The 229,173-nt window shown below is 59.8% G+C and carries 208 protein-coding genes and 3 tRNA genes (2 of these 211 running past the window's edge); 117 read left to right on the top strand and 94 right to left on the bottom strand.

The features are described from left to right. From AABE20_RS03515 to AABE20_RS03490, 6 genes are all read right to left on the bottom strand, one after another. On the bottom strand, positions 1-886 hold the 5' portion of the coding sequence (locus AABE20_RS03515; RefSeq protein WP_338331827.1) for an NAD(P)/FAD-dependent oxidoreductase. The gene continues 398 nt to the left of window position 1, outside the view; 886 of the gene's 1,284 nt are visible here — the first part of the coding sequence; it begins with the start codon at positions 884-886; the stop codon falls past the left edge of the window. Between the two features lie 105 nt (positions 887-991). Continuing rightward, the gene (locus AABE20_RS03510) at positions 992-2,053 is read right to left on the bottom strand and encodes a WD40 repeat domain-containing protein (protein ID WP_338331826.1); all 1,062 of its coding nucleotides are present in this window, start codon (positions 2,051-2,053) and stop codon (positions 992-994) included. Then, complete coding sequence (locus tag AABE20_RS03505) at positions 2,050-3,057, bottom strand: CobW family GTP-binding protein (RefSeq protein ID WP_338331825.1); 1,008 nt, start codon at positions 3,055-3,057, stop codon at positions 2,050-2,052. Before AABE20_RS03505 ends, AABE20_RS03510 begins: the two co-directional genes overlap by 4 nt. Before the next feature lie 118 nt (positions 3,058-3,175). Next, positions 3,176-4,552 carry a chloride channel protein gene (locus AABE20_RS03500; RefSeq protein ID WP_338331824.1) on the bottom strand — a complete coding sequence of 459 codons (1,377 nt, stop codon included), beginning with the start codon at positions 4,550-4,552 and terminating at the stop codon, positions 3,176-3,178. 96 nt (positions 4,553-4,648) lie between these two features. Continuing rightward, positions 4,649-5,605 carry a cation diffusion facilitator family transporter gene (locus AABE20_RS03495; RefSeq protein WP_338331823.1) on the bottom strand — a complete coding sequence of 319 codons (957 nt, stop codon included), beginning with the start codon at positions 5,603-5,605 and terminating at the stop codon, positions 4,649-4,651. Between the two features lie 18 nt (positions 5,606-5,623). Beyond that, positions 5,624-6,691 (bottom strand): cation diffusion facilitator family transporter, encoded by a 1,068-nt coding sequence (locus AABE20_RS03490; protein ID WP_338331822.1) that lies wholly within the window; start codon positions 6,689-6,691, stop codon positions 5,624-5,626. 216 nt (positions 6,692-6,907) lie between these two features. Between AABE20_RS03490 and AABE20_RS03485 the strand changes: the two genes are divergently transcribed. After that, a complete protein-coding gene (locus tag AABE20_RS03485; RefSeq protein WP_338331821.1) occupies positions 6,908-8,560 on the top strand; it encodes an NAD(P)/FAD-dependent oxidoreductase in 1,653 nt (550 codons plus the stop codon). 120 nt (positions 8,561-8,680) lie between these two features. Here AABE20_RS03485 and AABE20_RS03480 read toward each other — a convergent pair whose 3' ends face one another. Then, complete coding sequence (locus AABE20_RS03480; protein ID WP_338331820.1) at positions 8,681-9,469, bottom strand: alpha/beta fold hydrolase; 789 nt, start codon at positions 9,467-9,469, stop codon at positions 8,681-8,683. Positions 9,470-9,639: 170 nt separating this feature from the next. Between AABE20_RS03480 and AABE20_RS03475 the strand changes: the two genes are divergently transcribed. After that, the gene (locus tag AABE20_RS03475; RefSeq protein ID WP_338331819.1) at positions 9,640-10,449 is read left to right on the top strand and encodes a universal stress protein; all 810 of its coding nucleotides are present in this window, start codon (positions 9,640-9,642) and stop codon (positions 10,447-10,449) included. Positions 10,450-10,495: 46 nt separating this feature from the next. Here AABE20_RS03475 and AABE20_RS03470 read toward each other — a convergent pair whose 3' ends face one another. The 3 genes from AABE20_RS03470 to AABE20_RS03460 all read right to left on the bottom strand — a co-directional run bounded on the left by AABE20_RS03470 (position 10,496) and on the right by AABE20_RS03460 (position 15,211). Beyond that, the gene (locus AABE20_RS03470) at positions 10,496-12,448 is read right to left on the bottom strand and encodes an OPT family oligopeptide transporter (RefSeq protein WP_338331818.1); all 1,953 of its coding nucleotides are present in this window, start codon (positions 12,446-12,448) and stop codon (positions 10,496-10,498) included. Positions 12,449-12,615: 167 nt separating this feature from the next. Then, positions 12,616-14,472 (bottom strand): alginate export family protein, encoded by a 1,857-nt coding sequence (locus AABE20_RS03465; RefSeq protein ID WP_338331817.1) that lies wholly within the window; start codon positions 14,470-14,472, stop codon positions 12,616-12,618. Between the two features lie 220 nt (positions 14,473-14,692). Next, positions 14,693-15,211, bottom strand: coding sequence for a hypothetical protein (locus tag AABE20_RS03460; protein ID WP_338331816.1), 519 nt, complete (start codon positions 15,209-15,211; stop codon positions 14,693-14,695). A gap of 243 nt (positions 15,212-15,454) precedes the next feature. Between AABE20_RS03460 and AABE20_RS03455 the strand changes: the two genes are divergently transcribed. Continuing rightward, positions 15,455-15,682 (top strand): DUF3126 family protein, encoded by a 228-nt coding sequence (locus tag AABE20_RS03455; RefSeq protein ID WP_025826241.1) that lies wholly within the window; start codon positions 15,455-15,457, stop codon positions 15,680-15,682. Between the two features lie 77 nt (positions 15,683-15,759). Here AABE20_RS03455 and AABE20_RS03450 read toward each other — a convergent pair whose 3' ends face one another. Further along, positions 15,760-16,380 (bottom strand): DUF2939 domain-containing protein, encoded by a 621-nt coding sequence (locus AABE20_RS03450; RefSeq protein WP_338331815.1) that lies wholly within the window; start codon positions 16,378-16,380, stop codon positions 15,760-15,762. Positions 16,381-16,572: 192 nt separating this feature from the next. Between AABE20_RS03450 and AABE20_RS03445 the strand changes: the two genes are divergently transcribed. From AABE20_RS03445 to AABE20_RS03425, 5 genes are all read left to right on the top strand, one after another. Beyond that, positions 16,573-17,346, top strand: coding sequence for a HesA/MoeB/ThiF family protein (locus AABE20_RS03445; RefSeq protein WP_338331814.1), 774 nt, complete (start codon positions 16,573-16,575; stop codon positions 17,344-17,346). Continuing rightward, positions 17,339-17,734 (top strand): DsrE family protein, encoded by a 396-nt coding sequence (locus tag AABE20_RS03440; RefSeq protein WP_338331813.1) that lies wholly within the window; start codon positions 17,339-17,341, stop codon positions 17,732-17,734. The genes AABE20_RS03445 and AABE20_RS03440 overlap by 8 nt, the downstream gene beginning before the upstream one ends. 134 nt (positions 17,735-17,868) lie before the next feature. Further along, the gene (locus tag AABE20_RS03435; protein WP_338331812.1) at positions 17,869-18,867 is read left to right on the top strand and encodes an SH3 domain-containing protein; all 999 of its coding nucleotides are present in this window, start codon (positions 17,869-17,871) and stop codon (positions 18,865-18,867) included. A 34-nt stretch (positions 18,868-18,901) separates the two neighbouring features. Then, positions 18,902-20,362 (top strand): pyruvate kinase, encoded by a 1,461-nt coding sequence (pyk, locus tag AABE20_RS03430; RefSeq protein ID WP_338331811.1) that lies wholly within the window; start codon positions 18,902-18,904, stop codon positions 20,360-20,362. 127 nt (positions 20,363-20,489) lie between these two features. Further along, positions 20,490-21,716 carry an SMP-30/gluconolactonase/LRE family protein gene (locus tag AABE20_RS03425; RefSeq protein ID WP_338331810.1) on the top strand — a complete coding sequence of 409 codons (1,227 nt, stop codon included), beginning with the start codon at positions 20,490-20,492 and terminating at the stop codon, positions 21,714-21,716. Between the two features lie 93 nt (positions 21,717-21,809). Here AABE20_RS03425 and AABE20_RS03420 read toward each other — a convergent pair whose 3' ends face one another. After that, the gene (locus AABE20_RS03420) at positions 21,810-23,054 is read right to left on the bottom strand and encodes an MFS transporter (protein ID WP_338331809.1); all 1,245 of its coding nucleotides are present in this window, start codon (positions 23,052-23,054) and stop codon (positions 21,810-21,812) included. Positions 23,055-23,335: 281 nt separating this feature from the next. Here AABE20_RS03420 and typA point away from each other — a divergent pair, with 281 nt between their 5' ends. Beyond that, positions 23,336-25,156: a translational GTPase TypA gene (gene typA, locus AABE20_RS03415; RefSeq protein WP_338331808.1), complete on the top strand. Its 1,821-nt coding sequence runs from the start codon at positions 23,336-23,338 to the stop codon at positions 25,154-25,156. A gap of 367 nt (positions 25,157-25,523) precedes the next feature. Then, positions 25,524-25,811 (top strand): hypothetical protein, encoded by a 288-nt coding sequence (locus AABE20_RS03410; protein WP_338331807.1) that lies wholly within the window; start codon positions 25,524-25,526, stop codon positions 25,809-25,811. A 126-nt stretch (positions 25,812-25,937) separates the two neighbouring features. Here the strand turns inward: AABE20_RS03410 and AABE20_RS03405 are convergent, their stop codons facing one another. From AABE20_RS03405 to AABE20_RS03380, 6 genes are all read right to left on the bottom strand, one after another. Then, positions 25,938-27,194 carry a D-amino acid dehydrogenase gene (locus AABE20_RS03405; protein WP_338331806.1) on the bottom strand — a complete coding sequence of 419 codons (1,257 nt, stop codon included), beginning with the start codon at positions 27,192-27,194 and terminating at the stop codon, positions 25,938-25,940. A 141-nt stretch (positions 27,195-27,335) separates the two neighbouring features. After that, positions 27,336-28,355, bottom strand: a complete 1,020-nt coding sequence (locus AABE20_RS03400; protein ID WP_338331805.1) for an NAD(P)/FAD-dependent oxidoreductase — start codon at positions 28,353-28,355, stop codon at positions 27,336-27,338. A gap of 174 nt (positions 28,356-28,529) precedes the next feature. Beyond that, a complete protein-coding gene (locus AABE20_RS03395; RefSeq protein WP_338331804.1) occupies positions 28,530-29,750 on the bottom strand; it encodes an NADP-dependent isocitrate dehydrogenase in 1,221 nt (406 codons plus the stop codon). Between the two features lie 262 nt (positions 29,751-30,012). After that, complete coding sequence (locus tag AABE20_RS03390) at positions 30,013-30,456, bottom strand: hypothetical protein (protein ID WP_338331803.1); 444 nt, start codon at positions 30,454-30,456, stop codon at positions 30,013-30,015. Between the two features lie 196 nt (positions 30,457-30,652). Then, positions 30,653-30,728, bottom strand: a tRNA-His gene (locus AABE20_RS03385). A gap of 78 nt (positions 30,729-30,806) precedes the next feature. Continuing rightward, positions 30,807-31,967: an aminotransferase gene (locus tag AABE20_RS03380; RefSeq protein ID WP_338331802.1), complete on the bottom strand. Its 1,161-nt coding sequence runs from the start codon at positions 31,965-31,967 to the stop codon at positions 30,807-30,809. 241 nt (positions 31,968-32,208) lie between these two features. Between AABE20_RS03380 and AABE20_RS03375 the strand changes: the two genes are divergently transcribed. From AABE20_RS03375 to AABE20_RS03330, 10 genes are all read left to right on the top strand, one after another. After that, a complete protein-coding gene (locus AABE20_RS03375) occupies positions 32,209-32,547 on the top strand; it encodes a P-II family nitrogen regulator (RefSeq protein ID WP_025826259.1) in 339 nt (112 codons plus the stop codon). 102 nt (positions 32,548-32,649) lie between these two features. Continuing rightward, on the top strand, positions 32,650-34,095 hold the full coding sequence (gene glnA, locus AABE20_RS03370; protein ID WP_338331801.1) for a type I glutamate--ammonia ligase: 1,446 nt from the start codon (positions 32,650-32,652) through the stop codon (positions 34,093-34,095). A gap of 210 nt (positions 34,096-34,305) precedes the next feature. Further along, positions 34,306-36,741, top strand: coding sequence for a glucose/quinate/shikimate family membrane-bound PQQ-dependent dehydrogenase (locus AABE20_RS03365; RefSeq protein ID WP_338331800.1), 2,436 nt, complete (start codon positions 34,306-34,308; stop codon positions 36,739-36,741). 65 nt (positions 36,742-36,806) lie between these two features. After that, on the top strand, positions 36,807-37,055 hold the full coding sequence (locus AABE20_RS03360; protein WP_338331879.1) for a hypothetical protein: 249 nt from the start codon (positions 36,807-36,809) through the stop codon (positions 37,053-37,055). A 14-nt stretch (positions 37,056-37,069) separates the two neighbouring features. Next, positions 37,070-37,705, top strand: coding sequence for a helix-turn-helix transcriptional regulator (locus AABE20_RS03355; RefSeq protein ID WP_338331799.1), 636 nt, complete (start codon positions 37,070-37,072; stop codon positions 37,703-37,705). 148 nt (positions 37,706-37,853) lie between these two features. Beyond that, on the top strand, positions 37,854-39,893 hold the full coding sequence (locus AABE20_RS03350; protein ID WP_338331878.1) for a putative bifunctional diguanylate cyclase/phosphodiesterase: 2,040 nt from the start codon (positions 37,854-37,856) through the stop codon (positions 39,891-39,893). 135 nt (positions 39,894-40,028) lie between these two features. Further along, positions 40,029-41,834: a translation elongation factor 4 gene (gene lepA / locus AABE20_RS03345; RefSeq protein ID WP_338331798.1), complete on the top strand. Its 1,806-nt coding sequence runs from the start codon at positions 40,029-40,031 to the stop codon at positions 41,832-41,834. A gap of 123 nt (positions 41,835-41,957) precedes the next feature. After that, on the top strand, positions 41,958-43,133 hold the full coding sequence (gene metX, locus AABE20_RS03340; RefSeq protein WP_338331797.1) for a homoserine O-acetyltransferase MetX: 1,176 nt from the start codon (positions 41,958-41,960) through the stop codon (positions 43,131-43,133). Continuing rightward, complete coding sequence (metW, locus tag AABE20_RS03335) at positions 43,133-43,732, top strand: methionine biosynthesis protein MetW (RefSeq protein WP_165991471.1); 600 nt, start codon at positions 43,133-43,135, stop codon at positions 43,730-43,732. The genes metX and metW overlap by 1 nt, the downstream gene beginning before the upstream one ends. A gap of 494 nt (positions 43,733-44,226) precedes the next feature. Continuing rightward, positions 44,227-45,531, top strand: a complete 1,305-nt coding sequence (locus AABE20_RS03330) for a DEAD/DEAH box helicase (protein ID WP_338331796.1) — start codon at positions 44,227-44,229, stop codon at positions 45,529-45,531. Positions 45,532-45,581: 50 nt separating this feature from the next. Here the strand turns inward: AABE20_RS03330 and AABE20_RS03325 are convergent, their stop codons facing one another. From AABE20_RS03325 to AABE20_RS03315, 3 genes are all read right to left on the bottom strand, one after another. After that, positions 45,582-46,448, bottom strand: a complete 867-nt coding sequence (locus AABE20_RS03325; RefSeq protein ID WP_338331795.1) for an endonuclease/exonuclease/phosphatase family protein — start codon at positions 46,446-46,448, stop codon at positions 45,582-45,584. Positions 46,449-46,488: 40 nt separating this feature from the next. Beyond that, entirely contained in the window at positions 46,489-47,187 is a 699-nt protein-coding gene (locus AABE20_RS03320; protein ID WP_338331794.1) for a carbonic anhydrase, read from the bottom strand. Between the two features lie 135 nt (positions 47,188-47,322). Continuing rightward, a complete protein-coding gene (locus tag AABE20_RS03315; RefSeq protein WP_338331793.1) occupies positions 47,323-47,940 on the bottom strand; it encodes a LabA-like NYN domain-containing protein in 618 nt (205 codons plus the stop codon). A gap of 182 nt (positions 47,941-48,122) precedes the next feature. Between AABE20_RS03315 and folK the strand changes: the two genes are divergently transcribed. From folK to gloA, 20 genes are all read left to right on the top strand, one after another. Continuing rightward, on the top strand, positions 48,123-48,638 hold the full coding sequence (gene folK / locus AABE20_RS03310; protein WP_338331792.1) for a 2-amino-4-hydroxy-6-hydroxymethyldihydropteridine diphosphokinase: 516 nt from the start codon (positions 48,123-48,125) through the stop codon (positions 48,636-48,638). Between the two features lie 92 nt (positions 48,639-48,730). Then, positions 48,731-49,102 (top strand): DNA-directed RNA polymerase subunit omega, encoded by a 372-nt coding sequence (gene rpoZ / locus AABE20_RS03305; RefSeq protein WP_025826282.1) that lies wholly within the window; start codon positions 48,731-48,733, stop codon positions 49,100-49,102. A gap of 7 nt (positions 49,103-49,109) precedes the next feature. Beyond that, a complete protein-coding gene (locus tag AABE20_RS03300; RefSeq protein ID WP_408740632.1) occupies positions 49,110-51,449 on the top strand; it encodes a RelA/SpoT family protein in 2,340 nt (779 codons plus the stop codon). After that, positions 51,446-51,853 (top strand): holo-ACP synthase, encoded by a 408-nt coding sequence (gene acpS, locus AABE20_RS03295; protein ID WP_338331791.1) that lies wholly within the window; start codon positions 51,446-51,448, stop codon positions 51,851-51,853. The genes AABE20_RS03300 and acpS overlap by 4 nt, the downstream gene beginning before the upstream one ends. 76 nt (positions 51,854-51,929) lie before the next feature. Next, entirely contained in the window at positions 51,930-52,733 is an 804-nt protein-coding gene (gene lepB / locus AABE20_RS03290; RefSeq protein WP_338331790.1) for a signal peptidase I, read from the top strand. After that, positions 52,733-53,473 carry a ribonuclease III gene (gene rnc / locus AABE20_RS03285; RefSeq protein ID WP_338331789.1) on the top strand — a complete coding sequence of 247 codons (741 nt, stop codon included), beginning with the start codon at positions 52,733-52,735 and terminating at the stop codon, positions 53,471-53,473. Before lepB ends, rnc begins: the two co-directional genes overlap by 1 nt. Before the next feature lie 10 nt (positions 53,474-53,483). After that, entirely contained in the window at positions 53,484-54,383 is a 900-nt protein-coding gene (gene era, locus AABE20_RS03280) for a GTPase Era (RefSeq protein WP_338331788.1), read from the top strand. A 118-nt stretch (positions 54,384-54,501) separates the two neighbouring features. Next, positions 54,502-55,239 carry a UMP kinase gene (gene pyrH, locus AABE20_RS03275; protein WP_165991461.1) on the top strand — a complete coding sequence of 246 codons (738 nt, stop codon included), beginning with the start codon at positions 54,502-54,504 and terminating at the stop codon, positions 55,237-55,239. A gap of 57 nt (positions 55,240-55,296) precedes the next feature. Further along, positions 55,297-55,902, top strand: coding sequence for a ribosome recycling factor (gene frr, locus AABE20_RS03270; RefSeq protein ID WP_338331787.1), 606 nt, complete (start codon positions 55,297-55,299; stop codon positions 55,900-55,902). A gap of 62 nt (positions 55,903-55,964) precedes the next feature. Next, on the top strand, positions 55,965-56,705 hold the full coding sequence (uppS, locus tag AABE20_RS03265) for a polyprenyl diphosphate synthase (protein WP_165991459.1): 741 nt from the start codon (positions 55,965-55,967) through the stop codon (positions 56,703-56,705). Beyond that, complete coding sequence (locus tag AABE20_RS03260) at positions 56,702-57,532, top strand: phosphatidate cytidylyltransferase (protein WP_338331786.1); 831 nt, start codon at positions 56,702-56,704, stop codon at positions 57,530-57,532. Before uppS ends, AABE20_RS03260 begins: the two co-directional genes overlap by 4 nt. Before the next feature lie 68 nt (positions 57,533-57,600). After that, positions 57,601-58,758 (top strand): 1-deoxy-D-xylulose-5-phosphate reductoisomerase, encoded by a 1,158-nt coding sequence (dxr, locus tag AABE20_RS03255; protein WP_338331785.1) that lies wholly within the window; start codon positions 57,601-57,603, stop codon positions 58,756-58,758. A gap of 31 nt (positions 58,759-58,789) precedes the next feature. After that, a complete protein-coding gene (gene rseP, locus AABE20_RS03250; protein ID WP_338331784.1) occupies positions 58,790-59,902 on the top strand; it encodes an RIP metalloprotease RseP in 1,113 nt (370 codons plus the stop codon). A gap of 125 nt (positions 59,903-60,027) precedes the next feature. Next, positions 60,028-62,478, top strand: a complete 2,451-nt coding sequence (gene bamA, locus AABE20_RS03245; protein ID WP_489752672.1) for an outer membrane protein assembly factor BamA — start codon at positions 60,028-60,030, stop codon at positions 62,476-62,478. 4 nt (positions 62,479-62,482) lie between these two features. Beyond that, on the top strand, positions 62,483-63,355 hold the full coding sequence (locus AABE20_RS03240) for an OmpH/Skp family outer membrane protein (RefSeq protein ID WP_338331783.1): 873 nt from the start codon (positions 62,483-62,485) through the stop codon (positions 63,353-63,355). A 2-nt stretch (positions 63,356-63,357) separates the two neighbouring features. Further along, entirely contained in the window at positions 63,358-64,443 is a 1,086-nt protein-coding gene (gene lpxD / locus AABE20_RS03235) for a UDP-3-O-(3-hydroxymyristoyl)glucosamine N-acyltransferase (protein WP_338331782.1), read from the top strand. 83 nt (positions 64,444-64,526) lie between these two features. Next, positions 64,527-64,964, top strand: coding sequence for a 3-hydroxyacyl-ACP dehydratase FabZ (gene fabZ, locus AABE20_RS03230; RefSeq protein ID WP_408740655.1), 438 nt, complete (start codon positions 64,527-64,529; stop codon positions 64,962-64,964). A 129-nt stretch (positions 64,965-65,093) separates the two neighbouring features. Next, a complete protein-coding gene (gene lpxA, locus AABE20_RS03225) occupies positions 65,094-65,951 on the top strand; it encodes an acyl-ACP--UDP-N-acetylglucosamine O-acyltransferase (protein ID WP_338331874.1) in 858 nt (285 codons plus the stop codon). 5 nt (positions 65,952-65,956) lie between these two features. Further along, on the top strand, positions 65,957-66,793 hold the full coding sequence (locus AABE20_RS03220) for an LpxI family protein (protein ID WP_338331781.1): 837 nt from the start codon (positions 65,957-65,959) through the stop codon (positions 66,791-66,793). A 43-nt stretch (positions 66,794-66,836) separates the two neighbouring features. Beyond that, complete coding sequence (gene gloA / locus AABE20_RS03215; RefSeq protein ID WP_338331780.1) at positions 66,837-67,226, top strand: lactoylglutathione lyase; 390 nt, start codon at positions 66,837-66,839, stop codon at positions 67,224-67,226. Between the two features lie 6 nt (positions 67,227-67,232). Here the strand turns inward: gloA and AABE20_RS03210 are convergent, their stop codons facing one another. After that, the gene (locus tag AABE20_RS03210) at positions 67,233-67,679 is read right to left on the bottom strand and encodes a hypothetical protein (protein ID WP_338331779.1); all 447 of its coding nucleotides are present in this window, start codon (positions 67,677-67,679) and stop codon (positions 67,233-67,235) included. Positions 67,680-67,780: 101 nt separating this feature from the next. On the opposite strand from AABE20_RS03210, the gene rpmH reads away from it, so the two are divergent. The 8 genes from rpmH to AABE20_RS03170 all read left to right on the top strand — a co-directional run bounded on the left by rpmH (position 67,781) and on the right by AABE20_RS03170 (position 74,645). Further along, a complete protein-coding gene (rpmH, locus tag AABE20_RS03205) occupies positions 67,781-67,915 on the top strand; it encodes a 50S ribosomal protein L34 (protein ID WP_081774758.1) in 135 nt (44 codons plus the stop codon). A gap of 24 nt (positions 67,916-67,939) precedes the next feature. Then, a complete protein-coding gene (gene rnpA, locus AABE20_RS03200; protein ID WP_338331873.1) occupies positions 67,940-68,317 on the top strand; it encodes a ribonuclease P protein component in 378 nt (125 codons plus the stop codon). A 129-nt stretch (positions 68,318-68,446) separates the two neighbouring features. Beyond that, positions 68,447-70,201, top strand: coding sequence for a membrane protein insertase YidC (gene yidC, locus AABE20_RS03195; protein WP_338331778.1), 1,755 nt, complete (start codon positions 68,447-68,449; stop codon positions 70,199-70,201). Beyond that, positions 70,201-70,869 carry a ribosome biogenesis GTP-binding protein YihA/YsxC gene (gene yihA, locus AABE20_RS03190; protein ID WP_338331872.1) on the top strand — a complete coding sequence of 223 codons (669 nt, stop codon included), beginning with the start codon at positions 70,201-70,203 and terminating at the stop codon, positions 70,867-70,869. Before yidC ends, yihA begins: the two co-directional genes overlap by 1 nt. A 40-nt stretch (positions 70,870-70,909) precedes the next feature. Then, entirely contained in the window at positions 70,910-71,827 is a 918-nt protein-coding gene (argB, locus tag AABE20_RS03185) for an acetylglutamate kinase (RefSeq protein ID WP_338331777.1), read from the top strand. Between the two features lie 141 nt (positions 71,828-71,968). After that, positions 71,969-72,817 (top strand): 2,3,4,5-tetrahydropyridine-2,6-dicarboxylate N-succinyltransferase, encoded by an 849-nt coding sequence (dapD, locus tag AABE20_RS03180; RefSeq protein ID WP_338331776.1) that lies wholly within the window; start codon positions 71,969-71,971, stop codon positions 72,815-72,817. A 32-nt stretch (positions 72,818-72,849) separates the two neighbouring features. Beyond that, on the top strand, positions 72,850-74,025 hold the full coding sequence (gene dapE, locus AABE20_RS03175; protein ID WP_338331775.1) for a succinyl-diaminopimelate desuccinylase: 1,176 nt from the start codon (positions 72,850-72,852) through the stop codon (positions 74,023-74,025). Continuing rightward, positions 74,022-74,645, top strand: coding sequence for a hypothetical protein (locus AABE20_RS03170; RefSeq protein ID WP_338331774.1), 624 nt, complete (start codon positions 74,022-74,024; stop codon positions 74,643-74,645). The genes dapE and AABE20_RS03170 overlap by 4 nt, the downstream gene beginning before the upstream one ends. Before the next feature lie 72 nt (positions 74,646-74,717). Here AABE20_RS03170 and truA read toward each other — a convergent pair whose 3' ends face one another. From truA to def, 3 genes are read right to left on the bottom strand one after another with little or no spacing between them, the layout of a single operon-like run. Next, positions 74,718-75,521 (bottom strand): tRNA pseudouridine(38-40) synthase TruA, encoded by an 804-nt coding sequence (truA, locus tag AABE20_RS03165; RefSeq protein ID WP_338331773.1) that lies wholly within the window; start codon positions 75,519-75,521, stop codon positions 74,718-74,720. Next, positions 75,518-76,546, bottom strand: coding sequence for a methionyl-tRNA formyltransferase (gene fmt, locus AABE20_RS03160; protein ID WP_338331772.1), 1,029 nt, complete (start codon positions 76,544-76,546; stop codon positions 75,518-75,520). Before fmt ends, truA begins: the two co-directional genes overlap by 4 nt. Positions 76,547-76,564: 18 nt before the next feature. Continuing rightward, positions 76,565-77,125 carry a peptide deformylase gene (gene def / locus AABE20_RS03155; RefSeq protein ID WP_338331771.1) on the bottom strand — a complete coding sequence of 187 codons (561 nt, stop codon included), beginning with the start codon at positions 77,123-77,125 and terminating at the stop codon, positions 76,565-76,567. Positions 77,126-77,374: 249 nt separating this feature from the next. Here def and AABE20_RS03150 point away from each other — a divergent pair, with 249 nt between their 5' ends. Together AABE20_RS03150 and AABE20_RS03145 are read left to right on the top strand one after the other, a co-directional pair. Next, complete coding sequence (locus AABE20_RS03150) at positions 77,375-77,875, top strand: Hsp20 family protein (RefSeq protein ID WP_338331770.1); 501 nt, start codon at positions 77,375-77,377, stop codon at positions 77,873-77,875. A 19-nt stretch (positions 77,876-77,894) separates the two neighbouring features. Next, the gene (locus AABE20_RS03145; RefSeq protein WP_086645376.1) at positions 77,895-78,161 is read left to right on the top strand and encodes a hypothetical protein; all 267 of its coding nucleotides are present in this window, start codon (positions 77,895-77,897) and stop codon (positions 78,159-78,161) included. 87 nt (positions 78,162-78,248) lie between these two features. On the opposite strand, the gene hpf is transcribed toward AABE20_RS03145, so the two are convergent. Next, the gene (gene hpf / locus AABE20_RS03140; protein WP_338331769.1) at positions 78,249-78,851 is read right to left on the bottom strand and encodes a ribosome hibernation-promoting factor, HPF/YfiA family; all 603 of its coding nucleotides are present in this window, start codon (positions 78,849-78,851) and stop codon (positions 78,249-78,251) included. Positions 78,852-79,176: 325 nt separating this feature from the next. Here hpf and AABE20_RS03135 point away from each other — a divergent pair, with 325 nt between their 5' ends. Beyond that, complete coding sequence (locus tag AABE20_RS03135; protein ID WP_338331768.1) at positions 79,177-79,470, top strand: hypothetical protein; 294 nt, start codon at positions 79,177-79,179, stop codon at positions 79,468-79,470. Between the two features lie 21 nt (positions 79,471-79,491). Beyond that, the gene (locus AABE20_RS03130; RefSeq protein ID WP_338331767.1) at positions 79,492-80,346 is read left to right on the top strand and encodes an MOSC domain-containing protein; all 855 of its coding nucleotides are present in this window, start codon (positions 79,492-79,494) and stop codon (positions 80,344-80,346) included. Positions 80,347-80,445: 99 nt separating this feature from the next. Here the strand turns inward: AABE20_RS03130 and lptB are convergent, their stop codons facing one another. The 5 genes from lptB to AABE20_RS03105 are packed head-to-tail and all read right to left on the bottom strand — an operon-like array spanning position 80,446 to position 84,811. Continuing rightward, entirely contained in the window at positions 80,446-81,261 is an 816-nt protein-coding gene (gene lptB, locus AABE20_RS03125) for an LPS export ABC transporter ATP-binding protein (RefSeq protein ID WP_338331766.1), read from the bottom strand. Between the two features lie 2 nt (positions 81,262-81,263). Then, positions 81,264-82,364: an LptA/OstA family protein gene (locus AABE20_RS03120; protein WP_338331765.1), complete on the bottom strand. Its 1,101-nt coding sequence runs from the start codon at positions 82,362-82,364 to the stop codon at positions 81,264-81,266. Positions 82,365-82,367: 3 nt separating this feature from the next. Beyond that, positions 82,368-83,105, bottom strand: coding sequence for an LPS export ABC transporter periplasmic protein LptC (gene lptC, locus AABE20_RS03115; protein WP_338331764.1), 738 nt, complete (start codon positions 83,103-83,105; stop codon positions 82,368-82,370). Then, the gene (locus tag AABE20_RS03110; RefSeq protein ID WP_338331763.1) at positions 83,102-84,106 is read right to left on the bottom strand and encodes a KpsF/GutQ family sugar-phosphate isomerase; all 1,005 of its coding nucleotides are present in this window, start codon (positions 84,104-84,106) and stop codon (positions 83,102-83,104) included. The genes lptC and AABE20_RS03110 overlap by 4 nt, the downstream gene beginning before the upstream one ends. A 45-nt stretch (positions 84,107-84,151) precedes the next feature. After that, entirely contained in the window at positions 84,152-84,811 is a 660-nt protein-coding gene (locus tag AABE20_RS03105; protein WP_338331762.1) for a ribonuclease D, read from the bottom strand. Positions 84,812-85,017: 206 nt separating this feature from the next. Here AABE20_RS03105 and rlmB point away from each other — a divergent pair, with 206 nt between their 5' ends. Further along, positions 85,018-85,842 carry a 23S rRNA (guanosine(2251)-2'-O)-methyltransferase RlmB gene (gene rlmB / locus AABE20_RS03100; RefSeq protein WP_338331761.1) on the top strand — a complete coding sequence of 275 codons (825 nt, stop codon included), beginning with the start codon at positions 85,018-85,020 and terminating at the stop codon, positions 85,840-85,842. Here the strand turns inward: rlmB and AABE20_RS03095 are convergent. Beyond that, positions 85,806-87,155: a purine-cytosine permease family protein gene (locus tag AABE20_RS03095; RefSeq protein WP_338331760.1), complete on the bottom strand. Its 1,350-nt coding sequence runs from the start codon at positions 87,153-87,155 to the stop codon at positions 85,806-85,808. The two genes, rlmB and AABE20_RS03095, sit on opposite strands and share 37 nt — an antisense overlap. Positions 87,156-87,199: 44 nt before the next feature. Then, positions 87,200-88,018: an SDR family NAD(P)-dependent oxidoreductase gene (locus AABE20_RS03090; protein ID WP_338331759.1), complete on the bottom strand. Its 819-nt coding sequence runs from the start codon at positions 88,016-88,018 to the stop codon at positions 87,200-87,202. Positions 88,019-88,127: 109 nt separating this feature from the next. Here AABE20_RS03090 and gmk point away from each other — a divergent pair, with 109 nt between their 5' ends. Together gmk and AABE20_RS03080 are read left to right on the top strand one after the other, a co-directional pair. After that, positions 88,128-88,778, top strand: coding sequence for a guanylate kinase (gene gmk / locus AABE20_RS03085; RefSeq protein WP_338331758.1), 651 nt, complete (start codon positions 88,128-88,130; stop codon positions 88,776-88,778). Positions 88,779-88,839: 61 nt separating this feature from the next. After that, entirely contained in the window at positions 88,840-90,336 is a 1,497-nt protein-coding gene (locus AABE20_RS03080) for a replicative DNA helicase (RefSeq protein ID WP_338331871.1), read from the top strand. Between the two features lie 143 nt (positions 90,337-90,479). Here the strand turns inward: AABE20_RS03080 and AABE20_RS03075 are convergent, their stop codons facing one another. The 4 genes from AABE20_RS03075 to AABE20_RS03060 all read right to left on the bottom strand — a co-directional run bounded on the left by AABE20_RS03075 (position 90,480) and on the right by AABE20_RS03060 (position 95,140). Next, positions 90,480-92,930 carry a DUF3772 domain-containing protein gene (locus AABE20_RS03075; protein WP_338331757.1) on the bottom strand — a complete coding sequence of 817 codons (2,451 nt, stop codon included), beginning with the start codon at positions 92,928-92,930 and terminating at the stop codon, positions 90,480-90,482. A 392-nt stretch (positions 92,931-93,322) separates the two neighbouring features. Continuing rightward, on the bottom strand, positions 93,323-93,466 hold the full coding sequence (locus tag AABE20_RS03070; RefSeq protein WP_338331756.1) for a hypothetical protein: 144 nt from the start codon (positions 93,464-93,466) through the stop codon (positions 93,323-93,325). 88 nt (positions 93,467-93,554) lie between these two features. Beyond that, a complete protein-coding gene (locus AABE20_RS03065; protein ID WP_338331870.1) occupies positions 93,555-94,343 on the bottom strand; it encodes an ABC transporter ATP-binding protein in 789 nt (262 codons plus the stop codon). An 11-nt stretch (positions 94,344-94,354) separates the two neighbouring features. Then, on the bottom strand, positions 94,355-95,140 hold the full coding sequence (locus AABE20_RS03060; protein WP_338331869.1) for an MlaE family ABC transporter permease: 786 nt from the start codon (positions 95,138-95,140) through the stop codon (positions 94,355-94,357). Between the two features lie 223 nt (positions 95,141-95,363). On the opposite strand from AABE20_RS03060, the gene radA reads away from it, so the two are divergent. The 4 genes from radA to AABE20_RS03040 all read left to right on the top strand — a co-directional run bounded on the left by radA (position 95,364) and on the right by AABE20_RS03040 (position 100,428). After that, entirely contained in the window at positions 95,364-96,755 is a 1,392-nt protein-coding gene (gene radA / locus AABE20_RS03055) for a DNA repair protein RadA (RefSeq protein WP_338331755.1), read from the top strand. A gap of 67 nt (positions 96,756-96,822) precedes the next feature. Continuing rightward, positions 96,823-96,896, top strand: a tRNA-Gly gene (locus tag AABE20_RS03050). A gap of 517 nt (positions 96,897-97,413) precedes the next feature. Beyond that, complete coding sequence (locus tag AABE20_RS03045) at positions 97,414-98,988, top strand: hypothetical protein (RefSeq protein WP_338331754.1); 1,575 nt, start codon at positions 97,414-97,416, stop codon at positions 98,986-98,988. Between the two features lie 69 nt (positions 98,989-99,057). Further along, positions 99,058-100,428 carry an amino acid permease gene (locus tag AABE20_RS03040; RefSeq protein ID WP_338331753.1) on the top strand — a complete coding sequence of 457 codons (1,371 nt, stop codon included), beginning with the start codon at positions 99,058-99,060 and terminating at the stop codon, positions 100,426-100,428. A gap of 106 nt (positions 100,429-100,534) precedes the next feature. On the opposite strand, the gene AABE20_RS03035 is transcribed toward AABE20_RS03040, so the two are convergent. The 3 genes from AABE20_RS03035 to AABE20_RS03025 all read right to left on the bottom strand — a co-directional run bounded on the left by AABE20_RS03035 (position 100,535) and on the right by AABE20_RS03025 (position 105,960). Further along, complete coding sequence (locus AABE20_RS03035) at positions 100,535-101,218, bottom strand: YoaK family protein (protein WP_165991230.1); 684 nt, start codon at positions 101,216-101,218, stop codon at positions 100,535-100,537. Between the two features lie 207 nt (positions 101,219-101,425). Then, positions 101,426-105,151, bottom strand: coding sequence for a bifunctional proline dehydrogenase/L-glutamate gamma-semialdehyde dehydrogenase PutA (gene putA / locus AABE20_RS03030; RefSeq protein ID WP_408740622.1), 3,726 nt, complete (start codon positions 105,149-105,151; stop codon positions 101,426-101,428). Between the two features lie 104 nt (positions 105,152-105,255). Continuing rightward, the gene (locus tag AABE20_RS03025; RefSeq protein ID WP_338331752.1) at positions 105,256-105,960 is read right to left on the bottom strand and encodes a GntR family transcriptional regulator; all 705 of its coding nucleotides are present in this window, start codon (positions 105,958-105,960) and stop codon (positions 105,256-105,258) included. A gap of 553 nt (positions 105,961-106,513) precedes the next feature. Between AABE20_RS03025 and AABE20_RS03020 the strand changes: the two genes are divergently transcribed. Beyond that, entirely contained in the window at positions 106,514-106,954 is a 441-nt protein-coding gene (locus AABE20_RS03020; RefSeq protein ID WP_165991231.1) for a DUF2501 domain-containing protein, read from the top strand. A 206-nt stretch (positions 106,955-107,160) separates the two neighbouring features. Further along, positions 107,161-109,104, top strand: a complete 1,944-nt coding sequence (gene acs / locus AABE20_RS03015) for an acetate--CoA ligase (RefSeq protein ID WP_408740620.1) — start codon at positions 107,161-107,163, stop codon at positions 109,102-109,104. Between the two features lie 32 nt (positions 109,105-109,136). Here acs and AABE20_RS03010 read toward each other — a convergent pair whose 3' ends face one another. Continuing rightward, positions 109,137-109,400 carry a DUF1653 domain-containing protein gene (locus AABE20_RS03010; protein WP_338331750.1) on the bottom strand — a complete coding sequence of 88 codons (264 nt, stop codon included), beginning with the start codon at positions 109,398-109,400 and terminating at the stop codon, positions 109,137-109,139. Positions 109,401-109,457: 57 nt separating this feature from the next. On the opposite strand from AABE20_RS03010, the gene AABE20_RS03005 reads away from it, so the two are divergent. Beyond that, positions 109,458-110,039 (top strand): hypothetical protein, encoded by a 582-nt coding sequence (locus tag AABE20_RS03005; RefSeq protein WP_338331749.1) that lies wholly within the window; start codon positions 109,458-109,460, stop codon positions 110,037-110,039. Positions 110,040-110,044: 5 nt separating this feature from the next. Then, complete coding sequence (locus AABE20_RS03000; protein ID WP_338331748.1) at positions 110,045-110,338, top strand: hypothetical protein; 294 nt, start codon at positions 110,045-110,047, stop codon at positions 110,336-110,338. Between the two features lie 45 nt (positions 110,339-110,383). Here the strand turns inward: AABE20_RS03000 and AABE20_RS02995 are convergent, their stop codons facing one another. Together AABE20_RS02995 and AABE20_RS02990 are read right to left on the bottom strand one after the other, a co-directional pair. Further along, positions 110,384-111,346 (bottom strand): SAM-dependent methyltransferase, encoded by a 963-nt coding sequence (locus AABE20_RS02995; protein WP_338331747.1) that lies wholly within the window; start codon positions 111,344-111,346, stop codon positions 110,384-110,386. Next, the gene (locus tag AABE20_RS02990; protein ID WP_338331746.1) at positions 111,343-111,729 is read right to left on the bottom strand and encodes a DUF423 domain-containing protein; all 387 of its coding nucleotides are present in this window, start codon (positions 111,727-111,729) and stop codon (positions 111,343-111,345) included. The genes AABE20_RS02995 and AABE20_RS02990 overlap by 4 nt, the downstream gene beginning before the upstream one ends. Positions 111,730-111,868: 139 nt before the next feature. Here AABE20_RS02990 and AABE20_RS02985 point away from each other — a divergent pair, with 139 nt between their 5' ends. The 3 genes from AABE20_RS02985 (at position 111,869) to AABE20_RS02975 (ending at position 113,865) form a co-directional block, all read left to right on the top strand. Beyond that, positions 111,869-112,447: a cob(I)yrinic acid a,c-diamide adenosyltransferase gene (locus AABE20_RS02985; protein WP_338331745.1), complete on the top strand. Its 579-nt coding sequence runs from the start codon at positions 111,869-111,871 to the stop codon at positions 112,445-112,447. A 253-nt stretch (positions 112,448-112,700) separates the two neighbouring features. After that, positions 112,701-113,366 (top strand): hypothetical protein, encoded by a 666-nt coding sequence (locus AABE20_RS02980; RefSeq protein WP_338331744.1) that lies wholly within the window; start codon positions 112,701-112,703, stop codon positions 113,364-113,366. Between the two features lie 31 nt (positions 113,367-113,397). Further along, a complete protein-coding gene (locus tag AABE20_RS02975; RefSeq protein WP_338331743.1) occupies positions 113,398-113,865 on the top strand; it encodes a hypothetical protein in 468 nt (155 codons plus the stop codon). Positions 113,866-113,961: 96 nt separating this feature from the next. Here AABE20_RS02975 and AABE20_RS02970 read toward each other — a convergent pair whose 3' ends face one another. The 4 genes from AABE20_RS02970 to cysQ all read right to left on the bottom strand — a co-directional run bounded on the left by AABE20_RS02970 (position 113,962) and on the right by cysQ (position 117,891). After that, the gene (locus AABE20_RS02970; protein WP_338331742.1) at positions 113,962-115,395 is read right to left on the bottom strand and encodes an FAD-binding oxidoreductase; all 1,434 of its coding nucleotides are present in this window, start codon (positions 115,393-115,395) and stop codon (positions 113,962-113,964) included. 62 nt (positions 115,396-115,457) lie between these two features. Continuing rightward, positions 115,458-116,015 (bottom strand): hypothetical protein, encoded by a 558-nt coding sequence (locus tag AABE20_RS02965; RefSeq protein WP_338331741.1) that lies wholly within the window; start codon positions 116,013-116,015, stop codon positions 115,458-115,460. Next, positions 116,012-117,013: an L-threonylcarbamoyladenylate synthase gene (locus tag AABE20_RS02960; RefSeq protein ID WP_338331740.1), complete on the bottom strand. Its 1,002-nt coding sequence runs from the start codon at positions 117,011-117,013 to the stop codon at positions 116,012-116,014. Before AABE20_RS02960 ends, AABE20_RS02965 begins: the two co-directional genes overlap by 4 nt. A 107-nt stretch (positions 117,014-117,120) precedes the next feature. After that, positions 117,121-117,891, bottom strand: a complete 771-nt coding sequence (gene cysQ, locus AABE20_RS02955) for a 3'(2'),5'-bisphosphate nucleotidase CysQ (protein ID WP_338331739.1) — start codon at positions 117,889-117,891, stop codon at positions 117,121-117,123. Positions 117,892-118,050: 159 nt separating this feature from the next. Between cysQ and AABE20_RS02950 the strand changes: the two genes are divergently transcribed. Continuing rightward, the gene (locus AABE20_RS02950; protein WP_338331738.1) at positions 118,051-119,523 is read left to right on the top strand and encodes a leucyl aminopeptidase; all 1,473 of its coding nucleotides are present in this window, start codon (positions 118,051-118,053) and stop codon (positions 119,521-119,523) included. Positions 119,524-119,585: 62 nt separating this feature from the next. Here the strand turns inward: AABE20_RS02950 and AABE20_RS02945 are convergent, their stop codons facing one another. Next, complete coding sequence (locus tag AABE20_RS02945) at positions 119,586-120,032, bottom strand: DNA polymerase III subunit chi (RefSeq protein WP_338331737.1); 447 nt, start codon at positions 120,030-120,032, stop codon at positions 119,586-119,588. A gap of 99 nt (positions 120,033-120,131) precedes the next feature. On the opposite strand from AABE20_RS02945, the gene AABE20_RS02940 reads away from it, so the two are divergent. Beyond that, complete coding sequence (locus AABE20_RS02940) at positions 120,132-120,986, top strand: aldo/keto reductase (protein ID WP_338331736.1); 855 nt, start codon at positions 120,132-120,134, stop codon at positions 120,984-120,986. 37 nt (positions 120,987-121,023) lie between these two features. Here the strand turns inward: AABE20_RS02940 and AABE20_RS02935 are convergent, their stop codons facing one another. After that, the gene (locus AABE20_RS02935) at positions 121,024-122,142 is read right to left on the bottom strand and encodes a S1C family serine protease (protein ID WP_338331735.1); all 1,119 of its coding nucleotides are present in this window, start codon (positions 122,140-122,142) and stop codon (positions 121,024-121,026) included. 412 nt (positions 122,143-122,554) lie between these two features. On the opposite strand from AABE20_RS02935, the gene AABE20_RS02930 reads away from it, so the two are divergent. The 3 genes from AABE20_RS02930 (at position 122,555) to cowN (ending at position 125,252) form a co-directional block, all read left to right on the top strand. Further along, complete coding sequence (locus tag AABE20_RS02930; RefSeq protein WP_338331734.1) at positions 122,555-124,057, top strand: aldehyde dehydrogenase family protein; 1,503 nt, start codon at positions 122,555-122,557, stop codon at positions 124,055-124,057. Between the two features lie 157 nt (positions 124,058-124,214). After that, positions 124,215-124,889, top strand: a complete 675-nt coding sequence (locus tag AABE20_RS02925) for a Crp/Fnr family transcriptional regulator (RefSeq protein ID WP_338331733.1) — start codon at positions 124,215-124,217, stop codon at positions 124,887-124,889. Between the two features lie 87 nt (positions 124,890-124,976). Then, on the top strand, positions 124,977-125,252 hold the full coding sequence (gene cowN, locus AABE20_RS02920; RefSeq protein ID WP_338331732.1) for a N(2)-fixation sustaining protein CowN: 276 nt from the start codon (positions 124,977-124,979) through the stop codon (positions 125,250-125,252). Between the two features lie 31 nt (positions 125,253-125,283). Here cowN and hrpB read toward each other — a convergent pair whose 3' ends face one another. The 6 genes from hrpB to AABE20_RS02890 all read right to left on the bottom strand — a co-directional run bounded on the left by hrpB (position 125,284) and on the right by AABE20_RS02890 (position 132,643). Next, positions 125,284-127,860 (bottom strand): ATP-dependent helicase HrpB, encoded by a 2,577-nt coding sequence (gene hrpB / locus AABE20_RS02915; protein WP_338331867.1) that lies wholly within the window; start codon positions 127,858-127,860, stop codon positions 125,284-125,286. A 96-nt stretch (positions 127,861-127,956) separates the two neighbouring features. Further along, complete coding sequence (locus AABE20_RS02910; protein WP_338331731.1) at positions 127,957-128,892, bottom strand: hypothetical protein; 936 nt, start codon at positions 128,890-128,892, stop codon at positions 127,957-127,959. A 129-nt stretch (positions 128,893-129,021) separates the two neighbouring features. Next, positions 129,022-129,990 (bottom strand): Hsp33 family molecular chaperone HslO, encoded by a 969-nt coding sequence (gene hslO / locus AABE20_RS02905; protein WP_338331730.1) that lies wholly within the window; start codon positions 129,988-129,990, stop codon positions 129,022-129,024. Positions 129,991-130,111: 121 nt separating this feature from the next. Next, complete coding sequence (locus tag AABE20_RS02900; protein WP_338331729.1) at positions 130,112-130,429, bottom strand: hypothetical protein; 318 nt, start codon at positions 130,427-130,429, stop codon at positions 130,112-130,114. 4 nt (positions 130,430-130,433) lie between these two features. After that, complete coding sequence (argF, locus tag AABE20_RS02895; RefSeq protein ID WP_338331728.1) at positions 130,434-131,432, bottom strand: ornithine carbamoyltransferase; 999 nt, start codon at positions 131,430-131,432, stop codon at positions 130,434-130,436. Continuing rightward, complete coding sequence (locus tag AABE20_RS02890; RefSeq protein WP_338331727.1) at positions 131,429-132,643, bottom strand: aspartate aminotransferase family protein; 1,215 nt, start codon at positions 132,641-132,643, stop codon at positions 131,429-131,431. The genes argF and AABE20_RS02890 overlap by 4 nt, the downstream gene beginning before the upstream one ends. Before the next feature lie 231 nt (positions 132,644-132,874). Here AABE20_RS02890 and AABE20_RS02885 point away from each other — a divergent pair, with 231 nt between their 5' ends. The 12 genes from AABE20_RS02885 to AABE20_RS02830 all read left to right on the top strand — a co-directional run bounded on the left by AABE20_RS02885 (position 132,875) and on the right by AABE20_RS02830 (position 144,981). After that, positions 132,875-133,537 (top strand): regulatory protein RecX, encoded by a 663-nt coding sequence (locus AABE20_RS02885; protein ID WP_408740614.1) that lies wholly within the window; start codon positions 132,875-132,877, stop codon positions 133,535-133,537. After that, positions 133,534-133,998 (top strand): CHAP domain-containing protein, encoded by a 465-nt coding sequence (locus AABE20_RS02880; protein ID WP_338331726.1) that lies wholly within the window; start codon positions 133,534-133,536, stop codon positions 133,996-133,998. Before AABE20_RS02885 ends, AABE20_RS02880 begins: the two co-directional genes overlap by 4 nt. A gap of 126 nt (positions 133,999-134,124) precedes the next feature. Beyond that, positions 134,125-134,376 (top strand): twin-arginine translocase TatA/TatE family subunit, encoded by a 252-nt coding sequence (locus AABE20_RS02875; protein ID WP_338331725.1) that lies wholly within the window; start codon positions 134,125-134,127, stop codon positions 134,374-134,376. 27 nt (positions 134,377-134,403) lie between these two features. Beyond that, the gene (locus AABE20_RS02870; RefSeq protein WP_338331724.1) at positions 134,404-135,027 is read left to right on the top strand and encodes a methylthioribulose 1-phosphate dehydratase; all 624 of its coding nucleotides are present in this window, start codon (positions 134,404-134,406) and stop codon (positions 135,025-135,027) included. After that, positions 135,024-135,569: a 1,2-dihydroxy-3-keto-5-methylthiopentene dioxygenase gene (locus tag AABE20_RS02865; protein ID WP_338331723.1), complete on the top strand. Its 546-nt coding sequence runs from the start codon at positions 135,024-135,026 to the stop codon at positions 135,567-135,569. Before AABE20_RS02870 ends, AABE20_RS02865 begins: the two co-directional genes overlap by 4 nt. A 19-nt stretch (positions 135,570-135,588) precedes the next feature. Further along, positions 135,589-136,299: an acireductone synthase gene (gene mtnC, locus AABE20_RS02860; RefSeq protein ID WP_338331865.1), complete on the top strand. Its 711-nt coding sequence runs from the start codon at positions 135,589-135,591 to the stop codon at positions 136,297-136,299. Between the two features lie 7 nt (positions 136,300-136,306). After that, positions 136,307-137,257, top strand: coding sequence for a bifunctional riboflavin kinase/FAD synthetase (locus AABE20_RS02855; protein WP_338331722.1), 951 nt, complete (start codon positions 136,307-136,309; stop codon positions 137,255-137,257). 150 nt (positions 137,258-137,407) lie between these two features. Further along, entirely contained in the window at positions 137,408-140,326 is a 2,919-nt protein-coding gene (gene ileS / locus AABE20_RS02850) for an isoleucine--tRNA ligase (RefSeq protein WP_338331721.1), read from the top strand. An 11-nt stretch (positions 140,327-140,337) separates the two neighbouring features. Next, the gene (lspA, locus tag AABE20_RS02845; RefSeq protein WP_338331864.1) at positions 140,338-140,820 is read left to right on the top strand and encodes a signal peptidase II; all 483 of its coding nucleotides are present in this window, start codon (positions 140,338-140,340) and stop codon (positions 140,818-140,820) included. Positions 140,821-140,875: 55 nt separating this feature from the next. After that, positions 140,876-141,397 carry a DUF3035 domain-containing protein gene (locus AABE20_RS02840; RefSeq protein WP_338331863.1) on the top strand — a complete coding sequence of 174 codons (522 nt, stop codon included), beginning with the start codon at positions 140,876-140,878 and terminating at the stop codon, positions 141,395-141,397. 15 nt (positions 141,398-141,412) lie between these two features. Next, the gene (gene mutL, locus AABE20_RS02835) at positions 141,413-143,344 is read left to right on the top strand and encodes a DNA mismatch repair endonuclease MutL (protein WP_338331720.1); all 1,932 of its coding nucleotides are present in this window, start codon (positions 141,413-141,415) and stop codon (positions 143,342-143,344) included. A gap of 116 nt (positions 143,345-143,460) precedes the next feature. Beyond that, the gene (locus AABE20_RS02830; protein WP_338331719.1) at positions 143,461-144,981 is read left to right on the top strand and encodes a complex I subunit 4 family protein; all 1,521 of its coding nucleotides are present in this window, start codon (positions 143,461-143,463) and stop codon (positions 144,979-144,981) included. A gap of 17 nt (positions 144,982-144,998) precedes the next feature. Here AABE20_RS02830 and AABE20_RS02825 read toward each other — a convergent pair whose 3' ends face one another. From AABE20_RS02825 to AABE20_RS02815, 3 genes are all read right to left on the bottom strand, one after another. After that, positions 144,999-145,898: an EamA family transporter gene (locus AABE20_RS02825; RefSeq protein WP_338331718.1), complete on the bottom strand. Its 900-nt coding sequence runs from the start codon at positions 145,896-145,898 to the stop codon at positions 144,999-145,001. Between the two features lie 63 nt (positions 145,899-145,961). Beyond that, a complete protein-coding gene (parE, locus tag AABE20_RS02820; protein ID WP_338331717.1) occupies positions 145,962-147,986 on the bottom strand; it encodes a DNA topoisomerase IV subunit B in 2,025 nt (674 codons plus the stop codon). Between the two features lie 94 nt (positions 147,987-148,080). After that, complete coding sequence (locus tag AABE20_RS02815) at positions 148,081-148,599, bottom strand: hypothetical protein (protein WP_338331716.1); 519 nt, start codon at positions 148,597-148,599, stop codon at positions 148,081-148,083. Between the two features lie 392 nt (positions 148,600-148,991). Here AABE20_RS02815 and AABE20_RS02810 point away from each other — a divergent pair, with 392 nt between their 5' ends. Next, on the top strand, positions 148,992-149,531 hold the full coding sequence (locus AABE20_RS02810) for an Ig-like domain-containing protein (protein WP_338331715.1): 540 nt from the start codon (positions 148,992-148,994) through the stop codon (positions 149,529-149,531). A gap of 86 nt (positions 149,532-149,617) precedes the next feature. Here the strand turns inward: AABE20_RS02810 and AABE20_RS02805 are convergent, their stop codons facing one another. Continuing rightward, positions 149,618-150,067, bottom strand: a complete 450-nt coding sequence (locus AABE20_RS02805; protein WP_338331714.1) for an RrF2 family transcriptional regulator — start codon at positions 150,065-150,067, stop codon at positions 149,618-149,620. 153 nt (positions 150,068-150,220) lie between these two features. On the opposite strand from AABE20_RS02805, the gene cysK reads away from it, so the two are divergent. Then, positions 150,221-151,207: a cysteine synthase A gene (gene cysK / locus AABE20_RS02800; RefSeq protein WP_165991267.1), complete on the top strand. Its 987-nt coding sequence runs from the start codon at positions 150,221-150,223 to the stop codon at positions 151,205-151,207. A gap of 95 nt (positions 151,208-151,302) precedes the next feature. On the opposite strand, the gene AABE20_RS02795 is transcribed toward cysK, so the two are convergent. The 10 genes from AABE20_RS02795 to gltX all read right to left on the bottom strand — a co-directional run bounded on the left by AABE20_RS02795 (position 151,303) and on the right by gltX (position 165,107). Further along, positions 151,303-152,529: an OmpA family protein gene (locus AABE20_RS02795; RefSeq protein WP_338331713.1), complete on the bottom strand. Its 1,227-nt coding sequence runs from the start codon at positions 152,527-152,529 to the stop codon at positions 151,303-151,305. 130 nt (positions 152,530-152,659) lie between these two features. After that, complete coding sequence (locus AABE20_RS02790) at positions 152,660-153,001, bottom strand: DUF1491 family protein (protein WP_338331862.1); 342 nt, start codon at positions 152,999-153,001, stop codon at positions 152,660-152,662. A gap of 8 nt (positions 153,002-153,009) precedes the next feature. Beyond that, complete coding sequence (locus tag AABE20_RS02785) at positions 153,010-154,764, bottom strand: S41 family peptidase (RefSeq protein ID WP_338331712.1); 1,755 nt, start codon at positions 154,762-154,764, stop codon at positions 153,010-153,012. Continuing rightward, the gene (locus AABE20_RS02780) at positions 154,757-156,808 is read right to left on the bottom strand and encodes an RNB domain-containing ribonuclease (protein WP_338331711.1); all 2,052 of its coding nucleotides are present in this window, start codon (positions 156,806-156,808) and stop codon (positions 154,757-154,759) included. The genes AABE20_RS02785 and AABE20_RS02780 overlap by 8 nt, the downstream gene beginning before the upstream one ends. A 3-nt stretch (positions 156,809-156,811) precedes the next feature. Then, on the bottom strand, positions 156,812-159,559 hold the full coding sequence (topA, locus tag AABE20_RS02775) for a type I DNA topoisomerase (protein WP_338331710.1): 2,748 nt from the start codon (positions 159,557-159,559) through the stop codon (positions 156,812-156,814). A 29-nt stretch (positions 159,560-159,588) separates the two neighbouring features. Next, complete coding sequence (gene dprA / locus AABE20_RS02770; protein WP_338331709.1) at positions 159,589-160,803, bottom strand: DNA-processing protein DprA; 1,215 nt, start codon at positions 160,801-160,803, stop codon at positions 159,589-159,591. Positions 160,804-160,836: 33 nt separating this feature from the next. Beyond that, entirely contained in the window at positions 160,837-161,481 is a 645-nt protein-coding gene (plsY, locus tag AABE20_RS02765) for a glycerol-3-phosphate 1-O-acyltransferase PlsY (protein ID WP_338331708.1), read from the bottom strand. After that, on the bottom strand, positions 161,478-162,770 hold the full coding sequence (locus tag AABE20_RS02760; RefSeq protein ID WP_338331707.1) for a dihydroorotase: 1,293 nt from the start codon (positions 162,768-162,770) through the stop codon (positions 161,478-161,480). Before AABE20_RS02760 ends, plsY begins: the two co-directional genes overlap by 4 nt. Beyond that, the gene (locus tag AABE20_RS02755) at positions 162,767-163,708 is read right to left on the bottom strand and encodes an aspartate carbamoyltransferase catalytic subunit (RefSeq protein WP_025827260.1); all 942 of its coding nucleotides are present in this window, start codon (positions 163,706-163,708) and stop codon (positions 162,767-162,769) included. Before AABE20_RS02755 ends, AABE20_RS02760 begins: the two co-directional genes overlap by 4 nt. Continuing rightward, complete coding sequence (gltX, locus tag AABE20_RS02750; protein ID WP_338331706.1) at positions 163,701-165,107, bottom strand: glutamate--tRNA ligase; 1,407 nt, start codon at positions 165,105-165,107, stop codon at positions 163,701-163,703. Before gltX ends, AABE20_RS02755 begins: the two co-directional genes overlap by 8 nt. Before the next feature lie 38 nt (positions 165,108-165,145). Between gltX and AABE20_RS02745 the strand changes: the two genes are divergently transcribed. Beyond that, entirely contained in the window at positions 165,146-167,341 is a 2,196-nt protein-coding gene (locus AABE20_RS02745; protein WP_338331705.1) for a ComEC/Rec2 family competence protein, read from the top strand. Positions 167,342-167,459: 118 nt separating this feature from the next. On the opposite strand, the gene AABE20_RS02740 is transcribed toward AABE20_RS02745, so the two are convergent. Continuing rightward, positions 167,460-167,798 (bottom strand): carboxymuconolactone decarboxylase family protein, encoded by a 339-nt coding sequence (locus AABE20_RS02740; protein WP_165991279.1) that lies wholly within the window; start codon positions 167,796-167,798, stop codon positions 167,460-167,462. A 129-nt stretch (positions 167,799-167,927) separates the two neighbouring features. Here AABE20_RS02740 and zapE point away from each other — a divergent pair, with 129 nt between their 5' ends. From zapE to AABE20_RS02715, 5 genes are all read left to right on the top strand, one after another. Further along, positions 167,928-169,151, top strand: a complete 1,224-nt coding sequence (zapE, locus tag AABE20_RS02735) for a cell division protein ZapE (RefSeq protein ID WP_338331704.1) — start codon at positions 167,928-167,930, stop codon at positions 169,149-169,151. A 204-nt stretch (positions 169,152-169,355) separates the two neighbouring features. Further along, complete coding sequence (locus AABE20_RS02730; protein WP_338331703.1) at positions 169,356-172,223, top strand: 2-oxoglutarate dehydrogenase E1 component; 2,868 nt, start codon at positions 169,356-169,358, stop codon at positions 172,221-172,223. Positions 172,224-172,332: 109 nt separating this feature from the next. After that, positions 172,333-173,550, top strand: a complete 1,218-nt coding sequence (gene odhB / locus AABE20_RS02725; RefSeq protein WP_338331861.1) for a 2-oxoglutarate dehydrogenase complex dihydrolipoyllysine-residue succinyltransferase — start codon at positions 172,333-172,335, stop codon at positions 173,548-173,550. Between the two features lie 89 nt (positions 173,551-173,639). Continuing rightward, positions 173,640-175,361: a dihydrolipoyl dehydrogenase gene (gene lpdA / locus AABE20_RS02720; RefSeq protein WP_338331860.1), complete on the top strand. Its 1,722-nt coding sequence runs from the start codon at positions 173,640-173,642 to the stop codon at positions 175,359-175,361. A gap of 100 nt (positions 175,362-175,461) precedes the next feature. Next, positions 175,462-176,463, top strand: a complete 1,002-nt coding sequence (locus tag AABE20_RS02715; RefSeq protein WP_408740651.1) for a L,D-transpeptidase — start codon at positions 175,462-175,464, stop codon at positions 176,461-176,463. Between the two features lie 130 nt (positions 176,464-176,593). Here AABE20_RS02715 and AABE20_RS02710 read toward each other — a convergent pair whose 3' ends face one another. The 3 genes from AABE20_RS02710 to ahcY all read right to left on the bottom strand — a co-directional run bounded on the left by AABE20_RS02710 (position 176,594) and on the right by ahcY (position 178,606). Then, positions 176,594-176,989, bottom strand: coding sequence for a DUF3597 domain-containing protein (locus AABE20_RS02710; RefSeq protein WP_338331701.1), 396 nt, complete (start codon positions 176,987-176,989; stop codon positions 176,594-176,596). A gap of 133 nt (positions 176,990-177,122) precedes the next feature. Then, the gene (locus tag AABE20_RS02705) at positions 177,123-177,284 is read right to left on the bottom strand and encodes a hypothetical protein (RefSeq protein ID WP_338331700.1); all 162 of its coding nucleotides are present in this window, start codon (positions 177,282-177,284) and stop codon (positions 177,123-177,125) included. Positions 177,285-177,316: 32 nt separating this feature from the next. Beyond that, a complete protein-coding gene (gene ahcY / locus AABE20_RS02700) occupies positions 177,317-178,606 on the bottom strand; it encodes an adenosylhomocysteinase (RefSeq protein WP_338331699.1) in 1,290 nt (429 codons plus the stop codon). A 180-nt stretch (positions 178,607-178,786) separates the two neighbouring features. On the opposite strand from ahcY, the gene AABE20_RS02695 reads away from it, so the two are divergent. After that, positions 178,787-179,491 carry a lysophospholipid acyltransferase family protein gene (locus AABE20_RS02695; RefSeq protein ID WP_338331698.1) on the top strand — a complete coding sequence of 235 codons (705 nt, stop codon included), beginning with the start codon at positions 178,787-178,789 and terminating at the stop codon, positions 179,489-179,491. A 353-nt stretch (positions 179,492-179,844) separates the two neighbouring features. Next, entirely contained in the window at positions 179,845-180,906 is a 1,062-nt protein-coding gene (locus AABE20_RS02690; protein ID WP_338331697.1) for a DUF2125 domain-containing protein, read from the top strand. A gap of 33 nt (positions 180,907-180,939) precedes the next feature. Here AABE20_RS02690 and gloB read toward each other — a convergent pair whose 3' ends face one another. Further along, the gene (gene gloB / locus AABE20_RS02685; protein WP_338331696.1) at positions 180,940-181,665 is read right to left on the bottom strand and encodes a hydroxyacylglutathione hydrolase; all 726 of its coding nucleotides are present in this window, start codon (positions 181,663-181,665) and stop codon (positions 180,940-180,942) included. 66 nt (positions 181,666-181,731) lie between these two features. On the opposite strand from gloB, the gene AABE20_RS02680 reads away from it, so the two are divergent. The 7 genes from AABE20_RS02680 to AABE20_RS02650 all read left to right on the top strand — a co-directional run bounded on the left by AABE20_RS02680 (position 181,732) and on the right by AABE20_RS02650 (position 189,039). Further along, positions 181,732-182,481 (top strand): class I SAM-dependent methyltransferase, encoded by a 750-nt coding sequence (locus AABE20_RS02680; RefSeq protein ID WP_338331695.1) that lies wholly within the window; start codon positions 181,732-181,734, stop codon positions 182,479-182,481. 130 nt (positions 182,482-182,611) lie between these two features. Beyond that, entirely contained in the window at positions 182,612-184,282 is a 1,671-nt protein-coding gene (locus AABE20_RS02675) for a hypothetical protein (RefSeq protein WP_338331694.1), read from the top strand. Then, positions 184,279-185,295, top strand: a complete 1,017-nt coding sequence (locus AABE20_RS02670; RefSeq protein ID WP_338331693.1) for a hypothetical protein — start codon at positions 184,279-184,281, stop codon at positions 185,293-185,295. Before AABE20_RS02675 ends, AABE20_RS02670 begins: the two co-directional genes overlap by 4 nt. Then, positions 185,292-185,879 (top strand): hypothetical protein, encoded by a 588-nt coding sequence (locus AABE20_RS02665; protein ID WP_338331692.1) that lies wholly within the window; start codon positions 185,292-185,294, stop codon positions 185,877-185,879. Before AABE20_RS02670 ends, AABE20_RS02665 begins: the two co-directional genes overlap by 4 nt. Then, positions 185,876-187,009, top strand: coding sequence for a hypothetical protein (locus tag AABE20_RS02660; RefSeq protein WP_338331691.1), 1,134 nt, complete (start codon positions 185,876-185,878; stop codon positions 187,007-187,009). The genes AABE20_RS02665 and AABE20_RS02660 overlap by 4 nt, the downstream gene beginning before the upstream one ends. Beyond that, a complete protein-coding gene (locus AABE20_RS02655; RefSeq protein ID WP_338331690.1) occupies positions 187,009-188,505 on the top strand; it encodes an NADH-quinone oxidoreductase subunit D-related protein in 1,497 nt (498 codons plus the stop codon). Before AABE20_RS02660 ends, AABE20_RS02655 begins: the two co-directional genes overlap by 1 nt. A gap of 36 nt (positions 188,506-188,541) precedes the next feature. Then, positions 188,542-189,039: an NADH-quinone oxidoreductase subunit B family protein gene (locus tag AABE20_RS02650; protein WP_338331689.1), complete on the top strand. Its 498-nt coding sequence runs from the start codon at positions 188,542-188,544 to the stop codon at positions 189,037-189,039. Here AABE20_RS02650 and AABE20_RS02645 read toward each other — a convergent pair. The 6 genes from AABE20_RS02645 to aroB form a co-directional block, all read right to left on the bottom strand. Next, on the bottom strand, positions 189,028-189,918 hold the full coding sequence (locus AABE20_RS02645; RefSeq protein WP_338331688.1) for a CDP-alcohol phosphatidyltransferase family protein: 891 nt from the start codon (positions 189,916-189,918) through the stop codon (positions 189,028-189,030). The two genes, AABE20_RS02650 and AABE20_RS02645, sit on opposite strands and share 12 nt — an antisense overlap. Before the next feature lie 7 nt (positions 189,919-189,925). Then, positions 189,926-190,615: a phosphatidylserine decarboxylase gene (locus AABE20_RS02640; RefSeq protein WP_338331687.1), complete on the bottom strand. Its 690-nt coding sequence runs from the start codon at positions 190,613-190,615 to the stop codon at positions 189,926-189,928. 93 nt (positions 190,616-190,708) lie between these two features. Further along, on the bottom strand, positions 190,709-193,354 hold the full coding sequence (gene alaS / locus AABE20_RS02635; RefSeq protein WP_338331686.1) for an alanine--tRNA ligase: 2,646 nt from the start codon (positions 193,352-193,354) through the stop codon (positions 190,709-190,711). Positions 193,355-193,507: 153 nt separating this feature from the next. Then, entirely contained in the window at positions 193,508-194,005 is a 498-nt protein-coding gene (locus tag AABE20_RS02630) for a GtrA family protein (protein WP_338331685.1), read from the bottom strand. Positions 194,006-194,770: 765 nt separating this feature from the next. Then, positions 194,771-195,868: an OmpA family protein gene (locus AABE20_RS02625; protein WP_338331684.1), complete on the bottom strand. Its 1,098-nt coding sequence runs from the start codon at positions 195,866-195,868 to the stop codon at positions 194,771-194,773. 347 nt (positions 195,869-196,215) lie between these two features. Next, the gene (gene aroB, locus AABE20_RS02620) at positions 196,216-197,946 is read right to left on the bottom strand and encodes a 3-dehydroquinate synthase (RefSeq protein WP_338331683.1); all 1,731 of its coding nucleotides are present in this window, start codon (positions 197,944-197,946) and stop codon (positions 196,216-196,218) included. 65 nt (positions 197,947-198,011) lie between these two features. Here aroB and AABE20_RS02615 point away from each other — a divergent pair, with 65 nt between their 5' ends. The 3 genes from AABE20_RS02615 (at position 198,012) to AABE20_RS02605 (ending at position 200,239) form a co-directional block, all read left to right on the top strand. Then, the gene (locus AABE20_RS02615; RefSeq protein ID WP_338331682.1) at positions 198,012-198,272 is read left to right on the top strand and encodes a hypothetical protein; all 261 of its coding nucleotides are present in this window, start codon (positions 198,012-198,014) and stop codon (positions 198,270-198,272) included. A 35-nt stretch (positions 198,273-198,307) separates the two neighbouring features. Then, entirely contained in the window at positions 198,308-199,201 is an 894-nt protein-coding gene (locus tag AABE20_RS02610; protein WP_408740650.1) for a tyrosine recombinase, read from the top strand. Between the two features lie 81 nt (positions 199,202-199,282). After that, positions 199,283-200,239, top strand: coding sequence for an acetyl-CoA carboxylase carboxyltransferase subunit alpha (locus AABE20_RS02605; protein ID WP_338331680.1), 957 nt, complete (start codon positions 199,283-199,285; stop codon positions 200,237-200,239). A gap of 42 nt (positions 200,240-200,281) precedes the next feature. Here the strand turns inward: AABE20_RS02605 and AABE20_RS02600 are convergent, their stop codons facing one another. Next, positions 200,282-201,037, bottom strand: coding sequence for a competence/damage-inducible protein A (locus AABE20_RS02600; protein WP_338331679.1), 756 nt, complete (start codon positions 201,035-201,037; stop codon positions 200,282-200,284). Positions 201,038-201,193: 156 nt separating this feature from the next. Here AABE20_RS02600 and AABE20_RS02595 point away from each other — a divergent pair, with 156 nt between their 5' ends. Genes AABE20_RS02595 through AABE20_RS02585 form a run of 3 tightly spaced genes read left to right on the top strand, consistent with a single transcriptional unit; the run spans position 201,194 to position 205,698 of the window. Next, positions 201,194-202,813 carry a lysine--tRNA ligase gene (locus AABE20_RS02595; protein ID WP_338331678.1) on the top strand — a complete coding sequence of 540 codons (1,620 nt, stop codon included), beginning with the start codon at positions 201,194-201,196 and terminating at the stop codon, positions 202,811-202,813. A gap of 17 nt (positions 202,814-202,830) precedes the next feature. Further along, on the top strand, positions 202,831-204,897 hold the full coding sequence (locus AABE20_RS02590) for a lysylphosphatidylglycerol synthase domain-containing protein (protein ID WP_338331677.1): 2,067 nt from the start codon (positions 202,831-202,833) through the stop codon (positions 204,895-204,897). 51 nt (positions 204,898-204,948) lie between these two features. After that, positions 204,949-205,698 (top strand): MarC family protein, encoded by a 750-nt coding sequence (locus AABE20_RS02585; RefSeq protein WP_338331676.1) that lies wholly within the window; start codon positions 204,949-204,951, stop codon positions 205,696-205,698. A gap of 27 nt (positions 205,699-205,725) precedes the next feature. On the opposite strand, the gene AABE20_RS02580 is transcribed toward AABE20_RS02585, so the two are convergent. Together AABE20_RS02580 and tsaD are read right to left on the bottom strand one after the other, a co-directional pair. Continuing rightward, positions 205,726-206,547: a 23S rRNA (adenine(2030)-N(6))-methyltransferase RlmJ gene (locus AABE20_RS02580; RefSeq protein ID WP_338331675.1), complete on the bottom strand. Its 822-nt coding sequence runs from the start codon at positions 206,545-206,547 to the stop codon at positions 205,726-205,728. Then, positions 206,544-207,650: a tRNA (adenosine(37)-N6)-threonylcarbamoyltransferase complex transferase subunit TsaD gene (gene tsaD, locus AABE20_RS02575; RefSeq protein ID WP_338331674.1), complete on the bottom strand. Its 1,107-nt coding sequence runs from the start codon at positions 207,648-207,650 to the stop codon at positions 206,544-206,546. Before tsaD ends, AABE20_RS02580 begins: the two co-directional genes overlap by 4 nt. 146 nt (positions 207,651-207,796) lie before the next feature. Between tsaD and hemC the strand changes: the two genes are divergently transcribed. After that, the gene (gene hemC, locus AABE20_RS02570; protein ID WP_338331673.1) at positions 207,797-208,873 is read left to right on the top strand and encodes a hydroxymethylbilane synthase; all 1,077 of its coding nucleotides are present in this window, start codon (positions 207,797-207,799) and stop codon (positions 208,871-208,873) included. Between the two features lie 18 nt (positions 208,874-208,891). After that, entirely contained in the window at positions 208,892-209,623 is a 732-nt protein-coding gene (locus AABE20_RS02565; RefSeq protein WP_338331672.1) for a uroporphyrinogen-III synthase, read from the top strand. Between the two features lie 61 nt (positions 209,624-209,684). On the opposite strand, the gene secB is transcribed toward AABE20_RS02565, so the two are convergent. Together secB and AABE20_RS02555 are read right to left on the bottom strand one after the other, a co-directional pair. Then, positions 209,685-210,182 (bottom strand): protein-export chaperone SecB, encoded by a 498-nt coding sequence (gene secB / locus AABE20_RS02560; RefSeq protein WP_338331671.1) that lies wholly within the window; start codon positions 210,180-210,182, stop codon positions 209,685-209,687. A gap of 137 nt (positions 210,183-210,319) precedes the next feature. Then, positions 210,320-210,838, bottom strand: a complete 519-nt coding sequence (locus tag AABE20_RS02555; protein WP_338331670.1) for a histidine phosphatase family protein — start codon at positions 210,836-210,838, stop codon at positions 210,320-210,322. A gap of 183 nt (positions 210,839-211,021) precedes the next feature. Between AABE20_RS02555 and AABE20_RS02550 the strand changes: the two genes are divergently transcribed. The 4 genes from AABE20_RS02550 (at position 211,022) to AABE20_RS02535 (ending at position 214,889) form a co-directional block, all read left to right on the top strand. Beyond that, entirely contained in the window at positions 211,022-211,702 is a 681-nt protein-coding gene (locus tag AABE20_RS02550; RefSeq protein ID WP_338331669.1) for a Tim44/TimA family putative adaptor protein, read from the top strand. Next, the gene (locus AABE20_RS02545; RefSeq protein WP_338331668.1) at positions 211,699-212,553 is read left to right on the top strand and encodes a DNA-methyltransferase; all 855 of its coding nucleotides are present in this window, start codon (positions 211,699-211,701) and stop codon (positions 212,551-212,553) included. Before AABE20_RS02550 ends, AABE20_RS02545 begins: the two co-directional genes overlap by 4 nt. A 122-nt stretch (positions 212,554-212,675) precedes the next feature. Beyond that, positions 212,676-214,094, top strand: coding sequence for a cytochrome-c peroxidase (locus AABE20_RS02540; RefSeq protein ID WP_338331667.1), 1,419 nt, complete (start codon positions 212,676-212,678; stop codon positions 214,092-214,094). Positions 214,095-214,241: 147 nt separating this feature from the next. Continuing rightward, positions 214,242-214,889 (top strand): Smr/MutS family protein, encoded by a 648-nt coding sequence (locus AABE20_RS02535; protein WP_338331666.1) that lies wholly within the window; start codon positions 214,242-214,244, stop codon positions 214,887-214,889. Here the strand turns inward: AABE20_RS02535 and AABE20_RS02530 are convergent. Both AABE20_RS02530 and hemF read right to left on the bottom strand, forming a co-directional pair. Then, on the bottom strand, positions 214,866-216,008 hold the full coding sequence (locus tag AABE20_RS02530; RefSeq protein ID WP_338331665.1) for a hypothetical protein: 1,143 nt from the start codon (positions 216,006-216,008) through the stop codon (positions 214,866-214,868). The two genes, AABE20_RS02535 and AABE20_RS02530, sit on opposite strands and share 24 nt — an antisense overlap. A gap of 101 nt (positions 216,009-216,109) precedes the next feature. After that, the gene (hemF, locus tag AABE20_RS02525; protein ID WP_338331664.1) at positions 216,110-217,024 is read right to left on the bottom strand and encodes an oxygen-dependent coproporphyrinogen oxidase; all 915 of its coding nucleotides are present in this window, start codon (positions 217,022-217,024) and stop codon (positions 216,110-216,112) included. Positions 217,025-217,193: 169 nt separating this feature from the next. Between hemF and AABE20_RS02520 the strand changes: the two genes are divergently transcribed. The 3 genes from AABE20_RS02520 to AABE20_RS02510 are packed head-to-tail and all read left to right on the top strand — an operon-like array spanning position 217,194 to position 220,004. Further along, complete coding sequence (locus tag AABE20_RS02520) at positions 217,194-218,372, top strand: cytochrome b (RefSeq protein ID WP_338331663.1); 1,179 nt, start codon at positions 217,194-217,196, stop codon at positions 218,370-218,372. Next, positions 218,369-219,130 (top strand): cytochrome c1, encoded by a 762-nt coding sequence (locus AABE20_RS02515; protein WP_338331662.1) that lies wholly within the window; start codon positions 218,369-218,371, stop codon positions 219,128-219,130. Before AABE20_RS02520 ends, AABE20_RS02515 begins: the two co-directional genes overlap by 4 nt. Further along, positions 219,117-220,004 carry an S-methyl-5'-thioadenosine phosphorylase gene (locus tag AABE20_RS02510; RefSeq protein ID WP_165990695.1) on the top strand — a complete coding sequence of 296 codons (888 nt, stop codon included), beginning with the start codon at positions 219,117-219,119 and terminating at the stop codon, positions 220,002-220,004. Before AABE20_RS02515 ends, AABE20_RS02510 begins: the two co-directional genes overlap by 14 nt. 229 nt (positions 220,005-220,233) lie before the next feature. Here the strand turns inward: AABE20_RS02510 and AABE20_RS02505 are convergent. Then, positions 220,234-220,319 (bottom strand) — tRNA-Tyr (locus tag AABE20_RS02505). A gap of 213 nt (positions 220,320-220,532) precedes the next feature. Here AABE20_RS02505 and panB point away from each other — a divergent pair. Next, positions 220,533-221,351, top strand: coding sequence for a 3-methyl-2-oxobutanoate hydroxymethyltransferase (gene panB, locus AABE20_RS02500; protein ID WP_338331661.1), 819 nt, complete (start codon positions 220,533-220,535; stop codon positions 221,349-221,351). A 132-nt stretch (positions 221,352-221,483) separates the two neighbouring features. Here panB and AABE20_RS02495 read toward each other — a convergent pair whose 3' ends face one another. After that, the gene (locus tag AABE20_RS02495; protein WP_338331660.1) at positions 221,484-222,575 is read right to left on the bottom strand and encodes an NADH:flavin oxidoreductase/NADH oxidase; all 1,092 of its coding nucleotides are present in this window, start codon (positions 222,573-222,575) and stop codon (positions 221,484-221,486) included. A 99-nt stretch (positions 222,576-222,674) separates the two neighbouring features. On the opposite strand from AABE20_RS02495, the gene AABE20_RS02490 reads away from it, so the two are divergent. Further along, the gene (locus AABE20_RS02490; protein ID WP_338331659.1) at positions 222,675-222,995 is read left to right on the top strand and encodes an ArsR/SmtB family transcription factor; all 321 of its coding nucleotides are present in this window, start codon (positions 222,675-222,677) and stop codon (positions 222,993-222,995) included. Here the strand turns inward: AABE20_RS02490 and AABE20_RS02485 are convergent. The 5 genes from AABE20_RS02485 to argH form a co-directional block, all read right to left on the bottom strand. Further along, positions 222,992-223,975, bottom strand: a complete 984-nt coding sequence (locus tag AABE20_RS02485; RefSeq protein WP_338331658.1) for a zinc-dependent alcohol dehydrogenase family protein — start codon at positions 223,973-223,975, stop codon at positions 222,992-222,994. The two genes, AABE20_RS02490 and AABE20_RS02485, sit on opposite strands and share 4 nt — an antisense overlap. A 195-nt stretch (positions 223,976-224,170) precedes the next feature. Next, positions 224,171-226,966, bottom strand: a complete 2,796-nt coding sequence (locus AABE20_RS02480; protein WP_338331657.1) for a DUF4175 domain-containing protein — start codon at positions 226,964-226,966, stop codon at positions 224,171-224,173. 3 nt (positions 226,967-226,969) lie between these two features. Further along, entirely contained in the window at positions 226,970-228,313 is a 1,344-nt protein-coding gene (gene lysA / locus AABE20_RS02475; RefSeq protein WP_338331656.1) for a diaminopimelate decarboxylase, read from the bottom strand. Between the two features lie 117 nt (positions 228,314-228,430). Beyond that, complete coding sequence (locus AABE20_RS02470; RefSeq protein ID WP_338331655.1) at positions 228,431-228,571, bottom strand: hypothetical protein; 141 nt, start codon at positions 228,569-228,571, stop codon at positions 228,431-228,433. 5 nt (positions 228,572-228,576) lie between these two features. After that, positions 228,577-229,173, bottom strand: the 3' portion of a protein-coding gene (gene argH / locus AABE20_RS02465; RefSeq protein ID WP_338331654.1) for an argininosuccinate lyase. 852 nt of this gene lie beyond the right edge of the window; 597 of the gene's 1,449 nt are visible here — the last part of the coding sequence; its start codon lies beyond the right edge, outside the window; it ends in the stop codon at positions 228,577-228,579.

The following is a 229,173-nucleotide window of genomic DNA, read 5'->3' as shown; positions in this document are numbered from 1 at the left end:
TGGGGCGCACGGTCAACTGGCCCCCACGCTCGTATTCCAGCCCGTCCATATCCCGCGTGACATCCGGCGCCTTAACGCCTGCGGCCCAAACCCGGAACTGCGCATTAACGCGGCTGCCATCCTTTAGGATAAACCCGTTCTCGTCCGCGCCACTCACCATGGTGTTGGTGCGGACCACAATGTTCAGGTCTTCAAGCTGTTTCTGGGCCGCGTCCGAGACATTCTGCGGGAAGGCGGGCAGAATGCGCGGTCCGGCTTCCAGCAGGGTTACGCGCATTTCCGGGGTGACTGGGGTAAAGTTGTACAATGCGCCAATATCGAGCGCTTTGTGCAGTTCAGCCGCAAGCTGCACGCCGGTGGCTCCCCCGCCAACAATGGCAATATCCACCGGGGTGCCGCGACCATAAGCCTGAATAATGGCATGGCGGAAACGTTCGTTAAAATTGTTGGCCTCCACCACGTTGTCGAGGAACATGCAGTGTTCCACAACGCCGGGGGTGCCAAAATCATTGGCGCGGCTGCCAATGGCAAACACCACGGCATCATAGTCCAGATGCCGTTCTTCCAGCAGAAGCTGGTTGTTTTCTTCCATCAGCGGGGCAAGCGTTATGCGCCTGTTGGCCCGGTCCAGATGCGCGATCTCGCCGTAGCAGAAGCGAAAGCCATGACCCGCAGCATGGGAGACGAACGTAATCCGGTCGTTTTCGTTCCGGGCGGTTCCTGCGGCAAAGCAGTGGAGCATGGGTTTCCAGACATGGCTGAACCCTTTGTCCACGAGCGTGATTTCCAGTTTGCCGGAGCGGCCGAGTGTGTTGCCCAGGCGGGTTGCCAGGGCCAGACCGGCAACGCCTCCACCAATAATCACGAGCCGGAACCTGTTCGTCATATCATTCCTGTCCTTTGTCTCTCCCTTTTGGCCTGAGGGAGAGGCTGTTTTGCGGTATGTATTCCCCCCCCCAATGGTCCAGCAAGGACCATGGGGGGGAGGTGTTCAGGTGGCGCTGGACAGATCCAGCAACCCGATCACCCCGTCTTGCGTGCCAAAGCCCAGCGTGCAGCCATCGGGGCTGTAAGCCAGCGCGGTTACCGCCCCGGCCTGCCCTAATGATACAGGAAGAACGCGCTGGGTCGTTGGCTCCATCATCACAACAGTGCCATTGGCAAAGCCTGCGGCCACAACTTCCTGCGAGGGATGGAAGGCAACGCGGGTGCACAGCGCACCGCCCGCGCCGGGCAGTTCCGCCGGGGGTTTGCCCATGGGACCACCACCAAAGAACGGCCACATGACCACCACATCCGCACCACTGGTGGCCAGCCATTTGCCATTGCTGGAAAAAGACATGGAGCGCACCTTGGTCGGGTAGCCACTCATGCGGATGTTGTGCCCATCCGCCAGCCGCCACCCGTGCAGGTCATTTTCCTGCATGGCGGTAATGACGGCCTCCCCACCCGGATGCATGGCAACGCCCAAATGGCTGCCTTTCCATTCCAGCAGACGCGCGCTGCCATCCTTGGACTGGGTGAACCAGAGCGACACACCATTATAATGCGATGCGGCAAGGCGCTTGCCCTTGGGGTCAAATGCAATGCCGCCCACTGTGGTGGGGTGCTCAAACGTGCGCACAACCGTGCGGCCCGTGGCGTCACGCAGTTCCACATTCTTGCCCGAAGCTGCGGCAATCAGGGCGGTTTTATCGCTTACAAATGTGGTAATATGTTCCACCCAGCGCCGCGTTTTGGCCAGTTCCTCAATTTCGCCCGCCGGGTCAAGGCGGCATAGGCGGCCATCGTCCCCCCCGGTCAAAAAGCTGTCGGCCAATGTGTCGGGAGAGAGGGCAAGCGCCGGCCCGTCATGCACGGCGTATGTTGCCCATGCATCGGGGGCGGTCAGGTCGTGCCGGTGGGCAATAACCACATCCCCTTCTCCCGTGGTAAAGGCAAAACGGCTGGAATCGCGCGAGGCCACACAGCCCGTAATTTCGCCCTCAACCTGCTTGTGGGCGCCACGTTTTTCAATCAGCCCGCGCAGAAGGGTCTCTTGTACCGCGCTCATGCTGCAATGCAGCTTTCAAGCCCACGGCGGAGCTGTGGTCTGTTCAGGTTGCGGCCAATAAACACCAGACGGCTCTCCCGCGGTTCGCCATCTTTCCATGGGCCAATGGCGTTGCCATCCGCCATCATATGCACGGCCTGAAAAGCAAAGCGCTCGGGCTGGCCCGCAAAGTCCAGAATACCTTTTGTGCGCAGCATATCCCCGCCTTTTTCCTGCAACAGCGCGCTGATCCACGCCTGAAAGCGCCCTGCATCCAATGGCTGTTTGAGGGTAAGGGACACGCTGGCAATGTCTTCCTCATGGTGGTGTTCTGCGTGTTCAAGGAACTCGGGCATGTTTTCCAGCACCCGGGCCAGATCAAACCCGCCACGGTCCATAACATCGGTCAGGCGGACATTGCCTTTTTTGGCGTGGTGAATGGGCGCAACCGCGTTAATTTTGCGAATGGCGTCTTCAATCAGGGTAATCTGGGCGGCGTCTACCAGATCGGTTTTGTTCAGAATGATCACATCGGCAAAGGCCACCTGCTCGCGCGCCTCGGGGCTTTCGGCCAGTGTGGTCAGGAAGTTGAAGGCGTCCACCACCGTGACCACGGCGTCCAGTCGGGCTTTTTCGCGCACGTCTTCATCGGCAAAAAAGGTCTGGGCTACGGGGGCGGGGTCGGCAAGGCCGGTGGTTTCCACAATCACGCCATCAAACTTGCCGCGCCGCTTCATCAGCCCGTTCAAAATACGGATCAGGTCGCCGCGTACGGTGCAGCAGATGCAGCCATTGTTCATTTCGAACACTTCTTCATCCGCATCCACCACCAGATCGTTGTCCACGCCCAGTTCGCCAAATTCGTTAATGACCACGGCGTATTTGCGCCCGTGTTCAGCGGTCAGGATGTGGTTGAGCAAGGTGGTTTTGCCCGCGCCCAAAAAGCCGGTCAGCACCGTAACGGGCACGCGGGTATCGGCTGCGCCTGCGGCAGCATTTTCCGGCGCGAGGGATGCGTCAGACATAGGGATAAGCCTCCAATTCAACAATCGTGCTTCTCATATAGGACGCCAGATTATGAGAAACCAGAGAGGTGCGGTCCTGTCAGGCCACAAAGGCGGGCCTGAAGGGGGCGCAAAATGCTCAGTTTCTGAGTGTGTCGGTGGCGGTTGCCAGCCGTTGGGTCTTTTGCTTGGGCGCTGCCGAGCGCAGGAACCGCACGGCAAGCGCGCCATAAAGGGCGTGGCTGCACAACGCGCGGGATACCCCAAAGGCCAGAAACGCACTGGCCAGCAGCGCGAGTGTGATCTGCTGGTTGTCGCACATTTCCATAACAATCACGGTGGCGGTCAGGGGGGATTGGGTGACGGCGGCAAAGTAGGCCACCGTGCCCAGAAGCACCACGGCCCCCGGCGTGGTGTGGGGCAGAAAATGCGCAATCCACCCCCCCATGCCCGCCCCAACGGAGAGTGATGGTGCAAACAGCCCACCGGGAATGCCCGAACAGTAGGAAATAAGGGTCGCCAGCAGTTTGAACAGAAAGAACGAAACCGGATACTGGTCCGAACCCATAATAATATCGCGCGCCTGCATGTAGCCTGTGCCATACGTCATCCCGCCTGAAAGCAGGCCAATAACGGCCAGAGCCAGCCCGCAAAGTGCGGCAAACAGAATGGGCCGCAGGCTGATAAACCGCCCGAACGCACCGGGAATCCCGCGTGAAATACGGACCAGCAGGGCTGAAAAAGTGCCCCCACTAACCCCGCCCAGCACCCCGCAGACAACCACGGCCAGCCAACTGGCCCCCACGGGCACGGCGGAATAGGTGTGACCAAAATAGGTGTAGTTCCCCACAAGGGCGATGGCGGTCACGCCCGAAATAACAACACAGGTCAGCATGGTGCCACTTGTGCGCTGTTCAAACGAGTGGGCCAGTTCCTCAATCCCGAACACAATGCCTGCGAGCGGGGTATTAAAGGCGGCGGCAACCCCGGCGGCCCCCCCGGCTTTGATAAGGGCGCGCTGCTTGGTTACGTCGGTCAGGCCCGCAAGGCGGCCCACCGTATGCATGATGGAGGCCCCCACCTGCACGGTCGGTCCTTCACGCCCGATGGAAGCGCCCGAAAGCAGGCCAAGGCAGGTCAGGCAGATTTTGGCCAGTGCAATACGCAGGGCCAGAACCTTGTCCACAATGGTCATGTCATGCAGATGCATGCAGGCAATGGCTTGGGGAATACCGCTCCCCTGCGCCCCACGGAACCACGTGCGCGTCAGCCATGTGGACAAGGCCAGCCCAAGCGGGGTGACCAGCAGCATAAGCCAGGGGTTAATGTTCATAAGGGCGGTGCGCACATGGGCCGCCTTATCCGCAAGCCCGGCAAAGGCTACGGCGACCAGACCAACCATGGCCGCCCCCGACCAGTACATCAGCTTACGGCGCCAACTGACCGTGCCAGCCTTGGCGTGTTCACGCAGATGGCGCAGGGACTCTGCTGTGGGGATCACGCTCGCGGGGGGCATGAGGCATCTCTTGCATAAAAGAAAAAGGATGCGGCACAGTTTAACATTTCATGCGGCAGAAGAAAGACATTACCGCCTTTTATTACGATTTTCTGTTTATTTTTCTGCTGAAGAAGCAGAGCTGGCGGACAATGCTCCTGCTGGCGGTATGATCAGGGCCGTGCCATCGAGCTTGGCGCAGGTTTCTGGCTCTATGTGAATATGCACAAGCGTGCTGCCCATGTGCGCGCGCAGGGCGTGTTCAATACGGTCGCATATGTCATGGGCGTTTTTAACACTCATGCTGCCGGGGACGACCAGATGGAACTCAAGGAATGTCATGGCCCCCACAATACGGGTGCGGATGTCATGCGCCTGCATGGCTCCATACCCGTTGGTGCGGATGATCTGGCGGATTTCGCCCAGCGTCTGGGTGTCCGGGGCTTCGTCCATGAGTCCGGCAATGGAGTCCCGCATGACCTCCCAGCCCACACGCAGTACGTTGATCGCCACCAGCCCGGCCAGCACGGCATCCAGCTGCGGCCAGCCCAGCAGGGGAATGAGTGCGACACCAGCCACAAGGGCCACGCCCGTCCACACATCGGACAGAACATGCTGCCCGCCTGCGATCAGGGCAGGGGAGTGGCGGGCCTGCCCCGCGCGGAGCATAACCAGCCCCCAGCCCAGATTAACGCAGGTTGCCGCCCCGTTCAGGAGCAGGCCGTTCCATGGGGCCAGTGTGGGGTGGGGGTGCAGCCAGCCTTCCACTGCCTCGCGGCCAATAACAAAGGCGGTAATGACCACCAGTGTACCCTCGGCCACGGCAGAGAGGTACTCGGCCTTGTAATGGCCATAGGTATGGTTGTGGTCCGCCGGGCGCTCGGCCACACTTAAGGCCCATAACCCGCCAGCGGCGGCTACAACGTTGATAATGGTTTCTATGGCGTCTGCATGCAGGGCCACGCTGCCACTTACGGCAAAGGCCGCGTATTTGAGCGCGAGTGCAACAAGGCTGACAAACAGGCTGACAACGGCAATACCCTTGTTACTTCTGGGGAGCGGGAGTTCGGGCATGGTCTCTTGTTATGTGGGTTAGACGGTGTGCGGGTCGGACAGGTGGCAGGTGGGGCTGTAGGCCAGTGTTTCCATCTGTACCGTGGGGTGGGCAATGCCAAAGCGTTTGCGCAGGGTGGTTACAAGTGTGTCCAGCAAGCGGGTATCGCTCTCCCCATCGGTGGGGCAGGTGCTGCGGACCAGATGCACGGTCAGGGCGGTCTCAGTCGTGCTTATGGGCCAGATGTGCAGGTCATGCAGGTCGGCAACTCCGGGGGTGCCGCGCAAAAAGCTTTCCACTGCACTGGGGTCCACCTCCCGCGGGACGGCATCGAGCGCCATATCCAGCGAATCCCGCAACAGGGACCATGTGCTGAGCACCACAACAACCGAAATGGCAAGGCTTATGGCGGGGTCTATCCACGCAACATGGGTCAGCAGCACCAGCCCACCCGCCACCACAACGGCAAGGGAGGTCAGGGCATCGGCCATAAGGTGCAAAAAAGCCCCGCGAATGTTCAGGTCGCCTTTTTGCCCGGAGGCAAACAGCATGGCGGAAGCGCCGTTGACCACAATGCCAACCCCAGCAACCACCATCATGGTCATGCCCGCAACGGGGGTGGGGTTCATCAGCCGGTGGATGGCCTCCCACGCAACGCCGCCTGTGACCAGCATAAGAATAATGGCATTGGCCAATGCCGCCAGAATGGAAGAACGGCGCAACCCGTATGTAAAGCGCGCAGTCGGGCTTTTGCGCGAGAGATGCTCGGCCAGCCATGCCGCAGCCAGCGCCAGCACGTCTGACAGATTATGCCCCGCATCGGCAATGAGGGAGAGCGAATGGGCGTAAACACCCCAGACCGCCTCGGCCACCAGATAGAGAGTGTTGACCGCAATCCCTATGGCAAAGGCCGTGCCAAAGGAGGCTGGCGTATGCACATGGTGGTGGCCAAACCCATGTTTGTGCGCGCAGGCCGCCCCGCTACCTTCATGCTCATGCTCATGCTCATGCTCATGCTCATGCGAGCAGGGCGTGGCGTGCTGTGCATGGGTGGAACACCCCGAATGGTCTGCATGGTCATGCGTATGCGTGTCTGAGGTGGGCATGGGGCTGGCTGCTTTCATGAACAAAAAGGCCGTGGGAGCATGGTCCCCATTTTTGGGGCTTTGATCATATGTAGGGTGGGCGTGGGCGGAATAGAAGTGGAATATTCACCCACGGATCATGCGGCAGACGTTGCACGCCCAAGGGGTTCCAGAATAGGGAAGGAGGCAGAAGGCCTTTTTGCCCCTTATTGTAATCATACTGGATGAATACGCCCCATGCTCCGTCTGACTGAACTGCGGCTACCGCTGGACCACCCGCCCGAAGCACTGCGGCAGGCGATCTGTGACCGGCTGGGCATTGCTGCGGAGGCGCTTGAACACTTCAATGTGTTCAAGCGGGGGCATGATGCGCGCCGCCGGTCCGCCATCTGGCTTGTATACACCCTTGACTGCGCCGTGCGGGACGAGGCGGAGGTGCTGGCCCGGTACCGCAGCGCGCACCCCGGCAACACCCATGTGCAGGTCGCACCGGACATGGCATGGCACCCGCCTATTACCAATGGCGCAGCTCTTGCCGCGGCCGGGGGGTACAAACGCCCCCTTATTATTGGCGCTGGCCCGTGCGGGTTTATGGCGGCTCTCCTGCTTGCGCGTATGGGGCTGCGCCCGCTTCTGCTGGAGCGCGGCAAGGTTGTGCGCGAACGCACGGTGGACACGTTCGCCCTGTGGCGCCGCTCGGTGCTGACCCCGGAGAGCAACGTGCAGTTTGGGGAAGGGGGTGCTGGCACGTTTTCAGACGGCAAGCTGTACAGTCAGGTGCGGGACCCGCGCTTTCTGGGCCGCAAGGTGCTGGAGGAGTTTGTAAAGGCTGGTGCCCCGGAGGATATTCTGTATCTGGCGCACCCGCATATAGGCACGTTCCGGCTGGTTTCCATGGTTGAACATATTCGCCAGGAGGTGGAACAGGCCGGAGGGGAATACCGCTTTGGCGCACGGGTGGATGACCTGCTGCTCAACCCCACCACCCGCAAGGTGGAGGGTGTGCGCCTTGCCACGGGGGACGTGATTGCGGCGGACCACGTTGTGCTGGCCGTGGGCCACAGTGCGCGCGACACTTTTGGCATGCTGCAAAAACAGGGTGTGCGCATGCAGGCCAAACCCTTTTCCATGGGGGTACGGATCGAGCACCCGCAATCGGTTATTGATACGGCGCAGTTTGGCCCCAGTGCAGGAAATGAACAACTTGGTGCTGCCGAATACCGGCTGGTGCACCATGCCGCCAACGGGCGGGGTGTTTATTCCTTTTGCATGTGCCCCGGCGGCACGGTTGTGGCCGCCACTTCGGAAGAAGGGCAGGTGGTCACCAATGGCATGAGCCAGTATTCCCGCGCCGAGCGTAACGCCAACTCGGGCATGGTCGTGGAACTGCGGCCGGGCGAGGATTACCCCGATGACCCGCTGGCAGGCATTGCCTACCAGCGCCATTGGGAGCGACAGGCATTTCTGGCTGGTGGTGGGGATTACCGCGCCCCCGCCCAGCGTGTGGGGGATTTTCTGGCCGGGCGGCCTTCCACTGCATTGGGTGATGTGGTGCCTTCCTACAGGCCGGGGGTCACACCGGCTGACCTGTCTACCTGCCTGCCGGATTTTGTGGTGGAAGCCCTGCGTGAGGCGCTGCCACGGTTTGATCGCAAGCTGCGCGGTTTTGCCATGGATGATGCGGTGATGACCGGGGTGGAAACCCGCACCTCCTCCCCCATTCGCGTGCCACGGGGGGAGAACGGCCAGTCGGTTAACACGCCGGGCCTGTACCCTGCGGGGGAAGGGGCGGGGTATGCCGGAGGTATTCTGTCCGCCGCCATGGACGGCATTCGCATGGCCGAGGCGGTCGCGCTGGATATGGCGGGGCTGCCGGTCACACTGGGGTAAGGGCACGCCAGATGCGGGTTTTGCAGCCCGCCTGCTGGTGCTTCTGACCTGTGGGCAGGGTGGCGGGGGGAATGGATATGGCTCCCCTGCCTGCTGTTGGCCCGCAGGGTGCGTGGTTGTTCAGGGCAAGTCGGCCAGAAATTCTTCCACCAGTTCGGTAAAGCGGCGTGGGGCATCGGCATGCACCCAGTGGCCCGCGCCACTTATGCTCTCCAGCCTGTGGTTGGGGAAAAGTGCTCGCATGGTCGGGTAGTTGTCGGGGCTGATATAGGGGGATGTCTCACCCCGGATAAACAGGGTTGGTCCTTCATACCGCAAACCCGGAGCAAGCTGGGGCCAGCCCATAATGTCGGGCATGGCGGCCATAATGTCCTTCAGGCCAATGGCCCAGCCGGGGTTGTCTCCCTGCCTTATGTTCTGCGCCATAAGCTGGCGAACGGCATCGCTGGCAATATAGGGGCGTAGCAGATCGTTGGTCGTGCGCAGGTCCAGATGCGGGGGGAAGGGCAGCGTGTCCAGATTGTCCGGCAGGTCCAGCCGGTCAAACCCGCCTTGGGCTGGGGCAATATCCACCACAATCAGTGCGCGCACGGCGCTGGGGTGGGTCAGGGCGAGTGTCATGGCTGTTTTACCACCCATGGAATGGCCGAGCACAATGGCGGGGTTGGCGTGGCTTTGCTCCATTGTGTCCAGCACGTCCTCCGCCATGGCGGGGTAGCTCATGGGGCCGTGGGGGCTGTTGCCGTGGTTGCGCAGGTCCATGGCCAGTGTTCGCCGGGTTGTGGCCAGTCTGCGCTGCACAAAACCCAGATTACGCGCCCGGCCAAACAGGCCATGCAGCAGCACAACAGGCAGGGCCTGTGCTGGTGTTGGATGCTCGGGGCCGCGCTCGCTCACATTTAGCAACACTGTTCTGCTCTTTCCTCTACAATGGCGCGCAAGGCCGCGCGTGCTGGAGTTTTGCCCAGCTTTGCCGCTGAATGCGAGGGGTGGGGGGCGGTTTTTTCTTCACCTTCCAGAGAGAGGGCATGTGTGCCACAGTCTGCTCCGTGTTTATTGGAAGCAGGGAGGATGGGCGCATGCAACGGTGCCTTGTTATTCTCAGCCAGTTGGACCAGACCGAGGTTTTGTTGGGTATGGCGGCACAGGCTCTCTCTCGCATTCGGGGGATGCGGCGGATTGATGTGCTGGCCGCGCGAGAACCCCCGGATCAGATACTGGGGCGGATGGGCTTTTCAGATGAGCAGGCCCAGACCCTGCGGGCCAACCAGTTGGAATGGGCCAACGCCGTACATACGCGCTTCCAGCACTGGCTGGCGCAGGAATACGGTGCGCCAGCCGACCGACTGGGCAAGGTGGAGGTCAACTGGCTGGACCCCGAAATTACGGTGGACCGGATGATTGCGGGCTACGGCAAGGATGCCGATCTGCTGATCATGGGTTTTCCCGATAGTCGGGATAGCGCGCAAAAACATGGCGCGACCCGTGCTGCCATTTTTGAATCCGGGCGTCCTGTTCTGTTTGTTCCCCCATTTTGGGACCAGACCAGCGGGGACCGGATTTTTATGGCATGGAAAGATACCCCCGCCTGCCGCCGTGCCTTTTTTGCCGCCCGTTCCTTTGTTGGAGCCGCCAAGGCTGTGGAGGTGGCTGTATCCGCTACAGCCCCACTCCCGCTGGATATTTTGCCCGGTGTAACTTTTGTGCAGCAACCCGTGGCCGACAGCGGTAACGCCGGGCAGGCTTTGCTGGATAAGGCGGGAGCATTCCATGCCGATCTGCTGGTTATTGGGGGCTACCAGCACAACATGCTCTACAGCCGCCTTGTGGGCAGCGTAACAGACTATATTCTGGCCAACCCCCGCGTCCCGGTGCTTTTGCAGCATTAACGGCCTTTGGGGGGTAAGCCTTAGGCATAGTGTCGTTTTTTGTGGGTTAGTGGCTCTGGAGCGTTCTGTGGGCAAAAGACCAGCATAGCGCGGCAAAGGCCAGTACCCCCAGAAGGCTGGCCACCCCTTGAGGCATAAAAGCCGCAAGGGAAAAAGCGTTGTCATGCCCTGTAGCACCAGACAGAACTGCAAGCAGCACGCCGGTCAGGCTTTCGCCCACAATAAAGCCAGAGGCCAGCATGGTGCCGGTGGAGGCACTGTCCTTCCTGCTCTGCTCCGCCGAGGCGCTTTGTTTGTGGCTGATCTGTTTGAGCACCCACCCCAGCAGAGCGCCTGCGGCAAGGGTCAGGCTGACGGAGGCTGGCAGGTACAACCCCACGGCAACGCCAAGTGGAGGCAAAGCCTGCCCCCGGCGGCGCAGGGCAAGATCCAGTCCGACCAGCCCCACCCCCAGCAGCATGCCAACACTGAGCATGCTCCAGTCCAGCGAATGGGTGAAAATTCCTTTAGCGATCAGTGTAATCAGGGCTGGTTGCGGGGCGGACAGGGCATGGCTCGGGTCCATGCCGGGGCGGGGCATGGACCCCGTAAACCCGTAGGCCTGATAAAGCAGGTTGAGCACAGGCGGAATAACCGCCGCCCCCACAAGGCAGCCTGCTATTAACGCGACTTCCTGCTTCCATGGGGTGGCCCCTACAAGCTGGCCGGTCTTGAGGTCCTGTAGATTGTCGTTGGAAATAGCAACGGTGGCCGTAATGGCTGAAAGCAGCAGGATGGTAAAAGCCGTTGCCAGTTTTTGGCCGTCTGCCGCCATGGCGGCTGGTGTCAGGCCCAGTGCTTCCAGCCCCAAAATCATTAAGGCGCACAGTACGGCGCCAATAATGATAATGCCCGAAATAGGGGATGAGGATGACCCCACAATACCGGCCATGTACCCGCAAGCTGCGGCCATAATAAAGCCGAACACAATGCAGAACAGCACGGCGGCCCCCACAACAGGCCAGAACCCATGCGTTACAGGGGCCAGAAACGCCGCAAAAAAACCGGCCAGCAACAGCATGGACAGGCCAAGGAGCCACCCCATGGTGCGGGCCGAAAGATCACGCTCCGTGGTGGCGGTCAGGTCCGATGTGCGTTGGAGCATGGTGCGCATGCCGCGCAGCACGGGGGGCATAAGCTCGATCAGGGTCCATAGGGAGGCCACGGCAATGGCGCCCGCCCCCACAAAGCGGACCCTGTGCAGCCATATGTCCTGCGCAAACTGGGCGGGGGGCAGGTGTAGCAGGTTGGGTAGTGTGGCGCTCAGCCACGGCACACCCACACCCCATGCCAGTACGCAGCCGGTGAGCATGGCCATGCCCCCGCTCAACCCGACCAGATACCCCGCGCCGATCAGGGCGGGGGAAAACGCGACACTGAGCTGAAAGACCGCATTCCCCGCGCTGGCGGTCAGGCTTAACCCATCGGCCAGTAGCCGCAGACCGCCACTACAAAAGGAAAAGAGGGAGGCCATAACCCCACCCCGTATCAGGGCTTGCAGGCCGCGCTGGTTGCCCTTGTCAGCTCCTGCGCGCAAAATTTCGGCGGCGGCAACACCTTCGGGGTAGGGGAGGTTGCTCTGCGTGACCAGCGCACGCCTGAGCGGAATGGTAAACAGCACCCCCAGCACCCCACCCGCAAAGGACAGGCCCGCAGTCTGCCAGAAGGGAAAATGCGTCCAGAACCCCGCAATAATCAGCCCCGGAAAGGTGGCAAACACGCATGACAGGGTGCCCGCAGCGGAAGCCTGACTTTGCACCATGTTGTTTTCGAGCAGGGTGCCGCTCCCCATAAGGCGCAGCACGGCCATGGAAATAACGGCCGCAGGTATGGAGGAGGCAAATGTAAGCCCGATCCGCAGTCCCAGATAAACATTGGATGCGGTAAAAACGATGGTGATCAGCGCGCCAAGCACAAGGCCACGGAGTGTGAGTTCCCGTTGGGGGGTTGCGCGGGCCATGCGTCGTGTCTCTCCCGGAGGGTCATGGAGGAGGCGCCACAGATCACGGGAGTGGTCCGGCGTTCCCTCTTGAGCGGTCAAGGGCGGAGGGGCCGTGGGCCTGCCACGTTCCTCCGCTCCTTTTTGCACATACGATGCTCACGGGTCTTTGTCTGCACCAAAGCGGGTCAGAAGGTCAGTTCAATGTTGCTTTGCACAAACGCGCCAGAAGAGGCTCCGGCGTCTATCATGCTGCGGGAGGCAAAAATATATTCTCCATCAATGCCAAGCGTAATGTGGCGTGTGGCGCGCCATGTAAAGCTGGCCTGCGGCATGGTCGCCGTGTAGGCCCCGTGTGGGCGGTAAGCGTAAAAGGCGGTGCCACTGGCGTAAATGGCGTCCTGTCGGCTGTTGCGCCACACGGCTGGCACCTTGAGCAGCAGGGTGGTGTTGGGGGTCGGCGCAATGGTGGCAATGGGGCCTACGTCAATCAGGTTGGACTGGCCAATATAGGTGCTCATATCCAGGTAGTAAGCGCTGGGCACGAAGGGGGAGAGAAAGCTGCCCCAGGAGCTGTTCCGGCTCTTGTTCATGTTCCCGCCGGACACATCGTCCACCTGTATGCCAATGGCGGGGTGGCCGGGCCATTTTGCAAACCGCCAGGAGAGTGTGGCATCAATGGCATAGGCGGAAACAGGGCGTGATGGTCCGTTTTTGGCGGCACGGAACTCTCCCCCCTGCCACATGGCCCCGACCGAAAATTCAAGGGGTCCCGCATTGCCCCATATGCGCGTGCCCGGCGTATCGCGGTGGGTGGAGCCTGCAATAGACCCCCCCGCCATGGTCGGCAGGGAACTCTTGGACAAAATGGTTCCCAGATAGAACGTATCCACAAAAATCTGGCTGTTGCGCCCCATGAACTTGAAGCTGGGCACCGCATAGGACGTATAAGCCCCAAACAGGCGTGACCCCCAGCCAACCTGATCGTGGAACATGGCGGCAGGCGCGTTGTTGGTCAGGGTCAGGTAAAACCCGTCTATGCGGAAGTTTTTCCAAAAGGCATATCCACGCAGGCCATTCCATGAATACGGCAAGGAGGGGTACACGCTACCAGCGGTAAAGTAGGGTGGCGCGTCCAAAAAGGTCATGCGCCCGGCCATGCCGCCAACAGTTGCATTCAGCACCCTGCCGCGCACCTCCACAAATGCCTGTTGTGCGTCCAGCCTGCTGCGCCAGCGGCCCCCGGCATAGCCGTAATAGTTCACACCCGCAGCCTGACCGCTCATGAGTTCCCCATACAGGCGCACATGCTCGCCCAGATGCAGGTCTCCCCCCACATTCCAGCGGAAGTTGTTGCGGTAGGCCAGGTCTTTTTTGGTCGCGCCAAAGCCTGCGCGCTGGTCATAAAAATTATGCTGGCGGAAGTTGCCGCTCAACGTCAGGTAAATATCGCCCTCCGTGTTGAACGGAATGTATTTGAGCGCGTCCATGGCATCCAGCCGGTTGCGTTTGTCGCGCAGGCTGGACCAGTCCTCCGCCCAGCGGGACACGGCATAATACCCAACGGTGCCAAACCCGGCAGCGGCCCCCGTATTGGTGTTGAACACCCCCCAAGGCCCCTGATGCAGGAGTGCTGTTGGCAGTGGTTTAAGCTCAAGCGACTGGGGCTGGCCGTAGGCTTCGGGGCGGCTGGTCAGGGGGGGGAGCAGGCGGGAGTTATCCCAAAAGCCGGGTTGGGGCGCTGTGGGTGCAGGGGGTGGGGTGAGCGTAATAATACGCGCCCCTCCCGTAACCTGCGCGGGGGCTGGTGTGGTGGTGGGCGTGGTCTGCTGTGTGGCGGGTGGCGTATGTGGCATATGCAGGTATGCCGCATTGGGCGCGGTTTCGGCCCATGCGGGGGCGACCCATAGGCAGAGCAGGGCGGAGCCGGAGGCCAGCAGACGTGTGCGCATGGCTGTGGTGGGGGCATAACAGCGCAGGCCGGGCAGGGGCGTGTGCAGGGTGCTGGCCTGTCCTGCGGGGGAGTATTCGGTGATTACGGTCATGGGCCGAGGTCACTTCTTGTTATTTTTATAAGTTCGACAATTCATTCATTTAATGAATGACTTATATTACTATTATTGCTATAAATGCGGATATGTCATATCGCATTTGCGTGTGGTGCATCCCTTTATACGGGATACACCGCGCGCATTCGATAAAAAAATTGGAAAAATTTTTGTAGTGAGCAGTGTTTTTTCTAAATAGTGTTAGAAAAAATACAACTCAGGCAGCAGGCGCTCTGTTGTGGAGCGTACGCAGGCAGGTTTGTGTGCGTGTGGCCAGCCGAATGTCGTGCACTGTGGTCACGGCCTGTTCGGCCTGCCTGCGCCATGTGGCGGACATGCCCGTGGGGGAGCAGATGTTTTTGGTGCTGCCAGCAGCCTGCGTATTGGGTTCGGTCGCACTGAGCACCGTTGCAGGCTGGCGGGGGAGGAGGCGCTGCATGGTGTGTTCGAGCGTTCTGGTTGTGCTGGCATCGGTCTTTGGCAGAACGGTTGCCAGAATGCGCGCAGCTTCCGGCCTGCCCTGTGCGAGGGCGTGCATCACATTGTCCCACCCATGTGGGCGGGAGAGTGCCGTTGCGGTCTGGGCCACACCATCATGCATGGCCATGTAAAGCACATGGTCTGTTCTGTCGCTCTGCATGGTGGGGGGGAGGGGTTTGCCCTGAGTTGCCATAATGCACAACCCTGCGGACAGGCAGACAAGCAGGGCAGACAAAAGAGGGCGCAGCGGTCGCACGATGTGGGTTTCTCCCTTGGTGAGAGAGACAGTTGCACGGTGGAAAATGGCGCGGGCATGGCAAGGGCGTGGCACGGGTGCGAAAGGTTGCCCCCCAAGAGCGGGATGGCCTATAGGGTGCGGAACAGATCGGAAGGCGCGCACGCCGGGTTTACGGTCGCCTGCGGTTGTTGGGGCGGTCTGGTATGTCCCGTGCGCCGTTTTTCCTGATGCGTGATTTGGCTCGACTAAGGAATGAATGACATGAGCGCTTCTCTCTCTGCTTCAGAGATCACCCGCCTCCAGAGCGCGCTGCGCCGCCTGCTGGGTTCGCCTGAACTGACCGTCAACCCGGCCCCGCGTGCGGGCATGTCGGTTGAACTGGCCGTAAAGGGCGAAGTGATCGGCACCATCCACCGTGATGATGAGGATGGTGATGTCAGCTACGCCGTGAACATGGTGGTGCTCGAAGAAGACCTGCCCCGCGCCTGAAGCTGCGGCCCTAACAGAAAAGCCAGTCTTCCGGGGTGGAAGACTGGCTTTTTTTATGGGGTTATGTGCGGGGTGTGTCAGGCGTTGGACGGTGTGGCCGATGCCTGCATCATAGGTTCGCGCCGCATGGGAAATTCCACGTTGGTAATTTTCCAGCCCCAACCCTGAATGCGCAGTTCAACACGCAATGGTGTTTCGCGCTCATGGCCAGGCAGGGGCAATTCCATAACAAACTGGTCCAGACGGTTGAAGTGGACAGACGCCCGCGTAGCCAAAGAGGCAAAAGACGGTGTGGCAGGCTGCGCTGTGGCGGAGGAGGCAGGCAGGGCCTCATCCATCAGTGTGCCAAGGTTGGCCTGCGTGACCGTTGTATCCACCGCGTTGGACACGGCGGTGGATGCAAAGGACGAGCCAAAATCTGGCAGTTCGTCGGCCGCAGGCTGAATGTTCAGGTGCAGGCCAGCCAGTGTCTGCCGCTTGAGGGAGGCGTCCAGCGCACCCCAGTTGATCATGCGGCCAAGTGCTGTGGCGTCATGGCGTTGCAGGTCGGATGCGACAGACCACAACGTAACAAAAGGGGAGGCCAGATACAGGCCAAAAGACACGGCTGCCGTGGCAACACACACCCGGCGCGCGGTCTGGTGCCGGGGCAGACTGGCTGGCCGGACTGTGGGTCCGGGCTGGGTGAAGGTTGTCATGTTACACATTCCTCGTATGCGTGCGGTGCAATTCTTATAGACCAGATACCTTCTTCTAACCAGATAATAATGTGTACGGTTCCATACGTTATTACAAAAATATGACCTTTGTTACACGGCGTTAGGTCGCCCATAACGTGCATATACGGCCATATGGCTGCCCAGATGTTCAGGAGCGGGTAAAACAGACCAATGAAGCTTGACCTCAGCGAAAATGAAATCCAGCGCTATTCTCGCCACATTTTGTTGCCCGAGGTCGGCGGCACGGGTCAGGTCGCGTTAAAGAACGCCTCCGTGCTTGTGGTGGGGGCCGGTGGGCTGGGTGCGCCAGCGGCGTTGTACCTTGCCGCAGCAGGTGTGGGCCGAATCGGTCTGGTGGATGATGATGTGGTCGAACTGTCCAACCTCCAGCGGCAGGTGCTGCACACCACGCATGCCGTAGGGCGCAAAAAGGTGGACTCCGCGCACGAACAACTGGCGGCCCTGAATCCTGAAATCAAAGTAGAGGCATGGGACATGCGGCTGAATGCCCAAAACGCCCATGACCTTGTGGCCAAGTATGACCTTGTGTGTGACGGATGCGATAATTTTGCGACGCGCTACGTGGTCAATGCCGCCTGTGTGCGGGCGGGCAAGGTGCTGGTCTCCGCAGCAGTGCAGCGGTTTGAGGGGCAGTTGGCCACGTTCAGCCCCGAACGGGGCGGGGGGTGCTACAACTGCCTGTACCCCGCAACAGACGGTCAGGCATCGGGCCTGAGCTGTGGCGAGGCCGGGGTGTTTGGCGCGGTCACGGGGGTTATGGGCACCTTGCAGGCTACTCAGGCGTTAAAAGAAATACTTGGCCTTGGTCACTCCGGTGTGGGGCAGTTGCTAATGTGGGATGCCCTGCGTATGAAGTTTACAACCATGACCCTGAGTGCGGACCCGGCCTGTGCGGTGTGCGGCGGTGGACGCACCCATGGCTGAGACCTCGCCCCCCCCCTGTGATCTGGCTTTGCTGATTGTGGAAGCCCGATACGAGCGCATTCACGCCGCGTACATGCTGGCTGCCACGGCTGCGGCCATGGGGCAGACTGTTCTGCTGTTTGGCATGGGGGCGGGCGTATGTGCCTTCTGCCGGGACTGGAACGGGCTGGAACAGGCTGAGGCCGCGCATATGCGCGACCGTGCGGGGGTTGCCGGGCTGGATGTGCTGCGGGAGGCCGTGGTGGATATGGGGTGTGTGTTCATGGTGTGCGACTCCGGCGTAAAAACCATGGGTCTGACCGCGCACGACCTGCTGGTGGAGGTCCAAACCGTGGGTCTGCCCAGTTTTTTTGACCGGGCAGGCGCTGCCAGGCAACTGGTGTTTTAAGCGGTGCGGAATTACGCAAAGGCCGGTTTGAACAGGGTTGTGGCGCAAGCCTGTTGTGCGGTGCCGTGCAAACCGGCGCGTGAAGTGCGCGCAGCCTCTTGCCCCCGCGGCGCTCTCTTGGCAGGGATGCAGCCATGATGTGCACTCGCTCCTCTTTCCGGTTTCGTCTGCTTGCCTGCGTGGCGGGCTGCATGGCAGCTTTTTCTGGCATCACGGCGTCTGCCGGTGTTGCAGCCGATGGTGTGGCGCCTCCGCTCCACAAACATCACAAACATACGCTGGTCGCCCCACAGGCCGCAGCGGCGCACAAGGCCGGGAGTAGCAAGGCTACGGCCAAAAGTGGCGCCGCAGCTAAGGCGGCTGGCAAAAAAAACAAACATCATAAAAAGCATGATCAGGCCGCAGCCCAGCCCGGCCCGGCCCACCATGCGGCTGGGCACCACCATGTTGCCGCCGTGGCAACAGGTGCCGCAGTAACGGCAGCCGCAGCGGGTGCGGCAGGGGCAGTTGCCGCAACGCCCGATATGAGTGCCCCCGATACCGGTGTGCAGAACGACCCCGCAAAGGGCAGCGTGACCGGCCTGCCGCTCCCACGTTATGCCGCCTTGCGTTCGGACGAGGTGAACATGCGCGCAGGGCCGGGGCAGCGTTTCCCCATCCTGTGGGTGTATCATCGCCGGGGTATGCCGGTGCGGGTGGAGCGTGAATTTGATGTCTGGCGGCTGGTGGAAGACCAGAGCGGGCAGAAAGGCTGGATGCAGCAGGCAACACTGGCGGGTGGTCGCGATTTTCTGATCCCCGGCGAACCACCGGGGGACGAGACCCCCATTCCCGCACAGGCCGGTAAGGATGGCGAAAAAGCCTTGCCCTCGGGCCATATGGATGCTCGGGTCATAACCAGTGTTGGCACAGCGCAGGACGCCGCAAAAATACCCGGCGTTGTGTTCATGCGTGCCAATGCCAGTGAGGATGCCGCTATTGTGGCCGTGCTGCGGCCGGGCACGGTGGGGTCGGTTAAGGAATGTGCGGCCGGGGCGGCCTGGTGCAAGGTCTCGGTCAAGCAATATAACGGATGGGTGCCCCGCCGGGCCATCTGGGGTGTGGACGCGGAAGACGTGATCAGCCCATCCTGATCTTTCCGGCGGACTGTTAAGGAGAAATGGATTTATGTCTCTTGTCACAACGCCGGATTACAAAAAAACAGACGCAGCGGCCTGCCGCACCAAAATTGTTGCAACACTAGGCCCTGCCTCATCTGATTACGCGACCATCCGTGACCTCGCTCTGGCGGGGGCGGATGTGTTCCGCTTCAATTTTTCCCACGGGACCCATGCTGACCACGCCAGCCGCCATGCCCTTGTAAGACAGATTGAGGGCGAACTGGGCCGCCCGATTGGCATTCTGGCAGACATGCAGGGGCCAAAGCTGCGGGTTGGGCGCTTTAGGGACGGCAAAGTGGTGCTGGCGGCAGGCGCACCTTTCCGGTTCGACCTGTCTGACGAGGCGGGGGACACCACGCGGGTGCAACTCCCCCACCCCGAAATTATCAAGGTGGCAACGCCGGGCAGCCGCCTGCTGCTGGATGATGGCAAGCTGGCCGTGGTGGTGGAGCATACAGGGCCTGACTGGCTGGAAACACGGGTGGAAATCGGTGGCCCGCTCTCTGACCATAAAGGTGTGAATGTGCCAGATGTGGCCTTGCCCATTCCCGCCCTGACGGAAAAGGACAAGGCCGATCTGGCCTACGCACTGGAACTGGGGGTGGACTATATTGCCCTCTCCTTTGTGCAAAGACCGGAGGATCTGGTGGAAGCGCGCGCCCTTGTGGGTGAACGCGCGGCACTGCTGGCCAAGCTGGAAAAACCACAGGCGGTGGAAAATCTGGCGGCCATTCTGGCCCTGAGTGACGCGGTCATGGTTGCGCGTGGCGATCTGGGCGTGGAACTGCCGCCAGAGAGCGTGCCCCTTATTCAAAAACGCATCATCCGTGAGGCCCGCAGGCTGGGCAAGCCGGTGGTCGTGGCAACCCAGATGCTCGAAAGTATGATTGCCGCCCCAACTCCCACGCGGGCGGAGGCATCGGACGTGGCCGCAGCCGTGTTTGATGGAGCGGATGCGGTCATGCTGTCGGCGGAATCGGCGGCAGGGCAATACCCGCGTGAGGCTGTGCGGATTATGAACCGTATTTTGTGGCGGGTGGAGCAGGATGCAGGCTGGCAGGCCCACATGGCTGCGGCCCGCCTTGCCCCGGAGGATTATGTGGCCGACGCCATAGCCAGTGCCGCCCAGCAGGTTGCGGCCACACTGCATGCGCCCGCCATTGTGGCCTATACGCACAGGGGGGCCACAGCCCTACGCATTGCGCGTGAACGCCCGACATGCCCGGTGCTGGGGGTAACCCCCACAGCGCAGGCCGCACGGCGGCTGGCTCTTGTATGGGGGGTGCGGGCCTTTGTAAGCCCGCCCCACACGGTTTCCACCACGGTTGAGCGGATGGTGGAGGAAGCGCTGGATGTTGTTGCCCGTGCACAGGTCGGGGCTACGGGGGATTCGGTGGTTATTGCCGCAGGCGTGCCCTTTGGCGTAAGCGGCTCCACCAACCTGCTCAGGGTTGCCAGAATCCCCTGAGCGGTATGCGCAACACCGGTGCCTGCCGGTGGTGACAGGCCTCCTGCGGCAGGGTATGTGCGGGGGTCGGAACCGGGCGAGGGCCGTATTGTCGGCCCGTGGGCATGGTAAGGCGCAAGGGGCTTAAATGGTAACCTCACGACGGAACAGGCTGGTCAGGCGGAATGTGCTCAAAGGGTTGTCTGGCCTGTCTGCCGGACTGCTGCTGCCGTCCGTGGGGGCAAATGCCTCTGTTGCCAATGCAGGTGCCGCCAGCACGGCTTTCCCGCCAGATGTGACTACCCAACCGCCCCGGCAATGGGGGGCGGAGGCTCCACCATCCTACGCGCCAGACCCCGATGTGGTGGTGATCGACCGTTCGTTCCGTGATCTGGTGAGTGGTAACGCCACCATCCACCGTGTGTGGGATGCAGGGGTTTGGATAGAAGGCCCCGCATGGTCTGCCGAAGGGCGGTACCTGCTGTTTAGCGATACGGTGACAAGCCGCCAGTACCGTTACCTGTGGGAGACGGGCGAGGTTACGGTTTTTCGCCCCGAATCCTACCATTCCAACGGCAATACGTTTGATTATGTGGGCCGCCAGATTTCCTGCGAGCATTTTTTACGTCGCGTTGTGCGCTGGGAGCATGACGGGTCGGTGCATGTTGTGGCCGACCATTTTGAGGGCAAGCCCCTTAACTCCCCCAACGATGTGATCGCCCACCCCGATGGCAGCATCTGGTTTACCGACCCGGGTTATGGGGACAGCGTAGCCGAAGGCCATGCCGATGCGGCAGGGGGGGAGGCCAACCCTGATGGTCGCATCCGCTGGCGGGTAGGGGAGGAGCTGATCGGGGCCGTGGGGGGCATGCACAAACAGTCCGACCATACGTTTAGGGTGGACCCTTCCGGCCGGATTGATGTTGTGCTGACGCAGGAGCAACTGCCTAACCCCAACGGGCTGTGTTTCTCCCCCGATTTTTCGCATCTGTATGTTATTTCCACAGGGCGGCAGAGTGGCGCTGGCGGGCATGATGGTGACCTGTCCGTGCATGAATTTGACCTGCACAAGCAAGAACTCCCCCTGTCCAACCCCCGCCTGTTCACCAACATGCGTTTTGAAGGGGTGCAGATGATCCCCGATGGGTTGAAGGCCGATATTTACGGCAACCTCTGGTGTGGGGTTGGTGGCCCGCTGGGCCTGTGTGGGGTGTTTGTTTTCAACCCCGAAGGGCATCTGATCGGGCGTATCCGCCTGCCCCATGGCGTGTCCAACCTGACCTTTGGCGGTCCCAAGCGGGACTGGCTGTTCATGTGCGCGGGGGAATCGCTTTACCGTCTGCAGGTCAATACCCAAGGCGCTGGTCCGGCCTGATTTTGCTGGGGGCTTCCCCTTTAGCCACAAGGCCATGCCAGATGGTTAAAGGGGTGGCCTTGTGCGGGCAGTTCTGCCCGGCGGAATTGGGGATTACACGCTTTTTTTCAAAATCAGTGGCAGCAGCGCAAATAGCCCGCAGAGTGTGGCGGCAAAAAGCGCCAGGCCATGCGGGCTTGCCTGCATGGCCGCGGCACTTATGGCGGGGCCGGTAAAGCTGCCCACCCCCCATGCCAGCGAGCACAGGGCATAAATGGCAATCAGGTCTCCACCCCGGTAGCGGTTGCCAGCGGCAGCCATGGCTACGGAATACAGGCTGGCAAATGCGCCATCCCATACAAAAAGCAGCGGGTAGGCAAATGCTGGCTGGTGCATGGCCATGGGCCACAGCAATGCGCCTCCACAGGTCAGCAGGGCCAGAATAACAAGCAGGTGGCGGCGGTTGGTGCGGTCGCCCACCCAGCCAATGGGCACCTGCATGACCGTTGCCCCCAGCAGCATAACGCTGAGCAGCAGCGTGGCCGCCCGCTCGCTCCAGCCGGACTGAATGGCATACAGCGCCAAAAAGGATGTGGCTGCTCCGTCCAGCATGGCAATGAGCAGCGTGGCGGTAATAGCAATGGGGGCCAGCCACAGGTAGCGCCAGAGCCGGTGCCGCGTGGGTGCGGCCGGAGGTGGGGCCACCATCCACGGGGCCAGTGTTATGGCCGCGGCGACCAGCAAAATGGCGGCGGTACCAAAAAAGGGCAGGTTGCCCTGCCGCCCGGTTATGCTGAGCAGGGCCGGACCACAGGCCATGCCAACAGAAAGCAGCGTGCTGTACAGGCCCATAACGCGGCCGCGGGCATGGTTGTCCGTTATCTGGTTCAGCCAGCTTTCAGACAGGACCAGAATGACCTCACAAAACGCCCCCAGCAAGATACGCAGAGGGAACCATGGCCAGACAGAACTGCTTAGCGGAAACAGCAGGAGTGTCAGCCCGCCCCCCGTCAGGGCCAGAAAAATAGCCCGCCTTGGGCCAAGGCGTCTGGCAAGGTGGGGCATAAAAGGGGCAATGGCCAATGCGCCCACGGCGTGCATCATGCTGTTGGCGGCCACCATGCCCGCACCATAGCCCCGCTCGGTCAGGTCGAGCGTAAAAAGGGGCGCGCCCAGCCCCATGACCAGCCCAAAAACAAGCCCCAGAAAAGTAAGGGTGGTCGTGGGCAAAAAATGGATGCGCGGATCTGGATGGGTTGCGTTGCCCGGCATGCGGTCCTTCGGGTGCTTGGCGTTGTAAGGTGCTGGGTAGCGGTAAAATCTGTGGTGCTTCAGCCGGTCGGCAGGACGCTGGGCCACGGGCGGGCAACAGGTTGCCGTGGAGGGTAGGGTAAAAAATATGTGGAGTCGGAGGGCAAAAGTACCCCGTTGGAAAAGCCCTGGGTCTTTGTTGTGGTGCTCTGGTTCTGACGCACGCATGGCTCAGGTCAACCCCCATGTGGGGCGGACATAAGAATTTTACGTGCATTCTGGTGCCGGGAGGGCTATCTGTGCGGCCACGCAAACACCACAGCGATCGCTGACCGTCCTTTCAAGCATGAGGGGGCGGTAAGGCGCGCAGGAGCAATCAGGCCGACTTCATGGATATCCGCAATATCGCCATCATTGCACACGTCGATCATGGCAAGACCACTCTCGTTGATGAACTGCTGAAACAGTCTGGCTCTTTCCACGAGCATCAGCACGTTGCTGAACGCGCCATGGACAGCAATGATCTGGAACGTGAGCGTGGTATTACCATTCTGGCGAAATGCACCTCTGTTGTGTGGAAAAACACCCGCATCAACATTATTGACACCCCCGGACATGCCGACTTTGGCGGGGAAGTAGAACGTATTCTTAGCATGGTGGACGGCGCGGTTGTGCTGGTCGACTCCGCTGAGGGCGCTCTGCCCCAGACCAAGTTTGTTGTGGGCAAGGCTCTGGCCCGTGGGCTTAAGCCCATTGTGGTTGTGAACAAGATCGACCGTGGCGACGCCCGCCCCGACGAAGTTCATAACGAAGTGTTCGATCTGTTCGCAGCTCTGGGTGCGAATGACGAACAGCTCGACTTCCCCATGCTGTACGCCTCTGGCCGTCAGGGCTGGGCCGATCTGGAACTGGAAGGGGCCCGCAAAGACCTCAGCCCCATGTTCGACCTGATCCTCAAGCATGTGCCAGCCCCCGTGCTGGACAAGGAAAAGCCGTTCGCTATGACGGCCACAATCCTTGAAAACGACAACTTCCTTGGTCGCGTGCTGACCGGGCGTGTTGAACAGGGCCGCGCCCGTGTGAACATGCCGGTCAAGGTGCTGCGTGCGGATGGTTCCGTGGTGGAAACCGGCCGCCTGACCAAGCTGCTCTCCTTCCGTGGTCTTGACCGCGTGGCGGTTGAGGAAGTGGAAGCCGGGGATATCGTGGCTGTGGCCGGTCTGTCCGAAGCCACCATTCCGGACACGATCGCTGCTCCTGAAGTTACAGAGCCGCTGCACGCCATTCCGGTTGACCCACCGACCCTGTCCATGACCTTCCGTCTGAACGATGGCCCGCTGGGTGGCCGTGAAGGCAAAAAGGTCACATCGCGCCAGATTCGTGACCGTCTGTTCAAGGAAACCGAAAGCAACATTGCTATTCGCGTGACCGACAGCCCCGAAAGCGAAGCGTTTGAAGTTGCCGGTCGTGGCGAACTTCAGCTTGGCGTGCTGATCGAAACCATGCGCCGTGAAGGGTTTGAACTGACCATCGGTCGTCCGCGCGTGCTGTTCCGCACGAACGAGGAAACCGGTGAGCGTGAAGAACCGTACGAAGAAGTCACCATTGACGTGGACGAACCCTATTCCGGCGTGGTCGTGGAGAAGATGTCTCTGCGTAAAGGCCAGATGCAGGATATGCGTCCCTCCGGTGGGGACAAAGTTCGCCTGACCTTCATCATCCCCTCACGCGGGCTGATCGGCTACCACGGCGAATTCCTGACCGACACGCGCGGTACAGGGATCATGAACCGTCTGTTCTTTGGCTATCAGCCTTACGCTGGCACCATTGAAGGGCGGCGCAACGGGTCGCTGATCTCGGCTGAAGATGGTAACACCACAACGTACTCCCTGTTCTCCCTGCAAGAACGTGGCACGCTGTTTGTGGATGCTGGCGAAAAAGTTTACGTCGGCATGATCATTGGCGAGCATTCGCGCGAGAACGATCTGGAAGTTAATCCGGTTCGTGAAAAGAAGCTGACCAACATGCGCGCATCCGGCAAGGACGAAGCTCTTATGCTGACCCCGCCGCGCCGTATGTCTCTGGAACAGGCTATTGCTTACATTGAAGATGATGAACTGGTTGAGGTCACTCCCTCCGCCATTCGTCTGCGTAAGCGTTACCTTGATCCGAATGAACGTAAAAAGCGCTCCAAAAGCCGCGAAGGCTGATTGGGACGGGGCCACGCGCAAGCGTGGCCCTTGTTCTTTGGGGCGTTAAGTAAACGATGGTAACTCTGTGGCACGGATCACTTTTTTTCGGTGCATTACAGGTTTGAGAACTAGACGCCCCTTTGTAAAACCAAGGAAAACCGCCCTTTTGGGACGGTTTTTTGGTTCAAGCCTCCCTAAGTATGGCAAAAATGTGGCATGAGTGCGTTAAACTCATAATAAGTGTAAATATTGCGCAAATTTTAAGCGCAGACGGCCTGTTTATCCCGTGATATGCCTGAAGTCAGAAACCGGCTTAAGGTTTTTTGCACGGGATGGTGCAGTAAAACCCTAGGAATTCTGGCCGGTTGTATTGGAGATTTAAGAAATGATTTCTCGTCGTCTGCTCGCAGCTCTTTCCACTGTCGCTCTGATGGGCGCTGCTGTTCCTTCTTTCGCTCAGGAAGCTGCTGCTCCTGCCGCACCTGCTGTTGCTGCTCCTGCCGCACCGGCTGCTCCTGAAGCCGCTGCACCTGCTGCTGCTGAAGAAGGCAAGAAAGCTGAAAAGCATGCTGGCAAGCACGCTGGTAAGCATGGTGGCAAGCACCACGGCAAAAAAGGCGCCAAAAAGGGTGCCGAAGGTGAAGCCGCTCCGGCAGCTGAATCCGCTCAGTAAGTCTTCCACACCAATGGGTGGGGCGGCCTAGCCAGCCCACCCGTATTGTGGAGGCATGAGTGCCTGACGCAAAAGGGCCAGAGAAACACTCTCTGGCCCTTTTGCTATGTTTGGGGCTGTAGCGTTTTAACCGTAGCGGCTCAGGGCCAGATCAAGGGTGGGTATATCGGTCTTGCGACCATCGATCATGTCCGCAATCAGGCGGCCAGAGCCACAGGCCATGGTCCAGCCCAATGTGCCGTGGCCGGTGTTCAGCCACAGATTGCCAAAGGGTGTGGCCGGTCCAATAACCGGTGTGCCATCCGGTGTGCAGGGGCGCAGGCCGGTCCAGTAGGTGGCCGCACTCAGGTCTCCCCCGCCATAGAGTTCGGAAAAAGACAATTCCAGCGTTTCTCGCCTGTCTGGGCTGAGTTTGAGGTTATAGCCGGTCAACTCTGCTGTGCCGCCAACCCTTATTCTGTTGCCCAGCCGTGTGATGGACACCTTGTAGGCTGCATCATTCACTGTAGCGGCCGGGGCGTGGCTCTCATCCGTTAGGGGGAGGGTCAGGGAGTAGCCTTTAACGGGGTAGACCGGCAGGTGCAGGCCAAGTGGGCGGAGCAGACGCGCGCTGTAGCTGGCCAGCGCCATAACGTAGGCATCCGCACTCAGGTGTCCTGCACTGGTCCGTACCGAAACAACCGTGTCCGCCGTGGCATCCAGCCCCTGAACGGTGGTGTTGTAAAGAAAACGCACCCCTCTGGCCTCCGCCATGCGGGCAAGCCGCAGGGTAAAGACCTGAGCATCGCCCGATTGGTCATTGGGGAGGAACAGCCCGCCCTTGAGCAGATGTGCTGCGTGGCGCAGCCCCGGTTCGTGGTCCACAATGTCGTCCACACCAAGTAGCTGGTGGGGAATGCCACTTTCGGCCAGCAGGCGCATGTCACGCTGGCTTTTGCTTATCTGTTTGTCTGTACGAAAAAGCTGGATCAGCCCTTGCTGGCGGTCATCGTAGGTTATGCCGGTTTCTTCGCGCAGGGCGTCAAGGCAGTCACGGCTGTATTCGGCCACACGCAGCATACGGGCTTTGTTGAGCGCATAGGACTGGGCATTGCAGTTTGAGAGTAACTGCCCGATCCAGCGCATCATGGCCATATCCAGCCGTTTGCGAATGACCAGCGGGCTATGGCGTGGGTGCAGCATCCATGTCATGGCCTGCCAGGGCAGCCCCGGCGCGGCCCACGGCGAGGAATAGCCGGGGGAGACCTGCCCTGCATTGGCAAAGGATGTCTCCTGTGCCGGGGCGGGCTGGCGGTCAATAACGGTCACGTCATGCCCCAGAGCATTCAGGTACCAGGCAGACGTAACGCCTACAACACCTGCGCCAAGGATAATGATTTTCACGGCTTCATCCTTATAAGAGGATGGGAGAAATCTCTCCCGCCAGTATGGAAGTGGGGCCTGAGGCTCCCTGCTTCTGATCCCCTACCCCGCAAAGGGGGTGGTATTATGGCAGTCCACCTTGCCGGCAGGAGGAAGGGCAGATTACGCGGCGGGCACGCCTTTGCTGGTCGAATATTCAAAGTGCAGAGCCTGCTCGGGGTAAATAATGGGGTGGATGGCGTGGGCCGCCATTGCGGCTTCGCTAAAGCCTTGCAGGATCAGTTTGAGCTTGCCCGGATAGGTGGCCACATCCCCAATGGCAAAAATGCCCGCAAGGCTTGTCTCGCAATTGGAAGGGGTGACGGGAATGGTGGACCGCTGTGTGTCCATCCCCCAGCGGGCAACGGGGCCAAGGTCGGTTGCCAGACCAAAGAAGGGGAGCAGCACATCCGCTTCCAGCGTGCGGGTGGCGCCATCCATGTCGATCACATCTACACCGCTGAGTGCGCCATTGGTCCCTTGCAGGCCGTGGAGCTGGTAGGGCACTACTTTTTCAATCTGCCCGGCGGCTACGGCCTCGTCGAGCTGGCGCAGGCTTTCGGGTGCGCCACGGAAGCGGTCGCGGCGGTGGACCAGATACAGCTTGGCGGCTGTGTCCTTGAGCGAGAGCGTCCAGTCCAGAGCCGAATCCCCCCCGCCAGCAATAACAATGCGTTTGTTCTGGAAGTCCGCCTTGCGGCGCACATAGTATTGTACGGCGCCACTTTCCTCATACGCGCCCAAGCCATCCAGCGGCGGGCGGTTGGGGCCAAAAGCGCCAGCACCTGCTGCAATAATAACGGCTTTGGCGTGCAGGTGGGCACCTTTGTCGGTGGTAAGGGTAAAATCGCCCCGCTGCCCGCTCAGGCCTTCCACGCGGTGTTTGAGCAGGCGGGGAATGTCGAACGGCGCAATCTGGCGTTCAAGATTGGCAATGAGTTCGGCCCCTTCCACGGCGGGGCAGGCGGGAATGTCGTAGATCGGTTTTTCGGGGTAGAGAGCCGCGCACTGGCCGCCGACTTCGGGCAGCACGTCAATCAGCACGCAACGCAGGCGCAGCATGGCGCATTGGAAAGCGGCAAACAGCCCGGCCGGGCCTGCCCCTATAATGGCAACGTCTGTTTCTGCGGGGGTGACTGACATGCGCAGGGTCCTGCTCTTAAGGTTATGTTCAGATTCAAAGCCCTGTTTTGCGTCAGTGCTGGTTTGGACGCAATGGCAAATGGCGTGTTCTGGAGCATATTTGGCAGGGTCTGCGGTGCTTGTGCATGTGGGGGCAAAGGCAGGCCCGAAGCATCCGGGCCTGCGGGTAAGGGGTCAGGCTTTGGCCAGTTCCTTTTTAAGCCGTTCGTCCAGCACGTCCAGAAAGGGCTGGGTATCCAGCCACTGGGCGTTTTTGCCAACGAGCAGGGCAAGGTCTTTGGTCATTTGTCCGCCTTCTACTGTATCGATGCACACTTTTTCCAGTGTGTTGGCAAAGTGGACCACGTCTGGCGTGTTATCAAACCGTCCACGGTAAGCCAGCCCACGAGTCCATGCAAAAATGGAGGCAATGGGGTTGGTGCTGGTGGGTTTGCCCTTCTGGTGTTCGCGGTAGTGGCGCGTTACGGTGCCGTGGGCGGCTTCGGCCTCCACCACATCGCCCGAGGGGCTGAGCAGGACGGAGGTCATCAGCCCAAGGCTGCCAAAACCCTGTGCCACAATGTCGCTCTCTACATCGCCATCGTAGTTTTTGCAGGCCCATACGTAGCCGCCGGGCCATTTGAGCGCGCAGGCCACCATGTCATCAATCAGGCGGTGTTCGTAAGTCAGGCCCAGTTTTTCAAACTCGGCTTTGAACTCGGTTTCGTACACCTGTGCAAACACATCTTTGAACATGCCGTCATAGGCTTTGAGAATAGTGTTCTTGGTGGACAGGTAGACCGGCAGCCTGCGGTCCCGCCCGTAGGAGAGGGAGGCGCGGGCGAACCCTTCAATGGAGGCGCGGGTGTTGTGCATGCCCAGTGTGACGCCGGGACCTTTGAAGTCATGTACATCCAGCGTAATGGGTTCGCCCCCATCATCTGGCACATAATTCAGGGTAACCTTGCCGGGGCCGGGAATTTTTGTTTCCACCGCACGGTAGATATCCCCATAGGCATGGCGGCCAATGACAATCGGCTTGGTCCAGTGGGGGACCAGACGCGGCACGTTGGAGCAGATGATGGGTTCGCGGAAAATGGTGCCGTCCAGAATGTTGCGGATGGTGCCATTGGGGGAGCGGTACATTTTTTTCAGGCCGAATTCCGTCACGCGGGCTTCGTCTGGTGTGATGGTGGCGCATTTGACCGCAACGCCGTAGCGTTTTGTGGCTTCGGCGGCGTCAACCGTGACCTGATCGTTCGTGGCGTCGCGGTGTTCGATGCCCAGATCGTAATATTTGAGGTCAATATCCAGATAAGGCAGAATCAGCCGTTCGCGGATGAAGTGCCAGATAATGCGGGTCATTTCATCCCCGTCCATTTCTACAACCGGGTTTTTGACCTTGATTTTAGCCATGATTACCAATCCATTTCCGACATGGTTTTTTTGTTGTTCTCACAAATGCTGCGCAATATGTATGAGCGTCATGCACTGTATGGATTGAACAGCTTGCCGCAGCCGTAAACAGCCCGGCAGTTCACATTCGGGACAGGAATAGTCGGTTTTGCGTGGATATCTGGCGGGAACAGGCCAGTTTATGCGGCTGGCACCCAGCCCATCACATTCCGGTCAGGTGCGGTTAATGGGGGCGTGGAGGTCTAGTTATCCCTTGCCCGCACTAGCGGGTGGGGGTGGGTGGCACCGATTGTAAAATGGGGTCCATGGGTGCGGTCATCTGTGCTTTTTTTTGCACAAGGGCCGAGTTCTCCTGCTCCTGAATCAGCCCGATCTCGCTCCCGAATTGATCGGGGGTATACAGTCCATCGCGCAGGTGTTGGGCGGCTTCCACCCCTTTGGATGCTCCTTCCATATAAATGGGAGCATAGGGGCCATAAGCCTGACGGCCATATTTTTGCGTGGCTCTGGCAAGGCAGCCCATCAGCTTGCTCATATTCTCTTCCGCCACTTCTCCGGGGCGGGTCTGGTAGGTATCCAGACAGGCCTGTTTGGCGTGGTACAATGCGGATTCCGCCGGGGGTGTGTTGGGTAACGGCTCAGTGGCCGCACAGGCGGGGAGCAGGACCAGCGCGAGCAGGCTTATGGGGGGCAACGTGCTTTGCATTGTATGGTCTTATGCCATTGCCGCCGTGTTGGAAAACACACCATGAAGGGATTCTGGTCTGAGCCGGGGCGTTAGCTGTGCTTTTTTGCTCAAACGCTCTGTGTTTGCGCAGGAGGGTGCTGGCGCACACGGCGCAACAAAGACATCTGCTGATGCCTGAGAGCGTAAGTGGTTTAATTGTATAGGAAATATATGCTGGGGCGAACGACGGGACTTGAACCCGCGACCACCGGTACCACAAACCGGCGCTCTACCAGCTGAGCTACGTCCGCCGCACAGCAAGCGGACGTTTAGAGAAAAGAGTGTGGTCCGTCAATTGGATAATTGCGCAATGGGTGGAAAAAACCGTTTTACCGGCTTTTCCATGCTTCCAGCCGGTTCAGGGCTTCTCTCAACACCTCCGGGCGTTTGCAAAAGGCAAAGCGGATCAAGTTGCGCGGTGGGTTGGTATCATAAAATGCAGAGGCGGGAATGGCTGTTACGCGGGCCTGCTCCGTAAGCAGGCGCGTAAACGCCACATCATCCAACCCGTTAGCCAGCGGAGTTATGTCGGCCATAACAAAGTAGCTGCCCTGATAAGGGAGCACGTTAAAGCCTAACCGTTGCAGGCCGGAGGCAAGAATGGTGCCCTGTGTGGCCATGCTCTGGGCAAGGGTTGCAAAATAGTCCGCATCCTTGTTCAGGCCAAAGGCTACGGCGCGTTGCAGGTTGGGGGCGGTTGCAAACACAAGGTTCTGGTGGGCTTTGGCCACAACGCCAGCCAATGGGGCAGGGGCGGTAACGTAACCCACCTTCCAGCCGGTCAGGGAAAAACTCTTGCCTGCGCTGCCAATACGGACACACCGTTCGCGCATGCCGGGTAGGGTCATGAGCGAGATGTGGGGCGTATTGAAGACCAGATGTTCATAAACCTCATCGCAGATGGCGAATGTATCGTGCTGTTGCACGAGTGAGGCGATAAAAGCCAGCTCATCGGCAGTAAAGACCTTGCCGGTCGGGTTCATGGGGGAATTGAGGATGATGGCCTTGGTGCGGGCGGAAAAAGCATTGGCCAGTGCGTGCCTTGGCAAGGCCCAGTCCGGGGCTTCCAGCCGTACAATGCGCGGAATTCCCCCCAACTGGCGGATAACGGGCAGATAGGTGTCGTACAGGGGTTCCATCAGCACGATTTCATCCCCCGGCTCGATCAGTGCCATAAGGGATGCGGCCAGTGCCTCGGTCGCACCGGATGTGACAATAATTTCCGAATCGGCGTCCACCGTAATGCCCTGAAAACGCAGATTGGCCTGCGCTACCGCAGTGCGTAGCTCGGGCAGTCCTGTTAGGGGCGCATACTGGTTCTGTCCGTCAAGCAGGGCATCGGCTGCAAGGCGAATCATGTCCTGCGGGCCTTCCTGATCAGGAAAACCCTGCCCCAGATTAACGGCGTCATGCTGGCGGGCCAGTGCGGACATAACCGTAAAAATTGTGACAGGGAGAGCGGCAAGTTGGCTGTTAAATGCTTTTGTCATTGCAAATTCCCTTGCCCGGCAGGCGAAAAAGAAGAAAGAAGGAGACGGAACCGAAACGGTCGGGATGAAACGCGAGTTTAATGCTTTACCGATACAAATTCGCATCTACCCGATTGCCCGGCGGGTCAAGCCGTGCAAGTGTGTTCGGGTCTGGTGCCTGAGGTTTGTAACGGGTCAGGCAAAAGAACAAGAGAGTACAGGCCCCCATGTGGGTCCAGCAACGGTGTGTTGACGACGCGAGATGAAAAAGATCGAGGCCATTATAAAGCCCTTCAAGCTTGATGAAGTGAAGGAAGCCCTTCACGAGCTCGGGTTGCAGGGTATTACCGTGATCGAAGCCAAGGGTTTCGGGCGCCAGAAAGGCCATACAGAGCTTTATCGCGGCGCTGAATACATTGTTGACTTTCTTCCTAAGATGAAAATCGAGGTTGTCTGTCCCGCTTCCATGGTGGAGCGCGCTGTGGAGGCTATTTCCACCGCGGCGCGCACCGGACGGATCGGTGATGGCAAAATTTTCGTGATCCCGGTGGATGATGTAGTGCGAATCCGCACGGGTGAGCGAGGGGAAGACGCGATCTGATTTTTGCTGCATGCCAGCAGGATCGGGCAAGGCGGGCTCCACAATTCCACAGCATGTTTCCGCAGGGTGCGGAACACAACAGGCTTTTTAGGTGAAGAGAGCATGGTGAAGAAAACAGCTTCGGCGGGCGACAGCAAGGCTGCTGCAATTGCCAAGGTTTTTGACCTGATTCAGGAACATTCGGTCGAACTGGTTGACCTGCGGTTTACGGACACGCACGGCAAGTGGCAGCACACGTGCCAGCACGTCAGCACCATTGAGGAAGACAGCTTTACCGACGGCTTTATGTTCGACGGGTCTTCCATTGCAGGGTGGAAAGCCATTAACGAAAGCGACATGGTTCTGCTGCCCGACCCCACGTCGGCTGTTATGGACCCGTTTTCTGCCCGTCCGCAGCTTATTCTGTTCTGCGACATTATCGAACCGTCCACCGGGCAGCCCTATAACCGCGACCCGCGCTCCACCGCCAAGCTGGCCGAGCAGTATCTGAAGTCCTCCGGTCTGGGTGACACGGCCTTTTTTGGCCCCGAAGCCGAGTTCTTCATTTTCGATAACGTCCAGTTCGGCACGGGCCCCAACTACGGCACCTACCAGCTTGACAGCATTGAAGGCCCCGATGCGTCCCTTAAGGACTACCCCGAAGGCAACATGGGCCATCGTCCGGGTGTGAAGGGTGGCTACTTCCCCGTGGCGCCTGTTGACAGCGAAAGCGACCTGCGCGCTGAAATGCTGGCAACAATGGGCGAAATGGGTCTGGCGATTGAAAAGCACCACCATGAAGTGGCGCAGTCCCAGCATGAACTTGGCACCAAGTTTGAAACGCTGGTGCGCTCTGCCGACTTCATGCAGATCTACAAATACTGTGTGCACAACGTGGCGCACTCCTATGGCAAGACCGCCACGTTCATGCCGAAGCCAATTTTTGGCGATAACGGCTCGGGCATGCACGTCCACCAGTCCATCTGGAAAGACGGCAAGTCCACCTTTGCTGGCAATGGTTATGCTGACCTGTCCGATACGGCGCTGTACTACATCGGCGGGATCATCAAGCATGCCAAGGCTCTGAACGCCTTTACCAACCCGTCCACCAACTCCTACAAGCGTCTGATTCCGGGCTTTGAAGCACCCGTGCTGCTGGCTTACTCTGCCCGCAACCGCTCTGCTTCGTGCCGTATTCCGTACGCAACCAGCCCGAAGGCCAAGCGCGTTGAAGTGCGCTTCCCCGACCCCACGGCAAACCCCTATCTGGCATTCTCCGCAATGCTGATGGCCGGTCTGGACGGTATTAAGAACAAGATCCACCCTGGCGATGCCATGGACAAGGATCTGTACGACCTGCCGCCCGAAGAACTGAAGCAGATCCCCACCGTTGCTGGCTCCCTGCGTGAAGCGCTGGAAGCTCTGAGCGCTGATCACGAGTTCCTGCTTGCTGGTGGCGTGTTCACCAAAGACCAGATTGAAAGCTACATCACCCTGAAATGGAATGATGTGTACCGCTTTGAACACACGCCGCACCCGGTTGAGTTCGAAATGTACTACTCCGTCTAATACCCTGCCCTTAGGGGCTGAGTAGTGGATGTTAAAAGGCGCGGCCCTCTTTTGGGGGTCGCGTTTTTTTTTGAGATATTCTGAAATGAAAACTTATTCATTTTTCGATTATAATATGCTATATTTGTTCGTAAATAATATTGATTAACGCTCGAATGACCGTTCCCAAGCAATAGAATGGCTTTCTGCAACACAAGGAGAGTGTCGGTCATGCAAGGCGGCCGTTCCCATAGTCTGTCAAAAATCACGGCATTGATCTGTATCGTGCTTGGCTTTGTTCTGGCTGGAGGAGGGGGCTGGCTGGCCGCACTGGATGGCTCTGCTTTTTATGTTGTGTGTGGTCTGGCCCTTATGGGCACAGGTCTGCTGCTATGGGTGCAGCGGCGGGAGGCTTTGTGGCTTTACGCGGCTGTGGCTGCGGGCACGCTGGTCTGGTCCGTGGCCGAAGCCGGGTTTGACTTTTGGGCGCTTGCCCCCCGGGGGGATGTGGTGCTGCCTCTGGGCCTGTGGCTGCTGCTGCCTTTTGTTTCTGGCGCGTTAAGGCCCGTATCCTTTTGGAACCGTATTCCCCTTGCCGCGGTTATTCTGGCCGGGGTCGGGCTGTATGGGTATGCGCTAACGCAGGACCCGCAGGATGTGGCGGGTGTGCTGCCCCGTGCAAAGGCCGTTTATGCGGGCATGCAACTCCCCGGCGATGCAACCGCTGTGCCTGCGCAGGACTGGCCTGCTTATGGGCGCACGCAGGCGGGGGACCGTTACTCCCCCCTCAACCAGATTACAACGGGTAATGTCGATCAGCTAAAAGTAGCCTGGACATTCAGAACCCATGACCTGCATGGCCCCGACGACCCGGCGGAAACCACGGATGAGGCAACGCCAATCAAAATTGGCAACACGCTATATGTGTGTTCGCCCCATCAGATCGTCTTTGCGCTGGATGCGGCTACAGGCAGGCAGATATGGCGTTTTGACCCCAAACTGGTGGTTAATCCAACTTTCCAGCATCTGACCTGCCGTGGTGTGTCCTATGCGGCTACCCCAGCACTTGCGGCTGAGGCGCCAGTTGGAGAACCCACTACGGCTACGGCTACGGCTACGGCTACGGCTACGTCATGCGCGGAACGCATCTTTTTGCCGACCAATGATGGACGGCTGGTGGCGCTGGATGCCCGAACGGGTCTGGCCTGCCCGGCATTTGGCAACAGGGGCGTTGTGGACCTGACCGATGGCATGCCCATGCGCGTCCTTGGTTTTTACGAGCCAACATCCCCCCCGGTTGTTACGGACAAGCTGGTCATTATTTCTGGTGCGGTGACGGATAACTACTCCACGCATGAGCCATCAGGCGTTACGCGGGCGTATGACCTGTATAACGGCAAGCTGGTCTGGGCGTTTGATCCGGGGAACCCGGACCCTAACGCACTACCGTCCGAGACCCACCAGTACACGCCCAATTCTCCCAATTCGTGGATTGTCTCGTCCTATGATGCCAAGCTGGGGCTGATCTACATTCCCACAGGTGTTGCAACGCCCGACATATGGGGCGGTAAGCGCACGGATATACAGGAGCGGTACGCATCGGGCATTCTGGCGCTGGATGCGAACACGGGGCGCAAAGTCTGGTTTTATCAGACTGTCCACCACGATCTGTGGGATATGGATGTGCCCGCCCAGCCCAGCCTGATCGACTTCCGGCAGGAGGATGGCACGGTTGTGCCCGCATTGTACGCGCCAGCCAAAACAGGCAATATTTTTGTGCTCGACCGCCGGAACGGCCAGTTGCTGGTGCCCGCCCCCGAGCAGGCCGTGCCGCAGGGGGCTGCGGCGGGTGACCATGTTGCCCCCACCCAGCCGTTTTCGCAGCTGACTTTCCGGCCCAGGAACAATCTGACGGACAGGGATATGTGGGGAGCCACCATGCTGGACCAGTTGGTGTGCCGGATCATGTTCAAAAAACTGCGTTACGAAGGGCCGTTTACGCCGCCTTCCGTGCAGGGCACGCTGGTATTCCCCGGTAATCTGGGCATGTTTGAATGGGGCGGTCTGGCCGTGGACCCTGTGCGGCAGGTGGCGTTTGCCAACCCTATTGCCATTCCGTTTGTCTCCCGCCTTGTGCCGCGCCCGACCGAGAATCAGGTCGTGCCACCCCATACGCATGACCCTGCCGCCGCAGGGGGGGAGAATGGGTTGCAGCCCCAATATGGCACGCCATTTGGGGTGGAGCTTAATCCGTTCCTTTCCCCTTTGGGCATTCCCTGCAAGCAGCCGGGATGGGGGTATGTGGCTGGTGTGGACCTGAAGACCAACACCATTCTCTGGCAGCACCGCAACGGCACAACGCGGGACAGCTCCCCCCTGCCGTTTGGCTTTAAGGTTGGTATTCCCTCCCTTGGTGGACCCATTATTACCGCAGGTGGCGTGGCGTTCCTGACCTCCACAGCCGATTATTACATCCGGGCGTATGACGTTACGACCGGCAAGGTCCTGTGGGAGGACCGGCTGCCCGCAGGGGGGCAGTCCACCCCCATGACGTACGAGGCCAATGGCCGCCAGTATGTTGTTACGGTGGATGGGGGGCATGGCTCCTTTGGTACCAAAGAGGGGGATTACATTGTGGCTTACGCCCTGCCAGAAGCCCCGCGTTGATAACGGGTGGGGCGCTGGGGGCGTAAGCCTTGCAGTTCCATGCAGGATCGGTGATCCTGCGTGGAATGTGGAAAGAACCCTATTTGGAGACGTGCTGCCGCTCCGCCCTGCACAGGCTCTACCTTGCTGGTCCGGGTGGCCGCCCCGGCGGCCTGAAGGATGACCCATGCCTTGAGCGGCTCGAACGGATGGGGCTGGCAGGGCGGAATACTCAGGAACGTTTTGTGGCGACGGATGCAGGACTGGCACGCCATGCACAGGAGGTGTTGAAGCAGCCGGGCAAGCCCGCGTCAGTCCCTCCACCGCGCTCATGATCCCGCAGGCGCATATGGTCTGGCATACGCTGGACGGCCTTGCGCGCGAACGTGGGTTTACCCCTTCTGCTCTTGCGCGTGCGGCAGGGCTGGATGCCACGGCCCTTAATCCTTCGCGCAGGGTGGGGGCGAGTGGGAGCATGCGCTGGCCATCCCTGCCAACCCTTTTGCGTGTGCTGGATGTTCTACAGGTGCCCCTGTCGGTTTTTGCCGGGTATGTGGGGGGGGAGGGTATAAACACCCCGCCATTGCGTACCGGGGCGGGCATGCTGCGTGCTCTGCCCTATTCCATGCTGGAGCAGGACGGGGTGTTTGATTCGCAGGGGCTGCCCTGTGGCCCGCTGTGGGAGAATGAGACCTCTTCGGGCCTATGGGCGGCAGAACCCGATGCCTACGTTGTGCGGGTGGATACCGATGGCATGGAACCGGTGGTGCGCGATGGCGGGTCGGTTGTTGTGGTGCCTTCGCTCCCCGTGCGTGAGGGGGACAGGGTTTTGATGCACGGCCCCGGGCGTGAACCCGTTATGGGCCTGATGCTTGAGACCGATGCAGGGCAGGGTCTCTGCTCTTTTCGGGGGGCGGACGTGTATGCAGTGCCCACGCAGGAAGGGCTTGCGTGGCTACACAGGATTGTCATGATGACGGTGTGAGAAAAATCATTTTTACAAAGAATGTTCCGAATAATGTTGCATACTCTCGTGTTTGTTACGGCGCGTTTTGGTCAGTTTTGGATTTATTGAAGTAGATTTTCAAAATGTATTTTGTTTTCAATATGTTGAGCAATGGGGCGTGCGTCTGATGATGGTTGTGCGGTGCGTTCTTGGTCAGCATGACCTCGGGCTGGTCTTTGTGGCCGCTTTGCTGTGCTTCTCTGGTTCAGGGGTGACCGCGTCTTTGTTCCGGCATGCTCTGCGTGCCAAAAATAACCAGTGGTATGCGTGGCTTTTTTTGACCGCCCTCTCCAGTGGCGTTGCAATCTGGTGCACCCATTTTGTCGCCATGCTGGGGTACGCGGGGGACACATCCGCACGCTTTGACCCATTACTGACGAGTATATCCCTCCTGATTGCCGTGTTTGGCAGCACCATTGGGTTTATGCTGGCAACGTGTCGTTTTGCCCGTTTTCTGCCCGAAGCAGGGGGCGTTATTGTCGGGCTGTCCATTGTGGCCATGCATTACACGGGCATGCTGGCCTATCGGGTGCAGGGGCATACAACTTGGAATGTACCCTGCCTTGTTGTGTCGGTGCTGGCGGCGGTTGTGCTGTGCGTGCTGGCCGTGCGGGCAGGGGTACGGCCGGGGCGGCGCGCAAGTGCGTGTATGGCTGGTGTGCTCGCGCTTGCTGTTCTGTCCGTCCATTTTATTGGCATGGCGGCATACCATGTACAGGCCGTGCCGCTGGTTGCAGGCATGGTCTCTGGCCCTAATGATTCTATGGTGCTGGCCGTAGCCATTGCCATTATGTCCTTCCTTATTCTTGGGGGCGGGCTGGTCAGCGGCATGATTGATGATAGTTCGCGCGCAGAATCGGTTGAAAAACTGCGCCGCATGGCCCTGAACGACACATTGACCGGCCTGCCCAACCGCCTGAACTTCCACCAGCGCCTTGATTTTGAACTGGAGTGGGCGCGCGAAAATAACGGCAGGCTGGCCCTTATCGGGATCGACCTGAACAGATTTAAGGAAATTAACGATCTGCGCGGCCACAGGGCGGGGGACGAGGTCCTGCGCATTCTGGGGCGGAGGCTGCGCGGGCTTTTGCAAGATAGCAGTGGCGAATTTATTGCCCGCACCGGGGGGGACGAGTTTTTGGCCTTGTGCCGCGTTGCCTCGCGCGAGCAGATCAAAGGATTTTTGATCAGGCTGGAGGAGGTTTTGTTCAAGCCCATCCGCTTTGAGGAGTCAGAGGTTCTGCCCGGCGCCAGTCTGGGTGTTGCCATATGGCCCGACCACGCGGCGGATAAGGAAACCCTGATCAACAATGCCGATCTGGCCATGTATCGCGCCAAGGCCGATCCGGGCAGGCACCCGTGTTTTTATGAACCCTCGATGGATGAAAAAGTGCGCACGCGGCGCAAGCTCGCAGCAGACCTGCGGCAGGCCGTCAAGGCGGGGCAACTGAGCATCTGCTATCAGGTGCAAAGAGTGATCGCCACGGGGGAAATCCGGGGTTACGAGGCACTGGTGCGTTGGCAGCACCCCACGCGCGGCACCATTATGCCAGACGACTTTATTCCGCTGGCCGAGGAGAGCGACCTTATTTTGCAAATAGGGGAATGGGTGCTCCGCTCCGTATGTGCCGAGGCCGTGCAGTGGCGTCAGCCCTACAAGGTTGCGGTCAACCTGTCGGGCATGCAGTTTGTCCATACGGATATTGCACGCATTGTGGCCAATGTTCTGGAGGAAACGGGGCTGCCACCCCAGCGGCTGGAACTGGAACTGACAGAATCGACCATTATTGCCGATCAGGCCCGTGCCCTGCAGGTACTCCACCAGATCAAGGACATGGGGGTCAGTCTGGCGTTGGATGATTTTGGTACGGGGTATTCCTCGCTGGATACGCTGCGCCGTTTTCCTTTTGACCGTATAAAAATCGACCGCTCCTTTTTTGGCGCCACCCAGACCAGCGAACACACGCAGGCCGTTGTGCGTGCCGTGCTCGCGCTGGGCAAAGCGTTCGATATTCCCGTTATGGCGGAGGGGATCGAGACAACGGACCAGTTGAGCATGCTCAATGCCGCCGGGTGTGATGAGGCACAGGGGTTTTTGCTTGGTCGGCCTTCATCGCTGGCGGATATTGTTAAAAATGGTCAGATCACCATCAATTGTGTTCTCTAGGTTACGCGGTTTTCCCTGCTGGTTGCAGGGGTGCTGGCAGGGCAATGCACCCGTGCGTTAAAAAATTGCGCGAAAGTGGCGCCCGGAGCAGAGGAACAGGCTGACTTTTCTGTTGATTTACCGTAAAGGGGCAGCATGACCGATGTACCCCTTTCGCTCATCCGCAATTTTTCCATCATCGCACATATCGATCATGGAAAATCCACTCTGGCCGACCGCCTGATTCAGGCGTGTGGAGCCCTGACTGCCCGCGAGATGACCAATCAGGTTCTTGATAATATGGATCTGGAGCGGGAGCGTGGCATTACCATTAAAGCGCAGACCGTCCGGCTCACCTATCCTGCAAAGGATGGCAAGACCTACGTTCTTAATCTGATGGACACGCCCGGACACGTTGACTTTGCCTACGAAGTCAGTCGCTCCCTTGCCGCGTGTGAAGGCTCGCTGCTGGTGGTGGACGCATCCCAGGGGGTGGAAGCCCAGACTCTGGCTAACGTCTATCAGGCCATAGACGCCAATCACGAGATTGTGCCCGTGCTCAACAAGGTGGATCTGCCTGCGGCAGAGCCTGAGCGTGTGAAGGCGCAGATTGAAGAAGTTATTGGCATTCCAGCCGATGATGCGGTCGAAATTTCGGCCAAGACCGGGCTGAACATCGAAGGTGTTCTGGAAGCTGTGGTCACCCGCCTGCCCCCACCCAAAGGGGATGCGGAAAAACCGTTGCAGGCCATGCTGGTCGATAGCTGGTACGACCCCTATCTGGGCGTGATCGTGCTTGTGCGTATTAAGGAAGGCCGCCTCAAACGGGGTATGAAGGTCCGCATGATGTCCTCTGGTGCGGTGCATCAGGTGGATCAGGTTGGTGTGTTCTCCCCGCGCATGACATCGGTAGAAAGCCTTGGTCCGGGCGAGATGGGGTTCATTAACGCAGCCATTAAAACCGTGGCGGACTGCAATGTGGGCGATACGATTACTGATGACCGTCGCCCCGCCGCAACGCCATTGCCGGGCTTTAAGCCCTCTATCCCGGTTGTGTGGTGTGGTCTTTACCCCATTGTCTCGGATGATTTTGAAAAGCTGCGCGACAGCCTTGCCAAGCTGCGCCTGAACGATGCGTCTTTCCACTATGAGGCGGAAACATCGGCGGCCCTTGGCTTTGGGTTCCGTTGTGGCTTCCTTGGTCTGCTCCATCTGGAAATCATTCAGGAGCGTCTCTCCCGCGAGTTCGATCTGGACCTGATCGCAACAGCCCCCTCTGTTGTTTACAAGGTCTATCGCACCAATGGGGAGATGGAAGAACTCCATAACCCGGCCGACATGCCCGATGGCTCCCTGATCGAAAAAATCGAGGAACCATGGATTAAGGCCAACATTATGGTGCCAGATGAATATCTGGGCGCGGTTCTGACCCTGTGTACGGAGCGTCGCGGTATTCAGGTCGACCTGACCTATGTGGGCAACCGGGCCATGGCCGTCTATCGCCTTCCGTTGAACGAGGTGGTGTTCGACTTCTATGACCGGCTCAAGTCGCTCACACGCGGTTACGCCAGCTTTGATTACCAGATGGATGGGTATGAGGAGAGCGATCTTGTGCGCATCTCCATTCTGGTCAATCAGGAGCCGGTGGATGCGCTGTGCTTTATTGCGCACCGCTCCGCCGCCGAAACACGGGGGCGCTCCATTTGCGCGCGTCTTAAAGACCTGATTCCCCGGCAGTTGTTCAAAATCGCCATTCAGGCGGCTATTGGCAGCCGGGTCATTGCGCGTGAGACCATTGGTGCCCTGTCCAAGGATGTGACGGCCAAATGTTATGGTGGGGACATCTCACGTAAGCGCAAACTGCTGGAAAAGCAGAAAGAGGGTAAAAAGCGCATGCGCCAGTTTGGTAAGGTGGAAATTCCACAAAGCGCCTTCCTTGCTGCGCTCAAGATGGAACACTAGGTATTCAGCACCGGCATTCTGCCTGAATGTGGCCGGTATACCCCCGGTCTGGCAATGCTGGTGTAACCGGGGCCGAAACTGTTTTTTACCCGGCTTGTCCGGGGTGGAGAATGCAGCGGGAATATGAACAGCACAACGCCCCTTACCGTTGGTGATCACCCGCATGCCAGTTTTCCCGAAGGGGTGGAACTGGATTGCGGGGTAACACTGGCGCCTGTTGATATTGCGTATTGTACGTATGGTCAGCTCTCGCCCCAAAAAGACAATGCCATTCTGATCTGCCACGCCTTTACGGGTGACCAGTATGTGGCGGAAAAGCACCCCCTTACAGGCAAACCGGGCTGGTGGGAGCGTATGGTCGGTCCGGGCAAGCCGATTGATACCAACCGTTTTTTTGTGATCTGCTCCAACGTTCTGGGGGGGTGCATGGGCAGCACCGGGCCGCGCTCCCCACGGACGGATGGGCAGGGTAGCCCGAACGAACTGTGGGGCACTGCGTTCCCCCCCATTACCATTCGCGATATGGTGCGTGCCCAGCACAAGCTGGTGCGCAGTTTGGGTATTGAGCGGCTGTTTGCGGTGGTGGGTGGCTCCATGGGGGGGATGCAGGTGCTCGAATGGGCCGTCACCTACCCGCAGATGATGCTTGCGGTCATGCCCATTGCCACGGCTCCTTACCATTCCGCCCAGAATATTGCGTTTAACGAGGTTGGGCGTCAGGCCATTATCGCCGATCCAGACTGGCGTGGTGGACGGTACTGGGAGGCCGATGTGGTGCCCGCGCGCGGGTTGGCTGTTGCGCGTATGATGGCGCACATTACCTACCTGTCGGAGGAGGCGCTCACCCGCAAGTTCGGGCGGCGCATGCGCCGTGGACCAGCAGGCGGGCAGGGGCCGGAAGGCCCGGTTTCCACCTTTGGCGATATTTTTGAAGTGGAATCCTACCTGCGGTATCAAGGCTCCAGCTTTGTGCGGCGGTTTGACGCCAACTCGTACCTGAGCATCACACGGGCTATGGACTGGTTCGATATTGCTGCTGACCATGATGGCGAGTTAACACCCGCCTTTGCGGGTACGGCGGTGCGGTTCTGTGTTGTGTCTTTTTCCTCGGACTGGCTCTTCCCCACATCGGCTGCGCGCACGCTGGCCCGCGCACTCAACAGAGCCGCGGCCAACGTCTCGTTCGTTGAAATTGAAACGGATAAAGGCCACGATGCCTTTTTGCTGGATGAACCGGACTTTGACCGGACCGTGCGTGGCTTTTTGTGTGGTGTTGCCGAACATGCAGGACTGTCCTGATGCGTCTTGACCAACGCCTGATCGCGGACATGATCGAACCCCGCACCCGCGTGCTCGATATTGGGAGCGGGGATGGCACACTGATCGGCCATTTATACCGTGAGCGTGGGTGTGATGCCCGCGGTATTGAACTGAATATGGAACTGGTGACCCGCTCCGTAGCCCACGGCCTGCCCGTTGTGCATGGGGATGCGGACCACGATCTGGCCTATTACCCCGACCATTCGTTTGATTACGTGGTGCTCCAGCGGACCTTGCAGGCGGTTGAACGCCCAAGGGAAGTTTTGCGGCAGATGCTACGGATAGGTCGGTACGCCATCGTCTCGTTTCCGAATTTCGGGCATTGGCAACTTCGGTTGCGGCTGCTGCTGGGTGGGTGCATGCCCATGACCGCCGTATGGCATACCCCGTGGTATGAGACGCCCAATATCCACCCCTGCACGATTCGGGATTTTCTCGAACTCTGCCGCAAGGATGGGTATATCGTGGAAAAATGGTTGGCAGTGGATGAAGATGGAGAGCGTGCCCCGTGGCGGCGTTCCATAAGACTGGCTAATCTGTTTGGGGAGCAGGCCCTGTTTTTGTTGCGCAGGCGCTAGGCATTACCCCGTGACAGGTGTTGCGCAAACGTTTGGATTTATGGGCGATTATTAACAGGGGACTAAAAAATAAGTTAGAATTCAAGGCGTTTTTAAGCGCTGCGGATTGCGTGCCGCATGGAGCGGTTGTGCAAAAATATATTAAAAATACTAGTTATATGATAAAAAACCTGTATATATCGGGTGTCTGATGATCGTGATTTGCAGATGTTGTAACAGTTCTGCGGGCTGCTTATTTTCGGACCAATATGGTACGGAACCCTTGCGGGGCGCTCAGACTGCTTTTATATAATTCTTCCAAGACAGTATGCGCGGGATGCATGATTCCGAAAATTTCTTATTCTGTCTGTAATGTAATAAAATTCATGCTGACCTGTCCGTCCGGTCTGGCTTAGAGACGGTTCTGCTCTGTCATCAATTTTGGTTTGGTAGTGCGTGACTGAAAATAAGGTGGATGTGACTGGTTTTCAGGTGCATGGAGAGGTTGCCCCTAAATGACTACTTTTTCGGATCTGAAACTAGCAGCCCCCCTGCTGCAGGCGCTGACGGATCAAGGGTACGAAATACCTACCCCCATTCAGGCGGGTTCCATTCCGCATCTGCTTGCAGGGCGTGATCTGTTAGGTCTTGCACAGACAGGAACAGGCAAGACCGCATCTTTTGCGCTGCCGATCCTGCAGCATCTGCATAACAACCCCAAGGCCACGGCTCCCAAGCAGCCGCGTGTTCTGGTGCTGGCCCCCACGCGTGAACTGGTCGCCCAGATCAGCGACAGCTTCAAAGCTTATGCGCGGTACATGAAGTTTTCGCAGGCTGTTGTGTTCGGTGGTGTGGGGCAGGGCCGGCAGGTCGAAGCCATGCGCCGCGGGGTGGATGTGCTTGTGGCTGCTCCCGGTCGCCTGCTGGACCTGATCGGTCAGGGGTATATCGACCTTTCCGGGCTGGAAGTCCTTGTGCTCGACGAAGCGGACCGTATGCTGGATATGGGCTTCGTGCGCGATATCCGCCGGATTATGAGCTACGTTCCCGCGCAGCGGCAGACCCTGCTGTTCTCGGCCACAATGCCCAAAAGCATTGAAGACCTTGCAGCATCCTTGCTGAACAACCCTGCACGGGTGGAAGTGGCCCCCCCGTCGAGCACGGTTGACCGCATCCAGCAGGCTATCATGTTCGTCAATGGCACCAGCGATAAGCGCGATGCACTGTTGACGATGGTGGAATCTGACAAGGTTGCCCGTGCCGTGGTGTTCACGCTGATGAAGCATGAAGCCAACAAGGTTGCCGAGTTCTTGAACAAGAACAGCGTTACGGCCGAGGCTATTCACGGCAACAAGTCTCAGGGTGCGCGTGAGCGGGCCATGAAGGGTTTCCGTGCCGGTTCGGTCAAGGTGCTGGTCGCAACCGACATTGCCGCACGTGGGATTGACGTGGATGAAGTCAGCCACGTGTTCAACTACGATCTGCCCAATGTGCCAGAAAGCTACGTGCACCGTATTGGCCGTACCGCCCGTGCCGGGCGTGATGGCTGGGCCGTTTCCTTCTGTGATGCGGAACAGCGCGCGTGGCTGAAGGATATTGAAAAAACAATCGGGAAGTCCATTCCCGTTGTGCGCGATCATCCGTGGCATTCGGAAGAAGCCGAGTTTTCCACGCAGCGTCCGCCCGTTCTGGGTGGCGGTGGTGGCGGCCGGGGCCGTGGTGGCCCGCCGCGTAATGGCGGCGGCGGTGGCCGCGGTGGTCCGCCACGCCGCTCTGGTGGGCGTCCGGGGTCTTCACACCGGTCTGGCGCTCACGCCTGATTGGGCAAGAGTTCTAAAAAAGGTCGCTACGGAAACGTAGCGGCCTTTTTTTATGGTGTTTTGTGTTGCGGTATATGCAGGGTAATGGAAACGGGGCAGTGGTCGCTCAGTGTTGTGCCTGTATTTTGTGGAATGGTCATAACCCGTAGTGAGTCCGGTTCTTTCCACTGGGGTGCTGCCCCTCCGAGCAGAATATGATCTATAAAAGAACTGCCATTCAGGCATGGGCTGGCATGGCCCGCGGTCACAAGGTCTAGTGGGGTTATCTGGTTAAGGGCTATAAACAACGGGTCTGTGCGCGTCATGCGGCGGTTAAAATCCCCAATAATAGCAAAGGATTCTCCGTTATGGACCCTTTGGATCAACCAGTCCTGCAAGGCGCGGAACTGCTGGAATAGAATGGGGCAGGCATGGTGTGTTTCGGATAGAGGGTTATCCCAGCAGCCGGTTTTGAAATGAACAACCAAAATCCGTAAGTCCGTGCCTCCTGTCAGGATGGTCACATCCAGCCCGCTGCGTAAGCGGTGCTGTGTTGCTGCGGGGCTGAGTGCCAGAGCGGTCACATCCGGGTTGCGCCTTATGCCTAGCCCCTGCCGCACGGCGAGTGCTGTATGCTGCGCTACATCATCACCAGACACAAAAATCTGGTAATCCTGCGTGTTAAACAGGCGCGCAAGGGTTGCGGAATCACCGACCTCCTGCAAACCGATCAGGTCGGGGTGCAGGCGTTGGGCATATGTGGCTAACGCGGCAAAGTCTTGCGCGGTTCTGTGGGGAATATCAGGGGGTAACTGGGGAGCATTCTGCGCCTGTGGGGCCAGAAGCCAGTCCATATTCCATGTGCTGATTTTGAGTGTTTGCACAGGGGCCGCAAAGCTGCTGCTGGCCCAAAAAAAACCGGCACCCGCCAGAGCCATAAGGCCAAGACGCAGTGCCGGTGCGCAGAAACCAGACGTGTTATGCAGTTTCCTGCTCGGTCTGTTCTTGCAGTTTTTCAATAACGCCACTGATCGGAACGCTTGTGCGGGTCTGTTCATCCAGCACCGAGATTTCTCCAGTGCCAATGTCGTAGAACCACCCTTGCAGGAAGAGAGTGTTGCGTGCCAGCCCGGCAGCCACGGCAGGGTGGGTGCGCAGGTGGGCCAACTGGAGCAGCACGTTCTGTTCCGCAAGGCAGCGCACAGTGGCGGGGCCTGCATCATCAGAGCGCAGCGTGTTTACTGTTGCTGCGCGTGCGGCTTCGGCATTGCGCAGCCAGCTTTGCACCGTGGGCATTTTATCCAACCCGTTTTTTTCAGGTTCGAGCAATGCTTTCATGGCGCCGCAGTCGGAGTGGCCGCATACGATAATGGAGGAGACACCAAGCCCAAGCACTGCATATTCAATGGCGGAGGAAACACCTCCCAGCATTTCCCCATAGGCGGGAACCAGATTGCCAATGTTACGCAGAATAAACAGATCTCCCGGTTCGGTCTGGGTGATCAGGTTCGGGTTGATGCGGCTGTCGGCACAGGCAATGAACAGCGCGCCCGGAGCCTGCCCTTTGGCCAGACTGGCAAACAGGGCTTCCTTCGCGGGGAAAATTTCGGTGTTGAAGTGTTCAACACCACGCAGCAGAGAAAGCAGTTTGCTTCTGGCTTCGGAACATGTCGGCATCAGTTAACTCCAGAAAACCTTGACGTTTGGCCTAGGGCGAGCACTTGGCCCGTAATGGGGTGGTCTTAGGCCAAACGTGTGAGGAACAGATACGTTCTAGGGCATAGAGCAAAATTCTGTTTTGTAATATTTCGCTCAGCTTAGCGGATCATCCTCGGGTTCACTCATCTGGTCAGCCGGGTGGCGGACTGGTGCGGGGTTGGTGCGCGGGCGGTTGGGTTCTGTCTGGCGGCGGGTAAAGTTCGCACCCAGAGACGCCAGTTCTAGGAACTGGTCAGCCTGCCTGCGCAGGTCATCGCCAATGAGCGGTGGGGAGGAGCGCATGGAAGAGACAACGGATACGCGTGTACCCTGCCTTTGCACGGCTTCCACTACGCGGCGGAAGTCCGAATCCCCACTGAACAGAATGGCGTGGTCGATGTGTGGAGCCATTTCCATCATGTCCACCGCAATTTCGATGTCCATATTACCTTTTACGCGGCGTTTGCCGGTCGAATCCGTAAATTCGCGCGCAGGCTTGGTGACCAGAAAGTAGCCATTATAGGATAGCCAGTCCGTGAGTGGCTTAAGAGGGGAGTAATCCTCGGTGTCCAGAATGGCAGCGTAATAGTAAGCGCGAATCACATGCGTTTTGGCGGCAAAAAATTCGAGCAGTTTTTTGTAGTCAACATCAAAGCCAAGGCTGCGTGATGTTGAGTAAAGGCTGGATCCATCAATGAAAAGACAGGTTTTTTCATCTTTTTTCAGGTTCATGAGCGTAGTCCTCTAAATAAATTCACAGTTGTTTCTTTTGGGTTTCGATTATGTGGAAATGAAATTTTTATCATGCGGTTCGGAATGAAAGCCCCTCTGGCTGTTTGTTTGCAGGGCGTTCTTATAAAAGAGGCCCCAAATGTGTCCAAAACAAGATATTCCACTCAAGCGTGAGGCATTACATGGCGGAAGATCAAAATCATACCAGATCGGTCCTGATAGCAATAGGTGCAAATCTTCCTCTGGGCGAGCAATCCGCACTGAAAAGTTGCGAGCGGGCCGTGCAGGCCCTGCGGCAGGTGCCGGGGCTGGCCATACAGGCCATTTCCCGCTGGTATGAAAGCGCGCCTGTGCCGCCATCGGGGCAGCCCTCTTATGTGAATGGGGTTGTGCGGGGTGTAACGAGTCTGCCTCCTCTGGCATTGCTGGATCATCTTCAGAGCATAGAAACGCATCAGGGGCGCGTGCGTTCCGTGCCCAACGCTGCGCGCACGCTTGATCTGGATATTATTGACATGGATGCCCTGTGCCAGAACGGGGAGCGGCTGGTTCTGCCGCACCCCCGTGCGCATGAGCGCGCTTTTGTGCTATACCCTCTGGCGGATGTGCAGCCCGACTGGGTGCATCCGCTCACGCACCAGCACCTTGAGCAGTTGCTTGAAGCCGTGCAGGGGCAGGAAATCAGGGTCATCAGGTAATAAACCTTTCCTGCTGGGGGTGGATGCGGTAATATGTCCTTTCTGTCTTTTTTATCTTATTTCTGTGCTGAACTGTCTGGAGGCTCTTCGTAATGGCCCGCGTCACCGTCGAAGACTGCGTTGAAAAGGTTCCAAACCGCTTTGAACTGGTGGTGTACGCCGCGCAGCGCGCCCGCAACATCTCCCGTGGCGAGGAGCTGACCATTGACCGCGACAACGACAAAAATCCCGTCGTTGCCCTGCGTGAAATTGCGGATGAAACCGTGCAACTGCCTGCCCTGCGGAGCGATCTGATCCGTTCTCAGGCCCGTGAGCCTGAACCCGAGCCTGTGGAAGAAGAAGTGCAGGATCTGGTGCCGACCGAACAGAATATTTTCGGTCTGCAGGAAGTTTCCGCTGAAGAAGAAGCCGCTGATGACGTGCGCGCCATCGAGGCGGCTCTGACCGGTCGCGCACGGCGGTAAAGAGCGCGTGGACCAACCGGGCGGCGATATTCCCGTTCACACCCCTTCTTCCATGCAGGAAGGGGGTGCCCCGGTTGAGGCGTCTGTTGCTCCCGTTTCCTCCGCAGATCGTGCGGGGGGGATCGGCTGTGAGCGGCTGGTTGCCAAGGTGCTCAGTTATGCACCGCAGGCGGATGTGCAGGCCATCCGTCGGGCGTTTGATGTGGCCAACAAGGCGCATCAAACCCAAATGCGCGATAATGGCGATCCCTACATAACCCACCCTCTGGCTGTCGCCATGATTCTGGCGCGCTTCAGGCTGGATGTGCAGTCCATCTGCACGGCTCTGCTCCATGATACGATTGAAGATACCGGTGTTACTTATGACACCCTGAAAACAGATTTTGGCCCGGTTGTGGCAGATCTGGTGGATGGGGTGACCAAGCTGACACGGCTGGAGCTTCAGTCCGACCGGACCAAACAGGCCGAAAATTTTCGCAAGCTTGTGCTGGCCATGTCCAAGGACATCCGTGTCCTTCTGGTCAAGCTGGCAGACCGTCTGCACAACATGCGGACCCTCCACTTTGTGGAGCGGCAGGACCGCAGGCAGCGCATTGCGCGTGAAACGCTCGATATTTACGCACCGCTGGCCGAGCGTATTGGTATGGACCGGGTCAAAACCGAACTCCAGAACCTTTCCTTCGCGCAGCTTGAGCCAGAAGCCGATACCACCATCCGCACGCGCCTGAATTATCTGCGCGGGCAGGGGGCCGATGTTATCGAGGACGTGCGGCGCGAATTGCTGCGTCTTTGCCATGAAGCCGGGCTGAAGGACGCTCAGGTCTCGGGCCGGGAAAAATCGCCCTATTCCATCTGGGAAAAAATGCAGCGCCGGAACGTGGCGTTCGAACAGTTGTCCGACATCATGGCCTTCCGCATGATCGTGGATACGCGTGAGGATTGCTACATGGCGCTGGGGGCTGTGCATGCGGCCTATCCCATGATCGCCGGACGGTTCAAGGACTACATTTCCACCCCCAAGGCCAACGGTTACCAGAGCCTGCATACGGGTGTGACCCTGCGTTCGCCCCGCAACCAGAAGATTGAGGTGCAGATCCGCACACAGGCCATGCATGACGTGGCCGAAAACGGTGTGGCGGCCCACTGGGTTTATAAGGAAGGTGGCGGTAGCTCCAACCCCGAAGAAGGCGGTTACGGCGGTGTGCGTCGGCCGCGCTGGGTGCAGGATCTGCTGGAAATTCTGGAAGCCTCATCCGCTCCGGATGAGTTTTTGGAAAATACCAAGCTTGAGCTTTATCAGGATCAGGTTTTCTGCTTTTCGCCCAAAGGTCAGCTTATTTCGCTCCCCCGTGGGGCCACGCCAGTGGATTTTGCCTATGCGGTGCATAGCCAGATCGGGGATACCTGCGTTGGCGCCAAGGTAAACGGCCGCCTGATGCCGTTGCGCCACGAGCTGGAAAACGGTGATCAGGTCGAGATCATGACCGCCCGTGGCGGTGCGCCCTCGCCCTCGTGGGAGCGGTTTGTTGTTACGGGCAAGGCGCGTGCGCGCATCCGCCGTTATGTGGCGCAGCAGCAGCGTCAGGTCTCGTTGGACAATGGACGGGCCGCTCTGGCCAAGGCCTTCCGGCAGGAAGGGGTGGATGGCTCCGAAAAAATTATGGAGACCACACTCAAGGCGCTCAAGCAGAGTTCCTTGCAGGACCTGTATGTGGCCGTTGGCACCAGTAACCTGAATGCGCGGGATGTGGTGCATGCGGCCTACCCCGAACTGCGGCGTGTGCAGCGTGTGCCACGCATGCTGGCAGGGCTGCCCGGCGTGCTGGGGACTGCGGGGCCACGGCCAAGGGGGGTATCCACCATGCGCCGCCCTTCTGGTGGAGCGGTGCCGCTGGTCGGGCTTGGGGCTGGTGTTGCCGTGCATTACGCCGCGTGCTGCCACCCCCTGCCGGGGGACCGCATTGTGGGGGTGGTGGCAACCGGCAAGGGCGTGACCGTGCACACACGGAACTGCCAGACGTTGGAAAGCTTTGCCGCAACGCCCGAACGCTTTTTGGATGTGGACTGGGATTATGACGCCATGGCCCGGACCGGGGGCGCGGGGCAGATGCGGGTTGGCCGTATTACCATTGTGGCGGAAAACGAAGGCTCGGTTCTGGCGTCCATTACCAATACGATTTCCAAGTGCGATGCGGCCATGGTCAACCTCAAGATCGTGCATCGTCAGCTCGACTTTACGGAAATCCTGCTGGATGTGGAGGTGCGCGACCTGCGCCACCTGTCCTCCGTTATTGCCGGGTTGCGTGCGGTCTCCGGCATTGCGCAGGCTGATCGGGCCAAATCATGACCCTGCTGGCAACAGGTGTGGACCTGTGCGACATGCGGCGGATTGAGCAGGTTATAGAGCGATTTGGTGATCGTTTTCTTGACCGTGTGTTCACACCGTATGAGCGCGCCAAGGCGGAGCGCCGTGTGGGGGCGGCCAGAATAGGCACCTACGCCAAACGCTGGGCCGCCAAGGAGGCCTGCGCAAAGGCGCTGGGGACGGGCTTTGCCCAAGGGGTTGCGCAAAACCAGATCGGGGTGGAAAACCTTGCATCAGGCCGGCCTGTGCTGGTGCTGACGGGGGCTGCCGCACAAAAGCTGGCGGGGCTTGTGCCTGCGGGCCATAAGCCAGAACTGATGTTGAGCATGACCGATGAGCCTCCTTATGCGTTTGCACAGGTGTTTATCTCGGCCAGTGCGGGTTGACATCACACCAAGCGCACGGCTTGATCCAGCGGATTTTACTTTTCTGGCATGATAATGGGAGCAGATGGGGCAGCGCATGAGTAAACCGGAGACTTCTCCAACTGGAGCGCAGCACGCTGTTACCGTCAGGCACGCTGTGGTGGAATACGTACGAACAATTTTAACGGTCGTGATCGTTGTTGTTTTTGTCCGTACCTTCCTGTTTGAATCCTTTGTCATTCCATCAGGCTCCATGATCCCGACCCTACAGGTGGGGGATTACATATGGGTGTCCAAATACAGCTATGGGTATTCGCGCTTTTCGCTGCCATTCTCGCCCGATCTGTTCAATGGGCGGATCTGGGGTGGGCAGCCGCACCGGGGCGATGTGGCCGTTTTCCGTTTTACCAAGGACACGTCCATAGATTACATCAAGCGGGTTATTGGTCTGCCGGGGGACCATATTCAGGTTATTGGTGGAAAGCTGTACCTCAATGGCACACTGGTTCCGTGCACGCAGCCGCACCCTTACGTGGCGCAGGACGAAACACGTATGCCTATGGAGGGAGAAGCCTGCACCGAGGAACTGCCCCTGCGTGATGATAAGGGGACGGTCAACCACGCCATTCTCAAGCTGACCAGTGACGGCCCGCAGAATGACACCCCCGAATATGTGGTGCCGCCGGGCTACTTTTTTGCCATGGGTGATAACCGGGATGATAGCGCGGACAGCCGCTTTATGGGCGATGGTCCCAAAGACCTTGGTTTTGTGCCCATGGAAAACCTTGTGGGCCGGGCGCAGCGTATTTTCTTCTCTGTCGAGGCGGCACATCCCATATGGCAGGTCTGGTACTGGCCGACCGAAATCCGCTGGGCCCGTCTGCTTAAAGGCGTGATGTAATGAACGCAGGCCATCCCACGCCGCAATATCTGGCGTCCATGGCGTTGCAGGAGCGTTTGGGCTACCAGTTTGCCAACCCGTCCCTGTTGCAGGAGGCGCTGACCCATCGTTCCGCCGCGCACCAGAAGGCGGGCGGGCGCAGGCGCAACAAGACCAAGGGCGCAGGTTCGAACGAGCGGCTGGAGTTTATAGGCGACCGTGTGCTGGGCCTGCTTATGGCGGAACTGCTGCTGGAGCGGTTTCCGGGGGAGCAGGAGGGGGCCTTGGGGTCGCGGCTTGCGCATCTGGTTTCACGTGCAACGCTGGCCGATATTGCAGAGCAGCTTGGTATGGCGGAGGCTCTGTCCGTGGCCGAGCACGAGGCCCGCGCGGGTGTGCAGACCGCAGCCAACGTGGTGGCCGATGGGTTGGAAGCCGTGCTGGGCGCGGTTTTTCTGGACGGTGGGCTGGCTCCGGCCCGCAAAATTGTGCGGACGTGCTGGAAGCGGATACTCGATGCGCAGGCTCTCCCGCCCAAAGACCCCAAAACAGCCTTGCAGGAGTGGGTTCTGGGGCGCGGGCAGGGGTTGCCGTTTTACGAAACAATAGGAGCCGATGGTCCATCCCACGCGCCGTTATTTGTGGTGCGCGTGAGTGCGGGTGGGCATTCGGCGGAAGGATGCGCAGGGAGCAAGCGGGCAGCGGAAAGTTCTGCCGCGGCAACCCTGCTGGAAAAACTTGGAGGCAGCCATCAGGGCTGAAGCAACAGGCATGACACAAACAACACGTTGTGGCTTTGCAGCGCTGGTGGGTGCACCAAACGCAGGCAAGTCAACACTGCTCAACCGTATGGCGGGTGCAAAGCTCTCCATTGTTTCCCCCAAGGCGCAAACAACGCGCTTTCGGGTTCTGGGTATTCTCATGCGCGGGGCCAGCCAGATTCTGCTGGTGGATACGCCGGGAATTTTCAAACCGCGCCGCAAGCTTGACCGCGCCATGGTTGCCGCCGCCTGGAATGGCTCGGATGATGCGGACATAACTCTTTTGCTGGTAGATGCCCGTTCGGGCCTGACCGAAGCGGTGCAGGATATTATTACCCGTCTGGCGCAGACCGGCCGCACCACATGGCTGGTGCTGAACAAGACGGACCTTGTGCCCGCATCCGCCCTGCTGCCGCTAACAGCCGCCATTACCGAAAAACTGCCTGTTGAACACGTGTTCATGGTCAGTGCGCGCACGGGCGGTGGGGTGGAGGACCTGTTGGACAAACTGGCCGCCAGCCTGCCTGAAGGCCCTTACCTGTACCCCGAGGACGACCTGACCGACCTGCCAGACCGCCTGCTGGCGGCCGAACTGGTGCGCGAACAGATTTTTATGCAGACACATGAGGAAGTGCCTTACGGGACCACAGCCGAGACCGAGAGCTTTCAGGAACGCCCCGATGGTTCGGTACGGATCGAGGTGACCATTTACGTTGGCCGTACCGGCCATAAAGCTATTCTTATCGGGAATGGCGGGCAGAAGATCAAAATGATTGGCGAGCGCGCGCGCAAGCAGCTTGCCAGCCTGCTGGAGCGCCCGTGCCACCTGTTTTTGAACGTGAAAGAACGTTCCGGTTGGGATGAGGAACGGGCACGCCTGCGCGCCATCGGGCTGGATGACGTGCCATAAAGCGTGGCTTGGCGCTTGTGGCTATGCGCCTTGGAGGATAAGAGAGAGCGATCTTACACGCTGCGCGCCTGCGTGGCGGAGGTCTGCTTTTTTCGGACTTTTGCATGATTGAGGGCCTATGACTGCTTCTGTCGCTGAAACGCCAAGGCGTAAACGTGTATTGCTCAAGGTGTCTGGTGAAGCCCTGATGGGCGAGGGTGCCTTTGGGGTGGAACAGAAGACGGTCGAGCGGATTGCCAAGGATGTTGCCGAGGTCGTTCGCGGCGGTACGGAAGTGTGCCTTGTTGTGGGCGGCGGTAACATTTTTCGTGGAGTGGCGGCTGCCGCCAAGGGCATGGACCGCGCACAGGGTGACTATGCCGGAATGCTGGCAACGGTGATCAACGCGTTGCTGCTCCAGAATGCGCTTGAACGTGAACTGATAACAACGCGGGTTATGTCCGCCATCCATATGTCGTCCGTGGCGGAGCCGTATATCCGGCGTCGGGCGGTGCGGCATATGGAAAAAGGCCGTGTGGTTATTTTTGCCGCAGGCACCGGCAACCCCTTCTTTACCACAGACACAGCCGCCGCCCTGCGGGCTGCGGAAATGGAATGCGATATCCTGCTCAAAGGTACGCAGGTTGATGGTGTGTATTCGGCCGACCCCAAGCAGGATGCCAGCGCCACCCGTTATGATGAACTGACATACATGACGGTCCTGTCCAACCAGTTGAACGTCATGGACGCAGCCGCCATCAGCCTTGCGCGTGAGAACAAGCTGCCGATTATCGTGTTCAATATTGGCGAGGAAGGGTCCTTCGGGCGCGTCATGCGTGGCGAAGGTGCCTTTACGCGCATTATTGAAGCAGCCTGAACACCATGCAAACCGCTGCCCGTTAAGGCAGCACGCGGAATGAACTAGGTCGGAGGCATGACGACACATCGCCTCCGCGACAAAACGGGAGAAACCGCCGTGTCTGACTTGAATGACCTGCTTGATGACATCAAGCGCCGTATGGATAGTGCGCTGGAAAGCCTGCGCCGTGATTTTTCGGGCCTGCGCTCCGGGCGCGCCAGCCCGGCCCTGCTCGAACCCGTGCGGGTGGAAGCCTATGGCGGTGAAGTGCCGCTGACTCAGGTTGCCTCCATTGCCGTGCCCGAAGCGCGCATGATCACCGTGCAGGTCTGGGACCGCGTTCTGGCCGGTGCTGTGGAACGCGCCATCCGTGATGCAGGTCTGGGGCTGAACCCCGCGGGCGAAGGCCAGACCATTCGTGTACCCATTCCGCAGTTGACAGAAGAGCGGCGTAACGAGCTGGCAAAAACTGCCGCACGCTATGCGGAAGGGGCCAAAATTGCAGTACGTGGCGTGCGCCGCGATGGCATGGACAAGGCCAAAGGCTTTGAAAAGAAAGGCGATATCAGTCAGGATGACGTAAAGACATGGTCTGACGCCATTCAGAAAACGACTGATCAGTATGTCAAAAAAGTTGATGACATGCTTACGGAAAAAGAGAAGGAAATCAAGCAGGTCTGACGGCCTGCCGGGTGGGGCGTCTTGTATTCCCGCTAAACTGAAACGGTGGATTTTTTCCTGCTATGTCTTCCTTGCCAGCCGACAGAAAAGCGGTCGTTCCTTCGCATGTTGCCATTATCATGGACGGCAATGGACGTTGGGCGTGCGAACGGGGGTTGCCCCGTCTGGCAGGGCACCGTGCGGGGGCGGATGCCGTGGCGCGGTGCATTAAGGCAGCCATTCAGCGCGGTGTGCCCTACCTGACGCTCTATGCTTTTTCATCCGAAAACTGGTCGCGTGGGCCTAAGGAAGTATCCGATCTTACGGGCCTTTTGCGCTATTACCTGCGGCATAAGGTTAAGGAACTGCATAGCGAGGGCGTGTGCCTCCGGTTTATTGGTGATCTGAGCCGGTTTGACACATCCATGCGTGAGGAACTGGCCCGTGCCGAGGCCATGACGCGCAATAACGGGCGGCTGGTCCTTCTGCTCGCTCTGTCCTACGGGGGGCGGGGGGATATTATGCAGGCAGTCAGGCGTGTTGCGCAGGAAGTGCGCGATGGCTGGTTAACACCCGACCAGATTGATGAAAGCCTGTTTGCCAACCATTTGTGGACTGCGGGCGTGCCAGACCCGGATGTGGTGGTGCGCACAAGTGGGGAATACCGGCTTTCCAATTTTCTGCTCTGGCAGAGCGCCTATGCGGAACTTGTTTTTCTGGATGTGTTCTGGCCTGATTTCAATGAAGGACATTTTGCAACGGTGTTGGATCTTTATGCCCGCCGCGAGCGGCGCTTTGGTGCGCGACCGGCGGCATCGGCATGAGCGCTGCCGGGCAATCTTCTGCATGGCGTGACCTGCGGCCGCGTGTTCTGTCCGCCATGGTTATGGTGGTTGTGGCCGGGGGCTGCATTGGTTTTGGGGGCATGGCCTATACGCTGATGGTGCTTTTGGCCATGGGCGGCATGGCGGCGGAAGCCGCCGGGCTGTTCAGGCTGCGGGTGCGAAGCTGGCGGGGTGTGCTGTATGTGCTCTGGGCCGTTTGCGCGGGGCTGTCTGCTGCAAGTGGGCATTGGGGCTACTTCATTCTGTTCTGTATCAGCGCGTGCGTGTTTGGTGCATCGCTCTGTGCGGTCATGTGTGTGATCATCATGGCGGGTACGGCCCTGCTGTGGCTGCGGCAGGAGAGTCTCTGGCCTGTTCTGTTCGTTGTTGCCGTGGTGGTTGCGAGCGATACTTCGGCCTACATGGCAGGCCGCCTGATTGGTGGGCCAAAGCTGGCTCCGCGTATTTCGCCGGGTAAAACCCGCTCGGGTGCGGCTGGGGGCTTTGTGGGTGCGGTGCTTATGGGGGGAGGGATGGCTCTCCTGTCCGGCCTGGGTGGCGCTGGCATGGCGCTGGTCTGGGGTGGGGTGCTGGGTGTGTCCGCCCAGATTGGCGATCTGGCCGAAAGTGCGATGAAACGGGCGCTGGGTGTTAAGGATTCCGGCACGCTCCTGCCCGGGCATGGTGGCCTGCTTGACCGGTTTGATGGTCTGGTTATTGCAGCACCCGTGGCGGCTGCCATTTCTCTTACCGTACCCGGTGCGCCGTTCTGGAGTGCGGGTCTGCGCGACCTTGTTCATGGCCTTGTTGCCGGTATGGCGGGTTAGTCCAGTTGTTGCCCTCTGGCCTGTGTGGTCGGGGGCTATGTTATTTTTCGGGTGTGGAAAGACAAAGCATGAGAACCGTAACCGTTCTGGGAACTACCGGCAGCATTGGCTGCTCCACCGTGGATCTGCTTGAGCAGGCGCGTGACCAGTTTCGGGTGCGTGCGCTTGTGGGGGGCAAAAATGCCGCCAAGCTGGCCGAGCAGGCCCGGAGCCTGAAGGCGGAACTGGCTGTTCTGGCGGATGAGAGCGCCTATGCCGAACTCAAGGAACTTCTGGCCGGGAGCGGTGTGGAAGTGGCCTGTGGGCGCAAGGCGGTCATAGAGGCCGCAGGCCTGCCTGCTGACTGGACCATGGCGGCCATTACGGGGGCTGCTGGCTTGGAACCCACGCTTGCCGCCGTAAAAAACGGCAACAGCATAGCGCTGGCCAACAAGGAGGCGCTGGTCTGCGCGGGGGATGTTATGCTCCGTGCGGTGCAGGATGCAGGGGCCACGTTGCTCCCGGTCGATTCCGAGCATAATGCCGTTTTTCAGTCCATGGCGGACCGGCAGGCCGATCAGGTTGAAAAAATAATTCTGACCGCATCAGGCGGTCCTTTCCGGAATGCCTCGCTGGATGTCATGCGGGCGGCCACACCCGCGCAGGCACTCAAACACCCGACTTGGAGCATGGGGGCCAAAATCAGCATCGATTCCGCCACCATGTTCAACAAAGGGCTGGAGGTTATTGAGGCCGCCCGCATTTTTGGTCTGACCGAGGACCGGATTGACGTGCTGGTTCACCCCCAGTCCGTGGTGCACGGCATGGTGCAGTACACGGATGGCAGCCTGATTGCCCAGATGGGTTCGGCCGATATGCGCATCCCCATTGCCCATACACTGGCTTGGCCGCAACGTATGGCCACAACCTCCAGCCGTCTGGACCTTGCGGCATTTGGCGCGCTGGAGTTTATTGCTCCTGACGAGGTGCGCTTTCCCGCCCTGCGTCTGGCGCGGCAGGCCCTGCGGGCGGGCAAGGCTGTTCCGGCTATTCTGTCCGCTGCCAATGAGATCGCGGTTGAGGCGTTCCTTAAAGAACAGATTGGTTTTCTGGACATTGCCCGTGTGGTTGAGGAAACCATGGGGGAACTCGGCGCTCCCCCGGCCGATACGCTGGATGCCGTGCTACACTGGGATGCACAGGCCAGACGCGTTGCAACGCAGTTGATTTCCGCCGTGGTTGCTTGAGAAAACCGACTTCAGTCCCGATATCGGAGGAATGATGATACACGAATATCTGCGCACCCTGATTTCCTTCGTTTTTGTGTTGGGCGTTCTGGTTACCTTTCACGAACTCGGGCATTACCTTGCGGCACGCTGGCGCGGTGTGCATGTGGAGGTGTTTTCGCTCGGGTTTGGCCCGGCTCTGTTCAAATGGCGCGATAAAAGCGGCACGGAGTGGCGTATCTGCCCGATTCCCCTAGGCGGGTACGTGCGGCCTCATGGGTTTGATGACCCCGAGGACGCAACGGAAGAGCAGAAAGCCGCATGGATTCCGGGGCGGACATTCCACGATAAATCAGTCTGGTCGCGGGCCATTGTTATTCTGGCCGGTCCAGTGTTCAATTTCATTCTGGCCTTTGTGCTGTTTGTGCTGCTGTTTGCAACAGCAGGGCAGCCGCATGTGCGTAACGAGGTCGCCTCCGTCATGCCCGGCAGTGCGGCGCAAAGTGCGGCCCTGCAAAAGGGCGATGTGATCCTGCGCATTGGCACGCATGATGTGGCCGGTGTGGAAGATGCGCAGGCCACAGTGGCCCAGACCCCGGGGCAGAAAACAACACTGCTGGTCCGCCGTGATGGCCAGCAAATGGAAATCCCCCTGACCATAGGCTCCACGCAGGATTCGCACGGTGGGGCAGCACATGGCCTGCTGGGGGTGGTCTTTGCGGTTGAGCCGGGCAAGGCGTTGCCTTTGCCACAGGCTGTTGCTGCGGGCGCTCAGGCAACGTGGAAGACCACAGTGCAGACGCTGAATGGCGTGTGGCAGATCTTTAGCGGGCAGCACACAGCGCGGGATTTGGGCGGTCCGCTCAAGATCGCGCAGCTTTCGGGGCAGGTCGCGCAATATGGGTTTGCCAGCCTGCTGTCCTTCATGGCGCTGCTGTCTGTTAATCTGGGTCTTATCAATCTCTTTCCCGTTCCACTTCTTGATGGTGGACGTCTGGTTTTTTATGCCATAGAGGCAATAAGAGGGCGTCCGGTTTCCAAGCGGGTGCAGGATGTTAGTTTCCAGACCGGATTTGCTTTGCTGGCGGGTCTGTTTCTGTTTTCGACGTTCAACGATCTGTCCAGCTTCGGGTTGTTCAGGTGGGTTGCAACGCTCGCGGGTTGATAGTGCACTGGACGGAAAGGGAAGGCTTGCGTGACAAGGGTAAATTCGGATACGTCCCTTGCGGGCGAGGCAAGAACGGAGGATGGGCTTCCGGCTAAACCGACCCGGATGGAGGGAGGCAGATCTTGACGGGTAAACGTTCAGCCCTGTTCGTTTCTGTCTGCATGTTGCCTTTTTTCCTGATCGAGGGACGGGGGGCTATGGCCGCCCAGACCCCGGATGCAGAGGCACCAGCAGCTGTTGTTGCATCGCCAGAGGGCGATTCCGAAACTCCTCCCGCGCCACTGCCGGATGCTCAGCCAGCACCCGTGGGGGTGATTGATGAGATCCGTGTCTCGGGCAATACCCGTATCGAGACCAATACGGTCCTGTCCTACATGGTTGTCCGCCCCGGTGATCCGTTTACGCAGGACGATCTCGATCGTTCCCTCAAAACTCTGTATGCCACGGGTCTGTTCAAGGATGTCACGCTGCGGCGCGAGGGCAACACGCTTCTCGTCAAGCTGAAGGAAAACCCGATCGTCAACCGGATCGTGTTCGAGGGCAACCACGCCGCCAAGGATGAGGACCTGCGCAAGGTTCTCTCCCTGCGTCCGCGTGCGGTCTTCTCGGCGGAAACAACGGCGGATGACCGGCAGCGTATTCTGGAAGTCTATGCCCAGAAATCCCGCTTTGCAGCGGTTGTGACACCCCAGATCGTACGTCTGGCGCACAACCGCGTGGACGTGATTTTTCAGGTGAATGAAGGCCCGAACACCAAAATCCGCAAGATCGCGTTTGTGGGCAATAAAGCTTACAACGAGGCCGAACTTGCCGGTGCGATTTCCTCCAAGGAAACCGCATGGTACCACTTTTTGGGGTCGTCGGACGAATACAACCCCGAACGCGTGAAGTATGACGGTGAATTGCTGCGGCGTTTTTATCTGCACAACGGCTATGTCGATTTTCAGATCAAGGACATAAAAGGCGAGCTTTCGCCTGACCGCAAATCCTTCTACATCACCATTACCATGGACGAAGGGATACGGTACCGTCTGGGTAAGGTGGATATCCGCTCCAGCCTGCGGCACGTGCCTGCCAAGTCCTTGCGTAAATATGTCGAGCTGTTTCCGCACCAGTGGTACGATGGCAAGGCCGTGCAGGATAACGCGACCGACATGGAGGAACTCCTTCAGTCGCAGGGGCATCCTTTTGCCGTGGTGCGTCCGACCATTGCCCGTAATCCTGAAAAACGGATTGTTAATCTGCTCTTTGACGTGAGCGAAGGTCCGCGGCGTTATATTGAGCGGATTGATGTCAACGGTAACACCATTACGCAGGATAACGTAATCCGTCGGCAGCTGCCCTTTGCCGAAGGTGACCCCTACACGTCCAGCTACAAAAAATACGCCAAGGAAAGTGTTCAGGATCTGGGCTACTTCAAAACGGTCGATGTTAAGGACGCGCCTGGTTCCTCCCCGGACCGTGCCAACGTGTCTGTCAATGTTGTGGAAAAACCAACGGGTGAGTTCTCGCTCGGTGGTGGTTACTCAACCGACGTGGGTATTATTGGTAACGTTGGCCTCAAGCAGCATAACCTGCTGGGTACGGGGGTGGATGCCGGGTTCTCGGGCACTGTTTCGTACTACCAGAAGCAGGCTGACCTTTCTGTTACGGATCCGGTCTTCCTTGGGCGCAATCTGGTTGTTGGTGCGGATATCTTCTTCATCGAAAACAATTACCAGACGTATCAGAACTACTCGGAAGGACGCTACGGTATTACCCTGCGTATGGGGTATTCCTATAACCGCTATCTCTCCCAGTCGTGGAACTACAGCCTGATCCGCCGTTGGGTTGGGGATATGTGGAGTGAATCCTCTCCATATGTTCAGGACCAGAAGGGCAAGTCGCTGCTCTCCCAGATCAGCACAACGATCATGTATGACCGGCGCGATAACCGCATGCAGCCGCATAGTGGTTACTTCGTGTCTGTCGGTGGGGATTTTGCCGGGATTGGTGGGGACGAAAACTACGTGCGCGGCAAAATCAACGGTGGCTATTACATACCGCTTGATGACCTGACCAACAGCCATAACTGGACGGTCGCCTTCCGTGGCGGCGCCGGTTACCTTGCGGACTGGGGCAGCAACGGCCGCCACGATATTATCGATAACTTCTATCTGGGTGGTAACAACCTGCGCGGCTTCCTTGATGGTGGTGCAGGCCCACGAAGTGTTGGTAACCTGCGCCATCAGTCCGAAGATCTGATCGGTGGGCGGTTTATGTACAACGCGTCCGCCCAGTTGAACTTCCCGATCCCCTTCCTGACGGAAATGGGCGTGGGTGGTCGTGCCTTTGTGGATATGGGGACTGTGGCAGGCCTGCGTGTTAAGCGCCTGTACACTAACCCCGCAACCGCTGGTGTGAACTATACGGCTGTGTCGGGTGATATGCTGAGTCCGCGTATAAGTGCCGGTGCAGGCTTTTCGTGGAAAAGTCCATTTGGGCTGCTGAATATTGACCTTGGTGTGCCGGTCAGACGTAGCTATAATGACCGCACACAGCTCCTTCGCTTCGGCTTCGGCCAGCAATTCTGAGGTAATGATGCGTTTCAGTTCAAAAGCTGCCCTTCTGGGGGCTGTTTGCCTTTCTTTTTCCGCAGCCCTCATGCCTGCCGCTCAGGCGGAAGGCGGGAATGGCTGGTTTGTGCCCAAAACCCAGCCTGCTGCTCAGGCACCGCATCCTGCTGCGCATAATGCTGCTCCGGCTCCTGTTGCTCTGCCCGCCCCTGCTGCGGACAGTCAGGAAGCTGCCGATCAGGCCCCCCCGGTTCTGCCGCTGCCCCCCATTCCTGCCGCGCCTGAAGTTGCCAAGGAAGCACCGCCCCCCACCACCATTATTGGTGTGATCAGCGTATCCGGCGTTATGCGCCAGACTTCCGCTGCCATGCAGGTGGAGCGGGTGCTTGGTGGCCGCCGCGATGCGCTGGCGCAGGACCTGCAACGTGAGCAGGCTGGCTGGCGCGATGAGCAGCAGACGTTGCAGGCTCAGGCCAAGTCGCTGACATCCGATCAGATCCAGACCCGTGAGCGTAGCCTGCAGGCCAAGGTTATGAAGGCGCAGCGCGACTTCCGTAACCGTAACCGCATTATTCAGGAAGCTGCGCAGGTTTCTCTGGGGCAGATTGAGCGTGAACTGGTGCAGGTTATCCAGAAAGTTGCCTCCGCACACGGCATGAATCTGGTGCTGCATAGCGAGCAGGTTGCCCTGCATGTGGATGGTCAGGACATTACCAACGAAGTGGCTGCAAACCTGAACAAGGTTCTGCCCAGCGTCTTTATTCCTGAAGCGAATGTAGACCCCGAAGAACTGGCAAAATCGGGCAAAATGCCGACCACGGCTGATGGCGACCCGCAGATGGCAGCTTCCGGGCCTGCTCCAGCGGCACCTGCGGCTCCCGCCGGGAAAAAATAAGAATGGTGGATTGCAGGGCTTCTTCCGGCCCGGCTGATCCGCGTTTTTTTACGCGTGTCGGACCATTTGATGCATCGGTACTGGCAGAAACTGCCGGTGCCGACCTGCGACCTCCCCGGCAGGGGAGTTTCCCGCGTGATGGTTATACTGGTATAGCACCTTTGCAGGTGGCCCGTGCGCGGGATGTTAGTTTTCTGGATAATCGCCGGTATGCCCATCTGTTGGAACATACCGAGGCCGGGTTGGTTATTGTAGCCCCCGCTTTTGCGGATAAGGTGCCAGCGCACTCTGCCGCATTGGTGACGGCAACGCCCTATCTGGCATGGTCCCGTATTGCGCGGCTGTTTCACCCGCGCTCACTCAGTAAGGCTGGTATCCACCCCTGTGCGGTGGTAGACCCATCCGCTGTTATTGACCCGACTGCCGAAGTCGGGCCTTTTGTGGTTGTGGGGCCTGCCGTGCAGATTGGTGCGGGCTGCATTATTGGCTCCCACTCCGTTTTGGGGCAGGGTGTGCAGCTTGGGGCGGAATGTCGTATTGGTCCCATGGTTACGTTGTCCCATGCACTGGTGGGGGACCGGGTAACCATTCTGACCGGTGCGCGTATCGGGCAGGACGGCTTTGGGTTTGCGGTCGGCCCGGACGGGTTTGAGAGTGTTCCCCAGCTTGGTCGTGTTATTATTGAGCACGATGTGGAGATTGGCGCCAACAGCACCATTGATCGTGGTTCGGTGAATGATACGGTGATTGGTGCAGGCTCCCGGCTCGATAATCTGGTACAGATCGGGCATAACGCGCAGTTGGGGCGTTGCTGCATTGTTGTCTCGCAGGCTGGTATTTCTGGCTCAACGGTGCTGGAAGACTACGTAACGGTCGCAGCGCAGGCCGGGCTTATTGGCCATATCCGTATTGGCGCCAAGGCGCGCATTGGCGCGCAGTGTGGTGTTATGTCGGATGTTGAGCGTGGTGCAGATGTCATAGGCAGTCCGGCCATGCCGTTTCGGGAGTTTTTCCGTAACGTGGCGGTGCTGCGCAAGTTGGCGAAAAAAGCGTCTGGGTCGACCAAGGGCGATTCAGACAAGGCATAACTTATCCCGGATTAAGGTCCGGTACAGAGGGTGGTTTAGGGGACGTGGAGACACAACTAGAATCCCAGCAGGACGGCAAGACAATCGCGCGGATTGATGTCAACCGTATCATGCAGGCGATTCCTCACAGGTATCCTTTCCTTCTGATCGACAGGATGGAAGATATTGTCCTGGGGGAAGAGGCAACAGGTATCAAGAATGTCTCGGTCAACGAACCGTTTTTTCCGGGGCATTTCCCGGGGCGGCCCGTTATGCCCGGCGTCCTTATTGTGGAAGCCATGGCGCAGACTGCGGCAACACTTGTTGTTCTCTCTCTTGGAGAGGCCTTCGAGGGCAAGCTCGTCTACTTCATGACGATCGAAGGGGCAAAGTTCCGCCGTCCGGTAGAACCGGGGGATCAGCTGCGCATTCATGTGCTCAAGGAACGGCATCGGTCCAATGTATGGAAGTTCCGTGGTGAGGCGCGTGTTGATGGTGTTGTGGTGGCGGAAGCGACCTTCAGCGCCATGATCATGGGCTGATTTTTTGCGCTTGGTGTGCCAGTTGGCTCAATGTACGCTTCAAAACCGTTCGCTTTTGCCAGCCGAGGTTCTGAAGCGTGAGCCTATGACTCTGTGTTGCAGACAGGCGGATTATAAGGAACTGAAGTGGTGCACGCTGTAGAGGAAGCCAAGCAGACGCTTGTTCATCCAACGGCTCTGGTTGCCCCGGGGGCAAAGCTTGGGCAAGGCGTGGTTATTGGTCCGTGGTGTTCTGTAGGACCGAATGCAGTGCTTGATGATGGGGTGGAACTGATCTCCCACGTTGTGGTGGATGGTCATACCCATCTGGGCGCGCATTCGCGTTACTTTCCGTTTTGTACGGTGGGTATGGCGCCACAGGACCTTAAATACAAAGGCGAACCAACCCGGTGTGAAGTCGGCGCCCGCACGGTTGTGCGCGAGCATGTGACCATTCACAGAGGGACCGCCACGGGTTCTGGTATAACACGGGTTGGTCAGGACGTGCTCATCATGGCTAATGCCCATGTTGCGCATGACTGCGTGCTGGGTGACCGTGTGATCATTGTCAATAACGTGGTCATGGGTGGCCATGTGACAATCGGGAATGATGCGCGCATCATGGGTTCTGCCGCCATTCATCAGTTTGTCAGGATCGGGCATGCCGCTCTTGTTGGGGGCGTGGCCGGGGTTGAGGCAGATATTATTCCCTATGGGAGTGTGCTGGGCAATCGCGCCCGCTTAATTGGCCTGCACTGGATATGGCTGCGCCGCAACGGTGTGCAGTCAGCCGAAATACACCGGATGCGCAAAGCCTTTTTTGCTCTGTACCCCAAGGTATGCACGGATGTGTCTTTTCAGGCGCGTCTGGAGCAGGTGCGGCAGACGTTTGCAGATGACGGCCGTATTCAGGAAATTCTGGATTTTATAGACGCTCCCAGTCACCGGGGTCTTGTGCGCCCTGCACGTGGTGGCGCTGCTGATCAGGCCGAAACCGAAGGCGCGTGAGGGCCATGCCGACAACGGTTGGCATTCTTGCAGGCGGTGGTCCGCTGCCAGCCAGAGTGGCAGAGGCGGCACATGCTGCGGGTCAGTCTGTTTTTATTATCGGGTTTGATGGATTTGCAGACCCCAAAAGCCTGGCCCCTTGGCCGCATGAGTGCGTACGCCTTGGCGCTGCCGGGCGCATGCTCAGTCTTTTGCGCGACCATGGCTGTTCGGACATTGTGCTGATCGGCCCCATCCGCCGTCCTTCCCTGCGTAGTTTATGCCCCGATGCCGAAGGTGCTCGTATTCTGGCACGGCTTGGCAAGGCCCTGTTTGCGGGGGATGACGGGTTGCTGGCTGCACTTGTGCGTATTTTGGGGGAGGAGGGGTTCCATGTGCGTGGCGCGCATGAATTTTTGTCCCACTCCGTGGCGGAGCCGGGGGTTCTGGGCCGGTTACTGCCAGATGCGCAGGCTCTGGAGGACATCCGGCATGGGGTGGTTGTCACCCAAACGCTTGGCAGGCTGGACATAGGGCAGGGCTGCGTGGTGCAGAATGGCGTGGTGCTGGCTGTGGAGGCCATGGAGGGCACGGATGCCATGCTGGCGCGTGCGGGTGGGTGCCGTCAGCCCGGTGGGGGTGGGGTGCTGGTCAAGCTGCTCAAGCCGGGTCAGGAAAAAAGAGCGGACATGCCCACTATCGGCCCGGTCACATTGCGGAATGCCCACGCGGCTGGCCTGCGCGGGATTGCGTTTGAAGCAGGGAACACTTTGCTGACCGACAGAGCCGCCTGTGTGGCGGAGGCTGAACGCCTGGGTCTGTTTCTGATAGCCATAGACCCCGGGCAGCCATGTCCTGCCTAGAGGATAAGGCATGGCAAAGTTTTTGACGGAGGGAGGGCAGGCAATGTCCAGTTTTTTACACACCATGGTGCGTGTCCGCAGTCTTGAGCAGAGTCTGGCATTTTATACTTTGCTCGGCATGCGCGAACTCCGCCGCCGGGACGTGCCAGAAGGCAAATACACGCTTGTTTTTATCGGGTTTGCGGATAACGCCGCCGGACAGGCGGAAATTGAACTGACCTATAACTGGGGGCAGGACAATGGGTATGATCTGGGTACGGGCTTTGGGCATTTCGCCATAGGTGTTGCAAACGTGGCCGCAACGGTGGAGCGTGTTCGCGCAGGTGGTGGTAAAGTTGTGCGCGAGGCCGGACCTGTCCAGTTTGGAACCAGTGTCATTGCCTTTGTGGAAGATCCGGACGGTTACAGGATTGAACTGATCGAACGTCCGTAAAAGACCTCAGCCCGCGTTGCGTTGCTTCAGGCGGGCTGTCAGGCGGTCCAGCGAATCATTGATGGTGGTCGCCGCTTTGTGGGTGGCAGGGTCCTGACTGAGCAGAAGCTGCTCCGCCACCAGCATGGCGGGTGAAATAATGCCGCGTATATCATGCCGCAATTTTGGGTCTTCATTCCCTACCGGGGGCGCAGGGGTTGGCGTGGTGGTGGGCTGGGGAGTGGCTGGCATGGGCCGGTATGTGGTTATCCAAGCCGCACAGGCCCCTGCAAGGCCGACCAGTGCCGTGGTGAGTAGGGGGGAGGCACCTACGCCCATGCCCAGCAGGCAGGCCAGAACAGGCAGGCCAATAACAGCCAGAATGGTCCAAAACCGGGTGGATGAGAGAGGCATGCGGCGTTCCATCATGCGGAGGATCGAGCGGGAATAGTCGTGCGACTCTGCACCGCACATTGACGTTCTTCTATCTGAACTTTATAAGCCGCGACTTCAAGAGAGAGTGGCTCGTACTGCGGCCACTGGCGAAGCATATTCAAACTGAAGGGAGTGCAGCCATGAAGCGCACTTATCAACCGTCCCGGCTGGTCCGCAAGCGTCGTCACGGGTTCCGCACCCGTTCGGCTACCGTTGGCGGCCGTCGTATTCTGGCAAACCGCCGTTCCAAGGGCCGCAAGCGTCTTTCCGCGTAAGCGTTGCCCGGCAGTCCGGTTTTGATGGACTGGTCTGAAGGTCAGGAGCAGCCAGCGGCAGGGGCGCAAGCGTCCTTGCGGCTTAAAAAGAGAAAAGAATTTCTCTTCATGGCAGCCAAGGGGCGTAAAGCCCCGGTGTCTGGTCTTGTCCTTCAGTTTTTCAGGCGGCCCGATTCGGACCCTGCTCGTGTTGGCTTCACGGTGACCAAAAAAGTCGGTAATGCCGTGGTGCGTAACCGGGTGCGCCGCAGGTTGCGTGAGGTTGTGCGCAGAGTGGAAGCCGATACACCGCTAAATGGGCTGGATCTGGTGCTGATAGGGCGCGGCGCAACACGCGACCGTCCTTTTGATGCGCTGGTGGCCGATTTTCGGAAAGCGTTGAAACTCTGTATGCGGGATTAGCGAATGTCCCGTCTTGCATTCCTGTCGATCCTGCGCTGGAACACGGTTGTGCCGTTCAAGACCACCGTTATGGCTGGTCGTTGAGTTTTCCATTTTTGTTATGTGCAGGGGGCCTGTAGGCCAGAGCTCATGGATTCAAAACGTCTCATACTGGCAACATTGTTGTCAGCTCTGGTTCTTATCGGGTTTGATTATTTCTTTCCCCAGGCTCCGGCTCATCAGCCCACACAGCAGGTCGCACAGACCGAGGCTGCCAAGACGGCTCCCGCAGCGCTTGCTACTGCGTCTGAGGGGCAGGCCGCTACGGCGCAGCCCGCAGTGGCGGATGGGCCAGATGCCCGTATTGCCATCAATGCTCCTTCGGTTCAGGGGAGTATTAACCTGCGCGGCGCACGGCTGGATGATCTGGTGCTCAAGCAGTACCGCGAGACCGTAAAGCCCAACAGCCCGGATGTGCGTGTTCTCAGCCCTGTGGACACCAAACGGGCGGATTATGTGGATTTTGGCTGGCGTGCGGCCACGTCCGATGTGCCGGTAGTCCTGCCCAACGCCCGCACATTGTGGAAAGCCTCCGGCACACAGCTGGACGGAGAACACCCGGTAACCCTGAGTTGGGATAACGGGCAGGGGCTGACGTTTGAAGTCGCTCTTGGGGTGGACAAGGATTATATGTTCACCGTAACCCAGCGCGTGCACAACGCAACGGGTCAGAGTATTGCTCTCTACCCCTACTACCGTGTGAACCGTGGTTACACCCCCGAAGAAACCGGTGGCATGCTGGTGCATGAAGGCCCGATTTCGGTCATTGATGGTCGCCTGAACGAAGGGTCTTACAAGTCTGTCCGTAATGACGGCGTACCGCCCGAAAACGTGGCATGGAGCCATCAGGGCACAGGTGGCTGGGCCGGGATTACGGATAAATACTGGCTCATGGCCATTGTGCCCGATCAGGCCTCCAGCGTGGTTGGCACGTATGCATGGCAGGCGGCGCAAACGCAGTATCAGGTCGGGTTTACCGCCACGGCTCCCATGCAGGTGGGCGCGGGGCAGACCGTTTCCACGCAGGCGCATGTGTTTGCTGGTGCAAAGGAAGTGCGGCTGCTTGAGCAGTACGAGCACGACCTGCACATTCCCATGTTCTGGAAAGCCGTGGACTTCGGGTGGCTGTCCTTCCTGACCCGCCCTGTGTTTTTTGTGCTGGACTGGCTGAACAGCCATTTGGGTAGCTTTGGTCTGGCCCTGCTCACCTTTACGGTTATTGTTAAGGTGGCCTTCCTGCCGCTGACCATCAAACAGATGCGTATGACGTGGAAGACCTCGCGCCTGAAGCCGCAGGTTGACCTGATCCGTGCACGCCACAAGGATGATCCGGTGGTGATGCAGCAGCAGATTATGATGCTGTACCGCAAAGAGAACGTCAGCCTGTTCGGCGGGTTCCTGCCCCTGTTCATTCAGGCTCCCGTGTTCTGGTGCCTGTACAAGGACCTGTACGTCACGATCGAAATGCGTCACGCGCCCTTTGTGGGCTGGGTGAAGGATCTTTCGGCGCAGGACCCGACCAATATTTTCAATCTGTTCGGTCTGATCCCGTTTGACCCCACGCAGATCCTGCCGTTGCTGACACTTGGCGCATGGCCGATCATTTATGGCGCCACCATGTTTGTCATGCAGAAGGTCAGCGCAAGCTCCACCAGCATGGATCCTGCACAGCAGAAGGTGATGATGTTCATTCCGCTGCTGTTCACGTTCTTCATGGCGCGCCAGCCTGTTGGTCTGGTTATCTACTACTGCTGGAGCAACGTGCTGACCGCCATCCAGCAGATTATCATCATGGGTCGCCTCAAAGCGGCGGACGCCAAGCCCCAACTGGTTGCTAAAAAATGATGCATCAAGAGCCTTCTTTCCGCGAACTGAAGGACGAAGCAGATATTGCCGCCGCTCTGGAAGAAGGGCGGCGGCTTTTTGCCGGTTCTTGTGATTTTGTTTTTGGCGCGCAAAAGCTGGGGCAACTGCCCCCAGAGACCCTGCCAGAGATCGCTTTTGCCGGGCGCTCCAACGTGGGCAAGTCCAGCCTGATCAATGCGCTGACGGGGCGTAAGACGCTTGCCCGGGCCTCATCCGAGCCGGGACGAACCAAGCAGCTGAACTTTTTTGACCTTGCCCAGCGCCTGATGCTGGTGGACATGCCCGGCTATGGCTTTGCCCGCGCGGCCAAGTCGGTCAAGGAAGACTGGCAGGAAATGATGTTCGACTACCTGCGTGGGCGGCCCAGCCTGCGCCGGGTTGTGCTGCTGCTGGACGCACGGGTGGAAATGAAAACGCATGATCAGGACGTTATGAAACTGCTTGATCGCGCGGCTGTCAGCTTTCAGGTTGTGCTGACCAAATGTGATGATGTTAAACCCGCGCAGCTTGCCCGCAAGCAGGCCGATGTGGAGGCCGAAATTGCACGCCATGCGGCGGCTTTTCCGCATCTTTCTCTTACCAGTAGCCAGACCGGGCAGGGCATTGAGGCATTGCGGGCGGAACTGGCAGAATTTGCCCTGACCTGATCAGGTAAAAACGGACAGACGACGGCAGGATTTTCAGAGCATGACTGAACCGAGACTCCCTTCTTCCGGCACCAAGCATGATGCAGTGCATGAGGCCGCCGTTCTGGCAAACGCCCTGCCATACCTGCGGCGCTACGCGGGGGACACCATTGTGGTCAAGTATGGTGGCCATGCCATGGGGGATATTGGTCTGGCCAAGACCTTCGGGCGCGATATTGCTCTGCTCAAACAGGTGGGTATTAACCCGGTTGTGGTGCATGGGGGTGGTCCGCAGATCAACCAGATGCTCAAACGGCTGGACATTCCCTCGCACTTCATTGACGGGCTGCGGGTTACAGACGCCAATGTGGTGGATGTGATCGAAATGGTGCTGGCCGGTTCGGTCAACAAGCAGGTGGCGGAGCTGATCTGCGAGGCCGGAGCGCTTGCCGTCGGGATTTCGGGCAAGGACGGCAAGATGATCACCGCGCGCAAGATGCGCCGTACCGTGCGGGATATGGATAGCCAGATCGAACGCGTTCTGGACCTGGGGTTTGTGGGCGAACCGGTCAAGGTTGACCCGCGTGTGATCTACGCCCTGTCCGGTTCGGGCCTTATTCCTGTGATAGCGCCCGTGGGCCTTGGTGAGGACGGCGAGACCTATAACATTAACGCCGATACCGCAGCCGGCGCCGTGGCTGGCGCCGTGCACGCCACACGCCTGCTGATGCTGACTGATGTCCCCGGCGTGCTGGACAAACAGGGCAACCTTATTCCCGAACTGACCGCAGCACAGGCCCGTCAGGCTATTGAGGAAGGGGTCATTACCGGCGGTATGATCCCCAAGGTGGAAACCTGCATTGAAGCGGTGCAGGGTGGCGCGCGTGGTGCGGTCATTATTGATGGCCGTATGCCCCATGCCTGCCTGCTGGAACTGTTTACGGCCTCTGGTTCGGGCACGCTCATCCGCGCGGAGTAAAAAGTCCACGCGGGGCAGGGGCCACAGAATAAGACCCACGTTGACAGGACAGGCCCCTGTCCGCATGGTCTTTATCCTCTTTTGTTGCCGGGCGGGCCTGTCGCCCGGGCTGAATTTTCCTTAGTTTCTGATTGGTGTGCCATGACAGACGAAACCCTCCGCGCTCATATTGAAACCCTGTGGGAAGGCCGCGACGGCATTTCTTCCGCAACGGTGGGCAAAGACCGTGACGCCATTGAAACAGCGCTTGAAGCACTGGATTCTGGCCGCCTGCGTGTGGCTGCCCCGCAGGAAGATGGATGGGTTGTGCATGAATGGCTGAAAAAAGCCGTGCTGCTCTCCTTCCGTCTGAATGACAGCGTTGTTCAGCCCGGTGGAGCCGCTGGCGCTCCTGCGTATGACAAAGTGCCTCTCAAATTTGCAGGCTGGGATCAGGCGCGGTTTGATAAGGCCGGGTTCCGCGTGGTGCCGGGCGCCGTTGTGCGCCGCTCCGCCTTTATTGCCCCCGGTGCTGTGCTGATGCCCAGCTTTGTTAACGTGGGTGCCCGCGTGGATAGCGGCACCATGGTGGACACATGGGCCACTGTTGGGAGCTGTGCGCAGATTGGCAAAAATTGCCATATCAGCGGTGGTGCGGGCATTGGTGGTGTGCTGGAGCCGTTGCAGGCCGCACCGGTTATTATTGAGGACAACTGCTTTATTGGCGCCCGCTCGGAAGTGGCCGAAGGGGTTATTGTGGAGCGGGGTTCGGTCCTGTCCATGGGTGTGTTCCTTGGCGCTTCCACCAAAATTGTGGACCGTGCAACGGGCGAAATCTACATGGGTCGCGTTCCGGCCTATTCCGTAGTGGTTCCGGGCACCATGCCCTCATCCAACCCGGTTGGCCCGGATGGTCGCCCCAACCCGGCACTGGCCTGCGCGGTTATTGTGAAGCGTGTTGATGAGCGGACCCGCTCCAAGACCTCTATCAACGAACTGCTGCGCGACTGAACCGCCACTGCGTTAAAGGACGAGACTGACGTATGACAAAAGGTACATCCGGTCCACTTCCCGCTGATCTGGCGCTGACAGACCCGGTGGCTGTGGCCCGGTTGCTCATCCGTCAGCCCTCGGTCTCGCCCGACCCCGGTGAGTCCCAGCTTTTACTGGGCGCCATGCTGGCCAGTCTGGGGTTTGCGGTTACGCACCTGCCATTTGGCGAGGGAGCAGAACGTACCCCCAACCTGTTTGCCCGACTGGGGACGGGTGCTCCGCATATCTGCTACGCCGGACACACCGATGTGGTGCCCGCGGGGAATGAGGCCGACTGGACGCATCCACCGTTTGCTGCCGATATTGTGGATGGCGTGCTCTATGGCCGGGGTGCGTGCGACATGAAAGGCGGCATTGCCGCCTGCATAGCCGCCATTGCCCGCTATGTGCAGGCTGGTAAAGGCCATGGGTCCATCAGCCTGCTGATTACGGGGGATGAGGAAGGCCCGGCCACCTATGGTACCCAAAAAGTGCTGGAATGGATGGCCGCACACGGCCACATTCCCGATTACTGCCTTGTAGGGGAACCAACCAACCCACAGACACTGGGGGAAATGGTCAAGGTTGGCCGCCGGGGCAGCCTGAATGCCCATATTACGGTCGAGGGTACGCAGGGGCATGTGGCGTATCCACACCGGGCGGATAATCCCGTGCATCGTCTGCTTGCAATTCTGGACGCGCTGCGGGCCACACCACTGGACCATGGTTCGGAGTATTTTGAACCATCCAGCCTTCAGGTGACCAGTCTGGACGTGGGCAACACCGCGACCAACCTTATTCCTGCGCGAGCACAGGCACGGCTGAACATCCGGTTCAATGACCTGCATACAGGTGCAGCCCTTGGCGGTTGGATTAAAACCGTGTGTGCCCAGCATGCCCCCCGGGCGCAGGTTGATATAAGTATTAGCGGTGAGTCCTTTTTTGCCCCACCGGGGGAGGAAATGGCGGTGCTGCAACAGGCCATCACGCGTGTTACGGGGCTTTCTCCCAAACTGGATACGGGGGGAGGCACGTCAGATGCGCGCTTTATTGCCCGCTATTGCCCGGTGGCGGAGTTTGGTCTGGTCGGGGCGAGTATTCATAAGGTGGATGAACATGCAGCCGTTGCTGACATGGAAAAGCTGACCCAGATTTATGAAGCCTTCTTGAAAGGGGTAGGGGCGTGATTCCAGAGACTGGCAAGCTAGGCGCGGTTCGTCGCATAGTGCAGGGTATGTTGCAGTTGGCCGCAGGCAAGCGGGAGGGGCTTGCCTGTTTTGAAGGGACGCCAGACGCATTTGGTGCAGCCCTTGCACCGCAGATGGCCTGCATACTGGTGGGGGGGATTCAGATTTTCCTGCTGCCAGATAAGGTTATGTCCGCCACCAAACTGCTTCTTTCTTTGTGCGTGCTGTTTCTGCCTGCGGTTATTTCTCATTTTTATGCCCAGCGCTGGGGGCGCGGCGCACTCTGGCTGCGTTATATTACAGCGGCAACCTGGTGTGGCTGGGTTGTGGTGCTGATTTCGCTCGCCTGTGCGCTTATTGCCGCCGTGATTACGCCTGATATTGCCCGCCAGCAGGGTTTTATTGGTGCTTTGGCATTGTGCGCGGCAGCGTATGAACTCTGGCTGCAATGGTTCGTGGCCAAGGTCGGCTTGGGTATTTCGGGTGGGCGCGCGGCACTGCTGTATGTGTCCATCCTGCTGGCATCGGTCACGCTGTATGCGCTGGCGGCACTGTTGCCCCCGCATTACATGGTTATCAATGACCTGCTGCAGCCTATGGTGAACATGAAAACAAGTTGAGGGCTACGCCTCTCAACTGTTCTGGTACGCAACGGCCTGCGGGCCGGTTTGCTGCCCGGTAGACGTATCCCTTTACGTGCGGGTCTGCTCCACCACATTGGCAAATGGGTCTGGCTCGTAGCCAACACCGTTTAAGTATAGCCCATCCGGTGGGGCTGTGGGGCCAGCAGCGCTGCGGTCGCGCGCGGCCAGAGCATGGGCAACCCGCTCTGGCTCCCATGCACCTGTTCCAACTTTTTTAAGCGTTCCGACCATATTGCGCACCTGATGGTGCAGAAACGAGCGGGCTTTGGCAAAAATGACCACTTCGTCCCCCTCCCGCGTAATGTCCAGTTGGTCCAGTGTGCGGATGGGACTGTTGGCCTGACAGGCCACAGCGCGGAAGGATGTAAAGTCATGCAGGCCCAGCAGCAGGTTGGCGCCGTCTTGCATGCGCTGCACATCCAGTGGGGACTTAACGTGCCACACATGGCCCTCTGCCAGTGCGGGGCGTGTACGGCGGTTAAGAATACGGTAGCGGTAAGACCGCCATGTGGCGGAAAACCGTGCGCTCCAGTCCAGACTGACGGGGGCCGCATTAAGCACAACCACGGCATGGGGTTTGAGGTGGTAGCTCAATCCTTCCCGCACGGAGTAGCTGGAAAAATGGGCATCTGCCGGGAAGTCCAGATGTGCGACCTGTGCCAGAGCATGCACGCCCGAATCCGTGCGTCCGGCTGTAATGCTGGGCACGGGCCTGCCCCCTGCAAGGCGAAAGGCGGCCTCTTCCAGCAAAGCCTGAACAGAAAGGCCGGACGCCTGCCGTTGCCAGCCCACAAGCCCGCGCCCATCATATTCCAGTTGAACAGCCCAGCGCTGGATGGCGGGGGTGGTCATGGCGTATTGTTGGGGGGGATGGCGCCAAGGTGTGTGCCCGCAGGCAGGGGTTGCCCGCGCAGGAATGCATCAGCCTCCATCATGCCGCGACCGGGCCGTTGCAGGCGGGTCAGGCGGATGAACCCGGTGCCACATGCTACGCTCAACTGGTCATCCACGATTGTGCCGGGAACTGTGGCGTGCGTGGCGGAGGGTTCAGGCCCGCCGGATGGTTCTGCTGGCTGGGGGATTGGTTGCCCCCCGCCAATTTTGATTACGGTGCCATCTGCGAGGGTAGTAAACGTGCCCGGCCATGGGGTCAGGGCACGAATCTGGCGGTCAATGGCGGTTGCGTCCTGTGTCCAGTCAATGCGTCCATCTTCACGCGTCAGGCGGGCGGCGTAAGTTACGCCTGCATCTGGCTGTATCTGGCGTGCCGGGCGGTTTGCGCCAAGGCGTGCCTGTGTGTCTGCCGCAGACTGCGTTGGTGATGGAAAATCCTGCAACACACGGAGCACCATGTTCCCCCCCAGTGCGCTCAGGGCATCATGCAGGGTGGTGGCGGTTGTGTGGGCTGTAATGGGCACGGCCTCCCGCAGGAGCATGGGGCCTGTGTCCAGCCCTGCTTCCATCTGCATGATGGTAACACCACTTTGCGTATCTCCCGCCCAGATCGCACTTTGGATGGGGGATGCGCCCCGCCAGCGGGGCAGCAGGCTTGCGTGAATGTTCAGGCAGCCCATTGCGGGGGCGTCCAGCATGGTCTGGGGCAGAATCAGCCCGTAAGCGGCCACAATGGCGGCATCGGCGCGCAGGGCGGCAAATGCCTCCCATTCCTCCGTATTGTTACGCAGAGAAAGAGGGTGGCGCACAGGCAGGCCAAGGTCCTGTGCGGCCTGCTGCACGGGCGATGCGCGCAGGGCCTTGCCCCGGCCAGCGGGGCGTGGGGGCTGGGAGTACACAGCAGCAATATCGTGCCCGACGGCATGGAGGGCCTTTAGGGCGGGTACGGCAAAGTCTGGCGTACCCATAAAAACAAGACGCATCGGGCGGGGGTTTTCCACTTAGTTGCGCTTCAGGTCCTTGGCCAGACGGCGCAGGATCATGTTACGGCGCAGGGCGGAAAGGTGGTCCACGAACAGAACACCATCCAAATGGTCCAGTTCGTGCTGTATGCAGGTCGCCAGCAGGCCGTCCACATCACGCTCCTGCCTGTCACCAGTTATGGTGTGCCAGCGCACACGCACTTTTTCGGGGCGGACCACTTCAGCATACTGGCTGGGCAGGGAAAGGCAGCCTTCCTCCCGCGTGGACATTTCTTCCGTTTCGGCCACAATTTCGGGGTTGATCAGGATCATAGGCTCGCGATTTTCTTTTTCGCCCAGATCGATCAGAACAAAGCGTTGGCTCAGGCCAACCTGCGGGGCAGCCAGCCCAATGCCGGGGGCCTGATACATGGCGGCGAACATGCCGGGCAGAATCTTTTGGATTTCCGCCATATCTTCCGGTTTGACCAGTCTTGCTTTCTGGCGCAGCACGGGGTGGGGTGGCGTCAGGATGGTAAGAGGGGCCGCTTTATCCGAGGCAGCGGAAAATGCGGCGTCTGTCAGGGCTGCGTTTGTCATACAGCCCGATTTAGCGTTGTGTTGTGGCGGATGCCAGCACAAAACGGCAATAAAAGCTGTTCTGGCGCAAAAAATCTGTCGCTTTGCCGCCACAATATGGCGTGCAAACCACAGTCTTGGCCCATCAGACCATAATGACGCGGGACACAGGGTTGCGTGTGTCCGCCTCTATCCCATATCGTGAAGAGACCGGATGCCAAGACGGGTCCGGTTTTATACGTCTCGCTCAGAAAGGAGGAGGCTTGTACAATGTCAGGCAGGCTTTTTGGCTCGCCCATGTTTTTGGGTTTTGATCATCTGGAACAGATGTTGGAACGTGCCAGCAAGGGTTCGGGTGATGGTTACCCCCCTTACAACATAGAGCAGATAGCCCCCAACGGCCTGCGTATTACCCTTGCGGTTGCCGGTTTTCGGATGGAAGATCTCCAGATCACGCAGGAGGACAACCAGTTGGTCATCCGTGGCCGGCAGGTGGAAGAGGGAGAAGAGCGCGTTTATCTGCATCGCGGTATTGCCTCCCGCCAGTTCCAGAAGGCCTTTGTGTTGGCCGAAGGAATAGAAATTGGTGGTGCATGGCTGGATAACGGCCTGTTGCATATTGATCTTTTCCGCCCGCAGCCGGAGGTAAGGGTCAAGCAGATCGAGATCATGCAGGGTGGGCAAAAAGGGCAGGTCGCCGCTGGATCAGGCGTTAAACCCCGGCCCACGCCACGTATGCTGCATCCGGTTATGGATGTGGACGGTAGTTAAAACCCGGAAGGAGGACGCAATGAAAAGCAGCATGCAGGGTGGTTACATGCCAGCTGGTCTGCCACAGGCCGAACGTGTGGCGGATGTGCGGCAACTTTCCGATATGCAGTTCCGTTCCCTTGGGCTGAGCAAGGTTGCCTATACGCGCCCGGCCACCTTGGAGGATGGAGAGGAAGGCTGCGCCATTTACGCAGCAGACGGCTCACTACTGGCTGTGGTGGATGACATGGAAACCGCATGGGGCGCCATTGTGCAGAACGACATGGTTCCGGCCTCTCTCCAGTAATCAGTTATTTTTGCAGCGCATGAAAAAAGGACCGGTTTGCGCCGGTCCTTTTTGTTTGGGGTGGAGGAAAGGTCCGCTGCGGTGTGCTCAGGCAGCGGCGGCTTCGAGCGGTGCTGTGTCCAGCCAGCCAATGTTGCCATCATCGCGCCTGTAAACCAGACTGATATGGCGGCTGGCCGTATTGCGGAAAAGCAGAAAATTCTGCCCCGCAAGGTCCAGCCGCATAACGGCTTCCCCTACGGACAGAACCGGAATATCCGCAGGCTGTTCGGCAATAATGGTGGCAAAGGTTTCCTCCTCCGTGGTGGAGGTGGGGTCACTCTGTTCGTGTTCTTCCACTGGCTGCAACACATAGGACCGCGCGCGTTCGGGCAGTTCTTGGCGTGTGGTGGAGCGGGCGTGGGAGGTTACACGTTTGTGGTAACGGCGCAGGCGTTTGGCAATATGTTCGGCTGCGTCATCAAAGGCGGCATTGGCGTCTGCGGCCTCGCCTTCTCCGCGCAGGATCAGGCCGCGACCGGCCTTGACGTTGATGTCACACGTAAAAAAGGAGCGGGCTTTGCCAAAGGTTACCTGTGCTTGTAGCCCTGTATCAAAGTATCGTTCCGCAAGATTGCCCAGATGGGTGTTGACCCGATGTTTCAAGGCGTCGGAAAGATCAATCTGTTTACCGGAAACCTGAATATGCATAGGACATCGTTCCTTGCGACTGGCAGGCAGGCCCACTAACCCCAAAGGCGCAGTGTTTGCCGGAGCGGCACTGCGGGGCAATGGACTTGCCAGTGTTACAATGCAGGCAGGGTCTGCAATGCTTCATCCTGCATTTGGGCATGGGCGGGGTGTGTATGTCCATGCCTTTGTTACAGATATAATGCAGAGCTTTGTCCGGTGGTTGCATGGTTGGCGGGGTGGGGAGAAATATAAAGGCGCATGGCAGGCTTGTCGCCAGCCCCACCCTATGCCTACACAGGGAGGGAACAGGTCTTACACGTTATAATCCGGATACTTGCCCGCCATGCTTTTACGTTCCGCCCCGCCTGAGCATATGCCCAAAATGCCGCGTGGCTGGGGCTGGCAGATCAAACTGGGGTGCCTTGCTGCTCTTGTGGCGCTGTATGGCGGCTTTATGTGGCACGTAACACACCAGAAAATACGCCCGATTATGGAACGGGTGGATATTCCCGTAGCTGTTGTGGCCGCCCCCATACCGCCAGCCCCTCCCGCACCCCCCATAGCTATGCAGCCAGCCCCTCCGCTGGCCGTAACCGCGCCGCCAGTTCTGCCCGGCTCCGTGGAGCACCACCCCTGAACTGGTAAGCGGAGGTAAGGTATGAGCGAGTTGTGTGTTGCCAGCCTGCATGTATATCCGGTCAAAGGGTTGCACGGGCTTTCTCCCCCCACAGCCATGGTCAGCCCGTGGGGGCTGGAGGGAGACCGGCGGTGGATGGTGGTGGACCCCGAGGGCCGGTTTATAACCCAGCGCACCTGCCGCGCCATGGCGCTGGTTACCCCTATTCCCACAGCGGAGGGGCTTACACTCACCCGTGCGCGCATGCGCCCCTGCCCGGTGCGTTTTCCCGATCAGGAAAGCCCCACGGCTTTGGTGACGGTCTGGAAAGATCAGGTTCAGGCGCGGGATGCAGGGGATATGGCCGCCGCGTGGCTGGAGCAGGCCTTGGAGCGGCCTTGCCGTCTGGTATGGATGCATAGGCCGGAGCTTGCGCGCATCCGCCAGTTGGGGGCGGAGCAACGTCCTGTCTCGTTTGCGGATGGGTATCCGCTCTTGCTGGCCAATACGGCATCTTTGGAAGACCTGAATGCCCGCCTGCCTGTGGGGCAGGGTGTGCCCATGACCCGCTTTAGGGCCAATATTGTGCTGGCAGGCCAACAGCCATGGGCTGAGGACGGGTGGCGGCGTCTGTCTATTGGCGGTGGGGTTATTGTGCGGGTGCTTGCCCCGTGCTCGCGCTGTGTGGTCACATCCATTGACCAGAATACGGCGCAGGTTCCAACGCCGGGGGAGCCGCTGGCCACGCTGGCCGGTTTCAGGCGAACCCAAGGCGGGGTTATGTTCGCGCAGAACGCAGTGGTGGAAAAAGGCGGGCTGATCAGTGTGGGAGATGCAGCCTGTGTGCTGGAGGAAGGCCCTTCCAACCTGTTGGACACACGCAGCAAACAGGCCTGAAAAACCGGTCTTGGCCACCACGGCATCGGCCTGACCCACAGGGGGCAGGCACGCGGATGCTGGTTATGCGCATAAGGCCCATGCCAATAGGGGCGTGGGCTAGAGCGAAAAACTATCGCCCAGATAAACGCGCCTTACGTCTTCATGCGCAACAATTTCTTCTGGCACGCCCTGCATCAGCACCTGCCCGCTATGCATGATGTAAGCGCGGTCGATCACTTCTAGTGTTTCCCGCACATTATGGTCGGTAATCAGTACCCCGATCCCCCGGTCCTTGAGGTGGGAGACCAGATCGCGGATTTCCCCCACGGCAATGGGGTCAATCCCGGCCAAGGGTTCATCTAGCAGAATGTAGTGCGGCTGGCTGGCCAGTGCGCGGGCAATTTCCAGCCGCCTGCGCTCCCCGCCCGAAAGAGCGAGGGAAGGGGAATGGCGCAGGCGGGTAATGCCAAATTCGTTCAGCAGCCCATCCAGCATGACCTGCCGCTGGTCGGGGTCGGGTTCGACCACCTCCAGTGCCGCCATAATGTTCTGCTCTACATTCAGGCCCCGAAAAATGCTGGCTTCTTGCGGCAGGTAGCCAATACCCAGCCGCGCACGGCGGTACATGGGCAGTTGGGTAATGTTGGCCCCATCCAGCGTGATTGTGCCGGTGTCGGGCTGGACCAGCCCCACAATCATGTAAAAACTGGTGGTTTTGCCAGCACCATTTGGCCCCAGAAGGCCAACGGCCTCGCCCCGATGCACTTCAATCGAGACATCCTTGACCACCTGGCGCTTTTTATAGCTTTTGCCAATATTATGGGCGATCAGACCGTGCCCCGGCATGTGGGGGGCGTTCAGGTCAATGGGTTCTGGGCCAATAACTTCTTCGCGCACAGTTTCCTCGGACGTCCAGCTTACTTCCCGGTTCATTGTTACTTCCTGTCCGATGTATCGCCATTATTGGGAACAACCAGCCCGCTTACCCGGTTGCCCGGACGTTCTGTCATGGTGGCAATACCCGTGTGCATGTTAATAATGGCCGCAGCCCCCTGAATCTGGTTTGGTCCACGTGTAATGTGAACATTGCCAACAATGCGGGCAATACCCGTATCAGGCACATACACGCCGCGCTCGCCCGTTACAATTTCGGTCTGGGTGCGGACCCAGACGTGACCGAACGCATTGACCTTTTCCAGCTTGTTCGAGCGCGAGGCAAGGGGCGTGTCCGAGTTATCGGTTTTGTTGCCATCGGTTCTGGTCTGGCTGGTTGCACCCGGTTTTGCGGGCGCATCGGGGGTGCTGTAGCCCACCAGCACATCGGCCCGGATCTGGCGGTGGTCATCGGTTGTGACGGTCGCATCTCCCCGCCCGATGGAAATATGCTGCTGCGAGTAATATTCCATGGAATCGCGCGCGGTCAGCACATCCTGCGGTGTTGTCAGCCGGAGGTTTTTACCGGTCATGACCAGCACGGCCTTGTCCATGTCATAAACCGCCTTGTCCCCCCACGCCTGATCGGTATCGGTAAAAATGTGGACGTGGCCTATGGCTTCAAGCCGGTATATCTCGTTCGAACCGGAATCCTGATCATCCGCGCTTTTGGTCTCAGCGGTCGTGGAGGCGCTGGTTTTTGCGTCCGGTGCGGTTGCCGTGGCGGCGGGTGCAGGGTCGGGTGTGGGGTGGTCGGGCTGGACGGCGGGGGCGGGGTTTGCCTGTTCGGGCTGTGGGGTGCCCGTGGCGCCTACGGGCAGTTTTTTACGGTAATAGGCAATCAGTTTGTCTGCGGTGACCGTGGCATTGTTCCGTACGGCCTTGGCCTGATCGTAGGCGACCACTTTTTTCAGGTTCTGGTCCCAGTCAAACCCGCCCAGAGCGGTGACCGCGATCTGCCCGCCATGGGACAGGTCAATGGCCTGCGCGTGTGCGCTCCCGTGGCAGAGCAGGCTGGCAACAGGCAGGCAGGCCAGTACGGTGCTGCGGCGGGCAAAAGAGCGCAGGGTGGCGTATGCGGAGGGCGGTGTGCGTGTGCTCATGCTTCAGGATGCCTTTTTGCCAGTGGTGGCATCATTCTGGATGTCGTCATTAAGGATCAGGCGGCCGGGGCCGCGGAACTGGGCAAGGCCGTCATGCTGGCTCAGCAGGAAGCCCTGTGCGTCCAGTGTGCCAAATGGTCCTTCCACACGCACCCATGAATCGGAAGTTACAATACCGCCTTTAATATCCACATCGGCTACGGGGGTATGCATCATCAGGCCATCATCGCGGTACAGGGTGACTTCTCCGGTCAGGTCAAGAATCTGTGCGTGTTGCATGTAAACGCCTTTTTCCGATCGGACCATAAGCCAGTCCCCGGCCTGTGTGAGAATATCGGCCACGGGGTCTGTCAGGTCCAGCCTGTTGCCTGTGGCCTGATGCACCGTATCCGCCGTAATTGTGAACGGACGGTTATGTTCATCTACCCCACGGTAGGTGGCCCCGACCAGATTGCCACTTTCTATTTTAACCTTGCTCAACTCGCGCATGGTGGTCTGGTTGGCACTTATCAGATGTTCCACTTCCGGCCAGACGGCAATGGCGGCCAAGAGCAGCAGGGCCGTTGCGGGCAGCAGCCATTTAGCCCAGCGCAGCATGGTGCGCCTGCGCGCCAGATTGGCGGCATCAGGCACTTTGCGCCGGACGGAGGACGCCGCAAGGCGTTCGCGCTGTTGTTTGATGTCCGCCCCGGAGCGGGCATAGTCCTCGCGCTGGGGGCGTTTATCGGGGGTGTCTGTCATCCAACGCCTGCTCGGACCAGATCATGCAGGTGCACAACGCCCACGGGCAGACCTGCGCGATCAAGGACAAAAAGAGCTGTAACGGGCCGCTTGCGCGCGTTCATGACCTGCAATGCCTCGGAGGCAAGAACATCCGCGTTTATGGTCAGCGGCTTTGGGTTCATAACATTTTTTGCCAGTGTGGTTGTTAGGTCTTGGTCCAGCGCGCGGCGCAGGTCACCATCGGTGATCAGCCCCGCCAGTTCCCCATTCTGCCCCACAATGCCAACGCAGCCTAGCGCCTTGTGCGTCATTTCCATAATGACATCACGCATGGGCGTGTCGGGCGTGGTCAGGGGCATGGCGCTGCCCGTGTGCATGACCTCGCGCACCGTGCGCAGGCGCGCGCCCAGCCTGCCCCCGGGATGAAACGTGCTAAAGTCGAATGCGGTAAAGCCTCTCTGGCGCAGCAGGGCCACGGCCAGCGCATCGCCAAAAGCAAGTTGCATGAGTGTGCTGGTGGTTGGGGCCAGCCCCATGGGGCAGGCTTCTGGCATGGCAGGCAGGGTCAGGGCCAGTGTTGCCGTGGTGGCCAGGGTCGATGTGGCCTTGCTGGTTACGGCAAGCAGGGGCTGGCCGGTGCGCAGGGCATGGGCTGCAATATCGGCCAGTTCCGTGGTCTCGCCCGAGTTGGAAAACGCCAGAATGGCATCTCCGGGCTGGACCATGCCCAGATCTCCGTGTGAGGCCTCGGCTGGATGCACGTAGAGCGAGGGTGTGCCGGTGGATGCCAGCGTAGCCTGTATTTTGCGCGCAACATGGCCGGATTTGCCAATGCCCGTGACCACAACCCGGCCAGAAATGGCCAGCAGAATAGCCACGGCCTGCGCAAACGCTCCCCCCAGCCCGCTCTGGTCCTCAAACGCGCGGGCCAGAGCCTCCAGCCCGGTCTGTTCAACACGCACTGTGGCGGCTGCATCCATACCGGGGTTGGTCAGGGCGGGGTGAGCGGTGGTGGTCATGCGTGGAGTGGGTCCGATGGTCAGAGAGTGCCAGATGCGCCCTGTTCAGGAACGATGGGAGAAAATGTCCGGGTCTTCGTAGCCCATCATGTCCAGCCGTGCGCGTGTGGGCAGAAAATCATAGCATGCCTGTGCCAGATCGCGCCTGTTTTCGCGCTCCAGCAGGGCGGATAGCTTTTGCCACAGCGCATGCAGGTAAAGCACGTCCGATGCGGCATAGGCTAGTTGTTCGGGTTTGAGATCTGGCGCACCCCAGTCCGAACTTTGTTGCTGCTTGCTCAGGTCCACGCCCAGCAGGTCACGGCACAGTGCGGCCAGTCCGTGCCGGTCGGTAAAGGTGCGCACCAGTCTGGCCGCTATTTTGGTGCAGACAACAGGGCTGACCGTAAGACCCAGCGTATGTTGCAAAATGCGGACATCAAAGCGGGCGTAATGCATGATTTTGGTCAGCGTCGGGTCTGCCAGTACGCGTTTGAGATTGGGGCAGTCATACCCCGTGCCACCAAGGGAGGGCGGCACAAGCTGGACCAGATGGGCCGTGCCATCCCCACCAGAAAGCTGGACAAGGCACAGCCGGTCCCTATGGGGGTTCAGGCCCATTGTCTCCGTGTCCACGGCAACAGAACCAGTAAAGCGCAGGGTATCGGGCAGGTCGTTTTTGTGCAGGGTAATGGCGCCAGCACATGGGCCTTGAGCTGCGGACATAAGGCGCTCCTGTTCTGCTGTTGCGTCTGGGCTGCTTTGCATCAGACGGATTACCGCCGCATGGGGGGAATGTCCATTCCCCGGCACGGGCCAGCCCCCCGGATGTGGATAAAGATAAGGTCATGCGCCATCGCAGGGATAGGCGGATACCCCGCTCATGCGCTAGGGGAGAGGCAGACTGACTCCAACTTGGAACCATATTGTCCATGCAGAACCCCCGCAAAGCCGCACGTCCCGCACGCCGCTCCCGTTCATCTGGCCATGGTGGCGGTGGGCGCGAGGGCATGTCCACGGCCCCGGCGGGCAAATGCTGGCTGTTTGGCACGCATGCCGTGGCGGCGGCTCTGGCCAACCCACGGAGGGAATACGAACGCCTGCTGGTAACAGAGGCTGAACACCCGGCACTGGAAGAAGCCGCCCGTTCAGGTGGGCGCAACCTGCAAGTGGCCCCAGAACTTGTGCAACGGGCGCGGCTGGATGACCTGCTGGGGCCGGATGCGGTGCATCAGGGTGTAGCCATGCTGGCGCATAGTCTGCCCTCTCTCATGCTGGAGGAGGCGCTGGAGCGCCCCGGCCCCGTGCTGGTGCTGGATCAGGTGACCGACCCGCGCAACGTGGGGGCCATTTTGCGCTCGGCAGCGGCTTTTGGCGCGGCCTGCATTGTGGTGCAGGACCGTAATGCCCCGGAGGAAACCGGCGTGCTGGCCAAGGCGGCCTCCGGCGCGCTGGAAACGGTGCCTTTTGTGCGCGAGGTCAATTTGTCCCGCGCTATAGAAATGCTTCAAAAAGCTGGGTGCTGGACTGTAGGGCTGGATGCGGGTGGCACAATCCTGAACGGCGCCGGGTTTGACGGGCGGCGCGTAGCCCTTGTGCTGGGTGCGGAGGGGCGCGGTCTGCGCCGCCTGACGCGTGAAAGCTGTGATGAAATTGCGGGCCTGTACATGCCGGGCGAGATGGAAAGCCTGAATGTGTCCGTAGCAGCAGCCCTTGGGCTTTACGAACTGGTGCGGCGCGGCATGCCCGCAGCATAGCAGGCAGCGGCAACAAAAAAGCCGACATAATACCCAATATCTGCCCCACCCAGCCAGCGGGCAATGGGGCCGGTATAAAGGCTGCTGGTGGAAAACAGGCCAATGGTCAGGGCTGCGGTTATGGCAAATATGCTTGCGCCGCGTGTCCACCCCTTGGGCGCTGGGCGGGCCGTGTGGTCCTTTGTGCAATACCAGTCCGCCAGCACAATGCCTGTCCACGGGGCAATCCAGTACATGGTGACCATAAGGTAGTCCGTATAAAATGTTGCGTACTGCCCCGCCCCGGCTACTGCCAGCGCGTAGCCCAATGCTGCGGTCAGCACGGCGGCGGCCACGCGGGGCACATGCAGCCCGGCGGAAATAAGGCTGTAACTTGCCGTGTTATCGTTGAACGAGTTCCCGGTAATGGAGGACAGGGCAATGGCGGCCAGTGCAAAGGTGCCCAGCGGCCCCAATGTGTGCTGGAGCGATGCAATAACCGCCGTGGGGGATGCATCCACCACACTCCCTGCCGAGATAAGACCCAGAATCTGGAACGGAATGGCCGATGCCAATAGCCCGGCGAGTGCAAGCAGCACCACTTTTGTGGGGCTGGAACTGGCAGGCAGGTACCGCGTGTAGTCCGAGGAATAGGACGCCCATGACAGGTTGAAGCTGACCAGCACCCCCACAGCCAGCAAAAATGTTGTCACGCTGACGGGGTGATGGCTGGCAAGTGGCGCCTGCCCCCGAATGGCAAACACAATGCCAATAAGGGCAAAGGCCAGCAGCAAGAACGCGCCAAGGTATTTTTGCAACGCCTGCACAACATGGTGGCCATAGATTGAGGCCACCATCTGCACCCCCGCCAGTACGCCAAGGGCGGCCCAGAAGGGGGTATGCATGCCCCCTGCAAGCAGCAGTGCGATCAGGGCTGTGGCAGCGGGCACGTTGTTCACCGCATCCCACCCCACGCAGTAAATCCAGTTCAGGAACGCAGGCAGGCGCAGGCCCATCTGCCCCAGTGCCCGGCGGGAGGCCTCCATTTGTGTCAGCCCGGTGGAAGGGCCAATGGCTGCTGCCAGAGCTACAGGCAAAGCGCCAATCAGGTTGCCCAGCACAACGGCGGCAATGCCTGTTTTGAAGTCCAGCCCCATGCTGATCAGCAGCGCACCCGTTACCCAGCCCCCCGGCCCCAGATTGGGGGCAAAGTGGCTCCAGAACACACGGTCCATCTTCATGGTTTTCAGGTGTTCTGGCACGGGTTCGCGCACGGCGGCGGCCGATATGTCTTCCATTATGGCATGCGCGCGCGGGCGTGTGTCCTGCGTCATGTCGTTAGGGGCTTTCTGTAAGTGTAAGGGCGGTGGATGGCGGGTTAGCTCAGGTCGGGCGCAGGCATGCTGCCAGCAGCCCCGGCGGGCTGGTTGTTATAGTAGGCTTCGGCCAGTGCTATGGGCAACAGGTCCATCAACCGCGAACCAGCGGCCAGCCAGAGCGGGAAGGTAATGCGCCGTTCATTACGGGCAAGCCCGCGCAAAATGCGGCGGCAGGCACTATTAACATCCGTAAGCCCGGGCATGGGGAAGGTATTGCGCGCGACCATGGGTGTGTCCAAAAAACCGCAAACCACCGAACTGAGCAGAATACCCGCTTTTTTGGCATTGCCGCCGGTGGCGACCATAAACCGGTCCACCGCCGCCTTGGCAGCGCTATAGGCCGGAGTGCCGGGAAAAGAGACCAGCCCCGCCACGGAGGAAATGGCACAAATACGCCCGCGCATGCCATCTGCCGCGCGGGGCTGGCTCTGCATCATCTCCAATGCCGGGAGCACGGTGTTGAGCACACCGGTCAGGTCGGTTTCAAAAATCCGGCGGATCTGGGCTTCTGGCTCTGTTGCGGGGGTATCGGGGGTCAGGGGTTTGCGCGTGCCCCCCGTAATGCCCGCACAGGCCAGAACCATATCCAGCCCACCCGTGCCCTGCACCCACTGCGCCATGGCTGCGCGGTCTGCTACGTCGCAGGTGTTCAGGCGTACGGCGGCCCCTCGGCTAATGCAGCAACGTGCCGTGTCCTCCAGCCGTGCTGTGTTGCGCCCCCCAAGCCATAACTTGCGGCCGGGGCGTGCAAGGGTCTGGGCCAGTGCGCGCCCCAGACCAGAGGAGGCGCCTGTGATAAGAATAGTGTTGTGCATCATGGTGGGGTCCGCCTTCCTTGTGGCATAGAGCGCGGTGGCGCCGCAGGGCCGCTTCTGGCATGAAGGGGCAAGAGCGTAAGTTTGAACAGACAGGGTGTGAAAGAGCAGTATGGCACACAATGGAACGGCTCATCCGGGTCATGCAACGCGGCGGGGTGTATGCCTTGTTATTTCCGCCCCTTCGGGTGCAGGCAAATCAACTATTGCCAATGCGCTGCGTGCATCGGACACAAAACTGAAACATTCTGTTTCCGTGACCACACGCCAGCCCCGGCCGGGGGAAAAAGAGGGTGTGCATTACTACTTTCGTACTATGGAGCAGTTTGAGGCCATGGCCCAGGCGGGGGAACTGCTGGAATGGGCTATTGTGTTCGGCCGTGGCTACGGCACACCCCGCGCACCAGTGGAGCAGGCCCTTGCCGCCGGGCATGACATGGTGTTCGATATAGACTGGCAGGGACACAGGCAGATACGCGAGGCCCTGCCGGGCGATGTGGTTGGCCTGTTTGTGCTCCCCCCCTCCCTGGAGGAACTCGAACGCCGCCTGACCGGCCGAGGGTCTGACCACCCGGACGAAATTGCCCGCCGTATGGCCGCGGCAAGGGACGAAATTTCGCACTGGCAGGAGTTTGACTCCGTTATTGTCAACACCGAGCTGGACCGGGCCGTGACCGAGGCCCGCGCCGTGCTGGTGGCAGGCCGCCTGCTCACCCGCCGGCAGACCGGCCTTGCCGATTTTGTTGCAACATTTGATGCCTGACAAACAGGTTTTTCCCGCACACAACACTCCCCCGCACCCGTAACAGGCCGTTAATGTGAGCATGACAACACAGACCGATAAACCAAAGGACGATGGCCTGCTGGGGCTGACCCTGCGCCAGCCCCCGGCCAATATTGAGGCCGAGCAGGCGTTGCTGGGCGCATTGCTGACCAATAACCGGGCGTATGACCGGGTGTCTGACTTTTTGGCGGGCGAGCATTTTGCCAACCGTGTTAACGGGCAGTTATACGCAGCCATTGCCCGCAGAATAGAAAACGGCCAGTTGGCCGACCCGGTTACCATGCGCGCGGAGCTGGAAAACTCCGGTATGCTCGATAGCGTTGGCGGCATGGCCTATCTGGCCAAACTGCTGACCTCCATGGTTGGGATTATTAACGCCGGGGATTACGGGCGCGCCATCCATGATGCATGGATCCGCCGCCAGTTGATCGATATTGGCGAAAATGTTGTCAACAATGCCTTTGGCGCCACAGGGGACCTGTCTGGTCCGGACCAGATTGAGGCGGGGGAAGAAGCCCTGTTCAAACTGGCTACCGAAAAAGGCAAGGAAGGCGATTTTGTCGCCTTTAACAAAGCCCTTACGGGGGCGATCAATGTTGCAGCTCTTGCCTTCCAGAGCGAAGGCCATGTTACGGGCCTGACATCGGGCCTGCGTGATCTGGATAAAAAAACCGGCGGGCTGCATCCATCCGATCTGCTTATTCTGGCAGGGCGTCCGGCTATGGGCAAAACGGCGCTGGCGACCAAAGTTGCTTTTTCCGCCGCACGGTCACTCATGGACGAGGCAGAGGAAAAAGGCGGCAAACCCAAAGGGTCTGTTGCCATTTTCTCGCTCGAAATGTCGGCCGAGCAGTTGGCGACCCGTATTTTGTCCGAGCAGGCGGAGGTCTCTGGCGAGCGTATTCGTCGGGGGGATATTGGGCAAAAGGAGTTTGATCGGTTTGTGCGGGTCAGCCACGAACTGGCCCGCCTGCCACTGCTGATTGATGATACGCCCGCAATCTCGCTCTCGGCCATGCGCACACGCTGCCGCCGCCTCAAGCGCACACAGGGGCTGAGTCTGATTGTGGTGGATTACCTTCAGCTTATGCGTCCTTCCGTTGGCACCCGGCCAGAAAGCCGCGTGCTCGAAATTTCCATGATCACGCAGGGCCTCAAGGCCATTGCCAAGGAACTGGAAGTGCCGGTTATTGCCCTTTCCCAGCTTTCCCGTCAGGTGGAAAGCCGCGAGGACAAGCGCCCGATGCTGTCGGACTTGCGTGAATCCGGTTCCATTGAGCAGGACGCGGATGCGGTGATGTTTGTCTACCGTGACGAATATTACCTGCAACAGCGCATGCCCAAGGAAACAGCCTACGATTCCATGGACAAATACTCCGTTGCCATGGACGAATGGCAGCGCAAAATGGGGCTGGTCCACAACAAGGCCGAGCTTATTCTGGAAAAGCAGAGGCATGGGCCTACAGGCACCATCAATCTGTTTTTTGAAGGCGAATACACCCGTTTTGCCGATCTGGACAATATTCACGAACACTAATGCAGGCCACTGCTGGTAGGCATGACCCGCCCGTAAAAAAGCCCGGCTTCCCACATTGGGGGGCCGGGCTTTTTGCTGCCTGTGTGTGGCAGGGGGCAGGTTGTGCTGAGGTCCGCCCAGCCTCTGCCGTTCTGGCCGTGCGCTTATGGCGCGCGCACGCTCTGGCGGAATGTGACGGGAATTTCGTTTTCCTGAAAAGCCTGCCAGATTGCAAACAATGCGCTGCTACGCGCGGTTTTTATTTCCACCCCATCGCGCGCCTTGGCAGAGCCGGTCAGCACGGCCGAGCCATCGGCAACGGATGTCATGCTGACTGTGGGGGCGCTGTCGGGGTCTGTGTCGGCACAGGCGCTGAGTGTGGCAATGACCACCGCACTGGCCTTGTTGAGGTCCGAGGCAAAGGGCAGGTCCAGCTCTACCGTAAATACACCGGGTTTTTGCGCCCGTGTGGCGTTTTTGACCGCCGAGGTAATGAACTGCGAGTTCGGGACAATCATGGTGGATTTATCATCGAGCCGGATGTCGGTTGAACGCACACTAATGCGCTCCACCTTGCCGGTAACACCCGCAATGGTCACCACATCCCCGACCGATACAGGGCGTTCGGCCATAAGGATAATGCCCGATACAAAGTTCTGCACAATGGATTGCAGGCCAAAACCGATCCCCACAGACAGGGCGCTGACAACCCATGTCATGCTTTTGACCGTAACCCCAAGGGCTGCAAACATGGCCAGCCCGATCAGAATCCACGCGGCATAGCCCAGTATGCTCAGGATGGATGCCTGCGCGCCGATATCCAGATTGGTGGCGGGAAAAAACCTTTGCTGGAACCATGATTTAACAATTTTAATGGCCTGATACCCCACCAGCGGCAAGGCGATGCACAGCAAAATGGCATCCAGCGAGACAGAGGACGTATTGCTGTCTTCCGTGCCGTGGAACAGGGAGTAAAGTTGCTGCCATATCTGGGGTGGGTCAAAATTGGCGCCAGAACTGGCCACAGCGTAAGCCACGGCCAGCAGCAGCACATTGATCAGGCCGGGAATAAGAATACTGGCCTGATTAATCAGCCGGGGCGGCAGCCCCAGCTCCACCAGATGGCGGCCCAAAGGCGCGCGGGAGGCAAACAATGCGCCCCCAAGGGCGGTTGTCAGCATGGACAGCAGCAAAAGGGTTGTCATGCTCAGGGCCATTACGCTCACCCACGAGATCAGCGTGTAGGCGAGGGGAATATACCCGCTCAGAACCGCAATCCAGCAGATGATGGAAATACCCATGGCCATGCTGCGCAGGAACTGTGCCAGCGGTGGGGTCTGCTCGGTGGCTCCCGTGGGGTCTGTGGCTGTATCGCCCTCCTGATCCTGCGCTGCTGTCAGGCGCAGTTTGCGCGGTATGGCAAACAGCAGCGGGCTGACCGCCAGCGTATAAAGCCCATCCATCAACTGCACACTCAGCAGGGAAAGGCCGCTCTGCGTATCCACATAGCGCAGGATGCCGCGTACGATCATGGCAATGGCCAGCCATGCGGGGAACAGCCGCAGACTGCGGGCCAGATCGTCCGACATGGCAAAAACACGCCATTCTGCCTTGGAACTCAGGAAGCAGAACCCCAGTTCTAGCACCAGCCCACACAGAGGGGCCTGCGTTGCCACCATGCTGGCGAGCTGGTCCAGATCATCCCCCACGGCGGGGTTGTCAAACGCCAGTGTGTTCCAGAAAACCTGAAAAGAAATAGCGCAGGCCAGAACACTTACAGCGCCGCATAATACGGTTGCAGCAATCGAGCGTACGCGCCCTTGTGGTAAAAAGCGGGTTGTTAGCAGGCGTATGGGCTTGCGCGCACACAACCACCCGGCCAGTAGCAGCAGGGACGCGCACAGACCGGCCAGTGTGATAAAAATACGTTTGCCGGTCAGGGCGGTTGCCAGCATGGCGAGCGTTTCCGCCCCCAGCGCGTTCAGCCTGCGCCCGTCCTGTGGAGCACCCTGTATGAACTGCGACCAGAAGTTGACCCCAAGAGGAGAGGGCATTTGCTGCCACAGCGTTGCCTGCTGGATCGCGCTATCATGCTGGCGCAGTTCATTCACCAGTTGTTGCGCTTCAACCTGATAAAGCTTCAGCCTTGTCATACGGGCGGAAATATCTTTCTGCCGCTTGTTCAGGCTTGCCCGCTGTTCAGTCAGGGATGGGGCTTCGGGTGGGTCGTCCTTGGCGGGGGGCTTGCCCAGAATGTCCACAAAATTCTGGTACACATCCTGATACGGACGGATGCGCGCCATGAGCCTGTCCGTCCGGGTGGAAACAGCGGTGGCGCGCTGGAGCAGAGTGCTCAGGTCCAGAGCGCTATGGCCTGCATGCTGTTCCGTTACGCCGCTTGTGTAAATGGAGCGTATTTCCGCCCCGATTTCATCAAGCGTTTTGTCAGAAACAATGTCCTGCGCACTCATGATCAGGGGGGAAGGCACATTGCCTGCGCTCAGGGCGGCTGAGGGCTGGTCTGCACTCTGCGCTCCGGCGGAACCAGACAGGGAAAAGGCGCAAAAGAGGCAGAACGAGAGTAAAAACAATACGCGGACAGGCATACGAAGCATCAGGCAACCTTGCGCCGTGGGAGAAGAACATAACAGCTTGGAACGATCAGGGCGGACAATAGGTTGCATGCCACCGTGGTGCAAAGCCTGTGGGTTTTATATCATGGTGATGGAATATGAGAAAAGTTTATCGTTTTTTCAAAACTGTATTGTGCTTGGCCGAGTGCTGTAAATGAAGACCCGCAATACCGATGCACAATAGAGTTGGGTGTGGGGTTTTGCTGGCTTAAAGCCCCAAAAATTGGGGGGCAACGCACCAGCGCCGCCATCTGAGCGGGGGAATACGCCAGCAGCCCCCGCCTGTGCGGCGCGCGACCTACCCGAGCAGGGGGGGGCTTACCCCCGGTCACCCCGTAAACGCAGGCCCGCCGCACTGGGCAGGTCGGGAGTGATCAGTCGCCGCTGCTGTTCAGGTGGTCATGGTAACCCAAGGGTTCCCACTGTGCGGGTTTGGTCAGTTGGCGCGGAGGGTGGTGGAACATTCCACAGTCGGAAAGCCCAAGCGCGCATGCCAGCAACAGAACCGCACGTTTCATTGTGTGTCTTTCTCCACAGATGGATATGAGTGTCTCTATCTCATTCCCGCCTGCCTTGGGCAAGGTCATTAGAGTGGGGTTATGGCTGTTAGCGTCTTAATTCCATGGTAATCGGGCCTTCGCGGCGGCCGTGGGTAAACTGGTCCACGTAATCATTCCCGCTGTGCATGAGCGATGCGGCGGCCCCCTGCCAGACCAGCCTGCCCTTGTAGAGCATGGCGGCTTCATCCCCAATCCGTTGGGCGGAGGCCATGTCATGCGTAATGGCAATGGCGGTCGAGCCAAGTTTTTTAACGCAATCCACAATCAGGCCGTCAATGACAGCCCCCATAATCGGGTCCAGCCCGGTTGTGGGTTCATCAAAGAACAAAATGTTGGGCTGGGCGGCAATGGCACGGGCCAGCCCCACGCGCTTTTGCATGCCGCCAGACAGTTCAGAGGGGTACAGGTCCCCAACGGAGGGGGCCAGCCCCACCTGCTCCAGAATGGCGCCCGCCTTGTCCCGCGCGGTGGCGCGGGTCAGTTTGTTAAGGGCAAGCAGGCCAAAGGTCACGTTTTCCCATACGGGCAGGCTGTCAAACAATGCGCCGTTCTGGAACAGCATGCCAATTTCGCTGCGGAGTTGGTCGCGCCGTTTGGCGGATGCGGCCAGCACGTCCTCGCCATCAATTTCAATACTGCCCGAATCCGGGGTCATCAGGCCCAGAATGCAACGCAGCAGAACGGATTTACCCGAGCCTGACCCGCCAATAATGACAAACGAGGTCCCCTGCGGCACATCAAGCGAAATGCCATCAAGCACCTTTTTATCCCCGAAGGATTTGTGCAGGTCCCGAATACGGATTTTGGGGGGAGCACTGGTCATGCTCTGGTCCATGGCGGTGGCACTCATTGTGAGAAGAACAGGTCTGTAATCAGGTAATCAAAGGCCAGCAGAAGAATGGACGCCACCACCACGGCCGCTGTGGTGGCCGACCCCACGCCTTCGGCTCCGCCTTTGCTGTTATAGCCGTAATAGCAGCCCATGAGCGTAATCAGGAACCCGAACAGAGCGGCTTTAACCAGCCCCACCGTTACGTCCATGACCTTAACGGAGTTCAGCGTTGCCGTAATATAGGCCGTGGGAGAAAACCCGAGCTTGACCACAGCAACAGTAAAGCCCCCCGCAACACCCAGTACGTCGGCCACCAGCACCAGTAGCGGCAGGGCAATAATGCCCGCCAGCAGGCGCGGTGCGACCAGATACTTCATGGGGTTGGTGGAAAGGGTGCTCAATGCATCAATCTGGTCGGTTACGCGCATGGTGCCAATCTGGGCGGCCATGGCGGCCCCCACACGGCCTGCGACCATAAGCCCGGCCAGTACTGGCCCCAGTTCGCGGGTTACGGCCAGCACCACAATGCCCGCAATGGCGCTTTGGGCATGGTACTGTGCAAAACCCGTATAGGATTGCAGCGCAATAACCCCGCCCGAGAACAGGGCCGTTAGGGCAACAACCGGCAGGGAGAAAAATCCTGTCTCCATAAACGTGCGGATGAACACACGGCCGTAGAACGGTGGGCGCACAATATTGGACAACCCGGCCAGAGCGAACAGCGCCAAAGCGCCCGCACTGCGGATAAGCGAGAGTGTGGCGCGGCCTATGCGGGCCACAAGATCAAGCACCATATCCATGAGTTCGGGCTGTCTGTTCCTGTTGTGTGTGGTCGGGGTCAACTGTGGTGTGAGCCGTAACCCGTTCGGACCGGGTTCGTCAAAGCATGCTTTTGTTTTGTTGGCTGGGTCGTGCCTGGCACCATGGCGTGTGGTGGACTGGATTGTTGGGCGGGGCTTGAGTTTGTTCTTGTTTTATTCCATTTATGGAGCCTCCAGCAAGGCAGGGTAAAGGGGAATCCGCGTGGCCAAAAAAACGTCCCGCCAGTATGTGTGCACGGCATGCGGTGCCGTCCATGCCAAATGGGCAGGTCAGTGCGATGCCTGCCAGGAATGGAACACGCTGGAGGAAATGGCGGTAGAGCCACTGGCTGCGTCTTCGGCCACAGCCCGTGCGGGCAAGGGGCGGCGTGTGCAGTTGCATGGGCTGGGCGGCAAGGTTGAGTTGCCCCCACGTACCGGCACGGGCATTGCCGAGCTGGATCGGGTGCTGGGTGGGGGGCTGGTTCCGGCCTCCGTTGTGCTGGTCGGGGGGGACCCCGGTATTGGCAAATCCACCCTGCTGTTGCAGGCGGCAAGCCGTCTGGCGGGCAATGGGGAGCGGGTTCTTTACATTTCGGGCGAAGAGGCGGTGGACCAGATCCGCCTGCGTGCCATTCGCCTTGGTGTGGCGCAAACCAGCCTTGATCTGGCGGCGTCCATTAACGTGGCGGACATTGTGGCAACGCTGGAGGCGGAGCCAGATGTTAAAGTTGTGGTGATCGATTCCATCCAGACCATGTGGCTGGAAACAGTGGATAGCGCGCCCGGCACGGTTTCGCAGGTGCGGGCCTGTGCGTTTGAGCTGATCAGGGCGGCCAAGCGGCGCGGGTTCAGCCTTATTCTGGTCGGGCATGTGACCAAGGAGGGCGCTTTGGCTGGCCCGCGTGTGCTGGAGCACATGGTTGATGCGGTCATGTATTTTGAAGGGGATCGGGGCCACCAGTTCCGCATTCTGCGCGCCGCCAAAAACCGCTACGGTGCTACGGACGAAATTGGTGTGTTCGCCATGACCGACCGCGGGTTGGAGGAAGTGAGTAACCCCTCCGCGCTGTTTTTGGCCGAGCGGCGGGGCAACATAGCCGGTTCCGCCGTGTTTGCTGGGCTGGAAGGCACGCGGCCTGTGCTGCTGGAAGTGCAGGTCCTGCTCTCCCCCAAAGGAGGGGATGGCGCACCCCGCCGCGCCGTGGTGGGGTGGGATACCGGGCGTCTGGCCATGTTGCTGGCCGTGCTGGAAACACGGTGCGGGCTTAAGCTGTCGGGCATGGATGTTTACCTGAATGTGGCGGGGGGGCTAAGAGTGGTCGAACCCGCAGCCGATCTGGCCGTAGCCGCCGCTCTGGTTTCCGCCGCGAGTGGTGTGCCCACCAGCCCCGGCGAAGTGTATTTTGGGGAAGTCGGGTTGTCGGGCGAGGTCAGGCAGGTTGCGCAGGCGGATGCCCGGCTGAAGGAAGCCGCCAAACTGGGCTTTACGCAGGCCGTGCTCCCCCGCCGCATAGCACGCGGCAGTGCGCGTTCGCGCCCGCCAGAAGGTATGAGCCTGCGTGAGTTAGGCCATATTTCCGACCTGATTGGCCCCGATGTAGAGGCGGAATAATACCCGCCCATGTTTGTATGGCATTGCAAGCCGGGTTGGAGCGCGCTATAAGCCGCCCACGCGTTATGCGGATGTAGTTCAATGGTAGAACGGCAGCTTCCCAAGCTGCATACGGGGGTTCGATTCCCCTCATCCGCTCCATACGCTTTTCCTCCCCCAATAAAATAACTCCGCTCTCAGGTCGTGCCCTGTATTTTTGGCCGCGATGTGGGGTTTGTCGTGCGTTTTGTCCGCAATTCAGCGGAGGAGGCGGCTGTGACTGATGTATCTGGTAAAATATATCGACCAGATGCGCCTACAGGGGCGGAATTGATTTCCGTGTATATTATTTCGGTTCCGGCATATTAAGGCTGTTTTTCAGTCAAGAACGGAAAAGAAACGATAGTCAATTAAATCATTACTTTCCGTTATAAGAATACAGTCCCAAGAATACATAAATACAAAACAAGCATATTTTTCATTATATCATCTTGAACATATTATAGGATGGTGCGATCATTATAAATAATTGCTCCCCCACATCTGTGGGGAGCGCTGGCTCTATAGCTGATTTTGAAGGGGAGTGCTTGGGAGCGTGAATGGTCTGCAACAAACAACCAAAAATCATACTGGACTGTTCTGTTACACTTCCTGCCAGACATTGGCTCCATACCCGGGCATGCAGGCAGAGCCACGGCCTGCCCGTGTTGTTGGGGGCAAGGTTTCTGGTGCGCTCAGGCTTGGGTGCTGTTCCTTGCTGCTCAGCGTACTGGGCGAAATTTTGCCAGCGCAGGCGGAGCAAACCCTGATCTCCGTCAGTGGTGTGACCCTCCAGAGCGGGCTGGACATCGGGGGGGCGGCTTTCCATCTCCCCAACACCAATTTTGGCGGGGGGTCCTATGCCGCCCGGCCATCGGGTGGGTACATCCGGCACGCCAACACAACCTATGGCGAACTGTACGGCAAACCCATGCTTAAGGGCGAATGGCAGACTGGCTGGGGGTTTGATGTGATTGGCAACGCCTCGGCCATTGGTGCGACCACCCTTGGTGATGGGGATGCGGAGCAGGTCTCGCAAACATCAGGCACGCCGCGTTCGGTCTATCTGGAGGAACTCTATGCCGGGGTCCGGGTGCCGGTTCGGCTGGCGGGTGGGCATCAGGTATTTACCGTGCAGGGCGGGCGGCAGGCTTTTGCCGTGGATGATGGGTTTTTGATCGGTAAAGGCACCTATAGCTCGGGCGAGCGCGGGGCTTGGTGGTATGCCCCCCGTTTTGCTTTTTCCGGCCCCGGTGTGATCAAGCTGGAAGGGGACCCCGTCCGTGCGGATGTGTTCATGCTGGAGAGCAATGCGGATAACGATATTGACCGTGGGTACGACCGCCCGAAAACCAGCTTTGTGGGGTTTGATGTCACATGGTTTGTCAACAAGGCAGGCGGGCATGGCGCCTCGGTTTATGCGGACCGTGCATCGTATGTAACCCTGACCTATTTTCATGTGCGCGATGCGGATACGTCCGCCCATTATGATTATTCAACCCGTGCGGACCGGGACGGCATGAATGTGGCCGCCCTGAGCTGGGGCGGTACGCTGTTCCCGGTCAAGGCTCTGGGTATTTCCAAAAACTTTACGTTCTATGGCAACTTTGTCTCGGAACAGAACAGCCATCCGGGCAATGGGTACAAGGGTGTTTCGGCTTACGGTATGTATTTTGAACCGGGCTATACGTTTTCCATGCTGCCATGGACCCCGCATATTTTTTACCGTTACACCCGCTTTGGGGGCGGCAAAAACTCCGAAGGGGGCGTCAAGCACAACTACGACACGTTCTTTTTGTACGATGGCAAGCGCTACACCTATGGCGGTTACTGGCCGGGTGAAATTGTGGGCATGTATCTGGCCCCCCTATCCGACCTTGAGGACCACCAGATCGATCTCACCGTTGTGCCGCCTGTGCATCTGTTCCGTCCCAGCGATTCGCTCAAGCTTGGCCTTCATTTTTATGATCTGTCGCTCATCCATGCCTCGGGTATGGGGCTGAAGAACACCGGCCGCCATGTGTCGGATGAGCTGGATGCTTCGGTTGAATACACGCTGGACGAAAACACATCCGCAGCTCTTGCCGGAGGGGCAGCCTTTGCCGGGCCAGCAGGCCGCGCCTTGTCCAAGGCCGGTGTGCCGGGGGACCAGCCCATGCCCAATATCGACCACCATGCAGGGGTGATCGAGGCGTATTTTTATAAGCATTTTTGAGGGGCATTTCCCAGTTTATTCCTCTTGAGTTATGAACGCACCAAGCCAACAAGAATAAAGGACCTCTCCATGGCTGAGCCGAACACCAAGTCTGCCGTTAAACCTGCCACCGGCCTGCGTAGCCGCCACATCGCCATGATCGCGCTGGGTGGGACTATTGGCGCGGGTCTGTTTGTGGGGAGCGGGGCTGCGATTCAGGCTACAGGCCCTGCGGTTCTGCTGGCGTTTTTGTTGGTGGGTCTGCTGGTCATTCTGGTCATGCGCATGCTGGGCGAAATGGTGGTGGCCGACCCCGGTCGCGGCTCATTTGTGGAATATATTCGCGCAGCCCATGGGGACAGGCTGGGTTTTACGTCTGGTTGGCTTTACTGGTTTTTCTGGGTTGTGGTGCTGGGGAGCGAGGCCATAGCCGGTGCGATTTTGATACAGGACTGGGTGCACCTGCCCATATGGGTTTTGTCCATTGCGCTGATCGGGTTGTTAAAGCTGGTCAATTTTGCAGCCCCCCGCGTGTTTGGGGAATGTGAGTTCTGGCTCTCGGCTGTTAAGGTTTTCAGCATTCTGGCTTTTGTGGCCATTGGCGCGCTGTATGTGGTGCATGTGTTTGGCCCCGGTGTGCCGGTCTGGCATAACCTTGTGGGGCATGGCGGCCTTATGCCGCATGGCATTGTGGCTGTGCTGTCCATTATTCCCACCATTCTGTTCACCATGATGGGGTCGGAAATTGCAACGGTTGCCGCAGGCGAATCTCCCGAACCGGACAAGAATGTGGCGCGGGTTACCCGCAGTCTGGGCACACGCGTAACCCTGTTCTATCTGGCTTCTGTTGCCATGATTTTGCTTGTGGTGCCATGGAGCAGCATTGTTGCCGGGCGCTCCCCCTTTGTAACCGCCATGGACACAATGGGCATTCCGGGGGCGGGGATGATGATGCGCATTGTGGTGCTGAGCGCCATTCTCTCCTGCCTGAACTCCGCCATGTATATTACGTCACGCGTGTTGACCGAGCTTGCCGCACAGGGCGATGCTCCGGCTTTTCTCACCCGTCGTTCGGCCAGTTCCGCACCACGGCTGGCTATTACGGTCAGTAGTGTTGCGGGCACGCTTGTGGCGTTCTCGTCCATTCTGGCGCCGCAGACCATTTTTGCGTTTCTGCTGAGCTGTAGCGGTGGCGTTATTCTGCTGATTTATAGCCTGATTGTAACGGCCTACATTACCACCCGCTTTGCCGCGCGCCGGAACGGCACGGAAAAAGGCAATTACACGCTGTTCCTGTTCCCGCTGTGCAATTATGCAACGCTTGCAGGTGTGGTGCTGGTGTTTGTGGCCATGCTCATGAACCCCGAGGAACGCATGACCGCTCTGGCAACGCTGGGCACGTCGGTCGTCTGCTACGCTTTGGCATCCTACTTTGCTGCGCAGAACAAACAGCAGGCCTGATGTGTTCTGTGTTTTGCATAAAGGAAAGGCCCGCCATACTCTGGCGGGCCTTTCCTTTATGTCTGCTGCTGGCCAGTAAAAACGGGCCTGCTGCACCCCCTATGGTTTAGGGAATGCTCATCCGGTCCAGATGGAAGGCCAAGGGGTGTTTGCGGAGCAGGAGCAGGCCCCCAGCCACCACAATGGTGCCACCGGCAAGGGCAATACCAAGCGAGACACTCCGCCCCGAAACCAGCGTGCCAATGGCCGCCCCCACAAACAGGCTCAAAATGGCGGCAACACGGCGCAGGGTGCCAGAACTGCTCCCCCCGGCAGCGGAACTGTTATGGGCCAGTCCGTGCAACACCATGGTGGCGGCGGGCAGGACCATGTCTGGCAGTTTGGCGTGCCGTGTGGCGGAGGTCTGCAACCCCATGGCGCAGGACAGCAGGGCAAGGGTGACGTAAATATCGCCCGGAATATTGGCTGACCAGATCCATGCGGCAACGCCGACCATAGCACCCACACCCAGCAGAATATCGCCTACAGTGGCGCGTATGCTGCGCTGGCGGCGCACGAGCCGTCCGCCGATCATGGCGCCCAGAAAATAAAAGCCAATAGCCTCCAGCCCGGACAGAACAATGGCTTGGGAGGTCGCAATGTTGACAGCCATCAAAATAATGGTGGCGGTCATGTAGCCTGCAAAAATCTTGAGATGCAGCAGAGAAATGGCGTCCAGCATGCCCATGGCCATGGTAACAAGCAAAATGGCAATGACCAGTTTGGCATCATGCCCCGCGCGGGTTGTCATTGTATCTCCTGATCAGATGGACGTGAAAAAAAAACTGCCCCGCAGCCTGCGCCACCGGGAATGGGCGTGTTGTAACATTGTGTGTGGTCACGGAAAAATGATCTTAGGTGGACCGTGCCATGTTTTTCCAGCCCATATGGCCATGGCGGGCTGAACAAAAAAGGCCCGGCAGAACCGCCGGGCCTGAAGTGTGGTGTTTGTGTGCTTTCAGTTCAGGGTCATCAGGCTGGCATTGCCGCCTGCGGCGGTTGTGTTGATGCTGCGCGACTGTTCCTCCAGCACGGCCTCCACCGAGGGAAGACCACTTTTTGTAATATAGGCCGAAACAATAGCCCCGCTGCCCGCGGCCAGCAGCGCACGTGTGGCACGGAAGGCCTCGTTATCTTCCTCACCGAGCAGAATGCTGCATTCCAGCGCGCGCGCGGAGGACACGGGCCGGACAAACTGCCCGATGGAGGCAGGCAAGCTGGCAATAGCTTCCAGAATGGCGGGGTCCGCCATAATGGCCGCAGTGTTTCCCCCGGCAAGCGCCAAGGATATCTGGTCGTACAGGCCTGTTGCCGTCTGGGCCATGCACAGCACCGTGCCACGCGCGCCAAGCCTGTAAAGGTTCAGTTCGCCAACGGGGCCGGGCAGGGTGATCTGCCCGTTGGTTAGTGGCTGGCTGGCAAGGGTATGGGCGCGCTGTGCGGGCTGGCTTTCGCCTTGTGTGCGCAGCCAGTCGGTCCATTCCACCATGGCTTGGGGTGCGGTGCCCCGTGCAATTTGCGGCAGGGGCGGCACCTGTGCCAGCAAACGGCGCAGAATAAGAGGCCCCCCAGCCTTTGGCCCAGTGCCAGACAGGCCACGCCCGCCAAAGGGCTGCACCCCCACAACCGCGCCAATAGTGTTGCGGTTTACGTATAGGTTACCAGCTTCCACCTGTTCCAGAACGCTCTGAACGGTGGAGTCCAGACGTGTGTGCAGGCCAAAGGTCAGGCCGTAGCCCGTTGCGTTAATGTCGGCCAGCACAAGGTTCAACTGGGCACGTGAGTAGCGCAGCACATGCAGGACCGGGCCAAACACTTCCTGCCCCACGTCACGGATGGATGTGACCTCGATCAGTGTTGGGGGCACAAAGCTGCCATTGGCGCAGCTGTCTGGCAGGGGGAGGGCATGGACCGGAGCATTTTTGCTACGGAATGTCTCGATATGCGCTGTAATGCCTGCCGCGGCTTCGGGGGTAATCACTGGCCCCACATCCGTGCACAGGGCGGAGGGGTTGCCCAGCCGCAGTTCGTGCATGGCGCCACGCAGCATGGCCAGAACATGGTCTGCGCAATCGTCCTGCACACACAGAATACGCAGGGCGGAGCAGCGCTGGCCTGCACTATCAAAGGCCGAGGCCAGAACATCCGCCACAACCTGCTCGGCCAGAGCGGAGGAATCCACGATCATGGCGTTTTGTCCGCCCGTTTCGGCCACAAATGGCACGGGCTGGCCCGTGGCTGTGCGGCGCTCGATGAGCTGGCGGTTGATCAACTGCGCTACGGCGGTGGAACCGGTGAACATGACCCCCATAATGCGGTCATCCCCCACCAGTGCGGCCCCCACGTTGCCTTCACCGGGCAGGAGTTGCACGGCGGCTGCGGGAATACCGGCTTCATGCAGAAGTTGCACGGCCACGGCCGCGATCAGGGGTGTTTCTTCCGCCGGTTTGGCAATAACGGCGTTCCCGGCGGCAAGGGCTGCGGCAATCTGGCCAATAAAAATGGCGAGCGGGAAGTTCCACGGACTAATGCAGGCCACAATGCCCAGAGGAATGTGGGTTGCGTTGTTAAAATCGCGGCGGATGGTGGCGGCGTAATAACGCAGGAAGTCCACGGCCTCGCGGATTTCGGCCACGGCATTGGGGAGTGATTTGCCTGCCTCGCGGCAGATCAGGGCCATAAGGGCGGGGTGCCGCGCCTCCAGCAGGTCTGCGGCTTTGAGCAGGCAGTCCGCTCGCATGGCCGGGGTTTGGGCCGACCATTCCGCAAAGCCGTTTTGCGCGGCATCCACCGCCAGCCTGACCGTATCGGGTGTTGCGTAGGTTACGTGGCCGACCAGATCGCGCCTGTCGGCGGGGTTGGTTACGGGGTGTTGTGTGCCGTCCGTTGGGGCGTTGGGCACAATAGGGGCTGCCTGCCAGTGGTCTGGGGCGGCGTTTATGCCTGTTGCAAGGGTTTCGAGCACCTGATCATCCGCCAGATCAAGCCCTGCGGAGTTCTGGCGTTCGGGGGCAAACAGGTCGAGTGGCTTGCAGATTTCCGAATGTGGCGCACCAAAGGGGGTGTAACGCTTGGCCGAGGTCAGGGGGGTTTCGATCAGCGATGCCACGGCAATGGCGCTATCGCCAATCTGGTTGACAAAAGACGAGTTCGCCCCGTTTTCGAGCAGGCGGCGGACCAGATAGGCCAGCAGAGTTTCGTGCGTGCCAACGGGTGCGTAAATGCGGGCCGGACGGTTGAACTTGTCGGCCCCTACGACCTGACGGTACAGCGGCTCGCCCATGCCGTGCAGGCATTGGAATTCATAAGACCCAATCTCGTATTTTTGCCCAGCCAGTGTGTAGATGGTGGCAAGGGTGCGGGCGTTATGCGTGGCAAACTGGGGAAAAATGACATCGCGTGCATCCAGCAGTTTGCGCGCGCAGGCAATGTAGCTGATATCCGTATGGCATTTGCGGGTGTACACGGGGTAGTCCGCCATGCCTTCGACCTGCGCTTTTTTAATTTCGCTGTCCCAGTAGGCACCTTTAACAAGGCGGACCATAATCCGGCGGCTGGTGCGCCTGGCCAGATCAATAATGTAATCCAGCACGAAGGGAGCGCGTTTGCCGTAGGCCTGCACCACAAAGCCAATGCCGTTCCAGCCCTCCAGCCCCGGTGTGGCGCACAGGGCTTCGAGCAGGTCGAGCGAAATATCCAGCCGTTCGCTTTCCTCTGCATCAATGTTAATGCCAATGTCGTACTGGCGGGCCAGCAGGGTGAGTTCCTGCACAACGGGCAGAAGTTCCGCCATGACCCGTGCATGTTGGGCGCGGCTATAGCGCGGGTGCAGGGCGGAAAGTTTGATGGAAATACCGGGGCGTTCGTAAACATTGGCGCCTTTGGCGCTGCGCCCGATTACGTTAATGGCGTTAATGTAGTCCTGCCGGTAGCGCTGGGCGTCGGCTGCGGTGTAGGCGGCTTCGCCCAGCATGTCGTAGGAATAGGAAAAGCCGATCTGTTCGAGCTTTTTGCTGTTCTTGCGGGCCTGCTCAATGGTCTGGCCCAGCACGAACTGCTCGCCCATCAGGCGCATGGCCGCATCCACGGCCTTGCGGATAACAGGGCGTGTGCTCCGCTCCACAAACCCCATAAGCGCGCCAGAGAGTGTTTTGTCATTATGTTCGGCCACAACGCGGCCGGTCAGGGCCAGCCCCCATGCGGCAGCATTGGCGAACAGAGGCTTGGCGCGGCCAACGTGGGAGAGCCAGTCGCTCTCGCCTATCTTGTCCTGAATAAGGGCGTCGCGCGTTGCCATATCGGGAATACGCAGCAGGGCCTCTGCCAGACACATCAGCGCCACACCCTCGGCGGAGGAAAGGGCAAATTCCTGCACCAGTGTTTCCACCAGACCGGGGTTGCGCTGGTCGCGCAGTGTTTGGGCAAGGCCGGTAGCCATGGCGGCTACGGCGCTGTCCTGTTGTGCGCTCAGGGTGGCGGCGGGGGTCAGGGCCTCAACGCAGGTTTGTTCGGGGCGGCGGATGGCCTGGGTAATGGCTTTGCGCAGCGGGGTGCGGGAGGTGAAGTCGGGTGCAAAAGTATTGGTGGAGGACATGGCGTTGTTCATCCAGATCAGCCGCCAAACCGTGCGCCTGCGGGTCTGCAGGTTGGTTTTGGCTTCATAATGATTTTTCCGCTCTGACACGATAATATACGATTTGCAACATCATATATTACCCAATCAGGCATGATACGCCGCATGGATGAACAAGCGTTTGTAAAATATGGATTTTTATGAGGTAAAAATACTCAGTTCACGCTCAGGCCAGCATGCCTGCGCCGGAACACATCCACCGAGATTCTGGAAGCTTCCAGAATATGAATGCGCGTCAGTCTGGCGCACAGATCCGCATCCCGGTCGCGGCAGGCGTCCAGAATGGCCTTGTGTTCGTCGTGGGTAATGTTTGTCCGGCCTTCAATAATCAGATGCCCGCGTATGTAGCGGTCCAGTCTGGTATTCAGGTCCTCTATCATTTCCAGCAGGCGGGGGCGGGGGGCTGCGGCATAGATGGCGTTATGGAATGCCCGGTTGAGTGCGCCTGAGCGGATCATGCCCTGCGGGCCTTCCACTCCGGCTACAAACGCTTCGTAGGCGTCTTCTACGCGGGCAAAGTCCACGCGGGTCATGTTGCGCACGCCCTCGGCTGCGGCCTGTTCTTCCAGCATCGCGCGGATCTGGGAGTATTCCAAAATATCGGCTTCATCCAGCCCAATAACCATGGCGCCCTTGTTGGGCATGAACGCCACCAGCCCTTCGGCCTCAAGGTGTTTAAGGGCTTCACGCACAGGAATAATGCTTACCCCAAACCCTGCGGCAAGTTCGGACTGGGGCAGGGCGCGGCCCGCTGGCAACTGGTCTTCCAGAATAGCTTTGCGCAACGCTGTGCAAATGCTCTCGGACGCGGTGCCATGCGGTGCAATGTCAACGCTTTTGAAAAGACTGGCAGGCAGCATGTCGGTATAGGCTCCCGCTTGGATCGTTACGGACTCGTTAAGGTTGTTATAGAGTGGAAGGCCAAACTGTTCAATCGGCCAGTCCGGCCAGAGCCTGGCATGAGGCAGGTTGATCTGGTGTGGGGTGTTATATCACCTGATCGTGATTGCCGGTTGGCGGGGCGGCCAAACGCCATGCCTGCTTTGGCGCATCCATGCTGGCAAAGGGGGGGTGGCCGCGCCCGATTATGACCCGCCTGGGGGCGTGGTCTATGGCAGGCACAAGCTGAACCGCATGGATAAAATTACAGAAGACAAAGATAATACCGTAATGTTTCAAGACCATAATTTTATCTGGCCCTACTGCGCGCACCGTTTGTAAGCCAGTTGCAAAGGGTGTGTGGGGCAGATGGTATGGGGCCGCAACGTGGCATTGTTTTTGTTATGACAGGCACGTTCCCCGCCCGCCCGGACAGGACTGTGGTCTGCCATGTTTTTTGTGCGCGTGGGGGCTGCTTGATCTTTGCGGGGGTTACGGGGCAGTTTGGCGCATATTCCGTTTGGGAGATTCTGAATGAAACTGTTTGCCGTGCGTGCCCTGTCGGCGCTAGCCCTTACCACGTCCGTGCTGGCCTCCATGCCCGCACTTGCTCATGCCGAGGATCAGACCCTCAATATGCCGGTTATCCGTGGGGGAGATACGTCTCTCCTCTCAACCGTGGACCCATCAGGTTACGTGGCCTCCATTGACCCGAAGGAAAATGCAGGTCTGCTGAACTACTGCGTACAGAACGAATACGTCCCTGATTACGACGATGCCTTCCGCACGTTGCAGGAATACAACAAAAAGACCAATGCCGTGTCCGATGGTTCGGATGGTAATATGTTCTATGCGATCGGCTCCGCAGGCCAGATCCGCCTGAACGACCACACCTACACCGTGGCAATGGCAACCCTGCCGCTGCGCCAGAAGACCTGTAAGGCCGTTCTGGACCGCGCCAAAGCTGCCCTGTAATACGGCGGCAGGCCTTATTCCGCGCCGACCGGAATTAAGGTGTGGAATAAAAACGGCAGAACAAAAAAGGCTGGTCACGGTGGTGATCAGCCTTTTTTTATGTCTGGTTCGGCACATTATTTGTGCGCCGGGGGTGGGCATGTCTTTCCTCGGGCGGCGTGATATGATCAAACACCATCTGGTTCGGGTGCAAAATAAGAACGTAAATGAAAGGACCAGTCCGAGTGGAAGATAAAGTTCCCTGCACGACGGAGACAGGCGTCTCTGATCGCTATCTTGATCAAGTGCAGCGTGCGCAACGCGACCCGGAGGCCTTCTGGCTGTCGCAGGCGCGCAGACTGGTCTGGCATAAAGCGCCCTCCCATGCCTCCCGCTCCGATTTTGGCGGTGACGTGCGGATTTCATGGTACGCGGACGGGCAGCTCAACGTGGCGGAAAACTGCCTTGACCGCCACGTTCTGACCCAACCCGACAAAGCCGCCCTGATATGGGAAGGTCAGGAAGACGGGCAGAAGCTGGTGCTGACCTACCGCGAACTGCACGCGCAGGTCTGCCGCCTTGCCAACACGCTGCGTAGGCTGGGTGTTGGCAAGGGGGACCGTGTGGCCATTCACCTTCCCATGGTGGCAGAAGGCGTGGTGTCCATGCTGGCCTGCGCGCGCATTGGGGCCATTCATGTTGTGCTGTTTGGTGGTTTTTCAGCCGAAGGGCTGGCCGAACGGCTTATGGATAGTGGCGCTGTTGTGGTGATTACGGCCGATGTGGCGCGCCGTGGGGCCAAGGCCATCCCCAGCAAGGTGACCATGGATGAGGCCCTTGTGGCCTGCGGAGCGGGTTGCACCGTGCGCCATGTGCTGGTCGTGCCCGTAACGGGCACAGAGGTGCCCATGCAGCCCGGCCGGGACCTGCACTTTGCCGCGGAAGTGGCAATGGAAATGCCCGATTGCGCGCCAGAAATCATGGATGCCTGCGACCCGCTGTTCCTGATGTACACATCAGGCAGCACGGGTCGGCCCAAGGGGGTGGTGCATGGCACGGGTGGGTATCTGGTCTGGGCGTCCTACACGCAGGAGGTGGTGTTTGCCGCCCAGCCGAACGATGTGTTCTGGTGCACGGCGGATACAAGCTGGATTACCGGGCACACCTATGTTGTGTACGGCCCGCTGTGCAATGGCGCGACAATCCTGATCTATGAAGGTCTGCCCTCATGGCCCCAGCCGGGCCGTTGGTGGGATGTGATCGACCGCAACAATGTGAGTGTCTTTTACACCTCCCCCACAGTGGTGCGTGCCGCCATGCGTGAGGATGCAGACGTGGTGCGCAGCCGCTCCCTGTCCAGCCTGCGTGTGCTGGGCACGGTGGGTGAGCCGATCAGCCCCGAGGCGTGGCAGTGGTTCCATGATGAGGTGGGCAAGGCCTGCTGCCCGGTGGTGGATACGTGGTGGCAGACCGAAACAGGCGGTGTCATGCTGACCGCCAGTGCCGGGCAGGTGCCGGGCAGACCGGGGGCGGCAGGTTTGCCGCTGCCGGGGGTGGAAGCCGTGCTGGTGGACGCCCAGACCCAGACCGAGGTGAACGGTGCAGGGGATGGCCTTTTGTGCATGGCCCGCTCATGGCCCGGTCAGGCCATGACCTTGTGGCGTGACCACGAGCGTTTCCGCCAGACCTATTTTACCACATGCCCCGGCCATTACTTTTCGGGTGATGGCGCGCGGCGTGAGGAGGATGGATATTTCTGGATTACTGGCCGTGTGGATGACGTGGTCAATGTTTCGGGCCACCGTATTGGCACAGCCGAAATTGAAGATGCCGTGGCAACCGATGCCGAGGTGGTGGAAAGTGCCGCCGTTGGTGTGCCCCATGACCTGAAGGGGCAGGGGCTGGTGGTGTTTGTTGTGCCCCGCACGGAGGGCAGCCTGAACCCCGCAGCCGTGCGCCGCGCCATATCCGATGGGGTGGGCCGCTATGCGGTGCCTGAGCAGATTTACGTTGTGCGGGATCTGCCCAAAACCCGCTCTGGCAAAATTGTCCGCCGTCTCCTGCGCAAGATTGCCGCACATGACCTGAGCAATCTGGGCGATCTTTCCACCCTGTCCGACCCGGATATTGTGGAAGAAATTATTGCACAGGTTTCTGAGCAGGCGGGCTGATCAATCCTGCCCGTGGCGTATGGGGCCGTGCCCTATGCGCCACTTTGGGTGGGGGTGTTTGCGCCAATAAAAGCAAAGCGTGGCACGCCGTTCACAGTTTGCTGCCACATGGCCAGCGGGCGGACCCAGTAGGTGCCCAGTGCGTCGCACCGGTAAGTGACCAGCCATTCCTCCGTCTCGCTGTGGCGTCCTACACATAGAACCGTGTACAATCCCCCTTTATAATGGCGGTAGAGGCCGGGCTTTGGGTGCCCGGGCTGTGCTGGCGTGGTATTTGTGCTTGTCTGTTCGGACATGCTTGGGGTCTACTCCACAAAGTTACGTATTGGTCAGGTCAAACAAGGAATGTGCGCTTGAAGCATCGTGTGGGGTTGTATTGTGTGTTGGCGGGGTTGTCTGCCCTGCCTTGCGGTGTTTCCGGTTATGCGGTTGCGCATGGCACAGGCTCGGCCCAGCAGGCCGGGGCCGCCCACGCTAAAGGAGACCCCGTAGCCCTGACCGACCAGCGCGGTAGTGCGTTGGACAGTGCCGCCCGTGTGCTGAATGCGGATGATCTGGCCGCCGCTGCCCGCCATAATGATAAACCACTGGTGCTGGTTGGCTCGGCTCCCCTGTCGGCCAATGGTGCAAATACGGCACTTTTTGTGCAGGTGCAGGCGGCAAGCCTATGTGGGTCCGCCGGGTGCTCCACCGATGTGTATGTCAGGCGCAACGGGGCATGGGCCAAGGTTCTGGATTCCGTAAGTGGACCGATTGAACTGCTGCCAACAACGCATGGCGGGGTCAGAGACATTCTGGTGGATGGTTCTGACCGCTGGGTGTGGCGGAACAACACCTATGTGGACACGCTGGTGGCGCAGGATGTGCCGGGGTTAAAAGCATCTGTGCAGGAGCATCAGGCGCAAATGGGCGAACAGCCCGATGGTGGCCGTTAACCAGTATGGCGCAGGTGGATGGCAGCATTCGGTTGACCCTGCTTAAAACAGGGGCCACGGTTGGTCTTACGGCCATTCTGGTGTTTGTGCTGCGCTGGATACTGGGTTTTTTGCCCCAGCTGGATGCCATAACAGGTGGGCATATGGGGGGCGATGTACTGCGTTTTCTAGCCTCTAACGGGCACGCGCAGACCCAGCAGGGCGTGGCCATTACGCTCATTGTTGTATGCTTTGCTTTGGCCGTGCTGGTTGTGCATGCGGCCGAACGCATATTCCGGCGCAGGCAGGCAAAGCATTAGGGTACGACCAGCAAAAACCAGCCGCCCCTCCTGCGGGTTATGGGGTTAAGGCATGGAGGATGGTAGGGGAGATACGCCTTTAATGGCGGCATCTTGCGACCAGAAAAACGTCAACTCGTGTTTGTTATGTGCCAGATGGGCCAGTGCGCCACCGGGTATGGCCTCAAACGCGGCAATGGTTTCGTGGTCGGTTTCGCCCTGAAATTTAACCGTCAGCACAATGTTTTTGGTCTGCCCGGCATCAATCCATGCACGGGTCAGGCGCAGCAGGCGCTGGGGGTATGCAATAATATCGGAAAAAACCCAGTCTGCTGCGGGGAGCGTGTTGGGGTCCAGCCCAAAGGCGCTGGCCTGCTGGAAGCTGACCTCCGGCATGGCCGCAACCGATGGCGCCAGTGGTGCGCGGTCAAACGCGGTAACCTGCGCGCCAAGGCTTGCTAGCGCCCATGTCCAGCCACCGGGGGTGGCTCCCAGATCATAACACCGCTCGCCTGCGCTGGGCCAACGGCCCAAGCGGGTGCAGGCCTCCCAGAGTTTGAGGTACGCGCGGGAGGGCGGGTCTGTCCGGTTTTCCACAAATTCGGGCGCACCATTAACAAACGGGCTGCTTTTGGTGGCCGAGAACAGCAGGGTTGATGTGTCCAGCAAGGTCCATGCCCCAAGCGGACTGCTGGGCGCGGGAGTGGGAAAAACCAGCGGTGCGGCTTTGACTGGTGGTAGTTTTTGCACAATCAGCCCGGCCCGGCGGAAGTTGTCCGCCGCATACAGGCTCCAGTTCCGCTGGATGGCGCGCAGCGTATCCGATGCATTGCGGATGGAGGTAATGCTGGCGCGCTGCGGGGCAGTCCATATATCCAGCGCCCAGGGGGAATAGACCGGCCTGTGGGTGGAAAGGGCCAGCATGCCATGCCAGTCCACAACCTCCACCCCGCGCAGAAGCAGGTCTTCTTGCAAAACGTGTTTAAGCCCGTCGGCAGCCAGCCATGCGCCCTGTATGGAGGTGCTCATGTGCGGCGCATCCACCCCACAGCCAGCACCAGCCACGAGACAATAAGGAAGCTCCCCCCAATGGGGGCAATATGGTTGCCATGGTGGCCAGTAAAGGCTGTGTCGTACACACCACCACAGAACATGAGCGTGCCCACCAGCGCACCGCAGCCGCCTACAAGGAGCACACGGTTGGTGCGCCCGGCCAGCCCAAGGCCCAAGGCCAGCAGGGCTATGCCCTGCCACATCTGCATATCCATGGCGCTGCGCGCCATGATCCGCCCGCCCTCGGCAAAGTATGCATCGGGCAGGTGTGCGGTCAGAGCGCCCATAATTGTGCCTGTGGCGATCAAAAGCGCACCACAGATCCGCCACAGACGTGTAAGAAAAGGTCCAGTCAGCATAGGTGCGTGTATAGGCGTGTCTGTGGCAAACGGGAATAGTGCTCCACGCTCTGGCGGCAATTTTAGTCTCTGCAACGCCGGGCATGGTCATGCGTTTTGTTGCGATAAGAAATAAGCTGGAGTGTCAGGGGGATGGGGCATGAGCATACGGATTGATAAAATTGTAACCCGTGGAGGGGATGGCGGGCACACATCTTTGGGTGATGGGTCACGCGTGACCAAGGATCAGGTCCGCATAGAGGTGCTTGGCACACTGGATGAGATTAACGCGCTGGTTGGTCTGGTGCAGGCCCACACTCCGGCGGGGGATGCTGTTGCGCACCAGCTGACCGCTGTACAGAATCTGCTGTTTGATATGGGGGCGGATATCTGCCTGCCAGAAGACGGCCCCATGGCCGAGCGCGCGCACCGCGTGGAAGAGGCCGCCCTGCTGGTGATTGAACGCAGGATAGAAGAACTACGGCAGCGGCAGTCCCCCATTGCGGGCTTTGTGCTGCCCGGTGGTTCCGTGCCAGCGGCCATGGCGCATATGACCCGCACACAGGTGCGCCGTGCCGAGCGGCGCATGGTGGCGCTGGCCCGCGAAGAACGGGTGAACCCTGTTTTATTGAAAATACTGAACAGATTGTCCGATTACTTTTTTGTGCTGGCGCGGCACTTCAATCATGACGGGCAGACCGATGTTGTGTGGCAGCCCGTGCCCAAAGACGAAAAATAGGCCCAGACCATACAACCCCTTGGAAAAAAGGGGGGTGTATGGTATATAACGCCACAGCAGACATTGCCTGCGCGGCAATGTGTAAAATACCCTGCTGCCGGTGCTGCGGCCATATTTCTGTTTTTATCATACTATCTGGCCATAAACACAGTTGCTCCGCATCTGTTTTAACCAGACGTATATCAAAGCACACTTGGCTTTCTGGCAGCTTTCAAACAGACCATAAAATATCTGAAACGTGACATCTGAATTCATGAATACATCATCTTTTCTTTCCCCCCCTGTTGTGGACAGGGATAACGAGGAAGGGCTTGAAGAAGCGTCCATGCGCAATGCGCTCGAACGCATTGGACATTCCGCCCGTTCCCGCCAGTCTGCTGCTCCGCAACCTCGCCCCGCCGTCGAAAACGCAAATAACAAGCGTCGTCGCTTTGTGCGTGATGGAGAGGTGCAGGTGGAAAAGCATTCCCTTGCCCGCACAACGCCACGTACGGTCGCCATGCCGCGTGTTGCAGGCACGTCCCGCGCTGTGCATTTTAATGAAGAAGACAATAGCGAACTCTCCCGCCTGCGCCGCCAACTGGCGGAAGAAAAGCTGAAGGTGGAAGAAAGCGAACGCCAACTGGCCGATATGCAGGCCACCCAGCGCGGCTTGACCACACGCATTGGTCACGCGGACGCCCTGATTGCCGAGCAGAAGAACAAACTGGCTGAGCGTGAAGCGGAACTGCTTGTTGCCGGGCGCGAAATGCGTGCCGGACGCCGCCAGTTAGAAGAGCTGGAGGCGGAAATGGCCGCCCTGCGCCGCCAGTTGGACGCCAAACCCCGTGGCCGCCCACGCAAGGAGCCTGAACAGGCGGATGGTGTGGCTGTAGTGGCAGAGGCAGAGCCGCAGCCTGTTAAGTGGTGGAAGGACTAACCCCTGACTGTGCGTTTGGGGATATCCCACAATGAAAAATAATACGGCTACGCCCGCCCTTGCCCTGCTGGTTCTGGACGTAGCCCTTGGGGTGGCATGCGTGGTGCTGCCCCCAGTGGTTATGGGCTTTGTTGGCCTGCTGCGCGATGTGTTTGGTGTGCTTGTGCTGCCATTCACCTTTCTGTTCGGGCTGGCAGGCTGGTCGTCCGACCTGTCCTCCCTCTCCAGTGTGCATGATGGTCTGGCGCCACAAACCACCCCCCACCCGCTTTATGCTGTTATGGCGGCCGGAGCGCTTGGTGTTGGGGGGGTATGTTCTGTTCTGGCCTGTAACACGCCGCAGGGCGCTAAAGTGGAGCGGATTGCCGCACCCGTTTTAACAGGTGCTGCCATGCTTATGGTGGGGTTTGACCCCGGGCTAATTGTTCTGCCTGCATTTATTTTGCAAATACTGTGCTTTTGGTATCCAACGCTGTCTTTTTCTTTTCGGCGTCACTAAAAGCATTTTCCATAAGTCATCCGTATTGATGCGGATATGACAGAATGGACCGAGGGCCTGCATGTGCGCGCCCTCGGTTCTGATCGTGTGGTCTGCTCAGGCGGGGGGTAACACCTTGCCGGGGTTCATAATGTCCTGCGGGTCAAGGGCTGCTTTGATCCGGCGCATGGTTTGCAGTTCCGCACCACCACGCCAGGATGGCATCATGTAGGTTTTAAGCTGGCCCACGCCATGCTCGGCCGAAAAAGACCCACCCAGCCTGCGCACAATCTCGGCCACGGTATCCATCATGGCGTGGTCCTGTGCCAAAAACGCGGCAGGGTCCGCGCCTTCGGGTTGCACCAGATTGAAATGGATGTTGCCATCGCCAATATGGCCAAAAGGTGCGACCCGAATACCGGGGATCAGGGCTTCGCAGGCTTTGGTGGCATCGGTAATAAATTCCGGTATGGCCGCCAGCGGCACGGATACGTCGTTTTTGACCGATGCGCCCGCGCGTTTTTGTGCCTCGGCATGTTCCTCACGGATCATCCACAGGCTCTGGCGCTGGCTTTCGCTTTCGGCCAGAACGGCGTCTGTCACCAGCCCGTTTTCTAGCGCGCTGCCCAGAACATCTTCCATCAGGCTGCGCAGGCTGTCATCGGCACGGGGGCTGGCCAGTTCCACCAGCACATAGGCCGGGGCCGGGGCATCCAGCGGCAGGGCGGCTCCGTCTATCAGGCTGTTGACCAGCGCCATGGATGTGCCGGACATGAATTCAAACGCATGAATGGCGGAGGGGTCCTGTTTGCGGAAGGCGGCAAACAGGTTGAGTGCTCCTTGGGGGCTTTCCACGGCGCAAAGTGCCGTCTCGCGCGAGCGGGGGGCGGGCTGGAGCTGAATAACAGCTTGGGTGATAATCCCCAGTGTTCCTTCCGAACCCACAAGAAGCTGGCGGAGCGCGTAGCCGGTATTGTCCTTGCGGAGTTTGCGCATCAGGTCCAGCACGTTGCCATCGGGCAGTACGGCTTTCAGCCCCAGTGCGAGTTCACGCGCATTGCCGTAGCGTACCGTGTTGTTACCACCTGCGTTGGTGGCCAGAATGCCACCAATGTCGGCGGAGCCTTCGGATGAGATGGAAAGAGGGAGCAAAAGCCCCTGCGCACTGGCCGCATCCTGCGCGGCTTTAAGGGTTACCCCCGCATCCACGGTCATGGTCAGGTCGGCGTGGTCAATGCTGTGGATCTGGTTCATGCGGGTGGTGGAAATAACCACGGCATGTCCGCTCGAATCCGGTGTGGCGCCGCCGACCATGCTGGTGTTGCCCCCTTGGGGCACCATGGGCACGTTGTGGGCATGGCACAGGGCTACGGCTTTTGCGCATTCCTCGGTGTTGGCCGGGCGCAGTACTGCGGCGCAATGCCCGTGGTAGAGGGCGCGCCAGTCCACGCAGAACGCCTCTGTATCCGCCGGGTTGGTCAGCACGCCCGAAGGGCCAAGGGCCTGCACCAGCGCATCATGGAGAGTTGGGGGAAGGGGCGTTTGGGGCATGGCTCTGGTTTTCCCTGCAAAAGCACAAAAAAGACAAAGTAAAAGGGCGGTCTGGCCACCCTTTAGTAAAGATAATGGGTGTTATCGGCTACGGTGTGGATGGGGGCTGGCCACAGGGCATGCACGGCCTGCGAGCCTGCAACCCCAACCAGCAGGCCCACAATCAGGCTGATGGCAATGGTCACGGGTTTTTGGGTGCGGTTGCTGCTCTTGAGCGTTGCCAGATGGGTCTGGAGTTCCGCGCGGGACTTTTGGGTCAGGTAGAGTTCGGATTTAAGTGTTTCGTTCTGGGAGTAGGCAACCCGCAGGTTGCGGTCCAGCCGGGTAATGCTGTCTGCCATTTCCCGCAGTTGCACACGGTACTGGTCGGGCATGTCCGTTGTTTTGGACTTGCTGGCAGAAGCCCGTGTACCCGCCGGACGGGTTGCACTTTTGGCTTTGGACGGGTTGACTGCAATGGTCTGGAACAGGTTTTTAAGCGCACCACCCGTTGTGCTGTTTTTGCGCGCGCGGTTGCGCAGGGCCTGTAAGGCGGTGTCCGACTGGCCGGGGTGGTCTTCCAGCACCAGTGCCAGAATATCCGACAGAATTTTGAGTTCCTTGGGATCAATCTCGGTCATGGCGCCATCTCTCCCGTTCCGTCCTGCGGGCGGGGGGCTGCTGCGCGGTTCAGGCGGTCCTGTATGGCGCGGCCCAGACCATGCTGGGGAATGGGCTGTACAGCAATGCGGTGCAACCCAAGGCGCTGGCCTTCGCTATCGAGCGTGCGCAGGCCGGTAAACAGCCTTGCGGCGGCGTCTTCCAGACTGCCAGTCTCGCTCAGGTTCCAGACCAGCGGGGCAAGGGTGGGGCGGGGGGCGCCAAACGCCAGCAGGGCCTCATCCGCCTGAGCGTGCAGGGCGTTGAGCCGCACAGGCAGGTGCGGCGCGTAATGCGAGATCAGGCGGCCCGGAGAATGGGGGGCCAGATCACTGGCTGTATGGGGCAGGCTTATATGCGGGCAGATGGTTTGCAGCTCTTCCAGTGTTACACCGCCGGGGCGTAACAGGCAGGGGGCGTGCGGGTCTGTCAGGTCCACCACAGTGCTTTCCAGCCCCACGGTGCATGGGCCACTATCCAGCACGGCATCTATGCGGCCATCCAGTTCATCCAGCACATGGGCGGCATCCACCGGGCTGATCCGGCCCGAACGGTTGGCCGATGGGGCGGCTATGGGGCGATCAACCAGTTCCAGCAGCGCATGGGCCGTGGCATTGGCAGGCACACGCACAGCAAGGCTGGACAGACCGTCTGCCGCCAGATCGCTAATGCAGCACCCCGGTGCGCGGGGCAGGATAAGGGTTAGCGGCCCCGGCCAGAAGGCCTGTGCCAGCCTGCGCGCCAGAGGGTTGGGTGTAACCTGCTCGAACGCAGCCTGCGCACTGGCAAAATGGCTGATGAGCGGGTTAAAGCGTGGCCGGTTCTTGGCTTCAAAAATGCGGGCTACGGCCTGCGGCTGGCTGGCATCCGCCCCAAGGCCGTAAACGGTTTCCGTGCCAAACGCCACAAGGCCGCCAGCACGCAGAATGCTGGCAGCTGTGGCAATGCCGCTTTGGGTGGCATCCAGACGTCTGGTCATGGTGTTCTCATGGCAACAGGGCGCAATCCGTAGGCCGATCAGTAAGGCTGCAATGTTTTGGCAACAGGAGAACCCTGCGTAAAGGGGCTACGGGTAAACTGCTCTGTTTATAGCGTTCCGGTACAGACAAAAGGAGGATTTTTCCAGCCTGTTTTGCCATAAATAAGGGGCGAACCATCCAGCAGGGTAATATGGCCACCTGCCGCTTCCACAATGGCCTGCGGGGCGGCTGTATCCCATTCCATGGTGGGGCCAAGGCGGGGGTACAGATCGACCAGTCCTTCGGCCACACGGGCAAATTTTACAGCCGAGCCAATATTGCCCAGATGCGCTATTTTTTTGCCGTTCAGGTATTCGGCCAGACGGGTGTCATCCGCATGATGGCGGGAGGCCAGAACGGTCAGCCCTTCGGGTGGGGCTGTGCGGACATGAATGGCCTGCAACCCGTTTTTGTCCAGCCGGTGCGCGCCCAGACCCACCCCACCGGTGTAGAGCTGGTGGTAGGCTGGCAGGGCCATAGCCCCCAGTGCTGCATGGCCATTGCGGACAAGGCCGATATTGACGGTAAAATCGTCCCGCCCGGCGGCAAATTCGCGCGTGCCGTCCAGCGGGTCCACCAGCCAGTAGGCGGGGGTGGCATAAGCTTGCAGGCCAGCGGCAACTTCTTCTTCCGCAATAACGGGAATATCGGGTGTGGCCGCGCGCAGCCCGCGCAGAATGTGGGCCTCTGCCGCGTGGTCCGCCTCCGTTACGGGGGAGGAGTCGGTTTTGGTCACGGTTTCAAAACCCCGCGCGCGAATGGTGCGGATGATTTCGGCGGCTTCATTGGCCAGTCTGGCGGCAAGGGCCAGCAGGTCTGTATCTGCAAGGGTGCTCATGGCCCTAGCATACGCCAGCTTGGGGCCGCCGTCATGCCCTGTGGTGCATGGGGGATGTTTATCGTGCAATCGGGGGTGCGGGCCTGCGTGGCTATTGCCAAGACAGGGTGGGAGACTTAGGCAGAAAAGATGTGGTTTTCAGGGAGATCGGTCAAAATCATGCTACAGATTTCATTTTCCACCCAAACACAGCCCACTGCTGGCGCGCTGGCTATTCTGGTACCAGAAGGGGACACACGCTCCGCTGTTTTTCAGGCGTTTGATCAGGCGACCCACGGCGCACTGGGGCGTGCGGCCAAAGCCGAAGGGTTCAAGGGCAAGAGTGGCACAAGCTGCGTTGTGCTTGCGCCATCGGACAGTTTTGAACGCATTGTGCTGGTAGGCCTTGGCAAGACGGACGATGTGGATGCATGGGCAGCGGAAAAGGCGGGCGGTCTTGCGGCCTCCTTGCTGGGCCGCGCGCCCAAGGCTGCACTGGCTGTGGGGGACCTGTCCGGCGCGTTGGCGGCTCATGTCGCTTTGGGTGCGGTACTGGGGGCCTACCATTTTGGCCTGTACCAGACCAAGGAAGAAGACGACAAAAAGCACGTTCTGGCGGACCTGTCCGTGCTGGGCGAACACGCAGGTGCGGCGGAGGGCCTCTGGTCGTCCCTTCAGGCTGTTGCACGCGGCGTTGTGCTAACGCGTGATTTGGTGAGCGAGCCAGCCAATGTGCTCAACCCGGCCGAATTTGCCGAGCGGGCCACAACCCTGCGCGCCCACGGGCTGGAGGTGGAAGTGCTCGACCGCGCCGCCATGACCGAGCTTGGCTTTGGTGCCCTGCTGGGTGTGGCGCAGGGGAGTGCTAACGAGCCGCGCACCGTTATCATGCGCTGGAACGGTGGCAAGGAAGGGGATGCCCCGGTGGCCTTTATTGGCAAGGGCGTTACCTTTGACTCGGGTGGTATTTCCATCAAACCCGCCGCCGGTATGGAAGACATGAAGTGGGACATGGCCGGGGCCGCAACAGTTACCGGGCTTATGGCGTCACTCGCGCTGCGTAAGGCTGCGGTCAATGCTGTGGGTGTTGTGGGGCTGGTGGAAAACATGGTCTCCGGCACGGCCCAGCGTCCGGGGGATGTGGTGCGTAGCGCATCGGGGCAGACGATCGAGGTCTTGAATACCGATGCCGAGGGCCGTCTGGTTCTGGCCGATGTGCTCTGGTATGCGCGTGACCGCTTTGCCCCCCGCCTGATGGTGGATCTGGCAACCCTGACTGGCGCCATTATTGTAGGGCTTGGCCACGAATACGCGGGTCTGTTCTCCAATGATGATGCGCTGGCCGTGGGTCTGGCGGACGCAGGCGCCTTTACGGGTGAAAAGCTGTGGCGCATGCCCATGGGCAAGGAATATGACGCCCTGCTGAAGTCCGATATTGCGGATATGCAGAATATCAGCGGTGGTCGCGCTGGCGGCTCCATTACTGCGGCACAGTTCCTCAAGCGTTTTGTGGGGGAAACACCTTGGGCGCATCTGGATATTGCCGGGGTGGCGTGGGCCAGCAAGGCCAAAAATGGCCAGCCCAAAGGGGCGACCGGCTTTGGTGTGCGCCTGCTTGACCGGTTTGTGCGTAACGGGTTTGAACAGGACTGAACCTGCCAGCCCCCCGCCTGCCCGGTTATGCGGGCGGGCGGCTTTTTGCTGGAGGTGCGGGCCTAGCGCGCGCGCTTCCAGCCTTTGTCTTCCTGCCGCCAGTAAGCAAGGTCATGCCCTGCTTTGTGGGCCTGTGCCCAGCGCGCGCGGGCTGCGGCCACAGCACTTTCGTCATGGCCATCAAACAGGTCAAAAATCCGCTCAAAGCGGGTTGGGTCGGCGCAATGCCGGTTTTGCGTTAAAAACAGAAAACGGGCCTCGTTCGGGCAATCATCCCCCGTACTCAGCCAGATAGGTTGCAGGTCCGGGCAGGCTATGCCCGCGCTGCCGTGGGGCAACCACCGTGGGCTGGCTGTTTGCCAGAGCGTTTTGTCCAGCTCATCCAGCACCGGTTTGTCCGCACACCACACAACGGCTTTCTGCCCACTCTCCAGCGTGCGGGTCAGCAGCATGGGTAACGCTTCTGTCAGGCTGGTGCGGGTCAGGTGGTAAAAGCCGATCTGGGTCATATATCAACTATAGCAGTCTTGCCGTGGGGCGGAACAGAAGCAGGGTGCAAGCCTGTTTTATGCTGCCTGATGGCGTGAGGATACAAGGAGTAAAGCAGCATGGTCCAAACCATAACCCTGCCAGATGGCACAGTCCTGCCCGCATTGGGGGCTGGAACATGGAATATGGGGGATTGCGCTGCCCGCGCGGAGGAGGAAATTGCAAGCCTGCGCTATGGGGTGGAGCAGGGCGTGCAGGTGGTGGACACGGCGGAAATGTACGGCAATGGCCGCTCGGAAAAACTGGTGGGCGAAGCCATAGCCCCCCTGCGTGAACAGGTTTTTCTGGTCAGCAAGGTTCTGCCCACCAATGCGTCCGCCAGGGGCGTTGCGCAAAGTTGCCGCCGGTCTTTGCAGCATTTGGGAACAGACAGGCTGGACCTTTACCTGCTGCACTGGCGCGGCAGCGTGCCACTGGCCGAAACGGTGGAGGCTTTTCGCACACTCCAGCGCGAAGGGCTGATCCGGTATTGGGGTGTTTCCAATTTTGATACGGACGACATGCGTGATCTGGAGCGGTGCGCGCATGGGGGGGAATGCGCGGTCAATCAGGTGCTGTACAGTCTGGAGCACAGGGGTGTGGAGTATGACCTGCTGCAAGCGGACAGCCAGCGCAAGGTTGTTACCATGGCCTACTCCCCCCTTGGTCAGGGTGGGGCATTGCTAGCCAACCCCGTGCTGGGGCGTGTGGCGGCCCGGCATACCACATCGCTCGGAGTTGCAACGCCTGCACAGGTGGCGCTGGCATGGGTGCTGCGCCAGCCCAATATGCTGGCTATTCCCAAGGCGGGCACACTTGCGCATATGCGGCTTAATCTGGCGGCGGCGGAGCTGGAACTGGGGCCGCAGGATCTGGCGGAGCTGGATGGCGCCTTTGCACCCCCCACCCGCAAACAGCCGCTGGCCATGATCTGAGCGGGGCAACGGTCAAAGGCGCTGTGCTGGCCTGCGCCTAGTGGAACCCACCATCCTCGGATAAGGGGCGCAGGCCCACACGTATGGTCAGGGTCTGGGGGTGGGTGTTGCGCATAATGGCCAGTGTTGCGTCACTCCCCGGTTTGGCGGTGGCAATGGCGCGGATCATGGCGCGGGCGGTATCCACGTGCTCCCCGTTGAGCATGGTAATCACATCGCCTTTGCGTAACCCGCCATGGGCTGCGGGGCTGTCGCGGTCGACCTCGGTCACCTTGGCGCCGCTATGGGTCTGCATATCGTCCAGTGTGGCGCCAAGCCAGCCGCGGTCTATGTGGCCTGTCTGGCGCAGGGTCTCTACAATGGGAATAACAATTTCGGACGGAATGGAAAATCCAAGCCCGACTGATCCGCCTGTGGGGGAGACAATGGCCGTGTTCAGCGCCACAACCTGCCCGGCAAGGTTAAAGGTCGGGCCGCCGGAATTGCCGGGGTTTATGGGGGCATCAAGTTGTAAAAAGTCATCAAACGGGCTGCTCCCGATATCGCGCCCACGGGCCGAAACAATGCCCGCGGTAACGGATGACCCCAGACCAAACGGGTTGCCTGCCGCCATAATCCAGTCGCCCACCTGCACCTGTCGGCTATCGCCCCATTCCACATAGGGCAGGGCGTCGGGGCTGGTAATTTTGATAACGGCAATATCCGTCAGCGGGTCCATACCCACCAGCGTTGCGGTAAATTCCTTACCACTGGCGAGCGATACGGTAATGGTATCCGCATCCTCCACCACATGACCATTGGTGACAATAAAGCCGTGCGGGTCGATCAGAAACCCAGACCCGGCTTCAAGCAGTTCATCTCCATGGTGGCGCATGCGTTCGCGGTAGCGCCGTTCCAGCGGTGTGCCTTTAACGGAGGAGGGAAGCTTGTGGTGGCTGTCAGCGGCAAAGTCATCCCGCGTGACGGCAATATTGACCACGGCAGGGACCACCTTGCGCACAAGGGGGGCAAAGCTGACTGGCCCGCTTGTAACCAGCGGCGTGGCCGGGGCAAAGGGTGGCAACGTGTCTGCCCATGCCGCACCTGCATTCAGGAGCGGCGTGCAGCACAGATAGGCGACTGCCACGGAGGGCAGGCCTTGCAGCAATCTGGTCATAAAATGCGGTGCCATGGAGCCAAGCATGTGAACTTTAGGCCATGTTTGGCGGGCTTGCGCAACCATGCTGCCAGCCTGAAGCCTGTTTTCGTGCTCTTTTTAACACGGCTATGCGCCAGAATGCAGGATAAACCGCCAGTTCTACGGTCTGATGGCGGGGGCAAAAAGAACACTGATGCGCCCATATCCGCCGCCCTCATGAGGTGGGGTGTTTTTCGTGTTTTCAAAAAAAATGAGGGCCGCTCAGCACGGGTATCATGGTTTTTTGGCCATGCCCTGTGCAATATAGGCAGGTATGGCCATGCTTTATGGCCCAAAACTTGCGTCTGTTTCCCAGCAAGAACCAGCTTCGTTACTGCGCACCGGCCCGGACCGGTCATGAGCTGGTATTTTTTATGTGCTGGAGCATCGCATGAGCGTTAATCAGGAACCGCCCTTCAAGGCCCGTTATGAAAATTATATTGGCGGGCAATGGAAAGCACCCATCAGGGGCGTTTACATGCAAAACAGCTCCCCCGTGGATGGACGCATTCTGTGCGAAGTCCCCCAATCCAGTGTGGAGGATATAGACCTTGCGCTGGACGCCGCCCACGCGGCTTTTCCGTTATGGGCGCGTACTGCTGCGGCGGAACGGTCTTTGCTGCTGCTCAGGGCGGCGGACCGTATGGAGGCCAGCCTTGACCTGCTTGCCCGGGCGGAAGCATGGGATAACGGCAAACCGATCCGTGAAACACTGACTGCGGACATTCCGCTGGCGATTGACCATTTCCGTTATTTTGCCGGGTGCCTGCGCGCGCAGGAAGGCACATTAAGCGAAATTACGGATACGACCATTGCCTACCATTTTCATGAACCATTGGGCGTTGTCGGGCAGATTATTCCGTGGAACTTTCCTATTCTTATGGGGGCATGGAAGCTGGCTCCCGCGCTGGCGGCAGGCAACTGCGTGGTTATGAAACCAGCCGAAACAACGCCCGCCAGCATGCTGGTGCTGATGGAACTGATTGGGGACATCTTCCCCCCCGGTACGCTGAATATTGTTAACGGTTTTGGGCGCGATGTGGGGGCGGCTCTGTCCAACAGCACGCGCATTGCCAAGATCGCCTTTACCGGCTCCACCCCTACCGGCAAAACAATAGCCCATGCCGCAGCGGAAAACCTGATCCCCGCCACGCTGGAATTGGGGGGGAAGTCTCCAAACATCTTTTTTGCCGATGTGATGGAGCATGATGATGACTATTTGGACAAAGCGGTGGAAGGCTTTGCCATGTTCGCCCTGAATCAGGGGCAGATATGCTCCTGCCCCAGCCGCGCACTGGTGCATGAAGCCATTTACGATCGGTTTATGGCCCGTGCCTTGCCCCGTATTCAGGCCATTCGTCAGGGGCACCCGCTAGACCCGCAGACCATGATGGGGGCGCAAAACTCCACCATGCAGCAGCAAAAAATTCTGGATTACATTGCTATTGGCAAAAGCGAGGGCGCGGAACTGCTCACAGGCGGTAACAGACCTGATCTGGGTGTGGAACTGAACAGGGGGTGTTACGTCCAGCCCACAGTGTTCCGTGGCCACAACCAGATGCGTATTTTTCAGGAGGAAATTTTTGGTCCTGTGCTGGCGGTGACAACCTTTGGAACAGAGGAAGAAGCCTTGGCCATTGCCAACGATACGCCTTTTGGCCTTGGGTCTGGCGTTTGGTCGCGCAATGCAAACACCTGTTACCGCATGGGGCGTGGCCTGCAGGCGGGGCGGGTGTGGGTGAACTGCTACCACGCCTATCCGGCCCATGCGGCTTTTGGTGGGTACAAAAAATCCGGCCTTGGGCGCGAAACCCACAAAATGGTTCTGGAGCACTACCAGCAGACCAAAAATATGCTGGTCAGTTACAGTGAGAACAAGCTGGGTCTGTTCTAGGTTCAGGGCGTGCGTGTTCAGGCACGCTTTTCCACCGACAGACCTGTGCACCCCCCAAGCCGCTTTATCAAAAGGGACAGAGCAGCTTGGGGGGGCTTAACGCGGCGTTAAGGAGGTTGGGCCATGTGGTCTGGTTTTTGCGCATTGGGGCCGCATAATGCCGCCCCATAGCCATGGTCCGGCCTCCATTTTGGCATTGCTGGAACATGAGGGCACACACCCGCTGCGCGGCGTGTTCCAGATGATAGCGTTTGAGCGTGGGCAACTGCTGGCCCAGCCGGATGATGCGGATTATATTTTTGTGATCAGAACCGGCTGCCTGCGCGCGTTTTTGCTGGCGTTTGATCGGGAGTTAAGCCTTGCTTACCTGCGGCGGGGCGATATGTTCAGCACCCACACACGGCTGCAAATGCAGGCAGGCGAGCCAACCCAGCTTTTTATTGCCAAGCGGATTGCTGTGGAGCAGGTCTCGACCTCTCATCCCGCGCTCCAACACGCCCTGATCCACGGTCTGGCAAAAGTGCTGGGCCAGACCATGACCTTGCTCGAAGACCTTGCCTTCCACCATGCCAGAGGCCGGATTGCCCGCTATATTGTGCGCAGTGCTGCGCACGCTGGCATTGGCCTGCAACGCGGGCAGGTGGTGCCGCTCGCCCTTGGTATGGAGGAAATGGCAGCCCTGCTGGGCACAACCCGGCAGACGGTCTCGACCGAGTTCAATACCATGATCCGCGAAGGCGCCTTTGCGCGGGAGCGGCGGGGTTCGCTCCGGCTGGGGGATGTCACCCTCCTCAAAAACTGGGCGCGTGGAGAGACCCTACGGGGCGGTTGATGCGCCTTTTGTCGGGCATCTGACAGACAGGTAGCCCCTCCTATTCCAAACTCTCGTTCAGGCTCGGTAAAACTGAAAGGGAGAGACATGTCCGAAGGCTTTGATCGTTATGTCAGCTTCAGGAATGTGGCATGGGAAAGCAAGACAGCCGAGGTGTTTGACCTGCTGCAAACGCATTTTGAGCAAAATACCAGCCCGTTTTGGAGCTACTTCCTCAAACAGCGCGGCATTGCCCATGCTCAGGGGCTGGATGACCTGCGGGTTCTGCACAACTTTTTGCCAACCCTGAAAGACATTTTAGAAGACCTTGAAGATACAAAGGCTTTGCACAAGCTGGAAGAGCTAGAGGACCGGTGTATGTAACGGTGCGGCCCTCCTTGCTCTTCCATGCGGTTCAGCTTGGGCGCTGCCGGGGTTTTGCCGGAGCAAGGGCTGGGTTTTCCGGCCAGTCGTGGCGGGGGTAGCGGCCACGCATGTCGCGCCGCATATCCGCCCATCCCCCTTGCCAGAACCCGCCAAGGTCCGCCGTAATGGCCTGTGGCCGCCCTGCGGGGGAAAGGAGCGCCAAACGCAACGGCACTCGCCCGCCCGCAAGCAGGGGCGTTTGCTCCGTGCCATAAAAAACCTGCGCACGGGCCGAGGCCACGGGCACGGGCTGGGTGTAGTCCACCTCCGCCCGCCCACCGGGGAAGGGTAGGTGGGTTGGCAGTTCGCGCTCCAGCCATTGGTATTGCTCGTAGCTGAGCAGGTTGCGCAGCAGGGCATGCACGTCCAAGTCTTTTATAGCGGCAACAGAGGTGCGTCCTGTAATGTAAGGGGCCAGCCAGTCCTCAACACTGCGTGCAAGAGCGGAGGATGAAAAATCGGGCCATGCCTGCTGCCCTTCTGGCCCATTATGCGCGGGTGTGGCCTGCACGCTGTGGGCCAGCGTAACACGGGCCTGCAACTGCTTGACGGCATCCGTCCAGTTCAGAGCCGTTTCCAAAGCGTCGCGCACATGGAGCAGCAGGAGGGAGGCTGCTTCCTCGGGTTTGACCTTTTCGGTCCGGTCCTTGAGCACAAGGCAGCCAATGCGCGTGCGCCTGCGTGCCAGAATATTGCCCGATACGGGGTCGAGCGTGGTTTCCACCTGCTCGTGCGTGCGCGCCAGCAGGGTGGGGGGCAGGTCATTCAGGTCCAATGGTGCCGCCAGACGGATTTCGGCTGCTGTGCGCAGGTGCAACCCGGCCACGGCCAGCAGGCGGTGGGGGCTTAACCCATCATCCCGCTTAAGCCGCGCGTTGCTGCCATTGGCCAGCCGGTAACTGCCCGGCTCGCCCCGGCACAGGGCAATCCGGTCGGGAAAGCCCGCCGCCAGTAAGGCTGCGGGGTTGCCTTGGGCATGCAGGTGCTGGGGCACATTCAACCGGGACCGAAAGCGCTTTGCCGCAAGGCGGATGCGGCTGAGTGCCCCCCGGTCTGCATCCGGGTGGTCTTCGCCTGCAATCAGGTCCAGCCTCAGGCCAATATCGGCCGGGGGTGTTATGGGGGGGCGGCCCTGTGCCGTGTGTCGTGGGCGCAGGGGGTCCCGTTCTTCCAGAAGAGCGGCCATGTCTGCTGCCATTGCGGCTTCCTCCGCTGTGCGTGCGGCCAGAAGCATGGCGGCAAGGCGTGGGTGCGTGCCAAGCTGGGCCATGCGTTTGCCAAGCGGGGTAATGTTGCCCGCAGTATCCAGCGCGCCCAGATGTTCGAGCAGTTCCCACGCTGCGGCAACTGCACTGCCGGGGGGCTGGTCCGGTAGGGGCAGGGGGCCGGTTGTGCCCACGGTATCGGCCCACAGGGCCGTGGCCAGAACGTAGTCTGACAGATCGGCTTCCAGAATCTCCGGTCGGTCATGCTGGGGCATGGCGCGCTGAGTGTTGGTACTCCACAGGCAGTAGGCGGTGCCCGGCGCTTCACGCCCTGCGCGTCCTGCACGCTGGCGGGCCGCCGCCTTGGAAATGCGCAACGTATCCAGCCGTGAAAGCCCAGCCCCTGCATCAAAGCGTGGCGCGCGGCGGTAACCGCAATCCACCACCACGCGCACCCCCGGTACGGTGAGCGATGTTTCCGCAATGGAGGTGGCCAGAATAACGCGGCGCTCACCTGCTTCTCCGGGGCGCAGGACGCGGGCCTGTTCCGCCGGGTGTAGCTCCCCATGTAGGGGCAGCACTGTTGCACTTATTCCGTCCAGCAACTGGGCTGTGCGCCGGATTTCTCCCGTGCCGGGCAGGAAGGCCAGAATATCGCCCGTGGTATCCGCCAGTGCCTGCCGGATACCCGCAGCCGTGGCCGGGGCAATATCGCGCAGGGTGGGAATATCCTTTTTGGCATGGTGGACTTCCAGCGCAAACATGCGGCCTTCGCTGGTCAGCACGGGGGCGTTCATCAGGCTGGCCAGCCGTTCGGTCTCAGCCGTGGCGGACATGGCCACAAGCCGCAGGTCTGGGCGCAAGGTGCGTTGCAGGTCCAAACAGAAGGCAAGCGCCAGATCGGCCTCCAAAGAGCGTTCATGCACTTCGTCCAGAATAACGCAGGCCACATCTTCCAGCATGGGGTCGCCTAGCAGGCGGCGCAGGAACAGCCCTTCGGTCAGCACCTCAATACGGGTACGGGCCGAAACGGCGCTGTCTATGCGGGTGCGGTAGCCTACAAACCCGCCCACATCCTCCCCCATAAGGGAGGCAATGCGCTGGGCGGCGGCGCGTGCGGCCAGCCTGCGGGGTTCGAGCATAATAATGCGCCCGCTTTCGCCCCGCCATGCGCAGGCCGCCAATATGGGGGGGATGGATGTGGTTTTGCCCGCCCCCGGTGGGGCCACCACAATGGCGCTGGCCGGGCGCTCAGGCGTTGGCTCTACAGCCAGAACGGCGCGGAGTTCTGGCAGAATCTCCTTGACCGGCAGGCCGTTGGCAATTGCATCGGGGTCGGGGGAAAAAGGCTGGGCTGTCATGCCGCCTTTTATGGCGGTCAGGCGGGCTGGCTGCAATGTTTACCATGCCCCCTCCATGGTGTGCGTTGTGCATGGAAGGGGGCGGTAATGCCGGGGTCAGCGCGTTTTTGTGCTGGTGGGCAGGGTTAAAAACCCGGCTTTGGGGGAGAGGGTTTTGGCCGGTGCCTGTGTTGGGGTGTCGTCCATGCCAGTGGGGAAGATGGCGTTGGGTTCACTCTCCTGCGTTGTTGCTGTAGCGGCAGCAGGCGTGGGTATGGTCGGCTGGGGAGTGCTGGCGGCAGCATCCGTGCTGGCAGAGTCCAGCCCTGCTCCAGTGCTGGTGGCAGATGGGGTGCTGGGCGCATTGATGCCGGGCTGGAGTTCCGTCAGTTTGCTGGTTTCAGACTGGGCACCAGCCACGGGTGCGGCATCGGGCGCTCCGGTCAGGGACTGGGTCTGAATAGCGTTGTTCATGGGGGTGCCCCCCGCATCCACCAGCCATTTGTTCAGGGAATGGCGGATCTGGTACTCGAACTCGACATTGATGGTCTGCATCATGTCTTTTGTAATTTCGTACAGGTTTGCCGGGCTTTCCACATCCTGCGATGGGTCGGGGTGCAGGGTCTGGGTGGCCTGTGCGGACGCACTTGCCACGCGCTTGCCATCGGGGTTGAGGATGTCCAGATGAATATCCATCTGCCCGTCCAGCGTGCCGCCGGGCTGGTGCAGGATAAATGCGCGGTCAATCACAAAATGGGCTGTGGTGGCCGCTGCGGTATTCCCCGTTGCCACCAGCCTGTCTGCTGCCATCTGCCGCAATGTGTGGTCTGGTGGGGAGGGGGATCTGTACCCAATATCGCCCGGTTCGGGGTTGGTTACGGAGTTGTCCACCACATCCAGCGTGGCCACGTTCAGGTGGATCTGGCCCAGATAGTCATAGCTTAGGGGGGTAAACTTGGTCTGCTGCGGCTGGTCCGCGCACCCGGCAAGGGCTGCTGGCAGAACAAGGGTTGCGACCAGATGGGAAAGACGCATACGGGGGAACGGCAGCATGGCACAACCTCTTTAACAGCCGACTGAAATAATCCAACGCAGGCTCCGGTGCGGGGGCGGTATCCACCCCGGTCAATCTGCTCCGGGGTGGGGGCACCGTCAACCGTGCGTTATGGGCAAAAGGCGCGCTCAGCTTGTGGCGGAGGCGATATCCTTGCGCGGAAAATGAAAATCCTTGTTACAGAATTCGCATGTCATAACGATTGTGTCGTCCCTTACGCACATATGGTCCAGATCATCCTCGGGGAAGCGCTGGAGCACCTCCACCAGCCGTGCGCGTGAGCACCGGCAGCCAAAAGCCAGCGCACGGGACTGGCTGACATGGAGGTCTTCCTCATGGAACAGGCGGTGCAAAAGCTGGGGGGCGGGCAGGGTGTCGTCCAGCAGTTCGGCTACGGTGAGCGTGGTTGCCAGAATGGTTGCGGTCTCCCACGCCGTGTCGTCCTGCGTTGCGCTGTCAGCCCCGATCAGTTCCGCCTCCGCCGTGCCGCCCTCGCCAGCAATGCGTTCGAGCACCAGAGCACCAGAGCGCCAGCCTGCATCGGTCATTTTGCACGCAAGCATAATCCAGCATGCATGCTGTTCGCTGGTGGCAAAGTAATGCGTGGCCATGGCGGACAGGTCATCCCCCGCAATTTCCACAATCCCCTGATGGCGCTCCATTTCCGCCCCCTGATCAACGGTCAGGGCCAAATAGCCATCTCCCAGCAGTTCCCTGTCTGTCGGAGTGGGGGTGTTGGCCAGCAGAGCGTCCAAGGCTTCCTCATCCGTGCGGGCATAAAAGCGCAGTGCGCCATCATGCGTACAATCCGCCACCAGCATGGAAACGGGACCGCTCCCCTTGATCTGTAGGGAAAACGACCCTTGGAATTTAAGGGCGGAGGCCAAAGCCGCCACAAGGGCAAGCGCCTTGCCCGCAAGAGCGGTAACCTGTGCGGGGTTGTCGTGGCGGGTGAGCATGGCGTCCGCCAGCACACCAAGGCGGATCAACCGCCCACGGACCGGACGCCCCGCCAGATAGAAAGGCGTTACACCGCCCGGAACCACCAGACCGGGCACATCGGGGCGGTCACGGTCGAGAAAAGCCGGTTTTTCCATGGAAACGTTCAATCCTGCCAAAAATAACATCAAGGCCACGCCGCCCCGCTCCAGATGGAGCGGGGGGATGCCTTAGCGCACCCTGTTATTGGGTGCTGGGGGGAGTAGGGGGCTGTTTTGCTCAGGCCTGAGCGGAAATATCCAGTTCGAGTTTTTCAAGCTGGCGCTCAAGCGTGCGGGCGGCATCGGGGGTAAGGTCCAGCGTGTCGGTCAGGGCGCGGAGCAGGCCTTTGCGGCAGGCGTCGTGCTCCATGTCCAGATCCCCCACGCGGCCACACCCGGCCAGACAGTCCAGATAGGAGGCGCGGAGTGGCGCCACCTTGTCTGCTGCAAAGGGAAGGGTCGCCAGAATACGGTCCAGCGCAGGCTCAACCCAGCCGGGAACGCTGGGTGTTTCTTCCGTGGAGGTGGGTGTTACGGGCTTTTCCGCATCACTCATGAGCTTACTCCTTGCCAAAGGAGGTCCAGTTGGTCCCTCCCATTGTCCATGCCAGAATGCCCTTTTGGGCGTGCAGGCGGTTTTCGGCCTCGTCAAACACCACGGAATGGGGGCCTTCAAACACGTCCTGCGTGACTTCCTCCCCAATATGGGCAGGCAGGCAGTGCATGAACAGGGCATTGGGGGCGGCAAGGGCCATCAATTTTGCGTCCACCCGGTAGGGTTCCAGCCGCGACATGCGAGAAGCGGCCTCCTCGTGCGAGTCGGACATGCTGACCCATGTATCGGTTACAATGCAGTCTGCTTTTTCCACGGCGGCACGTGGGTCTTCCATCCACTCCACATCGCCACCTTCACGCCGTGCCCAGTCCAGCACAGCCTGCGGGGGCTTCATTTTGGCAGGTGTTGCGGCCCGCAGCCTGAAGCCAAAGCGCACGGCCCCTTCGATCAGGGAGACAAGAACGTTGTTGCCGTCCCCTGTCCAGGCGAACGTGCGGCCACGCACGGGGCCGCGATGTTCCTCAAATGTCATGATATCGGCCAGAATCTGCACCGGGTGGGAGTCCGGGGTCAGCCCGTTAATGACCGGGCTTGTGCTCCAGCGCGCCAGTTCGTGCAGATTGGTGGTGTTGCCCGTGCGCAGGACAATGGCATCCACAAAGCGGGAGAGCACGCGTGCCGTATCGGCCAGTGTTTCGCCCCGGCCGATCTGCATGTCCTGCGGGCTGAGCACAACGGCGTCCCCCCCAAGCTGGCGCATGCCCACTTCAAAGGACACACGCGTACGCGTGGAAGGTTTGGAAAGGATAAGCCCCAACTGCCGCCCAGCTAGTGGCTGGCGCGGGTGCAGCGGAAAGCGGCGGTTCTGCTGCATCCGCTTCATGCTGCTGGCAACATCCAGAATCTGGCGCAGGGTTGCCCCGTCCAGATCCTTGAGGTCCAGAAAATGGCGAAGCCCCGTCTGCACCGGTGTGATGGAAGAGGTGGAAAGAGCCGCACTCATGGGGTTGTCTCCAGAACTGTCTTGTTTTTGTTATCAGGCTTGGCCCGCAGGGTTGTCACAGCCTGCACAAGCATGGCCACGGCCTTGCGGCAGTCTTCTTCCGTTACGGTCAGGGGGGGCACAAGGCGCAAGACGTTATCGCCTGCCGTTACGCACAAAAGCCCGGCATCCTGTGCCGCGGCCTGCACATCGCCCACAACAGGCACGCAGCGCAGGCCAATCAGCAGGCCAAGGCCACGGCGTTGTTCAAAAATATCCGGGGCATCAGCCACAAGGCTGTCCAGCAGGTCATCCAGCAAGGCTGCACGGGTGCAGATCTGGTCCATAAAGCCCGGTGCAAGCAGCACGTCCAGCACGGCGTTGGCGGCAGCGCATGCCAGCGGGTTGCCGCCAAAGGTGGTGCCGTGTGTGCCCGCGGTCATGGCCTTGGCCACAGTTTCGGTCGCCAGAATGGCCCCAATGGGAAAACCCCCGCCAAGCCCTTTGGCTGTGCTCATGACATCTGGCGTAATGCCAGCCCATTGGTGGGCAAACAGGCGGCCGGTGCGGCCAACGCCACTTTGCACCTCGTCCAGCGCAAGCAGCACGCCGGTCTGGTCGCACAGGGCGCGCAGGGCGCGCAGGTATTCCACACTGGCCCGTTTGATGCCGCTTTCCCCCTGAATGGGTTCAAGCATAACAGCGGCGGTGCGCGGGGTAATGGCGGCCTTTACGGCTTCGATATCGTTAAAAGGCACATGCACAAAGTCCGTAACCGGTGTGCCAAAGCCTTCCAGATATTTCGGGTTGCCGGTGGCGGCAAGCATGGCCAGCGTACGGCCATGGAACGCGCCATCCATGCAGATGATCTGGGTCCGCTCGGGGTGGCCTGCCATCATTTGCGCGCGGCGGGCCATTTTGACCATGCCTTCGTTGGCTTCCGCCCCGGAGTTGCAGAAGAACACGCTATCGGCAAACGTGTTGGCAACAAGCCGCTCGGCCAGTTTTTCCGCCTGTGGAATGCGGAACAGGTTGGAGACATGCATAACCCGCCCGGCCTGCTGGCTTATGGTCTCCACCAGATGGGGGTGGGCATGCCCTACGGAGCAGGTGGCAATACCTGCCGCAAAGTCCAGGAATCGTCGCCCATCCGATGCGTACAGCCAGGAGCCTTCGCCCCGCTCAAAGGCGAGGTCGGCACGCTTATAGGTCGGCATCAGGGGAGGAATCATGGAATCTGGTCTTTACGTTGGTGGTTATCAAACCTGAATGAGGGAATCTGGAACAGCGCAAAACAAAAAACGCCCGCTACCGTAAAAGGGTGGAGCGGGCGGCCCGTTGCGCATCGGAGTATAATGCCGTGTTCATGTTGTGAGTGTCAAACTTCTGTATTGAATACTTTGCATATCTATTATGCGGTGTGGCAATTCAGGTGCGGCTACGCAGTGGCGCAAAGCCGCAACATGAGCATACTATCCGTACCCATGGACAACACCCCGCCCCCTTCCTTTACCTGTCCGCCCCCGCAACGTTCGGCCCTGCGGGAGGCGGCGCTGGCGCATCTGGCCCGTTTTGGCACAACGCGGCAGGGGCTGGAGCAGGTGCTGCTGCGCCGCGTTGCCCGTTGGGCGCAAAAAGCCCAGCGGGCAGGGGACTGTACGGAGCTTGTGGCCGAACATGCCGCAAAGCTGCACCCCGTGGTGGCCGCAGTGGTGGACGATATGGTGCGGCTGGGCGCTGTGGATGATGCCGTATTTGCCCGCTCGCGCGTGCGCAGGCTTGTGCGCTCTGGCCGCTCCACCCGCGCGGTGCAGGCCCACCTTGCGGCCAAAGGTGTTGCCCCGGAGGTGCGGGATGAGGCGTTGGAAGAGGCCGTGAGTACGCTCAGTGCAGGCGAGCAGGAACTTTGCGCCGCACTGGTGCTGGCGCGCAAACGCAGGCTGGGTCCATTTGCCTTAGCCCCCGCCACACCAGATGAGGGCGAGGCCAGTGGCATGGCACGGTGGAACAAAGCGCTGGGGGTGCTGGCGCGTGCGGGGTTTGCGCGGGATGTGGCCCAGCGTGCTCTGGAAATGCAGCCTGAGGAGGCGGAGGACTGGATGGACCGCTTGAGAGCCGAGTCGTGAAGGCGGGCTGGTTATGCCTTGCCCTGCCGTTACTGCTGGCCGCCTGCGCGGGCGGCGGGCACGGGAGCTGGCATGGGGCTGTGCAGTGCGCCCCCTATGCGCGGGAACATTCAAACATCAACCTGCGTGGTGATGCGGCAACATGGTGGTGGCAGGCGCAGGGGCAGTACGCGCGCGGGTCCCGCCCCAGAATGGGGGATGTGCTTGTGTTCCGCGCTACACGCAGGTTGCCATCAGGCCATGTTTCAGTTGTGCGGGAGGTGCGCAATAACCGTCTGGTGCTGGTCGACCATGCCAACTGGGAGCCGGGGGAAGTCACCCGCCACGCCCCCGTGCAGGATGTATCTCCCCGCAATGACTGGACGCGGGTGCGCGTGTGGTGGTCCCCCACGCATGCGTTTGGCAAGACGGTTTATCCGACCTACGGATTTATAGAACCATATACTCCGGGAAATAGCTGATCGGGCCGTTTGCGCGGGGTTGAAAAGGAAAAACTTGCATCATGGCGTGTTCGCCCTCATGTACAAGGCGGATTACGGCAAGCAGACTGGCCGCACATGCGCGCCACAAGGTTAAGGAAGAGTGGAATGGGCAGCTTGAGCATCTGGCACTGGCTTATTGTTCTGGTGGTCGTGCTGGTGTTGTTTGGTGGTGGCGGCAAGATCAGCACCATCATGGGGGATATGGCCAAGGGCATTAAATCCTTCAAAAAGCACATGGCCGATGATGAACCGATGGACGATACCGCTCCACGTGCGGGTTCGGGCCACATTGCACCGCCCCCGGCCGCCGCTACCGAGCGCGCCAGCGCGCCAGCAGACAAAACCCCCCAGCACTAACCAACGCCGAGGAAGGCCAACAGCATCATGACAGATAACGCCACCACGGATTTTGTCCGCGGCGCGCAGGATATTGTGCATGCGGGCCAGCGGCTGGATGCGCGCGGCTGGGTGCCTGCCACGGCGGGGAACATCAGTTGCAGGCTACCTGATGGGCGCATCGCCATTACGCGGTCGGGTTGCCACAAGGGGTTTTTAACCCAGAACGATGTGATAACCGTGGATCTGGCGGGGCAGCCCCACCAGCCGCAGAACAAACCAAGTGCGGAAACCCTGCTGCACTGTCAGGTTTACCGTCTGCTGCCCAATGTGGGGGCTGTGCTGCACGGCCACTCCGTTGCCTCCACCGTTTTGTCCATGACCGAACCATCTCAGGCCCTTGTTCTGGAAGATTACGAAGTCCAGAAAGTGTTTGAAGGGCAAACCACGCATGAAGCCTGTGTGCGTGTGCCGCTTTTTGCCAATGATCAGGACATTGCCCGTCTGGCGCGTGAGGTGGAGCCGTTTTTTGCCAACATGCCCGCAGGCTACATTATTCGTGGCCATGGCGTGTATGTGTGGGGCAAAAACATGGCCGCAGCCCTTGCCCGGCTGGAAGGGCTGGAGTTCCTGCTGGCCTGTGTTCTGGAAAGAAGGAAGCTGGGGAAATGAGCAGCCTGAGTGTGTTTGAGGACACCCACCCCGGTGTGGCCTTGTTGCAGACGCAGGACGGGGCGGAAATTGCCGCAGCCCTTGCCCCGTTTGGCATTCGCTTTGAACGCTGGGATGATGTGCAGCCCCCCCCCAAGGATGCGGACGAAGCCACCGTGCTGGCAACCTACCGCCCATGGCTGGATAAACTGATGGGGGAAACCGGGGCAGGCTCGGCCGATGTGCTGCGCGTAAACGCCCAGACTCCCAACAAGGAAGCCCTGCGCAGCAAGTTCCTGTCCGAACATATTCATAGTGAGGACGAAGTCCGGTTTTTTGTGCATGGGGGTGGCCACTTCATCATGCATATCAATGACCGGGTGTATGATGTGGAATGCACGCAGGGTGACCTGATTTCCGTGCCGGAAGGGTATAAGCACTGGTTTGATGCAGGCCCGCAGCCCGATATGGTGACCCTGCGCATCTTTACCCACAAGGAAGGCTGGGTGGCCCAGTATACGGGTGCGGATATTGCCCGCCAGTTCCCCTCCTTTTCCAGCTAGGCAAGATTTCACGACCATGATGCAGAATACGGGTTCAGCCACGCCACGCGTAGTGCTGCTGGATATTGAAGGCACAACCCTGCCGGTAGCCTTTGTGCATAAAGTGCTTTTCCCCTATGCGCGCACGCATCTGCCTGCGTTACTTGCGCAGCAGCACAACAATCCGGTGGTTGTGCAGGCTCTGGCAGAAACCGCAGAGCTGGCCCCCGGCGTGCCTGCGGCAGAACAGCTTGAACGCTGGATGGACACGGACGCCAAGGTGGCCCCGCTCAAAAGCCTGCAAGGGCTTTGCTGGGAGCAGGGCTACCGGCAGGGCGAACTGGTGGCCGACCTGTTTGCCGATGTTGTGCCCACGCTCAAGGCATGGAAAGCCGCAGGACTGACCCTGGCCGTCTATTCCTCCGGCTCTGAAGCCGCGCAGAAGCTGATTTACGGCTACACGGAACAGGGGGATGTAACGCCCCTGTTCAGCGCATTTTTTGACCTGAAAATGGGCGGTAAAAGAGAAAGCGCAAGTTACAGCGCCATTGTGCACAAGGCAGGCTGGGTTCCGGCCGAGGTGCTGTTCCTGTCCGATGTGGTGGCCGAGCTGGAAGCCGCCGAACAGGCCGGGTTGCAGGTCTGCCAGATTGCCCGCCCGGAGGACAAAACGGTGCCGGGTGTGCGCCACCGGGTTGCGGCCTCCCTGCCTCAGGCAGCCCGCCTGTTCGGTCTGCCCGAAGGAGCGTAATAGGTCGATGACAATCAGCCTGCACACCAACTGGCGGGATATTCCCGCACAAGCCCACGGCTGTGCCGCAGCATTGGGTAATTTTGATGGTGTGCACCTTGGGCATGCCCACCTGCTCCACTCTGTTTTTGCCGCTCGGCCAGACCTGCCGCCTGCCGTTGTCACGTTTGAGCCTCACCCGCGTGAGTTATTCCGCCCGCAGGACCCACCCTTTCGGCTGACCTTGAGTGCGGAGCGGCTGGAAGCCCTGCGCGCCTTGGGTGTGCGCCATGTTTTTCAGATCGGGTTTGACAAGGCTTTTTCCGAACTGAGTGCTGAACAGTTTGTGGATGACGTGCTGCACAACGCGCTGCGCCTGCACCACGTTGGCTGCGGGCCGGACTTTGCCTTTGGCCACCGCCGGGGTGGCAATGTGGCGTTTCTGGCCGAGCGTACGCATCAGCTTGGCATGGGCTTTACCGCTGTGCAGGCGCTGGCCGATCAGGGCGGGCCTTTTTCCTCCACCCGTATCCGCCGCCTGTTGCAGGATGGTTATCCTGATGAGGCAGCGGGCGAACTCGGGCGGCTATGGTGCATTCGTGGTGTTGTGCAGCATGGGGACAAACGCGGCAGGTTGCTGGGCTTTCCTACCGCCAATATTCCACTGGGCCGCCACCTTGAACCCGCAAGAGGCGTGTACGCGGTTACAGTGCGCCTGCCCAACGGGCAGACACACCGTGGCGTTGCCAATATCGGCCGCCGCCCCACCATAAACGATGGGCAGGAAAGCAGGCTGGAAGCGCATCTTTTTGACTTTGAGGGGGATCTGTACGGGCAGGAGCTTTCGGTCAGCCTGCACGCCCTGCTGCGGGAGGAAAAACGCTTTGACGGGCTGGACGCGCTTAAAAACCAGATCGCGCAGGATGCAACGCAGGCCCGGCAGGTGCTGGACGCACCACGCCCTTTGAGCCGAACCTGATGGCATGGTCGGGGTCGGGTTGGGCAGTACTGCCCGGTTTGATGCTTGACCCTGAGCTTTTCCTTTTTGATAAGACAGTAACGACCAAGGTGGCGTAGGGGCCAAAAGCCCGCATGCCATGAACCCGAACCGAAGTGACCTCAGCCACCCATGACCTCATCGAGCAGCGAACCCGACAAGACATCCCTGGCCGACCAGTATCGCAATACGGTGTTTCTGCCACGGACCTCTTTTCCCATGCGTGGCAACCTGCCCCAGCAGGAGCCTAAATGGCTTGAAAAATGGCGCGAAAGCGGGCTGGATGAAAAGCTGAAGCAGCAGGCGCAGGGACGCCCGGTCTTTACCCTGCATGATGGCCCACCCTACGCCAACGGGCACCTGCATATTGGTCATGCGCTGAACAAGATCAACAAGGACGTTATCAACCGCGCGCACCGCATGGCGGGCTACGCGGTGCGTTACGTGCCGGGCTGGGACTGCCACGGTCTGCCAATTGAGTGGAAAGTGGAGGAAGGGTACCGCAAGGCCAAGCGGGACAAGGATTCCGTACCCGTTCTGGAGTTCCGGGCGGAATGCCGCAATTACGCAGGCAACTGGCTGAACATTCAGATGGAAGAATTCCAGCGGTTGGGCGTACAGGCCGAATGGCGCAACCGCTACGCCACCATGGATTTTTCGTCCGAAGCAGCGATTGCTGAGGAAATTGGACGTTTTCTGCTGAACGGCAAGCTGTACCGTGGCCTGCGTCCGGTTATGTGGAGTCCGGTGGAAAAAACCGCTTTGGCCGAAGCGGAAATCGAATATCACGACCACACCTCCACCACCATTCTGGTCGCGTTCCCCGTGGTCAAGGACCCCACGCCCGCCCATGCGCTGGCCGATGTGTCCGTGGTTATCTGGACCACAACGCCGTGGACCATTCCGGGCAACCGCGCACTGGCTTACGGGCCGGAGATCACCTACGTGGTCCTGCGGGTGGACGAAACGGGCGAGGGCGCATTGCTCGAACCCGGTGCCCGCGTGCTGGTGGCCGAGGCGCTGGTCGAGTCCTTTTGCACAGGGGCGCACGTCAGTGCGCACCACATTCTTTACACCCTGCCCGGCAGCGCGCTGGCTGGCGCGGTATGCGCGCACCCGCTGCGTGGAGCAGGGTATGATTTTGACGTGCCCATGCTGGCGGGGGACTTTGTAACCACCGATGCAGGGACCGGCCTTGTGCATCAGGCCCCAGCCCATGGCGAGGACGACTTTACACTCTGCCGCGCCAATGGTGTGGACGTGCCCGAAACCGTGCAGGACGATGGGACATACGCGCCGTGGGTGCCCGGTTTTGCCGGGGTGCATGTGTTCAAAGCAGCCGATGTGGTTTGCGCTACGCTGACAAGCGTTATGGAACGCGCCAATGCGGCAGGCACCGCCCCGGCAGGTCTGGTCGGGCGGGGAGAAATTGTACATTCCTACCCGCATTCATGGCGTTCGCGCGCGCCGGTCATTTACCGGGCAACGCCGCAATGGTTCATCCGCATGGACGGGGAAAACGCCCTGCGTGACAACGCGCTCAAAGCGTTGGAAAACGTAACCTTTGTGCCAGCACAGGCCCGCAACCGCCTGACCTCCATGATCCGCACCCGCCCGGACTGGTGCATCAGCCGCCAGCGCGCATGGGGTGTGCCCATTGCCGTGTTTGTTGAAAAACGCACAGGCGAAGTGCTGCGTGACCCGGTTGTGATGCAGCGCGTGGTGGATGCCTTCCGCTCCGAAGGGGCGGATGCATGGTATACATCCGAACCCGCGCGTTTTCTGGGCGAAGGCCGCAACCCCGATGATTACGAACAGGTGTTCGACATTGTGGATGTCTGGTTTGAAAGTGGGTCCACCCATGCCTTTGTGCTGGGCCGTCCGGGCCTGAGCTTTCCGGCTGATCTGTATCTGGAAGGCTCCGACCAGCACCGTGGCTGGTTCCAGTCTTCCCTGCTGGAAAGTGTGGGTACGCGGGGTGTCTCGCCCTATAAGGCGCTGGTGACCAACGGTTTTGTTCTGGACGAACAGGGCCGCAAAATGTCCAAGTCCTTGGGCAACGTCATTGCTCCGCAGGACGTTAACGACAGCATGGGCGCGGACGTGTTGCGCCTGTGGGTTATGAATTCCGATACCAATGACGACCTGCGCATTGGCAAGGAAATTCTCAAACAGCAGGGCGAACTGTACCGCCGCCTGCGCAACACGCTGCGCTGGCTGCTGGGTGGTCTGGACGGCTTTACCGAGGCCGAAGTGGTGCCTTACGCGGAACTGCCCGAGCTGGAACGCTGGGTTCTGCACCGCCTGAGCGAGCTGGGCGGTCTGGTGGCCCGCGCGGTGGAAACACATGAATGGGTGGGGGTTTACCCGGCGCTGCATGGTTTCTGCACAACCGACCTGTCGGCTTTTTACTTCGATATCCGTAAGGATGCGCTGTATTGCGATGCGCCCTCCAACCCAACGCGCCGCGCGGTCCGTACGGTGCTGGATGTGCTGCACCGTTGCCTGAGCACATGGCTTGCCCCCGTGCTGGTGTTTACGGCGGAAGAAGCATGGACAGCCCGCTTTGGTGATCAGGCCAGCGTACATGAGCAGGCTTTTCCCGACCTGCCTGCGGAATGGACTGATGCCGCTCTGGAAGAGCGCTGGGCGCGTATTCGCTCCGTCCGCCGCATTATCACGACCGAGATCGAGGGGGCGCGCCGCGCGGGCACCATTGGCTCTTCCTTGCAGGCACAGGTTGAACTGACCTTCTCGGAAGAGGAAGCCGGTATTTTTGCAGGCGTGAACTGGGGTGAACTGGCCATTGTCTCGCACGTGGAGGTGGTGATCGACCCCACATCGTCCTCCGTTTATGTGGAAGGGGATGAAGGGGGCGACCTGCATGGTGCGCCTGTGGTCCGGGTGGCGGAGGGCGAAAAATGCGTCCGCTGCTGGAAGGTCCTGCCAGAAACCGGGTCGAATCCGGCTTATCCCGGTGTATGCCCCCGCTGTGCTGATGTGGTGGCCCAGAGCGGCTTTGCCAGCACATCCGTGCAGGAGGGCGCGTGAGCAGGCCGTTCATGCTCCGGCCCGCAGGAATTGGCCTGCTTGTGCTGATGCTGGTCCTTTCGGCGGACCAGTTGAGCAAGTTCTGGATTTTGTATGGGCTGGACCTGCCTGCCCGTGGCTCCGTGGCTGTGCTGCCGTTCCTTAACTTTACCATGGTCTGGAACCATGCCGTGACATTTGGCATGTTTGGCGGACTTGGTGGCGCTGGGCGGATTGTGTTTTCCGCTGTGGCAATGGTAGTAGCTTGTTGTCTGCTGGTGTGGATGGCCAGAACCCCCAGCAGGTTGACGGCAGCATGCGTGGGTGCGGTAACCGGCGGCGCCATAGGCAACGTTATTGATCGTGTGCGCTATGGGGCCGTGGTGGATTTTTTGCACGCCCATGCATTCGGTTGGTCTTGGTATGTATTCAACGTGGCTGACTCCGCTATAGTATGCGCGGTATGCGTCTTGCTGTTGCAGAATTTTCTGTCTGATGGACAGCGGACATCTTAGGCATAGGCAGCCCGCGCCAGAGCGCGCGGTTTTCAGGATGAGTGGAAGGCAGATGATAGTGCGCCGTGTTTCGACCCTGATTTCTCCGGTGCTGCTGGTAGGCGGCTGCATGATGCTGAGCGGCTGCTCCGGGCACGAGGCCGCACAGGCGTTCGGTCTGGAACGCAGCATGCCAGATGAATATACGGTGACAACCCGCTCACCGTTATCCATGCCCCCTTCAGAAGAACTCGTTAAGCCCGGCAAAGGGGATGAACGCACACACGATGAGAGCGAACGCCTGCAGGCGCTCGAAACCCTCTCCCCCGATGTGGCTCTGCGCGGCACCAATGGGGACACAAGTGAAGGCCAGACCATTCTGGTTAACGAGGCCACAGCCGCCGCCGATGAACCTGATCAGGGCGAACTCGGTGCTGCCGGTTCGGGCTTTGTGGAGCAGTTGATGTTCTGGAAAGGGGGTAAGGCCGGAGGTGTTGTGAATGCGGATGAGGAAAACCGCCGTCTCAAGACCAATGCGGCCCTTGGGGCTTCGCCCACCAAGGGTGTTACCCCGACCCAGCACCCCAAAAAGAAGTAGGGCACTGGTCTGACCATGTCAGACCAGTCTGATCAGGTGGTCATGCCCGGTGGTGTGCCTGACCACCCGCATGTGCGGCGGTTGCCCGAGGTTATTGTTAATCGCATTGCCGCGGGTGAGGTGATTGAACGCCCCGCCGCCGCCGTAAAAGAACTCATAGAAAACGCCATAGACGCCGGGGCGCGCCGGTTGGACATCTCGCTCGATGGGGGCGGGGTGGAACGCATGATCGTGACCGATGATGGCGTTGGCATGTCCCCCGATGACCTGACACTGGCAGTCGAGCGGCATTGTACCTCCAAACTGGGGGACGAAACGCTGGTGCATATCAACACCCTCGGTTTTCGGGGGGAGGCGCTGCCTTCCATCGGGGCTGCGGCACGGTTGAGCATTACCTCCCGCCCCAAGGGGGAAAGTGGCGCGTGGCGTATTCGGGTTGAAGGGGGCAAAACCTACCCGCCCGAACCTGTGGCCGGGGCCTATGGCACCAGCGTTGTGGTGGAAGACCTGTTTTTTGCGACCCCCGCCCGCCGCAAGTTTCTGAAAAGCGCTCGTGTGGAAGGCCGCCACGTGGAAAGCGTTGTGCGCCGTCTGGCCTTGGCGGTACCCCAGACGGCCTTCCGCTTTGTGCTTGATGGGCGCGAGGTGCTGGACCTGCCCGCGCAGGACATGGCCGCCCGCGCCGCTGCCCTGCTGGACGCCAGCGAGGCCGATGGTTTTTTGAACATAGCGGGTGAGCGCGAGGGCATGACCCTGAGCGGCTTTATTTGCCCGCCATCGGTCCATCGGTCCACGGCTAATGGGCAGTTCATGCTGGTTAATGGGCGGCCTGTGGTGGACCCGGTGCTCAAAACCGCCGTGCGCGTGGCGTATCGCCGGGTCATAGAGCCGGGTCGCCATCCTGTGGTCGCGCTCATGTTAACAGTGCCGCCTGAACAGGTGGATGTGAACGTCCACCCCGCCAAAACCGAACTACGCTTTGCGGATGAAGCCGCCGTGCGCTCGCTGGTTATTGGCACACTCCAGCGCGCGCTGGAGCATGGAGCCGGGGTTGCGGGTGTGCGCCCTGTTCTGTCCTCCGCGCCACGGGCGACCCGTATCTGGTATCCGCCCGAGCAGGGGCAGGGGGCACTGCCGCCAGCCCCTGCCTACCCAACAGCCCCGCAGCAGACTTCTGGCATGGCCGAACCGCGCCTGATGTTTGGCGATGCACCTTCCGCACGCACCCTGCCTGCCCCCCCTATGCCTTTTGCGCCCGGTGGGGGCATTCATGCCCGGCTGGCCGAGGGTATGGCGGCTGCGGGTCGTTCTTTTCCGCTGGTGGGGGACGTTGAGGAAGGGCGGTTGGACCACCCCTTGGGGGCTGCGGTGGCGCAGGTGCTGGATACGTATATTCTGGCCGTAGCAGCGGATGGCTCTCTGGTTCTGGTGGACCAGCACGCCGCCCACGAACGGCTGACGCACGAACGCCTGCGGGAGCAGTATCTGAGCGGGCGTGTACAGGCCCAGCGCCTGCTTGTGCCAGACGTGGTGGAACTCCCCCGTGTACAGCAGGACCTGCTGCTGGCCCGCCAGCCCATGCTGGAAAGACTCGGGGTGGAAATAGAAGAGTTCGGCGGTGGCTCCATTCTGGTCCGCGCATTGCCTGCCATGCTGGGCAAGAGTGATGCAATCAGCCTTTTGCGTGATCTGGCGGATGAGCTGGAAGCAGATGAAAATGGTGCGCCAGACGAAATGGCCTCCCTTGATGGCAAGCTGGATGCGGTGATCGCCCGCATGGCCTGCCATGGCAGTATTCGGGCGGGCAGGCGGCTCACACCGGAGGAAATGAACGCCCTGCTGCGGCAGATGGAGGCCACGCCCCGCGCGGGTACGTGCTCGCACGGGCGGCCGACATGGCTCAAACTCAGCCGCAATGATCTCGAAAAGTTGTTTGGCCGCCGTTAGCTGTATTGCCCTGCACAGGGGGTGATCGGCGGAACGTGAACAGCCCTGCGCTGGCCTCGCACGGCAAAAAGGCGCAGTCTTAAAAAAGTGTCATTAAACCCGGATGGTGTTAAGCCGTGCAGCCAATCCTGCTTTCGCTGATAACCTATCTTCCTCTTGCAGGCGCGGTTGCGGCCTTCCTTTGCCCCGGTCATGGACCGGAGCGGGATCGCACGGCCCGCTGGCTGGGGTTGTGGACTACGCTCCTCACGTTTGGGCTGAGTGTGCTGATGTGGGTCGGCTTTGACCCCAGCCAGCCCGGCCTGCAATTTGAAACCCGGCTGGGCTGGCTGAGCGATTATGGTATTTCGTACCATACGGGTGTGGATGGGATCAGTCTGGTCTTTATCATGCTCACTGCTTTTCTTACGCCACTGGCGTTGGGGGCGGGGTGGCGTAGTGTGCAAACGCAGGGGCGGGACTTTGTGGCCGCCATGCTGCTGCTGGAAACGGCTCTGTTTGGCCTGTTTTCCGCGCAGGACCTTGTTCTGTTTTACGTTTTTTACGAAGCAACACTTATTCCGGGCTGCCTGATGATCGGAATATGGGGTGGGGCCAGGCGAGTCTGGGCGTCTCTTCAGTTCTTTTTGTTCACCTTTGGTGGTTCGCTGTTCATGCTGGTCGGGCTGATCACCATGTGGCTGCATGCGGGCACGACCGATATTCCAGCCCTTATGCATGCGGGTTTTTCCCATGCGTTGCAGGGGTGGCTGTTGCTGGCTTTTCTGCTGGCTTTTGGCGTCAAACTCCCGCTTTTCCCGCTCCACGCATGGTTGCCTGATGCCTATACGGAGGCCCCAACACCCGCTTCGGCCATGTTGTCGGGCGTGTTGTCCAAAACAGGGGCTTACGGGCTGCTGCGCTTTGGCGTGCTGATGTTCCCCGATGCGGTGCGCCAGTTTGCGCCATACGTGCTGGCCCTTGGTGTTGTGGCCATTCTGTATGCGGCCTTTGTGGCCTTTGCCCAGACGGATATGAAGCGGCTTATTGCGTATTCTTCCTTCTCCCACATGGGCATGATCGCGGTTGGCCTGTTCACGCTGACGGCGGAAGGGATTGATGGCGCTATTTTTCAGATGCTCTCCCACGGTGTGGTCATTGCAGCCCTGTTCTTTTGTGTGGCGGCCGTGGCATGGCGGGCGGAAACGCGCGATATTGATGCTTTGGGCGGTGTAGCCAAGCAGATGCCCGTGCTGGCCCTGCTGGCCATGTTGTTCACCATGGCCAATGTGGGCCTGCCCGGCACAGGCGCTTTTGTAGGCGAACTGCTGGTGCTTATGGGGGCTATCCATGTGTCTATCTGGGTGGCGCTGCTGGCGGGCGGCACCATGATCATGGGCGCGGTCTACATGCTCTCGCTATACCGCCGGGTTTTGTTTGGCAGCGTACGTGGTACGGTTGGTCTGCTGCGTGACCTGACAATGGGTGAGATTGCCGTGCTGGCGCCACTGGCCGTGGTCACGCTGTGGATGGGGGTACACCCCGGCACGTTCACCCGGATTTTTGATCCCATGATCATGCAGGCCGTGCACGGGAGCGGCGTGAATGTGGCCTCTTCGGCCATGCATGATCCGGTTTTGCATCTGGCCAGCCGCTAAACGGGGTGGTGGACCGGTTATTCTGGAAGAATCGGTCCATCTGGCGCTGTGTTATTGTCACTTCGGGGCATAAGCACAGTGCCCACAGATGCCAGAACCACACATAAAATACCGCATAGTCGCAGAACAGACGGAACCTCATGCAGCAATATGGCGCCAGCCAGTGCTGCGGAAACGGGTTCCAGACTGCACAGCACGCCAAATTCGCGGGCGGACAGCTTTTGCATGGCCTGCATTTCCAGCGTGTAAGGCAGGGCGGACGAACACAGAGCCACAATAACGCTCAACCCCAGCAAAAGGGGCGCATGCAGCCCAACCCACAGGGCAGGGACGGTGCAGGGCACAAACACAGCCGCCCCACCACACAACATACCCAGCGAACACGCCTGACCAGATGGCAGTTTGCCTGCAATGTTACGGGCAAAAACAATATACAGCGCCCAGCAAATGGCGGCCAGCAGGGCAAACACAATGCCAAGAAGGTCCGGGCGTATGGCGGATTCCGGGCGGAGCAGCAGCACAAGCCCCAGCACGGTCAGGCTTGTCCACACCACATCGCTCCAGCGCCGGGTATGGATGAAGGACAGAACAAGAGGGCCGGTAAATTCCAGCGCAACAGTTGTGCCCAATGGCAACCGCCCGAGCGAGAGATAGAAAAAATAGTTCATGGCCGCCAGAGACACCCCATAGGGTAGCACCAGCATAAGCACCCTGCGCGAGAGGCTGTGCCAACTGCGGAAGAACAGCATGAGCATAATCGCGGCAAAAAAAGTGCGCAGCCCCACCATGCCCGCAGCCCCAAAAGTGGGGAACAGCATTTTGGCATAGGACGAGCCAAATTGCAGGCAGAGCATGCCGCCGACAACCTGTAGCAGCGCGGATAAACGTTGGTGGACGGAAAAAGTACGCGTGCTCATGGGGTGCTCACGTTATGGCAGGGAGCACAATGTGGCCACACCATAGGTTGTAGGGCTGCCGGGTCAGATATCCAGCAGTTCATCAACCGAGCGGGCATGTTCCTGAATAAAGGCAAAGCGAAGCTCGGGTTTGCGGCCCATCAGGCTTTCCACCCGCTCACGTGTGCTCAGCCGGTCTTCTGGTGGGGCAATCACGCGCAACAGGGTGCGGCTGCGCGGGTCCATTGTGGTTTCCTTCAGATCCGCGGGCGGCATTTCCCCCAGCCCCTTAAAGCGGGAGACATCAATCTTGCCGCGCTTTTTGCTCAGAACTACCATTTTGCGCTCTCTGTCCGCATCATCCATGGCGTACACGCTGTGCGCGCCCTGTGTGAGCCGGTACAGTGGAGGCTGGGCCAGATACAGGTGCCCGTTGCGAATAAGCTCGGGCAGTTCGCGGTAGAAGAACGTCATAAGCAGGGATGCAATATGCGCGCCGTCCACGTCTGCGTCGGTCATGATAATGACGCGGCCATAGCGCAGTTTGGTCAGGTCGAACCGTTCGCCCGAGCCACAGCCCAGAGCTTCTATCAGGTCGCGGAGTTCCTGATTGGCGCGTAGTTTTTCTGTTGTGGCGCTGGCCACGTTCAGAATTTTGCCACGCAGGGGAAGCACGGCCTGTGTTTCGCGGTTGCGGGCCTGCTTGGCGGACCCGCCTGCCGAGTCCCCTTCCACCAGAAAAATTTCGGTATCGGGGGCGTGTTCCTTGGTGCAGTCGGTCAGCTTGCCGGGCAGGCGTAGGCGGCGGGTCGCACTTTTGCGCGGTGTGTCCTTTTGCTCGCGGCGGCGCAGGCGTTCTTCGGCCCGGTCGATGGCAAAGCTGAGCAGCGAATCCGCCTGTGCGGGGTTTTGGGCCAGCCAGTGGTCAAACCGGTCGCGCAAGGCGGTTTCGAGCAGTTTGCTGGCTTCCGCCGTGGTCAGCTTTTCCTTTGTCTGGCCCTGAAACTGCGGGTCCCGAATAAAGGCGGACAGGCGGGCGGCAATCATGCCCAGTATGTCTTCGGCTGTAATGCTGGCTGCTTTTTTTATGGAACGCTGGTCGCCCCATGCACGCAGGCCTTTGAGCAGCGCGTTGCGGAACCCGGTCTCGTGCGTGCCACCCTGCGGAGTCGGAATGGTGTTGCAGTAGGAGATCAGGGACGCTGCCCCACTTTCCAAAAAGGCGACGGCCCATTCCACCTTGCCGTTATCGGTTCCATCCGCCTGTGGGGGCAGGGGAGCCTCCCCCGACCAGAAGGGGGTCAGCAGGGGCGCGTTAGGGCCTAGCTCATCGGCCAGACTATCGGCCAGACCACCGGGGAAGTGCAGAACAGCTTCGGTCGGGGTTTCATCCCCCGCCTTGATCAGCGTTGGATCGCACGACCAGCGGATGGTCACACCACGGAACAGGAACGCCTTGGAGCGGCAGAGTTTGTACAGGCGGGAGGGCACAAAAATATGTGTGCCAAAAATTTCGGGATCGGGCTGAAATGTAATCTGGGTGCCACGCCTGTTGGGGGCCGCCCCGGCTTTTTCCAGTGCGGTTACGGGTTTGCCCCGTGCATAAGACTGCTGCCACAAGGTACGGTCCCGCGCGATTTCCACATCCATACGTGCGGAAAGGGCATTAACCACGGACGAGCCAACGCCGTGCAATCCGCCCGATGTGGCGTAAGCCTTGCCGGAGAACTTACCACCGGCATGGAGCGTGGTCAGAATAACTTCCAGCGCCGACCGGTCGGGAAAGCGGGGGTGCGGGTCAACGGGAATGCCCCGCCCGTTGTCCCGGACGCAAAGCTGGTTGTCCGGCGCCAGATGCACGTCAATGGTGTTGGCGTGGCCTGCCACCGCCTCATCCATTGAGTTGTCCAGAATTTCGGCGGCCAGATGGTGCAGCGCACTTTCATCCGTTCCGCCAATATACATGCCGGGCCTGCGGCGGACTGGTTCCAGCCCCTCCAGCACCTCAATGGCGCTGGCGTCATACGCCTCGTTCTCCGGCGCTTTGGGGCGGGCGGAGGCGCTGGCAGATTTGCGGGGCGGAGTGGGGGCGGAAAACAGATCGCTCATGCGGGAAGTCTGTCCCGCTTTGGCGTTGATTCGTCAAGCACCAGAGGCAGCCCGGATGTTAAAAGCCCGGTATGCCGCCTGTGGCTGCTGGCCATTACGCGGCCTTGTGGGTGGTCCGGCGGCGTACGGGGGCACGTGTGGTGGTGGGGGCTGCACAGGTTTCAAACGATGCGGGCTGGGTAACATCCTTGGCATCGGAATAGTTGGAGAGGTCTTCCCCGTTATCCAGCGCGTTCACTTCATCAAACATGGCCATGCGCTGCTGGCAGAAGATGGTGCCAGACTGCAAACCCTGTTCGGACTGCACGTTGGCGAGCTGGGTAATGTAGTCATCATGTTCACGCTGCGCGCTGCGACCGTAAGTGGAGCGGAAGTAGCCATTCAGCTTGTCTTCCTCGTTCAGCAGAACGGTGCGGAACTTGGCGACAAACGCGTTGTAGCGGTCCTGCGCACTGCACGACAGGGCTGTGACCATCAGCTCGCTTTTGAGGCCCTGCACGTTGAAGGCTTCATGCGCGGGGGAGTGGCCGCACGGACTGGCGGCAAAAGTAATGGAACTATGCAGAACGCCCGCGGCAAGAACACCCGCGGCAAAAAGACGGGAAAGGAACATACGGTAGGACCTCCGACAGATGCTGCACAACGCAATAGCCTATTCAGGCAGGAAAGAAACGGCCTAATTTGTCATACCGTCATTTCCCGGCAGGTGGCTCATGGCAGAATTATGCATATGTGGCCGTGTCCTGCGCTGGTCTGTGTTAGGGCTGTGTTGTGGCCAAACGATGTTTTTACCTGCACCTGCCTGTCAACAAAGAGGCAGGGGTGCCAAAAGGAGCGGGCCGGGCCTCTTCCTTCCTGCTGCTGGATGATCTAAAGGCAAGGACGACTCATGCGGCGTTATGGCGTGTTGCGCTGGTCTGGCCAGCGGGCAGGGCTTTAACCCTTTAACCAAATGGAACGCGCTGGGTTATGGTTGACTTAACAAGAATGAAGCGGAGCTGTGGAGTGCGCTTACGAGGAATTGCCGGGCTGACGCTAACTGCTGGCATGCTTGCCGGCTGCGCGACAACCGTGGGCCCTGTCCATGTCGGATCTCCCAATCCGTTTGGGTATCTCAAAAAATCTGCCGTATGCAGTACAACCCCCATCAAGAAAGAGGCTGACGGCCAGCTTTCCACCACCATGACGGTCCGTTCCGATGGTGGTCTGTGCGAAGTGCTCGCCTCCCAGCCCGATGGCAAGCCTTACCTGACGTTTGGGGTCGCGCCGGCTCCCGAACATGGCAAGGCGTTCCTGTATTCGCTGGATAACGACACGCACGTAACCTACACACCCACGCAGGGTTATGCGGGGCAGGACAAGTTTACGGTTATCCTTATCCCCGGTCCCGGCCAGCAGCGCACCCACCTTACGGTTACCGCACAGGTGGATGCCACAGGCGTGTTTATTCCCCACCCTGCGGTAACAGCGCCTGTTCCAGCCGCGCCGGAAAAGAAAGCTGTGACCAAACGGGCGGCCCATCCGGCCAAATCCAGCAAGAACTAAGCTGTTCTGACTGGCTGTACAAAAAAAGGCGGTGCCGTTTAACGCGGCGCCGCCTTTTTTTATGCCTGTTGGCCAAAGGCCAATAGTCAGATGGAAAACGTAATCGGCTCGCTCTGTGGGCGTTTAAGACCTGCGTCCTCGGCCTGACGGACCAGTTCATCCAGAGTGGTCTGGCGCATCTGCTCTGTCAGCTTTGTGTCAAAGCCATTCCAGCAGGGTTCAATAACCTTGTGGAAGAGGGGGCCTTGCGGACCATCGCTGCCTTCGGGGTCCTCGTTCAGGACTGCCTCAATAATATTGATCAGGGTTACATCGCGCCGGGGGCGGCCCAGCCGGTAACCCCCACGGGGGCCACGAATGCTTTCCAGCAGCCCTGAGCGCGAGAGTGCCTGTAGCAGCGGCTCGATCCCCCGGCGGGCCAGCCCGGAACGCTCGGCAATATCTGCAGCACTGACCGCATTGGAGCGTCCTGCGTGGAAAGCAACGTCCAGCATGATGAGAACAGCGGTCATTGCTCTGTCACGACGAAGAATCATGCGCAAGGTCCTTCCTGCTTGGCTTACGGTCTGGCGTATGATGTGCCAGCCGTGCTGTGTTGTGTGCTTATAGCAGGGGAATGCCTGTTTATCTACGTTGGAAATTCGTATTATAAGACAGTTGAACATATAAACAGTTCAGGTAGGGACCAAATGCCATCAACAACGCACGATAACGAGGGTTACGGCTTTGCAGCGCCTCGTGGGAGAGTTTACGACTCGGTTTTGAATGTGGTGGGTGGAACACCTCTGGTCGCCCTGCCGCGCATTATGCACGAAGACAAGCTGACAAGTCGTGTGCTGCTCAAGCTGGAATTTTTTAATCCACTTGGCTCAGTCAAGGACAGAATCGGCACGGCCATGGTGCTGGATGCCGAGCGCAGGGGCAAAATTACACCCGGCCGCACCCTGCTGGTGGAACCAACATCGGGCAATACCGGTATTTCTCTGGCGTTTGTGGCCGCTGCCCGTGGTTACAGACTGATTGTCACCATGCCTGAGGGGGCTTCCATAGAGCGGCGGCGCATGGTGCGGCTGATGGACGCACAGGTGGAACTGACCCCCGCGCGCCTTGGCATGGCAGGTGCGATTGCCCGTGCGAACGAAATTCTGGCCGAAACGCCAGATGCATGGATGCCAGACCAGTTTGATAACCCGGCAAACCCCGCCGTGCATGCCGCCACCACGGCAGAGGAAATCTGGATTGATACGGCCGGTAAGGTTGATATTGTTGTGGCCGGTGTTGGCACCGGTGGCACCGCAACCGGCATTGCAGAATCGCTCAAACCCCGGCGCAAGGGCATACAGGTCTTTGGCGTGGAGCCTGCAGAAAGTGCTATTCTGAACGGGGATGAACCCGGCCCACATGGTATTCAGGGCATTGGTCCGGGTTTTTGCCCGGCAACACTGCATCTTAAATCTTTGGATGGGGTTCTGACCGTTTCTGAGCGTGAGGCCATTGCCGCTGCCAGACGTTGCGCGCGCATTGATGGTATTCCCGTTGGTATTTCCTCCGGGGCGGCGCTGCATGCGGCGTTGCAACTGGCGCATAAAAAAGAAAACGCAGGCAAGACCATTGTTGCCATAGCGCCTTCTTTTGCCGAGCGTTACCTCTCCACGTCCCTATTTTCGGGCCTGTAAGCACCAGCCTGCAAAGGCTTTGTGTTGTGTCGGCCATAAAAAAAGCCCGCCTCAAATGGGGCGGGCTTTTTTAGGACAGGTGAACAGCCTGTCTGTTAGCGCAGGATAATTTCCACACGCCGATTCTGGGCTTCCTTGGTGTTCGGGCCAGTCTGCACAAGCGGGTGTGTATCCCCATAGCCATGAATATCAATAGTGGAGCCAGCAATCCCATCGCGCATCAGTTCGGCTTTAACAGCCGTTGCGCGGCGGATGGAAAGCTTCATGTTGTATTCTTCGCCTGCCTTCTCGCCCGGATGGGCAGAGGAGTTGTCTGTGTAGCCCGAGACTGTAATGCGTGTCAGGGCCACATGGGCGGCGGCCTGTGCGGCTTCGTTCACAATGGAACGCGTCCTGTCGGTCAGGTCGGCTTTATCCCAGTCAAAGAACACCAGATAGCTCCGCGCAGCCTGCGGGGCAGGTGCGAGAACATTGGCAACCGGCGGAGGTGGCGGAGGTGCAGGATTAAATTCGTACCGCAGACCCAGCATCATGGAATGGTTGAAGTCTGTAACGGTCTTGTGGGTACCGCTGATGGTGCTTACACCCGTGGCTGCCTGAATACCCCCAATGTTCCCTGTCGAGGTCACACTATGGGATTGCGGGCCAAACATGGTCCAGAACCGGTATTCCGCTGTGGCCGACAGGCCAACAACCCACGGTACGGGGAAGGAAAGACCAAAAATGCCCTGATAGGTGGCATTGCCGTACGTGCCACCAATACGCTGCGTTGTGTTGCCAGAGCCATTGCTCCCGACAAGTGACGCATTGGTGGAGGTCCAGCCATAGCCAACACCGGCCCCAAAATAAGGGAACAGCCACGGCTTGCCGATATCAAGGTCAAACAGCGCATTCACCATAACGCCGTAGGTCTGGCGTCGGCCATCCCCTTTTGTGGCCAGTGTGCTGGTCACAAGGCGGTTATAGTCCATGTTGCGGTAATTGCCTTCGACCTCAACACGAAAACCGTTGCCAAGGCCCCAGCCCACCGAGCCGATTCCAACAGCGCCAGCTTTCCAACGGTCACGACCATCGGGGAAGTGGGCTGTGCTTTTAACGCGCTGGTCCTGGTTAAGGGTCCCGCCACCTTCTCCGGCAATATACAGGCCCTGAACAGGCTGCGCATGCGCTGAAACGGCGGACAGCAGGAGGCCAGCCGCAAGCGGCGCAGAAAGCAGCGTTTGCGCAAGCAGTATACGGCGCGGCTTCATGGTCTTCTCCCTGCTGTGGCAAAGGTTGTGCGATACATCACGTATGGCGTTTGATGGTACGAGGGCACACATGCCTGCCTTCTTTGCTGTAAAGTTGTGTATGACGCAACAGGCAGAAGACAGAGTTTTCCCAATCTTGTGGATTTTATGCGTCATAAATACCGCAGGCGTGTGGGTTAAGCCACAATACCTACCTTTCTTGTCAGATCAGTATTGCTTCAAACGGAGGGCTGAAGTCCAAAGTTTCAATTTCCAACACCCATAAATCCGGGTCGTATTTGAGTTGCCGCTCAACATAGGCCTGAATCTGCTCCGCGCCTACGGGTGTTGTTCCCGTGCCACGCAGCCATGCAGCCTCTCCCTCCGCTGTGCGGGTCTGGGAAAGTACCACGCCCTCTCCGTTCCGGCCGAGTAATATAACCAGAATCCCCCCTGCGTCCGGGTCGCCTTTGCGCAGCAGCATGGCTGAGCGTCCATCCAGCCCGGACTGGCGGAGCAGGGCGCGGGCTACAAGGTCGGTACGCAGGCGTGGGGGAGGGGGCATGGCATCAGTCATGGTGCGGCGGAAATCTGGGGGGCGGGAGTTGCGTCATCTGGAATGGCGGCTATGGCGGTTTTGTACCATGCCGGATGGTTAATAAGCTCCCGTGCCACGCTTACGTCCCGGTCATTGCCCAGTGCGGCCGGGCATGCCTTGCGAATAGCCAGAATATTGGGAACGGTCAGCGGGTAACGAGCCGCGCGGGATGCGGTTATGGCGGCCTGATTGGCCAGCTTGCCGCTGGCGAGCATATGCAGGGCGTGGCTGGTGTCGGCTTCGCCCAGACTGGTGCAGATCTGCGGCATAACGCCCAGCCCCTGCAAGGGCCAGTGCAGGGGGGCAATCACGCGGCTCCATGTGACAAACAGTTCGCCCTCATCAGGGAGTTGCGCCACGGTTTGTACCAGTCCTTTGCCCAGTGTTGCACTGCCAATAACTACGGCGCGGCGGTGGTCGGCCAGAGCGGCTGCCAGAATTTCCGCAGCGCTGGCGGTGCGGCCGTCCACCAGCACGGCAATGGGCAGGCCATTGGTCATGTCCCCCCCCTGCACAGCCCAGATATGGTTGGACTGTGGGTCCCGCCCACTGGTTACGGCGGCAACGCCGTGGTCCAGCAGCAAAGCCGCTGCGGTTACGGCCTGTTGCAGCACGCCACCACGGTTGCCACGCAGGTCTATAATCAGGCCACGCAGGTTTTTGTCCTGCGTGGCCTGATCGAGGTACTGGCTCATTTCCTCGGCTGTATCGGAGGAAAAAGCCGTAACCCGGAGCACCACAATGGGGCCGCTGGCAAAAGCAAACACGGTTTCTGGCGGCACTTTGGAGCGGCGGAGTGTGACCGTATGGCCGCGCCGCCGACCGGGGGAGAGCAGGCGCAGGATAAGGGCGCTATCTTCTGGCCCACGGAGCCATTCTGTCACGGTTGCGGCGGACTGCCCTGCCGTTAACTGGCCATTAACGGCAATAATCCGGTCCCCTGTATCAATCTCGGAGGTCCATGCCGGGCCGTTGGCGTTAATGGCGGAGACCACAACATGCCGCCCGTTCTGGGCCAGCGTCATGCCTGCGTCCGCCTCTCCACCCGTTCTGGCCTCACGGTCGGTACTGGCTGAGGATGGACCTATGTAGCGGGAGTAGGGGTCCAGATGATTGAACAGCTCATCAAAAAACGCCTGTAACAGATCATCACGCTCAGCCGAGCGTACGGCGGCGGAATGGGCGCGCGCGGCTTCCAGAAAGTCGGTGGCCAGTCTGGCCCAGTTATCCACATTGTCCGCCGGTGGAGCCGGGCGGGAAAGGAGGGGCTGAGGGCCTGCAAGCAGTTGAATGTTGGTGCCACGGGAATCGAAGGTCAGCGTGGGGTCCAGTGCTGTCAGGCAGCCCAGCCCCCATAGGGTAAAGTCCCGGCTGCTATGGGGTTCAAGCGTGCGGGGACCTAAAAATTCCAGTGCGGTGGCAATAACGGAATGCACAAGTGGCATGTCCACCGCCGGGGCGGGTGGGGCATCGGGCTGGGCAGGTGGGGTGGGTGCCGGGTTGGCCGCAGCCGGTGGAGGCTCGGGTGGTGCATCCGCCCCGGCAGGCGTGCCGGAAGGTGCTGGCTGGGGTGTGGCTGGCGGTGGGTTGGGCACGGGGCCAGCATTCCCACTTTGGGCATGCAGCGTGGCTGGCTGGCACAACAGCAGAATGGCCAGCATAACGCCGGGCACGAGCAACTGGTGCTGCACAATGGCCCGAACATAACGGAAAGGACGGTCACTACGCATGGGTGGGGGACGCCAGTACGGACACGCCACGCGCCGGGCAGGTTGCCAGCAGAACTGCCATAAGCAGCGCCCCGTTCTGGATAAGGGGCGTGTAGCGCGCGGCAATGCCGCTGTATGGCGAGTCGTCATTCATCCTTGCGTAATCCGGAAAAGCAGACCAGGGCAGCAAAGACGGAGTTCCAGTTTTCGTCAATCGCACGCAAAGGCCATGCCGTGTTGTTGTGGTGGCATGGATGTTCACGTTTTGCCCTATCTGAGGAACCAGAAAGGCCGCCGCCAGCCGATTTTGGCAATCCTGAACGCTTTTTCCCGCTCGCCGCTCGGTAAAATTAAGGTGCGGGGCAAGCGTATAATCCTGCGCGTGTGGTGGCGCGCAGGCCACAGAAGGGGCGGTTTTATCTGGGGCAGTCCTGTTCGCGCACCATGCGCTTATGGCCCTGTGCGCCACCAGATCGGCATAGCGCCGGATGGGGCTGGTAAAGTGGATATAGAACGGCAGACCAAGCCCGTTGTGGCGGCCCGGTCCGGCGCTGTAGCGCGCGGCTGGGCGGGGGAGCGTAGCCGTGGGGGCAGGGTGAACCCTATAGGGCACAGCCAGGTGATTTTCATGCGCAATCCGTGCGGCAAACGTGTTAGCCGCGATCATGAAGCTGGCAACCAGATCGTGGGTTGCAAAGTGCTCGCGCGGTAAAAAGGCAGCAGGCTGCCCATTGGGGTGGAAGGTGATGGCCCAGGCATCTTCATCCAAACGCATGGCGCCACGTTTGGTTGCATCCGTGTCCAACGCATGGCTTGCAGCCATGAGGGTTGGTAGCAAAGCCGGGGGCAGGGTGTGGACCGGGTGTGTTGCGGGCAGGGCTTTACCGTCCAGCACAGCTTGTGCATCCCGGTAGGTCAGGCGGGCTGCGCTGCGCATGATGGCGCGCCCGATTGTGCCGTCCAGAATCTGTCCGTCATGCGTAATCTGTATATCGGCAAACAGGCATAAGCGGTCCTGCCCGGGCAGAAGCGAGCAGGCGTTGGCCGACAGGCTGGCAGGCAGCATGGGCACGGTCCGCTCAGGTAGGTAAATGGATGTCCCACGCGCGCGGGCCTCCACATCCAGCGCGGAGCCGCAGGGCACGAAGTGGCTGACATCGGCAATGGCAATAACAAGGTGAAAGCCCGCATCGGTCGACTCCGCCCATATGGCGTCGTCAAAGTCCTGAGCGGTTTCATCATCCAGCGTTATCAGGGGCAGGCTGCGCAGGTCGCAGCGGTCTGCGGGGGCTGGCAGGTTGTGCCCGGCCGCAACCTGCTCGGCCACAAGCTGCCCCTCCTGCTCCGCTGCGGCAGAAAAACTGGTGGGTATGGCGTGTGTAAGCAGGCTGAGCTGGCTTGCCATGCCAGCGGCAGCCGCGTGGCCATAGGGTGTGGGGGTGTCCACGGCCAATGTGCCGTTGGGCATCTGGCGCAAGGTGGCCATAACCACCTCCCCCGGTTCTGGCAGGGCATACTGCTCTGGTGCAGCCAGAGGGAATGTTCCCGCAATATGGGGGTTGCAGGCCCATAACTGCTCCAAAGCTGCGCCATCGGCCCCAAGTGCGCGCGAAAAGGCAAGGGTTCCCTCCGTACGGGCAAGCAGGCGTTCGGCGCGCGCTTCACGCCTACGGGCACCGCAGGCGGGGCGCAGGCGGGCCAGAACCATATCGCCGGGCAAAGGGTATGGCAGATCTGGTGCACGGGTGGTGAGTATAACGGGGGTTGCCGCCGGGGCATCGGCCAGTATGCCGCACGGTGTTCCATCATTACGGATGTGGGTTATGCGCGCCCGTGCGGTTTCTGGTAGTCCGATGGAGGCTTTAAGGCGGCCTGCAGGCAGGTCCAGCAGGTCTGCGTTCAGGGCCATGTCGTGCAGGATTGATTTAAGGCGCGCCTTCTCCCGGATGGGGCGGCCAAAGGCGCGGAGTATGTCGCTCAGCCCAACAGGGGCAACCCCGTCCAGCAGGAAGGCCCGAAGTGCTGCGCTGGAAGGAAGGGCAGCAACTTCAGACCTGCCGGGCATGGGTTATTCAGCCTTTTTTTTACGCGGAGTAGTGGTGGCCTTGCGGGCCTTGGGTTTGGCTGGGGCTGCATCGCCTTCTGTGGCGGTGGCAGCTTTTGCCTTTGTTGTTCTGGCAGCACTTTTTGTGGTGGTCTTGGCTGCGGTCTTGGCCGGAGCCTTGGTGGTTGCCTTGGCTGTGGTGGTTTTGGTGGCTGCTTTTTTCTTGGCAGGGGCCTTTTTGGCACCGGCCTTGGCTTTGAGCGGCTTGCCCTTGTCCGCCAGCAGGGCCACGGCCTCGTCCAGCGTGACTGCGTCCATATCCGTGCCACGGGGCAGGGTGGCCACAAGCTGGCCGTGTTGGGCGTAGGGGCCAAACCGGCCCTTGCGCACCATAACAGGTTCCCCATCCTTGGGGTGGTTGCCCAGATTACGGATGGAGGCCAGCTTTTTGGCCAGCGCATCCACCGCGCGGTTCAGCCCCACGGTCAGGACATCATCATCCTTGTCGAGCGAGCCATAGACCGCGCCCATTTTGACGTAAGGTCCAAACCGGCCCAGACCGGCTTCGATCGGCTCGCCCGTTTCGGGGTGCAAACCTACAAGGCGGGGGAGGGAGAGCAGACCAACGGCCTGATCCAGCGTAATGCTGGCGCCGTCCATGCCTTTGGGCAGGGATGCGCGGCGGGGTTTGGCTTTTTTGTCCGCAGGGTCAGGCTCGCCCTGCTGCACATACAGCCCCCAAGGTCCTTGGCGAACCGTAATATCCTCGCCCGTTTCGGGGTGCTGGCCAAGTAGGCGCATGCCGTCCTTGAGTGCGCCGCTTCCATCGCCATCTTCAGCACTTTCGGCGGTCAGCCTGCGGGTAAACTGGCATTCGGGGTAGTTGGAGCAACCAATAAAGGCGCCATACCGGCCAAGTTTAAGCCCCAGCCGCCCCGTACCGCACGAGGCGCAGTGCCGCGGGTCCGACCCATCCGCACGGGGGGGGAAGAAGAACGGCCCAAGGTCCTTGTCCAGTGCGTTGAGCACATCGGTAATGGTCAGTTCCTTGGTGTCGCCCACGGCTTTGGAGAAGTTCTGCCAGAAATCTGCCAGCACTTCTTTCCACTGGGCCTGCCCGTCGGAAATTTTGTCGAGCAGTTCTTCCAGCCCGGCAGTAAAGCCCGTGTCCACATACCGTTCAAAAAAGGACACAAGGAATGCGGTGACCAGCCGCCCACGGGCTTCTGGCACAAAGCGGCGGTTTTCAAGCTGTACGTAGCTGCGGTCCTGCAGCACGGTCAGGATGGAGGCGTAGGTGGAAGGGCGGCCAATGCCCAGTTCTTCCATTTTTTTAACCAGCGATGCCTCGGAATAACGTGGCGGCGGCTGGGTAAAGTGCTGCTCCGCTTCCACACTCTCACGCTTGAGCGGGTCTTTCTCGTGCATGGGGGGGAGCATGCGGGAATCGTCATCCGCTGCGGCTTTCTCGGTATCATCGCGTCCTTCGCGGTAGAGTTTGAGAAAACCGTCAAAGGTGATGATCGAGCCGTTGGCGCGCAGCACTGTCTGGCCGGAAGGCCCGGCAATATCCACCGCCACCTGGTCCAGCGTTGCCGATTCCATCTGGCTGGCCACAGCACGCTTCCACACCAGTTCGTACAGGCGGCGCTGGTCGTTGTTCAGGTAGCGCGCCATGGACTCGGGGGTGCGCGAAATATCGGTCGGGCGCACGGCCTCATGCGCTTCCTGCGCGTTTTTGGCCTTGGACGTGTAGTGGCGGGGCTGGGCGGGCACGTAGTCCGCACCAATTTTGCTGCCAATATGACCACGGATGGCGTGGATTGCCTCCTGCGCCATGGTCACGCCATCGGTTCGCATATAGGTGATCAGACCGACCGTTTCCCCCCCCAGTTCCATCCCTTCATAGAGCTGCTGGGCGGTGCGCATGGTGGTTTGAGCACTCATGCCCAGCTTGCGCGATGCCTCCTGCTGCAAGGTGGAGGTGGTAAAGGGGGGCTGCGGGTTGCGCCGGACCTTGCGCCGCTCAATGGAGCGCACGCTCAGGTCTTCAGCTTCCACCGCGCGTTTGGCAGCTTCAGCCAGATCGGCGTTGTTCAGGTCAAACTGGTCGAGCTTTTTGCCACCCAGATGGGTCAGCCGCGCGGTAAAGGGCGCGTTGCCGGTGGTCAGCAGGGATGCGGTAACACTCCAGTATTCCCGCGGCTTGAAAACCTCAATCTCCGCTTCACGCTCACAGATCAGGCGCAGGGCAACGGATTGCACCCGCCCCGCGCTGCGCGAACCCGGTAGCTTGCGCCACAAAACGGGGGAGAGGGTAAAGCCCACCAGATAATCCAGCGCGCGGCGGGCCAGATAGGCCTCGATCAGGGGCAGGTCCAGCTCACGCGGGTGCGCCATGGCGTGTTTGATGGCGCTTTTTGTAATCTCGTTAAACGTAACACGCTGCACGTCCACGCCTTTGAGCGCATTGCGCTCCTCCAGCATGGCCCGCACATGCCACGAAATAGCCTCCCCCTCCCGATCCGGGTCAGTGGCGAGGTAGAGGTGTTTGGCACCCTTGAGTGCCTTGATAATGGCGGCAACCTGCTTTGTACCGCGGTCATCGGCCTGCCACTTCATGGCAAAGCCTTCATCAGGCAGAACGGACCCGTCTTTGGGCGGGAGGTCGCGCACATGCCCAAACGATGCAAGCACCGTGTAGCCATCGCCCAGATATTTGTTGATCGTTTTAGCCTTGGCTGGGCTTTCGACCACAACAACGTCAGTCATACTCTCTCCGACCTGCCCGGAAGCAGCACTTACCTACTCGTTTCTGCCTGCCCGTTAGTTAGCCCAACGCGACCATCCTGATAGGTGGTCACCTGACCTGACAGCTCAAGCTGGGTGAGCGCGGCCAGAACGACAGAAGCCGAGAACTGGCAGCGCCTTATAAGATCGTCAACAGCTACGGGTGTAAAGGATAGAAGGTCAAGCAGTTGCGTTGTGGGGGAAATGTGTGTGCTCTGGGCTGCGGGCAAAGCGGGGGATGTGTCTGTAACTGATTGTTTTTGAGTATTATTTTTGAAAATACTGGCATCTTCAAACATGGTGGCGGAGGCAGTGGGAGATGCAAACAGATCAGGCGTGGATTTTGTGTGGCTCAGGGCCAAAGCCGGGTGCTGCGGGGTGGTAAATGCAATATGGGGCAGAATATCCGTGGCGCGTTCGGTCAGAATAGCCCCTTTACGCAGCAGGTCGTTGCTGCCCCTGCACCTTGGGTCCAGTGGAGAGCCGGGCACCGCAAACACCTCACGCCCATAATCGGCTGCCATGCGCGCGGTTATGAGCGTGCCAGAATGGGGGGCTGCCTCCACCACAACACAGCCAAGACCCAGCCCCGCAATAAGTCTGTTCCGGCGCGGAAAATGGCGGGCCTGTGGGGCTGTGCCCAAGGGGGCTTCGGTTACGACCGCACCCATCTGGGCAATCTGGTCCTGCAAGGCGGCGTTCTGGGGTGGGTATGGGCAGTCCAGCCCACCCGCTATGGCGGCAATGGTGAGCCCCTGTTTGTAAAGCGCTCCTTTGTGGGCGGCACTATCTATCCCCCGTGCAAGGCCGGAAATAATCGTCAACCCGGAGTCGGCCAGTTCGGTGGCGAGACTTTCGGCCAGTCGCAACCCTTGGGCGGAGGCATTGCGCGCCCCCACAATGCCAAGACCCGGCTGGCACAGGCAGGCCGGGTCGCCCAGAACGCTTAACACGGGGGGTGCGTCAGGGATGTGCCGTAAAAGGGGTGGGTAGTTGCTGTCCAGCAGGGTCACGAACTGCCCGCCAAGGGCCAGAGTCGCGTCTATCTCGCGCTGAATGTTGTCGGCTGGGGGAATGGTGGGGCGGGTGCGGCCTCTGGTGGGCAGGCCCGGCAGGGCGTCCAGTGCCGCAGCAGGCGTGCCATACTGCGCCACCAGCCGTTGCCATGTGCGTGGGCCGACCTGTTCGGTCCGCGCAAGCCGCAGGGCCGCAAACAGGCTGTTCATATTCTGGGGTGGCCCCGCAGGCGCAAAGGCCGGTCAGTCCTTTTTTTGGCCAATGCGGGACTCGGTGCCCCGAAAAATACGGCCAATGTTTTCATGGTGGCGGGCAATGACCAGTATGCTGATCAGGAGCGTTGCCATAGGCTTGGGGCTGGCCTGAAAGGAAAAGCCATACAGTGCGAGAATAACAACCGGCATGACCACAAACGCCGCCAACGCCCCGGCGGAGGAAATGCGCGATGCCTTGGCAACGCCCAGCCACACGGCACACCCAACCAGCCCGGTAATGGGAGAAAGCGCCAGCAGTGCCCCTAACCCGGTTGCAACGCCCTTGCCCCCCCGAAAGCCCAGAAAAATGGGAAAACAATGCCCGACCACCGCAGCCAGAGCCGCAAGGGAGGCTGTGTGGTCTGAATAATCGGGCGAGGTCATGACCCACGCAATCAGCACCGCCAGAAAACCCTTGGCCGCATCCAGCCCCAAAGTGGCGGCGGCAAGGTCCTTGCGACCGGTGCGCAGCACATTGGTCGCGCCAATATTGCCCGAACCAATACTGCGCAGGTCACCCGCACCGCCAAGGTTGGTCAGAATCAGCCCAAATGGCACGCTGCCCAGCGCGTAGCCCATGAACGCCATGGCCGCCATAAGCCACAAGACGTAGGAGGGGAGTTGCCCGGTCATGCCGCGTCCGCCTCATACACGCGCTGTCCGGCTTTCCATGTGCCAAGCACACGGCCTTCAAGCGGGCGGCGGTCGAACGGGGTGTTCTGTGCGCGGCCCGGCAGTTTGCCCGCAGTGACCAGCCAGCTCTGCTCGGGGGCGAACAGGCACAGATCGGCCATGGCCCCTACAGCCAGAGTGCCGCCTTCTACCCCCAGCAGGCTGGCGGGGCGGTGGGTCAGCAGGCCAAGAGCCTGTGGCAGGCTCAACGTGCCGTCATGCACACGGGCAAGTGTTACGCCCAGCAGCGTGACCATACCCGTGCCACCTGTTGCCGCCTGTGCAAAAGGCAGGCGCTTGTCGTCCGCATCACGCGGGTGGTGGTCGGAGGCAATGGCGTCGATCGTGCCATCAGCAAGCCCTGCGCATACGGCCAGACGGTCCGCCTCGCTCCGCAGCGGAGGGGAGAACTTGGCGTAGGTTCTGAAGTCGCCAATCGCGTTTTCGTTCAGGTCAAAATAGGGGGGAGCCGTATCGCATGTTACGTTCAGCCCCCGGGCCTTGGCGGTGCGGATCAGGTCCAGACCTTCCCCGGTGGAGACATGGCCAAAGTGCAGGCGACCCCCGGTTAGCTCCGCCAGACGGATATCACGCGCGATCATAATCGATTCGGCAGCGGTTGGAATCCCCGCAAGCCCAAGCCGCGTGGCCAGAGCGCCCGATGTGGCACAGCCAGACCCCGCCAGAGACGGGTCCTCAGGGTGTTGGACCACCATGGCGTTAAAGCCGCTGGCGTAAGCCAGTGCCAGCCGCATAAGGCGGGATGGGTCTATGGCGCGGTTGCCATCGGTAAAGGCTACGGCCCCGGCTTCATGCAGCAGGCCAATTTCGGCCAGTTCCTTGCCTTCGCACCCTTTGGTCAGGGCACCGTAGGGCAGGATGGTCACGGCCCCGGTTTCTTCCCCACGGGCGCGGAGCATGCGGACCAGAGCTGGATTATCAATGGCAGGTTTGCAGGTTGGCAGCACCGCAATGGTGGTAATGCCCCCAGCGGAGGCGGCACGCGTGGCGGAGGCTATGGTTTCGCGGTATTCATAGCCGGGTTCGCCAATTTCTACCCGCATGTCCACAAGGCCGGGGCACAGCACCGCACCTTGGCCATCCACAAGGGTTGCCCCTTCGGGCAGGTCCTGCGTGCCGGGTTTGTCTATGCCTGCAATCCGTCCGTCCTGCACAACAAGGCGGCCGGGCTGGTCCAGCCCGGATGCGGGGTCGATCAGGCGGACATTGTCAAAAACAAGGGTGGTCATGGGGTTTGCCTGCTGCGGGTTAGACGGTCCAGAACGGCCATGCGTACGGCCACACCCATTTCTACCTGTTCCTGAATAACGCTCTGGTCGGAATCGGCAACGGAGCTGTCAATTTCCACGCCCCGGTTCATGGGGCCGGGGTGCATGACCAGTGCGTTTTTGTGCGCAAGGTCCAGCCGCCTGCGGTCCAGACCAAAAAAGCGGAAGTATTCGCGCGCGCTGGGGATCAGCCCGGAGGACATGCGCTCGCGTTGCAGGCGCAGCATCATCACCACATCCACATCGCGCAGGCCGTCTTCCATGCTGTGGTGGATGTCCACCCCAAGCTGGCCAAGGTTGCCCGGCACCAGTGTGGGCGGGCCAACAAGGCGCACGGAACTGCCCATTGTGGTGAGCAGATGAATATTGGAGCGCGCCACGCGTGAATGGGCCACATCCCCACAGATGGCCACTTTCAGCCCCCCAAGGGTGCCGTGGTGGCGGCGGATGGTCAGCGCATCCAGCAAAGCCTGCGTGGGGTGTTCGTGCATACCATCGCCCGCATTCACGACCGAGGCTTCCACCTTGCGCGCCAGCAGGGCCGGAGCGCCGGACTGGGAGTGGCGGACCACCAGCAGGTCGGTGCGCATGGCGTTCAGGGTAGCTGCGGTGTCCAGCAGGGTTTCCCCCTTGTTCACCGAGGACTGGGCGACGGACATATTGATCACATCCGCCCCCAGCCGCTTGCCTGCCAGTTCGAAGGAAGTCCGCGTGCGCGTACTGTCTTCAAAGAACAGGTTGATCAGGGTGCGCCCGCGCAGCACATCGCGCGGGACCTTGCGGGAGCGGTTGAGCAGGGCATAGCTCTCGGCCAGATCCAGCAGCGGCTCGATCTGGTCTGGCGTCATGCCCTCCAGCCCGAGCAGATGCCGGGTGTGGCGGCCGGGAAAGCTAGCCATGCAGTACGGCTCCTATTCTGGCCAGTGTTTCGTCCCGGCCGAGTGCCTGCAATGTGGCGTCGATTCCGGGGGATGAGTTGGAGCCGGTTACTGCCGCGCGCAGTGGCTGGGCCACCTGCCCAAGCTTGTGGCCACCCCGCTCGGCAAAGGCGCGCAGAGCGGCATCAATGTTTTCGGGGCTGAAAGGTTCAACCACGGCCAGATCACGCGCAAGCTCACCCAGCAGGGCGCGGCCTTCGGGGGTGAGCAGCTTTTCGGCCTTGGCGTTCATGGGCAGGGGCACATGGCGGCCAAGGAAGGCGGCATTTTCGGTCAGTTCCACCAGCGTGCGCGCACGTTCCTTAAGGCCGGGCATAAGGGCCAGCACACGGGCGCGCGTGGTTTCGTCCACGGCAACGCCGTCTACTTTTTTCAGGCGGTCCATAACGTCGTCGGTCAGGCGTACGTCATCGGTCTGGCGCAGCCATACGGCGTTAATGTGGTCGAGCTTGGCGTAATCCATGCGCGAGGGCGCACGGCCTACGCCATCAATGTCGAACAGTTTGATCTGTTCCTCGCGGGAGAGGATTTCCGCATCGCCATGCCCCCAGCCCAGACGGAGCAGGTAGTTGCACAGGGCTTCGGGCAGGTAGCCCATATCGCGGAACTCCACGACCGACTGCGCACCGTGGCGTTTGGACAGCTTGGCGCCATCGGGGCCATGAATAAGGGGCAGGTGGCCAAAGCGCGGCAGGTCCCAGCCCATGGCGCGGTAGATCATGGCCTGACGGAAGGTGTTGGTCAGGTGGTCATCCCCACGGATAACGTGGGTAATGGCCATGTCGTGGTCATCCACCACCACGGCATGCTGGTATGTGGGGGAGCCATCGGAGCGGAGGATGATCATGTCATCCAGCTCAACATTGGCGACCCGCACTTCGCCTTGCACCAGATCGTCAATCATGGCCTCGCCTTCACGCGGGGCTTTAATGCGGATGGCAAAGGGGGCGCCGGCGGGGGCTTCGGCGGGGTCGCGGTCGCGCCACAGGCCGTTATAGCGCGGGGGTTTGCCGTTTTTGGTGGCGTCTTCGCGCATCTGCTTGAGTTCTTCTGGCGTGCAGTAGCACTTGTAGGCCAGACCTTTTTCAAGCAGTTCCAGTGCGACTTCGCGGTGTCGTGCCTCCCGCGTGGACTGGAAGACGGGTTCCTCATCGGGCGTAATGCCCATCCAGTCCAGACCCGCAAAAATAACATCTACGGCCTGTTGGGTGGAGCGTTCGCGGTCGGTATCTTCGATACGCAGGAGGAATTGACCGCCATGGTGACGGGCAAAGAGGAAGTTGAACAGGGCTGCGCGGGCGTTGCCAATATGCAGCAGGCCTGTCGGACTCGGAGCGAAGCGTGTGCGGATGGTCGTCATGGGGCGTTTCTTTATCACGCGCGGGCGCAGGGAGCCATATGCTGAACCCGATGTCTGTCATGGTGTTGTTCGAGGGCGAGCACAGGCGGCTGGTCCTATGGGTTCCCGTTATGCTGGCGCTGGGCGCGCTGGCCTATTTTTTGTGGCCTTGCGAGCCGGGGTGGGGTGTGGGCGTTGCGTTGCCTGCCGTGGTGGCGGGGCTGTGCCTTGGCGCAGGTGTGCGCTGGCCGCAAAGCCTTTTGGCGCGCCTGCTGGGTGGGGCTGGTATGGCGCTGGCTGTGGGGTTTGGCGCGGCGTGGTTTGCGGCCCACCGCCAGCCCCCCATGCCCGAACTGCCCCGCCGGGGTACCGAAGTTACGGGCATTGTGCGCGATATTGCCTATTTTCCCGCCCCCATGGAGCAAGGTGCCCCGGTGCGGCGGATTACGCTGGCGCAGGCCGTTCTGCATGATTTTGTGGATGATGGCATGCTACCGCTGCGCCGCACGCTGGATATTCGCCTGACCCAGCAGGATTCGGTGGACCTGATACCCGGAGATGGAGTGCGCGTACGCGCTGTATTGCAGCCTCCGCCTTTTCCTGCCCTGCCCGGTGGGCGGGACAGGCAGTTCGAGGCATGGTTTTCCGGTCGTGCGGGGAGCGGTTACGCGCTGGAACCCGTACGGGTGGAATCCGGTCCACACCCCGGTGCAAATGGGTTCTCGCAGGGGTTGGCCACACTGCGTGCGCGGGTGGATGCGCGCATCCGCCATGTTTTGCCCGGAGCCTCCGGCGCGGTTGTGGCGACTGTGCTTGATGGCAGGGCCGAGGCTGTGCCCCAGAGTGTGCGGGAGGATTTTGCAGCCTCCGGTCTTGCGCACCTTCTGGCGGTGGCGGGGCTGCACCTTGGCATTGTTATGGGGGCTGCCATGCTGGTGTGCCGCATGGGGCTGGCTGCGTGGGAGTATGCGGCCCTGCGGTGGCCGTGCAAGGCAGTTTCCGCCTGTGTGGCATGGGTGGTGGGGGGTGGCTACGTGCTGCTTACGGGTGTGCATTTGCCAGCCGAACGGAGCTGGCTGATGTCCTCCATTGTGGTGCTGGGGCTTGTGGTGGGGCGCAAGGCTGTATCCATGCGTGGGCTGGCGCTGGCGGCAACCCTTATGCTGCTTGTGGCGCCGCAGGTTGTGCTGGATGTGGCTTTTCAAATGTCCATGGCGGCAGTGAGCGCGCTTGTCGCGGGGTATGAGGTCCTGCACCCACGCGTGCTGCGTGGTTTGTCCGGGCTTACGGGGATGCGGCAGGCAGCAGCCCGGCATGGCGTGATGTTGGTGCTGACCAGCCTTTTGGCCGGAACAGCCACCCTACCTGTTGTTATGGCGCATTTTGGTGTTGTGCAGCCGTTTTTTGTCCTGGCTAATCTGGTGGCCGTGCCACTTATGGCGCTGTGGATCATGCCGTTGGGGTTGATCGCACTGGTTGCCATGCCTTTGCATGCCGATGGCCCGTTTTTACACCTTATGAATGGTGGTGTGCGCATTGTGCTGTGGCTGGCGCATGGTGTGGCGGGGTGGCCGGGGGCGCGTATTGCCGTGCCCGCCATGCCGGGCTGGGGGCTGGGGGCGGTTCTGCTCGGGTTGTGCTGGGTGTGCCTGTGGCGGGGGGCATGGCGGTGGTGGGGAATGCTAGTGGTGCTGCTCGGGACCATCACCCCGTGGCTGATGACCCGGCCTGATATTCTGATAAGCCCGGACGGTCAGTTGGTGGGCGTAAGGGATGTGACCACCCTGCGCGTTATGGGCCACGCGCGCGATGAACGTGCTGTAAAAGCAGTATGGGCGCAGGCAATGGCCCTGCCTGTGTCCGATTTTCCCGCCCGGGGTGTGGCCGGGGCGGAAACAGCCGATGGCAGTCTGATCTGTGGCGAAGGGAACGTGGCAGGCACCTGCGTCCTGCTGCGTTACGGGCAGGAGGCCATTGTGCGGATTCATGACCCATCGGACGGGCGGGCGACCTTGCCGAACGATGTTTGCGCGCAGGCTGCTGTGGTGGTGAGCGTTGCGCCACTTCGGGCGTCCTGCCCGGATGTGCCTGTCAGGCTGGATCGTTTTTCCGCGTGGCGGAGTGGGGCGCAGACTGTTTTTATGGCGCATGGCGTGCGCGTTACCAATGATCGCCAAAAACGCGGCGAGCGTGTGTGGGTGCTCAAACCCGGTGGGCATGGCATGCCAACACTCCCCTTGGCGCAGACCGAATAAGGGGCACACGGGGTATAATATGTGCAGCGGCTTCTGGTGTGGTTCCAGACCGATGAGGAACCCACCCCCCGGCCAGCCCTGCCGCCATTAGGGAGGGCGTGGTCCGGTTGGTCGGGCTTTAACCCTCCGTGCTGTCAAACGCTTCCATCACCCGGCTGGAATAAACAAGGGCCGCTCCTGCGTTCAGCGCTACGGCCACGCCAAGGGCTTCTGCTATTTCCTCTTTGCTGGCCCCCACCTTGCGGGCTGCGGCCGAATGTACGGCAATGCAGCCATCGCACCGGGTGGTTACGGCCACGGCCAGCGCAATAAGTTCCCGCGTTTTGGCGTCCAGATGTTTGAGTTCGGGGAGCGGAGTTTCCAGCGTTTGCAGGCCCTTGAGCGTATTGGGGGTTAATTGCGCAAGGGCTTTGACGTTTTTTTGCATATTGGCGCGATAAGCATTCCAGTCGGTCATGACGTGGACTCCGATATGGGTATGATGGACCCCTCAACAGCACCAGAGTGCTTCCGCCTTGTCACGACACGGTTAGGAGAGGTGATGGTGCTTGCTTAAAGAGCCTTCAAGCCGTTATCGGGCAGAATTATGACAGACATGAACACGAGCGGGGCCTCCGCTGCGACCGCACAGGGGCCTCTGGCAGTTTACCGGCAGCGCATTGCCACCGGGGACATCAAGAGCGATCCGGATCAGGCCCGTGTGGTCGAACGTCTGGACCAGTTGTGGCGCGAACTTGCCGCCATGCCCGAGCGCGCGCCACAGGCCGCCTCCGCAACCAGTAAAGGGCGCGGCTTTTTGGCAGGGCTTGCCAAAAAGCTTATGAGCCAGCCCACACAGGCCGCGCAAAGCGGACCACGCGGGCTTTATATTGTAGGACGGGTTGGGCGTGGCAAAACCATGGTCATGGACCTGTTTTTTGGGTGCGCGCCGGTCCGGCTTAAGGAGCGTATCCACTTTTTGCGCTTCATGCAGGACGTGCATCAGAAGCTGCATGCCCTCAAGGCCGCCAATCCCGGTATGGCCGACCCCATTCCCCCATTGGCCAAAGCCATTGCCGCCCGTGTGCAGCTTTTGTGCTTTGACGAGTTTCAGGTCAACGACATTGCCGACGCCATGATTCTGGGCCGCCTGTTCGAAGCCCTGTTTGCCGATGGCGTGGTGATTGTGGCCACATCCAACACCGAGCCTTCGCAACTGTTCCAGAACAGGCCGGGGGCGGATGCCTTTAAGCCTTTCATTGCCATTATCCGGCGCGAGCTGGATACGATCGAACTGGATTCGCCAAGGGATTACCGCCGTGGGCGCGAACAGGACCGCCAGACATGGCTGGTCCCGGCCGATGCACAGGCCCATGCAACGCTTGACCGCATTTTTGCCCATCAGGCTGGTTCAGCCAGCACGCAGCCTGTTACGCTGGAGTTCATAGGCCGCAGCTTTGTGGTGGAACAGGCGGCGGGTCGGGTGTGCCGCTTCGATTTCAACTCTTTGTGTGGAAAACCACTGGGGCCAAACGACTATCTGGCGCTAGCGCGGCGTTTTCCCGTTGTCGTGATCGACAACATTCCCTGCATGGGACAGGACGAGGCCAATCTGGCGCGGCGCTTCATTACCCTCATAGATGCCCTGTACGACAACGGAAATCTGCTGTTTGCCTCGGCTGCGGCCGCACCTGACAAACTGTTTACCGAGGGCGAGGGATCGGATGCGTTCGCCCGTACAGCCTCGCGTCTGGCGGAAATGGGCAGTGAAAGCTGGCTTGAGCACGGTGCGCAGGCAGCACAGGCGGCGCACAGCCTCGCTAGAGCGTGACAGGCGGTGCCCTTGTTCCGGCCCCATGGCCGGTCTAGCTCTTGAGACAGAAAGAGCCGGGGGCTGTGTGCCGCTGGCAAGGGATATCAAGGGCACCTCACTGTATGGGTGGGGTGAAGGAAAAGATGGTCCGGCTTACGTTGGAGTGTGACACAACATCTGGTCTGCGGCGCGTGATCACCCCGCGACAGGGAGGAATGTGAGATGGCGGTATCGGATATGCTGGCAACCGCTCTGAACGGTGCCAATATCGCGTACCTTGCGGATTTGTATGCCCAGTGGGCAAAGGATCCAAAAAGTGTTGATCCCTCCTTCGATATTCTCTTCAGCTCGCTGGGAGATGACGAGGCGGCCGTGCTGCATGATGCACTGGGTGCGTCATGGGCGCCGCGCCCGTCCATTATTACGGGGGAAGAGCCGCCACCACCTGCCAAAGGTGGTCCGGCTGGTGGTCTGGCAGCGCAGGACAGTCTGGCAATTGCCCGTCTGGTGCGCGCTTACCGCGAATACGGTCATCTGGAGGCAACGCTGGACCCGCTCGGGCTTAAGGTTCCCACACAGCGTGAGGAACTGAACCCGCAGACCTACGGCTTTGGCCCCAAAGACCTTGAACGCGACGTGTTTATTGGCTCGCTGCTCGAACCCCTGCTCAAGGGGCGCAATACAGCCAAGGTCAAGGACGTTATTGCGGCCCTGCGCGGCGTTTACTGTGGCAATATTGGTGCGGAATACCTGTATGCCCGTAATGCCGAGCAGCGCGAATGGTTCCGCAACCGGCTGGAAAGCGATAACTGGCAGCACAATGTGAGTGTGGCCGAACGGAAAAGCATTCTCAAAAATCTGGCCGAAGCCGAAGGGTTCGAGGCTTTTTGCCAGAAGCGTTACGTTGGCGCCAAACGCTTTGGTCTGGAAGGGGGCGAAATCTCCATTCCCGCCTTGCATGCCATTGTGGACCAGTCTGCGGTGCAGGGTGTTGGTTCGGTTACCATTGGCATGGCGCATCGTGGCCGCCTGAACACGCTGGTTAACGTGGTGCGTAAGCCTTACGTGGCCATTTTTAACGAATTTGCCGGTGGCTCCTTCAAACCTGACAATGTGGAAGGCTCGGGGGACGTTAAATACCACCTCGGGTCTTCGGCCGATGTGGAAGTCAGCGGGCGCTCGGTCCATATTTCGCTCCTGCCTAACCCCTCGCATCTGGAAGCGGTGGATACCGTTGTGCTTGGCAAGGTACGCGCCACGCAGGATGATGCGGGCGATACGCAAAACCGCAGTGGCAGCATGGGTATTGTCATTCATGGTGATGCGGCGTTTGCCGGTCAGGGTATTGTTTACGAAACCTTCGCCATGTCCCAGCTGCCCGGCTACCGTACGGGCGGGACCATCCATATGGTGGTCAACAACCAGATCGGCTTTACCACCAATCCTGAATGTGGGCATTCGGGTGTGTATGGCACGGACCTTGCCAAATCCATTGAAGCGCCGGTCCTGCATGTGAATGGTGATGACGCCGAGGCCGTGATCTATGCTTCACGCCTTGCCGCAGATTATCGCCTTAAATTTGCCAGCGATATTGTGCTCGATATTGTTTGCTACCGCCGCCATGGCCACAACGAAACGGACGAGCCGGTCTTTACCCAGCCCGTTATGTACAAGGCCATTGCCAGCCACGAAACACCGCATACCCTGTATGCCCGCCGCGTGGTGGAAACAGGTGTCATGACCGAGGCCGAAACGCAGGCCCAGTGGGATGCGTTCCAGGACCGGCTGGAAGCGGATTACAAGGCTGCCGAGTCCTATAAGGTCAACAAGGCTGACTGGCTTGAAGGCGGCTGGAAAGGGCTGAGTGCTCCGGGGCAGAAGCCCGAACAGGCATGGCCCGAAACCGGCGTGGCCCTTGATGCGCTGCAAAAAATTGGTGCGGCGATCACCAAGGTGCCCGAAGGGTTCAACCTTAATTCCAAGATCGCACGCCAGCTTAAGGCCAAGGCTGGCATGTTCAGCTCTGGTGAGGGGTTGGACTGGGCCACGGGTGAGGCACTGGGCTTTGGCTCCCTGCTGCTGGAGGGCCACCGTGTGCGCCTGTCTGGCGAGGACTGCCAGCGTGGAACTTTCAGCCAGCGCCACGCCACATGGACCGATCAGGTCAACCAGACGCCCTGCACACCGCTGAACCACATTCAGCCTGAGCAGGCAAAAATTGAAATCTGGAACTCGCTGCTGTCCGAATACGGCGTGCTGGGTTTTGAATATGGCTACTCCGTACGCAACCCGCAAACGCTGGTTCTGTGGGAAGCGCAGTTCGGGGACTTTGCCAACTGTGCGCAGGTCATTATTGACCAGTTCATTGCATCGGGTGAGACCAAATGGCTGCGCATGTCCGGTCTGGTGCTGCTTCTGCCACATGGGTACGAAGGGCAGGGGCCTGAACATTCTTCTGCCCGTCTGGAGCGTTACCTCCAGCTCTGCGCTGAAGACAATATGTTCGTGTGCAACATTACAACGCCTGCCAACTACTTCCATGCCCTGCGCCGCCAGCTCAAGCTGGACTACCGCAAGCCGCTGGTGCTGATGGAACCCAAATCCCTGCTCCGGCACAAGCTGGCGGTTTCCGCTCTGGCGGACTTTGGGCCGGGTACGCGCTTTAGCCCGGTTCTGCCAGAAGCAGACGCCCTTGGCCCGGACGCCAAGGTCCGTCGCGTGGTGGTCTGCTCTGGCAAGGTCTATTACGACCTGCTGGCCGCCCGCCGCGAGAAGGACATCAAGGATGTTGCCATTGTGCGTGTGGAGCAACTCTACCCCTTCCCCGAAGCAGCACTCGCAGCCGAGCTGAAGCGTTATCCTGAGGCAGACATTGTGTGGTGTCAGGAAGAAACGGAAAATGGCGGTGCGTGGCACTTTGTGGACCGGCGGATTGAAAAAGCCCTGCTACGGGCAGGCCACAAGGCCGGGCGTCCGCAGTATGTGGGGCGTGCGGCTGCGGCAAGTCCTGCCACGGGTCTGGCCCGCATCCACGCCGCCGAGCAGGCGGACCTTGTGGAGCGCGCGCTGGGGCTTAAAACGTCTGGTTGAGCCGGGTCTGGAATTTTAGAAAAATTATCCGCCTTACGCGGAAGAAAAACCCTGTGTGGAAAAACCATTATCCCACACAGGAGCTTTCTTGAGAAGAATGGGGAACAGGATGTCAGTCGAGATCAAGGTGCCAACACTGGGCGAGAGCGTGACCACGGCAACCATTGCCAAATGGCTCAAGCAGCCGGGCGATGCAGTCAAGGAAGACGAACCGGTCGTTGAACTTGAAACTGATAAGGTCAGTGTGGAAGTTGCCGCCCCGCAGGCAGGCGTGCTTGGCCCGCAGGCCGTAAAAGAAGGGGATGAGGTTGAAGTGGGTGCCCTGCTGACAACCGTAGAACCCGGCAAGGCAGGGGCCGCACCCGCAGCCCCCAAGGCCGTAGCACCGGAAAAAAAGGTGGAAGCCCCCGCAGCACCGGCAGCAAAACCTGCCGCGCCAGCGGTTGATTCCGCCGCAGCCCTGCCCGCAGCCCGCAAGCTGATGGCCGAAAACGGCCTGAACGCAGGGCAGGTTGGTCAGGGCACGGGCCTTGGCGGGCGTATTACCAAAGGCGACGTACTGGGCTTTTTGTCCCAACCGCAGGCGGCTACCCCGGCAGCAGCCCCCAAGCCCGCCCGCAAGGATGACCCGCGCGAAGAACGCGTGAAAATGACGCGCCTGCGCCGCACCATTGCCCGCCGCCTGAAGGAAGCGCAGAACACGGCGGCCATGCTGACCACGTTTAACGAAATCGATATGTCCGGCGCTATGGCGCTGCGTGCCGAATTTCAGGACAGCTTTGTTAAAAAGCACGGTGTGAAGCTGGGTTATATGTCCATCTTCTCCCGCGGGGTTATTGCAGCACTGAAGGAATTCCCCGCCATTAACGCCGAAATTGATGGTGAGGACGTGATCTACCGCGACTTCATCAATCTCGGCATTGCCGTGGGTGGCCCCAACGGGCTGGTTGTGCCGGTTATTCGCGATGCCGATAAAATGGGCTTTGCCCAGATTGAAAAAACCATTGCAGGTTTCGGCAAGGCCGCGCGTGAAGGTACACTCAAGCTGGATGAACTGTCTGGTGGCACCTTCTCCATTACCAATGGCGGTATTTATGGCTCGCTGCTGTCCACCCCGATCCTGAACGCCCCGCAGTCCGGTATTCTGGGCATGCACTCCATTCAGGAACGCCCGGTTGCCGTAAACGGTCAGGTGGTCATTCGCCCCATGATGTATGTGGCCCTGTCCTACGATCATCGCATTGTGGATGGTAAGGAGGCTGTCAGCTTCCTTGTCCGGCTCAAGCAGAATGTGGAAGACCCCCGCCGCCTGTTGATTGACGTCTGATCTGACACTGGCACAGGCCGGAGGTGGCCCGTACGCGGCTCTCCGGCCTTTCCTTTTTTGCAGACCCTAACGTGAGCGAGACAATACCCATGCCGACCGAAATTAAAGTACCGACCCTTGGAGAAAGTGTGACCACCGCCACGGTAGGGAAGTGGCTCAAGCAGCCGGGTGAAGCGGTCAAGGAAGACGAACCGGTTGTGGAACTGGAAACGGACAAGGTGAGCGTGGAAGTGCCCGCCCCCGCCGCCGGTCGGCTGGAAAACCACGCCGTAAAAGAAGGTGACGAAGTAGAGGTTGGCGCCGTGCTGGCCCTGCTTGAAGCGGGAGCCGCAGGCAAGGCCGCAGCCCCGGCAGCGCAAGCCGCCGCCCCCGCGCAGTCTGCCCCCGCCGCCCAGGCCGCAGCACAGGTGACCCCACCGGCTGAGACGGATTATGATGTTGTGGTCATTGGTGCGGGGCCGGGTGGGTATGTCTGCGCCATTCGTGCGGCACAGCTTGGCTTTAAGGTTGCCTGCGTGGAAAAACGCGCAACCCTTGGGGGGACCTGCCTGAATGTTGGGTGCATTCCCTCCAAGGCGCTGCTTCAGTCCTCTGAGAACTATCATGCCGCCGGGCATGATTTTGCAGCCCACGGTGTGCTGATTGAGAGCGTAAAGCTGGATTTGGCTAAAATGCAGGCCCGCAAGGCCGATATTGTGGGCGCCAATGTGAAGGGGGTTGAGTTTCTCTTCAAGAAAAACGGCATTACCTGGCTTAAGGGCCACGGCAAGGTAGAAGGCACGGGCCGCCTGAGTGTGGATGGCAAGCCGGTAACCGCCAAACACATTATTATTGCCAGCGGGAGCGATAGCGCAAACCTGCCGGGGATTGAGGTGGACGAAAAAGTTATTGTGACCTCCACAGGTGCGCTGGAACTGTCCGAAGTGCCCAAGCGTCTGGTTGTGATTGGTGGCGGTGTTATCGGGCTGGAATTGGGGAGCGTGTGGCACCGCCTTGGCGCGGAAGTGACCGTGGTTGAATTCCTTGACCGTCTGGTACCCGGCACCGATAACGAAGTGGCTGCACAGTTCCAGAAACTGCTGACCAAACAGGGCTTCAAAATGAAGCTGGGCCACAAGGTCACCAAAGCAGAAAAAACCAAAAAAGGCGTTGTGCTCAGCATTGAACCCTCCGCCGGTGGGGCAGTGGAAACGCTGGAAGCCGATGTGGTGCTGGTGGCGGTTGGTCGTACGGCCGCAAGCAAGAATATGGGGCTGGAAGAAGCCGGTATTGCGCTGGACAAGCGCGGCCGTGTGGAAGTGGATGCCCATTACGCCACAAACATTCCCGGCATTTACGCCATTGGGGACGTTATTGCTGGCCCCATGCTGGCCCACAAAGCGGAAGAGGAAGGCGTTGCTCTGGCCGAACTGCTGGCAGGGCAGGCTGGGCACGTTAATTACGATGCCATTCCCGGTGTGATCTACACATGGCCGGAAGTGGCGTCTGTGGGCTTTACGGAAGAGCAGCTCAAGGACAAGGGCGTTGCTTACAAAACCGGCAAGTTCCCCTTCCTTGCCAATGGCCGTGCACGCGCACTGGGCATGACAGACGGCTTTGTTAAAGTTCTGGCCGACAAGCAGACCGACCGTGTGCTGGGCGTACACATTATTGGCCCAGCAGCAGGCGAACTGATTGCCGAAGCCACAATGGCGATCGAGTTTGGGGCTTCGGCTGAAGATATTGGCCGCGTCTGCCACGCTCACCCAACACTGAGCGAAGCGGTCAAGGAAGCAGCATTGGGTGCTGACAACCGCGCGATTAACATCTGAATATTTTCTTCTTGTTAGGACTAATGCCATACTCTCCCCCGTAGTTGCATACGGGGGAGCATGTATGTGCATGGCACGGAAACTGGCAGTCTGCTCGGTTATGGCTGGTGGTTTTCTGGCCATCTCAGAGGTTGTGTGGGCGCAGGGGGCAGCATGGCGGCCTGCTGAGCATACAGCCAGCACTCTCGCTCCCGGTGGCGCACATCACTCCAGTGTGGATGACAGTGCTTTGGACCCTGCGTTTGCTGGGGTGTCTAATGGCGTGCCAGCTTTGCCCTCTCATCCGCAGGAGCGGATATTATCCCCTATTCCTGTGGTGGATGAGGATACCGCCCGGCAGGAGGCCTGGGCCTTAACTATTGCTTTCCGGCATGAAGTGCCAGCCGCCCTACCTGTGGCTTCAGTCTACAAAACGGCATGGGTGGAACTTGCGCGGCAACAACTGGAGCAGGCAGGTTATGTGCTGGACCGGCCGCAGGTGCTTGTGGTGGTGGACCGTAACCCCAAAGTGCAGCGCCTGTGCCTGATTCTGGCCTTACCCGGCAATGCGGACTGGCAGGTTATTGGGAGCACCAGAGTGTCCACCGGCACAACCGGGCGGCAATATTACTATATTACCCCTACAGGTGTTTTTCCCAATTCGGCGGATCGTCTTGGGTACCGTGCTTTGGGCACCAAGAATGAAAACGGCATTATGGGGAATGGCACCACAGGTATGCGCGTGTGGGACTTTGGCTGGCAATGGGCTGAAAAAGGGTGGCTGCAAAGCCGGGATAAGGTGCAGATCCGGCTGGAAATGCATGCAACGGACCCGGTTTATCTGGAGCAACGCCTGGGGCATACGGCATCCGAAGGTTGTATCCGCATTCCGTCATCGTTGAATGTGTTTATTGACCGCCATGGGCTTCTGGATGCCGAGTATGAACAAAAGGCCGTAGTAGACCGCCGTTTTGCAGCACTTTTACGCAAGGACCGTGTGGTCTCCCCCATAGCTGGGCTGGCTGTTGTGGTGGTGGATACGGCACATTACACCACCGTCGTTCCTGCCGCTGCGGCCCTTAAAGACACCGATACCCAGCACAGAAGCACCCAGCACGGTTAGAAGCCTCCGGGGCTACGATGATGGTCTGTGCGAAGCGCGGATAAAGCCAATGCGGGGTAAGGTATAAAAACGAAAGCGCAGGTTGTTCAGACCTGCGCTTGGTTCTGGCTCTGGTTACCTATGCGGGTATTTACAGACCTGCGGGAATGTTGCCGCCATTTTGGGCCAGCTTCTGGCGGACTTCCTTGATCAGCCATACGTTCATGCTCGCGCTGTCTTCGGTATTGCCGGTATAGCCCAGCTCCGCCGCCAGCTTTTTGCGCGCATCCAGCGAACTATCCAGCCCCAGCAGTTTGAGCAGGTCCACAATGGACTCTTTCCAGTTCAGGGTCTGCCCGTTCTGTGCGGCAAGGCTTGCCAGAACAGCATCCACATTCACGGGGGAACCGGCGGGGGGCACTGTGCCGGGGGCTGCTACAGCAGCGGCACTTGGCTGTGCGTTGGCATTGGCGGGGGATGTGGTGTCTGGCGTTGCGGCTTTGGCGTGATGAAAAATGGCGGATAGAATGGAGCCAAAAATGCTCATGGGCGTAATCCTTTTAGACTATGCAGTAAGGGTCTGTTGTGCAGGATAGCCTGACAAATCTGTCAGGAAAGAGACAGTTTTGTGCAATCAATCGGGTGCGTCTGTGTGCAGTATAGCCTGCAACGGGGGCAGGTCAGTGCGTTGCCCTGTGTGGGGTAACGGTTCTGCCCGGCAAGGGGTTCAGATTAAAAATCACGAACCAGCAGTGCGTTTTTTGAATGGGAGAGGGGCCAGCACGGTATTGGCCGTGGCGGGCCAGCAGGGCCAAAGCCCGAACGGGGCCGGGGCGTTCCATGTGGAACACTCCCCAACCCCGATCATGGTCTATTAGTAACGGTATTCTTCGTGCTTGAAAGGACCGTTGACCGGAACGTCAATGTATTTGGCCTGTGTTTCGCTCAGCTTGCTCAGATGAGCGCCAACCTTGGCCAGATGCAGGGATGCAACTTTTTCGTCCAGCTTTTTGGGCAGGGTGTAAACCGCAACCTCGTACTTGCCAGCAGGTGCTGTCCACAGTTCAATCTGGGCCAACGTCTGGTTGGTAAAGGACGCAGACATAACAAAGGACGGGTGACCGGTTGCGTTGCCCAGATTGACCAGACGGCCTTCGGACAGAACAATCAGGCGCTTGCCATCAGGGAACACCACTTCATCAACCTGCGGTTTGATGTTGTCCCATGTGAAGTTGCGCAGACCACCGATCTGGATTTCGGAGTCAAAGTGGCCAATGTTGCACACGATTGCGCGGTTTTTCATGGCGCGCATGTGGTCAACGGTAATCACGTCCACGTTGCCGGTTGCGGTTACAAAAATGTCCCCACGCGGTGCGGCAGCTTCCATGGTGACCACTTCGTAGCCTTCCATGGCGGCCTGCAGGGCGCAGATCGGGTCCACTTCGGTAACCAGCACGCGGCAGCCTGCGTTACGCAGGGAGGCGGCGGAACCTTTGCCCACGTCACCATAACCGGCAACAACGGCAACCTTGCCAGCCATCATCACGTCGGTGCCACGGCGGATGGCGTCCACCAGACTTTCGCGGCAGCCATACAGGTTATCAAATTTGGATTTGGTAACGCTGTCGTTCACGTTGATGGCGGGAACCTTCAGCGTGCCTTTTTTCTGCATTTCCCACAGGCGGTGCACACCTGTTGTGGTTTCTTCCGACAGGCCCTTAACTTCGGCCAGCAGTTCGGGGAACTGGTCATGCATCATAACGGTCAGATCGCCGCCGTCATCGAGGATCATGTTCGGGGTCCAGCCATCGGGGCCCTTAATGGTCTGCTCGATACACCAGTTGAATTCGTCTTCGGTCAGACCTTTCCATGCGAATACCGGAATGCCAGCAGCAGCAATAGCTGCGGCAGCGTGGTCCTGCGTGGAGAAAATGTTGCAAGAAGACCAGCGCACGGTAGCGCCCAGAGCGACCAGCGTTTCGATCAGAACTGCGGTCTGGATGGTCATGTGCAGGCAGCCTGCAATACGCGCGCCCTTAAGGGGCTGGCTTGCGCCGTATTCTTCGCGCAGTGCCATCAGACCCGGCATTTCGCCTTCAGCAATGGAAATTTCCTTGCGACCCCATTCGGCCAGCGAGAGGTCCTTTACCTTATAGTCGCTCATATTATCCTGTCTTTCTATGCAAAGTGCTGCTTTGCTATACAGCCATAGCGGGCCATAGGCCAGACGGAACAGGTATGGCTGGTCTGGTTTTGTGTGGTTTTGCTTGCCACAACGGCGGTTTTCTGGTGTCCAGCGTGGTTAATCAAAGACTAATATGCTGGTTGTAGCGGGTTTGTTCTGATGGCTGTTGTGCGTTCGGTTGTGTTTAATATTGTGGCTTTTGTGCTGACCGGGGTCATGGGGGTTGGTGCGCTGCCTATCCGCTGGTTCATGCCCGGGCGGGCACTGGCCTATGCCAAGCTGTGGTCGCGGCTGGTCCTCTGGTTATTCCGCACCATCTGCGGGGTGCGTGTGTGTGTGAGCGGGCACGAACACCTGCCACAATCCGGCCCGGCCCTTATTGCCTCGCAGCATCAGTCCGCATTCGATACGCTGATATGGATGCTGCTCCTGCCCCGGCCGTGCTATGTTATGAAAGGCGAGCTGACCCGTATTCCCCTGCTTGGCCCCATGCTGGTGCTAACGGGTATGATGCCGGTGGAACGTGCCGCTGGTGCGCGCGCCCTACGCCTTTTGTTGCAGGGCACGGACAGGGCCGTTGCGGATAACCGCCAGATTATTATTTTCCCCGAAGGAACGCGCACCATGCCGGGCGAGCATGTGGCGCTTAAGCCCGGTATTGCCGCCATGTCCAGCCATACAGGGTTGCCGGTTATTCCGGTGGCCACCAATTCGGGCCTGTTCTGGGGGCGCAATGCTTTTGTCAAACGCTCGGGCGTGCTGCATGTGTGCATAGGCCCAAGTGTTGGTCCGATCAAAAGAACTGCCCTGCTCGAAGAGATTGAAAAAAGCTGGCGGGCACTGGAACCTGTTGGTGCGGTGTAAACCTGTGGAGGACCCGCTCTGGAGTGGGGGATAAGCAGGCACCTGCTGTGGATAACTTTGTGGAGTATGATCCATGTCATAAAAGGGTCATGCCAGTAATTCAGGAAGATTTACTGCGGGGTATTAAGTAAATCGGGTTCAATGCTTGTGTGCCCATGTATGGTGGTTTGAGAAAAAATTCCAAAATTCTCTTTTCCATAAATGGATTTTTGGATTATGTGAGTTCAGAAGTTTTTCTGGGAAAACTGGCTGAGGCATAGGGGTGTCCACCACTGGGTCGTGCGCTGCCAATAAGGAATTCAGGCTGTGGATAATTTTACGCGGCAGGCGGAATACAGCCATTTGAGGTGGGGATGACGCGCTTTGTAAAAACAGCCCTGATGACACTGGCATTGGGGGGCGTGCTGCTTGGTGGCGGGGCTGGCGCGTTCCGTTGGAAGAGCCAGCACTATCTGGACCAGCTTGTTCTGCATCCTTCGGGGCTGTGCCAGTTGACCTATCAGGGCAAGCAGCCTGCGGGGGGGCTGTTTGGGGCCGGTCTGGTGTTGCAGGGCGTGCATGTGGCGTGTGCCCCCACCACGCATGGCGGGTCTACCCCACGGGCCATGGAATACGCCGCAAGCCATGTGTTGCTGGAGGCTGTGCCGTGGCACCCGTTGCAGGTGCATATGCGGCTGGACGGGCCGCAGTCCATTGCTGTGCCATATGAGCATGATGGCGTGGAGGACAGCCGCCTGCTTGTGCTTGAAGGGAGTCCGGTGGAGGTGTTCTGGCCCGCGCGGGCCATGCCTGCGGGCAAGGCGGCCTTTACGGCCCCGTTTGTGCATGTACGTGGGGCAGGCGTGAGCATGACAAACGTGCAGGGGGAGTGGTTGTGGAACACGCAGGCTACTTTTCAGGCCAGTGTGCTTGGTCTTTCCCTGTCGGTGGAGCAGATGACTGTTCCTGCATGGCCACAGCATTTGCAAAACGTCAAAGCCGCTTTTTCCATGTCCGGACCGTATGAGCGCCTGCGTGTGCTGGAGCAGGAGGAAGAGAGTGGGCAGGCCATCTGGCCCGAACTGCTTGTGCAAAAAGCATCAGCAGAGTGGAGCGGTCTCAAACTGGGTGTGACCGGCCACGTGCGGGGTGGGCATGCGACCGCCGTGACCGGAGATTTTTGGCTGACCATCAAGGACTGGAAACCCTTTGTCGAACGCCTGCACCCTGAAAAAATTCTTCCCCCCGAGCAGGCCGCCGCCTTGAAAGCGACTCTGGAGGACATGATTGCCCGTGGGGACAGGTCAGGCGGCAAGCTTGTTCTCTCGCTCTCTGCACGGAACGGGTATGTTTATATGGGGGCCGTACCACTGGCGCAGATTTTGCCGGTTGTCAGGCTGGTGCAACCGGCACAAACCATATTGGTTAGCCCATAACGGACTGACCTGCCTGTTCACGTGGTGCGCGGGCTAGAACACGTCTTTCTGCGCGCGCAGGTCGGCCAGTATCTGGGCGTTGGGTGCGCGCAGGAACGGGTTTGTCGCGCGCTCAAGCTCCAGTGTGGAGGGCACGGTCGGCAATCCTTTGTCCCGCAGGGCGCGCACCTGCTGCACACGGGCCAGAAGGTCCGGGTTGTCGGGGTCTACATGCAGGGCAAACCGGGCGTTGGAGAGGGTATATTCATGCCCGCAGCACACGCGGGTCTGCCCGGGCAGGTCACGTAGCCTGCCAAGGCTTGCAAACATCTGCTGCGCTGTGCCTTCAAACAGGCGGCCACAGCCAAGGCTGAACAGAGTATCCCCACAGAACAGGGCGGGGGGCTGGTCAAAATAATATGCAATATGGCCCAGCGTGTGGCCCGGCATGGCCAGAACGCGCCCGGCACTTTGGCCAATTTCTAGTCTATCATTGTCCTGCAATGGCAGATCGAGTGCGGGCATGCGGTGCTGCTCGGTCGCTGGGCCAGCGACCTTGGCGTTGTAGCGGGTGCGCAGGGCGTTGGCGCCGCCAATGTGGTCATTGTGGTGGTGGGTCAGCAGAATAAAGTCCAGCCTGTTTCCGTCCTGCTCCAGTGCGCGCTCTATGGGAGCGGCCTCGCCGGGGTCCACAACGGCGGTCATGCCTGTTGCTTCGTCACGCAAAAGCCATGCGTAATTGTCGCTCAGAACTGCAATGGCGCGAATGGTCAGGGGCATGGGGGCCTCCATCTGGGGTGGGGTAGGTCATGGCTTTAGCGGGTCAACATATGATAGGCATGAACTATGCAGAATGCCACGCCGCGCGAAGAAAGCTTTTACGGGACTCCAGCGGGCAAGGTGTGTGTCAGCCTGCTGGGTGAGCGCATGCGGTGGTTCTGGCCGGAGATGAAAAACCAGTCCGTTCTGGGGCTGGGTGGGGCCGCGCCTTACCTGCAAACAATTGGAGACAGCTCCACACTACGCATTGGTGCCTACCTTGGGAGCGCACGGGCAGATATGGCTTTTCAGCCCGGTCAGTGCTGTGTGGTGGACCCTGCGGAACTCCCGTTTGAACCGCAGAAATTTGACCGTATTCTGCTTGTGCATGCCCTGCAGGGGCGCGAAAATCCGTTAACCGTGCTGCGCTCTGCCGCCCGTGCGCTCAAGGATGATGGACGCCTGCTTATGGTTGTGCCCAGCCGTCTGGGCGGGCGGGCAAGGTTGCGGCGCACCCCGTTTGCCAGAGATGCATCCTTTACACGGCCCAAGCTGCGGCAGTTGCTGGCAGCGGCCATGCTGCGGGCTGAACAGTGGGATGAGGCTGTGTTTTTGCCTGCCAGTCAGGCCTGTCGCACGCTGCGGCGTGGTCGGCGGATGGATATAGCGGGTAAGGTGCTCTGTCCGGGTGGGGGAAGCCTTATTCTGGTCGAGGCCGTGCCGGATATGTATTCCGCCCTGCCTTTGTCTTTGCAGCATAAAAAAGGGTGGTTTGCGCGTATGCGCCTGACTTCGGCTGGTATGGCGGGGGCGCCCAGAGCGGGAAAAGTACCCTAGCCAGTGCTTGGTGCGGTTGAACAGATTGTATTCAGCCTGCACTCATGGTGTTATCCGCCGGTTTTTATGTTTTTAGCTTCTGGGGCCGGGTTCCATTCTTCTTTCTTGTGTTCTTTGTGGTCTGCTTCTGGTGCTGGTGGCGCTGGGTGTTGTTGCCGTGGTGCCGGACAGGCTCCTGCGCGGCATGGCATTCTGGCGGGCGGAAATTCTGGCGGCGTTATGGAGCCTTGCCGGGGTAACGGCCCTGATCGGGGCGTCCTTTCGTGTGGAAGGGGAGTTGGGCTGGTTCCCCGTGTTCGGGGCGGATGGGCCATCCCTGCCCATGCTGGCCATTCTGGCCTGTGTGGGCGCGCTGGTGGGCAGGGGCCGGGCGGGGGTTGCCTGTGTGCTGGCCTGTCTGGGTGTGCTGGCCTTGTCGCCTCTGGTTTTTGGGCTTTTTACGGGCACGGCTCTTGTGCTGCTGGCTGGGCGGGGCAAGCGTGGGCTGTGCCTGCCCTTTGCTGTTCTGCCTGCGTGTATTCCTGCGGATAGCACTCTGTCCGTGCCGTTACTGGGGGTTATGGTGCTGCTGGTAGGCTGGTCTGTTGGTGTTCAGCGGGGGCCACTGGCGGTTTTGCCTGCCTGTATTGGTCTGTTTTTGCTGGGCCGTCTGCTGGCGGAGGTGGGGGAGCTGCCGCTGCTCTTTCAGGTTGTGCTGTTGGTGTGTGGTGGTGTGGTGGCCTGTGCGGGGCTTGCGCAGGCCATGCGTGACCAGCAGGGTACGGGCCTTGTGGCGGGGCTGGCGGCATGCTGGTACGGCATGCTGGTGTTTGCTCTTGTGCTTGCGCTTTCCTCCCCTCTTGGTGGTGCGGATACGTTCCGCACAACGGTTGTGCTGGGTATGGGCGGCCCCGTTGTGGCGCTGCTGGGCCTGCTGTGGACTGCCCAGCGGAGGGAAGCTGTTGGCGGCGCCGTGTTGCACACCCAATCCGCCAGATGGCTGTTGGGGGTTGTGCTGCTCCAGTGTTCCGCGCTTCCACCATGTGGCGGGTTTCTGGTTCTGTGGGCGGCATTGGCCGGTGGGAACTATTCGGTCGAGGCCACGCAGCCTGTTATGGCGCTGCTGGCGGTTGTGCTGGTCGTGTTTTTTGTAGGTCTTGGCGTTGTGTTCAATGCCGGTCTGGTGCGCGCGGGCCTGTTGCTTCTGTCTGGACCTGTTGGTGCCGCGGACGCTCCGTCAGCTATGGTCCTGCCTTTGTGGGTTTGTGCGGTGCTGGCCAGTGTGCTGGCTTTTTTGCCCGGAATCTGGCTGTTTGTGGCGGATCATCTGGTTGTGGGGCCGCCGCTGCTGCCCATAACATGGCAGGATCTGACCACCGTGCATTTTGCAGGCCATGCCGCCCGCCTGACCCCTCTGCTTGTTCTGCTGGGTGTGGTGCTGGCGCTGTGTGCCACAGCACTTCTGGTCCGGTTGTTTGGTTTTATGCCCTTTGCCCCCGCAACGCGGCAGGTTACCGCATGGCGGCAGGGCGCTCCGTTGTGCGAGGCAACTCCAGCGCAGAGCGGGGTGCAGAACCATGCCAGCATGGACAGGCTGCCTTTGTGGCCAGCATGGCGTGGTTTTTTGTTGGCGCCTTACGCGGTTGCCGCTCTGCGCGGGCCGGGAGCGGGTGGGGCTTTGCCGCGCCGGGGAGTGGTTTTGTGGCGGTATGCGCGCCGCAGCCTGTTCAGAGTGACCGGCTGGTGCGAAGCGCAGGGTATGGTTCTTATTCTGCTTCTTATGGGGGTGGGCCTGCTGGCAGGGCTGTTTGTGGGTAAATGACGCATTCCATTCCCTGGGGCTGGATCCTCGCTTTTCTGCCGCTTATGGTTGTGCAGGCTCTGGCCATGGTGTTGGCCGCCCCGTGGTTGAGCGGGCTTGTGGGGCGTGTGGCCGGGCGGCTGTCGGGGGTGTCGTCCTTTCCCGTTATGGGGCGGTGGCAGGATATATGGCACCAGTTCCGCCGCCCCCGGTTGCAGCAAAATGGCGCGCAGTTAGCAGGTGTTGCCTGTGCTGGAGCACTGGTGCTGGCTGTGCTGGGTTGCGGGCTTACGCCCGCATTTACGCTGGTCATTCCCGACCTGCCCGCACCGGGGCTGCTGCTGATCTGCTGTGTGCTGGTTATGGCGCATGTGCTGCTGAACGTGCCGTATGTGCTGGATGGCGGGTTGGGGGCTGTGCGTGGGGCGCGTGGCATGCTGGGGACATTTCTGCTGCTGCCTGCGCTGGTTCCGGTTTTTCTGCTCTGTGGCGCGCGTGATTTTTCAGATTTTCTGGCCCGGGTGCATGGGCTTTCCCCCGTGACCGATGGCGCGCCTTTTGTGCTGGCTGGCGTTGCCCTGTTTCTGGTTCCTGCTCTGGCGTGGCCTGTGCAGGACGATAAGGTTGCGTTACTTGCCGGGCCGGAGCGGGCCATGTGGCTCTGGGCGGCGGACTGTGTGCAGATCGCGTGGGTTGTGCTGGCGCTGGACACGGCATGGCCGGGCAGCCTTGCCCTGCCTGATGATGGCGGAATGGAACAATGGTTAAGCCAATGCCTGCTTGGTTTTGGCCTTTGGGGCGTAAAACTGCTGTTTGCTGGTGTGTTGCTTGCACTGGTCAGGCTGGTTGTGCTGCCGCCCTTGCGGCGTGCGCGCGTTCGGCTGGTCAGTATTTTTCTGCTCGGGGTGCTGGCCTTGCAGGTTACATGGTCTGTTCACCCCAGATTGCCTGACCGTGATGACAGTAATCTGGCGGCTGCTGTGCAAGACGGTGGTCCACAGGCCTCCACCACAGGTATGGAGGAGGTGCAATGACCCTTATTGCCATTCTTGTGCCCATGGTGGCCTTGTGTGTTGTTGCGCGCGGTGTGGGGTTTTTGCTGCTTGCGGGGGTGGTAACCGCTCTGGCCATGCTGGTGGATGGACTAACCCCCCCGCACGAAGTCGGGGCTGTGCTGGCGTTGCTCTTTGCGGCTGTGCCTCCGCTTTTTTTAACCCGTTATCAGCATGACGCCACGCTTGAGCGTAGTGGCGCCGCTGTGCCGTTTTTTGCGCTGGGACTTATGGTCCTGCTGCTGCTTGCCTGTAGCCGTGCGGGGAGTGCGGTTTTTCCCGCCGGGTTGTGCACCATGGTGGCGGGCCTTGTGGCTGTTGTGTGCCGCCAGAGCATGGTCTGGCAATGGGCGGGGCTTTTAACCTGTGTTGAAGGCGTTTTGCTGTCTGCCGTGCTGGGCCATCAGCCCGTGGTGCTGGGTGTGGCGGCGCTGGCTGGTGCGGTGGTGCTGCTCCTTGGCGGCATGTGTGTTCACCGGATTATGCCGCGTGTTGTGCCGTTGCGTGCCGCTGGCCAGCGCAGCACCAGACGGGCTGGCCCATCAGACACAGGGGCAGACGTATGAGTATGGGCATGGAAGCCACGGTTTTTTTGGCCGCCCTTGCGTTTGTGTGGCCTTTTGTTGGCGCTCTGGTTGTGGCGGCCATGCCTGCTCCACGCAGCCGCGAGGCGGCTTTATGGATGGCCGGTACTGGCTGCGCTCTTTCGGTTATTGTGTTCATGTTCCCATCGGTTGGTGGCAATGCCAGTGGTTGGGATGATGACCCGGTGCAAAGGGCAGGCCGGGTTATGCTGGCATTTGGCCTGCTGCTGCTGGTGCTGGAAAACGCCGTTCAGCCCGACCGTCTGCTGCGCAGTCTGCCTCATGTGTGCACCGCTCTGGCGGGGTTGGCCTGTGTGGCTCCCGAACCGGCAGTGGGGCTGGGTATTCTGGAACTGGCTCTGGCGTGGGGGGTATTCGTGTTTACGCGCCCGGCCGGGCAGGCCAAAACCGGATGGGGGTTAATCCGCACCGGCTCGGTGGGGACTGTCCTTGTGCTGTCTGGCCTGTTGCTGCCACAGGGGAGCACGGTTTCTGGCCTGATGATGGCCTGTGGCCTTGTTATTTTAACGGGTCTGGCGCCGTTTGGTCAGTTCTGGCGCGATAGGAACGATAGTTTTCTGTTCCTCCCCTTTGCTGGCGCGTCCATTCTTCTGGCCATGCGCCTGCGCGGGCATGGTGGTGCGGCGTTTGAAATGGCCCTTGTGGCCGCGGGGCTTGTTTCGGTCTGGTTAACAGCCAGTGCTGGCCGTGCGGGGGACAGGCAGAGACTGTTCCGCACCTTCCCCTCGGCACTTGCTCTTATGGCTGTTGGGGTGGAGGCGGATGTTGCCGCCCTGCTGTTCCTGTGCGGGTGGTGCCTTGCGGGGGGTAACCGGAGCGGGCGTGGCTGGGCGGTTAATGTTCTGGCGTGCTTTCCACCCGGTGCGCCGTTTGTGGGCTGCCTGCTCCTGCTTTCCGTTATGACCGACTGGTCATGGCCTGTGGCGGTCCTGACCGTGTGTGGCATTCTGGCCGCCGTGCTGCGCGCGGTGCCAGACCGGGAGGCCGCACGCCTGTTCTGGCCGGAGGATATGGCCGGGCGTGTGGCGTGTTCGGTCCTGACGATCATGGGTTTTCTGGTGCCATTGGCCATGATGCTCGGAGCGTTCTGATGGATGTTGTCTCCCTCATTTACGCGGGCGAGCAGACCGCAACCCCATGGCGCTTCCGGCTGGACGAACTGGCATGGCGAGACATGGTGGACCTGCTCCGCAGCGACGACCTGCCATTTGTTGGCCTGTGGTGCGATGGGGCAGATGTACACGCCCTGTTTTTGCCCGATGGACACCCACTAGCCGCAACGCTCGCTCTTGAAGGGGGGCGCTACCCGGCTATTTCCCCCGCACGGGCCGCTTCCAGCCTGTACGAGCGCGCGATCTATGACCTGTTTGGCGCCGAGGCCATGTGGGCGGTGGATGTTCGCCCTCTGCTTGACCACGATGTATGGTCCGCCACAACCCCACTGGGTCTGGCGCCGGGGCGGGGGGGGCAGCACAAAGGGCTTATTACGTTCCAGCCGTCCGACGCCATGGCGGCGGCACAGGGGCGGGTGGAGGAGCATGGACCTGCCTCTGGCGCCCTGACCCCGCCGTTTTACACACGGCTTGTTCTGTCTGGTACGCTCGTCGTTTATGGTGAAACACAGACAGGCTACGCCCACCGGGGCCTTGCCGCCCGCTCGCGGCATGCACGGGTGGAGGATGTTTGCCGTTTGAGCGCCCGGGTTGCGGCGGGTAGTTCTGTGGCCCATCAGGTTGCGTTCTGTCAGGCCGTGGAAAATGCCTGTGGGGAGAGTGTGGGCACGGAGGTCGCCCTCCTTCGTGTGGCTTTGCTGGAGATGGAGCGGCTGTTCCACCACCTGTATACTCTGGCGGGCATGGCGCGGTTGGCGGGGGCGCATATGGTGGCCTCGCATTGCATGGCGCTGCGCGAAAAACTGGTGGCTGAAGCCGCCCCCATTACCGGGTCCCGGTTGTTGATGGATGTGTGCATTCCCGGTGGCCTGTCCTTGCGGGACGCGCCGCAAATGGGGGACCTGTGCGCCAGACTGTATGAACTGGGGCAGCAGGGCTATCCACAACTGGTGCTTTTGTGGCGCGAATACCCCGGCCTTGCCGCATTGCTCGGGGGTGTCGGGCGTGTGCAGGCCGATGATCTGGAGCGGGTCGGGCTGGATGGCCCTGTAGCCCGTGCCGCAGGGTGGGATTGTGACGGCAGGCGCATTATGCCCGCCTATGAGGGATTGTGGCGCTATACATCGGGCAGGCAGAACGGCACGGCGGAAGACCGCGCCCTGCTGCTGCTTGACGAAGTGGAGGAAAGCCTGCGGATGCTTGATCTTGCTTCCGCCCGCATAGGGCTTGCAGCAGGCGGGAGTGTGCCCCTGTCCATGCAGGATGGGGAAGGAACAGGGCTGGTGGAAGGGCCATGGGGCGGAGTGCTGTACTGGGTCCGTCTGGCGCAGGGCCGCGTGGCGGAGGCTTTCTGCCGCAAGCCCGAAACATCGGCCCTGCTGGTGTTTGAGCAGACCCTGCCTGACCATGCGGCGGAAAACACGGCGTTACTGGCCTGCTCGCTAGGTGTGAACGCGGCGGCGCTGGATGGTTAGGGGAGCAGGAATGAACAGGCACAGGGCAGGGCGGTCATGGGGCTGATCCGCGCGGTTATGAATACGGCGTTCTGGAAGGGCAGGCAAAAGCGCAAGCCGCTTGGTCCCCGCTGGCCCCTGCTGCTTTTTCATGTGGATACGGGGGGCTGTGGGGGCTGTGGCATGGAGCTACAGGCCATGACCAGCCTGCCCTATGATATGCAGGGCGCGGGGTTTGGGTTTGTGAACTCCCCCCGATCTGCAGATGTTCTGCTGGTCACCGGCCCCCTTACGCGCACCATGGCCCCGGTTCTGCAAGCAGCGTGGGAGGCCATGCCAGACCCTAAAGGGATTATCAGCATTGGCACCTGCGCGCTTGATGGTGGTGTGTTCAGCGAAAATTACGCAGTTATGGGGGGGCTGGAACGCCGCGTGTCGGTCGATCTGGCCATTACAGGCTGCCCACCCAGCCCGCAGGAAATCCTGAATGGACTATGCTCGTTGCTTGGTAGTGCCGCGCAGAGTGGAAAAAAGGAAACGCCCTCAGGGGGTTGAGGGCGTTTCAGTTGTATCGTTCTGTAGGTCTTCAGCCGCTTTTTTCAGCTTGAGAAAGCTGCGGCGGCTCAAGGGCAGCAAAACCATATAGATCACACCTGCCGCAGCCAGTGCAGCCCATGGGTCTGCTACCAGAATAACGGCGTAAATACCGGTACCCAGCATAAGGGGCAGCACAAACTGGGCTGGCACCTTAAAGTTTTTGAACGACCAGACCGGCAAGGTGGATACCAGAAGCAGGGCTGTGCTGGTGAGCGTAAAGTCCGGTAACCAGGGCAGGCGGGTCAGGTTGTACAGCCAGTCTATGCCAAGCTTTTGTGCTTCCAGCCCCAAAAAGAGCGGGAAAAGGGCAAGCCCGGCCCCCGCCGGTGCGGGCACGCCGGTAAAAAAGTTACTGGCATATTTGGGTTTCAGTTCTTCCCCATCCAGATTGGCGTTAAAGCGCGCAAGGCGGAGCGCCATGCAGACCGTAAACAGCAGACAGGGTAGAAAAGCGTAGCGATTACTGTCCTTGATTGCCCAGAAATACAGCAAAAAGGACGGCGCAACCCCAAAGCACAAAAAGTCGGAAAGACTGTCAAATTCCGCGCCAAACCGTGTAGCGCCACGCAGCATGCGGGCAATACGACCATCCAGACCATCAATAAAAGCGGAAATCAGCAGGGCTGCCGCTGCTGCCTGAAAACGCCCTTCAATGGCAAAGCGCATACCGGTCAGGCCCGCGCAAAGCCCCAGCATTGTTAAAATGTTGGGGATCAGGCGGTTAAAGGACGGTCCCCGGCTTTTGTTGCGCACACGCCGTTTGCGGCGGCGCGGCTGCGGAGAGGTTTTGGGGTCGGGCAGGACCGCCGGGGGGGATGTTGGTGCGGGGAGTGTCACAGGCTTGTCAGAGACGCGCCATGACGGTTTCACCGCCGACCATGGTCTGGCCTACAGCTACCAGCGGTTCAACGCCCGGTGGCAGGTACAGGTCGGTGCGGGAGCCAAAGCGGATCAGCCCAAAACGCTCACCGGCTTCCATCTGCATTCCTTCGGTCACGGAGCAGACAATCCGGCGTGCCACCAGCCCTGCAATCTGGACCACGGCCAGCATGCGCCCGTCTGGCAGGGTCAGGCTCAGCGCGTTGCGTTCGTTCTGTTCGGACGCCTTGTCCAGACTGGCGTTCAGGAACAGGCCGGGGTGGTAGGCAATGCGGGTGACCGTGCCAGCCGCAGGCATGCGGTTAACATGCACGTCCAAAACGGACAGGAACGTAGCAATCCGCCACACTGGCGTTTCCCCCATGCCCAGTTCCTTGGGCGGGGCAATTTTTTCAACGGACACAATATGTCCATCCGCAGGGGCCACCGCCACATCGTTGCGGGCAGGGGTTACGCGTTCCGGATCACGGAAAAAATAAAGGCAGAAGCCAAAAAAACCGGTGCTGGCATGGCCAAGCAGGCGCAGTTTTGGGCAGCGCAGCTTGCGGCCAAGCAGGTAGGACACGGCAGACGCCACACCAGAGGCCAGCAGAAAAGGCCGGGCTTCGGGGTGGGGGCGTGCCACAACAAGTTTAAGGGATGCAAGTAAAGACATAACTCAATCCTTACGCCAAAGGCGGACCAAGGGGAAGTAGCGGAACAGGAAGGTCCATACCTGTTCCGCGCCTTCGTTTGCGCAGCGTTCGTGTCAGGCGCTTGTTTTGAGCACATCCCGCACGGCTGCAAAGGCCGCATCTGCTGCGGCCCCATCGGGGCCACCAGCCTGCGCCATGTCGGGGCGTCCACCGCCACCTTTGCCGCCCATGGCAACACTGGCCGCCTTGACCAGCGCGACCGCGTTCACCTTTTCGGTCAGAGCGGGGGCAACGGCTGCCACAACGCTGCCTTTACCGTCAGCGCAGGAAATGAGGACCACCACATCGGCCTCGCCCTGCTTGAGAATGGTTTCCGCCAGACCTTTAAGCTCACGGGCGGGCGTTTCGCCCACATTGCGTGTGGCCAAGCGGGCGGCGCCTACTTTTTCCACTCCTGCTGCTGCAACACTGCCTGTGGCCATCTGGCGTTGCAGGTTGGCAATCTGGCGTTCCATGGCGCGGCGTTCTTCCAGCAGGGTTGCCAGTCGTTCGGGCGCGTCGGCCACGCTTACCTTCATCATGCTGGCAAGCTGGAGCAGTCTCTGCTCGTTTGTTGCGGTCAGAGATTCGGCCGCTTTGCCTGCCACGGCTTCAATACGCCGGACACCGGCGGAAACACCGTTTTCGGCCACAATGCGGAACTGCCCGATATCCCCCGTGCGGCTGACATGCGTGCCGCCACACAGTTCCATGGACCAAGCTCCCTTGCCATCTTCGGCCGGCCCCATAGCCACCACGCGGACCTCATCGCCGTATTTTTCGCCAAACAGGGCGGTCGCCCCTTCAGCAATGGCTTCCTCCGGGGTCATGGACCGGGTGGTTACGGCGGCATTCTGGCGGATGCGATGGTTCACTTCCGCCTCAATATCGGCCAGTTCTTCCGCAGTAATCGGGCGGGGCTGGCTAACGTCAAAGCGCAGGCGGTCCGGGGTGTTCAGGCTGCCCTTCTGCGCCACATGCGCGCCAAGGCGGCGGCGCATGGCCTCGTGCAGCAGGTGGGTTGCGGAGTGGTGGGCGCGAATGGCCGAGCGGCGGTCATGGTCAACCGTGGCGGTGACCGCCATGCCGGGTTTGAGTGTGCCCTCGGTTACCGTGCCATAATGCACGATCAGGTCGCCCGCTTTTTTCTGCGTATCGCGGATTGCGATTTTTAGCCCTTTGGCGCTGAGAAAACCCGTATCGCCCGCCTGACCGCCACTTTCGCCATAAAATGGGGTCTGGTTGAGCAGCACGGCCACTTCCTGCCCAAGTGTTGCTTCTGGCAGGAATGCATTGCCCGCAATAAGGGCCAGAACCTCGGCATCGGCCTGTTCGGTGGAATAGCCAAGGAACTCGGATGCGCCAAATTTGTCACGCGCTTCAAACCAGATGGTCTCAACCGCGGTATCGCCCGAGCCTGTCCATGCCGCGCGGGCGCGCTGGCGCTGGATGGCCATTGCCTCATCAAAGCCTTTGACGTCCACATCATGGCCGCTGCCACGCAGAGCGTCCTGTGTCAGGTCCAGCGGAAAGCCGAACGTGTCGTACAGGCGGAAGGCCACATCGCCGGGGAGTGGCGCGCCAGAGGCCAGTTTGCTTTTTTCGTCGTCCAGCAGGTGCAGGCCACGGTCGAGCATGGCTTTGAAGCGTTCTTCCTCACCGCGCATGGTTTCACGGATCAGGGCTTCCCCATGCACCAGTTCGGGGTAGGCTGTGCCCATCTGCTGGATGAGGGCGGGGAGCAGTTTGTAAAAAACCGGGTCCGTGGTGCCCATCATGTGCAAATGGCGCATGGCGCGGCGCATGATCCGGCGCAGCACGTATCCGCGCCCATCCTTGGCAGGCAGAACGCCATCGGCAATCAGGAAGGCCGTGGACCGCAGGTGGTCCGCCACAACGCGGTGGCTGGCCTTGAACGGTCCATCCACGGCCTGATGGGTCAGATCCGATGATGCGTTAATGAGCGAGACAAACGTGTCCGTATCGTAGTTGTCGCGCTTGCCCTGCATAATGGCGGCAAAGCGCTCCAGCCCCAAGCCCGTATCAATGGACGGACGAGGCAGGGGGGAGCGTGTGCCCGGCGGGTCTTCGAAATACTGCATGAACACAAGGTTCCAGATTTCGACAAACCGGTCGCCATCTTCATCGGGGGAGCCGGGGGGGCCGCCGGGGACATCGGGGCCATGGTCATAAAAAATTTCGGAGCACGGGCCGCACGGGCCGGTATCGCCCATCCGCCAGAAATTGTCTGAGGTGGGAATGCGAATAATGCGGCTGTCATCCAGCCCGGCAATGGAGCGCCACAGACCGGCGGCCTCTTCATCCTCGGCATAGACGGTAACAAGCAGTTTGTCCTTGGGGAGGCCAAAACCCTTGGTCATCAGGGTCCATGCCAGTTCTATGGCCTGTGGTTTGAAGTAGTCTCCGAAGGAAAAATTCCCCATCATTTCAAAGAACGTATGGTGCCGGGCCGTGTAACCGACATTATCCAGATCATTGTGTTTGCCGCCTGCACGGACCACTTTCTGGGCCGTTGTCGCGCGCGTGTAGGGGCGTGTTTCCTGCCCTGTAAACACGTTTTTGAACTGGACCATGCCTGCGTTGGTAAACAGCAAGGTGGGGTCATTGCTCGGCACGAGTGACGAGGAGGGGACGATCTGGTGGCCCTTGCTGGCAAAATAGTCCAGAAAAGCGGTGCGGATTTCATTTGTTGTCAGCATGGCGTGAGGCAGCAAAGTCCTGAAACTGGTTGGGCGCGTAATACCTTCCCGCATAGGGCAGAATGATGCTCACGGCCGGATGATATGCGCAGTATTCTCTTAAACCTTGGGGCAAATGTAGCGCACCCTGTGCTTCTCTGAAAGAGGGCAGGATTATGGCTCGGCATTGTGTGTGTGATCGATGGCCGGGATTTCCACGGTCATTTCGGCAAGTTCAAGTGCCGATGTGGGTGGTTTTTCGCGGAAAACTATTTTCTGGCTCAGGTTAAAGTTGGCCACCAATCCGGCAAAACTGCCGAAGGCCAGAGCCAGTACCGGATGCTGGATACAAAGCGGAAAAGCATAAAACAGCGTGTAGACCGTGCCACGGTTCAGAAGAAAACCCAGACTATTGGCCGAAAGGAATCGTAGCCATTGCAGGACCGGGTGGCCATGGTGGCCCACGCCCCGGAATGTCCACAGGCTATTCAGAATCCAGTTGAGTGTTGCTGCAATAAAATAGGCAGCCAGCGTTGCTGCCGTTAATCCGATTAAAGGACGCAAAGCGTAAACGGAACTTGTGTCCCATATAAAACCAAGGCTGCCGACAACGCAGAATTTCAAAAAGCGTAGCAGACGTGGGGACGGTCTGAATGGAAGAACGAGGCGCATACGATGCAGAAGTCAGAAAAATATGATCAGGGCAAGCTATAAAAAAATGAAGGTGCCCAGCAGCGCCGCCATGCCTGATTTTAGAATAAGGCTGGAGAGGGGGGCTGAAACAGGATGCGCCCGGAATATTCTGGTTTTGTCGTTAGCTCTGGTGTTGAAACGGGAGATCGCACCCGATTGTGAGTGTTGCTGACTGCAATGTGGCGCGGCGTCATTGGAGCCGTCAGGCTTTTTGTGCTCTGAGCAGGGCGAATGGCAGATTCTGTTGAATGTGCGCGTGTAATTTGGTGTGTGCACCCAGAGCGAAGCCATGAGGTTGGTCGGATAAACCACTCTGAACAGAACAGATGAGTGTTGGCTCAGGTGTAGAAACAATAATGTTTGGACTCATCAAACATATACGCTGGTCGCAATGGGCATCTCGGTCTGTACTGGTTTTGTAAGCATTGGCGCTATTGGCACGAGGGTATGGGGGATGTGACCACCAGTCTGCCCCCTGTATTGCAAATGCTGATTATGCTTTGAAAAAGCAGCGTTTATTAATTTTATAGGTCTGGTTGCGGGCTTTACCCCCTCATGCTGTCAGTAGTGGTTGAGGTGAGAGGATGGAAACCTAAACACACACTGTTCTTGCAAGCGAACAGTATAGGGGAGGGGGAAAAGGCTTACTCTCGTTGCGTGGTGATGGAGCATTGGGCACAAAAAAAGAGGCACCCGCTAAGGTGCCTCCCTTTTTTTGTTCCGAAGTAACCCGGAGCAGACCGATTAGTGGAGGATAATTTCCACGCGGCGGTTCTGCGGTTCGCGGGTGTTCGGGCCGGTCGGGACCAGCGGATGGGCTTCACCATAACCATGGATGTCAATGGCGGAAGCCGGAACGCCGTCATGAACCAGCTCAGCCTTTACGCTTTCAGCACGATGCAGGGACAGGCCCAGATTGTACTTTTCGCCGCGCGGGCCGGGGTGTGCTGCGGAGTTATCGGTGTAACCGTTAACTTCGATGCGGGTGGTCTGCACGTGGGTGGAAGCCTGAGCAGCTTCAGCCACGATCTGACGTGCACGTGCGCTCAGGACAGATTTGTCCCAATCGAAGAACACGAGGTAGGAGCGTGCGGGCAGCGGTGCCGGAGCGGCAACGATCGGAGCAGCCGGCGGCGGGGGCGGCGGAGCCGTGTCGAACGCATAACGCAGGCCAACCATGAACAGGTGGTTGAAGCGATGGTCAACGCTGGTCTGGTTTGTGGGCACAGAAGTGTCCGCGAACTGGCCGTTACGGAAGGAACCCGGCTGACCGATCATGCGGTACTGCGCGGTCACCTGGAAGCCAGGGATACCCGTGTCAAACGCTGCACCAACAATAGCCTGATAAGCGAAGCCACCTTTTGTGCCGCGGTAGCCATAACCCGGTGAAGAACCGAAGCTATGATGTTCCTGCGTCCACAGGTAACCAGCACCAGCACCGATGAACGGTGTTACGGGCACATTGTTGATGCCGAACTTCGTCAGGTCGAAGTCGTACAGGGCGTTAACAAAACCGCCGTAGGACGAATCCTTACCTTTGTTGCGGCCATAGGCGCCCGAGTTACCGCTCAGGTTGGAACGCAGGTAGGTGCCTTCCACTTCAGCGCGCAGACCGTTGCCAAAACCCCAGCCAACAGAACCGTAACCGGCCCAGCCGCTTTTGTGGCCGACTTTGTTGCTGTCGTGACTGCCGTCATCGTATTTGGTTTTGAACGTCTGAGTTTGAGTCAGGTCGTAGCCGCCGCCAAGGTCGACATACGGACCGGTGATGGTGGTGGCAGATGCGGCCGCCGGAGCCGCTGCCATCAGGGTTGTTACGAGTAACGCCGTGCGGAGACGCATTTTTTGCCCTCAATATTTCATCTAGGTGATGATGTTCTACCAATTACTGGCGTAACTGACCACCCAATGCACCAAAAATTCGTATAAAGTGGTTACCACCCATTCGGGAATGGCGACCTCCCATACTCTTGTCGACTAAAAGACACAGCAGTGCTTTCGTTGCAACAGATCATTTTGCAGCATGAACATGAACTGGCTGCATGCAGCGTTGTAGTTGCTTCGATTACTGTATCCATTAGCTCTGCAATGCAGATCTGAGGCATGCTCTCGCGCCAGAATAAGGCGGAATTAAGACTGGGTTGCAAATTTGCAACGCTCTTAAAATAAAGCGCATGCCTCTGATTCTGTTAGCCCCGCGCGCCATCGGCAATCAGTATTTCCCTGACTGCATCTGCAGGAACATCCTGTGTGGTAAAGGCACGACCGATTCCGTGGGTCAGAACAAATGACAGACGCCCGTCCTGCATTTTTTTGTCACGCTGCATGTGGGCCATCAGGTCGTCCACGGCAAAGGTCTGGGGCAGGTCCCGAATATGCGCTGGCATGTTCAGGTTTTCCAGATGTTGGGTCACGCGGATTTGATCTTCCGTTGGGCAAAGCCCCAGCCTGGCCGAAAGCGCAAAGGCCAGATGCAACCCGATGGACACGGCCTCGCCATGCAAAAGGCGGCCATCGTAGCCAAGCTCGGCCTCCAGCGCGTGGCCAAAGGTGTGGCCAAGGTTGAGCAGGGCGCGCCCGTTGCTTTTTTGCTCCTCGCGCTCATCCTCCGCCACAACGCGGGCCTTGAAGGCGCAGGCCTGCCGTACGGCTTCGGCCAGTGCCTCGGGTTCCTGATCCAGAACGGCGGCTCCGTGTTTTTCACACCAGTTAAAAAGAGCGGGGTCGCCGATCAGGCCGGACTTCACAATTTCTGCATAACCCGCGACCAGCTCGCGCCGGGGGAGGGTGCTGAGCGTTGTAACGTCTGCCAGCACGCACAGGGGCTGATGGAACGCGCCCAGCAGATTTTTGCCCCAGCGTGTGTTGATGCCGGTTTTGCCACCCACGGAGGAATCGACTTGCGAGAGCAAGGTGGTGGGGATTTGCACAAATGGTAGCCCGCGCAGGGTTGTGGCGGCCACAAACCCGGCAAGATCCCCCACGACTCCTCCACCAAGGGCAATAATGGTTGTGCGCCGCTCCACGCCCTGTTCCAGAATCGCGTCTGTCAGATGTTGGTAGACGGTCAGGCACTTGCTCTGCTCGCCCGGCGTTACGCGTAGGCTACGGGTGCGTACGCCTGTTTCGTGCAGCGAATCTTCCAGCTTTTGCAGGTAGAGCGGGGCCACGTTGCTGTCGGTAATAATAATAGCGTTTTTCTGGGGGAGCACAGGCGCAAGCAACCCACCCGCACGGCTGATCAGGTCCGTGCCGATCACCACATCATACGACGCTCTGGACAGGGAGACGGGCAGCCGTAGCGGACGGCGGGACAGGGCTAGTGCTTCCATAACGCGGGTTGTGGTGTGTTCCACGTTGTTGTCTCCACAATCGACAATAATCTCGGCCTCGGCATAGACCGGGTGGCGGATGGTCATCAGCCGGTCCAGCACATCTCTGGGGGATGCGGTGTTAAGCAGTGGGCGGTGCGTGCGCCCGGCAACGCGGCGGAGCAGAACCGGCAGCGGGCAGCGCAACCAGACCGAAACCGCCTGCCTGCGCACCAGTGCGCGAGTCTGGGCATCCATGAACGCGCCACCCCCTGTGGCCAGCACCATGGGTGGGCCTTCAAGCAGGCGGCGAATCACCCGGCGTTCACCATCGCGGAACGCGCTTTCGCCATAAAGCTGGAACACATCGGCAATGGAGCAGCCTGCGGCCCGTTCGATCTCAATATCGGCATCAACAAACGGCAGGCCGAGTCTGGCGGCAAGGTGGCGACCAACGGTTGTTTTGCCAGCACCCATAAGGCCGACCAGCACAATGCTGCGCCCCGATGTCATGCCGTTGTTGCACGGGTTGCGGACAATCCGCTCCAGATCAAGCGGGATGGGCGGCGGGTCCGTGGTTGGGGAGGGGGAGGAGATACGTGATGACATGAAGCCTAGCTTAACATAGAGCAGAAAGAACACACCTATATCTGTTGTTAGGGGAGCCTGCCTGTATGAGCCGTATGGTTCTGATCGCTTTTGCCGTTGTTGTTCTTGGTGCGCTTGGGGGCTTTGCCGCTCTGGGGGTTGCCGGTCGGCCACCTGTGCAGCAGCCCGTCCACCATGACCTGCCGTTTGCGGCCGAAGCGGTGGCTACAACGCCGTCTGTTGCCGTGCCTCCGGCTCCGGCGGTGCCTGTTGTAACGCCCGTTGTGCCTGCGGCCCCAGCCCAGCTTAACATTGCCCCCACGGATACGGCTCCCGCTCACCAGTGAGTAACGCGGAAGGCTGCGTGGAGCTGTTTTTGGAAATGCAGGCGGCCGAGCGTGCGGCCGCGCCGAATACCCTGCTGGCCTATCAGGCCGACCTCGACTCCTGCGCGCAAAGTCTGGTGGGGGCAGGGCAGACCCTGCGCGCAGCAACTGCTGAAGGGTTGCGTGGCTGGCTGGCGGATTTGTCCGCGCAGGGGCAGTCACGGCGGACTGTTGCGCGCCGCCTGTCGTGCATCAAGCAGTTCTATCTGTTTTTGCTGCGCGAAGGACTGCGGACGGACAACCCGGCAGAGCACCTCGATTCCCCCCGTGCGGAGCAGGCTTTGCCGCATTTTTTATCCGAATCGGAAGTGCTTGCCCTGCTGGATGCCTGCGTAGAGCCTGAGGGAGCCTCCGCCGCCAAAAAACGCCGCGCGCTGGTGGGGCTGGCGGCGCTGGAGCTGCTGTATGCATCGGGGCTGCGTATTTCTGAACTGCTGGGGCTGCCACGGCAGGCATTGGCGGGGGACCAGCGTATGCTCAGTGTGCGCGGCAAAGGGGGGAGGGAGCGGCTTGTTCCCCTCTCCGATAGCGCACGGCAGGCCGCACAGGCGCTGGTTGCGGCCGATGCCGGGCTGAACAGCCCCTATCTTTTTCCCGGCAGAGACCCCCAGCGCCCCATGACCCGGCAGGCTTTTGACCGGATATTGCATGATGTGGCGCAAAAAGCCGGGCTGGAGCCTGCGCGTCTGTCGCCCCATGTGCTGCGCCACTCTTTTGCGACCCATTTGCTTGCGCATGGGGCGGACCTGCGCGCGCTGCAAATGCTGCTGGGCCATGCGGATATCGCCACAACCCAGATTTATACCCATGTACAAACCGAGAGGTTGCGGCAGGTTGTGGCTGAGCATCACCCTCTTTCGGCCTCCAAAAACGCTGGTTTGGGTGATTGAGGGGCAAAAAGCGCGCCCAGAACACATTTGGATGCACGAAGTGACTTGGCTTTAAGCGCCATTGTGCTATCGGCTTTGCTCATGCGTCAGTTCCTGGATTTTGAAAAGCCCGTCGCCGAACTTGAGAACAAGATCGACGAGCTGCGGCAGATGACCGACCCCGAAGGGGTCAATATAGAAGAAGAAACGGCCCGCCTTTCTGATAAGGCGGAAAAGCACCTGCGCACGATCTACGCCAAGCTTACACCTTGGCAGAAAGTGCAGGTGGCCCGTCATGCCCAGCGTCCGCACACGCAGGACTATATTGGTCGGCTCATAACGGATTTTACGCCGTTGGCGGGCGACCGGCTGTTTGGGGATGACAAGGCCATTATTGGTGGCATTGGCCGTTTTGATGGCATGCCCGTGGTCGTGATCGGGACCGAGCGCGGCTCGGACCTGGAAACACGGCTCCAGCACAATTTTGGCATGGCCCGGCCAGAAGGCTACCGTAAGGCCCAGCGCCTGATGAAGATGGCTGGCCAGTTCAAGCTGCCGATTCTCACATTTATCGACACTGCAGGCGCCTGGCCCGGTATTGATGCGGAACAGCGTGGGCAGGCCGAAGCCATTGCCCGCTCCATTGCCACGTGTTTTGATGCCCCCGTCCCCCTGATCGCCACTGTTATTGGCGAAGGTGGTTCTGGCGGTGCAGTCGCGCTGGGGGCAGGGGACCGTGTTCTTATGCTCGAACACGCCATTTACTCCGTGATCTCGCCCGAGGCCTGCGCCTCCATTTTGTGGCGCGACCCCAAGCAGGCCAGCACTGCGGCGGAAACCCTGCGCCTGACGGCACAGGATCTCAAACGCCTTGGTCTGATTGATCAGATCATTCCCGAACCCGTGGGTGGCGCCCAGCGTGACCCGGCTGCTGCCATGGATGCGGTGCGCACTGTGCTGGGGGGGATGCTCAAGGACCTGCTGCCGCTGGCCCCTGAGAAGCTTAAAGAACTACGCCGCGAGAAATTTTTGGCTATGGGGCGCGAAGCCCTGCACTGACCCGTCCTGAACGGCCAGCCAGTTATGGCTGGCCCAAGCGGATCAGGCAGGCGGTTCACCCTCCACGGGTGCGCCGCCTTTTGCATTCAGCAGGTCATAAATGGCCTGTGCGGCCTCGTTCACACGTTGAATGTCCTGACCTTTGGCCACAAGTGCTACACCATGGCGCTCCCCTTCGCGGTGGAAGGGGTAGGAGCCAAGGTCCAGATCTGCAAAGCGGTCCTGAATCGCCTCCAGCCCATCGGCCAGTGCGCCCTCTCCCAGTAATGTCGTGTGCCATGTGCGCGAAAAAACGGGCGCGCCCTTTTGCAGGGTTGGGGCCAGTTCCTCAAACATGGCGCGCATAATGCGCGGCACTCCGGCCAGAACATGCACATTGCCAAGGCTAAAACCCGGAGCAATGGATACGGGGTTGGCAATGGGGGTTGCCCCTCTGGGCAGCTTGGCCATGCGCTGGCGGGCGGCATTAAAGTTTTCCGGCCCAAAGCGTTCTTGCAGCACAGCAAAGGTGGGGGGGTGAATCTCCCACGGCACACCAAAGGCTTCGGCCACGCAGGGGGATGTTATGTCATCATGCGTTGGGCCAATGCCGCCGGTTGTGAACACCTCGTCAAAACGGGCGCGCAGGTCTGTTACGGTGTTGATGATGGTGGACCGGATATCGGGGATCACGCGGATTTCGACCAGCGGAATGCCCAGTTCCCCCAAACGGAGTGCTAGAAACTGGATGTTGTCGTCCCGTGTGCGGCCAGAAAGGATTTCGTTACCAATAAGGATGAGTGCGGAAGTGCGGCGCATGACTCGGGTCTGACCTTTTGTTCTGGGCTTCTTGAATGAGTGTGAAGGATGGAGCGGAGTGTTTGCGGGGTCAATGGCCGTAAAAATTACACTCCAAAGGGTGCCCTGCGCGTTTTTGCATTGACCGGGTGCCGTGCAATTCATAGCTTCCCGCGCATGTCAGATAGCCAAACAGCATCCGCTTCCGATCTCCCGCGCGCGTGGCCTTTTGAAGAGGCGCGTAAACTGGCCGATCATGTTGCAACACGTAGCAGCACTGGCGCCGATGAGCGCCCGGCTCTGCTGGAAACCGGGTATGGACCTTCGGGTCTGCCCCATATTGGCACCTTTGGTGAGGTTGCGCGCACATCCTGGGTGCGTCAGGCCTACACAGCCCTGACGGGCCGCCCCTCGCGCCTGCTGGCTTTTTCGGACGATATGGACGCCCTGCGCAAGGTGCCCGACAACGTGCCCCAGCGCGAAATGCTACAAAAATACATTGGTCAGCCGCTCTCCCGCGTGCCAGACCCGTTTGGTACCCACGAGTCGTTTGCAGCCCATAACAACGCCCGGTTGTGCGCGTTCCTTGATAGCTTCGGGTTTGAATACGAATTTGCGTCTTCCACCCAGTATTACACCTATGGCCGGTTCGATGCGGCGTTGCGGCGCGTGCTGGAAGTGCACGACCAGATTCTGGCTGTTATCCTGCCCACGCTGGGGCCGGACCGCCGTGCGACCTATTCCCCCGTTCTGCCGCTGCACCCCCGCACGGGGGAGGTCATGCAGGTTAAAATGGACGCGATTGACGCCGCCGCGGGCACCGTGCGCTGGACGGACCCTGCAACGGGTGAGGTGTTTGAAACACCGGTCACTGGTGGTCATGCCAAAATGCAGTGGAAGGCCGACTGGGCCATGCGCTGGTACGCGCTGGGCGTTGATTACGAAATGTCGGGCAAAGACCTGATCGATAGCGTGCGTCTGTCTGGCCGAATCTGCAAGATTCTGGGCGGCACACCGCCTGCGGGTCTGACATACGAACTGTTTTTGGATGAACAGGGGCAAAAAATCTCCAAATCCAAGGGCAATGGCCTGTCGGTGGAGGAGTGGCTGCGTTATGCTCCGCCCGAAAGTCTGGGCCAGTTTATGTTCAACCAGCCGCAGCGCGCCAAGCGGCTGTATTTTGATGTGATTCCCAAAACGGCGGATGACTACCTGACGCATGCGGACAAGGCACGCGCCCTTCAGGCGGAAAACCCGGCGGGGCATGATGTGCGGGCAAACCCGGCATGGTTCATCCATAAAGGCACCGTGCCAGAGGATGCAGGTAGCCCTGTGCCGTTTGGCATGTTGCTCAATCTGGCCAGTGTTGCCAATGCGGACACGCCAGAAGTGTTGTGGGGCTTTATCCGCCGTTACGATGCGGCGGTTTCGCCACAAACACACCCCATGCTGGCGGAACTGGTCAAACACGCAATCGCCTATTACGCGGACTTTGTGCGTCCGGCCAAAACCTTCCGTGCGCCAACGGACAAGGAGCGCGCAGCACTGGTCGATCTGGCTGAAACCCTGAGGGGTTTTGAAGGCGAGGCGGCCGATGCTTCCACCTTACAGAATCTTGTGTTCGAAATTGGTAAGCGCCATGCGTTCGAGCCACTCAGAAGCTGGTTTGGCTGCCTGTACGAAGTGCTTCTGGGGCAAAAGGAAGGGCCGCGTTTTGGCGGGTTTGTCGCGCTATATGGTGTGCCCGAGACCATTGCCCTGATTGACGCCGCCCTCCTGCGAGATACGCAGGTTTAAGCAGGGTATGGCAGCAGATGACGCAGACGACCCAGCCCCCCAACCAGCAGCCTGACCTCCACGCGGGGGAGAAGGGGTGGAAAAAAAGGCTGAGGCATCTGCCCCATCTGGTCGGGCTGCTGCTGATGGTGGCCGCCATTATTGTGGTGGAGCATGAGGTGCGACACCTGAAAATGGCGGACATTCGGCAGGCCATGGAGGCTATTCCCGCCTTCCAGTTGTGGGCTGCTGTTGGGTGTACGCTGCTTTCGTACTTCATTCTGTCTTTTTACGACCGGCTGGCCGCCATTCAGGTCGGATATGGGCAACTGCCGTTCCGCAGGGCGGCGTTTGCGGCTTTTTGCTCCTATGTGCTGTCACATAATCTGGGATTTTCGGCGGTATCGGGCGCTGCGGTCCGGTATCGGCTGTACCGCAACTGGGGCGTTAACGCCTTTGCCATTACCCAGATTATTGCTTTTTGCTCCGCGACCTACCTGCTGGGGGCTGCGGTCCTTATTGGTGCGGTTCTTATTCTGGAGCCTTCTGTGCTCCCCGGTATTGGCAACCGTGTGCCGCAGGTGGTGCTGGCCTGTATTGGCGGGGTGCTGTGGCTGGCGGTGGCCGGGTATATCGGGCTGGGCTTCTGGCTGCGTGAATTCCGGTTCCGTAAATGGGTGGTCGCCCTGCCATCGCCCCGCATGGCCATTATGCAGACCGTGGTGGCTACGGCGGAAGTTGCGGCTACGGCCAGCATAGCTTTTGTGTTGCTGCCCAAAGGGTGCGGGGTGGATTTTGGGTCTTTTCTGGCCATTTACATTGCATCCTACACAGCGGGGCTGGTTGCCAGTGTGCCCGGTGGGCTGGGGGTGTTTGATGGCGCCATGCTGCTGGCTCTGGGGCCGTATATGCCCGCCCCCCAGATTTTGGGCATGGTGCTGATCTTCCGGCTTTTTTACTACATTATCCCTCTCTTTATCGCGGGGATTATGTTTGCAGGGCATGAGCTTTTTCTGCGTGGCGATGCAGCCCTTGCCGAAAAGAAAAACCGCAACCGTGGGGCAGATGCGCAGGTTGTCCGGCGTAGGCCCAGTCAGGTTGTGCGTGAGAGCGAAGCCGCGTTTTCTGTTGGCGTGGCAACGGGCACTGTCTCGATATGTGGGGTGTTGCTGCTCTGCCTTGTGCTGATGGAGCCTGTTCCCAAGTTTTCCATGCTGCCGGACACGTTTGCAGGGCTGGTGCATGTGGGGGGTAATTATCTGCTCTCACTCATGGGGGTGGCGCTTATCGGTCTGGCCATTGGTCTTTCCCAGCGGGTTACGCTGGCGTGGCGTGGCGCTCTGGGGCTTTTGCTTGTGGCAACGGTCATGACCTTCCTGCGCGGGAATACAATTTTTGTGCCCTTTATGCTGGGGCTGTCCGCGTTGTTTATTGCGCCGTTCCGTAACTGCTACTACCGGCGCGCCAAATTGCTGAGTGAGCCTCTCTCGCTCTCCAATCTGTTGTGCCTGCTGCTGTTTTCTGGGTGCATTATTGCGCTGGCCACGCGCAACGCGGGGGCGGGGAGCTGGTGGCAGCTTATGTTGGCCTCGCCCGCACATGGGGCTGTCCGCTGGACCGTGGCCCTTGCTGTGCTGCTGGCGCTGGTTGTGCTGGCCCGGCTGATGTGGCCTGCCCGCATTCCCATCCAGTCATGGACGGAGGATATGGCCGAGCACTATAAAACGCTCAGACATGCCCTGCCCGATATTGCGGATATGAAGCCTGAAGGCTTTGTGGAAGGGGAGGCAGGCGATGCGGTCATTCCCTTTATCTCCCGCAAAAACATGCTGATCGGGCTTGGCGACCCCGCGGGCGAGGAAGATGACAGTATTTCGGCCATCTGGCGTTTGCGCGATCTGGCCTTGCAGCAGGGGCTACGGCTGGCCTTCTGGCAGGTAGGGGACAGTTTTGTCCGCATTTACAACGATATTGGGCTGAACGTGTGGCCGCTGGAAGATGGCAGCAATACCAACCTGTGCTACCCGCCGGGGGATATTGCTCTGGTATCGCGTTTTGTAAAAACCTATAAAGACAACAAGGACGTACCAAGCGTTCCCCTGTAATCGGCGTTTGCGCGCGCAGCCGTTTATTCTGTTGGAGTTCTGGGCGGGGTTATGGCGGTTCATCTACCCGAGATTCTGCTAAGCGGCAGTATGGTCAGAACTGGGATTTCTTCCTTTCTACTGGCCTTTCCGGCCCTGTTTTCCATTGTTAATCCGTTTGGGGCTGCTCTTATTTTTGCGCAGGCTTCTGCTGGTCGTTCCCAGCGGGAGATTATGGCGCTTGCACGGCTGGTCTCTTTTTATTCCTTTATGCTGGTCATTGTCTCGTTATGGCTGGGCGGGATCGTGCTGGCGTTTTTTGGCGTCACCGTTAACGCTCTGCGCGTGGCGGGCGGTCTGGTTGTGGCTGTGCGGGCATGGAACCTGTTGCAAAGCCCTGAAAGTGTGGAAGCACAGAAGGAAAAGCAGGCCCTGCAGGGTGGGCGCACGGTTATGTCTCCCAACTGGGCGGATTCCGCGTTTTTTCCACTGGCCATGCCGTTTACCGTGGGGCCGGGCACCATTGCGGTGGCTATTGCTCTGGGGTCTGGTTGCCCATCGGGTCATTCCTTTTGGGCGTATTCGGCGGGCACAACTTTTGCCGCTGTTTGTGTGGTGCTGATTGTGTGGGCCGCTTATTCCAGTTCGGAAAAACTGGTGTCCATGCTGGGGGTAACCGGCACGCGTATTGTTAGCCGCATGGCGGCACTGGTTCTGCTGTGCATTGGCGTGCAGATTTTGGCCGCAGGCGTGCAGGGTTTTGCAATGGATATGTGGCATAACCTGCTCAAGGACATGCCACACCCTGCCAAAAATACCTGAGAGGGTGTGGAAGGGCGGTGTGGTGCTTTATTCAGGCACCAGTTCGCTGACCGTAGCCTCAAACGCACCAAGGGCGGTTTTTAGCCGGTCAAGCTGGTGCTGTGCCTGCGTGGCAAACCCATAAGGGGGTTTGATGACCAGAAGCCCCGCGCCATTGAGCGCATCGGGGTTATGGGGTGGGCGCATCAGTAATTCAGCAACCAGTACATTACGGTGTCCGGCCTGCTCCACGCTGGTGTGGAACTGGCGCACCGGTGTTCTGTGTTTGATGGGGTACCATACCGCAATCATGCCGGCGGCAAAGCGGGTGCGAATGGTGTGCAGGGCTTCGGCAAGCCGATCAAATTCGCCCGGTTCTTCAAACGGAGGGTCGATCAGCACAAGGCCGCGTTTTGCGGTTTTGGGCGGCAGTAGAGCGCGCAGGCTTTCATATGCATCGCGCTCGTGCACGCTTATGTTGGTCTGGCCTGCAAACAGGCGGTAAAGTGCCCGTTTATCAACGGGGTGTTTTTCGCAGCAGATCAACTGGTCCTGCGGACGCAGCATAAGCGATGCAAGCAGTGGCGAGCCGGGGTAAAAGCGTGGCCCACCGGCCTTGCGCACCAATTCCAGCCATGGCGATAGGGGGCTGTCCGGGGTTTCTGCCCACAGCTTGCCAATGCCACTTTGATATTCGCCGGTTTTTTCCGCCTCTGGGCTTTCAAGGTCATAGCGGCCAATGCCCGCATGGGTGTCCAGCACCAGAAAAGGCGAGTCCTTGCGCAAAAAATGCTGGAGCAGGCTCACCAGCAGGGTGTGTTTCATGCAATCGGCAAAATTGCCGGCGTGGTAGATGTGGCGGTAGTTCATGCGGGGGTCTGACTGGGTTCAAAGCGTTGGGCCATGTCTTCCAATGGCCAGCGCGGGCGTGGGCGCAGGGTGGTGTTGTTGGGGGCGGGCAGGCCGCGTTCGGCACTTTCGCGCCATGTTTCAAGCGCTGCCCAGCCGACCATAACGGCGTTATCCGTGCAGAGTTTGAGTGGGGGGGCTGCAAAGCGCAGGCCACGGCGTTGGGCCACGTCCTCCAGCCGGGCGCGCAAGGTGGTATTGGCGGCAACACCACCCGCAGCGACCAGTAGGCGGGCCTGTGGCATCATGTCCAGTGCGTGGTTTATGCGGTCGGCCACCACATCGGCTACCGCCTGCTGGAAGGATGCTGCAAGGTCGGCTGCAAACTGGTGAGGGAGCGGGTCCTGACCGTAGGGGGCCAGCTTTTGCGCAATGGCGGTTTTAAGCCCGGAGAATGAGAAGTCACACCCCTGCCGGTGCAGCAGAGGGCGGGGCAGGGCAATGGCGTCTGGCTTGCCTTCGCGCGCCAGTTTTTCCAACGCCGGGCCGCCGGGCCAGCCAAGGCCGAGCATTTTTGCAACCTTGTCAAACGCCTCGCCCGCCGCGTCATCTATGGTGCCGCCGAGCTTGCGGTAATGGCCCACGCCTTCCACCGCAATGCACTGGCAATGCCCGCCCGAGACCAGCAACAACAGGTAGGGGAAGGGGGCGCCACCGGGCACAATACCGGGCAGCCGGGCGGTCAGGGCGTGGGCTTCCACATGGTTGACCGCAACAAACGGAACATTCAGCGCCAGAGCCAGCCCCTTGGCAAAGCTTGTGCCAACAATAAGCCCACCGATCAGCCCCGGTCCGGTGCTTGCGGCAATAAAGGCAAGGTCCGTGGTGGCCAGCCCTGCATCGGCCAGTGTGGCCTCCACCAGAGCGGGCAGGAGGGCCAGATGCGCGCGGGCGGCTATTTCTGGCACCACGCCGCCAAAATCCGCATGCCCATCTTGCGAGACAACGCGTTGGGCAAGGCAGGTCCCATCGGGGGCCAGAATGGCGCAGGCCGTTTCGTCACACGAAGATTCAATGGCCAGAACCGGCCCGGCGGGCTGGTGGGTGGCTAAAAGGTCACTCATGGACGCACCATAAAAAAAGCGGTATTCTTGCACGAATGCAACGGATGGGGAGGGGCGGAATGTTTTTCCGGTCGCGCAAGTTTTTCAGACCAGCCGGGCTTCATCGTATCTTGTCCTTTCTCCATTCCCGGTAATAGACACATCTTATGGATTCAGCCTACCCTTCCTCACCCGTCCTTTCTCCCGCTTTGCAGGAGGTTGCCGCGGAAGCTGCTGCACGCCAAAAAAAGGCGGGCAGTCATTCGGGACGTCATTCCCTGCCTTTGCGCGTGGGCACGCGTGGGTCTCCGCTTGCGTTGGTCCAGACACGCGCCTTCCTGACCACGCTTACGCGCTTTTGCCCCGTATTGCGGGACATGAACGCGTTTCAGGAGCACCAGATTAACACCACGGGTGATCAGGTGCAGAACCGGCGGCTGGCAGAAATTGGCGGTAAGGGGCTGTTTGCAAAGGAAATTCATGAAGCGCTGGCCGACCGGCGGATTGATTTTGCCGTACACAGCCTGAAGGATCTGGAGACCACACTCCCCCCCGGTCTGGTGCTGGCCTGCACGCTCAAGCGTGAAGATGCGCGGGATGCGCTGATCCTTGGCCCCCGTCTGGAACAGTCCGACCCGGATGACCCGTACTCCGCTTTGCCGGAAGGGGCTTTGGTCGGGTGTGCTTCTGTGCGCCGACAGGCGCAGATGCTGCATGTCCGCCCGGACCTCAAGTTCGGCCTGCTGCGCGGTAATGTGCAGACCCGACTCGACAAGCTTGCCGCCCGGCAGTGTGACGCCACCTTGCTGGCGCTGGCTGGTCTGCGCCGCCTTGGCATGGCCGAGCGCGCCAGCATTGTTCTTTCTCCCACCGTTATGGTGCCTGCCGCAGGGCAGGGCATTGTGGGCGTTACGGTGCGTGAGGATGATGTTGAACTGCGCGAACTGCTGGCCGCGATTGAAGATTACGAGGCCCGCGCCGTTGCCACGGCCGAACGCGCCTTGCTGGCGGAACTGGACGGGTCATGCCGTACGCCGATTGGGGGCTATGCCCAGCTTATTCCCGTTGTTGCAGGGGATACGCCCAAACTGCACCTGACCGGCCTTGTTGCGCGCGAGGATGGGTCCTTCCTGCTCAAACGCAGCCTGAGTGGCGCTCCTGAGGATGCCGCACGCCTTGGGCGCGAACTCGGGTGCAGTCTGCGCAAGGACAGCCCTTCCGATATTTTTGAGGAAAACGCGTAAAAATACAGGCAACTGCCCATGCATCCGCCATTGTTGTCGCGTGGCGTCATTATCACCCGGCCGGAACCGGGGTTGGGTGAGACGGCTTCCGCTCTTGCCGGGGCGGGATGGGTGCCTGTTCTGGCGCCAGCTTTGCATGTGCAGGTCTGTTCTGTTGGGCATTTGCCCCAGCGTCCGGCGGCATTGCTGCTGACCAGTGGGCAGGCGGTTGCCGCCGCTGCCAAAAATGTCAGCTTGTCTGTTCCTGTTTTTGCTGTTGGTGAGCGTACCGCGCAAAAGGCGCGCGCCGCAGGCTTTGTTACAGTCTGTAGTGCGGATGGGAACGCGCAAGCACTTGTGCGCCTTGTGGTGGGGCATGGCGCGCCAGAGCAAGGCACTCTGCTGCTTTTTTCCGGTGCCGGGCAGGGGCTGGACCTTGCCGCCAGTCTGCGCAACCACGGCTTTAGCGTTGTAAGGCGTGTGGCGTATCGGGCGGAGGGGGTGGCGGATTTTCCAGCTTCTGTCGAACAGGCGCTCCAGATGGAGCAGGTTGCGGCCATTCTGTTTTTTTCAGCCCGGAGTGCCCAATGCTGGCTGAACTCTGTGCCCAATAAACGCGTGTTGGCGCAGGTTATGGCGTTGCGTGCTGTGGTTATGTCCGATGTTGTGGCGCAGGTCTTGCATCAGGCAGGCTGGCAGGGAGTGGTCACAATGGCCGCCCGACCGGATGCCCCAGCCATGCTGGCAGCCCTTAATGCACTGAACACATAAAAAAACCCGGCGCCATTTTGGAGCCGGGTTTTTTGTAGCAACAGCGCAAGCCTGCTGGGGCTTATGCGTGGCCTGCCGCTTCGGGGAATTCCGCGCGGCGGCCCTGCCACAGAGCCACAAAGTCGATCGGCTGGAGCACAATGGGGGGGAACCCGCCATCACGCGTGACATCGCTGATGATGTTGCGTGCGTAGGGGAAGATCAGGCGCGGCACTTCAACCAGCAGGATCGGTTCAACCAGTTCGGCTGGTGGGTTGGTGAGCGTAACAACCGCAGCATAAACCAGTTCGGTCAGGAATACGGTGCGCCCGGCGGGGCCATTTTCCGTTTCCGGGGCTTCCTTGGCTTCGGCCTTGATGCTCAGAATGACTTCATAAATCATCTGGTCATCCTGCAGGCGGTTGGCCTGCACATCAATGTTCACACCGATCTGGGGCTGGGCACGCAGAGTGGCAAAAATTTCTGCCCCTACAGGTACTTCAAAGGAAAGATCGCGCGTGTACTGGAGGTTAATGGCCAGTGGCAGGGCGGGCGGAACGGACTGGGCAGTATCGGACATTGATGACAGCTTCCTGCTCTCAAACGTATTGGGTTCCCTTAAGGCGGTAGCATGACCTGCGGGGTTAGCCAACACTCCAATCCGGGTGTGCCAGGCCTGCGCGCACCTTGGGGTGGTGGGGAGGGAGGGCGGTGTTTTTAGGGCGAAAGGTGGAGCCAGTCCCCGTTTTCCAGACTTTGACCGCTGAGTTCGAGCAGGAACCACCAGTGCGAAACCACAAGTGTGTGCCCGTGTGGTTTTTTCTGCTGCATCTGTGCGCGGAATCGTTGCGCACGCAGGCTGAGCGCATGGTCGGATTCTGGCTGGGGTGACCACCATGTTTCGGGCAGATCGGCAAAATCAAGGTGTGGCCAGTCCTGCGCCAGAACGGAGGCGGGGGAGCCTATATCGCACGAATAAAGGCCTCTTTCGCGCACAAGGGAGGTAATAACAGGGGTTATGCCCAATGCCTGGGCAATGGGGGTGGCGGTTTGCAAAGCCCGTGTAAAAGGGGACACCAGAATATTGGTAATATCCTTGTGGCGCAGCTCGTCCACCAAAGCGTAGGCATGGTCCTGCCCTTGGGCGGATAAGACGGGGTCCGGCACGGATGGGTCGCGCCCGCTCAGCCCATACAGGCGGTTGAACTCGCTTTCGCAATGACGCAGTATGATCATGGTGGCCTGACTGGTTTTTTGAAACAGGAATGGTCTTTTACAGGGGCGGTTGGGCTGGTATTCATTGTAACCGTGCTCAGTCATGACTATGTGATAACGAGAGCCCGAGGGAAAGTGCGCTTCCCTTCATAATATATAAACCTGCAAACGCTGTGTGCAGGTAGCTTGGTGGACGTTCAACAGATGGATTTTTCTCTCGACCACTTTCCGGTCGATCTGGTTCTTCTGGCTTTGGTAGCCGCTTTTCTGGCTCTGCGCCTGCGCAGTGTTCTGGGTAAGCGCGTTGGCATTCAGCCCCCCACCATGCCTGTTCCCGCCCGTGCGGAGGCTGCTCCGCGTGTGGTGGAGAACAAGGTTGAACCCACAGGCCCCGCTGTTGAGTATGACGTGCCATCGCCCGGTACGCGGGTTGGCCAGTTGCTGGTTGACATTCACCAGCAGGATGCAAGCTTTACCCCCCAGCAGTTTTTAATGAGCGTGCAAACCGTGTTTGCGCAGGTTGTTGGTGCTTATGCGCAGGGTAACCGCGATGTGCTCAAAACCTACCTGACCCCCGCAGTGTATGCCTCATTCGATGCAGCCATAACCGCGCGTGAAGCCGCAGGACAAAAACAGCGGACCGAGATTCAGGCCGTGCGTTCGCTTGCAATTGAGGATGTCCGCCTGACCCAGTTGGACGTGGGGCTTGGCGCTGCGGTTGATGTGCGCATTGTTTCCGACCAGATCAGTCTGGTGGAAGATCAGGCGGGCCAGCCGGTGACCGGCACGGATGCGGTGACCGAATTTTCAGATATGTGGACGCTTGAGCGCCTGCTGGGCGTTGGTGGCAGCGGCTGGCGTCTTGCGGCGGCGCGTAGTGCGTGAGTGCGCACACTTCGGCCGAGGGTTCCCCAACGCCACCAGCACGGGCAAAGCGCTATAAGGTTGGTCGTCAGGACATTGTTCTAGGCGATTGCCTGCGCGCGCTGCGGCGTATGCAGGCGGAAACCGTGGATGTGATTGTCACATCCCCCCCCTATAATATTGGCCTGTCCTACCGGAGTTACCCCGACCGGCGGGAGGAAGACGAGTATCTGGACTGGATGGTGCAGGTTGCGACCCAGTTGCAGCGGGTGCTCAAACCCGATGGCTCGTTTTTTCTCAACATTTCAGGCTCATCCGCCCAGCCCTGGCTGCCGTTTGAACTGGCGGTACGGCTGCGGGACCTGTTTGTGCTGCAAAACCATATTTCCTGGGTCAAATCCATTTCCGTGGGGGAGAATAGCTTCGGCCATTTCAAACCCATGAACAGCCAGCGCTACCTGCACCGGGGGCATGAACATCTTTTCCACTTCACACTGGGGGGAGATGTTCCGCTCGACCGGCTGAGTGCGGGTGTACCCTACAAGGACAAAACCAATATTGCCCGCCGTGGCCACCGTCAGGACCGGCGGTGCCGGGGGGATGCATGGTTTATCCCCTACGAGACCGTGCGCGGACGTGCGGAAAAATTCGACCATCCCGGCACCTTCCCCATAGCCCTGCCAGAGCAGTGCATTCTGCTCCACGGCAAATCCAAAGGTCGGGTGCTGGACCCCTTTATGGGAACAGGAACCACCCTGCTGGCTGCCCAACGCCTTGGATGCAGCGGTATGGGCATGGAAATAGACGCGGAATACGTGGCCATAGCCCGTGCGCGGCTTATGCACGATCTGGTGAACAGTCCTGTAGCCTGATCGGTTTTATCTATTATTACGATAAAAATAATCGCTTTGACATTTTGATGTGCATCAAACACAACAGGTTCAAGAATGAATAAAACGTATAAGAGAAAGAAATAGAACCGGGGGATCGGGGTTTGAAACGTATATTAGTCTCTCTGGCAGGGGTGGGTTTGCTGGCCTATGGTGGTACAGTTGCCTTCTTGCAGCATTACGACCATGTAACAGCAACGGAACTTTTGCCTGCATCACCAACACACAAAGACCCTGTTGCTCTGGCTGCATTTAATGCGCTGAATGAAGCACGTTGCGATTACTGCCACGCAACAGGGCGTGACCTGCCATTTTACTTCCGTCTGCCCATAGCCAACACCATTATGGAGCGTGACCGCAACCAGGGGCTGCGTCATTTCCGTATGGAACCTGTTCTGCATGCGTTTGAACACGGCACGCCGCCTTCGGAAGAAGAACTGTCCCGCATTGAGGAAGTGATTGTGCAGAACCGCATGCCGCCTGCGCAGTACCTGCTGCTGCACTGGCATGCCCATCTGTCCAATGCGGAACGGCAGAGCATTCTGGCCTGGGTGCAGCAGACCCGGCGTAAATACTACGCCAACACGGGTGCGACCGAGGCCTTGGCGGCAGAACCCGTGCGCCCTGTGCCAGAAAGCGTGGAAGTAGACCCCGTAAAGGTGGCGCTGGGTAAAAAGCTGTTCTTTGATAAAAAACTGTCAGGCGACAATACGCTCAACTGCGCAAGCTGCCACGGTCTGGACAAGGGCGGGGTTGATAATCTGGTCACGGCAACCGGTATTGGTGGCCAGAAAGGCCCGATTAACGTCCCCACCGTGTACGATGCGTATTTTAAGGTGGCCCAGTTCTGGAACGCCCGTGCGCCTGACCTTGCAGCACAGGCCGCAGGCCCGGTGATGAACCCGCTGGAAATGGGTTCGCACGACTGGTCCGCAGTGGCCGCCAAACTGGCGACCGACCCGGACTACTCCGGCATGTTCAAAGCGGCCTTTGGCCCGGATGTGCAGGTTGGGGAGCAGACCATTACGCAGGCTATTGCCGAGTTTGAAAAAACCCTGATCACCCCCGACAGCCCGTTTGATGAATACCTCAAGGGCAAGGAGGACGCGATTAGCGCGCAGGCCAAACGTGGTTATGAGCGGTTCAAGGCCATTGGTTGCTCAGGTTGCCATAGCGGTATTGGTGTTGGCGGCGGCGGTTATGAGGTGATGGGGCTGGAGTCCGATTACTTCAAGGACCGTGGCGGCAAGCTGACGGATGCGGATGAAGGTATTTATGCCATCAGCCACAACAAGACGGACGAAAACCGCTTTGTTGTGCCCACCTTGCGCAACATTGCCCTGAGTGCGCCGTACTTCCACGATGGCAGCGTGAAGACACTGGACGAAGCCGTGCGTAAAATGGCGCATTATCAGACCCCCGATACCAACCCCTCCGATCAGGATGTGGCGGATATTGTGGCCTTCCTTCAGAGCCTGACCGGCAAGTATGATGGTCATGTTCTGACGGATATCAAGCAGTAAACAGGGGCATGTGGGGCGGGCATCTTTGCAGGTGCCCGCTTTCTTTGCTTGAACAACGGCTCGCTCGCAGGCGATAAAGCCTGCTGGGCGGGCCGTTTGTGTTTGCGGTTGACCCTGCACGGACCAGATTGGTGAAAACAGAACACGGTGGGTGACAGGGTGGTCAAAAGGCGGCGTCAGTTACAGGAGGCGGAAAAGCAGCTCTGGGCGCTGGTGGTGCGTGATGTAGCCCCCCTGAGCAGCCCAAGCCTTGTACCCCCTGCGGCAGATACGGCATTTGTGGTGGAAGAGCCTGCCATTGCTGCTGCGGTTCCAGCCATTCCGCACAAAAACTATAAAAAAAGCCCGTCCGGGGGCAGGCCCGTAGGTAGCCTGTTATGGACGGAGCGCCCATTGGCGGCTCTGCCGCCAGCTCCCCCCGCCGTAACATTGCGGCCAGCTCCCCCGATTGCGGAAAAAATTGGCCAGCGCCAACCCGGTGTGGATGATTATAGCTGGCGGCGTTTTCATCAGGGGGACATGCGCGTTGAAAAGCGGCTGGACCTGCACGGTATGGTCGCGCAGGAAGCGTTTGTGCGCCTGATGGAGTTTATGGATGTTGCCGCCCACCGTGGCCTGCGCTGCGTGGAAATTATTACCGGTCTGGGAACCGGGCACGAAGGCGGTATTTTGCGGCGCGAACTGCCCCACTGGCTGGAACGGCCAGAAATGCGGTCGCGCATTCTGGGGTTAGCCTACCCGCATATGGGCAATAAGGGGTCTGTCCGGGTTTTACTGCGCAGGCGCAGGCGGTAGGGCCTGCACGGCAGGCAGAGCGCTCCGCCAGCGCGGCAGGTTAAGAGCCAGCCAACGGCGCAGGGCCATGCCTACATTCACATCGGGTGTTGCCATGGCGTAATAGGCAATGCACTTGCTGCCCGAAAGTACGGTCTGGCCATTGGCAAGGGCAATCTGTTGCAGACTGAGTTTGGCAGCGCATGTTTCCGCCGCGTGGCGCCAGCGGGCAACTTTGGCTGGTGGGGTTAGCAAAGGCAGGACAAGGGCCGCTTTAAGGCTGGCGGCAGAGGCAATGGCCTGCCATGCCTGCGGCAGAAAAGCCGGGGTGGATGTTCTGCGTTCACGTAATAAAATGGTTGGAAAAGTGGGGGGCAGTTCCATGTCTGCCGGAGTGGGGCCTTGCTGCGCTGTGGTGTTGAGGAAGAGCGGTATAAACCCCTGTTTGTCCAGCGTGGCCAGCCGGTCCTTGAGTGCTGCGTCCATGGGGAGCTGGATGGCGTCCACCAGTCCACTCGTTAGCGCGGCCATGGCGGCGTCTGGCGTTGCGTAGCCGCTTACCGGCAGGGGGCGCAGGGCCAGCAGGTCAAACGCCAGAAGGGTCGGTAATTCCGGCCCGGTGGGGGTGGAAACCGCAACACGGGTGGTCTTGCTGCTTAAAATAACGCCAAGCGAGCGATGGAGGCTAACATGCCCCACAACCATGCTGGGCTGGCATATTGTGAGCACGGGCGACCAGCGCTGGTAGGCGTAGTGTACGCGGCTATCCCCGGTCATGGCGGCCATAAGGGCTGTGCCGGGGACCAGTAATGTGCTGGAGGCACTGCTCAACTGTTCCTGCGCATCAAACAGGTTTGCACCCGTTACCCCGTCCCAGCCGGTGGTAAAGGTGAGTTCGAACGGGGGTTGGCCCAGTTCCTCGGCCATGTCCGGGGCCAGTCGGCTGGCCCATGCGCCGCACGGGGTTTCCGCACTGCCTGCCACAATCAGCTTTGTTGTCTGGTCGGATGTGGGGGTGGCCGCAGGGCCGACCAGTATGTCATCCGCCGCATGGGCGGTGGCGGTGGTGGCCACACATCCCAGCGCGCCGCTCATAAACAGGCGGCGGGACAGGGCAGGGCCTTGGTGTTGACGCGTCATTGAAGAAGCAGGGATGAGAGTAGACAAACACCAAGAGCCTTCATTGTGGTTATTGCCGCCCCATTCTATGCGAAATTAAAGGCAGAAACACGGCCATTTTATTACGGCCATTTAACTTCTGGGGGCATGCTCATCAGAATGGCTTCCGTATTGCCCCCGGTCTTGAGTCCGAACAGGGTGCCACGGTCGTGCAGCAGGTTGAACTCCACGTAGCGGCCACGGCGCACAAGCTGGGCGTGGCGCTGTTCGGGGGTCCAGGGTTCCATCATACGGCCACGGATAATGCGTGGGTATGCATCGAGAAAAGCAAGTCCGACATCCTTGGTAAAGGCAAAGTCCTCATCGGCGTTGCCGCTGTCCAGCCGGTCATAAAAAATACCGCCAAGGCCGCGTGGTTCGTTGCGATGGGGGAGGTAGAAGTACTTGTCGCACCATGCCTTGAAGCGGGGATAATACTCCGGGTCATGCGCGTTGCAGGCTTGGGCGAAGGCTGCGTGGAAGGTGGCGGCGTCATCCTGCGCTTCCGCACTTTCGGGGAACATGGGCGTAATATCGCCCCCACCACCAAACCAGCCCTGCGTGGTAATGATCATGCGGGTGTTAAAGTGGGCCGCAGGTACCAGCGGGTTGCACATATGCGCAACAAGGCTGATGCCGGTTGCAAAAAAATGCGGGTTTTCGGTTGCACCGGGAATGGACGTTGCAAAATCGGGGGAGAACGTGCCTTCCACGGTGGAGATGTTCACCCCCACTTTTTCAAAAACCCGGCCATGCATCAGGCTCATCACACCGCCACCACCGGGGGTTCCGTCCTCGTTCTGGCGGTTCCAGCTTTTGCGTTCAAAGCGGGCGGGCTGTTCGTGGCCGGGGAGCACCGGGCTGTTCTGGGCGGCGGCGTCAGTTTCAATGGCTTCAAAGGCTGCGCATATCTGGTTACGCAGCGCCTCAAACCATGCGCTGGCCGCGTCCTTGAGCCTGTCGTGCGAGGGAACAGAGGCGGGCTTTGTGGGCGTCATGTATAAAGCTCTTTCCATACTGGTCTGCTGCCCGGCAAGCAGAGAATCGGCTTTGGGCATTTTTTCAAGGGGTGCGCCTTAGGGCCGGTCATTGCAAGATCGCCCGGTTCATCGTTAAACGGGAACCGGAGTTCGCCCACGGTGTGGCGGGTCATGGGGGAGGGGTGCAATGGCTGGCAAACCAGTCTGCCACAATGGGCACGGCACGGAGCCTACAGCGCAGGACCAGTCTGGTGCATGGGCCAGAGCCTATGCCCGCCTGCCCCTGCCAGCCGACCTGAACTGGTTGTGGACCATAGGGGCCATTCTGTGCGCCATTCTGGCCCTTATGCTGTTGAGCGGACTAACGCTTACGCTGGCTTATACGCCCGATGCGGGTCTGGCTTTTGGCTCGGTGGAGGGGATCGAACGGCGCATGCCTGCAGGCTGGCTGCTCCGCGCCATGCACATGACCGGCGCATCCTTTTTTATGCTGGCCCTGTACGCTCATCTGCTGCGGGGGCTGTACTACCGCTCTTACCTGCCGCCACGCAAAGCTGTGTGGCTGAGTGGGTGCGGCCTGCTGGTTATGGTTATGGTAACCGCCTTTGCAGGTTATGTGCTGCCATGGGGGCAAATGTCCTATTGGGGGGCGGATGTGGCGGGCAAAGCCGTGGGGGCGCTCCCACTGGTTGGTGGGTGGCTGGAGGGTGTGTTTTTAGGGGGGGATGCACCGGGTACGCCCACTTTGCACCGTATGTTTGCGCTGCATTTTGGGCTGGCGTTCCTGATTGTGGGTATGGTTGCAGGCCATATTGCCCATGTGCATGCACGCGGCAGTTCCAGCCCGTCTGCCCGCCCGGTGGAGGTAACCGGGGCATTGCCTTTTCATCCATATTTTACGGTGCGGGACATGCTGGCCATTGTGCTGGTGGCCATCGCTTTTGTTGGGGTGTTGTGCTTCTGGCCGGAGCTGATAACCGAACCCGCCAATTACCGCCCGGCCAATCCGCTGCATACCCCGGCCGATATTGAGCCTGAATGGTATTTTTTGCCTTTTTACGGAATGATGCAGGCTGTGCCGTTCAAGCTGGGGGGGCTGCTCCTGTCCGGTGGGGCGGTGGCTGTGCTGTTTGCCGTGCCATGGCTGGATCGCGGGGCGCGGGCAGCCTGTGGCGCACCTGCTGTGGTCCGGGTTTTTGCACTGGTTGTGCTGATCTGTTCGGCTGTGGCAACCGCCTGTGCGGGGGTGCACCATATGCAGGGCAACTGGCTGCTGGTGGCCCGGTTGGGCATGGTCGGATATTACGCTTACTTTCTGGCCTATCTGCCCCTATCTGGCCGTTTGCGGCATGGGGGTAAGGCATGATGGCCCGGCGGTTCATGGTCATTGGGGCTGGTCTGTTGTGGGCCTGCACGGCATGGGGCCAGCCTTCGGGTGGGGCAGTCCAGCCCGCGCGGCAGCAATGGTCTTTTGCAGGGGCTTTGGGGCATTTTGATCTGGCGGCAGTCCAGCGTGGCTATGCGGTTTTTGCAGGCTCCTGCGCATCCTGCCATAGCCTGTCCCAGCTTCATTTTTCCGATTTTGCGGGCATGGGCCTGCAAACTGCGGAGGTCGCGGCACTGGCGGGCACATGGCAGGTGCCAGATGGGCTGGATGCGGAAGGCCGACTGAAGCACCGCCCCGCCCGCCCGGATGACGCCCTGCCATCGCCCTATTCCGGGCCGGAGGCGGCGCTGGCGGCCAATCAGGGTGTTGTGCCGCCGGATCTTTCGCGCATTCTCAAGGTCTATCCCGGTGGGGCGGACCGGGTGTACGGCCTGCTAACCGGGTACGCCCCGCAGGCCGAACGGCAAAAAGGGCGCGGTTTTTTTAACCCCTATGCTATTGGCCACTTTACGGCCATGCCCCCGCCGTTGCATGGCAACGAGGTCAAATATGCAGATGGCACAGTGCCTGATGTGCAGGCCGAAGCACGAGACGTTACAACGTTCCTTGCATGGGTTTCCGCTCCCCATCAGGACCAGCGCCGCAGGTTGGGTGTGGGAGCGGGGCTGTATCTGTGCTTTCTTGCCGTGCTGTTTGCGATTTTAAACCGGAGAATCTGGTCTGATGTCAGAAAATGAAGTTGTGGAACCCGTTATCGGTCTGGTTGGCGGGTCTGGCCTGTATGATATTGATGGTCTGGAAGACAAGGAATGGCGCACGGTGGAAACCCCGTGGGGCAAGCCTTCCGACCAGCTTCTGTTTGGTCGGCTGGATGGCGTAAAATGCGTGTTTTTGCCCCGGCATGGTCGTGGCCACCCCATTCCGCCCTCACGGCTGAACTATAAGGCCAATATTGCAGCGCTTAAAATCTCTGGCGTGACCGATATTGTCTCCCTTTCCGCTGTGGGTTCGCTCAAGGAGGAACTGCCGCCGGGTCGGTTCGTGATCATTGACCAGTTTATTGATCGCACCATTGCGCGGGATAAAAGCTTTTTTGATACGGGGTGTGTTGCCCATATTTCCATGGCGGACCCGCTGTGCAACCGTGTGGGCGATGTGCTCAAGGCCGAAGCTGACCGGCTTGGTATTGAGGCCACACGCAAGGGCACGTATCTGGTTATGGAAGGGCCGCAGTTTTCCACACGCGCGGAGAGTGAACTCTATCGCACATGGGGCTGCTCGGTCATTGGCATGACCAACATGCCAGAGGCCAGCTTGGCCCGTGAGGCCGAGATCTGCTACGCCACCGTAGCCATGGTCACCGATTATGACTGCTGGCACACCGAGCATGATAACGTAACGGTGGAAAGCGTTGTTAAAACCATGCAGGCCAACTCCGCCAAAGCCAAGGCGCTGGTCAAGGCGGTTATTCCCGCACTGGGCGGCAAAAAGCGCGGCCTGTGCAGCGCAGGCTGTGACCGCGCGTTGGAATACGCCCTGATTACCGCCCCCGATGCGCGCGACCCCGAACTTATGGGCAAGCTCAAAACCATTGCCGGGCGGGTTATCTAAAACAGAGTACACCATATAGCCTGTGCGGGTTTTTTGCCGTGCAGGTCTAATGATGGGGAACGGGCGGGCCTATGGGTTCGCCCGTTTTGCTGTGTGGGCCATTGGGCACAAAGTGGGGGGGCATGGCGCGCAGGCGCATCCTCCATGTGTGGAGCAGAATGCAACGCACAAAAAACACCGCATTTGAGAAAAATGCAGGGAGTTTATAACGATTTTTATTTTGGAAAAATGGTGGAGGGGGTTGGATTCGAACCAACGTAGGCGTACGCCAGCGGATTTACAGTCCGCCCCCTTTAGCCACTCGGGCACCCCTCCGACTTGTTGAGCACTCACCTAAAGCCTGAGCTGGGGGTTGTCAATGGCTTTGATGAATATTCTTTGCCCATGGTGGGTTAGGGGGTTTTATGCGGCGATCAGGACGTTACGGATTAGCAAAAGATTTACAGGCTTTGGGGTGGACATATGCACAGGTTAGGGGAAAAGCTGCATCCGGTTCGAGGTATCCGACAGTCACGGGGAGTTTAGGTTTTGAGCAAACACCACACAGTGCGGCGGCATACGCCCCGTTCGCTGGCGGCGCTGGATACGCCCATAGTCTCCCTGACCGCTTACACAACCCCCATGGCCCGCCTGCTGGACCCGCATTGCGACCTGCTGTTGGTAGGGGATTCGCTGGGCATGGTGGTGTACGGCATGGACTCTACACTGGCGGTGAGTGTGGAGATGATGATCGCCCACGGGCAGGCCGTTGTGCGCGGCAGCCAGAAGGCCTGCGTGGCGGTGGATATGCCCTTTGGCAGTTATCAGGAAAGCCCGCAGCAGGCATTCCGGGTGGCGGCGGATATTATGGCCAGAACGGGGGCAGGGTGCGTCAAGCTCGAAGGCGGGCAGGAAATGGCCCCGACCATAGAATTCCTTGTCCAGCGCGGGATTCCCGTTATCGGGCATATCGGGCTTAAGCCACAGGCGGTGCATGCGCATGGGGGCTTCCGCACCATTGGGCGTGGGAGCGAGGCTGAGCAGGTTATGGCCGATGCGCTGGCGGTGGAAAAAGCCGGAGCGTTTGCGGTGGTGATCGAGAGCACAATGGAACCCCTCTCCCGCGCCATAACCGAAGCCCTTGGTATCATGACCATTGGCATCGGGGCATCTCCGCAGTGCGATGGGCAGATTCTGGTCGCCGAGGATATGCTGGGTCTGTTCCCCGACTTTACGCCACGGTTTGTGCGTAAGTTTGCCCATCTGGGGCAGGAGGTAGACCGCGCGGTGGCGGATTACGCGCATGCAGTGCGCACACGCACTTTTCCCGGCCCTGCGGAATGTGTGGGCATGCCCAAGGCGGACTAAGCCTGCCAGAGTGTTTTTTGGGGGAGGTGGTGCGCCATAACCTGCATGTTTTTGTAGCGGGTTACGGCGCACCAGCCCGCACAGGTCTGGCCTGATACGGACTGGTTGTTAAAGCGGATTTTGAGGGCCGCGTTACTGGTAGCGTGAAAGCCACCATGCGTAGGACGGCGGCAGAACGGTTTTTGCGTCCTTGGCGTGCAGAATGCGCGCGGCCTCGTGCGGCCAGTGCGGGTTGGCCAGTAGCGGACGGCCGATTGTGGCGACATCCACAATCTCGTTCCGGATCAGCGCATCCGCCTGCCGCCCTTCGCTGATGTACCATGATGTGGTGACGGGCAACGCGGCTTCCTGCCGGACCTTGTGGGCGAAGGGGGCCATAAAGCCAGCACTCCATGGAATGGTGGCATCGGGGGTGGAAAAGCCCATGCTGACATCCAGAAAATCCAGCCCGTGCTCTTTCATTTTACGAACAAGAGCAATGGATTCCGCAAGAGTCTGCTCGTCATTGCCATCAAACTCAATCACGCCAAAGCGGGCCGTGAGCGGTCGGTCCTCGGGCCAGACGGCGCGCACGGCGGCCAGTGTTTCCAGCAAAAAGCGTCCACGGTTTTCAGCCGACCCACCATAGCGGTCGGTGCGTTTGTTGGAATGTGTGGACCAGAAGCTCTGCGCCAGATACCCATGGGCAAAATGGAGCATCAGCCACTCAAACCCGACATCCCGCGCCCGAATTGCCGCAGCGACAAAGTCGTTTTTAACGCGTTCAATGTCCTCAAGGGTCATTTCATGCGGAACACGCGGCAGGTTGGTGCCAAAGGCCACGGCGGAGGGGGCAATGGGCTGCCAGCCGCGCGGGTCGGTGGCTGCAATGTGGTCGTCACCTTCCCACGGAATATTGGCGCTGGCCTTGCGGCCTGCATGGGCAATCTGGATCCCCGGTGTTGCCCCTGTTTTGCGAATGCTGGCAACAATGGGGGCGTAGGCGGCTGCCTGCGCGTCATTCCACAGGCCAAGGCAGTTGGGGGTAATCCGCCCTTCGGGGGAGACTGCGGTGGCCTCCAGCGTGACAAGCCCCGCACCACCACGGGCGAGGGAGGCATAGTGTACGCTGTGCCAGTCATTGGGCATACCGTCCTGCGCCTGATACTGGCACATGGGGCCAACAGCAATGCGGTTGCGCAGTGTGCTGCCTTTGAGGGTATAAGGGTCGAAAAGCGTTGGCATGGACCATGCTCCTGTTACAGAGGGGCGTTATAGCCCCGTTAGTTCGACTATAGTCGAACTAACGGGTAAAGCAAGGGAAGAGGCAGGACCGGTATTTTTATGAAGCAGTATGACCACCCTCTGGCGCAGGATTTGCAATTGTCCTGCCTGCTTTACGCCCTGTCCGACCCGTTCCGGCTGGAGGTGGTGTGCAAGCTTGCCGCCTGCCAGCCCCAGCCTTGCGCGCCGTTGCAGGATGGACGACCAAAGTCCTCCGTGTCGCACCATTTTTCCGTGCTGCGCAAGGCGGGGATCATCCGCACCGAGGTGGTGGGCGTGACCCACATGAACTCCTTGCGGGAACAGGAGCTGGAAAGCCGTTTTCCCGGTGTGCTGGCCGCTATTCTGGCGGTGGCCAGAGCCGGGGATGTGCCCGCTTAGGGCACCAGCACAGCCGCACCGTCAAACCGGCCATGCCGCAGGTCGTCCAGTGCCTGGTTGGCGTCCTTGAGCGCATAGGTTGTGGTGGTGGTGTGGATGCCAATTTTGGGTGCGAGGGAAAGGAACTCCAGCCCGTCCTCCCTTGTCAGGTTGGCAACGGATACAATATCGCGCTCCTCCCACAACGTGTCGTAGGAAAAAGCGGGGATTTCGCTCATATGAATACCCGCGCACACCACGCGCCCACCTTTGCGCAGGGTTTTTAGGGCTGCGGGCACCAGAGCGCCATCGGGGGCAAAAATAATGGCCGCATCCAGTTGTTCGGGCGGCAGTTCATCCGAACCACCGGCCCATCTGGCCCCCAGCGAGCGGGCAAATTCCTGCGTTTTTGTGTCGTTCGGGCGGGTAAAGGCGTAAACCTCGCGCTTTTGCCAGACCAGTACCTGCGCAATAATATGTGCCGCGGCCCCAAAGCCGTACAGACCAACTTTTTGGGCGTTGTCCGTTTTGCCAAGTGATCGCCAGCCGATCAGCCCTGCGCACAACAGGGGAGCCAATGAGACATCGGACCCGACTTCCCCTATGGGGAATGCAAAATGCGCATCGGCTACAGCCATTGTGGCGTAACCGCCATCTCGCGTGTAGCCGGTAAAAATGGGGTGGTCACACAGGTTTTCGTGGTCGGTGGCGCAGTAGGAGCAATGGCCGCATGTATGGCCCAGCCACGGAATACCAACGCGCTGCCCTACCTGAAGCGATGTTACCCCACTGCCCAGCAGATCAATACGGCCTATAATTTCGTGCCCCGGTGTTACGGGCAGTTTGGGGTGGGTCAGATCGCCATCCACCACATGCAAATCCGTGCGGCACACGCCACAGGCCAGCACCTTGACCCGTATCTGCCCCGGACCGGGGGTGGGGTCGGGCAGTTCTTCCCATTGGAGCGGGGTGCGTGGGCTGTGCAGACGCATGGCGAACATGAAGGCTCTCCCTTTTGTGGGGCGGCGGGCTTGCAAAACTGGCACCCTGTGCCCGTCTGTTATGCCGCGTTGGGGCGGCCTTGGTCCATTATGTGCCGCGCGGCCCGTAGCGCGGGAAGGCCGGACCTGCGCATTGCGGGGTCACTGTAGCGGCATGACCGGGTCTGCTTTGCCCTGCGCAGGGGTAGGACTTGCTCAGAAAGGTTTGAGCAGCCGGTCCAGATAATCCAGTTCCTGTTGCGGGCGGGTGCGGTCGGAATCGCGGCGGCGCAGTTCCTGCTCAATCTCACGCGCACGCTGGCGGGCTACGGTATCGGGAATATGGGTGCTGTCATCCGTATTCTGGTCTGCACCTTCCCCTTCCTTGCGGCCGAGCGGGTCTTTGCCGGTTGTGTTTTCGTCATCCCCGTTTTCGCCCGCGTTATCGGAGGGCTGGCCATTGCCGCTTTCCCCCGCATTGCCCGAGCCGGATGAACCGTCCCCATGGCTACCAAAGGAGGGCAGGAAGCTGGGGGTGGTGTTCTGGCCGTTGCCTTTCATGCTGTCCTGCATTTGCTTGCGGCTCTGGCGCAGGGCTTCCAGTGCTTTTTCCTCCGCACTGGCGGCGGCGGCATCGTCCCCATCGGCCAGCGCCTTGCGGGCGGCGGCCATGTTTTTGCGGGCCTGTTCAAACGCATCGGGGGTTTTGCCGGTTAAGTCCTTGAACTCGTCTTTGAGTTCACTCAGGGCCTGTTCAAGCGCATGTTGGGTTGCGCGTTCCGTACGGCGTGCGGTGGCCTGTGCCTCAGCTCTGGCGGGGTCCGGCATGCCTGCCGGGGGCTGTGTTGTGCCGGGTGCGGGCTGTGTGCCCGTATTGGGTGCGCCCATGTCTGGGGGGGTGGGAAGTCCAAGCCTGCGCAGCAGTTCGGATGTGGGAAGGTTGGCGTATTCCGCGGCCTCTCCATCTCCATCATCAGCAAGATCGCTCTGCTGTTGGGAAAGGCTACGCAAATGCTCATCAAGGCGGGACTGGGCGTGGTCCAGCAGGCTGGATTCCTTGGTGGTCAGGTCGTGCAGGGCGGCGGCCTGTTCGCGTGCTTTTTGTTGCGCCAGCATCTGCTGGGCCAGAGCCGCAAGGTCCTGTGGCGTTGCGTTGCGCATGCGCTCGGTTGCGTTTTCCATCTCCTGCAGGCGTTGCAGGGCATCCCCCGAACGGCCATTGGCGGCATCGGAGCGCAGTTGCTTCATCAACCGTTCAAACGCTTTGTTCCCTGCGGCGGAAAAACCGGGCAGGTCAGGTATGGCTGTGTGGTTGCGCAGGGCGGCATCGGCCAGAGCCTGCATTTTGCGGGCAATGGCGTCCTGTAGCGCCTTCAGGCTCTGTTCCAGTTCTTCCTGCGCTTGCTGGTTGTGGGTGCCATCGCGCTTCATGTCCGCCAGTTTCTGGGCAACATCGGCCTGTGCCGCTCGGACATCAATGGAGGCCTGCGCACTGGCGTTATCGCCCGTGCGGCGGTCTTCTATGTCCAGTGCAAGGTCCCATAGCAGGTTGGTCGCGCTTGTGCGGGCGGTCTGGGCATCTATGTCGGCGTTATCAAGCAGGGCAACAATGCTGGTCAGGTTCAGGAACATGCCCGTATGCTCACGCACAGGTCCCGGCGCCTCGCCCAGAGCTTCGAGGTCTTGGGCGGTGTCCTCGCGCTTTTCCTGCTCCAGAGCAAAACGTCTGCGTACGTCCAGAATGGCGCGGGCAATGGGGGAGTGGAAAACCCGCCCACCAAGCCTGAACGTAGCTGGCGCGCTTAGCCCCTTGTGGCCGCTGGTGGCGGTGGCTTCAATCTGGCCGGTCACTTCCTGCCCAGCCCACGGGTCTTCCGACAGGTCGGGCGCGACAACATTCTTAACCGATCTGGGGTGCCCGCTCAGGGGGAGGGGAATACTCAGCTCCCGCTTGGGGTTGGCGCCACGGGCAGGGTGGGCGGCGTGGAACACGACCTTTACGTCCGACAGGCCATAGGCATGGCTGGCGGTGTAGGGCAGGCGGGTGTGCCAGTCCCCTTTGGTGGCGGCACCGGGGGATGGCCCCCATGCGACCTGTGGCGCCAGATCCGGCAGAACAGTAATGAGCCAGCTTGCAATGGTGCGCCCCCGCCCGGTCAGGCGGAGCAGGCCGCTATGGGTGAGTGTAACGTCCAGCTTCCAGCTATGTGGGTCCAGCTTCTGGCGTTTTGCATCCTGCGCCACCATGCCGCGCGCGCCTTGCAGCACGGGGTGGGAGGCCATGCCGTTTACAATAACGGTCAGGTGCGCGCCTTCGAGCACCTGTGGCACAGGGTGGCCCGCGCTTAAAAACACGGGGGCGTCCGGTGCGTAGGTGGGGGGGGTGATCCACGCATCTATGTGGGGCAGAGGCACGTCCGGGTCATCACGCCCCGGCACAAAGGCTGCCAGAATGCGCCCCGGAGCGGAGGTGCCTGCAATGCCCGTGGCAATGCCAAGGGCTACCACCAGACCGGCGGCGGTAAGCTGGCGTATGCGCCCCTTTGGCATAAGGTTGGGCCAGCCTGCCCGCAAATGACCAAGGGAGGCCAAAAGCCGTTGCCGGTGGGCCTGCCACAGGATGGTGCTGCTGGTATGGGGGAGTGGAGCGGGGGTGTCCATCAGGCTGGCAAGGGGGCGGTTGTGCAGGCCGGATGCCTGTTCGATCCGGCGGTCAACCTCTTCTGCCGCTGTGGGCCGCAAACGGCCCAGATCGGTATGGAGCCGCCAGCCACACAGGCTCAGCCAGCCTGCCACACTCACAAGGCGCAGGCCATCGGGCAGGTGTTGGGGCAGGCGGAGCAGACCTGCCAGCGTGTAGGCTCCCAGCATGGCCAGTGTGGGCTGGAGTGCTGGCCAGAGCCGCTCAATGTGCAAAACAAGGGCCGCATGGCGGCGCACATGGGCCAGACGGGCCGCCAGTGCGCCATCCTGCGCGGTTGACGCGGTCAGATCATGTTTCAGACCGCCCATGTGTCATACTTTTCCGGTCGGGGGGGCTGGCAGGGCTTCATCGCGCCATAACTCTTCCAAAGTCTGCCGGGGGCGTATGACAGTCCATTGTCCGTTCTCTACCAGAACCTGCGTTGCCAGAGGGCGGCTGTTGTAGGTGGAACTCATGACCGCACCATAAGCGCCCGTGTCCAGAATGGCTATACGGGATGCACGGCCAAGGGGGGGGAGCAGGCGGTCGCGCGCAAAAGTGTCACCGCTTTCGCAGACCGGGCCAACAACATGGGTGGGGGCTACGGGCTGGCTGAAGGACTGGGGAGCCAGCGGCACAATGCCATGCCATGCGTCATACATGCTGGGGCGGACCATGTCGTTCATGGCGGCGTCGAGCACTACAAACGGGCTGGGTAGCCCTTCTTCCTTGCGCAGGATCACGCTGCTCAGCAGCACCCCAGCCGGGCCTATGGGCCAGCGCCCCGGCTCAATGCTCAGCCGCAGACCAAGTTCGCCCAGTTCCGCGCGAATGGCGCCCGCCAGTGCTTCCGGCTGGCCTTCCACCTCGTTGCGGTAGCTGATGCCCAGCCCGCCGCCACAATCCACGGCCTCAACACTCCGGCCACCTGCACGCACGGTGCGCACCAGTTCGGCCACGCGGGCATAGGCGGCGCGGTATGGCGCGGTGGAGAGAATCTGGCTGCCAATATGGGTGGCAAACCCAACCGGGTTCAGGCCGGGCAGGGTAAAGGCGTGGGCATACAGGGCGGCTGCGTTGTCAAAGGGAATGCCAAATTTGTTGGCGGCAAGTCCTGTTGTAATCTTGGCGTGGGTTTTGGCGTCCACATCGGGGTTGATGCGCAGCGTAACGGTGGCCTGCTTGCCAAGACGTGTGGCAATGGCCGAGATAATGGCCAGTTCCTCGGCACTTTCCACATTGATCTGACCAACGCCCAGACCAATGGCGTATTCCAGTTCCGCATCGGTTTTGCCTACGCCGGAAAACACCACACGTTGCGCTGCAATGCCTGCCTTCTGGGTGCGGGCCAGTTCACCACCGCTCACAATATCCGCACCGTACCCTTCCTGCCCGATCAGGGAGAGAACGGACAGGTGGTCATTCGCCTTGACTGCGTAGTGAATGCTCACGTCCAGCCCGGCATTTTTCATGGCGGCCTGCATGCGGCCAAGGCGCTGGCGCAGCGTGCCTGCACCCAGCACCCAGCAGGGTGTGCCCACGGCATCGGCAATGGCGTTAAGGGGAACGCCCTCAAACATCAGCCCGCATACGGGGTCTGTTGTGAGTTGGGGGTGTGTTGCCAGAAGTTCAGCAAGCGAGGGATCGGCATCGGTATAGACGGGTAGGTCAGCCATGAGGCGAACAGGGCCTTAGGAAAAAAGGGGCAGGGTCATGGGTGGGCGAAGCGGCCAGCAGCCCTGCACCGGACGTGCCTTGGCACAGGTGCGGGGGCTGTTGTGCCCGGTATACGCTCAGTCCGGCGGGTAGATGTGGGGGAAGGTAATCTGGCTGTGGGGGCCGGGGGCGACATTGGGTCCCTTTTTGCCACATGCGGCCAGTGGCAGGCACAACACGGTTGCCAGAAACAGGCCGATGAACAGGCGGGGGGTCATCGTGTTCAGCCTTCTGCTGTGGTGGCGGGGGCTGCCAGCGCGTCCAGCCAGCGCGTGGCCTGTGCCGCAACGTTGGAGCCAGCGGTCCCGCCTTCGCTTGTGCGGGAGGCTATGGAGGCGTCAACGGTCAGGACGGAGTAGATGTCCTGCGTAATGCCCGGCTCCTCGGCCTGCATTTCAGCCAGTGTCAGGTCTGCCAGACCAATGTTCCGGGCTTCCGCGCGGGCAACAAGGCGGCCTGTGACGTGGTGGGCGGTGCGGAAGGGGACCTTGAGCACACGCACCAGCCAGTCTGCAATGTCGGTCGCGGTGGAGTAGCCAGAGCCTGCCAGCGCGCGCATCTGCTGGGTGTTGGCGGTCATGTCGCGCACCATGCCATCACATGCGGCAAGGCACAGGGCGGCGGCATCCGTTGCTGCAAAAACGGGTTCTTTATCTTCCTGCATGTCCTTGGCGTAGGCCAGCGGCAGACCTTTCATGACCGTTAGCAGCCCGATCAGGCTGCCGTTTATGCGGCCTGTTTTGGCGCGGACCAGTTCGGCTGCATCCGGGTTGCGCTTTTGCGGCATGATGGAGGAGCCGGTGGTAAAGGCGTCTGAAAG

The sequence above is a fragment of the Acetobacter zythi genome, assembly GCF_963921165.1.
Taxonomy (GTDB): Bacteria; Pseudomonadota; Alphaproteobacteria; order Acetobacterales; family Acetobacteraceae; genus Acetobacter.
This window is presented reverse-complemented; position numbering and strand designations above follow the sequence as displayed.

Bases quoted from the DNA above. Each gene is read 5' to 3' on its own strand.
- AABE20_RS03510 (WP_338331826.1), bottom strand. From the start codon at position 2,053: ATGAGCGCGGTACAAGAGACCCTTCTGCGCGGGCTGATTGAAAAACGT.
- AABE20_RS03505 (WP_338331825.1), bottom strand. From the start codon at position 3,057: ATGTCTGACGCATCCCTCGCGCCGGAAAATGCTGCCGCAGGCGCAGCC.
- AABE20_RS03500 (WP_338331824.1), bottom strand. From the start codon at position 4,552: ATGCCCCCCGCGAGCGTGATCCCCACAGCAGAGTCCCTGCGCCATCTG.
- AABE20_RS03495 (WP_338331823.1), bottom strand. From the start codon at position 5,605: ATGCCCGAACTCCCGCTCCCCAGAAGTAACAAGGGTATTGCCGTTGTC.
- AABE20_RS03490 (WP_338331822.1), bottom strand. From the start codon at position 6,691: ATGCCCACCTCAGACACGCATACGCATGACCATGCAGACCATTCGGGG.
- AABE20_RS03485 (WP_338331821.1), top strand. From the start codon at position 6,908: ATGCTCCGTCTGACTGAACTGCGGCTACCGCTGGACCACCCGCCCGAA.
- AABE20_RS03475 (WP_338331819.1), top strand. From the start codon at position 9,640: ATGCAACGGTGCCTTGTTATTCTCAGCCAGTTGGACCAGACCGAGGTT.
- AABE20_RS03470 (WP_338331818.1), bottom strand. From the start codon at position 12,448: ATGGCCCGCGCAACCCCCCAACGGGAACTCACACTCCGTGGCCTTGTG.
- AABE20_RS03465 (WP_338331817.1), bottom strand. From the start codon at position 14,472: ATGACCGTAATCACCGAATACTCCCCCGCAGGACAGGCCAGCACCCTG.
- AABE20_RS03455 (WP_025826241.1), top strand. From the start codon at position 15,455: ATGAGCGCTTCTCTCTCTGCTTCAGAGATCACCCGCCTCCAGAGCGCG.
- AABE20_RS03450 (WP_338331815.1), bottom strand. From the start codon at position 16,380: ATGACAACCTTCACCCAGCCCGGACCCACAGTCCGGCCAGCCAGTCTG.
- AABE20_RS03445 (WP_338331814.1), top strand. From the start codon at position 16,573: ATGAAGCTTGACCTCAGCGAAAATGAAATCCAGCGCTATTCTCGCCAC.
- AABE20_RS03440 (WP_338331813.1), top strand. From the start codon at position 17,339: ATGGCTGAGACCTCGCCCCCCCCCTGTGATCTGGCTTTGCTGATTGTG.
- AABE20_RS03435 (WP_338331812.1), top strand. From the start codon at position 17,869: ATGATGTGCACTCGCTCCTCTTTCCGGTTTCGTCTGCTTGCCTGCGTG.
- pyk (WP_338331811.1), top strand. From the start codon at position 18,902: ATGTCTCTTGTCACAACGCCGGATTACAAAAAAACAGACGCAGCGGCC.
- AABE20_RS03425 (WP_338331810.1), top strand. From the start codon at position 20,490: ATGGTAACCTCACGACGGAACAGGCTGGTCAGGCGGAATGTGCTCAAA.
- typA (WP_338331808.1), top strand. From the start codon at position 23,336: ATGGATATCCGCAATATCGCCATCATTGCACACGTCGATCATGGCAAG.
- AABE20_RS03410 (WP_338331807.1), top strand. From the start codon at position 25,524: ATGATTTCTCGTCGTCTGCTCGCAGCTCTTTCCACTGTCGCTCTGATG.
- AABE20_RS03400 (WP_338331805.1), bottom strand. From the start codon at position 28,355: ATGTCAGTCACCCCCGCAGAAACAGACGTTGCCATTATAGGGGCAGGC.
- AABE20_RS03395 (WP_338331804.1), bottom strand. From the start codon at position 29,750: ATGGCTAAAATCAAGGTCAAAAACCCGGTTGTAGAAATGGACGGGGAT.
- AABE20_RS03390 (WP_338331803.1), bottom strand. From the start codon at position 30,456: ATGCAAAGCACGTTGCCCCCCATAAGCCTGCTCGCGCTGGTCCTGCTC.
- AABE20_RS03380 (WP_338331802.1), bottom strand. From the start codon at position 31,967: ATGACAAAAGCATTTAACAGCCAACTTGCCGCTCTCCCTGTCACAATT.
- AABE20_RS03375 (WP_025826259.1), top strand. From the start codon at position 32,209: ATGAAAAAGATCGAGGCCATTATAAAGCCCTTCAAGCTTGATGAAGTG.
- glnA (WP_338331801.1), top strand. From the start codon at position 32,650: ATGGTGAAGAAAACAGCTTCGGCGGGCGACAGCAAGGCTGCTGCAATT.
- AABE20_RS03365 (WP_338331800.1), top strand. From the start codon at position 34,306: ATGCAAGGCGGCCGTTCCCATAGTCTGTCAAAAATCACGGCATTGATC.
- AABE20_RS03360 (WP_338331879.1), top strand. From the start codon at position 36,807: ATGTGGAAAGAACCCTATTTGGAGACGTGCTGCCGCTCCGCCCTGCAC.
- AABE20_RS03355 (WP_338331799.1), top strand. From the start codon at position 37,070: ATGGTCTGGCATACGCTGGACGGCCTTGCGCGCGAACGTGGGTTTACC.
- AABE20_RS03350 (WP_338331878.1), top strand. From the start codon at position 37,854: ATGATGGTTGTGCGGTGCGTTCTTGGTCAGCATGACCTCGGGCTGGTC.
- lepA (WP_338331798.1), top strand. From the start codon at position 40,029: ATGACCGATGTACCCCTTTCGCTCATCCGCAATTTTTCCATCATCGCA.
- metX (WP_338331797.1), top strand. From the start codon at position 41,958: ATGAACAGCACAACGCCCCTTACCGTTGGTGATCACCCGCATGCCAGT.
- metW (WP_165991471.1), top strand. From the start codon at position 43,133: ATGCGTCTTGACCAACGCCTGATCGCGGACATGATCGAACCCCGCACC.
- AABE20_RS03330 (WP_338331796.1), top strand. From the start codon at position 44,227: ATGACTACTTTTTCGGATCTGAAACTAGCAGCCCCCCTGCTGCAGGCG.
- AABE20_RS03325 (WP_338331795.1), bottom strand. From the start codon at position 46,448: ATGGCTCTGGCGGGTGCCGGTTTTTTTTGGGCCAGCAGCAGCTTTGCG.
- AABE20_RS03320 (WP_338331794.1), bottom strand. From the start codon at position 47,187: ATGCCGACATGTTCCGAAGCCAGAAGCAAACTGCTTTCTCTGCTGCGT.
- AABE20_RS03315 (WP_338331793.1), bottom strand. From the start codon at position 47,940: ATGAACCTGAAAAAAGATGAAAAAACCTGTCTTTTCATTGATGGATCC.
- folK (WP_338331792.1), top strand. From the start codon at position 48,123: ATGGCGGAAGATCAAAATCATACCAGATCGGTCCTGATAGCAATAGGT.
- rpoZ (WP_025826282.1), top strand. From the start codon at position 48,731: ATGGCCCGCGTCACCGTCGAAGACTGCGTTGAAAAGGTTCCAAACCGC.
- acpS (WP_338331791.1), top strand. From the start codon at position 51,446: ATGACCCTGCTGGCAACAGGTGTGGACCTGTGCGACATGCGGCGGATT.
- lepB (WP_338331790.1), top strand. From the start codon at position 51,930: ATGAGTAAACCGGAGACTTCTCCAACTGGAGCGCAGCACGCTGTTACC.
- rnc (WP_338331789.1), top strand. From the start codon at position 52,733: ATGAACGCAGGCCATCCCACGCCGCAATATCTGGCGTCCATGGCGTTG.
- era (WP_338331788.1), top strand. From the start codon at position 53,484: ATGACACAAACAACACGTTGTGGCTTTGCAGCGCTGGTGGGTGCACCA.
- pyrH (WP_165991461.1), top strand. From the start codon at position 54,502: ATGACTGCTTCTGTCGCTGAAACGCCAAGGCGTAAACGTGTATTGCTC.
- frr (WP_338331787.1), top strand. From the start codon at position 55,297: ATGACGACACATCGCCTCCGCGACAAAACGGGAGAAACCGCCGTGTCT.
- uppS (WP_165991459.1), top strand. From the start codon at position 55,965: ATGTCTTCCTTGCCAGCCGACAGAAAAGCGGTCGTTCCTTCGCATGTT.
- AABE20_RS03260 (WP_338331786.1), top strand. From the start codon at position 56,702: ATGAGCGCTGCCGGGCAATCTTCTGCATGGCGTGACCTGCGGCCGCGT.
- dxr (WP_338331785.1), top strand. From the start codon at position 57,601: ATGAGAACCGTAACCGTTCTGGGAACTACCGGCAGCATTGGCTGCTCC.
- rseP (WP_338331784.1), top strand. From the start codon at position 58,790: ATGATGATACACGAATATCTGCGCACCCTGATTTCCTTCGTTTTTGTG.
- AABE20_RS03240 (WP_338331783.1), top strand. From the start codon at position 62,483: ATGATGCGTTTCAGTTCAAAAGCTGCCCTTCTGGGGGCTGTTTGCCTT.
- lpxD (WP_338331782.1), top strand. From the start codon at position 63,358: ATGGTGGATTGCAGGGCTTCTTCCGGCCCGGCTGATCCGCGTTTTTTT.
- AABE20_RS03220 (WP_338331781.1), top strand. From the start codon at position 65,957: ATGCCGACAACGGTTGGCATTCTTGCAGGCGGTGGTCCGCTGCCAGCC.
- gloA (WP_338331780.1), top strand. From the start codon at position 66,837: ATGTCCAGTTTTTTACACACCATGGTGCGTGTCCGCAGTCTTGAGCAG.
- AABE20_RS03210 (WP_338331779.1), bottom strand. From the start codon at position 67,679: ATGTGCGGTGCAGAGTCGCACGACTATTCCCGCTCGATCCTCCGCATG.
- rpmH (WP_081774758.1), top strand. From the start codon at position 67,781: ATGAAGCGCACTTATCAACCGTCCCGGCTGGTCCGCAAGCGTCGTCAC.
- rnpA (WP_338331873.1), top strand. From the start codon at position 67,940: ATGGACTGGTCTGAAGGTCAGGAGCAGCCAGCGGCAGGGGCGCAAGCG.
- yidC (WP_338331778.1), top strand. From the start codon at position 68,447: ATGGATTCAAAACGTCTCATACTGGCAACATTGTTGTCAGCTCTGGTT.
- yihA (WP_338331872.1), top strand. From the start codon at position 70,201: ATGCATCAAGAGCCTTCTTTCCGCGAACTGAAGGACGAAGCAGATATT.
- argB (WP_338331777.1), top strand. From the start codon at position 70,910: ATGACTGAACCGAGACTCCCTTCTTCCGGCACCAAGCATGATGCAGTG.
- dapD (WP_338331776.1), top strand. From the start codon at position 71,969: ATGACAGACGAAACCCTCCGCGCTCATATTGAAACCCTGTGGGAAGGC.
- dapE (WP_338331775.1), top strand. From the start codon at position 72,850: ATGACAAAAGGTACATCCGGTCCACTTCCCGCTGATCTGGCGCTGACA.
- truA (WP_338331773.1), bottom strand. From the start codon at position 75,521: ATGACCACCCCCGCCATCCAGCGCTGGGCTGTTCAACTGGAATATGAT.
- fmt (WP_338331772.1), bottom strand. From the start codon at position 76,546: ATGCGTCTTGTTTTTATGGGTACGCCAGACTTTGCCGTACCCGCCCTA.
- def (WP_338331771.1), bottom strand. From the start codon at position 77,125: ATGACAAACGCAGCCCTGACAGACGCCGCATTTTCCGCTGCCTCGGAT.
- AABE20_RS03150 (WP_338331770.1), top strand. From the start codon at position 77,375: ATGTCAGGCAGGCTTTTTGGCTCGCCCATGTTTTTGGGTTTTGATCAT.
- AABE20_RS03145 (WP_086645376.1), top strand. From the start codon at position 77,895: ATGAAAAGCAGCATGCAGGGTGGTTACATGCCAGCTGGTCTGCCACAG.
- hpf (WP_338331769.1), bottom strand. From the start codon at position 78,851: ATGCATATTCAGGTTTCCGGTAAACAGATTGATCTTTCCGACGCCTTG.
- AABE20_RS03135 (WP_338331768.1), top strand. From the start codon at position 79,177: ATGCTTTTACGTTCCGCCCCGCCTGAGCATATGCCCAAAATGCCGCGT.
- AABE20_RS03130 (WP_338331767.1), top strand. From the start codon at position 79,492: ATGAGCGAGTTGTGTGTTGCCAGCCTGCATGTATATCCGGTCAAAGGG.
- lptB (WP_338331766.1), bottom strand. From the start codon at position 81,261: ATGAACCGGGAAGTAAGCTGGACGTCCGAGGAAACTGTGCGCGAAGAA.
- AABE20_RS03120 (WP_338331765.1), bottom strand. From the start codon at position 82,364: ATGAGCACACGCACACCGCCCTCCGCATACGCCACCCTGCGCTCTTTT.
- lptC (WP_338331764.1), bottom strand. From the start codon at position 83,105: ATGACAGACACCCCCGATAAACGCCCCCAGCGCGAGGACTATGCCCGC.
- AABE20_RS03110 (WP_338331763.1), bottom strand. From the start codon at position 84,106: ATGACCACCACCGCTCACCCCGCCCTGACCAACCCCGGTATGGATGCA.
- AABE20_RS03105 (WP_338331762.1), bottom strand. From the start codon at position 84,811: ATGTCCGCAGCTCAAGGCCCATGTGCTGGCGCCATTACCCTGCACAAA.
- rlmB (WP_338331761.1), top strand. From the start codon at position 85,018: ATGCAGAACCCCCGCAAAGCCGCACGTCCCGCACGCCGCTCCCGTTCA.
- AABE20_RS03095 (WP_338331760.1), bottom strand. From the start codon at position 87,155: ATGACGCAGGACACACGCCCGCGCGCGCATGCCATAATGGAAGACATA.
- AABE20_RS03090 (WP_338331759.1), bottom strand. From the start codon at position 88,018: ATGATGCACAACACTATTCTTATCACAGGCGCCTCCTCTGGTCTGGGG.
- gmk (WP_338331758.1), top strand. From the start codon at position 88,128: ATGGCACACAATGGAACGGCTCATCCGGGTCATGCAACGCGGCGGGGT.
- AABE20_RS03080 (WP_338331871.1), top strand. From the start codon at position 88,840: ATGACAACACAGACCGATAAACCAAAGGACGATGGCCTGCTGGGGCTG.
- AABE20_RS03075 (WP_338331757.1), bottom strand. From the start codon at position 92,930: ATGCTTCGTATGCCTGTCCGCGTATTGTTTTTACTCTCGTTCTGCCTC.
- AABE20_RS03070 (WP_338331756.1), bottom strand. From the start codon at position 93,466: ATGAAACGTGCGGTTCTGTTGCTGGCATGCGCGCTTGGGCTTTCCGAC.
- AABE20_RS03065 (WP_338331870.1), bottom strand. From the start codon at position 94,343: ATGGACCAGAGCATGACCAGTGCTCCCCCCAAAATCCGTATTCGGGAC.
- AABE20_RS03060 (WP_338331869.1), bottom strand. From the start codon at position 95,140: ATGGATATGGTGCTTGATCTTGTGGCCCGCATAGGCCGCGCCACACTC.
- AABE20_RS03045 (WP_338331754.1), top strand. From the start codon at position 97,414: ATGCAGGCAGAGCCACGGCCTGCCCGTGTTGTTGGGGGCAAGGTTTCT.
- AABE20_RS03040 (WP_338331753.1), top strand. From the start codon at position 99,058: ATGGCTGAGCCGAACACCAAGTCTGCCGTTAAACCTGCCACCGGCCTG.
- AABE20_RS03035 (WP_165991230.1), bottom strand. From the start codon at position 101,218: ATGACAACCCGCGCGGGGCATGATGCCAAACTGGTCATTGCCATTTTG.
- AABE20_RS03025 (WP_338331752.1), bottom strand. From the start codon at position 105,960: ATGCTGCCTGCCAGTCTTTTCAAAAGCGTTGACATTGCACCGCATGGC.
- AABE20_RS03020 (WP_165991231.1), top strand. From the start codon at position 106,514: ATGAAACTGTTTGCCGTGCGTGCCCTGTCGGCGCTAGCCCTTACCACG.
- acs (WP_408740620.1), top strand. From the start codon at position 107,161: ATGAAAGGACCAGTCCGAGTGGAAGATAAAGTTCCCTGCACGACGGAG.
- AABE20_RS03010 (WP_338331750.1), bottom strand. From the start codon at position 109,400: ATGTCCGAACAGACAAGCACAAATACCACGCCAGCACAGCCCGGGCAC.
- AABE20_RS03000 (WP_338331748.1), top strand. From the start codon at position 110,045: ATGGCGCAGGTGGATGGCAGCATTCGGTTGACCCTGCTTAAAACAGGG.
- AABE20_RS02995 (WP_338331747.1), bottom strand. From the start codon at position 111,346: ATGAGCACCTCCATACAGGGCGCATGGCTGGCTGCCGACGGGCTTAAA.
- AABE20_RS02990 (WP_338331746.1), bottom strand. From the start codon at position 111,729: ATGCTGACTGGACCTTTTCTTACACGTCTGTGGCGGATCTGTGGTGCG.
- AABE20_RS02985 (WP_338331745.1), top strand. From the start codon at position 111,869: ATGAGCATACGGATTGATAAAATTGTAACCCGTGGAGGGGATGGCGGG.
- AABE20_RS02980 (WP_338331744.1), top strand. From the start codon at position 112,701: ATGAATACATCATCTTTTCTTTCCCCCCCTGTTGTGGACAGGGATAAC.
- AABE20_RS02975 (WP_338331743.1), top strand. From the start codon at position 113,398: ATGAAAAATAATACGGCTACGCCCGCCCTTGCCCTGCTGGTTCTGGAC.
- AABE20_RS02970 (WP_338331742.1), bottom strand. From the start codon at position 115,395: ATGCCCCAAACGCCCCTTCCCCCAACTCTCCATGATGCGCTGGTGCAG.
- AABE20_RS02965 (WP_338331741.1), bottom strand. From the start codon at position 116,015: ATGACCGAGATTGATCCCAAGGAACTCAAAATTCTGTCGGATATTCTG.
- AABE20_RS02960 (WP_338331740.1), bottom strand. From the start codon at position 117,013: ATGACCAGACGTCTGGATGCCACCCAAAGCGGCATTGCCACAGCTGCC.
- cysQ (WP_338331739.1), bottom strand. From the start codon at position 117,891: ATGAGCACCCTTGCAGATACAGACCTGCTGGCCCTTGCCGCCAGACTG.
- AABE20_RS02950 (WP_338331738.1), top strand. From the start codon at position 118,051: ATGCTACAGATTTCATTTTCCACCCAAACACAGCCCACTGCTGGCGCG.
- AABE20_RS02945 (WP_338331737.1), bottom strand. From the start codon at position 120,032: ATGACCCAGATCGGCTTTTACCACCTGACCCGCACCAGCCTGACAGAA.
- AABE20_RS02940 (WP_338331736.1), top strand. From the start codon at position 120,132: ATGGTCCAAACCATAACCCTGCCAGATGGCACAGTCCTGCCCGCATTG.
- AABE20_RS02935 (WP_338331735.1), bottom strand. From the start codon at position 122,142: ATGACCAGATTGCTGCAAGGCCTGCCCTCCGTGGCAGTCGCCTATCTG.
- AABE20_RS02930 (WP_338331734.1), top strand. From the start codon at position 122,555: ATGAGCGTTAATCAGGAACCGCCCTTCAAGGCCCGTTATGAAAATTAT.
- AABE20_RS02925 (WP_338331733.1), top strand. From the start codon at position 124,215: ATGCCGCCCCATAGCCATGGTCCGGCCTCCATTTTGGCATTGCTGGAA.
- cowN (WP_338331732.1), top strand. From the start codon at position 124,977: ATGTCCGAAGGCTTTGATCGTTATGTCAGCTTCAGGAATGTGGCATGG.
- hrpB (WP_338331867.1), bottom strand. From the start codon at position 127,860: ATGACAGCCCAGCCTTTTTCCCCCGACCCCGATGCAATTGCCAACGGC.
- AABE20_RS02910 (WP_338331731.1), bottom strand. From the start codon at position 128,892: ATGCTGCCGTTCCCCCGTATGCGTCTTTCCCATCTGGTCGCAACCCTT.
- hslO (WP_338331730.1), bottom strand. From the start codon at position 129,990: ATGGAAAAACCGGCTTTTCTCGACCGTGACCGCCCCGATGTGCCCGGT.
- AABE20_RS02900 (WP_338331729.1), bottom strand. From the start codon at position 130,429: ATGAGTGATGCGGAAAAGCCCGTAACACCCACCTCCACGGAAGAAACA.
- argF (WP_338331728.1), bottom strand. From the start codon at position 131,432: ATGAGTGCGGCTCTTTCCACCTCTTCCATCACACCGGTGCAGACGGGG.
- AABE20_RS02890 (WP_338331727.1), bottom strand. From the start codon at position 132,643: ATGATTCCTCCCCTGATGCCGACCTATAAGCGTGCCGACCTCGCCTTT.
- AABE20_RS02885 (WP_408740614.1), top strand. From the start codon at position 132,875: ATGAGCATACTATCCGTACCCATGGACAACACCCCGCCCCCTTCCTTT.
- AABE20_RS02875 (WP_338331725.1), top strand. From the start codon at position 134,125: ATGGGCAGCTTGAGCATCTGGCACTGGCTTATTGTTCTGGTGGTCGTG.
- AABE20_RS02870 (WP_338331724.1), top strand. From the start codon at position 134,404: ATGACAGATAACGCCACCACGGATTTTGTCCGCGGCGCGCAGGATATT.
- AABE20_RS02865 (WP_338331723.1), top strand. From the start codon at position 135,024: ATGAGCAGCCTGAGTGTGTTTGAGGACACCCACCCCGGTGTGGCCTTG.
- mtnC (WP_338331865.1), top strand. From the start codon at position 135,589: ATGCAGAATACGGGTTCAGCCACGCCACGCGTAGTGCTGCTGGATATT.
- AABE20_RS02855 (WP_338331722.1), top strand. From the start codon at position 136,307: ATGACAATCAGCCTGCACACCAACTGGCGGGATATTCCCGCACAAGCC.
- ileS (WP_338331721.1), top strand. From the start codon at position 137,408: ATGACCTCATCGAGCAGCGAACCCGACAAGACATCCCTGGCCGACCAG.
- lspA (WP_338331864.1), top strand. From the start codon at position 140,338: ATGCTCCGGCCCGCAGGAATTGGCCTGCTTGTGCTGATGCTGGTCCTT.
- mutL (WP_338331720.1), top strand. From the start codon at position 141,413: ATGTCAGACCAGTCTGATCAGGTGGTCATGCCCGGTGGTGTGCCTGAC.
- AABE20_RS02825 (WP_338331718.1), bottom strand. From the start codon at position 145,898: ATGAGCACGCGTACTTTTTCCGTCCACCAACGTTTATCCGCGCTGCTA.
- parE (WP_338331717.1), bottom strand. From the start codon at position 147,986: ATGAGCGATCTGTTTTCCGCCCCCACTCCGCCCCGCAAATCTGCCAGC.
- AABE20_RS02815 (WP_338331716.1), bottom strand. From the start codon at position 148,599: ATGTTCCTTTCCCGTCTTTTTGCCGCGGGTGTTCTTGCCGCGGGCGTT.
- AABE20_RS02805 (WP_338331714.1), bottom strand. From the start codon at position 150,067: ATGATTCTTCGTCGTGACAGAGCAATGACCGCTGTTCTCATCATGCTG.
- cysK (WP_165991267.1), top strand. From the start codon at position 150,221: ATGCCATCAACAACGCACGATAACGAGGGTTACGGCTTTGCAGCGCCT.
- AABE20_RS02795 (WP_338331713.1), bottom strand. From the start codon at position 152,529: ATGTGTGCCCTCGTACCATCAAACGCCATACGTGATGTATCGCACAAC.
- AABE20_RS02790 (WP_338331862.1), bottom strand. From the start codon at position 153,001: ATGCCCCCTCCCCCACGCCTGCGTACCGACCTTGTAGCCCGCGCCCTG.
- AABE20_RS02785 (WP_338331712.1), bottom strand. From the start codon at position 154,764: ATGCGTAGTGACCGTCCTTTCCGTTATGTTCGGGCCATTGTGCAGCAC.
- AABE20_RS02780 (WP_338331711.1), bottom strand. From the start codon at position 156,808: ATGCCCGGCAGGTCTGAAGTTGCTGCCCTTCCTTCCAGCGCAGCACTT.
- topA (WP_338331710.1), bottom strand. From the start codon at position 159,559: ATGACTGACGTTGTTGTGGTCGAAAGCCCAGCCAAGGCTAAAACGATC.
- dprA (WP_338331709.1), bottom strand. From the start codon at position 160,803: ATGAACAGCCTGTTTGCGGCCCTGCGGCTTGCGCGGACCGAACAGGTC.
- plsY (WP_338331708.1), bottom strand. From the start codon at position 161,481: ATGACCGGGCAACTCCCCTCCTACGTCTTGTGGCTTATGGCGGCCATG.
- AABE20_RS02760 (WP_338331707.1), bottom strand. From the start codon at position 162,770: ATGACCACCCTTGTTTTTGACAATGTCCGCCTGATCGACCCCGCATCC.
- AABE20_RS02755 (WP_025827260.1), bottom strand. From the start codon at position 163,708: ATGGCTAGCTTTCCCGGCCGCCACACCCGGCATCTGCTCGGGCTGGAG.
- gltX (WP_338331706.1), bottom strand. From the start codon at position 165,107: ATGACGACCATCCGCACACGCTTCGCTCCGAGTCCGACAGGCCTGCTG.
- AABE20_RS02745 (WP_338331705.1), top strand. From the start codon at position 165,146: ATGCTGAACCCGATGTCTGTCATGGTGTTGTTCGAGGGCGAGCACAGG.
- AABE20_RS02740 (WP_165991279.1), bottom strand. From the start codon at position 167,798: ATGACCGACTGGAATGCTTATCGCGCCAATATGCAAAAAAACGTCAAA.
- zapE (WP_338331704.1), top strand. From the start codon at position 167,928: ATGACAGACATGAACACGAGCGGGGCCTCCGCTGCGACCGCACAGGGG.
- AABE20_RS02730 (WP_338331703.1), top strand. From the start codon at position 169,356: ATGGCGGTATCGGATATGCTGGCAACCGCTCTGAACGGTGCCAATATC.
- odhB (WP_338331861.1), top strand. From the start codon at position 172,333: ATGTCAGTCGAGATCAAGGTGCCAACACTGGGCGAGAGCGTGACCACG.
- lpdA (WP_338331860.1), top strand. From the start codon at position 173,640: ATGCCGACCGAAATTAAAGTACCGACCCTTGGAGAAAGTGTGACCACC.
- AABE20_RS02715 (WP_408740651.1), top strand. From the start codon at position 175,462: ATGGCTGGTGGTTTTCTGGCCATCTCAGAGGTTGTGTGGGCGCAGGGG.
- AABE20_RS02710 (WP_338331701.1), bottom strand. From the start codon at position 176,989: ATGAGCATTTTTGGCTCCATTCTATCCGCCATTTTTCATCACGCCAAA.
- AABE20_RS02705 (WP_338331700.1), bottom strand. From the start codon at position 177,284: ATGGAACGCCCCGGCCCCGTTCGGGCTTTGGCCCTGCTGGCCCGCCAC.
- ahcY (WP_338331699.1), bottom strand. From the start codon at position 178,606: ATGAGCGACTATAAGGTAAAGGACCTCTCGCTGGCCGAATGGGGTCGC.
- AABE20_RS02695 (WP_338331698.1), top strand. From the start codon at position 178,787: ATGGCTGTTGTGCGTTCGGTTGTGTTTAATATTGTGGCTTTTGTGCTG.
- AABE20_RS02690 (WP_338331697.1), top strand. From the start codon at position 179,845: ATGACGCGCTTTGTAAAAACAGCCCTGATGACACTGGCATTGGGGGGC.
- gloB (WP_338331696.1), bottom strand. From the start codon at position 181,665: ATGCCCCTGACCATTCGCGCCATTGCAGTTCTGAGCGACAATTACGCA.
- AABE20_RS02680 (WP_338331695.1), top strand. From the start codon at position 181,732: ATGCAGAATGCCACGCCGCGCGAAGAAAGCTTTTACGGGACTCCAGCG.
- AABE20_RS02670 (WP_338331693.1), top strand. From the start codon at position 184,279: ATGACGCATTCCATTCCCTGGGGCTGGATCCTCGCTTTTCTGCCGCTT.
- AABE20_RS02665 (WP_338331692.1), top strand. From the start codon at position 185,292: ATGACCCTTATTGCCATTCTTGTGCCCATGGTGGCCTTGTGTGTTGTT.
- AABE20_RS02660 (WP_338331691.1), top strand. From the start codon at position 185,876: ATGAGTATGGGCATGGAAGCCACGGTTTTTTTGGCCGCCCTTGCGTTT.
- AABE20_RS02655 (WP_338331690.1), top strand. From the start codon at position 187,009: ATGGATGTTGTCTCCCTCATTTACGCGGGCGAGCAGACCGCAACCCCA.
- AABE20_RS02650 (WP_338331689.1), top strand. From the start codon at position 188,542: ATGGGGCTGATCCGCGCGGTTATGAATACGGCGTTCTGGAAGGGCAGG.
- AABE20_RS02640 (WP_338331687.1), bottom strand. From the start codon at position 190,615: ATGTCTTTACTTGCATCCCTTAAACTTGTTGTGGCACGCCCCCACCCC.
- alaS (WP_338331686.1), bottom strand. From the start codon at position 193,354: ATGCTGACAACAAATGAAATCCGCACCGCTTTTCTGGACTATTTTGCC.
- AABE20_RS02630 (WP_338331685.1), bottom strand. From the start codon at position 194,005: ATGCGCCTCGTTCTTCCATTCAGACCGTCCCCACGTCTGCTACGCTTT.
- AABE20_RS02625 (WP_338331684.1), bottom strand. From the start codon at position 195,868: ATGCGTCTCCGCACGGCGTTACTCGTAACAACCCTGATGGCAGCGGCT.
- aroB (WP_338331683.1), bottom strand. From the start codon at position 197,946: ATGTCATCACGTATCTCCTCCCCCTCCCCAACCACGGACCCGCCGCCC.
- AABE20_RS02615 (WP_338331682.1), top strand. From the start codon at position 198,012: ATGAGCCGTATGGTTCTGATCGCTTTTGCCGTTGTTGTTCTTGGTGCG.
- AABE20_RS02610 (WP_408740650.1), top strand. From the start codon at position 198,308: ATGCAGGCGGCCGAGCGTGCGGCCGCGCCGAATACCCTGCTGGCCTAT.
- AABE20_RS02605 (WP_338331680.1), top strand. From the start codon at position 199,283: ATGCGTCAGTTCCTGGATTTTGAAAAGCCCGTCGCCGAACTTGAGAAC.
- AABE20_RS02600 (WP_338331679.1), bottom strand. From the start codon at position 201,037: ATGCGCCGCACTTCCGCACTCATCCTTATTGGTAACGAAATCCTTTCT.
- AABE20_RS02595 (WP_338331678.1), top strand. From the start codon at position 201,194: ATGTCAGATAGCCAAACAGCATCCGCTTCCGATCTCCCGCGCGCGTGG.
- AABE20_RS02590 (WP_338331677.1), top strand. From the start codon at position 202,831: ATGACGCAGACGACCCAGCCCCCCAACCAGCAGCCTGACCTCCACGCG.
- AABE20_RS02585 (WP_338331676.1), top strand. From the start codon at position 204,949: ATGGCGGTTCATCTACCCGAGATTCTGCTAAGCGGCAGTATGGTCAGA.
- AABE20_RS02580 (WP_338331675.1), bottom strand. From the start codon at position 206,547: ATGAACTACCGCCACATCTACCACGCCGGCAATTTTGCCGATTGCATG.
- tsaD (WP_338331674.1), bottom strand. From the start codon at position 207,650: ATGAGTGACCTTTTAGCCACCCACCAGCCCGCCGGGCCGGTTCTGGCC.
- hemC (WP_338331673.1), top strand. From the start codon at position 207,797: ATGGATTCAGCCTACCCTTCCTCACCCGTCCTTTCTCCCGCTTTGCAG.
- AABE20_RS02565 (WP_338331672.1), top strand. From the start codon at position 208,892: ATGCATCCGCCATTGTTGTCGCGTGGCGTCATTATCACCCGGCCGGAA.
- secB (WP_338331671.1), bottom strand. From the start codon at position 210,182: ATGTCCGATACTGCCCAGTCCGTTCCGCCCGCCCTGCCACTGGCCATT.
- AABE20_RS02555 (WP_338331670.1), bottom strand. From the start codon at position 210,838: ATGATCATACTGCGTCATTGCGAAAGCGAGTTCAACCGCCTGTATGGG.
- AABE20_RS02550 (WP_338331669.1), top strand. From the start codon at position 211,022: ATGGATTTTTCTCTCGACCACTTTCCGGTCGATCTGGTTCTTCTGGCT.
- AABE20_RS02530 (WP_338331665.1), bottom strand. From the start codon at position 216,008: ATGACGCGTCAACACCAAGGCCCTGCCCTGTCCCGCCGCCTGTTTATG.
- hemF (WP_338331664.1), bottom strand. From the start codon at position 217,024: ATGACGCCCACAAAGCCCGCCTCTGTTCCCTCGCACGACAGGCTCAAG.
- AABE20_RS02520 (WP_338331663.1), top strand. From the start codon at position 217,194: ATGGCTGGCAAACCAGTCTGCCACAATGGGCACGGCACGGAGCCTACA.
- AABE20_RS02515 (WP_338331662.1), top strand. From the start codon at position 218,369: ATGATGGCCCGGCGGTTCATGGTCATTGGGGCTGGTCTGTTGTGGGCC.
- AABE20_RS02510 (WP_165990695.1), top strand. From the start codon at position 219,117: ATGTCAGAAAATGAAGTTGTGGAACCCGTTATCGGTCTGGTTGGCGGG.
- AABE20_RS02495 (WP_338331660.1), bottom strand. From the start codon at position 222,575: ATGCCAACGCTTTTCGACCCTTATACCCTCAAAGGCAGCACACTGCGC.
- AABE20_RS02490 (WP_338331659.1), top strand. From the start codon at position 222,675: ATGAAGCAGTATGACCACCCTCTGGCGCAGGATTTGCAATTGTCCTGC.
- AABE20_RS02485 (WP_338331658.1), bottom strand. From the start codon at position 223,975: ATGTTCGCCATGCGTCTGCACAGCCCACGCACCCCGCTCCAATGGGAA.
- AABE20_RS02480 (WP_338331657.1), bottom strand. From the start codon at position 226,966: ATGGGCGGTCTGAAACATGATCTGACCGCGTCAACCGCGCAGGATGGC.
- lysA (WP_338331656.1), bottom strand. From the start codon at position 228,313: ATGGCTGACCTACCCGTCTATACCGATGCCGATCCCTCGCTTGCTGAA.
- AABE20_RS02470 (WP_338331655.1), bottom strand. From the start codon at position 228,571: ATGACCCCCCGCCTGTTCATCGGCCTGTTTCTGGCAACCGTGTTGTGC.